Below are 230,686 nucleotides of genomic sequence, written 5' to 3' on the forward strand. Positions count from 1 at the left end.
CCGGAACCACAATGGAAGCCATCCTGCGGGCGGTGACGGAAGTCACGACCATCATGAAGCAAATCGCCTCTGCTTCAGAAGAACAGAGTAAAGGTATTTCGCAGGTGGGGATCGCGATTACGCAGATGGATGGTGTGACGCAGCAAAACGCCTCGCTTGTCGAACAGGTCTCAAGTGCGGCATCCGCACTGGAAGCCCAGACCGAAGAGCTCCAGCGTTCGGTTCAGAAATTCCGCCTCTCTTCTCAGGAATCCGCCAGCGTCGTGGGCGTCTCGTCGCCTAAAGCTATCGTTAGGGCAAAATCCACCGGCAAAACGGACGAGTGGGTTTCTTTCTAATTTCTCACTAAACGAAAGGCCGCTGATGCGGCCTTAAAATAGCATTAGGCATCGCTCAAAATTTCGCTATATAATTTATTATATATCGATTGAGGGTAGAGCGATGAACAATCACTTTGGTAAGGGGCTGCTGGCTGGAATGCGGGCCGAACAGGCCGACACGGCGCAAAACGCGGCACACTTCTGTTCTGACTATAAACGTGGATTTGTGCTGGGTTATTCGCAGCGCATGTTTGAGGAAACAGGCGACCGTCAGCTTAGCGCCTGGGAGGCAGGTATTTTGACGCGTCGCTACGGGCTGGATCGCGATATGGTGATGGACTTTTTTAAAGAGAACCCGTCCAGCACAACACTGCGCTACTTTATGGCGGGTTATCGGCTTGAAGGGTGAGCGTCGCTGACGATTTGCGTGACCTGAGAAAGGTCACCAATTTTGACTTCGCTTGAGCGCTGAAATTTACTCTTATCAATGAGTAGCAGCGACTGGCTGGCACGTTTAAGAAGTTGCGCCTTAAATCCAGCACTCTGTTCCGTTGGGTCCCACATGTTTCCCGCTTCGTCTACGCCTTCGCAGGAGAAGATAAACAGATCGACCTCAATGCTTTTCAGCAACGTCACCAGCGCCGGATTGACGTAGCAGCGGTATTTACGCTCGAGTATTCCGCCAGAACAGATCAGCGTGATTTTTTCGCGTTTCGCCATTTCATGACATATCGGCAGGCTGTTGGTAAACACCGTCAGTTCGATATCGGGAAGCTGACGTGCGAGGTGAAAACAGGTCGAACTGGCATCAAGCGCGATGGTCATCCCTTCGCTGAGATACCCCAACGCGTGTCGGGCGATATCGGCCTTATCAGCGTAATGGCTTTTTAACCGCGCACCAAAAGGTTCCCCTCCATCACGGTTATCGGCCTGGATGGCTCGCGCACGCCCATGGTGGCGCACGATTTTACCCTGCTGCTGAAGCTCTTTCAGGTCACGACGGATCGTTTCTTTACTGACGGCCAGTCGCTCGGCCAGAGTGTCGGTGGTGAGTCCGTCGCAGCCGCTCAGCAACTGAATGATTTTCTGTTGTCGGCTGCTTTTCACGCGTCCGTCCCCGTGCGTGAAATCGAAATGAGCGTGGAACCGATCGCCACGCCGTTTTTGCCGGTGTGTTTAATTTGATACATCGATTGGTCAGCGCGACGCAGTGCGTTAATAAAATCATCTTGCGGGTGCACTTCGTCAATACCAATTGACGCGCCAACCCGCGCCTGACCGTTGTCCAGTTCGAATGGCGTGAGGGCCGCGTGCAGGCACTTATGCGCAGTACTATTGACCCACAGGCTAGACAGCGAAAAAGGGAGCAGCAGCACAAATTCATCACCGCCAAGTCGACCCACAATGGAGCCTTCTGGACAGGTTGCGCATAATCGTTTACTCAGTTGAATCAATAACTCATCGCCGCTACGGTGTCCAAAGGTATCATTAACGGATTTAAAATCATCAAGATCAATGAAAGCAACGCAAAGCGGTCCCTGATCTTTGAGCTGAGCAAAATGTTTGACGAGCGCATGACGGTTCGCCAGCCCTGTGAGCGGATCATGGTTCGCCAGCAGCGCGAGCTGCTCCTCGTACTGCTTCTCTTTGGTCATATCAATGTGAGTGCCCGTGACCTTGAGAGGATTTCCATGCTCATCCCATTCACTGACGCGCCCGCGATCTAATACCCAACTGACGGTGCCATTTTTATGCTGCATGCGATGCAACGCTTCATAAAAGGGCGTTTTACCATGCAGATGGTCATAAAACGCATCCAGCACCATTTTCTTGTCTTCAGGATGAAGATGTTCGCGCCAGACCTCAAACTGCGCATTCAGCTCTTTCGGCTGGTAGCCGAGCATCGATCCCCAGCGACGATTATAGATAATCAGCTTTCCACTCGGGACGTCGAGTTGCCACAGGCATAGCCCAGTTCCATCCAGCGCGGCGCTCAGCTTACTGCGGGCGTCACGCGCCAGCCTGGCAAGCCGGGCATTATGCTTTTTCAGATTTTGAATCTGTTGTTTCAGCGCCTGTTCTGACATGAGATATTTCTTAGAAAAATAAGAATGATTCTTGCCAGTTTAGCGTGTGCTTGTAAATATGATGTTGAAAAAAGAATAGGGAGTGGCGTCAGGAATGCGTTTATTACACTTTCACATTGTTAGCCGATTTTGGATGACGAAGAGTTGAATGCAAACACTGTCTTTCCCTGAACGAACAATCCCTTTTGAGCCGTGATAGTGTTCTGGTTTTGACAATGGTTTCGGCATTGTCACGTCAACACGTTTTCGCTGAGCACGGACTCATTTCCCTAATCTAAATTTAAATGATCTCCTCAAATAATATTACTCTTGAATCAATATTTTGCTGGCAGATTATGAATGGTTAACAGAACTCCGCGCTGGAGTTCAATGTGCTCACCATGTTTGAGCTCGCTGAGCATCTTCATAATCCCGCTGCGAGAAAGCAGCGTTTTTTCCTGAATATAATCACACGTGTTAGTGGCTAAGCGAAGCTCTTCACTTTCATTCATTAACGCGATGAGGTTATTACGAACCAGATCGTATGTGGACACGCCGCAGGATGTGAAATTGTTTTGTAAAAAACGTTTGGAACTGAACATGAAATAATAAGCAAGACTCTCCCAAAGATCCTGGGCCCGAATTTTCTCTTCAAACTTTGAGCGAGGGACTATCTCGTATGCAACAGAACTCCGCGCCTGGAAATAAAGTTCGCTGTTCTTTTGAAATAAAAGATTAAGACCCATTACATGCGGTGCCTTGATGTGGGACAGAAGCAAATGATCGTATCCTCTATAAATAGCAGCTGTTCCCTTATGTAAAATAAAGCACATCGGCTCGGCATATTGCTGGAGAGAGATGATTTGCCTTTCTCTGCTATTTTGAATGCGAGTGCCATCAGACACTGAGTTTATAAGTTTAGCAATATGTTCTGTTGGTTTCATGGCAAGCACCATAGGTTAAAGGTTTAACACGTTGAGACTTTCAAAATAAATGTTAGCGTACACAAATCAGTATTTCTAGTTGTGAATCCAGATTTGGATTCACAACTACGTTAAATTATAAAAATGCTTTTGAAAATTCTTGAGATCAAGAGTGAATCATAAATTTAGAATATTTAGTTTAGATCCAAAAATGGAAAATAAAGTGATTTTTGGCATTCTCAGCGGTCGATGAATCTGTATGCAGTAAACAGTAGAGCGACGGCGTTAATGTTTAATTAATACTCCGCAATTTTGATTTCTACTGAAATTTAGAATGGACGATTACCTGTCCAACAGGCGAATGTTTAAATTAGGATATTCACAATCCAAAAATAGATTTCATCCCGGAGGCGTTGTAACGATAAATTTAGTAACATACATTTACTAAACTCATTAATAGAAGGTCAGTCTATGCATTACTTCGCTGAAGTTGTGAAGGAAACTATCGCTGTGGTGGTACTGTCATTTCTTTGCGCATTTGCCGCTCATGCTACAGAACAGGCGGAGCAACGTCACGAAGCGCGTGATGTCAGGCAGGATACGCGTTCTCAGGTGCGTCATGACAAACGTGAATGCAAAGAAGATGATGAGAAAAGTCATCATCAATGCCGTGAAGATAAGCGTAGGTCTAAACAGGATGGTCGGCAAAAAGCGCGTGACATTAAGTATTAATTATTTGCAATCCTGCCACGTTTCTCAGCGTTTTTTATGTTAAATAAAAAGAGCATGCTGATAAGGTTTAATAGGGTTACTCGTAGTTGATTGGATAATAAATATTAAATGCAATGGGCAATAGGATTAATGCACTCTTGTAATTTACTTTACATATTGCCAGAGTGTGACATTTAATTTTTAGGGTTAACCTCTTATAAAATAATAAAATCTAACGCGATATCTTTTTTTAGAACGTTTTTTTGTTGAACAAAAATTTCTAAGAATTATCTTGGTAGGGGTTTTATTTTATATAAGCAATGGATGCGATGAATTCTTTACCCGTGATCATTTTATATGAACCCCGCATATTGCTGCGAAGGGGTTTAACCACACGCCTTCAAAATGAAGGCCATCAGGTGGTGTCGTGTACGTCCACGGAGCAACTGACTGAAGAAATCTGTCTGCAAACCGGTCGCCCCAGGGTGCTACTGGTCGGCGTCGGAGGACTGGGTAATACGCTTTTAAGAATATTGCGCACGCTTCATGCCACTCATAAATTGTCGCTCAAAACGTTAGTCTATCTTCCTCAACGTGACGACGTGCTGGCGCGTATGTTCAAAGGCGCTGGGGCGAGTCATTGTCTCACGGAAGATGAGCTTGAAAGCCATCTGCTTTCGCTTATTCCTGGCGCTGTAACGGCGTGTCGCCGAGGTGTGCTTTTGACACCTTCAGAGCTCAATGTGCTGATTGATTATGCCTCTGGTTTGCAAGCGAGCGAAATTGCTGTCCGCCGTAATTGCAGCTACAAAACGGTTAGCACTATAAAACTTCTGGTACGAAATCGTTTGAATATCGAAACAAAAAGTAGCTGGGTTAATCTGCTCACACATATTGATCAGCTCACCTCGCTGTATAAATAAGGACTGTTATGTTTACCTGCCAAATTCGCTATGTTGCTCGCAATGATATTTATCTTTCTGGGATTCGTGCCGCTCTAGAAAGTATTGTAAGCGCTAACCCCGGTTGGGATTGCCAGCTTTCTCCTTTGTCAACGCTCGCGCAGGAAGAAGAACACCTGATTATTATCGATGCGACAGGGTGTGAGAAGATCAATGATTTGTCACCGGTGAGTGTGAGCGTACTAAACAGTAAACATACGTTGGTCATGGTAAAGGCGATTCAACGGTGGTTCATCAAAAAACTTCTTCAGCAATACAGCTGTTCCATTTTATGCGTAGATGAAATTAATTTTCAGATGAGAGATATCATACAGCAGACAATGGAAAATAAACGCTACTTGAGTCCTCTCATTATTCGTCAACATGACGCTTCTGCATTGGCTCAGCCCGTTGTGTTTACGCCTGCGGAATACACGGTGCTGGAATATCTTCGCAAGGGCTGTTCTGGCTCTGAAATATCTAAACTATTATTCCGTAGTGAGAAAACAATCAGTTCACATAAACGGAATATTATGGGGAAATTAGGCGTAAGAGATGATTTTGAACTTAATAGCAAAATTAATACGTCGATAGCGATGCGTTAAATTATGCGTTTGACGCCGGGCGAGCCAAAGCGGCTACCCGGCGTTATGCTTTTAATGCGTCGCTTGTCCGATCAAACTTCCTGTCCCGGCCCCTACCGCAGCACCTTTCAGAACACTTTTCCCGGTGACTGCCGCCGCCCCGGCGCCAACCACAGCCCCTACCGCACCGCCTTTACGTGCCGCTTTGCCTGTCTTACCGCCTTTTAGCATCGCACCCGTTCCGGCCCCGACCACCGCGCCACCCACCGTAGATTTTACACTTTTACCTGTCGCCGCGCCGATGGCCGCACCCGCAACGGCGCCCACGGCGGTTTTATCCATTGCGATGCCAGAGGTTGAGAAAATCAGAGCGCTTATAATCAGTGTCGTTTTAATCATATTCATGACAGTTCCTTTGCAGAGACAGGTTGATAATGTGCTTCGCTCACCCACGAGGAGAGCAATTTCCAGGAGACGGCCAGTAATACGGGGCCAATCAGTAGACCAATCATGCCCCATGTCAGCATACCGCCTATAACACCGGTCATGATCAGCAGCAGTGAGGTATCCGCGCCGCGTTTAATCAATATCGGTTTTAAGATGTTATCCAGTGAACCGGCGATGACGGTCCAGATAAGTAACACTGCGCCATACCAGTGTTCACCCTGGTAAAATAGCCAGATAAGCGCCGGAAGCATGATAATCACGGGGCCGAGTTGCATCAGACAGAGCACAAATATAATGCCGGTCAGCAGGGCGCTTGACGGAATATGGCAGACTGCCAGCCCCAGTCCGGCAAAGGCGGACTGAATCACCGCCGTCATAACAACGCCCATCGCCACGGCCTGAATGGTTGTTCCGGCGAGCAGGACGGCATTGTCGCCACGAGCACCTGCAATGCGGAAAGCGAACTGACGCAGCCCACGGGTGATAGTGATCCCATAAAGGTAAAATGCCAGACAGGCGAGAAGCATCATCAGCCCATTTACAAACAACGCGCCAAATTGCGAAAGACCTTGCGCCAGTATCACAATAAATTGGGTGATCCACGGTTTTAGCGTGCCAAAAATACTCTCAGCATTTTCATGCATTAGCGCCAGCCATTTGCGATGTAAATGCTCACCAACCAATGGGATATGCGTCAGGAAGTCCAGAGATGGCAGGTGAGATTTATCGAGATGCATCAGCCATTGCAGCAGATCTTCAAGCAGTGTTGAAAGCATTCCGGCACTGAAAATAATCGGCAGCAGAAATATCGCCGTCAGAAAAATCATCATGGCGGTTATCGCGAGCTTTCTGCGGCCACCGAGTTTGCGTTGTACGGTGGTATAAAGCGGCCAGGTTGCAATAACGATCAGACCAGCCCACACGATGCTCAGCAGAAAAGGGTGCAGGATCCAGATGGCGGAACACAATAATGTCAGGATGATAATGACGCCAAAAAGCGTTTGCGGTAAATCGCGCGGATGTTTAATGGCATTCATTGTTGCATCATCTCCACCGAGGGAGTGCGTTGACGCTGATCGTTTAAATGCACATCCATCTGCGGATACGGCATCTGAATCTCATTGGCATCCAGCGCATTTTTGATGTTTTCCATCAGATCGTAATACACGTCCCAGTAATGCTTATTTTCAGTCCATACGCGGACCACAAAATTCAGCGAGGAAGGGGCAAATTCATTGAGACGTATGATGTGGCCCTTGTCGTGGAGAATGCGCGGATCGAGTTGAATGACCGTTTTAATGACGTTTTTAAGATGTTCAATTGAGGTGTTATAGGCCACGCCCAGCGTAATATCGACACGACGCTCTTTCTGACGGGAAAAGTTAGTGATCTCACTGGCGATAATTTTGCCATTGGGCACCACGACCATTTTATTGTCGGATGTGCGCAGGGTGGTTGAGAAAATATGGACTTCTTCAATCGTGCCAGCCACGGCCCCCACGCTCGCGTATTCCCCCGCGCGAATAGGGCGTAACGTCACCAGTAAAACGCCCGCCGCGAAGTTTGCGAGTGAGCCTTGCAGCGCCAGGCCGATCGCCAGCCCGGCAGCACCAATCACCGCGATAATGGATGATGTCTCAACGCCGATGCGTCCGAGTGCGGCAATTGCCGCAAACGCCACCATGGCGTAGCGCAACAGTGCGCTGCAAAACTGCGTAATGGTTTTATCGACGTGACGGCTTAAGAGTAATTTTTTAAAGCCGCTGCTGGTGACGCGGGCGATAAAAAGTCCTACGAATAACAGGAAAATAGCGCCAACCAAATTGGCGATCCCCTGCACGATAACGGATTCGTTATTAATGACCCAGTGGATTAACTGCTTGATCCCGGGAAAGGCTTCAAACTTCATGACGGTGTTCCGGTTATAAAGAAAACCCGCATTTTAGTGAGTGCCATGCGCGATTCCGCCGGGTATTTAATCCAAATTTAGAACGAAATTCGCTACTCCCGAAGAGGGTCACGACGTTCCAGTTGATTCGTTATATAATATTTTGCATAACGAAAGGTGAGGGCATGATGAAAAAACGATTTTGGCGGGGCGCTGTTTTTATTTTACTGATTTCTCTACCGTTGTTTTCGCAGGCGGCGCGGCAGATAACGGATCAGATTGGACGTCAGGTAACAATTCCTGATGAAGTGGATCGTGTGGTGGTTCTCCAGCATCAGACCCTGAATTTGCTGGTGCAAATGAACGCTACCGACAAAATTGTTGGGATTCTGGCGAACTGGAAGCAACAGCTTGGAGAAGGTTACGCGCGTCTTGTGCCGGCGCTAAACCAAAAAGCGACGCTTGGCGATCTCACCCACGTTGATCCTGAAAAGCTCATCGCGCTGCATCCGCAGGTGGTGTTTGTGACCAACTACGCACCGCAGGAGATGATCGACAAGATCAGCAGTTTAGGCATTCCCGTGGTGGCCATTTCGCTGCGCCATGATGCTGTGGGCGAGAAAGCCAAAATGAACCCGACTCTGGCTGATGAAGAAAAAGCTTACGATCAGGGGCTGCGTGAAGGCATCACCCTGATCGGTGAGATCGTCAATAAACCTCAGGAAGCGAAAGCATTGATCGACGCGACAGCTAAAGGTCGCAAAATGGTCAGCGATCGCCTGAAAGATATCCCTGAACAAAAACGTATCCGCACCTACATGGCAAATCCGGAACTGACGACGTACGGTTCTGGAAAATACACGGGCCTGATGATGGCGCATGCCGGCGCAATAAATGTGGCCGCAGCGACGATTCAAGGATTCAAAACGGTGGCGATGGAGCAAGTCATTGCATGGAACCCGCAGGTTATTTTTGTGCAGGACCGCTATCCCTCGGTAGTCGATGAGATTAAAAACTCTGCCCAGTGGCAGGTCATTGATGCAGTGAAAAACCAGCGTGTCTATCTGATGCCAGATTATGCCAAAGCCTGGGGTTACCCGATGCCGGAAGCCATGGGTATCGGTGAACTATGGATGGCGAAAAAACTCTATCCCGAAAAATTCAAAGACGTGGACATGCACAAAGTCGCGAACGACTGGTATCAGCGTTTCTATCGCACAGCGTATCAGGGCATCGACTGATGCGCGTGCTGGCAGCGGGCAGTCTGCGGAGGGTGTGGGCGCAACTTATCACACACTTTTCAGAACCTGTTGAAACGCATTTTGGCCCAGCCGGAATCTTACAAGAGCGTATTCTCGCGGGGGAAGAGTGCGACCTGTTTGCTTCAGCAAATCTGGCGCACCCGCAGGCTTTGCTGGCGGCCGGACGCGCGCAGGCTGTGGTGCCTTTTGCCAGCAATAAACTGTGCCTGACCGTTCGCAGCGATGTGATGCACGTCGGTGACGATTGGCGTGTTCTGCTTAATCGCACTGACTTACGTCTCGCAACTTCAACGGCGGGGTGCGATCCTTCTGGTGACTATACGCAGGAACTGTTTAACCGGATGGGCGTGGAAGGACATGCCGCGCGACAACGTGCGTTGGCGCTGGTCGGTGGGCGCAATTCCGCTCTCATTCCAACAGGCACGCTGGCGGCTCAGTGGGTAATTGAGTCTGGACAGGCCGAAATGTTTATTGGGTACGCCAGCTACGCAAACACGCTGCGACAAACGGAGGGGCTAACCGTACTTGCTATTCCTGAACCCTTTAACCCCCATGCACAGTATGCACTGGCGGTTCTGACGCCTAAGGCACAGCGGCTGGCAGAATTTATACAGTCAAAAGAAGCCAAAGTGATACTGCTCGAGGCGGGATTTGGCGTTTAACCGGGCGGAAAACCGCCCGGTCAATCATTACGCCTGACGCTTGTCTTCGGTTTGCGTATCGAAGTCGCTCGCCGCATGGCGTTCATGTAACTGCTCGGATGGCTCGCCAAAGGTACGATTGACGATACGGCCGCGTTTCACCGCTGGACGCTGCGCGATCTCTTTTGCCCAACGCTGCACGTGGGTGTATTTCTCGGCGTCGAGGAATTCGGCGGCGTTATAAACGTTGCCGAGCGCCACGCTGCCAAACCACGGCCAGATGGCAATATCGGCGATGGTGTACTCATCACCCGCGACGTAACGACTCCGCGCAAGCTGTTTATCCAGCACGTCGAACAGACGTTTGGCCTCCATCGTGAAGCGGTCAATGGCGTACTGAATTTTCACCGGCGCATAATTATAGAAGTGACCAAAACCCCCGCCGAGGAACGGTGCGGAACCTTGCAGCCAGAATAGCCAGTTCAGCGTTTCGGTACGTCCCGCCGGATCTTGTGGCAAAAGATGACCAAATTTCTCTGCCAGATACAGCAGAATATGGCCCGATTCAAATACGCGCGTCGGTGGGGTTGTGGAGTGGTCACGAAGTGCCGGAATCTTCGAGTTCGGGTTTACGTCCACAAAGCCGCTCGAGAACTGGTCGCCTTCACCGATGCGAATCAACCATGCGTCGTATTCCGCCTCGCTGACACCCAGCGCCAACAGCTCTTCAAGCATGATCGTGACTTTCTGACCGTTTGGCGTACCCAGTGAATACAGTTGCAAAGGATGCTGCCCGACGGGCAGATCTTTCTCGTGCGTGGCGCCGGAAATGGGGCGATTGATATTCGCGAACGCGCCGCCGTTACCGTTCTGATCCCATTCCCACACTTTCGGTGGTTGGTAGTTGTTGTCTGACATGTTGATCTGCCTTTTGCGTGATGTGTTGTGGCAGTGTAGCAGGAGATTTGTGAACGCTTTAACGTTGCGAGCGCAATAGATTTTCCGGTTCTTTTGTCTGCGGTTTATACACCCGCCGTCTGGCATTTTGGTCAACACGCGATTTAAATCATTCCCCTCAGAGGTGTATGATTAATCCACCTCTGTCTGGTTAATCACATTGTGCAGACGACGACAACCCTTCAATAATTGCCGCCTGCCCGTTTAGGTTGGATACATGCGTAAAGGAAAGTTAAGCAGTGACGCTCCGTTTGGGACGTTGTTAGGTTATGCGCCGGGAGGCGTGGCGATTTACTCCTCGAACTACAGCAGCCTTGACCCGCGCCAGTACCCGGAAGACGCGGAATTTCGTAGCTATATTGGCAACGAATATATGGGGCACAAATGGCAGTGCGTTGAGTTTGCGCGCCGCTTTCTGTTTCTCAATTACGGCTATGTCTTTACCGACGTTGGCATGGCGTGGGAGATTTTCTCGCTGCGCTTTCTGCGTCAGGTGGTTAACGACAACCTCCTGCCGTTACAGGCTTTCGCGAACGGTTCAAAGCGCGCACCTGAAGCGGGCGCGCTGCTCATCTGGCACAATGACGGCGAATTCAGTGAAACCGGACACGTTGCTATCATCACCCAGTTGATGGGCGATAAGGTGCGTATTGCAGAACAGAACGTGCTGCATTCGCCGCTGCCGATTGGCCAGCAGTGGACGCGCGAGCTGCGCTTATCAGTCGAGAATGGCCACTACACCCTGCACGACACGTATACCGACACTCACATTCTTGGCTGGATGATCCAGACCGACGACACAGAACACAGCTTGCCGCAGCCGGAAATCGAGAGTGATTTGCTTAACCTTACCGGCGCACGACTGCAAAACAAACGCCAGTTCGACGGTAAATGGCTCAATGAAAATGACGCGCTACAGCAGGCGTATGTCCGGGCGAACGGTCACGTCATCAATAAAGATCCCTGCCAGTATTTCACCATGACCGAAAGCGCCGAGCAGGAGCTGATCAAGGCGACCAACGAGCTGCATCTGATGTATTTGCACGCCACCGACAAAGTGTTGAAAGACGATAATCTTCTGGCACTTTTCGACATCCCGAAAATCCTCTGGCCGCGCTTGCGTCTATCCTGGCAGTGGCGTCGTCACCATATGATTACGGGCCGTATGGATTTTTGCATGGATGAGCGCGGGCTGAAGGTTTACGAATACAACGCGGATTCAGCGTCTTGCCATACCGAAGGCGGCCTTATCCTCGAAGAGTGGGTGAAAAACGGTTATCGCGGGACGGGGCATAATCCGGCGGAAGGGTTGCTTGAGGAACTGACCGGCGCATGGAAACACAGCAATGCGCGTCCGTTCGTTCACATCATGCAGGACAATGACATCGAAGAGGATTATCACGCGCTGTTTATTCAGCGCTCGCTGATGCAGGCAGGCTTTGAGACCAAAATTCTTCACGGGCTGAAGACGTTAAGCTGGGATGTCGCCGGACAGCTGGTGGATGATGAAGGCCGCCACGTCAACTGCGTGTGGAAAACCTGGGCGTGGGAAACCGCGATCGAGCAGGTCCGTGAAGTCAGCGAAACCGAATACGCCGCCGTGCCGATTCGTACCGGTCATCCACAGAATGAAGTGCGTTTAATCGATGTGCTGCTGCGCCCGGAAGTGCTGGTCTTTGAACCGTTATGGACGGTTATTCCAGGCAACAAAGCGATTTTGCCGGTGCTGTGGCAACTGTTCCCGAATCATCGCTATCTGCTGGACACTGATTTTGAGGTCAACGAACGGCTGAGCAAAACCGGCTATGCGGTGAAGCCCATCGCCGGGCGATGCGGCAGTAATATCGATCTCATTAGTGCTCAGGAAGAGCTATTAGATAAATCCAGCGGTAAGTTTGTCGATCGCAAAAATATCTATCAGCAGCTGTGGTGTCTACCTAAAGTGGATGGCAAGTATATTCAGGTCTGCACCTTTACCGTAGGCGGAAATTACGGCGGGACCTGTTTGCGCGGGGATGATTCGCTGGTAATTAAAAAAGAGAGTGATATCGAACCGTTAATTGTGGTGAAAGATAAATAGCCTCTTTACAACAGCAACGTACAGGTATCCGCAGGCTCGACTTGCGGATGCCAACGTGCAACGTGCGGTTTATCTTCTTCAAAATATATTCACTCTCTGACTTAATTAATTAAAAAAAGAAAATTTCGCCCCATGATTTATCGCAAAGATTCGGAACTCAGCGGGAATATCACGGTCTACGGACATGTTGTTTTTTAATGAAGTGTAAATCAGCGTAATAAAGTATGATTATTGAGGCTTTTCACTTAATTATTCAATTCCGAATTAATGCATTTTGAATGGTTTAATCTGTGGTGTTCATGTTTTGTTTAGTGATAAACCTAAATGAATCCTAAACAGCCGGGGATAATTCATTGACGATGAATTTAAAATAAGAAAATGCAACGAAATTAATACAAAAAAACATCATGAAAATATAATGAGTCAATATTTAGTCACGTTTGCATGTTGGCATTTTGATTGTTAATTTACGACCAAATCAATTTGCTTAACGAGGTCGTAATATGAAAAAGATTAATTTTGTACTGATGGGTATTCTGGCAGTTTCTTCTGGTTCTGCATTAGCAATGGGCGTTGGCCTGGAGCAGGGGAAAAACTTCACTAACCTGAATGCGGAATTAGGCAAAGACTCTTCAGGCATTTATACAGAAGGTCACTGGCTTAAAAATACCCAGGATGGTACTCAGGTGGGTGGCGTCGGTGCCGGATATAATTTTGAAGTCGGCCCGGTCATGTTGAATGCAGGTGCGAAAGCCGTTTATCTGGGACCAAAAAAAGGGGATAACGGCGTAGCTTTCCCGTTCGGTGGTGGTGTTAACGTCGCACTGACTGACAGCGTGAGCGTATTTGGCGAAGGTTATGTTGCGCCTGATGGATTGAACAACAGCGTAAAAAACTATGTTGAAGCGAACGGCGGCGTGAGCTGGACACCGGTTAAGCCGCTGACGTTGAAAGTGGGTTATCGCCACGTGAGCGTCGACGGCAAAGATGGCCGTCCGAACCACACTCTGATTGACGGCGCTTACTTCGGTGGTGGCGTCAGCTTCTAAAGAATCATCGCGTTACTCACTTGAACATCCGCAAGTATCCCTTGCGGATGTTTTTTTATGGCTGGGCGAAACTTTTCAGGAACACCGGGCGAACTATTATTCAGATAGCACATTCCCCCCTGAGGAGCTCGACCATGAAACGTTTGAAAATCATCTCTGCTGCTGTTGCTCTCACTTTTTCGTTAATTGCCGTCAATGCGCAGGCCGCACTTGAAGCTGGCGCGAAAGCACCTGATTTCAGTTTACAGGGTGCGTTGGGCGGCAAACCCTTGACCTTCTCCTTGCAGCAAGCGCTGCAAAAAGGGCCTGTCGTGCTCTACTTTTTCCCGGCCGCCTTTACTAAAGGCTGCACTCTCGAAGCGCATGCTTTTGCTGAAGCAACGGATGACTTTAAAAAACTGGGCGCAACCGTAGTGGGCGTGACGGCTGGCAATGTCGATCAGGTCGATGAATTCTCCAAACTGGAGTGCCGCGATAAGTTTGCGGTGGCCGCCGATCCGGGGGCAAAAGTGGCCGCAGAATATGAAACTTTGATGCAAATGAACGGCAAAACCGTTTCCGATCGCACGTCTTTCGTCATCGCTCCGGATGGCAAAATTCTCCTGAGCTACACTGACCGTAACCCTGACGCGCATATCCAGAAAACGATGGATGCGGTTAAGCAATACGCGAAATCACATTCGTAATTCACTCTGATTTAGCATCGAGGTTCGCCATGTTAACCGCTATTCTGGCCGCCTTTTTGGGCGGCATTATCCTCAATTTTATGCCCTGCGTATTTCCCGTTATCTCCTTAAAAGCGCTGGGAATCATGCGCCATCAGGGCAATAGCGCCAGCGCGCGGACGGAAGGGCTGGGTTTTTTAGCGGGAGTGATTTTTACCATGATGGTGCTGGCGGCCGTTTTGCTGGCGCTGCGCGCCGGAGGAACCGCCGTTGGATGGGGATTTCAGCTCCAGTCGCCGCTGGTGATTTCCATTCTGGCGCTCATTATTCTTGGCGCTGCGTTGAATCTTCTCGGCGTGTTTGAGGTGGGGCTTTCGCTACAGCGGGCAGGCGAGATCTCTCTTGGGCGCGGCGCGTTTGTTCGCTCGGCGCTGACCGGCGCGCTGGCCATCATTGTTGCGACGCCGTGCTCCGCACCGTTTATGGCGGGAGCCATCGGCTATGCGTTGGTCCAACCGCCCGTGGTTTCACTGGCAATTTTCCTGTCGCTCGCGCTCGGTTTTGCGGCTCCCTTTACGGTGGTTTCGCTATTCCCGGCAATTGCCCGTCGATTACCCCGTCCTGGCGCGTGGATGGATTTTCTCAAGAAAGGGCTGGCGTTTCCGATGTTGGGTGCCTTTGCCTGGCTGGTGTGGGTGCTGGCGCAGCAGGCCGGAACGGCAGCGCTTGCGGCGCTGTTGGCCTGCGCGGTGATCGTCAGTTTTGCCGCCTGGCTGTACGGCATTGCCCAGCGCAGACGCTATCAGGGACAGTCTTATAAGATACTTTTGGCATTCACCGTGGCATTTTTTGCCGTAGCCGTTGCGCCATTGCCGAGCGTTATGAAAACGGGGGAAGCGCTAACGGCCAGGCAAAATACTGAAAATGTCACTCCGGTTAAATGGTCGCCGCAGAATGTGGACGCGATGCGCGGCCACGGCAAAGCGATTTTTGTGAATTTCACCGCGTCGTGGTGCATCACTTGCCAGGTCAATGACCGTACCTCTTTATCTACGCAGGCCGTGAAGCAGGCCATGGCGCGGACGGGAACCGTCTATATGGTGGCCGATTCAACCTCGTTTAACGCCGATATCGATGACGCGATGAACAGGTTCGGGCAGGGCGGATTACCGTTATATGTTGTGTATCCGGCGGACGGAAGCGCACCAAAAGTGTTGCCGCAGGTGCTCACGCCGTCGATTGTGGTCAACGCGCTGGATCAGGCTTCTGGCAAAAAAGCATGAGGTAAATAGCATGGCGAAATATGGATAACGTTTTTGCGCCACGCGAAGCATGGCCCGCGCTGATGGTAAAAGCCCAGGCGGGGGATCGTGACGCTTATACGCAGCTTTTGCGCGCTATCGTTCCGGCTATCCGGGCGATTGTGCGCAAACAGGTGTCCGATCCGGTGTTGATCGAAGATGTCATTCAGGATGTCCTTTTGACGGTCCATCGGGTGCGCCATACCTACGATCCAGCCTGTCCTTTTTTGCCGTGGCTGATAGCCATTTCGCAGGCCCGCGCGATCGACGCGCTTCGCCATCGGGGGCGTTCTCAGCGGCGTGAAACAACAGCCGATACATCGTTATCAGATTATGCTGCGTTGGATGATTCAGAACATCAGGAGATGCAGGAGGAGCTGTCGCTCATATTAGACCGGCTGCCTTCTCGTCAGCGCCAGATTGTGCAGCATATTCACCTCGAGGAAATGACGCTCGCCGAGGCAGCTCAGCGCCACAATCTCAGCCTTTCGGCCGTGAAATCTTTATTACACAGAGCATTAACGAATCTTCGCCGGATGGGAGCGAATCATGGCCGATCATGACGTGTTTATCGAAAAACTAAGCCAGCAAGCGCGACCGGTTAAGCGCCCCTGGCACACAGGCTGGCGCGTGCTGGCGTGGACGCTGATGGCGCTGCCGTGCGGGTGGTTAACCAGCTTTCTGATGCAGCGCGTAGCGACCGACTGGAGCCAGTCCGGCGCGCTGTTAGCCACGCTGCAACTGTCGCTGACTTTCATCCTCGGGATCATGGCGATCGGTAACGCCTTTTTAATCAGTATTCCCGGGCGACGGCCGTTAAGCTGGCGCTGGTTTGCGCCATTGCTGATGCTCTGGCTGGGATCGGTCATGGTGAGTTTGAGTCAGACATCTCCCGTGAACCATCATGAAGAGGTGAGTTGTTACACCTTTATGCTGGCGGTCAGCACCCCGATGCTCGCGCTGGTGATTGGCTATTTGCGGCGCACCCGTTCGTTGCATCCGCTGCGCAGCCTGGCGACAGCGGGCGCTGGGGTCGCTTTTATGGCGCTGACGCTGCTGTCGTTTTGCCATCCGATAGAGGTACATCCACTGGATTTTGCATTACATATCTCGGCGATCATCACTATCGTGGCTATCACCATCCTTCTGGGCTGGAAATGGGTGATGATTCGTTAAATACCTTAACGCTTGCGGATAACGTGGTCTTAAACTCTGAACCTAAATATATAGATAATGGTGCCGATAATATCTTTATTATAAATAATAAGGATTTGAGTATGAATTATTTTTACGCTTATCACGGCCCGGCAAATAGACATGATTTTGAATTTGAAAAGGGCTATGGCGTAGGGCGCGAATCGACATGGAATCGTGTTAAAAAAGGCGACTGTGTTTTCGTGATTCAGCATCCTGAGGGACAGGAGGATTATAAGCTTTGCGGTCTCTACGAGATCGTAGGGCATTATAAAGAACCGGCCAGCATTTATCCTCTCAGATTTGAATTAAACAATATTACCCCCGGTGAAGGCTTTATTAGGCTCGATGAGACGATCCTGAATGCGCAGCTACCCGATATGTATGGTGACAAACGCCTGAGTATTTTTAAACAGCACTTCTGCCGTCAAGGGGCGACTTTCCAGGCTCCGCTTGAATCCCCCGTTGTGGCGATTCTGAGTGAGTTGCTGGACGTTACGGAACAGTATGCTGAGCCCGCCACGTTTCGTGAAGATGGTATGCAGATGGTTAAAGTCCGCCGCGGGCAGGAAGTATTCCGCAAAAAGATCCTGTTAAATTGGGAAAATAAGTGCGCTATTACTGGGTGCTCACTGGCGCTGGAAGCGTGTCACATTATCAGCCATGCAACCAAAGTCTGTTACACGATTGAGAACGGTATTGTTTTGACCGCCGATTTACATAGGCTATTTGATTACGGTCACCTGAGCATTGAGAATAACACCGTTATCTTATCGCCAGCGGCACAACAAGAACCCCGGTATGCCCGGTTACATAATCAGCCGCTGCGTAAGCCGCTTCAGCCAGTGCATCTTATTTCTGGCGTTGTTTAAGACGACCTGCGTCTGGAATGACTTCACGGTGCTGACAAAAAACACCAGGCCGCAATGATGCGGCCTGTGCGTCACGATATTAGTCAGGCAGTCTCTCAAGCTGTCGCTGGTGATATCTGCTAAGAATCAGCACGGTGGTCAGCGCGCCGAGCAGGGCGCAAAACATATCTGATTGCGTATCCCACGGGTCACCCTGCGTCCCCAGGAAGTCATCAGCGCCTTGCCCCATGGCAAGTGCCGCCCACCATTCAATCAACTCGTAGGTCGCACTGATCGCCAGGGCAATACAGCACACCAGAAAACCCGTCATTTTGCGGCCATTGACATAACCGCCTCGCAGCAGAATCTCGCGAGCCGCCAGGGCAGGCACCAGACCCTGGAAAAAATGTCCCAGTTTGTCGTACGGATTACGGCTCAGATTGAACATTTCCTGAACCTCAAAGCCTATCGGTACTTTGGCGTAGGTGTACATGCCGCCAACCATCAATATGATCGCGTGAAAGAAAATGAGCGTATAGAGCAGGGGCGTGAGCGGATAGCGTCGATGCGTTGCGAGCAGAAGCGGCACAATGATGATGACCGGCGTGACTTCCATCAGCCAGGTGGCTCTGTCGCCGGTGAACATTCCCGTATACACCAGAATGACGACCAAAAGCAGCGCGCCGATTTTCAAAGCAGGGTTAAGAGCTGAAGCGTTCATATCAGTTTACGTATGAGAAAAGGATAACTATCGACGCGCTAACTGAAAAACTCAATCTTTTGCAGCACATAAAAAAACGGGGCCCTTTCAGGCCCCGTTTATTCATCATCTCAATTAGAACATTTTGCGCAGACGCAGGCTGAAGGTATGTGCCTGATAGCGCTCGCCCGCTTGCAGATCGTAGCGCGCGTCGAGGTTCAACTCATTCGCCTCATACAACGTGCTGCCGATCGCGACGCCAGCCATGTCTTCCACTGGCGATGCGCCTTTGGTCGTGAAGCTGGTTTCACCCACAGTATCAGCGGCGTAGGACGCGCGGCTGCTGACCTGGCGGTCATCATACTGATGCAACCACGTCACCTGGGCGAATGGCGTCAGATTGCCAAGACCCGTTGCGAAGGTTTTCTCAATACGCGCGCCAATGTCGCTTACGACGGATTGTGCGTGACTGCTGCCAACATCCAGCGCCATACCGTTGCCGCCAGTCTCTTTATAGCCATCAACGTGCTGATAGCCGTAAGTCAGGCTGGCAAGCGGTGTCAGAACCACGCCAGCTGGCAGCGTCAGCGGATAGCCGAATTCAGTCTGCAGCGTGACGGACTGACCGTTGAATTTACCCTGCGCAGCGCCGGAGAAACCGGTGAAATCAGCGCGACGAACGGAGGTGTAGTTCTGACGGTTCACACCCGCAGACAAGTTGAGATACCAAGGATCGCCTGTGAAACCGGCATAACCGATGACGCCGTAGTTATCGGCCGTCGAGGTATTGCCACTCAGGTTTCCTTTACCGTGAACAGACGTATTGCTGTAGTTCACCGCCGCACCCAGACGCCAGTCGTCACCCAGCGAACGATCCGCACCCATGATCAGGCCGCCAAACTTCGCGCTGTAACCACTGACTTCAGCGGTGCTGTCCTGACGTGCATAGCCACCGAACGGTTGACCCCAGACAATCCAGTTGCTGGCGTAATCATCACCCGTCGCCACGCCGCTGGTACCGGAATTGCTCGGATTACGGACGGCATCAATGTGCGCTCCCACCACGGCCTGAGCGGTCGACGTTGCCACCGCAGCGGCTGAACTGGTGTTGATGTTCTGACCCGGAGACAAACTCTCGCCTACGCGGTTCGCTTCACCTTTGCTGTCAATTGCCAGCGAGGCGTTATAAAGCTCCAGTAATTGCGGTGACGCAATCCCGGTATAGTTCCCCAGACCGCCGAGTGAAGCGGTGGCGCTTGGAATCGTCGCCAAACCGCGATCTGGCTGCGTCGGAGGCGTCACAACCGGTGGTGTGATGACGGGCGGCGTGACAATTGGCGGCGTCACAACAGGTGGTGTTACTACAGGCGGCGTGACAACAGGCGGTGTCACCACCGGTGGTTTTACGACGGGAGGCGTGACAACTGGCGGCGTTACGACAGGCGGAGTGACTGGCTGCTCAGCACCGACGGTTAAGACCAGCGCTTTATTCTCGCCATCATCATAAACAGAACCTTGTACAGCACCACGGTAGCCGATGGCTTTGTAGTTCAGTTTATCCGCATTGTAATCGGTCGCGGCACCCGCGGCATTCACCACCACAAAGCGCTGACCTTCGGCGAATTTATAGGTATTACCCGTGCGCACCAGATTGACGCTGGAACCTTGATCAATCGTGGCATTACCGGTCACATTCAGGCGACCATAGCCGGTTTCGGCGATAAGATCGGTGCGTGAAATCGCCAAATCAGAGATACCAGAGATCAGCGTGGCAGCGGCTTTCTGATGGTAATCTCCCGCAACCGTGATGCTGTTGTTCACCTGCAATGACGCAGCATTGTTAACAACAGTACTGGCCACGACATTGTCGTTAAGCAGCAGTGAGCCCGTACCGAATTCTACGTTAGAGCGGGTACTGGTAATGGTCCCAATTCCGTTCAAGCCGGTTAACTCGCCCATGGTGGTGGTTCCACCATTAATTTTTAACGGCTCAGAATTATTGGTATAAATATCACCCGCAACCACACCGCTGTTGGTTAGCGTAATATTAGCAGCGTAAGAGGAGTTGCTGTCGCTCTGGAGATAAAGGGCAAAGTTTGTGCCGCTCAGCAGTCCCTTGTTGATAATATTTGTTTCCAGACTTTGGCTGTAAGTGGAAATCAAAATCCCGTAGCTCGCACCGCTGATTTCACCATTATTGGCTATCGTGCCAATAGAGGTTGCATTAGAGGTACTTGCGTAGATGCCAAAATTGTTTGCGGTGATCTTACCGTTGTTCTCAATGGTACCAATTGCACCATAGTTTTCAATACCGAAAGAACTCCCTATAATTTCATTATCATTGATGAGGGTATCAATCGTACCAAAGTTAAAGATTCCGCCGCCATCATAACTATAGAGTGAGTTTGACTGAAGAATGCCGGTATTATGCAATGTACCAATGCTACTGTTCATGTTGTTATAAATAGCAGCATTGTTTCCTGGCATCATTCCATGATTGCCCGTATCGGTGGCAATCACGCCTGCATTTAATAATGTGTCAATTCTGCCCTGGTTGTTGATGCCGGAATATCCGGTAATTTTCCCATCAGCAGTGTTAGTCAGCGTTTTAATGTAACCCGCATTCGTGACAGCTCCGGTATTATTTAAACCCGGGTTAAAATTATCTGACGCGTTTTTAATTGTTCCGCTGTTGATGAAATTATCAATTTCACCCGATGCGCCTACCGCGACGATGCTGCCATAGTGGTACTGATTAATACTGGAGATAGTCCCTGTATTTTCAAATGACGTTATTGCGCCATTAACCTGAACGATATTATTGCCATAATTACTACTGTTGCTACCGTCATCATTGATGGCACCATCATTGATCAATGTTGCTAATGTGGCATTCTGTTCAACGGTTAACGCGGTGGTGGGCGCACCGGTAATTGAGCCAGTGCTAGTGATATGCAGTGAGTCATTTGGGCCGACAACATTAATGCTGCTAACCGATGAGTCGATAGTTAAACCAGATACTGCTAAAGCGTGAGTTGTCAGCAGCCCCTGCGCCGCCGTTGAAGCCACCAGCAGAGAAATCAGCTGGCTGAGATATTTTTTTTTCATGGTGAGCCGTCACAAAGTTGCGATAGTTGTAAAATGCAGATGAGATCGTCTTCGGATTAATCCGATATCATTCTGGCGGAGAATATACGGTTTGTTGCAAAAAACAATAAGTTTTGCTTAATTATTTCTAAGTGAAACAATCCCACATTTTTTATAATGTTTTTGATTTAACTTAGGGTGAGCAGGGCATGGGAATAAAACATGATATATTCTTCACAGGTATATTGATTAGTTTATCTTTTTTATTAGTGGGCTGTGTTACAGATGATTCGCGCATTACCGCAAAGGAGATTGCACAGCATTCCATGCTGAGCAGAGATGACATACAAACCAACCCTTTTTTGATCGCCACCTGGTCCCGTATTACTGCTCCCGTTCATTCACTGCGCGTCTATATTGAGGGTGACGGCTTTGCATGGAAGAGTCGCACGCAACCTTCAGATGACCCCACGCCACGTAAACCGATCGGGTTGACGCTGGCTGCGACGGATAAAAATCAAAATGTGCTGTATATTGCGCGCCCCTGCCAGTTTATCGGGCCGCCGTTACCTGCTCATTGTGATAAGCGGGTATGGACAAGCGACCGATTTTCACCGTCCGTCATTGATGCTATGAATGACGCGCTGACTCAGTTTGTGAAGCAGTATCCAGGCGTGAAGCTGGAGCTGATAGGGTATTCCGGCGGCGGCAATATCGCAGCAATACTGGCTGAACGCCGCACTGATGTTCGTTCGTTACGCACTGTGGCGGGAAATCTTGACGTGGCGTATGTGAATGCAATTCATCATGTGAGCGCAATGCCCGATGCCGTTAGCGCCATCGATCGTGCTTCTGCACTCCGAACGATGCCGCAACTTCATTTCAGCGGTGATGCTGATAAAACAGTGACACCCGAAGTCGCGCAACGCTTTCAGCGTGCAGTCGGTGGCACTTGCAGTCAGGTCGACATCGTCAGCAACATGACACATGGATCGGATTGGGCCGCCATTTGGCCGCAACTGTTGGCGAAGGAATTGCCTGAGTGTTAAAGCACTTGCATCGTCCACCAGCGGATGTGGCTACCTTTATTCAGCCAGCAGACGGTGAACCGATAAGCTGGCATCAGTCGTTCTCCGCCGTAAGCGGCGCAGTGCCCGGTCTTTGACAGCAGGGAAGGTCATCCGTCATTGTCATCATCACTTTAACGAGTATGGATTTGGTGACTGAGAAATGCTGAAAGATGATTTTTAAAACGTCAGATCGCTTTCCCAGATCAACGTTCACATTCGTTCTGTTTCGACGATCGCTCAATGATGCACTTTTTGATATATATTTGTGAATATATTGACGCGATTTATATACCTCAGTGCATCCATTCTTTATTTCTTAAAACTCCTGATGTTTAGATTATGTTGGTTTGAATAATAAAGCAGGCACTCATTTATTTTTTGTTACCATCCGTCGCGTTAAAATAGACTCAATAAGGAATATCATTTCTTGACAGATTGTTTACTTCTTATTGTGGAGCGTGTTGACAGAGGGTAAATCCACGCACTTTCTGGCTTTTTAAATTCAACTCATTGATTTGTATTTTTGTAAATACTCGCTCTCGTCCACTTGCGGACAAATATACTTTAATTTAGCTTATGTAAAGAATATTGATCTTAATCACTGATCTTTATCGGTCACTTATCCCAGAATGATGTTTATGGAAGAGCGCCATTTTGGTGTTCTATTTCTGAACGAAGGGAAGATTAACGATGGCGGACTCATTTCAGAATGAAGTGCCAAAGGCCCGAATTAATTTGCGGCTGAACCTGCATACCGGGGGCGCACAGAAGAAAGTTGAATTACCCCTGAAATTATTAACAGTAGGGGACTTCAGTAATGGTCGGGAGAGCCGCCCGTTGTCTGAACGTGAAAAAAAAGATATTAACAAAAATAACTTCGGGAGCGTACTGGCTGAGTTTTCACCCCAGGTAAACCTGGCGGTAGAAAATACGCTGGCCGGTGACGGCAGCGAAGAAAATATTTTGCTTACCTTCCGCGATATAAAAGATTTTGAGCCTGAACAGGTTGCCCGCCAAATCCCACAGTTAAAAGCGATGCTCGCTATGCGTAGCCTGCTGCGCGACCTCAAGTCTAACCTTCTTGATAATGCCACCTTCCGCAAAGAGCTGGAACGGATATTACGCGACCCGGCGCTGAGCAATGAACTACGCAGTGAAATCGCCGCTCTGGCACCAAAACACGCCTGATTATTGACGGACCAACACAGGATTATGCTGATGTCTGTACAGAATGAAAACGCTGTATCCGGCGGCGAGACGCTCGTCCGGGAACGTTCCATGGATAGCGGGGTATATGCCTCGCTGTTTGAAAAAATCAACCTGACGCCTGCGACCGGCCTGAGCGATCTGAGTATCTGGCAGGATGAAGCCGCGATGGCGGAAGCCGACGCAAATGAACGTATCACCGCTGGCGTAAAGGTGTTCCTTGAGCGCCTTCGCCAGTCCGGTCAGAAGGTGGATAAGCTCGACAAGACGTTAATCGACCACCATATCGCTGAGCTGGATTATCAAATCAGCCGCCAGCTGGATGTGGTCATGCACCACGTGGAATTTCAGAAAGTTGAAAGCCTGTGGCGCGGTCTGAAGCATCTGGTCGACAACACCGATTATCGCCAGAACGTAAAGACCGAAATCCTCGATATCTCCAAGGATGATTTACGTCAGGATTTTGAAGACGCCCCGGAAATCATCCAGAGTGGACTGTACACACACACGTATGTAGCGGAATACGACACCCCTGGCGGTGAGCCGATTGCGGCCGTCATTTCTGCATACGAGTTTGATGCGTCGGCCCAGGATGTGGCGCTGATGCGTAACATCTCTAAAGTGTCCGCTGCGGCCCATATGCCGTTTATCGGCTCTGCCGGCCCGAAATTCTTTAATAAGACCTCGATGGAAGAAGTCGCTGCTATCAAGGACATCGGCAACTACTTCGACCGTGCCGAATACATCAAGTGGAAATCCTTCCGCGACACCGACGATTCCCGCTACCTGGGTCTGGTGATGCCGCGCGTGCTGGGTCGCCTGCCGTATGGCCCGGACACGGTACCGGTGCGCAGCTTTAACTATATCGAGCAGGTCAAAGGCCCGGACCACGAGAAATACCTGTGGACCAGCGCGTCGTTTGCTTTTGCCGCTAATATGGTAAAAAGCTTTATCAACAACGGCTGGTGCGTGCAAATCCGTGGCCCGCAGGCCGGTGGGGCGGTGAAAGATCTGCCGATTCATCTTTACGACCTCGGCACCGGCAATCAGGTGAAAATCCCGTCTGAGGTGATGATACCGGAGACCCGCGAGTTTGAGTTCTCCAACCTCGGCTTTATCCCACTGTCGTACTACAAAAATCGCGATTACGCCTGCTTCTTCTCAGCGAACTCTACCCAGAAACCGGCCATTTACGACACCGCCGACGCCACCGCCAACAGCCGCATCAACGCCCGTCTTCCCTACATTTTCCTGCTGTCGCGTATCGCGCACTATCTGAAGCTGATTCAGCGCGAAAACATCGGCACCACCAAAGATCGCCGTTTGCTGGAGCTGGAACTCAACACTTGGGTGAAAAGCCTGGTCACCGAAATGACCGACCCGAACGACGACCTGCAGGCGTCTCACCCGCTGCGTGATGCGAAAGTGATCGTTGAGGATATCGAAGACAACCCGGGCTTCTTCCGCGTGAAGCTGTTTGCGGTGCCGCACTTCCAGGTGGAAGGGATGGACGTGAATCTGTCGCTGGTGAGCCAGATGCCGAAGGCAAAAGCGTAAGGCAAGGATAACCAGGGATGAAAATTTACCGTCCATTGTGGAACGAGGGGGCTTTATTATCCCCTCAGCAGTTCCAGCAGCAGGCTGAATGGGAGTCTTTTCGCAGCGCCGGTGCATCAGCACTGGCATCCCCATTCCCCTGGGGTGTGGAAAAAGTTGAGTTTAATGACAGCCTTCTTTCGTCTGGTCTGATCCAGATTACGCAGTTACGGCTCTGGCTGGAGGAGGGTTCGCTGATTGATGCCCAAAGGAGCGATCTGCCTCCGCCGCCTCGTGAGTTAGATGCCAGCCTGCTGGCATGTCTCGATGCGGTAACCGTCGTCATCGCACTGCCTCACATGCAGCCGGGTGTGATCAACGTTGAACAGGAGGGGATTATCCCGGACCGACCGCTTCGCTATCGTGAAGAATGGGTGACATTGCAGGATGCTTTTGGGTCTGAAGATGAATCCATGGCCGTTGCCCGGTTTAATTTCACGATCCGGTTTGCTCATGAAAGCAATGATTCCTGGAAAGTGTGCCCGGTCGCAAGACTGATCAGGGATGGGCAAAATGCGTGGCGAGTGGATCCGTCTTTTATTCCTCCCGTTGCGTCATTTGCGGCAAGCCCGATTCTTCGCGAACGCCTGGTGCTGCTTAATCGCCAGTTACGCTCCCGGCGCCGGCGCCTGATGACGATGCGTCGTGAAAGTAACGAAAGACTTGCCGATTTCGCCGTCGCCGATGTTTCTCTTTTCTGGTTGCTGAATGCGTTGAATTCTCACGCCAGAGTGCTGACGGAATTTGAACGTTTTCCGTCCCGTCCGCCAGAACAGGTGTGGGCTGAACTCGCACGTCTGGCAGGAAGCATGCTGACCTTTTCCCTGGACCATGATCTTGACGCCATACCGGGTTATGACCACGAGGAACCGGCCAATGCGTTTCCTCCGCTGTTTGACTTGATATCGGGTTTGCTGGAGGCAAGTCTGCCGTCCCGGGTCATTGCTCTTGAAATGTCTCGCCTGGACGGACAAACCTGGAAGGCAAACCTTCACGATATTCGTCTGCGTGAAGAGGCCGACCTCTGGCTTTCAGTGCGTTCAAATGTCCCGGCCTGGCAGGTTGCTGAGAAATTCCCTGCACTCTGTCAGGCGGGGTCGCCTGATGACGTCAACGAGATCTATGGCGCGGCACTCAAGGGTATCCCTTTGATCCCGGTGAGCAGGGTCCCGGCAGCGTTGCCCGTACGCATGGAAAACCAGTACTTCGCGCTTGATATGGAAAGCCCCGCTGCACATGAAATGCAGGAGCAGGGCGTGTGTATGTTCTATGTACCGGAGTTGCTTGGCGCTCTTGAACTTGAATTGTTTGCGGTTTTGCGCTCATGAGACAGGATATCGATATCGACCAGCTGATGACGGAGACCTGGCTCACCGTCACCATGCTGAAGAAAGGCGCCGTCACGCTTAATGGTACTGCGCTTTACGACAAGTGCGTTAAACAGGTTGAAAGCGTACGGGAAGCACTGGAGCGCGCCGGTTATGACGAGGCCAGTGTCGAACATATTTCCTATGCACAGTGCGCTTTGCTTGATGAGACGGTGATGAGCCGTAAGCCTGAAAAAAGTGGGGAAGAAGAAGATCCCAAAATTGATGAGGGCCAGGCCGCCTGGCGTAAAGCGCCGCTTCAGGCGCGATTTTTTGGCTCACTCCGGGCAGGTGAAGCGCTGTGGGATCGCATTGCCGAGGTCCTGCGGCAGCCCTCTCCGAACCCGGCTGTTTTAACCTGCTATCACCGTGTGATTGCGCTGGGTTTTCAGGGGTTATACAGCCTGAAAGCGGTCAGCCAGTCGCAGCGGGACGAGGTGGTCAAGGCCCTGTCTGAGCGCGTACCTCCGCCTGACGCAGGCCTTTCTCTTGTTGTTCACCGGATGGGGAAACATCGCTGGAGTCTGATGCGCTCAGTCTGGTTCTGGATAGCGCTCGCCATCATCCTGACAGGCGTTATCTGGTGGGGAGGCCATTTGTGGCTCCAGGCACTGTTGTCAGCACAAATACCGGAGCTGCGTGGCTAATGCGTAGATCAGTCATTATTCCGGTTGCCCTGTACACCTTTGTCGCCGTTGCCACGTTGCTGTGGTTGCTCTGGTATTTCATCCCGGCAGGAAACGTGTTTAAAGGACTGACCACTCTGCTAACCCTCTTTCTGGCAGGCTGGATTGTTATTAAAAACTGTCGGCGTGACGAGCCAGAATCCGATGCCACTGCCACCGCCGATGATCTGCCATTACCCGATACCGAAGGCCCCGTTGTACTGGTGTGTGGTGACATGCTGGATACCTTGTTTCAGGGAAGCGCCCTGCGTAAAACAGCCCAGGGATGGTGGCTTCGGGCCGATGACGTCAGCCGATTAACCGTCCTTGTCCGTAGCATACAGAAACAGTTCCCACGCCAGATTGGTCAGCTTTCGGTGATGTACCGCTGCCAGCCAGACCAACATCAGGAGGAAGCTGTTCTGCGCTCTACACTGAAAACTCTCCGCCAGCAAAGTAAACAGATCAAATCCCTGACGGGTTTTACACCGCCGGTGTTGGTGAGTGCGGAATTATCCGGACCAGAAACGCCGTGGATCATCGTTCGCGGTGACAAGCCGATTGTATGTCCTGTTAATGATTCGCCGCAGGCATTCATTGACTGGCAGCAGACGAATGACAATATCCTGGCGCTGCCAGCGGTCAGCCAGGCATTTTCCTTTATCCGTAATACGCTGATCGATGAACTGGAGAAACCGGACCGGTTAACGCCGCCTGTGCATGCATTCTCCGTGACTATGCGCCTCGGCGTGGTCAATCCAGAGACTCAGTCAGTCTGGTCCGCCTGGCTCTATTCCCGCACCTGCTTACAGTTTACCCGCAAGCCCGTACCTTCAGTTCCGACAGGTATGTTCCCGGATGCCGTTTTGCCACTTCTGGTGCCATTTGCATCCACAGTACAGGGGGGGCAACGTGCCCGCCGTCTGGTTCTGCTGATGTGGCTGTGTGCCTTGGCCGCATTGGGTATTTCTGCACTTAATAATCGTGACCTCATCCGTCAGGTGAGTGCCGATTTACAGCGCTGGTACGCGATTCCGATGAACCACTATCGTCCAAAAGCTGAATCTCTCGCCGCGCTTAAACAGGATGTACTCCTGCTTGAACGCTGGCAGCGCCAGGGAGAGCCATTACGTTACAGCCTCGGCTATTACCCGGGACAACGTCTGTGGCTGTCCTTGCAACAAGCTATCGATACCTGGACACCGCCACCCGCCCCTAAACCGAAACCGGTCCCGAAAATAGTCCGTCTCGACAGCATGTCACTGTTCGACTCCGGCAAATCGGCACTCAAAGAAGGCTCAACCAAAATACTCGTCAACACGCTGGTGGGGATCAAAGCCAAACCTGGCTGGCTGATTGTGGTCAGCGGGCACACCGATAACACCGGGGACGATGCCTCGAATCAGACGCTTTCCTTGAAACGCGCCGAATCAGTGCGTGATTGGATGCAGATCACCGGCGACGTGCCAGAAAGCTGTTTTGCGGTGCAGGGCTACGGTGAAAGCCGCCCTGTCGCCACCAATGACACCTCGGCTGGTCGTACGCTTAACCGTCGTGTCGAAATCAGTCTTGTACCGCAGGCCGATGCCTGTCAGGTAAAAGGCGAACCTGCGTCACCGGCTCAGGGTGACGTCTTAACTCAAAAAATGGAGAAGTAAAATATGGCAATTCCAGTCTACCTGTGGCTGAAGGATGATGGCGGTGCGGACATCAAAGGGTCTGTGGACGTCAAGGACCGCGAAGGCAGCATCGAAGTGGTGGCACAGGAACATACCCTCTACATCCCGACCGACAACAATACCGGCAAGCTGACAGGTACCCGTATCCACACCCCGTTCCTCTTCACCAAGGAAATCGACTCCTCCAGCCCGTACCTGTACAAGGCGGTGACGACGGGCCAGACCCTGAAGTCTGCCGAATTCAAGTGGTACAAAATCAATGATGCGGGTCAGGAAGTCGAATATTTCAACACCAAGCTGGAAAACGTGAAACTGGTGAAAGTCGCGCCGAAAATGCATGACATTAAGGACCCGGCTTACGAGAAGCATAATCACCTCGAACAGATTGAACTGCGTTACGAAAAAATCACCTGGACCTACAAAGACGGCAACATCATTCATTCCGATTCCTGGAACGAACGCGCCACCGCGTAATCCCTGCAGCAGACGGTTTTCCGTCTGCTGTTTTTGTTTTGCACAGCGTCTGCCCCGCGGACGTTCTGCAAAACAGCAATACATTTTTCTGCACTGACCTTATGGGCCTCGGTTAACGGCCAGGGGCGGTAGCGTGCCTGAACGACAATAACAGGAGCAAGAAGAAGCACATGGAACACCAGTCAGCAGTTCTGTTACGACGACTTAACCCTTACTGCGCAAAAGCGCTGGAATCAGCGGCTTCTCTGTGTCAGACCCGGGCGCATGCTGAAATCCTCCCCGAACACTGGCTGTTGAAACTGCTGGAGCAGGGCGAAGGCGACCTCATCGTGCTGGCCCGTCGTTACGAATGGGATATGGACGCCATCTGGCAGGATTTGCTGACACACCTTGATCGCCTACCGCGTTCTGTTCGCCAACGCCCGCAGCTGTCAGATAACCTGGAAGCCCTGTTGAAACAGGCGTGGATGTCGGCGTCCTTGCAGAGCGAAGATCACATCCGCAGCCTGCATCTGCTGATGGCGTTGACGGAAAGCCCGAAACTCATTCGCTGCGATGGCCTGTGGCCGTTGTTCTCGCTGGGTCAGAACCAGCTTGAACGTCTGTGTCCGTTGCTGGATACGCAGTCCGACGAACGCCCGGACATGCAGCTGGATGAAGAATTAGCCAAAAGCGATGAGGTTGAGTTTGTGGGGAGTCCGATCAGTGCTGACGTTACAGAAGGTGAACTGTCGCCAGCGTTACAGAACGCGCTGGATAAATTTACCCTCGACGTCACTGCCAAAGCGAAAGAGGGCAAAATCGACCCGGTCTTCGGGCGCGATACGGAAATCCGTCAGATGGTGGATATCCTCTCCCGCCGCCGCAAGAACAACCCAATCCTGGTCGGTGAACCGGGAGTGGGCAAAACCGCGCTGGTGGAAGGGCTGGCGCTGCGCATTGCTGAGGGCAATGTGCCGGAAAGCCTGAAAACCGTGGTGCTGCGTACCCTCGACCTTGGTCTTTTACAGGCGGGCGCAGGCGTAAAGGGCGAGTTCGAACAGCGCCTGAAAAACGTCATTGATGCCGTACAGCATTCGCCGGTCCCTGTCCTTCTGTTCATCGACGAAGCGCATACCATCATCGGTGCGGGCAACCAGGCCGGGGGCGCGGATGCGGCCAACCTGCTGAAGCCTGCGCTGGCACGCGGTGAGCTGCGCACCATCGCGGCCACCACCTGGAGCGAGTACAAACAGTATTTTGAGCGTGATGCCGCGCTGGAGCGCCGCTTCCAGATGGTCAAAGTCGATGAACCTGACGATGATACTGCCTGCCTGATGCTGCGAGGCCTGAAATCCCGCTACGCGGAACATCACGGTGTACACATCACCGATGATGCATTAAAAGCCGCCGTGACTCTCTCCCGGCGCTACCTGACGGGCCGCCAGCTGCCGGATAAAGCCGTCGACCTGCTCGACACTGCATCTGCCCGCGTACGCATGAGCCTCGATACCGTGCCGGAAGTGCTGACACGGTACCGGGCGCAACTCACGGCGCTAGAGCTCGAAAATCAGGCGCTGCTGGAAGATATTGCGCTGGGTGGAAACCACCACGGTGAGCGACTGACCGCGATTGAACAACAGCAGAACGACCTGATTGTCGAGCTCGACGAGCTGGAGAGCCAGTACGGCCGCGAGCTGAGCCTGACGGAAAAGCTGCTGGCCGTGCGCCAGGACATCAGTCGCCAGAGCGATATCGCCGCGCTGCGACAGCAACTTTCTGAGTTGCAGGGCAACGCGCCGCTACTATCACTGGACGTGGACACCCGCATCGTGGCGAACGTGATTGCCGACTGGACCGGTGTACCGCTCTCTTCCCTGATGAAGGATGAACAGACAGAACTGCTCCATCTGGAAAGCGAAATCGGTAAACGCGTGGTCGGGCAGGACGCGGCGCTGAATGCCATTGCGCAACGTCTGCGGGCCTCCAAAACCGGGCTGACGCCGGAGAATGGGCCGCAGGGCGTATTCTTACTGACTGGCCCGAGCGGCACCGGCAAGACTGAAACTGCGCTGGCACTGGCCGATGTGCTGTACGGCGGTGAAAAGTCGCTGATTACCATCAACCTCTCCGAATACCAGGAGCCGCATACTGTCAGCCAGTTGAAAGGCTCTCCTCCGGGCTACGTGGGATACGGCCAGGGCGGCATCCTCACGGAAGCGGTGCGCAAGCGTCCGTACAGCGTGGTGCTGCTCGATGAAGTGGAAAAAGCCCATCGCGACGTGATGAACCTGTTTTACCAAGTGTTTGACCGGGGCTTTATGCGCGACGGCGAAGGGCGAGAAATCGATTTTCGCAATACCGTGATTCTGATGACATCGAATCTCGGCGGTGACCATCTGATGCAGTTGCTGGACGAGCAGCCGGATGCGACCGAAGCTGACCTGCACGAGCTCGTGCGTCCGCTCCTGCGCGACCATTTTCAGCCAGCCTTATTAGCCCGCTTTCAGACGGTGATTTACCGTCCTCTCAATGAGCCTGCAATGCGCACCATCGTGGAAATGAAGCTTGCACGGGTAAGCCAGCGTTTGCATCGCCACTACGGACTTACCACTCACATCGGTGAAAGTCTGTATGACACCCTGACGTCTGCCTGTCTGCTGCCGGATACCGGCGCGCGTAACGTCGACAGCCTGCTCAACCAGCAAATCCTGCCGGTGCTGAGTCAGCAGTTGCTGAGCCATATGGCTGCTAAGCAAAAACCGTCCTCATTGCAACTGACCTGGGATGATGAACAGGGCATTGTGCTGGCATTTGATCAACAGGTAGAAGGTGAGGTGTCATGAGCAGTTCCCTGACCAACAAGGCAACCGAGGCTGTGCAACAGCTTTTAGGCCAGTCACGCTATCGCGTTGATGTACATGCCTGTACTGAATTTTTGGATGTGTTGCGTTACAACGCCGTTGAATCACTTAGCCAGCCATGGCGCTATAACGTGGTAGTTACCTGCTCCTCTGCGGATATTGCCTGCGACACGTTACTGTTGAAACCGGCGTCATTTACTTTCCAGATACCGGTGTTTGACGGAACACCGCCGCTGCCGGTGCGAAGCGTATTTGGCGTGGTGGAGTCGTTTCGTCGAATATCCACGTCCAGTGATGATACCTTTTACGCCCTGACGCTCGTTCCCCGTATTGCCCTTCTGGACTATACGAAAGGGAGCGAGATCTACCTTAATCAGTCGGTCACTGAAGTGGTTGAACAGGTATTGCGTAAGCACGGTCTGGAGGGGCCAGACTTTGAGTTCCGGCTCTCCCGCGAATATCCACCTCGTGAGCTCATCACCCAGTGGCGGGAAACTGACCTGGCGTTTATCCAGCGCCTGCTGGCAGAAGTGGGCATTTACTGGCGCTATGAAATGGACAGCCGTCTTGAACAGGACGTGGTGATTTTTCAGGACAGCCAGCAGCAGTATGAATTTGGCGTCACGCTGCCATTACGCAACCAGGCCGGGATGAGTGACAGCGGGCAGGAGAGTCTCTGGGATATTCAGACCGCATATAACGTGGTAAGCGGAAGTGTCGCCACCCGTGACTACAACTACCGTGATGCCCTGGCGCCTCAGGACAGCGCCGAATGCATTTTCAGCAAGGAAGGGATCACCACCGGGGAAACGTACCATTATGCGGAACCCTTCCTGACAGCAGATGACGCTGAAAGCACCGAGACCGGGGCATACTTTGCCCGTCTGCGTCACGAACGCATCCTGAACGCGCAGTATCGCGTCACTGGGCACTCCTCCAGTCCCCATCTGGCCCCCGGTCAGGTGCTGGAAACGGACGGCATCTTACCCGATGCCGTGAAAGACGGCATCCTTATCACCACGGTGCGCACCAGCGGTTCACGCAAAAGTAGCTTTACGTTGACGTTTGAGGGGTTCCCTTACAGCGAAACCGTCTGCTACCGTCCCGCACTGCTCAGCCGCCCGGTGATATCCGGCTCACTGCCAGCTCGCGTGGAAAGCACGCAAAAAGGCGACACCTATTCCTGGCTCGATTCTGACGGGCGCTACCGGGTGAAGCTGGACTTCGATCGCAACAGTCCTGAAGAGGGTTATGCCTATTTGTGGCTTCGGCTGGCGAAACCCTATGCCGGTGATACTTACGGTTTCCACTCCCCGCTTATCGACGGAACCGAAGTGGCCGTCGTTTTTGACAGTGGGGATCCGGATCGACCTTACATCGCCTGTGCCCTGCATGACTCAGAACATCCGGATCATGTCACCCGTGACAATCATACGCGGAACGTCTGGCGTACTCCGGCAAACAATAAGCTGCGGATGGAGGATAAGCGGCAGGAAGAGCATATCAAGCTCGCGACGGAATACGGAAAAACGCAGCTGAACATGGGGCATCTGGTGAATGGCCAGCGTGAAAAACGCGGTGCCGGTTTTGAACTGCGAACGGATGAGCATGGCGCTGTACGTGCGGCAAAAGGCCTGTTCCTGACGGCTGATGCACAGGCCAAGGCACAGGGCCCGGTGCTGGAAATGGCACCCGCTGTTAACCAGATAAATCAGGCCAACAGGCAGATGCAGGCGCTGAACAGCGCCGCAGAAGCGGCCGGTGCCCTGGTATCTGATATCAACACCCAGATAAGCCTTGTCACCGACATAATCAAAGACCTTCAGTCTGCCGTGCTTCTGGGCAGTGCTCCACAGGGCGTGGCATTCACCTCAGGGGAACATCTTCAGCTGAGCAGCACCCGTAATACGATGATCAATGCAGGCCAGCATCTCGATGTCGGGGCCATGGAAAACCTGTCCGTGACCGTGGAAAAAGCCCTCGGGATGTTTGTGCATAAAGGCGGGGCGAAGATTGTCGCCAACCAGGGAGACATCGAGATTCAGGCTCAGCACAACACGATGGCCCTGTTTTCTGAAAAACAGCTGACGGTGAGCAGTAGTGAGGATGAAATTATTATCAGTACCCCGGAAACCTTGACGCTTAACGGTGGCGGGTCTTACCTGAGGCTGAGTAAGAACGGGATTGAACACGGTTCCTCCGGTGATTTCATTGTGAAATCATCTCGCTATCAGGTGCCATTAAGTGGTGCATCTCTCGATACTGATATGCCAGTCTACAACAAAACCTCACTTGAACTTCTGCCCCCTGCGACAGATGGCAATATGTCACGCTAAGGATTGCTGGAATGAAAATATGTTTCCCGGTACGCAAACAGAATGGTAGCGAATACTCCACTCTGGAAGAGGTGATGGGAGTGATCGGTCGTGAGCCTCACGGCTCCTGGCTTGCGGGGACCAATCAACTCTGGCATGGCGGTTTTCACGTCAGCGAGGTGTCAGCACCCGGGTCAGTATTGACCGCCGACAATATCGATACTGCCGTACCCTTGCAGTGTATGGTGCAGGGTGAGGTGGTTGCCTGGCGCCTGAATCAGGACTACAGAAAAGCTGATTACAACGGGAAAGCCCTGCAATATTCCAGCACCTTTGTGCTGGTGAAATCGATATGTAAGCCCGATCCGGATAAAGCGAACAGCTGGCTGGAGTTTTACTCGCTTTATATGGGGCTTGCTCCGTTATCGGTCTACCCCAAAAGAAAATGTATGAAGGCCACCACTACGGTCATTAAACACCCTGCGGGGAAATGTGAAACCAGCGCTTCAGCGGATGGGGTGGCTGATATTTCTTCGGGCAAAGGGGAGCTGAGCAAAGATAGCCGGGTCATTATTCTGCGCGAAACATTGTTTAAAAATAAAGGTGCAACTCAGCCCTTTGGTCTGGCGAAAATGCTGAATGCCGGTGGCGAGGCCACGGGGGAAGCCTTCTGGGTCACCATGCTGCCTGAATATATGGCACCCGATGGTGAACAATATGCGCAGATGCCCGCCTGGATGCAAAAAGCGAACGCTCAGGGCATGTTCGATTCGGTGAGCAAACCGTCAGCAAAACTGGAAATGGAAGCCGGAGAGGCAATTGGTTTTCTGGCTGAAGATATCGCCCCGGCGGGTAAAAGTCAGGTGACGTCCAGCCACTTTTCGCATATCGAGGTGATCAGCAGTGATGCCCGGATGCCGGATTTTCTGAATAATCCCGGGCAGGTGACCAGCGGGCAGAAATTCATTCGCCTGCATCCGGAAGCCGATTTGTATACCCGGTCAGGCTCGGGTGAGCAGACTGTGTTTACGAAAACGGGGACCAAAACACCAAAAGACAGTACTAAAATCCTTCGTGTGGCAGATTGCAGTCCGTTTGAAGACGCGCAGCATCAGACCTGGTTTAAGGTCAGCGGCCACAGCTGGATGAATCAGAGTGGTATCGATCAGATAAACCAGTATGACCTGAAGGAACGGGGTTTTAGTCCCCTGGAGCAGGACGCCTCACCGGATGTGTCGAAATCACTGCGAGAAAACTGGGTCAAATGGGCTTATGACTGGTTGTCAGCACAGGTCGGTCAGGCTCAGGGGATACATGAAAAACAGGTCTCGGCTTTTTATAAAGCGATGGTCAAAAAGACAGATTCGGATGGTGACGGCCAGCTGACCGGAAGGGAGCTTTACAACGCACTGCATCACCCGGAAGCCGGAGTGAGAGATATCGCGGCCCGTCTGGTGGTGAAGCATGACAGTGAGTGGTTTGGGGGGAGCAGTCATCACCGCTGGTCCGTTTTTTTCCAGAATTATGACAGGCTACGCATGGCATATGCCAGACAATGGCTGGATGACTGTGAGTGGATGAGTAAGGTGGAGGCATTCAGGAGTGGTGCCCCGGTGTGGCATTTTCATCCGGTAATGTTTTTGGATGCTATAAATGATTCAGATGCAGATGAAATGGATTTAAAGTGGCTGAACGTGGCTAAAGGGCAACTGACATTTAACTCTGAAGGTAATGATATAGAAAATAGTATTTATTTTTCACGACACCCGCATGTTCCAAATAATAGAGGTGTAGTTATAGGCATTTCTGGTGTTACTTTTGGCCGAGGTTTAGATCTGGGGCAACAGTCAAGATCATATATCCAAAGTCTCTTTCGCGAAATGGAAAAAAACACCAAACCATTATCAGCATCACTAACTAAATGGCTTCTTGGTAGTGTGGCATTGCAGGGGGCAGCGGCGCTGACCTATTGCAATAGCATAGATCAACATGTTCCTAAAATTGAACAGTTCCTCACTCGTAAGCAACAGTACTTTCTCTTTAATGCCGTTTATTCTCATCAATATGAGATAACAAATCGCGTACTTTCAAAAGGTACTGAGATTGATCAAGTCATGGTGACTGCAAACCTTGATTCATATGATCAGAGCGTACAAGATGTTTTGGTTGACTTAACATTTAGAGGCGATAACTCACCAAGGACAAGGCGTTATTTTCTGAACGATTTAGTTAACGGAAAGGAAAAATTCAAAGCTAATATTTCCAACACTCATTGGAAAGATGCATTTGGTGTTCCAACTGAAAGATTTAATTCAAGAAAAGGCTTTTTATAATGAACAGATTAATCAACGTAATTGTATTTATGAGCATCTTTTCTTTGACTGTTCATGCTACATCCCAGGACGAGCTATCTAACTATCAAGAAATAAAATCCAAATTAGAAAAATCAGATAAGGAACTTAATATTTTATATAAATCACAAATTGATGAATATAAAAAAGAGGGGGGGCATTTTATGGACAGAATGAATCACGGGATATTTACCTGAAAAAATCGCAACAGGCATGGATAAAAATTAAGGATGCTGATTGTGCTTATGAAACATACGAATCTAAAAAAGGTACGGGATTTCAAAGTATATACTTACAATGCCTTCTTGAAAAAACAAATAGTAGGATTGAATATCTAAAAAGGAATAATTAGTAAACCCCATCCCGCGTGGAGGAATATGTTTATATTGTAGGCGTGATTTTCATCTCTCTATTAGTTTCATTGTCCGTAAATTCAGGTGCTGTTAAATATAAAATGGAGCGAGCTTGAGGAGGTGTAAGTATTAAAATGGTATTAATACACCCCTATCAATAATATCTAGAGCACAGATGCTGGGAATTATTTGTATTGGAGATAAATCCACTCATGGTGACACACTTCAGTCCTGTTCATCTGAGATGATATTTGGTGGTATAGATGTCGCTCGTAAAGGGGATATAGTCTCATGCTCCGTCGAAGGGCATGACCTTACGTCCATTGTGGAAGGACTCCCGACTATCTGGACAACGGTATTTCATTTTCATTTCATGGTAATAAGTGTGGCTGCGGCTTTTCGCTTATTACGTCATTACCGGATGTGCTGGTCGGATAATTATTAGTGTTAACCTTCGAATAAAGTATCGGATACATCACGCTAAGGATTGCTGGAATGAAAATATGTTTCCCGGTACGCAAACAGAATGGTAGCGAATACTCCATTCTGGAAGAGGTGATGGGGGTGACTGGTCGTGAGCCTCACGGTTCCTAGCTTGCGGGGACCAATCAACTGTGGCATGGCGGTCTTCACGTCAGCGAAGTGTCAGCACCCAGGTCAGTACAGGTCTCGGCTTTTTATAAAGCGATGGTCAAAAAGACAGATTCGGATGGTGACGGCCAGCTGACCGGAAGGGAGCTTTACAACGCACTGCATCACCCGGAAGCCGGAGTGAGAGACATCGCGGCCCGTCTGGTGGTGAAGCATGACAGTGAATGGTTTGGGGGGAGCAGTCATCACTGCTGGTCCGTGTTTTTCCAGAATTATGACAAGCTACGCATGGCATATGCCAGACAATGGCTGGATGACTGTGAGTGGATGAGTAAGGTGGAGGCATTCAGCAGCGGGCAGCCTGTATGGCATATGCATCCGATAGTGTTTTTGAATGCAATTGTGAATATAGGTACTATCCATATTACTCCGGAAATGCTTTATAAAGTCTTTGATGGCTTAAAATCACCTGCAAAGCTCTCCTTTCTTCAAGAAATTGCAGATGAGATTAATAATCATGGAAGTGAATATAAACTAGATAACTTATTGAGAGTTAATCACTTCTTTGCGCAGATTAGGGAGGAGATGGGAGAGATGGTAAGTCCTGTTGAAGGCCTCAATTATAGTGAAGAGGGTTTAAATGCTAATTTTAGCTATTTTAGATCTCATCCTGCAGAAGCAAAGGAATACTCCTATGCGAAAGTTAATGGAAAGATTACAAAACATGCAAATGAGATTGCTATCGCTGATAGGGTTTATGCAAATAGGCTAGGTAATGGGAATGTTTCGTCAGGCGATGGTAGTACATACAGAGGTAGAGGTGGTATTCATCTCACAGGGAAAGTAAATTATCAGGGTTTTTCTGATTATTATAAAAAGCACTGGGATAATAATGTTGATTTTATAAACATCCCTTCTGTACTCGAAGAAGGAGTCTACTGTGTGCGTTCCGCAGTTTACTTCTGGCTCCGCGAAAAACTTTATGATCTTGCAGATCAGGGAGATAAAGGCGCAATAGTAGATAAAATCACAGCAAAAGTGAATCTATATACAACCAGTTATGCAAAACGTCGAGATCATTTTGAACGTATAAAATCAAATAACATCTTTATCGATGCTTTTTAATTAATTAAAAATCGAGGTTGGTATGACTAAAATTAATACTTATTTTGGTGTTAGTGCACTGTTCTTGAGTGCTTCAATTCATGCTGCATATATGCCATACGTTGTAAGTAATTATGAAGGTCATATTGGCGAATATCCTGTGCATTTGTCACTTCAATATTGTGATTTTGGAAAAAATATAAATATTGAAGGAAGTTATTATTACAATAACCACAGGGCACCAATCCCTTTATACGGTGTAAATGAATCAAATTCAATTGTGTTATGCGAGGTCAATAACGACGATAACTTCGATAGGTATATTGTTCAGGGTGAAAATTTTGACTTGTCAAAATGTCCTTTTAAACTTGCAAGAGACCCAACTGGCTTAGTTGGTGAGTGGCACAATGAACGGTCAACTTTGAATGTTGATTTAAAAGCAACAATCCGACTTAATGAAGGTGTTCTACATGGATCTGCAAAAGAAATCGATATTCCATTTTGGGGACAGACGAAACAACATAGCTTTATTGGTATTTATGAAGTAAGCAACGATGGCATTGCAATAAATAAAGTTAATGTTGTGGAAAAAGCAAATGGTAAAATAATTCAAACCATCAACCCACAGTTGAAAGGGTGTGAATTTGGATCTTATATGACATCTATTTTTCAGAATATAGAAAATGATGGCTCGCAAGTTCGTTTGAATTGCTACAGTACGGGAGGGGATGTGAGTGTTAATTACAGTTTAAATAAGAAAACTTTTCGCTATGGCATTGTCGATAAATAATGGTTTGTTTAAATGCACATAAAATTGACTGTATTGAATTGGATGCACCGGCACTGAAATGAGTGAGATTTTAAAAAAAAGATACACTTGGGCTATATTAATTGTAAATAATGAAAAGGGAATTTTATGCAAGGAATGATTTGTATGTGACGTCCAGCCACTTTTCGCATATCGAGGTGATCAGCAGTGATGCCCGGATGCCGGATTTTCTGAATAATCCCGGGCAGGTGACCAGCGGACAGAAATTCATTCGCCTGCATCCGGAAGCCGATTTGTATACCCGGTCAGGCTCGGGCGAGCAGAGTGTGTTTACGAAAACGGAGACCAAAACACCAAAAGACAGTACCAAAATCCTTCGTGTGGCAGATTGCAGTCCGTTTGAAGACGCGCAGCATCAGACCTGGTTTAAGGTCAGCGGCCACAGCTGGATGAATCAGAGTGGTATCGATCAGATAAACCAGTATGACCTGAAGGAACGGGGTTTTAGTCCCCTGGAGCAGGACGCCTCACCGGATGTGTCGAAATCACTGCGAGAAAACTGGGTCAAAGGGGCTTATGACTGGTTGTCAGCACAGGTCGGTCAGGCTCAGGGGATACATGAAAAATAGGTCTCGGCTTTTTATAAAGCGATGGTCAAAAAGACAGATTCGGATGGTGACGGCCAGCTGACCGGAAGGGAGCTTTACAACGCACTGCATCACCCGGAAGGCGGAGTGAGAGACATCGCGGCCCGTCTGGTGGTGAAGCATGACAGTGAATGGTTTGGGGGGAGCAGTCATCACCGCTGGTCTGTGTTTGTCCAGAATTATGACAGGCTACGCATGGCATATGCCAGACATTGGCTGGATGACTGTGAGTGGATGAGTAAGGTGGAGGCATTCAGGAGTGGTGCCCCGGTGTGGCATTTTCATCCGGTAATGTTTTTGGATGCGCTAAACAATATGTCTCTCCCTGTTACACCTGTAAATGGAAAATTGGAGCCCCTAGATTTCATTACCTTCTATAAAGGTGACTCGATAGATGATGCGGATTACCAGTTGGCAGCAACAAGCTTATCTTGCGAGGTTGCTGCTATAAAAGCGGTTGCTCAAACTGAGACGGGTAATTACGGGAGTTATTTTAAATTCCAAAGTGATGACGATTATGTTCCGGCGATTCTGTTCGAAAGACATCATTTTAGTAAGTACACCCATGGGGCATATGATTCTCAAACGGACATTTCCAACTCTGATGCAGGCGGCTATGGCGCTATATCAACTCAGTATCCGAAACTGGTGCGTGCTTATGCGTTAAATAAAAGAGCTGCATTAATGTCTGCATCGTGGGGTAAATTCCAAATATTAGGTTCGAATTATGCTGCTGCGGGCTATTCCTCTCCGGAAGCATTCGTGATGGCAATGTCTGAGTCAGAGAAAAATCAGTTAAAAGCATTTGTTGCTTTTATTAAGTTTGATGCCACCTTGTTAACGTCTATAAGAAACAAAGATTGGTTAACGTTTGCGCGAGCATATAATGGTAAAAAGCAAAAAGGGTATGATAAAAAAATGTAGAAAAATTATGAAGTTAATGGGAAATAGAGTTTGTTGGTATGTTTGCTTATTGACGATTTTTTCCAGTTCTCTATTGGCACAAGATGAGTATTTTTCTTGCAACACTTCAAAAGGTGTCGCAACGTTAACTATAAAAAACAATCAATTAATATACAGAACGGAAGGCGATAAAGGTAAGTTCGAGTTTAGTTCAAACGCACCTACATATGATAAATTTCTATATAATCATTACTCACGGTTCCAAACTGATTATTTAACAATAAGTTTTATTAATAGTAGTTACGAGTATTCTATATTTAGCAGCTATGAAAACAACAAAGAAGAAAAAGGTGTTTCTGTGCTGAATGTAAAATCAAAAAAAGAATATAAATACGATTGTATCAAAACCAAAACTGATAACCTTATTGCTTTAACTGAAAAGTTGCAATGTAACAAAGACAGTGCTCTTGGTTGTTAGTGAGAGGTTAAATAATAAATTCAATTTATTTAGATGTTGATAAAGAGTAATTATGACTATTTAGTGATTCAGCATGCTTTTCCCAGGAGGATATATGTTAGGAATTATTCGCATTGGAGATAAAACCACTCATGGTGGCGCAGTTCAGTCCGGCTCTGCTGAGATGATATTTGGTGGTATAGGTGTAGCCCGTAAAGGGGATAAAGTTTCATGTCCCGTCGAAGGGCATGGCCCCACGACCATTGTGGAAGGACTCCCCGACTATCTGGACAACGGTATTCCAGTTGCGTTTCATGGGCATAAGTGTGGCTGTGGCTGTACGCTTATTACCTCCTTACCGGATGCGCTGGTTGGATAATTATGCCGGTTAATCTTGATGACATCCCGGATATAGAACCGAATGTGCCCAGACCCGTCACCTTCCGCTGGGTTATAACGTTCTTCGCGATCTTGCTCGTCGGTCTGGGTTTGACACTCTGGCTCTGGGAAGGGGAGCGGTCAGGTTTGAAATTTTGGTTCACGGCTGTCGCTCTTCCAGTCCTGATGTGGGGACTGGTGTTCGCTGTTCGTCGGACAGGATACAAACTGGAACGTGTCGGTACGTACGCCCGGAACAAAGAGCGGGAAGCACTGATGGCATCTGAAACGGCCAGAGGGCAACGTTTTGCATGGGTCATTGGGGAATGTTTGGTTAACGTGATTGAACCCGATGAAACAGATACCCGGCAGGCCATTGTGAATAAAACAGCCATGCTTGAACACGTAATCACCAGAGACGGTGTGAGTTCCATACGGCATTCCGCATTGCCGGAACAGGGCAGTCCAGAAGAGATTTTTTGCAGCTATATGGAAGACATCAGTGGTCAGGCCAGGGAGATTCTGGCACGACTTCCGGTGAGTATGCCGTGCTATCTGGCCTTTGATGGTAGTGCTAATGTTGAGGCGTTAGCGGATGCGTTAATTTCAAAAATACACTTTCCGCTGCGAAGAATTCGCGACCTGTCGGGTTTCACTATCCTGGATTACTGGCTTGATCGACATCATGATATACCTGCGGCATTACTGGTTATCAGCGTACAAATTTACGATGTTCCGCCCCAGGACAGCGGTGAAGCCATTGCCGCAATGCTACTGAGTAACCGCCGTCTGTCTGATATGGCCTCACCGTCTGTTCGCCTCCATCGTCCGCAAATCAGCACACAAGGTAATCTGCTCCTCGCACTGAACAGGGCAATGCTCTGGGCAAAACTGGACAGCACTGCACCACTTCGGGGGTGGATATCGGGCGGTAAGTTAGCCAGTGATGAGATCTGGAGTAATGCCTGTACTGCCATGGCACCAAAGCTGACGGTACAACGTAACGTCAGCATTGATACTGCCATTGGTTACGCCGGAGTCGTTGCCCCCTGGCAAGCAGCAATACTGGCATATCGTCAGTGTCTGGCCGACCATGAGCCCCAGATTGTTGCCATCGAATCTGCCCCTTCCTGTCATCAGTTATGCGCGGTGACCTCAAACATCAGGGATTGTGTAAATCAGTCATGAAAATCATATCCGTAATTGGCTCAGTCGTGTTGTTACTGATCTGCCTCACCCTGGCGGTGGCCGGTATTCTGTGGTTCTGGCCTGAGTTCGCTGCCAGCACCACAGGATTTGGTCCTTACGATGGTAAGGGGATTGCCCTGTGTTGCGCGATACTGGTAATGCTCATCGGTGGGTTGGCATGGCTTCTGGAACGTATATTCGAACAGGCAGGAAAAGCAGGTCTGCGTGTCTCCTGGAAAAAAAAACAAGAGGAAACTGAGAACGAGACCATCAAGACGGGATCTCATACCGATAAAGAAGACGCTAAATTTGAGTCGGATTTAATTGGCGAACACCTTCACCTGCGTTACGGTCGTCACTGGAAACGTAACGTACGCATTCTGCTGGTTCAGGGTGACGATACGGATATTGAGAAAGCTGCCCCAGGGCTAAATCGCGACCGGTGGCAGGAAGGCGACGGAATTGTGCTGATCCATGGTGGTAGCTTGCAGTCTGCCCCGGATGTGGCTTTTCTGTCAGAACTTAGCCTGTTACGCCCGCATCGACCGCTGGACGGCATTGTGCAGGTTATGAATGCCACGTCATTTCCTTCAGCGGCTGAGCGGGATGCTTTCCTGAGAAATCGTCAAAAAGCGGACAAACATCTCGGCTGGCAGGCTCCGGTCTGGCTGTGGCTGGCAGATACCGCCAGCGGCTCAGAGGGCAAGGGCACGGCAATCGGAGCATTATTTGGCCCTGGTGCAACACCTGAACAGGCTATTTCGTCATTAGATGAACTGGTGCCTCACCTGCGTCAGACGGGTATGGCCCAGATGCTGAATAACCCACTGCACGACTGGCTGTTGCGTCTCTCATCACGCTTGCAGGGGGAACTGAAGTCCAGTCTTTCCGTAGCATTGAACAGCCTGATGCAGGGAACTGCACCTTACCGGTTGCGGGGTGTCATGCTGAGCCCAGAACTGGCTGGTGCAGGGGCGGTCCCCCATGCCCGATTAAGCAGCCCGACCTGGCAGGCGCTGGACGAAGACAGCCAGAGGGTCCGTGCAAAAAAACTGACCTTCGACTGGCTTAAAGGACTGCGGCTGTTGCTGTTGGTTCTGGCTGTCCTGTGGGGGGCAGGTACCTTACTGTCTCTCATCGTTAACCGGGCACAGATCTATCAGGCGCAGGAGACGGCCAGGCAGGCGGCGGATACTGCAAAATCCCTGGCTGAACGCCTGCACAACCAGCTCGTACTCCAGCAAGCCATTGCCCGTCTGCAACACCGTGAGGCGACCGGCGCCCCGTGGTACACCCGTTTTGGCCTGAATCAGGACAGCGACACGCTGGCCGCACTCTGGCCGCTATATGCGAAGAACAACATACAGCTGATGAGGGATGCCACCGCAGACCATCTGAAGCAACAGCTGACCGCCTTTGTGAAGTTACCACCAGCCAGTGACGCCCGCACACAGGGCACTCAGCATACTTACGACGTACTCAAAAGTTATCTGATGATGGCCCGCCCGGATAAAGCGGACGCGGGGTGGCTTGCCAAAAATGTGGTGGCCTCATGGCCAAAGCGCCAGGCTGTGCAGGATGGAGCCTGGCAGGAAATGGCGCCGAAACTACTGGGCTTTTATGCGCAGAATCTGCCATCACACCCGGAATGGAAAATTAAGCCTGACGCTGAATTAATCAGCACGGTCCGTCAGATCCTGCTCAAACAGATAGGTCAACGTAACGCTGAATCAGGCCTGTATCAGGACATGCTCAAACGCATAGCCAGCAACTGGCCTGATTTAACGCTGGCTGATTTGACCGGTGATACCGATGCCTCAACGGTTTTCAGCACCGACGAAGTTGTGCCGGGAATGTTTACCCGCCAGGCCTGGGATGAACAGGTTCAGGATGCAATTGACCAGGTGGTCAAGACCCGCCGCGATGAAATCGACTGGGTACTGACGGATAAGACCCACCAGACGGGGAGCGATATTTCTCCGGAAGCGCTGAAAGCTCGTCTGACGGAGCGCTATTTTACCGACTTTGGCAATGCCTGGCTGAACATGGTCAACAGCATTCAGTGGCAGGAAGCCACGTCACTTTCCGAAGCGATTGCCCAGCTCAACCTGATCGGCGATGTTCGCCAGTCGCCACTGGTGGCACTGATGAACACGCTGGCCTGGCAGGGCAAAACAGGGCAGAAGGGCGAGGCACTGGCGGATTCAATAGTGGATTCGGCGAAAAAGCTGATCGGTCAGAAAAAGAACGCGAAACAGTTCATCGAGCAGGCTCAGGGACCTAAAGGGCCGCTCGACGGCGTCTTTGGCCCGTTGATGGGGCTGATGGAAGGTAAAGAAGGGACGGGAACCAACGGGAACCTCAGCTTCCAGTCCTGGCTTGCCCGCGTCACGCAGGTGCGCCTGAAGCTCCAGCAGGTCACCAGCGCACCGGATCCACAGGCTATGTCTCAAATGCTGGCACAGACCGTATTCCAGGGTAAAGCTATCGAGCTGACCGACACCCGCGACTACGGCAGTCTGGTTGCCGCAAGCCTCGGGCAGGAGTGGAGCGGGTTCGGCCAGTCGCTGTTTGTGCAGCCACTTGATCTGGCCTGGCGACAGGTGCTTGCCCCGGCTGCGGGAAGTCTCAATGCTCGCTGGCAATCAACCATTTTCGATCAGTGGAATAAGGCCTTTGCGGGACGCTATCCGTTTAAAGCCACCGGCAGCGATGCCTCGTTGCCGTTGCTGGCTCAGTTCCTTCGGAGTGACTCGGGTCGAATCACCACGTTCCTGAAAACGAACCTTGGCGGGATCCTTCATCAGGAGGGGAACCGCTGGGTTGTTGACCCTTCTGCAAGTCAGGGGATGGTTGTCAGTCCGGATTTCGTCCGAGCGATTAACCAGCTGGCAGAACTGTCAGATATCGTGTTCTCACAGGGTGACGCGAGCGTTCACTTTGAACTGATGGCTCGTCCTTCAAGGGATGTTGCCCGGGTGCAGCTGACTCTCGATGAGCAAAATCTGGACTATTTCAACCAGATGGAAAGCTGGCAAAGCTTCACCTGGCCTGGAAACACTGACTATCCTGGCGTGTCGCTTAGCTGGCGCAGTGTGAACAGTGGCATGCAGCTGTATGCCAATCATCAGGGCAACTGGGGATTTATCCGTTTACTGGACAAAGCGCTGATCACGCCTCTTGATGGCAGTCGCACCCAATTGGTATGGATCACCCCGGACGGCAACCCGCTGAAGTTGGTGATGCGCAGTGAATTGGGTGATGGCCCACTTGCCTTATTAAAACTCCAGGGGTTCAGTTTACCTGAATCGATCTTTAGCGTTACCCCTGTCGCAGAAGAGCTTCAGTAATGATGGATAGGAAACCTCACCCGACCAGACTTTTGTAAAACAGGTTGGTGGCAGGTCACCGGAGATCTTCAGTGAGGTAGACCGTTGGCGGGAAGCGACCGGGCTGAGTGACTGAAATGGAAGCTGTTGTGAAATTTATGAAAGAGACTGACAAACGGGAAAAAGAATGAGTTCACCGGACGATCTGTTAACGGCCTGCGCTACCAGCAAAGAAGAACAGCAGAGCCTCATCTCGCGGGCAAGTGATGCCATGTCACTTTGGGATAACTGGTTGCTCCCGTTCAGTTCCGGGCATGAAACCGGAGAGGATCCCGCCTACGACGATGATTTTCAGCTGATGCGGGAAGAGATCAATAAGCTGTCGGGGACGGATCCCGCACGATTGTGCGAACTGGCGCAGAAATGTCTTTGTGGAACCGCAAAAGATATACGCGTCGTCACCTGGTACATTCTGGCCCGCCTCAGCCAGGAAGGTGAGAAAGGAATGGTAGAAGGCCTTCTGCTCCTGGTCGCACTGCTGACACGTTTTGGTAGTGCATGTCATCCACAACGCCCGGCAGCCCGTAAAGCCGCGCTGGAGTGGCTGAACAGTGCAAAGGTCATTGATGCGTTGCAGCTATGGCCGGAAGTGGACAGCAATGATGCCGGGATGACCGCAGGAGCCATCAGCCTGCTGGCGTCCGCCGTTTCGGACTGGCCAGAAGAGGAAAGACCTTCTTTTGCAGGCCTCTGTACTGCGCTGGAAAACCGACTTGCACGCTCGGGCGGCATGGAAGCCCTGGTCCCCCAGAACAGTAGAGCTCAAGAGCACGGGCGTGAAGCTGCCCACTCGGATTCACCGCAACTTTCAGCAGTGAAATCGGGGCGCGATTTACTCGACCAGGCAAAGTTACTTTCCCGCTGGCTCGGTGAGCAATCGCAGGGCTGGCTTGCCTCCCATCGGCTGATAAAGACCGTCAGGTGGGATACGGTCGATCAGATCCCGCCGCTGGACAGCAACGGTCGTACCCGCCTGGTACCACCAAAACCAGAATACCGGGCTCAGTTGAAGCGCCTTTACCTCCAGAAAAACTGGACTGAGCTGGTAGAGCAGGCCAGCCAGATGTATTGCGAGGGCGTCAATCATTTCTGGCTTGATCTCCAGTGGTACCTCTGGCAGGGGCTCAGCCATGCCGGTCACCCTTGGGATACCTGGACCGATTCCATTCTTTTCGATCTGCGTCTGCTGCTTAAGCGTCTCCCGGGGCTCGACACGCTGGCATGGAATGACGGTACCCCGTTTGCTGACGAAGTGACCACCAGCTGGATTGCTGAAAAAGTGAATGAAGAAGGCCTGACGTACGGCGATGAACCCGCTACCGTCGTTAACAGCCAGGCTGATGATGTCTTGCTCCTTGAATCCGAAGCCATGGAGAAGGGTGATACGGAAGGGCCTGAGACGGCTCTGGCCTGGCTCCAGTCCCGACCGGGAATGGATACCCCTCGCCATCGCTGGCTGATACGCCTGCTGATGGCCCGGGTGGCAGAGCAGTACGGCCGTAACGAAATGGCGCTTCACCTGCTTGGCGAACTGACCGCCTGTGCTCCTCAGCTGACGCTGGGTGACTGGGAACCTGCTCTGTTGTTTGAGGTACAGGCCCGCCGTCTGAAATTGCTGCGCATGAAAGCCAGCCGCAGTGACTCCGATAAAACCCGTCTGATGCCCGAGATGGATGCCTTGCTTGCAGGGCTTATTGCCATCGACCCAGCACGTGCCATGGTGCTCTGTGGCTAATTTTCTCTTAAAAAACTTTCAGGAATGTTGTGCATGGATGATTTGACCCTGCGCTATTACGAAGCAGAGATGCGCTACCTGCGTGAAGCGGGTAAAGAGTTTGCCCGGGCTCATCCTGATCGGGCAGCAATGCTTAATCTGGATAAACCCGGCGCTCGCGACCCTTATGTGGAACGTCTTTTCGAAGGCTTTGCCTTCCTGGTGGGGCGTTTACGTGAAAAGCTCGATGACGACTTGCCGGAGCTGACCGAAGGTCTGGTGAGCTTACTGTGGCCACACTATATGCGAACCATCCCTTCGCTTGCCATCGTTGAGTTTTCGCCTGACTGGCGTGGCCTACGCCAGTCTGAAATGCTGCCAGAGGGCTTCTCTGTTCTGTCACGTCCTGTAGGACCGCATAAGACAGCATGCCAGTACCGGACGACACGTGATATTCCGTTACAACCCCTGCACCTTGCGGATGCGCGCCTGCACACCGAAACCGACGGTCGCTCAGCCATTCGCCTGCGTTTTGAATGCCCGGAAAAAGTGGACTGGAGCAAAGCTGGGATCGATAAAATCGCCATCTTCCTCAATGCAGAAAGCCCCGTCAGCTCCGCGCTGCATCTGGCAATGACCCGACGGGTACACGCGATGTATGCCCGTCACGCCGGGACCCACACCGAACGTCATCCATTCGATGGCTGGTGCAAACCCATGGGCTTTGATGACAATGACGGTCTCTGGAAGAAAGCCGATACCGCCTTCAGTGGTTATCAGCTGCTGCTGGAGTATTTCAGCTTCCGTCCAAAGTTTATGTTCGTTGAACTGCGCGGCCTCGACACTATCGGGCTCACTGCGGCCAGCACGTGGTTTGAAATCGACATTGTGCTCAGTGAGGCTTGGTCATCCGATCTGCCTTTCGAGACGGAAAACTTCCGCCTCCACTGTGCACCGGTCATAAATCTCTTTGCCCTGGAAGCCGACCCGCTGACCCTGGATCCGCTCGATAATGAATATCTGCTCAGGCCGCTGCGTCTTCAGGATGGCCACACCGAGATTTACAGCGTCGATAACATCCACGGTGCGGTGAAAAATGGCAAACACCCCTATGTACCCTTCACCAGCTTCCGGCACCGGGGCGGTATGATGCGCCACGATGCCCCTGAGCGTTACTTCCATACCCGCGTGAAACGCGGCCCCTCTGGTCTGTATGACACCTGGCTCATTCTCGGGGGGCGCTCGTTCGAGCTGGAGCAGCTGTCTGATAAACCAGAATCCCTCTCGATGCGAATTACCGGTACCAACGGGCAACTTCCACGCAAAGCGCTGGAAAGTACGCTGCTGGACAGGGTGGTCAAAACCGGCAAAGTGCCTGTCAGGGTACTGAACGTCACTGCCCCGACGATGCCGCTATATCCCCCGGCAAACGACCGCTTCCACTGGCGTGTCATGAGTCATCTGGGATCAAACTTCCTCAGCATGATGGATAACCCTGAAGTCCTGCGGGGGACGCTGGCACTGTACGACTGGACCGACGACGAGATGAACCGACGCAGACTTGAGGCGATTGTGGCGGTGAAGCACACCCTGATCCGCCGCTTTGAAAAAGGTTTTATGCTCCGGGGCGTGGACATCGAGGTTACGCTGAACATGGATAATTTTGCAGGCGAAGGTGATGTGAATCTCTTCGGAGAAATGCTGCATCGCTTCTTTGCACTCTATGCGGATATTCACCTTTTCAACCAGCTCACGCTGGTGCTGCAACCGACAGGAAAACGACTGAGATGGCGCGAGAATCACAGCCAGCAAATACCGGGCTGACGTTAACCCTTAACAAAGATATCTGGCGGGCCAATTTCTATCGTTTCTGCCAGCTGCTGGAGCAGGAGAATCCGGACGCCCCGAAACTCGGTACCACCAGCCACCCGGGCAACGACCCGGTGCGTTTCAGGCCCTGGCCTGGTATGGGTTTTCCGGTCAGTACCCTGAAAGCGGTTGAAACCGATGAAGACCATCCGAAATTGCCGCCGACCGTGCGCACCACGTTCCTCGGCATGTATGGCGTGGATTCGCCACTGCCGACGATGTACCTGGATGATATTGCGCAGCGTCGCGAAGGGCATGAGGCAGTCACCTCGTTTCTGGATATTTTCAGTCATCGAATAACCACGCAGTACTACCGGATCTGGCGTAAATATGCCTATCCCGCCACGTTTGAAGCGGGTGGGCGCGATGCCACATCGCAGTGCCTGCTGGGGCTGGTCGGACTTGGGATCCCAGGCACCGCCGAGCAGGTCGCCACGCCGGTGTCCCGTTTTCTGGCGTTGCTCAGTACGATGCGGTTGCCCACCCGCAATGCAGAAGGCATTCGGGCCCTGGTGGCTCTGCTGGCACCGAATACGCGGGCAGTCATCACTGAGCCGGATCCGGTCAAAGTCCATATTGATAATCGCACCCGTCTTGAAGCGGGAAACCGCGTCCGACTTTCTCAACGCGCCACGCTGGGCAAAACAGCCAAAGAGGCGTGCAGTCGGGTGCTGATGACGCTGGAAACGGAAGATCCAGATGAGGCCGAAGGGTGGTTACCCGGCGGGATCCTGCATACCGATCTGCTGGTTTTAATCCGTGTTTATCTCGGCTACCGCAGTGATGCACGTCTGCGGCTGACCGTGCCTGTGCGATTGCTCCCTGAGCCTCGCCTGGGAAAGGGCAGGCGTATACAGCTGGGCAGAACCGGTTTACTGGGTCTGAAGGAAGGCAAACTCAGCAATAACCGGGAGAGCCTGACCGTCAATCTGGGTTGCTATGAAGGACTGCACTATTCCGGGCTGCAATCTGCAGATGACGGACATTACCGCTTCGACTAACCACGTATTCCCTCTCTCAATAAAGGAACTTTTAAATGGCAACAGTAACCCGCTGGTGGGCGCTGACGCTTATTGCCTGTGGTCTGCTCGCAGGCTGCGGTCTGACTCAGAGTGTCACGGACGGTACGGTCAGTCTCACGAAATCTATCTTCTACAAAAAAATCAAAACGCTGCATCTGGATTTTACGCCGCGTACGGCCATTAATGCCGATGGTGCACAGTCGCCACTGGCGACAATGGTGCGGGTCTATCAGCTCAAAGATCGTAAAGCGGTTGATGCCGCCGATTACCAGACGCTGCTGCGTAATGCCGATACGGTACTGAAAGACGACGTACTGGCCTCAAAGGCATTACTGGTGATGCCCAACGGCAGCGTAACGCTCAATATGCCTATGGATGGCGAAGCCCAGTTCGTGGCCGTGGTGGGGTTTTTTAATCGCCCCGATCAGAAAAACAACCGCTGGCGCCTGGTGCTGACCCGTGACGACCTCGATCCGGACAAACCTCGCACCATCGAACTGGGTGACGGCTGGCTCAGTCTTGTGCCGGTAAAGGAGTGACATAATGGATAACTGGTTAGCGCTTTTTGACGGGCAGACCCGCTATTTTCTGGATATCAATGACAGCCCGGTAAAGCCTGATGTCCTGCGGTTTCGTGGCAGGAAAGCGCTGAGCGAACCGTTCAAATGGGATATTGAGTTCGCAACCCAACGGGTGAATATCCCTCCTGAACAGGTCCTGATGAAATATGCCTCTTTCCGGATGCGGAGCGGTAAAAATGTCCACGGTATTATCACGCGGCTGGAATGGCTTTCCACCTCAAAGGCTCAGTCTCACTACCGGCTCACGCTCAGCTCCCGTCTAGCGCTCCTGGGATACACCCGGCAGTGCGCCATCTTCCAGAATCAGTCCGTCCCGGCAGCTGTGGAGCAGGTGCTGCGTAAACACGGCCTGGAAGGTCCGGATTTTGAATTTCGTCTGGAGCGCAGTTACCCGTCACGTGAAATTATCACTCAGTGGCGGGAAACGGACCTGCAGTTTATCCAGCGCATTCTGTCTGAGGTGGGCATTTACTGGCGTACGGAAATGGACGACGTGCGCGGTCTGGATACGTACATACTGGCCGACAGCCAGCTTAACTACCGGTTTGACGTGCGCCTGCCGTACCGCGAGCCATCAGGCCTGTTTGACGGCGCGGCAGAATCGGTCTGGGATGTGCGGACCTGGAACACTATAGCCACCGGCACCGTCAGGACCCGTGACTACAACTATCGCACCGCCTCCACACCGATGGATACCACTGTCAGCGTGCGCAATGATGCGGTCACCACCGGAGATCATTACCGCTACGCCGCCCCGTATCGCGAAGCGGGTGACGACGCCAGCCCTGAGCCGGAATCTGAATCTGGCGCGTTCTTTGCCCGGCTTCACCACGAGCGGGAGCTGAACAGGACCGCCCGTATTCACCTGTTCAGCAATGCGGCACACCTCACGCCCGGGCAGGTGCTGGAGCCGCAGGGCAATGACATCGCCGCGCTGAAGGACGGTGTCATTCTGACGCTGGTGACGTTCCGGGGTGGGCGTGATTCCCGTCTGCATGTGTCGGTCTGGGGTATGTCTTACAGTGAGCGCTACTGTTTCCGCCCGGTGGAGATTCCCCGGCCGGAAATCCCAGGCACGCTTCCGGCACGCATCGAGAGTCGGGAAAAGAACGACATCTACGCGCATTTGGATGACCAGGGGCGCTATCGGGTGAAACTGGACTTCGACCGGGAAGGCACGGAGCCCGGATACGGCTACCTGTGGCTGCGGATGGCGAAGCCGACTGCCGGTGAAACGCTGGGCTGGCACACGCCGCTCACCGACGGAACGGAAGTGGCGATTGCGTACAGCAATGGCGATATTGACCTGCCTTACATCGCCTGTGCGCTGCACGATTCTGAACATCCTGACCTCGTGAACCGGGATAATCACACCAGAAACATTCTCAGGACGCCTGCAAACTCAAAACTGCGCATGGAAGACAAACGCGGCGAGGAGCATATCAAGCTCGCCACGGAATACGGCAAGACGCAGCTCAACAGCGGGCACGTGGTGGACAAAAAGGGAGAGTCTCGCGGCAGGGGCTTAGAGCTGCGTACCGACGAGTGGGGAACGCTGCGAGCCGGGAAAGGGCTGTTTGTCAGTGCAGATGTACAGGCAAAAGCGCAGGGCGAAGCGCTGGACATGGATGCTGCGCTGAAGGAAATCGAACAACTCAACCAGCAACTGCAACAGCTGGAAATAGCCGCTGAAAAAGCGCAGGCGCTGAAGGCGGACGTTGACAGCCAGGTGCAGATGTTTGAGCAGCGGCTGAAACCGCTAAACGAGGCGCTGCTGATGTCCGCTCCGGAAGGCATGGCCCTGACCAGCGGAGAGCATATGCAGCTGGCTGCAACTAAAAACGTCGCTATTAACGCCGGAGGCGATATCAGCGCAGGCGTCATGGGCAATCTGACCGCACTGGCCGGGGAGAAGCTCGGCCTGTTCGCGCGGACCGGACAGCTGAGCCTCAAAGCCAGCGAAGGCCCGGTGGAGGTTCAGGCCCAGAATGCGGCTATGCGGTTGTTTGCGGAGAAGAAGCTGACGCTGAGCTCGGCGAGTGACATCTCGTTTGCCGGGAAAAAACGTATCACGCTGATCGGCGGCGGAAGCTATCTGCGACTTGAAGCCGGGAAGGTCGAGTACGGTACGACGGCGACGTATATGCGGAAGGTGAAAAGGACTATGGCAGCGGGGTCATCATCTCTTAGCTTAATGCCCTCTTTAAGTCAGAGTGGAATATGTCTGAGTTGTCTTCTTGAAGCTGCAGAAAATGGTGCGCCAATAGTAATTAAGGGAGAGTAATTATGATTAATGATATGACTGAACATATGTTCACGTTGCAACGTGAAGATAATTCACAAAAGCTATATGCTCTTGTTGATGGCGCACAATATGATCGAGTTTATTCAGATGAGTTATATGAAAGTGAGGGTGTTAAGTCGTTATTCGAACATTCTGAAGATAAAAAAATTGCATTTGCAGGTCCTTGGTTACTTGATATCTCAATCTTAGGTGGAGACTGGTTGAGAAAAATAAAGATTCTTGAGTTGAAATACCCTTCAGTTTCTTGGTTGCTAAGTTCATTGGATATGAGAGATCTATTTTTCTATCTGAATAGAAATTTAGAGGTTATCCTGCCCAATAATAAAGTAGCCCTTCTGCGATATTATGATCCGCGTGTCCTTATTGACTTACCTAACGTGTTGACGAAAGAACAGTTTCAGTCATTTACGGCTGGAGTAGTTACATGGGGATTTCTTTATGAAGATGAATACCATTACATTTTATAACTTACGAATCGTAAATCTAACAAAAAAGGATTTGTTCAATGGCAATAAGTGGGGGCATTCAGAGTCCATCTGAGGTTGCTAGGTGCGAAGATCCTGCAATAAGTGCGACGCTACCATGTGCTTCTTGCTGGAGTAAAGATTATACCAAGGAGATTAAAGTACACACTGGAAAAAGGTATTCGGATCAGCTGAACGCGGCTGGTGAATCGTATGATTATAATTTTGGAACAGTCCAGTATAAATTAATCATCCTCTATAAAACAAAAGAAATAGTTGTTATTGAAATCAGATTCAAAATTGAATCTGATAATGCGGTAAATAAAGAGTCTGTTGCACAAGCTAAAAAATCATTAACAGAAGGAGTCAAGCAATATTGGAATAATCAGTTTTCATTAAAAATTGCCGACCCTAAATGTGGTACAAAAATATTACTAGTTGAGTTTAAAGTGATATTTGTTAAGTCTGATGAACATTATATATTCAAAGTACACGATAAGTTTGATCGTGAAGGTGTCACGGGAAATGTTCTCGATGTATCGAAGGATACTGTCCCATGGACATATGCCCACGAGTTCGGTCATTGTTATGGGTTACCTGATGAATATGGATATAACCCTGACTCGGAAGAGAATGATCAAGTAGTTTACTATAAACCGGATGGGACTCTTGATGCACCAATTTCTGTTCCCTATAATGGAAGAGATCCGAGTGATCCTGCTTCAACGATTATGGCCGCATATGGGAATGCTATTATTCTGAAAAGGCATGGATGGCTTATAGCTATTGAAGCGAATGAGACTTTTGATGAACGAGGTTTAGGGAGGAGAATAGTATGCGATATAGTCTAATATTAATTTTATTAACTCCCTTATATACATCATTTTCTATAGCAGAGAGTCCAAATATGACAGGTAATGATTTTTTCACTATTAGTGTTAGTTGCAGTGGCCAGAAAGAATGTACGTACAATAATCAGAGTGAAATCCCTGTCGTTGTGAGCTTTCGGAATATTTATTCAAAAGGTTTCTATATACCTCTGGAATATATTAAAAAGACAGGGCCTAGTGTCAAATTAACTGACCGCGACAATAAAAAAAGCATGCCATTAAAGCCAAATCTTGTCAGTTGGGATTTAAAGAAAAGAATGGTTTACATCCCTGAAGGGAAAAATGTTGAATTTACTTGGGCTCTATTGGATAGAGATATATCACCATTTATAAATGATGGTGTCGTTAATGTTGATGCTGATTTCAAGATCAGGACCAAAATATATGACATCGCGAAAAATGAAATAGGTGAATTTGTTTCGTTATCAAAAATAATAATAAAAGGTAGTAAACTGAATGAAAATAAACGCTGAGCAACTCGCATTGTTAGATTCGTACTCCACTAATTCTTATGTTAGTGAACTAGTGAAACATTGCAAGTCTATTTTCCCGTTGATATATGAGTCTTTACATGAAAAAAAATTAAGAACTAATATTGCGAAATTAATTGAGAAGGCAAGGCATGCAAAGATAACTCAACGTGGTCCCCTTCAACTTTACTTCGATATGGCTGTTACGTTAGGTTCTGAGTTTGAAACTGATCCAATGTACTCTGACTTTAGCTTTAAGTCAGACCAATTCCCCTCAGGCAATCAATTGGAAATATCTTTATCTATCCATGAAAAATTTAGCACCTACATCGAAAATGTCATTGGGGAAGATAGCAAGTATGCAAAGTATTTTCTTGGCAGGCTAGAAACTGAAAATTTCTCAAACATACATGAAATTAATATTACAGATAGAATGCATAAATTATTATGTGATATTTACCCTCAGAAGTACGAATACTTGGGGCGAGAGAAAACGAATAAACTGATAGATCTTGGAACTAAAAAATTTAAACATTACAATCCCAGTCCAAAGATGCAAGCTTCATATATTATGTTGATGTTTGTTATCGGTCATGGCTTTGAAAAAGATCTCTTTCATCTGAATGATAATATTTTCAAAAGTAAGAGTTATGATGATGCATTTTATATATCAAAATCGAAAGGGGTGATTGTAAGGTTCATCAATGCATTGGTTTTTTAGAGTTAGTGATAAATTCTTTGTTCTTCGAGGAGCTTTCTATGCGAGCAAAAAAAATCACATATAGTGTTAATCACACTGGGGCAACTTATCCGGCTGTGAAAGTTACAGAGTCATCAATTTCTGTAAGTGCTAAAATGTTAGGGGAAAGCATAACCAAAGAGAAGTTGGAACAGTATGGTGTTTGGAATGAAAAATAAAGTGGCTTTAAGGTTTTCTATTTATATATTTTCGGTTTTTATAATTATTGGAGGGTGTTCTTTAGCTTAGATTGTCTATTCTGATTTATTTTTCATATCCTCTCACAAAAGCGTAGGAATGGTTTTTATATCATTCTTTTTTATATTCATAGTATCGCCGATTTTGTTGTTTTCTTTTTTATATCAATAAGGGTGAGCATGATTTTATTTGCATTGGGTTTGTTGTATTTGTTTTTTGAGTGGTTCGCAGTACATCTTCTCCGCGTTGTTCTTATGGGATGCTTCTTTTTAATTGGATATGTTTTTGCGGTAAAAGTAAATGCATATTTCACCCAATAGTAAAAGAACATGGATAGAAAACTTGCATCACTTTACGAGCTCCTTGCTAGTAGTTAATTCGGCTCTGCTGGGCGTTATGATGCGGGCTGAATTGCGGATTACATAGATGAAAATTAAATTTATTTATTTTTTGGAAAAAATAATAATCTTAAAAAATTACCCATCCTCAGGTTTTGAAGTCATGTCAAAATCGAAAAATACATACCCATTTTTTGTGTTTGGAAGGTAACAATGTATATGCATATTCATTAAGATTTATGGCTAAACCTTGCGATGTAGAGGAAATAGAAAGTGTAATAGAGTCTTCTCTTCGAAAAAATAACAAATGAAAAGGTGTTTTTAATCCATAATGAGAAGGTATTACACTATTTTAAATTCATTGGTTTTGGTCAAACAGTGATTGATATAATTACCAATGATAATCATTTAATTAAAAGCCTATGCGATGAGTACTTTGAATCGCCAGCTCTTGATACTGTTTTTCCATATTGCGATTTTGAGTCAGTGGGCAGCTTGCAAGGGGAGATGGAGCTGTGGTGGAACGATTACTGGTCTCCTTTTTGGATATCTCTGTCGGAAGAAGAGAAAGAGAAATACTTAGAGCGTATTCAAAGTAAAGATATTCAGAATAGAACTCAGTAAATTAACTTGTTCTTTAATCTTTAAATAAACCCACTGGAACATGAATCATAAAATGCCATCTCTATATGAAATACTAACTGGAAACTTTTCCGGTGATCTTTCCTTTGACCAGATCAATGAAGAAGACCAGGTCATTTTATCCGTACTGGATAATATTCAACGAATCTTGAACTCTCGCGCCGGTACCATATCCCATCTACCCGATTATGGTTTGCCCGATATGACCAAAATTCTCCACGGTATGCCGGGCACTGCTCATGAACTGATTGAAACGCTTGCTGGGGTCTTATTGAAATATGAGCCTCGGTTGCTTTCATTGAATGTAACATTACTTGATCAGGAAGTGCCTAGCGAACTGCGCTACACCATTGATGCTGAACTTAGAGGCGTTGGTCTGGTGCGCTACGGTACTGAGTTTATGCCGGAAGGCAAAATCCTTATCCGACATCTCCGGCAACAACAATTTATGACCCGCCAGAGTATCTGGTCATAGCCGTTTCAGTAATCAAAGATATTTTATGGCAAAACTTATCACCTCCATGACGTTCTGTGCTGACAGAATGACTGCCGGTGAAAAGCGTGTAGCACGGTGCCTTGAAACTCATTTCAGAGATGATTGTCTAATTTGGTATTAAATTCCTGTCGAGCACAACTACCGCCATACGGATTTTGTCATTATCGATCCCTCACAGGGGCTGATGTTTCTATAGGTAAAAGACTGGCGGTTATCCACGCTTCAGCAGGCCACCACCGTGGGTTGCGGCTCTTTCTTTATCCACACTTCTGATAACTTTCACAGGGACTTCACAATGAAACTTTCTCACACACTTCCGTGCCAGCTGGCCGGCCTTCTGCTGAGCCTTACTGCTCAGGCCAACGACCATAAGGTGCTGGGTGTGGTCGCCATGCCACGCAATGCCACTAACGACCTAACGCTGAAAATCCCGGTCTGCCGGGTGATTAAACGTTTGCAACTGAGCGCAGAACACGGCGACATTAATTTAAGTGGCGCTGCCATATATTTTAAAGCGGCTAAATCCAGTCATCAGACACTGAATGTTCCGGCCTCCATTAAAGAGGGCACCACTACCAACTGGATTAATATCAACAGCGATAACGACAATAAACGCTGTGTGTCGAAAATCACTTTCTCCGGCAACACGGTTAACTCGTCGGATATGGCGACCCTGAAAGTCTTTGGTGACGACTGAGAACGGGGGGAGATACCGAATGTCTTATGACACACGACACCGCCTGAAAACGGGCGGAGACCCGCGCACACTGACTGATTACGCCGCTCTGCGCGATGAACTGAACAAGCTCACGCATCCAGCCAGGCCTGATATCAACTGGACTTACGCTGAACGACTGTGCCTCAGTCTGTTTGAGCATAACGGCATTGAGTTGCAGACTGCCGCCTGGTATACGCTCGCTCGCACTCAGCTTGCCGGGCTGTGTGGTCTGAACGAAGGGCTAGCGATACTGGAGGCGCTTATCACCCGCCAGTGGGGTAGCCTCTGGCCTCAGCCTGTACATGCTCGAATGGAAATCTTAAGCGGGCTGAGCAAACGGCTGCAACAGACGATGCGAACCCTGACGCTGACGTATGCCGACCTCAGCCCGCTGTACCTGGCAGAACAGCACCTGGAAAATCTGGGGGACGTTCTGCAGCGGCTGGAGTTAAAGCATCTGAGCCAGTTGGATGTGCTCAAAGCAGTCATCCATAACGCCGGGGTACGGCTGGAGAACAGTGACGGCGCAACGGACGGCAGGGGTGAAAAATCGGCAAACACGTTGCCTGCCGGTGCAAATGACACGGCGCTGATGGCGGCCTCTGCACGCGAACAGGCTGATAAAACGCGATGGATTTACGTGGCGCAGCCGGAGTCGCCATCCAATATCACAGCAACAGCGCCACCACCGTCACAACGCGTGTGGAAACCGTTTCTCGGCGGAGCCCTGTCGATGCTGGTGGTGGGGTGCGCGGCGCTGTGGGGCTGGCAGTACATCCACCGGCCTGATCCGCTGCTCGTGCAACTGAATGCCTCGCTGGCGCCTCAGCCCGTTGTACTGACCCCAGCGCAGCTGCAGGCGCTGCAATCACACCCACCGTCAGCGGAAACGGCTATTCGCGCCACCCAACACCAGCTCACTCGGCTTGCCCAACTGCCGGCTGGCTGGAATATCACGTACGGTAACCAGCTTGTACAGCAGGTCCTCGCGCTCTGGCCGGAGCAAAGTGCCTCGCTGCGACAACAGTGGCAACAGCAGCTAGACGCGATCGCACTCCCGCCAGAAAGCCTTACCGGCTGGCATCAGGGCATGGAACAACTGCAGCGGCTGACTGACCGTCTTAACGGGCTGGATGAACAGCACGGGAAATACATGACAGTGAGTGAGCTGAAATCGCAGGTGTTTGCCCTCACGCAGTCTTTCAGTCAGACGCCGCCCGTGGAAGAACAGCTTCGACAGATGCAGCAGTCAGGCGTCAGCCCGGCGCGGGCACAACAGGCGCAGATGCACCTGAACCAGCTGCTGACGCGCTACACGCTGCTCACAGACAAGCCGGGAAATACCACGCCATAAGCGCACAGAGCCCGCCAGGCGATATTTCATTCGCCAGTATCGGGAGACATGAGGCTTCACGCGCAAAACGCCCGCGTTCATCGGAGAGTGTAGAGTCTTTGTTTTTTGACCTGGCTGCCAGTGCCATCTGGAGACACTGAATTACGTTGGACACATTCTGGGTGCTAGATGCAACTGGATTGAGAAAAATTGAGTGGAGTTTCGTGGAGCCAGGTGAAAGATAAGACAAGATATGAGGCTAATTATACTGGAGTCTGGAGGAATTCTAACGACGGGGGAAAAGTGAAAGTGGTGCCCGGACTCGGAATCGAACCAAGGACACGGGGATTTTCAATCCCCTGCTCTACCGACTGAGCTATCCGGGCAACGGGGCGCATTAAACCCGATTCGCCCCTTTTCGTCAACGAAATTTGTCATATTCGCTACAGACTGCACACTCTCTCGCCAGTTTGTTGACCGCTTAAGCAAAAAAGTGGGTCCACAGGGCGGAAAGCGGCATGGCGAGCACCAGCGCGGGCAGCATATTCACCACCGCAAACATCTTTATCCCGCAGATGCGCAAACCGGTTGCCAGCAGCAGCAAGCCGCCAACAGCGGTAAAATCCGCCATCATCGCGGGTGTGGTAAACGGCAAAATCAGCGTGGCACAGCTGGCGAGAGCGAGCTGAATCGCCAGCATCGGAACGCAAATCGCGGCAACCGCAATGCCGAGCGTCGTGGCGAAAATGGTCGCGGTGAAAAAATCGAGAAACGCCTTAGCAATCAAAATGCTGGGGTCACCGGTCATCCCCTCTTGCATGGATCCAAAAATCCCCGTTCCGCTGGCGCAAAACAGAATAATGATCGCCACGTAGTTTTGAATAAACGTCTCGTGGGAGTCGTTTTTAGCTTTTCCCGGACGGGATATCAGATTTTTGGCTTTGCCCACCGCACCGCTAATCCCTTTTTCCAGATAGCAAAATTCGCCAATCAGCGCGCCCAAAAGCGTTGCCAGGACCATCACCGGCAGGTTAGCGCATTTGATGACCAGCAAAACGCCAATACCCAGCGAGGCCAGACCAAAAATGGAAGGCATGGATGAGCGAATACGCTCAGGTAATCGTTGGCTCAAAACGGCACCCAGGACGCCACCCAGTAATACCGCACCGGCGTTGATAAACGGTCCAATAACCAAAATACACTCCCACTATTTAATCATTGATATTGCATTATTATGACATGAAGAGGGCCTTAAATGGCTCCTTTTGGGTGCGTACCGTGCATAAGGATTCTTCCTTGCACCCAAAAATAAAAGGTGACATGATTGCGCAAATTTTCCCCTCACGGATACGGAGCTGCCACTGATGATGACGTCTGCCACTGCGCTTAGCCCTGTCCGTATCAGCACGTTCTATCCTACTCTCATCATGCGGTGAGGGTAACGCCTGTTCTTTGCAGGACATCAGTAAAACCAGACGCGCTCTGATTTTACTGATGTCTGGCGATCGGAGCGACGTTCCAGTCAGACACCTTCGTTGGGCAGATTAAACTGTCCGGGGTTTTTCACTCCCCTGAAACGGGTATTTGTGCATATGAAATCATTAAAAATTGCCGTCAGCCATGAGCTGGTTTCCGCGCTCTCCACCCATCGTGAAGTGGTGACGCTGGATAACACCGATTTTACGGATGTGGCGGCGGTCATCATGACGGTCGCGCAAAGCCGCAGCGGTATTCTTGCGTTACTGAAACGCACAGGGTTCCAGCTTCCGGTCTTTATCTTCTCGTCTGAGCCTGTTGAGGTTCCGGAAGGGGTGGTGGCAGTGATAAGCGGAAACGCGCAGGAGTTTCTGGAACTGGAAGCCGCAGCCTGTCGTTATGAAGAGAACGTGCTGCCGCCATTTTTCGATACCTTGAGTCAGTATGTCGCGATGGATAACAGCACATTCGCCTGTCCTGGACATCAGCATGGTGCCTTTTTTAAAAAACATCCCGCTGGGCGGCAGTTCTTTGAGTTCTTTGGCGAGAACGTGTTTCGCGCCGATATGTGCAATGCCGATGTGAAACTGGGTGACTTATTGATTCATGAAGGTTCCGCGAAAGATGCGCAAAAGTTTGCAGCGAAAGTATTCAACGCAGACAAAACCTATTTTGTGCTTAACGGAACGTCTGCGGCCAATAAAGTGGTCACCAATGCTTTGCTGACGCGCGGCGATCTGGTGTTATTCGATCGTAATAATCATAAATCCAACCATCATGGTGCATTAATTCAGGCTGGCGCGACGCCGGTCTATCTGGAAGCGGCGCGCAACCCGTTTGGTTTCATTGGCGGCATTGATGCGCACTGTTTTGACGATGCCTATCTGCGTCAGCTGATCAACGACGTGGCTCCCGAAAAGGCGAAGGACGCGCGACCATTCCGCCTGGCCGTGATCCAGCTCGGTACCTACGACGGCACCATTTATAATGCCCGTCAGGTGATCGACAAGATCGGCCATCTGTGCGACTACATTCTGTTTGATTCGGCGTGGGTGGGGTACGAGCAGTTTATACCGATGATGGCCGACAGTTCGCCGTTGTTGCTGGATCTGAACGAAAACGATCCGGGCATATTTGTAACCCAATCGGTGCATAAGCAGCAGGCTGGTTTCTCGCAAACGTCGCAGATCCACAAGAAAGACAATCATATTCGCGGCCAGGCGCGCTTTTGTCCCCATAAGCGTTTGAATAACGCGTTTATGCTTCACGCCTCGACCAGCCCGTTTTATCCGCTGTTTGCCTCGCTTGATATTAATGCCAAAATCCATGAAGGCGAGAGCGGACGCCGGTTGTGGGCGGAATGCGTCGAGCTGGGCATCGAAGCGCGTAAAGCGATTGTGGCGAACTGCAAGATGATCAAACCCTTTATTCCGCCTGTAGTGGCAGGGCGTCCGTGGCAGGATCATCCGACGCACGCCATTGCCAGCGAGCGCCGCTTCTTTAGCTTTGAGCCAGGCGCAAAGTGGCACGGCTTTGAGGGGTATGCCAGCGAGCAGTACTTTGTCGATCCCTGCAAGCTCCTGCTGACCACGCCGGGTATCGACGCCGAAACCGGGGATTACACCGACTTTGGCATTCCGGCGACGATCCTCGCGCATTACCTGCGTGAAAACGGCATTGTGCCGGAAAAGTGCGATCTCAACTCGATCCTTTTCCTGCTCACGCCTGCGGAAAGCGCCGAAAAAATGGCACAGCTGGTGGCGATGCTGGGGCAGTTTGAACAGCACATCGAGGACGACACGCCGCTGGCTGACGTCTTACCAAGCGTCTTCAACAAATATCCGGTGCGTTATCGCGATTACACTCTGCGTGAACTTTGCCAGGAGATGCACGATCTGTACGTCAGTTTTAACGTCAAAGATCTGCAAAAGGCGATGTTCCGTAAAGCGGATTTCCCTGCAGTTATGATGAACCCGCAGGATGCTAACCAGGAGTACATTCGCGGCAACGTGGAGCTGGTGCGTATCAGCGAGGCGGAAGGGCGTATCGCCGCAGAAGGTGCGCTGCCGTATCCGCCTGGAGTCTTGTGCGTTGTGCCCGGAGAAGTCTGGGGCGGGGCGGTACAGCGTTATTTCCTGGCGCTGGAAGAGGGTATTAATGTGTTACCTGGCTTCTCGCCAGAACTCCAGGGCGTATACAGCGAGAATGATGCCGACGGAATTAAGCGGCTGTATGGGTATGTGTTCAAGTAGGTGCGGGCTGCTGCCCTCACCCTAACCCTCTCCCACAGGGAGAGGGGAGAGTTTTCAGCTTCACTCTATTTTCCCCTTCACCCTGAGTGAGAGGGGATGGTTGTGTCCTTTGTTCTGTTATCACCCTCTCCCTTGGGGAGAGGGCCGGGGTGAGGGGAAAAAGACAGCTCCAGATGGTTCCTTCTCCTCATGGGAGAAGTTTAGGACGAGGGGATCACGCCGCACCATCACACAGCACCCTCACGCCGCTGCGCGCTTATACATTCTGCGCGGATGCCCAATCTTTCCGTAAAGCATCTCCACCTTCAGAAAACCCGACTCGACGCAGTGCTCCAGATAGCGCCGCGTGGTGGTTTTGCTCAAGCCCGTTTCGCTCACCACGTCATCCACCGAAAAGCAGTGCTCGGCCTGGTCATTAAACAGTGTCTGCACCCGCGCCAGCGTATTCTCCTCAATCCCTTTGCTGCCGTTATCCTGACGGTAATTTTTGGCCTGAAGCTGGTACAGCGAATCGACATTTTGCTGATCAACAATCTTCCATACGCGCTGTTGCTCGGCAAATTGCACAAAGCGTTCGAGCGACTGGCTGAGCCGTTTCCAGGAAACGGGTTTCAGAATGTAATCGAATGCACCGTTGCGAATCGCCAGACTACAGGTATCCATATCGCTGGCGGCGGTGATGAAAATGATGGAGCAATTAGCAGGCATCAGCAGAGGGTTGCTGATTAACGTAATGCCCTTACCGTCCGGCAAATAGTTATCCAGCAGAACCAGTTGCGGCTGCAAGCGGGTGAGTTTGGCCTGAGCGTCGGCGAGTGACGAGGCAATGCCCACCAGCCGCAGGCGCGGATGTTTGCTAATCAGCTCGGCATGAAGCTGCGCCAGTTCGTTCTCATCTTCAACAATCAATACATCGATATGTTCATGTTGCATAGTCAGTATCTTCCAGTTCCTGAGCGGGGCGTCGAGCGATTCCCGTGGCGGGAATAAAGAGTGAGAAAATAGCACCCCGAGGCGAGTTATCGGCAATTTCAATGGCGCCGCCAGCCTGGGTAACATAACTGTCGATCAGGTACAGGCCAATACCGTGATCGCCACGCGTTTTGGTGGTAATACCGCGTTCAAATATGCGTTCGCGGATTTCCGGTTTAATGCCCACCCCCTGATCCGCTACCTCAATAATCAGCTCGCGCTCATTGAGTTTTATCAGCACTTCTACTGGCTCATGCGGGAGCGGGGCGCGCTGTGTGGCTTCGATCGCGTTATCCAGTAAATTACCAATAATGGAGATCAGTTCGGCTTCGTGAAGCGGGGCGAAAGGTTTCTCCATCCGACAGGCGGGATCGAAATTCAGTTCAACGCCTTTCTCACGCGCCCGCGCGGATTTCCCGAGCAGCAGACCGCACAGCGTGGGTGAGCTAAACCGTGATGAGATAAAGTCCAGCAGCTCCTGTGCGTGTTCCGATTGCGCCTGAATAAAGCCGATCGCCTCTTCGTAGCGACCCATATGCAACATGCCGGAAAGTGTTGTCATGCGATTCAACTGCTCATGGCGCATGATGCGCAGGTTGTCGACATAACGTTTTACCTGACTCAATTGGGCGCTGAGCGAGTCAATTTCGTTGCGATCGCGAAAGGTGATCACCCAGCCCTGGAGTGAATCCTCCAGCATGATCCGCACCCGGCTGGCGATCACCGTGAGATCGTTAAAGCGGCAGATCTCATCGTGCGTGTCTTTCGCCAGCATGGTTTGCGGTGTGAAGAATGACACCGGACTGATAACGTCGCCGATCAATTGCCCGCGCAGTTCACGCGCCGGTTGCGGTAAGCCCAGCAATTGCCGCGCGGCCTGGTTGATCACTTCGATCCGCAAATGCGCGTCGATAGCGATCACCCCTTCATAGATCGACTCCATCATCGCTTTTTGCTGGCGCACCAGCAGGCCAATTTCGCGCGGTTCAAGGGAGAAGATCTGCTTTTTGATACTGCGGGTGAAATACCACGAGAAGATAAACAGGGCGATAAGCAGCAACACGGCTGCGATCAGGATATTCACCACCTTGCTGACGGTAATGGTATCGAGATAGCTGGTGAGATAGCCCACGGAGACGATGCCCACCACCTGTCCGGCATCGTTGAAAACAGGCGCTTTGCTGCGAAGCGAAATCCCCAAACCGCCTTTACGGATAGTGGTGATATTTTTGCCCTGCAACACTTCAGCGTTGTCGCCGCCGACCAGGGTGGTCCCCACACGATCTTCAAAGGCTGAATGAAACAGGTGCCGACCGTTATTATCCCCAATCACTATAAAACTGGCGTCGCTGTGATCCGCTATTTGACGCATAAAAGCATGAATTGCTTTGATGTCTTTTTCTTCGACCTCTTTACGCAACGTAGGAATAAGCGCAATTTCTTCTGCTTGTATTTTGGCTCGGGTGCTCATTTCTTGATAAAGTTGCCGACTGACGTCGACATAATAATATCCACCCAGTAATGCAAATAGCACTGAAAAGAAAGCCACCAGCGAAATAAATAACTTAATCTGAAACGAAACCTTCATAACTATCACGCAAGGTATTAACGGATTCAGTGAATATATCATCTTTTTTTTGCCAGGGTTCGCCTTTGCCTAAAACTTGTGATCCCTTGCACAGCGCCACTTACAAAAGCATTTTAAGAACTAGACGATCGTTTAATATAAAACAAATAAATGTTATTCGTTTGTTCATTCTGGAAAAGAAACCATTAAAACCACGGCAATAAATAAGTGGTTAATCACATTCAATAAAAGAAACCATTAAAACCATAGAGGCCATTAAAACTTCGGTTTTAATATGCCGTTCCTCACATAAAGCCCGCGTTGACAACTTTAAGCTTAATGCACAAATAACCAAGAGGCTTAATGAGATGAGCACTACTGACGATTCTTTCTCTGTAACGCACGATCCGATAGATATTCAGCGGCCAACGCTCAAAGAGCGCTGGTGGCACATTATGGATACCTGGAAAGTGGGGATCATCCCGCTGCCGCTTTTTGTATTAGCCGGCGCGTTGATTGCTATCGACTGCCTGGGCGGCAAGCTGCCAAGCGACATTGTGGTGATGGTGGCGACGCTGGCCTTCTTCGGCTTCGCCTGTGGCGAGTTCGGTAAGCGTCTGCCGATTGTTGGCAAGCTCGGCGCGGCGGCGATTTGCGCCACCTTCATCCCGTCGGCGATGGTTTACTACGGCCTGCTGCCTGACGTGGTCGTGGAGTCCACCACCAAGTTCTACAAATCTACCAACATCCTCTATCTGTATATCTGCTGCATTATTGTCGGCAGCATCATGAGTATGAATCGCACGGTGCTGATTCAGGGCTTCCTGCGCATTTTCTTCCCGATGCTGTGCGGTGAAATCGTCGGCATGATTGTCGGAATGGGCGTGGGCATGGCGCTCGGTCTTGAACCATTCCAGATCTTCTTCTTTATCATTCTGCCGATTATGGCCGGTGGCGTTGGCGAGGGCGCTATTCCGCTCTCTATCGGATATGCCACGTTGCTGCATATGGATCAGGGCGTTGCGCTCGGTCGCGTGCTGCCGATGGTCATGCTCGGGGGCTTAACCGCCATCATTATCTCCGGTTGCCTGAACCAGCTTGGTAAACGCTACCCGCATCTGACCGGCGAAGGCCAACTGATGCCAAACCGTGCTAATGCTGATACCACGGCTTCCCAACCGGCGTTTTCCGGTAAAGCGGACGTGACCACCATTGCTTCCGGCGCGTTGCTGGCCGTGCTGCTCTACATGCTGGGTATGCTTGGTCACAAGCTGATTGGCCTGCCTGCTCCGGTTGGCATGCTGTTTATGGCCGTGCTGGTCAAACTGTGCAACGGCGCTTCTCCCCGTCTGCTCGAAGGTTCGCAGGTGGTTTACAAATTCTTCCAGACCTCCGTCACCTATCCGATTCTGTTCGCCGTTGGCGTGGCGATTACGCCGTGGCAGGAACTGGTCAACGCGTTCACCGTCAGCAACCTGCTGGTGATTATCAGCACCGTCTCTGCACTGGTGGCCACCGGATTCTTCGTTGGTAAAAAGATCGGAATGCATCCGATTGATGTCGCCATCGTCTCTTGCTGTCAGAGCGGACAGGGCGGAACCGGCGACGTGGCGATTCTGACCGCAGGTAACCGCATGAGCCTGATGCCATTCGCTCAGATTGCGACGCGTATTGGCGGGGCAATCAACGTCTCTATCTCGCTGCTGATTCTGGGCAACTTCCTCGTTTAAGTTTTCAGGAAAGAACAATGAAACTCGCAAGCTTTATTTATAAAGGTCAACGCAGCTACGGCATCGTGAAGGCCGAGGGTGTGGTGAATTTAGGTCGCCGTTTGGGTGACCGCTACAGCGACCTTAAAGCGCTGTTACAGGGCAACGGCATGGCAGAAGCCACGCGTTATCTCAACGATGCCGTTGACGTACCGATGGATGCAATCACCTTTTTACCGGTGATCGAGCATCCAGAAAAAATCCTCTGCGTAGGCATGAACTACGCCGAAAAACGCCAGGAGTTCGATCAGCATAATCCGGCCCCAACTTTGTTTGTCCGCTTCCCGGACTCTCAGACCGGACACAACTCCCCGGTGCTGAAACCGCGTCACTCCAGTGAATTCGATTACGAAGGCGAACTGGCGGTGATCATCGGTAAAGGCGGGGAAAACATCAGCCGGGAAGACGCTCTGCGCCATGTGGCGGGTTACAGCTGTTACATGGATGGCTCAGCGCGTGACTGGCAGCATACCTGGTTTACCGCAGGCAAAAACTGGCGACAAACCGGCGCGTTTGGTCCATGGATGGCGACCGCCGATGAAATCCCCGATCCGCACACGCTTGCGATCCGTACCTGGCTGAATGGCCGCATGGTGCAGGAAGACAACACCAGCAGCATGATCCACAAAGTCGCGGAGTTGATCGAATACATCAGCACGTTTACGCGCTTAAGTCCGGGCGATGTGATCATCACCGGATCGCCTGGCGGCGTGGGTAAAAAACGCAATCCGCCGCTGTTCATGCAAGAGGGCGATCGCATTGAAGTGGAGATCGAAAATATCGGTCATCTGAGCAATGTGATCATGGAAGCGCCAGCGCAGTTGCTGACGGCTGCGCACTAGGTAAGACGCCATGGACAGACACTCCGCCATCGATTTCCGCCTGACCGACGTGGCGAAACATCCGGAACGCTTAAGCCAGATTCGTTATCTGCTGGCGGACAGCGGTCTGGGGCTGGACAACGACATCACCCTGTTTGTGGAGGCGTGGTCCGGTACGCAACTGGTGGGATGTGCGGGTCTCGCCGCAAACGTCATCAAATGCGTGGCCGTCGATGAGCAGCTGCGCGGCGTGAATTTGAGCGCACGCCTGCTGGCTGAAGTGGAGAACGCCGCGCTCGCGCGCGGCCATTTCCACCTCTTTCTGTGTACGCGTCCGTGCAACAAAGAGCGCTTTGCCCGCAGCGGTTTTTGGCCGATTGCCCAAAGCGGTAATAACGCGGTCCTGCTGGAAAATACCCCGCAGGGGATTGAGCGCTACTGCCGCTCGCTGCGTGGTCTGCAGAAACGGGGTGAGAAGATTGGCGCGATTGTGATGAACGCCAACCCCTTCACCCTCGGGCATCGTCATCTGGTGGAGCAGGCGGCTCAGCAGTGTGACTGGCTGCACCTGTTTGTGGTACGTGAAGACGCGTCATTCTTCTCGTTTCGCGATCGTCTGAAGATGGTGCGCGCAGGAGTGGCCCATCTGTCGAACGTATCCGTTCATGAAGGATCGCAATACATCATCTCGCGCGCCACTTTCCCGGCCTATTTCCTCAAAGAGAGCGGCAAAGTGCAGCAGGCGTGGAGTGAAATCGACGTGCTGATTTTCCGTGATTTTATCGCGCCCGCGCTGGGGATTACCCATCGGTTTATCGGATCAGAACCGTTTTGCGATATCACTCGCCAGTACAACCAGACGCTGCATCAGCTGCTCACTCCGCAAATTGAGGTGGTGGAAATGCCGCGCATTAAGGCCACCGGAAATGCTATTTCGGCATCGGAAGTGCGCCGTTTACTCAAGACACAGCAGTTTTCCCGCATTCGGGAGATTGTCCCGGAGTCCACTTTCGCGCATCTCGAAGCGCACTACAGCGCGCGTGCGGAAGTCGCATAACTATCAGGAATTTATCATGAAAATTGTAAGGGAGGCGCTGGCCGGAACGCAGGAGTCCAGCGACCTGATGGTGAAAATCGCCCCCGCCGACGGCGAGCTGGAGATTGTCATCCACAGTGAAGTGATTAAGCAGTTTGGCGATCAGATTCGCCAGGTGGTCAATGAAACGCTGCACGCGCTGGAGGTGCGTCAGGGTTTGATCATCGTTGAAGATAAAGGGGCGCTCGACTGTGTGATCCGCGCCCGCCTGCAAAGCGCGGTTCTGCGCGCGGCTGAAGCACAGCCTATCGACTGGAGCAAAATGTCATGAACAAACTCCGTCGCAGTATGCTGTTCCTGCCTGGCGCGAACGCCGCCATGCTTTCGACCGCATTTATCTATCGTCCTGACTCCATCATGTTTGACCTCGAAGACGCCGTCGCGCTGCGCGAGAAAGATACCGCGCGTCTGCTGGTGTTCCACGCTCTGCAGCACCCCATGTATCGGGATATCGAAACCGTGGTGCGCATTAACCCGCTGAACACGCCGTTTGGTCTGCTGGATCTTGAAGCCGCCGTCCAGGGTGGCGCGGATGTAATACGTCTGCCAAAAACCGATACGCCGGAAGATATCCATGAACTGGAAGGCCATCTGGAGCGCATCGAACGCGAGTGCGGTCGCGAGGTGGGCACAACCCGCGTGATGGCAGCCATTGAATCGGCGATTGGCGTTATCAACGCCGTGGCAATTGCCCGCAGCACGCCGCGCCTGATCGGCATCGCGCTGGCGGGTTTTGATTATGTGATGGATATGCAAACCGAACGCGGCGACGGTACCGAGCTCTTTTACGCTCGCTGCGCCGTGCTGCATGCCGCACGCGCGGCGGGCATCGACGCATTTGACGTGGTGTGGTCAGACGTCAACGACGAAGCGGGATTCCTGCGCGAAGTCGAACTGATCCGCAAGATGGGCTTTAACGGCAAATCACTGATCAACCCGCGCCAGATCGATCTGCTGCATAACGCTTACGCGCCAACCCAGCAGGAAGTGGATCACGCTATGCGGGTGATCGAAGCGGCGGAAGAGGGCGCGCGCAACGGCCTGGGCGTCGTGTCGCTCAACGGCAAAATGGTGGATGCCCCGATTATTGACCATGCCCAGAGAGTGCTGGAACGTGCAGCGGCCTCCGGCGTGCGTCGCTAAGGATGACAAATGAATCAGACTGAACTTCTCCATGTAAATTTCCCCCATCTCAGGGGCCTAACACCGTTTGATACGGCCCACAGCGCAACGCCCTGGCTGGCTGACGTCGAAGCAAAGCATCAGCGTAAGCTGTGCGATTCCGTAGAGGACGCGGTAAAACGCTGCGGATTGCAGGACGGGATGACGATTTCGTTCCATCATGCGTTTCGCGAAGGCGATCGGGTGATCAATAGCGTGGTCGCGCTGCTGGCAAAAATGGGTTTTAAAAATCTCACGTTGGCTTCCAGCTCCTTGATGACGTGCAACGACGCACTGATCGAGCACATCGAAAGCGGCGTGATTACTCGTATTTATACCTCCGGGATGCGCGGCAAACTGGCGGATGCCATTTCTCACGGCCTGATGGACGAGCCGGTGCAAATCCACTCTCACGGCGGGCGCGTGAAGCTGCTGCAGGACGGTGAGCTGAACATCGACGTGGCGTTTCTTGGCGTGCCGTGTAGCGATGAGTTTGGCAATGCCAATGGGACGCACGGGAAATCCAGCTGCGGATCGCTGGGCTATGCGATGGTTGATGCGCAGTTTGCCCGCAAAGTGGTGCTGCTCACCGAAGAGATCGTGCCGTTCCCGAATATGCCCGCCAGCATCGTGCAGGATCGGGTGGACTATATCGTGCAGGTCGACAGCGTCGGCGATCCGGCGAAAATCAGCGTCGGCGCGGCGCGCGTCACCAGCAACCCGCGCGAGCTGATGATCGCCCGCTTTGCGGCGGACGTGATTGAACACTCGGGTTATTTCAAATCCGGCTTCTCGATGCAGACCGGTTCGGGCGCAGCGGCGACCGCCTGCACGCGCTTTATGGGCGAGAAAATGGAACGCAGCGGCGTGACCGCGCGTTTTGCGCTGGGCGGCATTACCGGCAGCCTGGTCGATCTGCATGAAAAAGGGTTAATTGAAAAGCTGCTCGATACCCAATGCTTTGACGGTCAGGCGGCGGCTTCGCTGGCGTGTAATCCGAATCATGTTGAGATTTCGACAAACGTGTATGCCAATCCGGGCAGCAAAGCGGCAAGCTGCGATCAGCTCGACGTGGTGATTTTAAGCGCGCTCGAAATCGACACGGATTTCAACGTGAATGTGATCACCGGTTCAGACGGGGTGATGCGCGGGGCGTCTGGCGGGCACTGTGACGTGGCCGCTGCCGCAAATCTCACGATTGTTGTTGCGCCGCTTTTACGCAGCCGCATTCCCACGGTTGTCAAACGCGTCACCACGCGCTTAACGCCGGGCGAGAGTATTGATGTGCTGGTGACTGACCACGGCATCGCGGTGAATCCGGCGCGCCCGGAAATCCGCGAACGGCTGGAAGCCGCAGGGTTAAAAATCGTTGATATCGAAGCGCTCTACGCGCGGGCGATTTCGTTGACCGGCGAGCCGAAACCTATCGAATTTACCGATAAAATCGTTGGCGTGATCCGCTACCGTGACGGCAGCGTGATCGACACCGTCCGACAGGTGAAGGAGTAACATCATGACGATAGCGACACCCGTGCGTGCGGGTGTCAGCCTTGACGCGCTGCTGGCGGCAAAAGAAAACCGCGCGGCGCGACAGGCTGACTGGCTCACGCACTACCAACAACCGGTCATTTCCCTCACGTTAGTTACGCCGGGGGAAGTGAAAGACAGCCTGCGCTATCGCAACAGCATGGGCGTGGCGTTGCAGATGTGCGATCAGCTGCTGTGGGAACACCGCTGGCAAGTCCTCGACCGCCAGGTGCTGTGGCTGCCTACCGGGCCAGAAGCGCTGTGGTGCGTGGCCCATCAGGCACCGGAAATCAAAGCCCACTGCGCACAGCTGGAGCAGAGTCACCCGCTCGGCCGACTCTGGGATATCGATGTGATTTGCCCGACGGATGGGCATGTCGGGCGGCAATCGCTGGGTTCACATATGCGTCGCTGCCTGATCTGCGATGAACCGGCGCACGCCTGCTCACGTTCGCGTCAGCATCCGGTTGAACAGGTCGTGGCTCGCGTGGAGAAGATGATTGATGACTGGTTTGCTCGCGACTAAACCGCGCTGCGTCAGCGTGCCGGAGCTGGCTGAAGAGGCGCTCTGGCACGAACTTGAATTAACGCCCAAGCCGGGGCTGGTGGATAAGCTCAATAGCGGCGCGCATCGCGATATGGATCACGCGCTGTTTGTCCGCAGCATCAAGGCGATTGCCCCCTGGTTTGTACGTTTTGCCGAACTGGGGAGCGAACATGCGGAGAAAGCTGCAGCGGAGCAATTGCGTCTGATTCGCCCAATGGGCATCGCGTGCGAGCAGGCGATGTATGCCGCAACGGGCGGGGTAAATACGCATAAAGGCGGGATTTTCTCGCTGGGTTTGCTCTGTTTCACTGCCGGACGCGTGCGAAATGCGACGGCCGACACGCTGTGTTGTGAGATCGGTAACATTTGTCGCGGGCTGGTTGAGCGTGAACTTGCAGGCCGCAGCGGTATGTCGACGGCAGGCGAGCGGCAATATCAGCAGTTTGGTCTGACCGGCGCACGCGGCGAAGCGGAGAGCGGGTTCACGACGGTGCGCAACGTATTGACGCAGTGGGAGGGCGGCTCGCTTCACGAGCTGCTTCTGCGTCTGATGGCGGTTAATCAGGATAGCAATCTGGTGTCGCGGGGCGGAATGGACGGGCTGCGCTATGTGCAGAATTATGCACGGAATTTACTGACTCACGGTTGGGATAGCGAGGCACTGATCGAGATGGATCAGGCGTTTATTACGCGGAATTTAAGTCCAGGTGGCAGTGCGGATTTGCTGTCGGTGGGATGGGTTTTAGGAACAATGTCCCTCTCCCGTTAAGGAGAGGGATTTGAGCACGTTTAGTGCGCGATAGGCTGTGCACCCGTCGGAACGCGAACGTGTTTGTACTTGAACAAGGCAATGAAGGCAAAGAACAGCACCAGCGAGTAACCCGCGAAGATCAGCCACACTGGCTGCCAGTCGGTGATACCGTTAGTGGTGTAGGCTTCAACCACTTTTCCGCTCACCACGCCGCCAAGAATACAGCCGAAACCGTTGGTCATCATCAGGAACATACCCTGAGCACTGGCGCGGATTTCAGGCTTCACTTCTTTTTCGACAAACACCGAACCCGAGATGTTGAAGAAGTCGAAGGCGCAACCGTAAACAATCATCGACAGAACCAGCAGCACGGTACCGAATGCGCTTGGATCGCCATAGGCGAACAGACCGAAGCGCAGCATCCACGCGAAGATACTGATCAGCATAACGTTTTTGATGCCGTAACGGCTCAGGAAGAACGGAATGGTCAGGATAAACAGGGTTTCGGAAATCTGCGAAATCGACATCATCACCGAGGCGTGTTCAACGATAAAGCTGCCTGAGAACAGCGGATTGTTATCGAAGCTGTGCAGGAAGGTGTTGCCGAACATGTTGGTGATTTGCAGCTCTGCGCCCAGCAGCATGGAGAAGATAAAGAAGACCGCCATGCGTTTGTTTTTGAACAGCGCGAACGCGTCCAGACCGAGCATTGAGCTCCAGCTCTGCTGTTTCTGCTGGTTCGAGACCGGCACGTGCGGCAGCGTCAGGGTAAACAGCGCCAGCACCACAGACAGCGCAGCACCGATGTAAAGCTGCATATGGCTCAGTTCAAAGCCCGCAAAGCTCACGCCCCACATCGCCATGATAAAGCCGATAGTGCCCCAGATACGGATTGGTGGGAAATCCGTCACGATATCCATGCCCGCAGATTTGATGCGGTGGTAGGAGATGGTGTTGATCAAGCCAAGCGTTGGCATGTAGGCCAGCGAGTTGAGCAAGATAACCATAAACATCGCGCCAGGCGTGGTGACGCCGGCCGCCATAAACAGCGTACCTGCACCGACCAGGTGGCAAATCGCATAAAGCCATTTGGCGCTGATCCATTTATCCGCCACGATGCCCAACAGCGTTGGCATAAATACCGCCGCAATACCGAGCGAGCTGTATACCGCGCCAATAGACGCACCATCAAACTTCAGCGTCACAAACATGTAGGAGCCAAGCGTGGTTAGCCAGCTCCCCCACAGACAGAACTGCAGAAACGACAAGATTTTAAGCTGCAGCTTAAGGTTCATGTTACTTTCCTCACAATTGAGCGGGAGATATGTTGTTTTGTAAACATTCAGGGGTTTAATTTGATGCAATTCTACCAGCAGGGAACAATATGTTTTGTTACCTCCCGCAAAAAAATGCAATCCACATTAATTTGCAGTTTGGATTGTGATGCAAATAACATTTTCGTATGGATGGCGTGTGCGGTTTGATGCCCTCACCCTAACCCTCTCCCACAGGGAGAGGGAATAGGACTCCAGTTTCTCGCGCAGGGAGAGGGAATCGGACCCCGTTTCTCGCACAGGGAGAGGGCGTCTGGACAACCCTCTCCGCGTGCGAGAGGGTTGGGTGACAGGACTAGCGGCGGCGATAGTTCTTTTGCGCGGTATTCACTTTGTACAGATAGCGGCGGGATTCCCCAGACGGGTGACGGGTGGTCAGCGTCTGGTAAACATCGCCCGGTGCCATGCTGTTAATGATGTTCGCGGCCTGCACTTTGTCGCTTGAGAACACGCGCAACACGCTGCCTGCGCCGCCGTTGTAGGCGGTAATCACTGCGTAACGACGTGACGTCGGGTTATCAATCCCGCCCAGATAGACATTGTTCAGCATCGCCAGATAAGCCGTGCCGGTATCAATGTTGCTCTCAGGATCGAACAGATAACTGCGGCTCGGTGTGCCGGATTTGCCCTGCGAGCGGAACACGTCTTTCCCCGCGCTGTGTTGAACAACCTGCATGAGCCCTAACGCGTCGGAACGGCTGACGGCATACGGGTTGAAGGAGGATTCGGTTTGCATAATCGCCAGGATCAAGGATTCATCAACACCATATTTCCGCGAAGCCTGACGCACCATGCCAACGTATTTATGCGCACGCTTGTCGAGGTGGTTCGGTACCAGATTGATGGTGACGCTGTAGATGATTTTCAGGCCATTGGCACGGCTCTTGAGGCGCGTTTGCAGCAGATAATCTGCAAACGTAGTGGCGCGTCCTTCCCAACGAATGGGCTGGCCGGTCTGATCGACGACCTGACCGTACAGGTACGGTTCTTTGGAGATGGTCACATCGTCGGCGTCTGAATAGAGGTCAATCGAGCCGGGATCGTCACCCATCAGCAGGGTTTTCACGATCGCCTGACGCAAATGCGCGGCCGGTTCGGTACCCGCGATGGTTTCGATCGTTATCGTACCGTCATCAAAGTTGATGTGGCTTCGGGTCTGGTAAGCGTCGGTATATTTAACGTAGTCCTTGGGTCCCGCGATCAGAACTTCGTTAAAACCCCAAATGTTTTCGATGTTATGGGCAAACTGCCCCATCAGAATGTCAAAACCGTTCGTGTCCTTTACCCAGGCTTCGTTATAGCTATCGCCTTTTTTACTGGAACAAGACACAAGCAACGGCGCAACAAGGGCTAGCGCTAATAATTTTTTCATCATTCCGGGACTGCGTGTTGTGTTTGCTAGAACGGCGGGGTTGTCCCCGCACGCTGTTATTTTTCTGGCGGCGTGTAGCCTTCGATGTGAACGTCTTTCCCTTCGAACAAGAAGTTCACCATTTCTGCTTCAAGCAGTTTGCGGTGATCCGGGTTCATCATCGTGAGTTTTTTCTCGTTGATGAGCATGGTCTGTTTCTGCTGCCACTGCGCCCAGGCTTCTTTAGAGATCTCGTTAAAAATGCGTTTTCCCAAATCGCCCGGATAGAGCTGAAAGTCTTGCCCTTCGGCGTCGCGCTGCAGATAGGTACAAAAAATTGTTCTGGCCATACTCATTCCTCTTGATGTTACCAAAGCTAAACCACTGCTCCGGCACGTAATTGTTGTAACAGGCGCTCCACCGGAGCGGCCAGCCCGACCGATGGCGGTTGCGCTAAGTTATACCAGAGACCCGTTCCTTCATCCATGCATGAGGCGAATGAGGACACGGGAAGCCACATTGGCACAATATCTAAATGAAAATGGCTAAAGGTGTGGCGAAATGCGTTAAGTTGCGTGAGATTATCGGCGCTAATGCCACGTTCTGCCAGCCACTGACGCAGCCCTTCTTCGGTTTCGAACTGTGGGAAACAGAATAATCCGCCCCACAAACCGCTCGGCGGACGCTGGGCCAGATAGGCATCATCACCATGCTGCATCAGCAACATATACCCGGTGCGCTCAGGAAGTATCTGCCTGGGTTTTTTGCCCGGGTATTGCGCCCATGAATGATTCGCATAGGCCACGCAGAGATTATTAACCGGACAAAGCTCGCACTTCGGTTTTGAGCGCGTGCACACGATAGCGCCCAAATCCATCATCGCCTGGTTAAAACGCTCAACCCCTTTCGCCGGGGTGACGGCTTCGCTGATTTCCCATAAACGCTTTTCGACCTCTTTTTTACCCGGCCAGCCATCCACCGCATAACAGCGAGCCAGCACGCGTTTCACGTTGCCGTCGAGAATCGGAAAATGTTTGCCGAGTGCAAGGGACAGCACCGCGCCAGCCGTGGAGCGTCCAACGCCGGGCAGCGCTGCCACGTCTTCAAACGTTTCTGGAAATTTACCCTGATGCGTCGTTGCCACCTGTTGCGCGGCTTTGTGCAGATTGCGCGCGCGGGCGTAATAGCCAAGCCCCGTCCACAGGTGCAGCACTTCGTCTAAGGGTGCATTGGCGAGATCGGTGATTGTCGGGAAGCGCGTCATAAAGCGCTCAAAATAGGGGATAACCGTCGCGACCTGCGTTTGTTGCAACATCACCTCAGAGAGCCATACTTTGTACGGCGTTTTTTCAATTTGCCAGGGCAGGGTTTTACGCCCGTATTTGTCGTACCAGTCCAGCACCTGGGCTGAAAATTGAGAGGCATGCATGGTCATTGATTCACCTTATTTGGGACGCAGATTGCAGCACAGCGCCCTTCGACTGTAAACCGGATCTTTCCCATGCTTGCATACAAGGCTTAACTTTGGATAATGCCCGTTTCCCGAACACTCTCACAAGCAGACTACTCTTTTATGAAAAACGACGTCATTTCACCGGAATTTGATGAAAACGGTCGCCCGCTGCGCCGTATTCGCAGCTTTGTCCGCCGCCAGGGGCGCCTGACAAAAGGGCAGCAACACGCGCTGGATAACTACTGGCCGGTGATGGGCGTTGAGTTCAGCGAACAGCCTGTCGACTTCGCCGAGCTGTTTGGTCGCAACGGACCGATTACGCTGGAGATTGGTTTTGGCATGGGCACGTCGCTGGTAACCATGGCGAAAGCGCGTCCGGAGCAAAACTTCCTGGGTATTGAGGTTCACTCCCCGGGCGTGGGCGCGTGCCTGGCAACGGCGCATGAAGAGGGCATCGAGAACCTGCGCGTGATGTGCCACGACGCGGTTGAAGTGCTGCACAAAATGATTCCTGACAATTCTTTGAACATGGTTCAGCTCTTTTTCCCTGACCCATGGCACAAAGCACGTCATAATAAACGCCGCATCGTTCAGGCAGAATTTGCTGAGCTTGTGAAAAGTAAGCTAAAACTCGGCGGCGTCTTTCACATGGCGACCGACTGGGAGCCGTATGCGGAACATATGCTGGAAGTTATGTCGTCTCTGGATGGGTACAAAAACCTGTCTGAGAATAACGATTATGTACCGCGCCCGGATTCACGTCCGGTGACAAAATTTGAACAGCGTGGCCATCGTCTTGGTCACGGTGTATGGGACTTAATGTTCGAGAGGGTGAAATAATGGCAAACCGTAGCCGTCGTCTGCGTAAAAAGATGCACATCGAAGAATTCCAGGAAGTTGGCTTTTCTGTCGCGTGGCGTTTCCCGGAAGGCACCAGTGTAGAAACGATTGATAAGGAAGTTGACGCCTTTATCGATGAAGTCATCGAGCCAAATAAACTGGCGTTTGATGGCAGTGGCTACCTGTCGTGGGAAGGGCTGATCTGCAAGCAAGAAATCGGTAAATGCACCGAAGAGCAGCAGGCACTTGTACGTAAATGGCTGGAAGACCGCAAATTCGAAGAGGTGCGCGTCAGCGAACTTTTCGATATTTGGTGGGACTAACTAGCAAAGGGCCGGCACATGCCGGCCCGTTTTGTCTTGAGGGATTGATATGATGCACAAAACGCTGCTGGCTGTGGCACTGATGACAACCGCGTTGACGGCGCATGCGGAATACAAATGTGAAGTCACACCGCGCGACGATGTGATCCTGAATCCGCAAACCGTCCAGGTGAAAGGCGAAAACGGCAACCTGGTCATCACGCCTGATGGCAATGTGATGTTTAACGGCAAACAATATACCCTAAGCGCGGCGCAGCGCGAGCAGGCAAAAGATTATCAGGCCGATCTCCGCGCCGCGCTTCCGTGGATTGACGAAGGTGCGCTTACCCGCGTAGAGAAAGGGCGCGTGGCGCTGGATAAGATCATAGCAAAAGAAGTGGGGGAGAATAGCAATATGCGCTCTCGCCTGACCAAGCTGGACGCGCAGCTGAAAGAACAGATGAATCGCATTCTTGAGCATCGTACCGATGGCCTGACGTTCCACTACAAGGCTATCGATCAGGTGCGTGCCGACGGACAAAACCTGGTGAATCAGGCGATGGGCGGTATCCTGCAGGACAGCATCAATGAGATGGGGGCGAAAGCCGTTCTGAAAGGCGGTGGTAACCCGCTGCAGGGCGTTTTAGGTAGCCTTGGTGGTCTGCAAACCTCCATTCAAAATGAGTGGAAAAATCAGGAAGCCGATTTCCAGAAGTTTGGCAAAGATGTGTGCAAGCGTGTCGTAACACTTGAAGACAGCCGCAAGGCGCTGGTGGGATCGCTGAAGTAAGATTTCTGCGCGCGGGGCCCCTCACCCCGGCCCTCTCCCCAAGGGAGAGGGAGGAAAGTTTACCGCTTCTACGCGAAAAAGTGGGTGAATGCGTTCCTTCGTTCCATGCAGAAGAGATGACGAAAGCGTTCCCTCTCCCTGTGGGAGAGGGTTAGGGTGAGGGCATCAGGCATTGAAGGTGCTCAAGAATAACGCTTAGCACACCCTCTTCATTCGATCTGAACTCGTTATTCCAGAACCGAATCACTTTCCAGCCATTGTCATTCAAAAATGCCGATCTGCGTTGATCATACGCAACGTCATCCTGATGCTGACCCCCATCCAGTTCCACTATCAGGCGCGCTTTAAAACAGGCGAAATCCACGATATATGTCCCAATCGGCGTTTGGCGGCGAAACGTATAGCCAAAGAAGTGGCGATCTCTGAGCAAATACCAGAGGCGTGATTCCTCAGGTGTCATTTCAATGCGGAGTTGTTTTAATTTTTCCATCCCCACACTCTGCCAGCCTTTCGGTCAGCCAGCAGAGCGGGATGCAAAATCCTGAATCTGTCTTCAGGAGTCGTCGGCGAGGAACAGCTCAAGAAGGGAGTTTAAGAACAGTTTCCCGTGTTCAGTAATCTGCCAGTAAGTGTCGCACTCCGTCAGATACCCTTTCGCCAGCGCCTCATCAATCTGCGGACGAATAACGGATTCAGGCAGGCCCGTGTAACGCGCAAACTCTGCACGTGGCGCCGGTTCCAGCAAACGGAAACGGTTCATAAAGAACTCAAACGGTTTGTCTTCCACTTCCACATCATGCTGGCGTTCAAGGTAACGGCCTTCCATATATCCGCGCGGATGGCGCGTTTTGGCGGTGCGCAAAATGCGTCCGTCCGGGAAGGTGATTTTACCGTGTGCGCCACAGCCAATCCCCAAATAGTCGCCAAAGCGCCAGTAGTTGAGATTGTGCTGGCACTGATAACCCGGTTTTGCGTAGGCCGATGTTTCGTACTGCTGATACCCCGCCGCCGTCAGAATCTGATGCCCTTGTTCGAAAATATCCCACAGCGCGTCGTCATCAGGCAGCTTCGGCGGACGTGAGCCAAACAGCGTATTAGGCTCGATGGTGAGCTGATACCAGGAGAGATGCGGCGGATTCAGCTCTATCGCCTGGCGCAAATCGTCAAGCGCCTCTTCCAGCGACTGATCCGGCAGGCCGTGCATCAAATCAAGATTAAAGCTCCGCAGCCCAAGACCGGTTGCCAGATGCGCTGCCCGCTTCGCTTCAGCCGACCCGTGAATGCGGCCCAGACGTTTAAGTTTTGGCTCGCTAAAGCTCTGTACACCGATGGAAATACGGTTGACCCCGGCACGCTGGTAATCGACAAAACGATCGGCCTCAACGGTGCCAGGATTCGCTTCCATGGTAATTTCTGCATCTGCTGCCAGATTCAGACGCGCACGCACGCCGTCCAGCAGCGTCTGCATCGCCGGGCCAGAAAGCAGGCTCGGCGTCCCGCCACCAATGAAAATGGTCTTAACTTCACGTCCCTGTGCGTAAGATACGTCGGCATCCAGATCGCTTAAAAGATGCTGAACGTAGTCATCATGCGGCACTTCGCCTTTCAGCGCGTGTGAATTGAAATCGCAGTACGGGCATTTCTGCACGCACCAGGGGATATGAATATACAGACTCAGAGGTGGCAAATTAGCCATTACGTAATGCTTCCAGTAACAGTTTTAACGCGCGACCCCGGTGGGAAATCGCACTTTTTTCTTCGCGGGTTAGTTCCGCCGCGGTTTTGTCCTCAGACGGGACAAAGAAAATGGGGTCATAGCCAAAGCCGCCGCTGCCAGCAGACTCGCGAGCAATCACGCCTGGCCAGCTTCCGTGGCAGACAATCGGTGTTGGGTCTTCGGCATGACGCATATACACCAGCACACAGTGAAACTGCGCCTGACGCTGTGCATCCGGCACGTCTTTTAGCGTTTCGAGCAGTTTTTCCAGATTCTGCTGGTCAGTCGCATCAACGCCGTAATAACGTGCGGAATAAATACCCGGTGCGCCGCCCAGCGCATCAACCGCCAGACCAGAGTCATCGGCGATAGCGGGTAGGCCCGTCACCTGCGCGGCATGGCGTGCTTTCAGAATCGCATTTTCGATAAAGGTCAGACCGGTCTCTTCCGCGGAATCCACGCCCAACTCGGTTTGTGCCACGACGTCCAGGCCAAAATCATTTAATAGCGAGGCCAGCTCACGCACTTTACCGGCGTTACCGGTAGCGAGAACAACTTTCTGCATGGTGTTTCCTACTCTGTCAGTGCCGCGACTTCCGTCGGGATGTTTTGCGGATTAAGGATTTTTACCTGTTTATGGCGTCCCAGCTCACCCTTTTCAATAATGACCTGACTTTTGGCGACGCGAAACTGTTTAGCCAGATATTTGGTTAAATGCGCGTTAGCCTGACCGTCAACGGGTGGGGCGGTGATGGCGACTTTTAGCTCGTCGCCATGCAATCCAACAATGCTGTCACGGCTGGCTTTAGGCTGAATATACAGCCGTAAAACCAGCCCATCGGGACAAGTGCTCACAGCACTCATAGCGCCATCCACAGCCCCGGCAGCAGCATATTGCCTGTTGACTGTAACAGCTCAGCGATACCCATGTTCAGCACATAAAGCAGCAGCACCAGGATCATCGGTGAAAAATCGATACCGCCCATAGAAGGCAATAAATTACGGATCGGACGCAGCAACGGTTCGGTCAACTGAATCATCGCGTATTCAACCGGGCTGCGACCACGGCTTACCCAGCTCATGACGGCCATCACCAGCAGCACCCAGAAGATCAGCAGACCAATGGTTTTCACCAGAATGAGCACCGCTGCGATCCAGATGATGGGCTGGAACGTGATCACCATAAACAGCACAATGGCTTTGATGACGCTGAGAATAAACGCCACCAGCATTGAGGCGCTATCAATTGGCCCCATCGGTGGGATGATACGACGCAGCGGGCCAATGACAGGTTGCGTAATTTTCACCACAAACTGCGAGAATGGATTGTAAAAATCGCAACGGGCCCACTGCATCCAGACGCGTAACAGCAGCGCCATCGTGTACAGTTCAATGACCGTTGAGAGCAGGAAAGTCAACGTCTTCATGGCGTTCCTCAGGTTTCCTTATTATTGGGTGTAATCGCGCGCACCGAAAATTGCTGTGCCGATGCGCACCATCGTGCTGCCAGCCGCGATTGCGGCCTCCATATCGTCCGACATGCCCAGTGAAAGCGTGTCTACGGTAACGTAGCGTGCTTTAAGCGCTTCAAATGCTACAGCCATTTGCTGTGCCACGGCAAACTGCCTTTCATACTCTGTTTCTGGGGCGGGGATCGCCATCAGTCCACGCAGACGTAGACCGGGGAGTTCCGCGACCTGGGCGGCCAGCGCGTCCAGCTCAGCAAGCGTAATGCCTGACTTGCTGTTTTCGTCACTAATATTTATTTGAATCAATACGTTCAGTGGCGCTTTGCCAGCCGGACGCTGTTCACTTAAACGCGTGGCGATACGCAGACGATCGACGGTATGGCACCAGTCAAAATGCTCTGCCACCAGACGACTTTTGTTCGACTGCAAGGGACCAATAAAGTGCCATTGTAGACCCGTCATTCCTGTTTCCTGAAAATGACGAATTTTGTCCACACCCTCCTGAACGTAGTTTTCACCAAACTCACGTTGCCCTGCGGCAATAGCTTCTGCGATGGCGCTCGCAGGCTTGGTTTTACTGACTGCAAGCAGCGAAACTTCTTCTGAAGCACGGCCGCAACGTGTTGCTGCGGCTGAGATTTTGTCCCTGACCTGTGCCAGGTTATGCGCAATGTCGTTCATTTTCCGGGGAGTGTCGTATGGATATGGAAGAAATTGTGGCCCTTAGTGTAAAGCATAATGTCTCGGATCTACACCTGTGCAGCAATTCACCACCGCGCTGGCGTCGTTTGGGTCATCTTGAATCTGCACCTTTTCCCGCCCCGGATGTTCAGCTGTTCCTTAAAGCCTGGCTCAACGACGAGCAGGAGGGGGCATGGTGGGCGAATGGGCAGGTGGATTTCGCCGTATCGATGAACAGCGGGCAACGTTTGCGCGCCAGCGCATTTAACCAAATTCATGGTACCTCTATAACGCTCAGATTGTTGCCAGTGACCTGTCCAACGCTGTCAGAGCTTACGGCGCCTAAAGTCATCCCCGATCTACTTTCCAGTGACAACGGGTTGATTCTGGTCACCGGCGCCACTGGCAGCGGAAAATCCACCACGCTGGCGGCGATGGTGGATCATCTCAATAGCCATTGCGACGGGCATATTCTTACTCTTGAAGATCCGGTGGAGTTTATTTATCAAAGCAATCGCTGTCTGATTCAACAGCGAGAAATTGGCCTGCATTGCCCTTCCTTTTCTCAGGCGCTACGTGCGGCATTACGTGAAGATCCCGACGTCATTTTGCTGGGCGAGTTGCGGGATAGCGAAACGATCCGCCTCGCGCTAACGGCCGCAGAAACCGGGCATCTGGTATTGGCGACGCTGCATACCCGAGGTGCGTCTCAGGCCATCGAACGGCTGGTGGATACTTTTCCTGCCGAGGAAAAAGATCCTGTAAGAAACCAGCTGGCGGGGAGCTTGCGCGCGGTACTGGCGCAAAAGCTTGAGCGCGATGCGCAGGGCGGGCGAGTGGCGCTTTTCGAAATGCTGGTGAACACGCCTGCATCCGCGAATCTCATTCGTGAGGGGAAAACCTGGCAACTGCCCGGCATCATTCAAACCGGGCAGCAGGCAGGGATGCAAAACTTTGACCAAAGCCTGGCCGAACGCAAGGCGCAGGGACGGCTCTAGCGCACGTTGAGCGCATAGACGGCGGGGCGTGCGCCCGCAGTGCCAAGGATCTCCAGGGTGATCGTTTTTGCGGTAAGAGGGGTGATGAAGCGATGTTCACAGACGGCGTGATGATTATGTTCAACGTAGGCAATCAGATTGCCATCAGCCCACAGCCGATACTGCGTAATGCAATGCGGGGTAATGGCCTGGTGATGGCCCATCTGCACCGTCTCCATCGCATTGTCGAAGTCATTATCCTGGATAAGCGTCAGAGACTGGATACGTTGTGGGGTTTCCCATGTCCAGACGACCTGTGGGGCAGGGTCATTGTCGGCGGGGATCCACGCGTTGGTTTGCTGCTCAGGGCGCAGACGGCCATTAAGCAGGTTATCAGGCGCATAGCAGTGAAGCGGTGCATCCAGCTGCATTGCCGGGAAGATTTGATGCGGATGGCGGCGCGGCAGCCAGAAATCAAACTCCTCCACGCCGTAATCACCGTCAGAAACCTGACGGGTCTGTTTTGCCACGCGTTTATTCAGGCTGTTAAACACGGTCATCAGGCCGGGCAAACGGGTTTGGGTGAGAGCAATATCAATCTCGTTGCAGGCATCGAAGATGACAAAAACGTACTGATCGCGATCGCTGGTCCAGTCAAATGTGCAGCGGTATTCCTGTTCGCCATGGACGTCGATTGTCGTTGCGTCGTAATGGCATTCAGGCGTGAAGTTGCCTGCCTTTTCGCTACCGAACAGCGAAATTGTGAGGTGCCGTGGCATGCCGGCACGCAGACGAAACGTCATGGCAGGCAGCGTCTCGCCGCGTTTTATGGGCAACAGTATCGCCATCCGCGCCGCAAGCGGCAGCCATTCGCCGTTGGGTTCAAGCGAGGTCAGCACGTACTCACTACTGGTCGAGACCGTCGCGCCGAGTGCCGGATTGTCGAGCCACTGACGGGGGATATAACATCCGGTTTCCTGCAAATGCTGTTGAAGGTCACGAATACGATCGCGGTCAGCGAGCCTCTGAGGCGTCAGGTTATGCGTATGGCACAGCGCAGCGGCGCGACCAACGACTTCACCGAGCAGCCCGCAGGTACACATCACGCGGGCGCTGCCGAAGGCAACGTGCGAAGCAGAAATCAGTCTGCCTGTCAGGAACAGATTATCCAGCGAGCGGCTATACAGCGAGCGAAACGGAATGGTGTACGTGCCTTTGCTGTGAAACTGTCGGCAGCCGTCGTGGGTGCTGTAAACACCGTCCGCCGGGTGCAGGTCAATCGACCAGCCGCCGTACGCAACCGCATCATAGTGATCGCGTTGCTCGATGATGTCCTGCTGGCAAAGAATATGATCGCCAATAAAACGGCGGCTTTCTCTTTTTCCGGGAATGGCACCGACCCACTCAATCGTCAGATTTTCTGCATCCGGGAACTCGCCGGAGTTTTTAATATAATCCCAGACGCCCCAGACGATTTTCCACAACTCCCATTTTATCTCCTCGCTCTGGTGGACGGTATCAAGACGTCCTCCCCACTCCAGCCACCACAGATCGCAGCCGTTAAGCGTCGAGGTCAAACGTTTATAGCGGGGGATCTCTGTGATGTCTTTGAGCGCAAACGAGGGGGCAACAAAGTTCACCGGCTCGGCGGTACGTTTGGTGTAGAAATAGATGGAGTGGCCAAGCTTATGCCCGAAGTGATCGCCGGGAGCCATTTTCTCACCCAATTCATCAATCTCTTCTGCCCCTTCGCGATACTCCGCCCCAGCCAGAAAACCGAGTACCCCATCACCCGTCGCATCGCAAAACTGCGCGGCGCGCACCGTGTAAAAGGTTTCGTTGATGGCATTAAATGCGCTGACGGCAGTGATGCGCGAGCCGGTTTTCTCCACATCATAAACGGCGGTGTTCAGCAGCAGCGTCAGCCCTGGCTGGCTTCTCGCAAGATCAAGCAGAACCAGGTCGAACATCACCGGATTCCCCTCTTTATTGCGCCAGAGGTTCTCCTCAAGGATCTCCCCCATGATGCCACCCTCGCGTGCCCAGCGATTATTATTGCCCATGTGCGACGTCGCGCCATTGGCCCAGAGGCGCACTTCGCTGGAGGCATTTCCTCCCAATACAGGGCGGTCCTGAATCAGGACGACATTCAGACCATCGCGCGCCGCTGCCAGGGCCGCACACAATCCGGCAAGCCCACCACCTGCGACCAGCAGATCGGCTTCAAGCGCCGAGACGGGAAAGGTTCTGGCATCATTTGGGGGATAGATTTTCATGACCTTGTATCCTTTTGAACTGGCGGTAGAATCGAGTCATACACTTCTTAAAAGAATGAGCGTTGCTATGTCATCACAACCGAATCAAAGCTTGATCGACGGCATTCGCTGTTTGCAATATCTGGTTTCCAGCGACCGTGCGATCGGGTGCCGCGAACTCTCACGCCTGATGGGCATCAATACCACGCGCGTAAACCGTTTGCTGATGACCATGGCGTCTATCGGCCTGACGATGCAGGACGATCAGCGTCGTTATCTGCCAGGACCTGGGATCCACGCGCTGGCTGCCCAAGCCATTCGCGGTTCCGAGCTTTTTTCCCGCGCATTACCCATGCTGGAGCGCCTTGCGCCGCGCGATATCGTTGTCGCCCTGGGCGTTTTATGGGAAGACCAGGTGATTTACATCTGGCACTCCGTTCCCGGCAGTCCGACCAGCCAGGCGCTGGCTGGTTTTCACATGCTCCCTGCGTGGCAATCCGTTATCGGCATGTCGCTGCTGGCCGCTGAAAGCGATGAACAGCTGATGGCGCGCTTCACGGCGACACAGTGGAGTCATCTCGCGCCGCATATTGCGCAACAGCGTGAGCGCGGACACGTCATCTGGCAGCATGACGACGGTGAAGTGTCTATCGCGCAGCCAGTCGGCGTTCATCAGGCCGCACTTGCTTTTGCGGGCATGTGGCACCCCGATGACGACACAATTCAGGCGCGTCTCACTGAACTCTCATTACTCAATGCAAGGCTGCTGGAAAAATCATAATTGCACATGTTTCTTTTATAGAAACACTACTGATAATGCAAAAAGCAGTAGGGTGAAATGTGAACGGGATCGAGAGATAAGAAGATTTTGCCCGGCAGTGCGGGCAAATATGACGGGGTTAGAAACCCTGTTCGAAGAAACTTTCGAGGATGATGACTGCGGAAGCAGAGTCTACGCTGCCTTTATTCAGGGCACGGAAACCGCCATGTTCAAACAAACCGGCGCGGGCTTCAACAGTGCTGAGGCGCTCATCGTGCAGTTTAACGACAGTCCCAAAGCGGCCATGGATCTTATTGGCAAACTTACGTGCTCGCGCCGTCAGCGGTTGCTCGGTGCCGTCCATGTTCAGCGGCAATCCGACGATCACGGCTTCGGGTTGCCACTCTTTGAGCAGACGCTCGATCAGCGTCCAGTCAGGTGTTCCGTCCTGCGCTTTAATCGCCGTAAGCGGGCGCGCAGTGCCGGTGATGCGTTGACCAATCGCCACGCCAATACTTTTCGTTCCAAAATCAAAAGCCAGAAGCGTTCCGCTCATTATGCGTGTCCTGCCACACCAGGCATGGTTTGAATGTCGATCCCAATCAGTTTCGCGGCATCGCGCCAGCGATCGGCAATGGGGGTTTTAAACAGAATGTTCAGATCCGCCGGGGCTGTGAGCCACGCATTATCAAGAATTTCCTGTTCCAGCTGGCCTTTCTCCCATGAGGAATAGCCCAGCGCCACCAGCACTTCGGAAGGTTGACCGTGCGTGCCTAATGTTTCCAGGACATCGCGTGACGTGGTGATAACCGTGTTGTCAGAAACGCGAATGCTGGAAGAAAACCCTGGTGGGGTATGCAGAATAAAACCACGATCTTCGGCCAGCGGGCCGCCTAACATCACCGGTTTATCAAGACGGATCTCTGGCGCGCGCTCTTCGGGAGTGATCTTAAGTTTTTCCAGAATGCCTTCGATTTGCAGGTTTTCGAGCGGTTTATTGATGATAATCCCCATCGCGCCGTCTTCACTGTATTCGCAGATATAAACTACGGAACGACGAAAAATGGGGTCCTGGAGAGCAGGCATGGCAATAAGAAAGTGATGCTGTAAATTCATTGTCAGAGGTTCTGTTTCCTGGTTTAAAAAGCAACAGCGCTCAGTATGGAGACAATTAAAAGCGCTGTCACTAGACACTTCACCCTGCATCGCCTTGGCGCGAAATCGAGGGTGAAGCGGACGAGGGGTATGGCGAGTTACTGCTTCAGACGTTTTTCAATCGCGTCCATCAGCATGCCGGTAATGGACACCGGGAACTCGGCTTCGATTTCGCGGATACAGGTTGGGCTGGTGACGTTCACTTCCGTCAGGCGATCGCCGATGATATCGAGACCCACGAAAATCAGTCCTTTGGCTTTCAGCATTGGGCCGACGCGGCGGGCGATTTCCCAGTCGCTATCGGTCAACGGGCGCGGTTCTCCACGGCCACCAGCTGCCAGATTACCACGGGTTTCGCCGCCCTGTGGAATGCGTGCCAGGCAGTAAGGAACGGGTTCTCCGTCGACCACTAAGACGCGTTTGTCACCATCAACAATGGCAGGAATATAATTCTGCGCCATGCAGTAGCGCGTCCCATGTTCAGTCAGCGTTTCGGCAATCACACCCAAGTTAGGATCGCCTTCTTTCACGCGGAAAATCGACGCGCCGCCCATGCCATCCAGGGGTTTCAGAATGATATCGCCATGCTTCTGCCAGAAGGCTTTTAACTGCGCTTTGTTACGGGTGACGAGCGTGTCAGGCGTCAGATCGGAGAACCAGGCGGTGTACAGTTTCTCGTTACAATCGCGCAGGCTCTGCGGTTTGTTGACGATCAGCGTGCCTTTTTCTTCTGCGCGCTCAAGGATATAGGTGCAGTAGATAAATTCGGTATCGAACGGAGGATCTTTACGCATCAGGATCACGTCAAGTTCAGCCAGCGGCAGATCCTGCTCGGAACCAAACTCGTACCATTTATCGTAATTTTGCTCGACGTTAACGATACGGGTGCGCGCGCGGGCTTCACCGTTGTTCAGATAAAGATCGGCCATTTCCATGTAATGGAGCTGATAGCCGCGACGTTGCGCTTCCAGCAGCATAGCGAAGCTGGAATCTTTTTTGATGTTAATGCTTGCGATGGGATCCATCACGATGCCGAGCTTGATCATCTTCTTCTCCATTAATGCGTTAACCCAGATCGCCAAAACGCACCTGTAGCGCGGTGATGGCCGTGAGTGCAGTAGTCTCAGTACGCAGAACGCGAGGTCCCAACAGAATATCAGTAAATTGATAACGCGCCGTCATTGCAATTTCGTCCGCTGACAGACCGCCTTCCGGGCCGATCAGCAGGCGTACACGCTCAACGGGCAGCGGCAGCGTGTTGATGCTGGCGCTGGCGCGCGGATGAAGATTGAGCTTAAGACCGCTCTCTTCTTCGGCACACCACGCTTCTAAATTCATCGGTGGGCGAATTTCCGGAATACGGTTGCGACCGCACTGTTCACACGCCGCAATCGCGATTTTCTGCCACTGCTGGATCTTTTTGTTCAGTCGTTCAGCATCCAGTTTAACGCCACAGCGTTCAGAAAAAAGTGGCGTAATGAGGCTTACACCCAGTTCGATCGATTTCTGGATAGTGAATTCCATTTTTTCGCCGCGCGACATCACCTGGCCCAGGTGAATATGCAGCGGTGATTCGCGGTCGTCGACCTCACCGCGCAGAATACTCACCTGCACGCTTTTCTTGTCTGCGCGGGTGATTTCAGCGTCGAAGACCTGATTGCTACCGTCGAACAGTTGTACCGCCTGGCCGACGCCCATGCGCAGAACGCGGCCTACATGATTGGCGGCATCATCAGACAGGGCAATTTCACTGCCTGCGGTAATCAGTTCTGGGTGATAAATGCGAGGGATGCGCATAGTGTGAATTCCATGAAGGGTGCGGATGACGCCTCATTCCGCCTTTTAAGGATTGGGCGGAATGAGGGATCGACGCAAAATAGACAATTGCCGCTAGTGTAGGTTAGCTCTTTTGCGCCTGGCAAGCCCGCTGCACGTATGGGTTATGATTCCCCTGAACTTTTGCAATGCGGTTGTCGCGCTCGCACTCCCAATCAGTGACCGGATACTGCTTATCCCAGGCGTTAAAAAGCTGGGTTTGCTGGCGGGATAAATTCAGCGCATAACGATCGCGCATATAGAAGTAGGTGCGAGCAATGCTGCCGCGGGCGCGAACGGGCGGCTCGGCGAGTTTCTCTTTGAAGTCGACTTTCATCGCGCATTGGCCATATTGGCCGTCCCCCCCGTTCCACTGACTGTACATAAAGTTGGCACGGTCGCCGTTGACTTCGCCAACCGCGGGCTGGAGGTTGTGCATATCGCTTTCAATCTGGCGATAGACCGGGTCTTTGGCACAGTTTTTACGTCCGCCGTCCTGCCAGCACTGGCGCTGATGGCCGAACTGCCAGGCGGGAACAACATGTTCCCATTCGATACGGCTGGCGCGGTTTTCATTTTTACGCACTTTATAACCGCACGATTCAAGATCGACGACCCCTTTTTTTCCCTGCCAATTAATTTTGCAGCCGCAGTAAAAATCACCCGGGACATCGGCATTAACCTTCACGCCTGCGGCTTTAGCTTGAGAAAAATTATTGATACCCTCGGCCAGCACTGGACCAGAAAGCACCGTCGCCAGAAACGCGACAGCGAAAGAAAAATTACGGGACATCATGAACTCCGTGTCAAAACGAGCCCGCAACGTAACGAAAGTTGTTCTTGTATGCAATCAGTCAGATCAGGAAAGTTCTTGAATGTTCAGATAACTATTCCGCGACGAGCGGTTCGCCGCATTTCACGCAGCGGTAGGTTGCTTCTCCGCGCAGGACACGGTTATGACGGCGAACGGTCAGCTGGTGCTGCTGGCACTGGCAGCGATAGGGAAAGGTATTGCGACGGACGGACTCCAGCTCGAATTGATGCGTGCGCCGTGCGGGAACGCCGAGCACAGCTTCCATCATCCATTTCCACTCTTTGCCGTGGGGAGCCACGCGGCCAAAATGCTTCCATACCAGCAGATGCGCCAACTCATGCGGCACCACTTCGTCAACAAACGCCTGCTGGTTTTCCATCATCAGGACCGGATTCAGGCGGATCTCGTACGATTCAAGCCAGGCGGTACCGGCGGAAGTGCCGCGCTGCTGATAGACCAGTTTGGGTTCAGGATAATTGCGTCCCAGCTTCAGGTTGGCCTGGGCGAGTTTTTCCCGCAGGCAGCGCATGACGGCTTGCTGAAGGGCGATGGGAAGACGGGGTGTTTTCATAGGGGCAGAGGATAAAACGTGAGGCGGGGCGGTGCAAGAGGCTTCCTCCCTGTCGGGAGGAAGCCGGACGATCAGTCGTGCGCGCCGATTTCGCGAAGCTTACGACCTTTCATCAGGTTACGTTCGATATGTTCCAGAGAAACGTGCTTGGTTTCAGGAACCAGCCAGATCGTCAGTACAATGAAGAACAGGTTCAGCGCGCCATACACCCAGAAGGTATTGGCGTTGCCAAGCGTGTTCAGCATGGTCAGGAACGTTGCGCCGACAATCATGTTGGCGATCCAGTTGGTTGCCGTCGAGCAGGTGATACCGAAGTCGCGGCCTTTCAGCGGCTGGATTTCAGAACACAGGACCCAAATCAGCGGACCCGCGCTCATCGCAAAACCAACGATAAACATCAGCAGCATGCCGACAGCAAAGTACTGAGCGGTTGGAGAGTCAATTCCGGCATGCATCATCGTGCCTAACACGCCCATACCGACTGCCATCACCAGGAAGCCCAGCGTCAGGGTCGGTTTACGGCCCCAGCGGTCAACAAGCCCGATAGCAATAAAGGTTGCCAGCACGTTAGTTAAACCGACGATAACGGTGCCCCACATCTGCTCTGTGGTATTGGTGTAGCCCGCCAGTTCAAAGATTTTTGGCGCGTAGTACATGATGACGTTCATCCCGGTGAACTGCTGCATAACCTGCAATAGCACACCCAGGAACACCGCGCGACGGAAGTTGCTGTTGTCTTTAAACAGCGCCCAACCGGACTGTTTTACCTTCAGGCTTTCACGAATTTCATCCAGCTCGTTTTTGGCTTCGGCACTGGTATCACGCAGACGCAACAGGACGCGTTCGGCATCGTTAAAACGTCGTTTCGCCGCATACCAGCGTGGGCTGTCAGGCAGGAAGAAGACACCGATCAGCAGCAGGATTGCGGGAATGATGATCACGCCGAGCATCCAGCGCCATGCGCCGCTGTAGCTAAACGCCGTATCGGAAAGATACGCACCCAGAATACCGATGGTAATCATCAGCTGATACATCGAGATCATGCTGCCGCGAATTTTCTCCGGGGCGATTTCCGACAGATACAGCGGGGCGGTATAAGACGCCACACCTACGGCCAGACCAAGCAATACGCGGGAGATAATCAGCACTTCGACGTTTGGTGCGGCAGCAGAGCAGAGCGAACCGACGACAAAGAGGATGGCACCAATCATCAGGCTCTTTTTGCGTCCCAGACGATACGAGAGCCAGCCGCTGCCGACGGCACCCACCGCGGCACCGAACATCATGGAGCTCACCACCCATTCCTGAGTGTGAGGGCTGATCTGGAATTCATCAGTGATAAAGGGTAACGCACCGGCAATCACGCCAATATCCAGGCCGAAAAGAAGTCCTGCCAGGGCGGCGAGGAAGCAGACAAAAAAAGTCATTGCCTTGTTGGACGTACGCCCCTGTTTTTTATTGTCAGGCATCATGCCCTCCAGTTGGGTTATCAGTTTTATTGATGAAAAGGGTAGGGGAGTGCGCCGTAAAAATATGTGAGATAAATCACATTGGTGTAATCGGTTACACTTCCTAAAACTTGTAATCTTTATTAAAGCTTTGAAAATATAGAGGCAAAAGGGTTGATGCGCATCCCAATAGAATGAATTTCAGACTTAACTGAAGCGAAATGTAACAGCAGATGAAGTCAGAACATGCAAAGAGATTAATCTGAAAACGTATGGCTGAATGCCTGATGTAATCGCTTTCATTGGGTGTGCTTTTGGCGAGATCATTGAAAGGGGCTGGTTGAGCGAAGGAACGGCAGAAATGCAAAAGGCCAGCTTGTGGCTGGCCTTTTTTTAAAAACCTGTCAGTCGATTATTTCAGACCGGCAGCGTCACGCAGCACAGCGGCTTTGTCGGTTTTTTCCCATGGGAAATGTTCACGACCAAAGTGACCGTATGCAGCGGTTTCTTTATAGATCGGGTGCAGCAGATCCAGCATCTGGATCAGGCCGTATGGACGCAGGTCGAAGAACTCGCGCACCAGCAGGGTCAGTTGCTCAGTAGGCACTTTTTCAGTACCAAAGGTTTCAACCATAATGGAGGTCGGTTCTGCTACGCCGATAGCGTAGGAAACCTGAATCTCACAGCGATCCGCAAGTCCTGCGGCAACGATGTTTTTCGCCACATAACGTGCGGCGTACGCAGCAGAACGGTCCACTTTAGACGGATCTTTACCGGAGAACGCACCGCCGCCGTGACGAGCCATGCCGCCGTAGGTATCAACGATAATTTTACGCCCCGTCAGACCGCAGTCGCCCATTGGGCCACCGATAACAAAACGGCCTGTTGGGTTAATGAAGAATTTGGTCGACGCGTTCAGCCATTCGGTCGGCAGAACAGGCTTGATGATCTCTTCCATTACGGCTTCTTGCAGCGATTTCTGATCGATGTCTTCAGAATGCTGAGTGGACAGAACCACGGCGTCGATACCGACAATTTTGCCGTCATCGTACTGGAAAGTGACCTGGCTTTTCGCATCCGGACGCAGCCATGGCAGCGAGCCGTTTTTACGCACTTCAGCCTGACGCTGCACCAGACGGTGTGCGTAGGTGATTGGTGCAGGCATCAGTACGTCAGTTTCGTTTGTCGCGTAGCCAAACATCAGGCCCTGGTCGCCAGCGCCTTGTTCCAGTGGATCGGCACGGTCAACACCCTGGTTGATGTCGGGAGACTGTTTGCCGATTGCGCTCAATACGGCGCAAGAGTTGGCATCAAAGCCCATATCAGAATGCACATAGCCAATCTCGCGCACGGTATTACGGGTGATCTCTTCGATATCAACCCATGCGCTGGTGGTGATTTCACCGCCAACCAGAACCATGCCGGTCTTGACGTAGGTTTCACACGCCACGCGTGCTTTTGGATCCTGTTCGAGGATTGCATCCAGCACCGCATCAGAGATTTGGTCAGCGATTTTGTCAGGATGCCCTTCAGATACAGACTCGGACGTAAACAGGTGTTTTGCCATGTTTTATTTCACCTAAGGAGAATTTTGTTAGCTCAAACTGCTATGCGGAATAGCCAAAGAAGATGATTCTACCAAGGCCTGCAGGTAAATGACACTGGCAGTCTGAGTGTTAATCAGTATAGATGGATTAACATCTGGACGTCCATTTTAGGTCACTTTCTGGCCCAAATTCCAGCTTTTTTTGATATCGCTCGCATTACCTTGAAATCGCTACTGGAAATTTTTCCTGACAGGGCCGGCAACGTATTCATTAATGCTTTGCTTTTTGAGTCTCTTCTCGGTATAAAACGCGGCGCGCGGCTCATATCCGTCATACTTCATGTTTCATGTACGTTGGCTTCCTGAAACTCGAATTATTGAGGATATCTCAAAGCACACGATGAATTCATTGTGTTGCCACTTCCAGCCGGGTTGAGCAGTTGAACTATTCGCTTTGACTTGTTGGTTCGCTCCGCTTGGGGCTGCCGTGGAGGTGATACGAGATAATGAACCGTCGTTTTCCGCTAACTCAGTTACGCCATTCTGGCGTGCGTTTGTTCCCCACTACCCGCATTTCTAATCTGCAAACCTGCCGATGTTATACCCATTTCGGCGCTTCTCAGGATTCCAGGGCCGGTTACGCTTTGTGATAACTGAACAAGGGCGCTCTTGTTAATCCAAGAGTTTTCTCGTGGTTTCGCCGGACCTTGTCATACAGAGTTCGGATACGTGTTTTACAATATATGAATATGAAACCGGTCGCATGGCCTCGCGTTCAGCATGATGTGCTGGATGATCGGGTCGTATATGGGTTGTTATCGCCGTTTGAGACTGCGATAGTAGTCAACTGTTTTACACTTATTACAACAAGTTGAGGTTCGCTATGTCTGACGACATGTCTTCGCTTTCCCCTTCGTCAGCAGGCGAACAGGGTGTACTACGTTCCATGCAGGAGGTTGCGATGAGCTCGCAGGAAGCCAGCAAGATGCTGCGCACATACAATATTGCCTGGTGGGGCAATAACTATTACGACGTTAACGAACTGGGCCACATCAGCGTCTGCCCCGATCCTGACGTTCCGGAAGCGCGTGTCGATCTTGCTAAACTGGTTAAAGCACGCGAAGCACAGGGGCAACGTCTACCTGCGCTGTTCTGCTTCCCGCAGATCCTGCAACACCGTTTGCGTTCCATCAACCAGGCGTTCAAGCGCGCGCGTGAATCCTATGGTTACAAAGGCGATTACTTCCTGGTTTACCCGATCAAGGTCAACCAGCACCGCCGCGTGATTGAATCCCTGATCCATTCCGGCGAACCGCTGGGTCTGGAAGCCGGTTCAAAAGCTGAACTGATGGCCGTACTGGCGCATGCCGGAATGACCCGCTCAGTGATTGTGTGTAATGGTTATAAAGACCGTGAATACATTCGTCTGGCGCTGATCGGCGAGAAGATGGGCCACAAAGTCTATCTGGTCATCGAAAAGATGTCCGAAATCGCGATCGTGCTGGAAGAAGCCGAACGTCTGAACGTGGTTCCGCGCCTTGGCGTACGTGCGCGTCTGGCCTCACAGGGTTCCGGCAAATGGCAGTCTTCAGGCGGTGAAAAATCCAAATTCGGTCTGGCAGCCACTCAGGTTCTGGAGTTAGTAGAAATCCTGCGTGAGTGCGGTCGTCTGGACAGCATCCAGTTGCTGCACTTCCACCTCGGTTCGCAAATGGCGAATATCCGTGATATCGCGACCGGCGTGCGTGAATCGGCGCGTTTCTATGTGGAACTGCACAAGCTCGGCGTGAACATTCAGTGCTTCGATGTGGGCGGCGGTCTGGGCGTGGACTACGAAGGGACGCGTTCCCAGTCGGATTGTTCCGTTAACTACGGCCTGAACGAGTACGCGAACAACATCATCTGGGCGATCGGTGATGCTTGCGAAGAAAACAACCTGCCGCATCCGACTGTCATTACCGAGTCTGGCCGCGCGGTCACCGCGCACCATACCGTGCTGGTGTCTAACATCATCGGCGTTGAGCGTAGCGAAAACACCGAAGCGACACCGCCGCAGGAAAATGCGCCGCGCGCGCTGCAAAGCATGTGGGAAACCTGGCAAGAAATGCATGAGCCGGGCACGCGTCGCTCGCTGCGCGAGTGGTTGCACGACAGCCAGATGGATCTGCATGACATTCATACCGGTTATTCTTCAGGGACATATAGCCTGCAAGAACGTGCGTGGGCAGAGCAGCTTTATCTGAACATGTGTCATGAAGTTCAGAAGCAGTTGGACCCGAGTAACCGTGCGCATCGTCCGATTATCGACGAACTGCAAGAGCGTATGGCGGACAAAATCTACGTCAACTTCTCGCTGTTCCAGTCGATGCCGGATGCGTGGGGTATCGATCAGCTGTTCCCGGTGATGCCGCTTGAAGGGCTGAATCATGCGCCGGAACGCCGTGCTGTCTTGCTGGATATCACCTGTGATTCCGATGGCGCAATTGATCACTACGTTGATGGCGACGGTATCGCTACAACGATGCCAATGCCGGAGTACGATCCGGAGAACCCGCCAATGCTGGGCTTCTTCATGGTCGGGGCGTATCAGGAAATTTTGGGCAATATGCACAACCTGTTCGGCGATACCGAAGCGGTGGACGTGTTTGTCTTCCCTGACGGTAACGTTGAAGTGGAGCTTTCTGATGAGGGCGACACCGTTGCGGACATGCTGGAATACGTGCAGTTGGATCCGAAAAAACTGCTGACGCAGTTCCGCGATCAGGTGAAAAACACCGATCTGGACGCCGCTTTGCAGCAGCAGTTCCTGGAAGAGTTTGAAGCGGGTCTGTACGGTTATACATACCTGGAAGATGAGTAAATACGCGTTCCCGCGAGGGGCAGCGTAAAGGGCATCGGACTGCACAATGCCTTATACTCACTTGAACCTGTATGAATTAACGGCGATAATTTGCCCCATTAAGCAGTAAACGAATCAATCCCTTCCTCGTCGGGTTTAACGACGCGGAGGGGATTTTTTTTCATCTCTTTTAACGTATCGACTCTATAAGAGGTCCGGATATGAGCACTTTAGGTCATCAGTACGACAACTCTCTGGTATCTAACGCGTTTGGTTTTTTACGTCTTCCGATGAACTTCCAGCCGTACGATAGCGACGCTGACTGGGTGATCACCGGCGTTCCGTTTGATATGGCGACGTCAGGCCGTGCCGGTGGTCGCCATGGCCCGGCGGCCATTCGTCAGGTGTCGACGAACCTGGCCTGGGAGCATAATCGCTTCCCGTGGAATTTCGACATGCGCGAACGTCTGAACGTGGTGGACTGTGGCGATCTGGTTTATGCCTTCGGTGATGCGCGTGAGATGAGCGAAAAACTGCAGGCGCATGCCGAGAAGCTGCTGGCTGCCGGTAAACGTATGCTCTCTTTCGGTGGCGATCATTTTGTGACCCTGCCGCTGCTGCGCGCGCATGCCAAGCATTTCGGTAAAATGGCGCTGGTGCATTTCGATGCCCATACCGACACCTATGCGAACGGCTGCGAATTTGACCATGGCACCATGTTCTATACCGCGCCGAACGAAGGTCTGATCGATCCAAACCATTCTGTACAGATTGGTATTCGCACCGAGTTTGATAAAGACAACGGCTTTACCGTTCTGGATGCCGGTCAGGTGAATGATCGTGGCGTAGACGATATCATCGCTCAGGTGAAGCAGATTGTGGGTGACATGCCTGTGTATCTGACGTTCGACATCGACTGTCTGGATCCGGCCTTTGCGCCGGGTACGGGCACGCCGGTAATCGGTGGCCTGACGTCCGATCGCGCGATTAAACTGGTTCGTGGTCTGAAAGATCTGAATATCGTGGGGATGGATGTGGTGGAAGTCGCTCCGGCCTACGACCAGTCAGAAATCACCGCACTGGCGGCAGCGACGTTGGCGCTGGAAATGCTGTATATCCAGGCTGCGAAGAAAGGCGAGTAAAAGCGTTAATGGGCCGGGAAGCGTGATGCAACCCGGCCCACGGAATTACTTAATTCCGTCAGCTTTCATGCGATCGCGGATATGCTGGGCGCGCTCAACGGACGCCGGGTGGTCATCAAACATTGAGCTTTGACGACCTTCTTCCAGTTTAGCCAGCTTCTCAAAGCTGGTGGCTAAGCCCGATGGATTGATGCCGCGTTTGCGCAACAGATCGTAAGAGTAATCATCCGCTTCGGATTCCTGACGCTGGGAGAACTGAGAGTTGACCAGTTTTTCGCCCACATCACCAAGCTGAGACTGCGATAAGCTGCCGACAATCCCGCCCGCAGATGCCGCTGCTGCACGAACCGCGTTGGTGCCTAGTGCCACCTGCATGCCTTTCTTCACATGACCCAAGGCGACGTGGCCCATCTCATGGCCAATCACCGCTTCAACTTCATTATCCGTCATCATGTCCATCAGACCGCTGTAAACACGAATGCAGCCGTTAGCCATGGCAAACGCGTTGACGTCTTTTGCGACGTAAACCTTATAGTTCACCGGTTGGCCGTTGATGTTATCGCCGAGCGCGGAAGCAATCTTGTTCAGACGCTGCGCGTATGTGCTGTTGGCGGGCGCAATGGTTGCTTTCGCATCCATCTCTTTGCAGGCCTGATCGCTCAGCGCTTTAACCTGTGCATCGCTCAGTGAATAGGCCTGAAAAGCCTCTGCACCGGAGCTCATCAGACCGTTTGAATCCATATTTTGGCAGCCGCCGAGCAGGAACGTTGTACCCAAGGCCAGCACTATTGCACGCATTTTCATGATGTTGCTTCCGTACCCGTTGATCTGAATAAAATCCGAAAATTTTCCGACAGCGAAGCGGTCGTGAAGCTAAGTATAAGGAATATCTACAGGGGCGGGCGAGTAGATTGCGCAACATGCGAGCATGATCCAGAGATTTCTTAAACGGCAAAAGAATGCTCCATGTACATGCTTTGTCGCTTGGGTTACATTGTTGGCACTTTTTTCTGGCATAGCCCAAAACGCGCTGTCGTCAAGGGCATAGCCTTTAACAGTCCGATCTGGAGTTAAAATGTCCTCACGTAAAGAGCTTGCTAATGCTATTCGTGCGCTGAGCATGGATGCAGTACAGAAAGCCAAATCCGGTCACCCGGGCGCCCCTATGGGTATGGCTGACATTGCCGAAGTCCTGTGGCGTGATTTCCTGAATCACAACCCGCAAAACCCATCATGGGCTGACCGCGACCGCTTTGTGCTGTCTAACGGCCACGGCTCTATGCTGATCTACAGCTTGCTGCACCTCACTGGCTATGCGCTGCCAATTGAAGAGCTGAAAAACTTCCGTCAACTGCACTCTAAAACGCCTGGTCACCCAGAAGTGGGTTACACCGCTGGCGTTGAAACCACCACTGGCCCACTGGGTCAGGGCGTGGCGAATGCGGTAGGTATGGCGATTGCTGAGAAAACGCTGGCGGCACAGTTTAACCGTCCGGGCCACGACATCGTTGACCACTTTACCTACACCTTCATGGGCGATGGCTGCATGATGGAAGGTATCTCTCACGAAGTGTGCTCTCTGGCTGGTACCCTTAAGCTGGGTAAACTGGTTGCGTTCTATGATGACAACGGTATTTCTATCGATGGTCACGTTGAAGGCTGGTTTACTGACGATACGGCTAAACGTTTCGAAGCCTACGGCTGGCACGTGGTACGTGGTGTTGATGGCCATAACGCCGACAGCATTAAACGTGCAGTAGAAGAAGCGCGCGCAGTCACTGACAAACCGTCCCTGCTGATGTGCAAAACCATCATCGGTTTCGGTTCGCCAAACAAAGAAGGTACGCACGATTCTCATGGCGCCCCGCTGGGCGACGCTGAAATCGCGCTGACCCGTGAAAAACTGGGCTGGAAACACGCTCCGTTTGAAATTCCGTCAGAAATCTATGCGCAGTGGGATGCTAAAGAAGCAGGCCAGGCGAAAGAGTCCGCATGGAATGAGAAATTCGCTGCTTACGCGAAAGCCTTCCCACAGGAAGCGGCTGAATTCACTCGCCGTATGAAAGGCGACATGCCGGCTGATTTCGACGCCAAAGCAAACGAATTCATCGCGAATCTGCAAGCGAATCCGTCCAAAATCGCCAGCCGTAAAGCGTCTCAGAATGCGATCGAAGCATTTGGTCCGTGGCTGCCAGAGTTCCTGGGCGGTTCCGCTGACCTGGCTCCGTCTAACCTGACGATCTGGTCTGGCTCTAAAGCAATCAACGAAGACACTGCCGGTAACTACATCCATTACGGTGTACGCGAATTCGGTATGACGGCGATTGCTAACGGTATCGCCCTGCACGGCGGTTTCCTGCCTTATACGTCTACCTTCCTGATGTTCGTCGAATACGCCCGTAACGCTGTGCGTATGGCTGCGCTGATGAAGCAGCGTCAGGTGATGGTTTACACCCATGACTCCATCGGTCTGGGCGAAGATGGCCCAACTCACCAGCCGGTTGAGCAGGTGGCTTCTCTGCGTGTGACGCCTAACATGTCCACATGGCGTCCATGCGACCAGGTTGAATCTGCTGTGGCGTGGAAATATGGCGTTGAGCGTCAGGACGGCCCAACCGCGCTGATTCTTTCTCGTCAGAACCTGGCCCAGCAAGATCGTACCGAAGAGCAGCTGGCGAACATCGCTCGCGGTGGTTACGTGCTGAAAGACTGCGCTGGCCAGCCAGAGCTGATCTTCATCGCGACCGGTTCTGAAGTTGAGCTGGCTGTTGCTGCATGGGAAAAACTGTCTGCCGAAGGCGTTAAAGCGCGCGTGGTTTCTATGCCGTCTACCGATGCGTTCGACAAGCAGGATGCTGCTTATCGCGAATCCGTACTGCCAAAAGCGGTTACTGCTCGCGTCGCAGTTGAAGCCGGTATCGCTGACTACTGGTTCAAATATGTTGGTCTGAACGGCGCTATCGTCGGAATGACCACCTTCGGTGAATCTGCACCGGCTGAGCTGCTGTTTGAAGAGTTCGGCTTCACCGTTGAAAACGTTGTCGCGAAAGCCAAAGAACTGCTGTAATCGCAGTTTACAGGGTGTGTGCGGCCTGATGCCCTCACCCCAACCCTCTCCCACGGGAGAGGGTGCAAACACTAAAAACGGTAACCTTTGGGTTACCGTTTTACTTTCACCCCGCCGGCTTTTTTGTGTCTGCTATTCCACCATCGTGTGAAAACGTTGTGAATTATTCCATTTAAAATGTGACGCAAGTCATATAGCTGTCTTATTGGCTTGCCCGAACGTTCCTTTTATTCTCCGTTTCGCTTATTCTTGCTGAAGCGTTTCAGTTGTTAATCTGTCTGACAATTGACCAATCAGTCGCAGTTTGTGACAGGCGAGGATTCCCCTCCGGGCGTTGCTGGATTACTCTTTCAGCCACCTCAAACTCAGGGAAAGCCTTGCAGGAGACCTATGACCGTACGCGTAGCGATAAATGGGTTTGGTCGCATCGGACGCAATGTGATTCGTGCTTTATATGAATCCGGGCGTCGTGCGGAAATCACCGTGGTGGCCATCAATGAATTGGCTGACGCCGTGGGCATGGCGCATTTATTGAAATATGACACCAGCCACGGGCGCTTTGCCTGGGATGTTCGCCAGGAAAGAGAGCAGTTATTCGTGGGCGACGATGCCATTCGCGTGTTGCATGAGCAGAGTATTGAAACGCTGCCGTGGCGTGAATTGGGCGTGGATGTGGTTCTCGACTGTACCGGCGTATACGGTAATCGTGAACACGGAGAAGCACACCTTGCGGCAGGCGCTAAAAAAGTCCTGTTTTCCCATCCCGGTGGTCACGATCTTGACGCGACGGTTGTCTACGGCGTGAATCATCATGAACTGCAAGCCGAACACCGTATTGTCTCCAACGCCTCCTGCACGACAAACTGCATTATTCCGGTCATTAAACTGTTAGACGATGCTTATGGCATTGAGTCAGGGACTGTAACGACGATCCACTCTGCCATGCACGATCAGCAGGTGATTGACGCGTACCATCCGGATTTGCGCCGCACGCGCGCCGCGAGTCAGTCAATCATTCCGGTGGACACCAAACTGGCGGCAGGGATTACCCGTATTTTTCCGCAGTTTAACGATCGTTTTGAAGCGATCGCGGTGCGTGTTCCGACCATAAATGTCACCGCAATTGATCTCAGTGTGACGGTGAAAAAACCGGTAAAATCAAGTGAAGTCAACCTGTTACTGCAAAAAGCAGCACAGGGTTCATTTCATGGTATAGTTGACTATACGGAATTACCGTTGGTCTCAGTAGATTTTAACCATGACCCCCACAGTGCCATTGTTGATGGTACACAGACGCGGGTCAGCGGTGCCCACCTCATCAAAACGCTGGTGTGGTGTGATAACGAATGGGGCTTTGCTAACAGGATGCTCGACACCACGTTAGCCATGGCCGCGCAAGGTTTCAGGTAGGGCGCAAAGTGCGCTTGCAAAACTTTAAGAATCAACGAGAGGATTCACCATGTCTGTAATTAAGATGACCGATTTGGATCTGGCAGGTAAACGCGTTTTCATCCGTGCCGATCTGAACGTACCCGTTAAAGATGGCAAAGTGACCAGCGACGCGCGTATCCGTGCATCTCTGCCAACCATCGAACTGGCCCTGAAACAAGGCGCTAAAGTGATGGTAACCTCTCACCTGGGTCGTCCGACCGAAGGCGAGTACAACGAAGAATTCTCTCTGTTGCCGGTTGTTAATTACCTGAAAGACAAATTGTCCAGCCCGGTACGTCTGGTTAAAGACTACCTGGACGGCGTTGAAGTGGCTGAGGGTGAGCTGGTTGTTCTGGAAAACGTTCGCTTTAACAAAGGCGAGAAGAAAGACGACGAAGCCCTCTCCAAAAAATACGCGGCACTGTGCGACGTGTTCGTAATGGATGCATTTGGTACTGCTCACCGTGCTCAGGCTTCTACTCACGGTATCGGTAAATTTGCTGATGTTGCTTGTGCAGGCCCACTGCTGGCTGAAGAGCTGGACGCACTGGGTAAAGCACTGAAAGAACCTGCTCGTCCGATGGTTGCGATCGTGGGTGGTTCTAAAGTTTCTACCAAGCTGACCGTTCTGGATTCGCTGTCTAAAATCGCTGATCAGCTGATTGTTGGCGGCGGTATCGCAAATACCTTCGTTGCTGCGCAAGGTCATAACGTGGGTAAATCCCTGTACGAAGCGGACCTGGTTGAAGAAGCTAAACGTCTGCTGACCACGTGTGATATTCCAGTCCCAACGGATGTTCGCGTCGCGACTGAGTTCTCTGAAACCGCGACCGCGACCCTGAAATCTGTTAACGACATCAAAGATGAAGAGCAGATTCTGGACCTGGGCGATGTGTCTGCACAGAAACTGGCTGATATCCTGAAAAACGCGAAAACCATTCTGTGGAATGGTCCGGTTGGCGTGTTCGAATTCCCTAACTTCCGTAAAGGGACTGAAATCGTGGCTAACGCTATCGCTGACAGCGACGCGTTCTCCATCGCAGGCGGCGGCGATACGCTGGCTGCAATCGACCTGTTCGGTATTTCTGACAAAATCTCCTACATCTCCACTGGTGGCGGCGCATTCCTCGAATTCGTGGAAGGCAAAGTTCTGCCAGCAGTAGCAATGCTCGAAGAGCGCGCTAAGAAGTAAGCCATTCATGGGCAGGGAAACCTGCCCAAATTTCAGCGTGCTTAAGTGCATGCTTCAATTCATTACACAAAATCATTCGAGTTGCATCAAGGCGGCAACTGAGTGAGTTCCCAGGCGCTTACTGAAGTAAGTGACTGGGGCGAGCGAAGGCAGCCAACGTTGGGGCGGCTTGAAGGATGATGTGTATAACGGCCGAAGATACAGGACTCGTAACATGTCTAAAATTTTTGATTTCGTAAAACCTGGCGTGATCACTGGTGATGACGTTCAGAAAGTGTTCCAGGTAGCTAAAGAAAACAACTTTGCACTGCCAGCGGTGAACTGCGTGGGTACCGACTCCATCAACGCCGTGCTGGAAACCGCTGCAAAAGTTAAAGCTCCGGTAATCGTTCAGTTCTCCAACGGTGGCGCTGCGTTCATCGCGGGTAAAGGCGTGAAAACTGACGTTCCTCAGGGCGCAGCAATCCTGGGCGCAATCTCTGGTGCGCACCACGTTCACCAGATGGCTGAGCACTACGGTGTTCCAGTTATCCTGCACACCGACCACTGCGCGAAGAAACTGCTGCCGTGGATCGACGGTCTGCTGGACGCGGGTGAAAAACACTTCGCAGCAACCGGTAAGCCACTGTTCTCTTCTCACATGATCGACCTGTCCGAAGAGTCCCTGGAAGAAAACATCGAAATTTGTTCCAAATACCTGGCGCGCATGTCCAAAATGGATATGACCCTGGAAATCGAACTGGGTTGCACCGGCGGTGAAGAAGACGGCGTGGACAACAGCCACATGGACGCTTCTGCACTGTACACTCAGCCAGAAGACGTGGATTACGCGTACACTGAACTGAGCAAAATCAGCCCACGTTTCACCATCGCAGCCTCTTTCGGTAACGTGCACGGCGTTTACAAACCAGGTAACGTTGTGCTGACGCCAACTATCCTGCGTGATTCCCAGGACTATGTTTCTAAGAAACATAACCTGCCGCACAACAGCCTGAACTTCGTCTTCCACGGCGGTTCCGGTTCTTCTGCCCAGGAAATCAAAGACTCCGTAAGCTACGGCGTTATCAAAATGAACATCGATACCGATACCCAATGGGCGACCTGGGACGGCATCCTGCAGTACTACAAAACCAACGAAGCTTACCTGCAAGGCCAGCTGGGCAATCCGAAAGGCGCCGACCAGCCGAACAAAAAATACTACGATCCACGCGTATGGCTGCGTGCTGCTCAGACTTCTATGATCACCCGTCTGGAGCAGGCATTCAAAGAGCTGAACGCGGTAGACGTTCTGTAATTTGAGCTGCTAAAAGCGTCAGAAAGGTCCGCATATGCGGGCCTTTTTTTATGGTTTTTCAACACCCTGCAATACTGCATTTTGTGATCTGTTTGGCATATTCCTCACTTTTTGTTTACCCTTAATTCACTTGCCTGTCTCCTGGTGGGACGGATGTTTGGTGTTTTGATTTAGCAAAAGGACAGATAAATGGAAGATCTCGGTGTAGTCGATGGCATAAACAATGCGGGAATCTGGCTGGTGCGCAACCAGGCGCTGCTGTTGAGTTACGCGGTCAATATCGTGGCGGCAATCGCGATTATTATCGTGGGTATGATCGTGGCGCGTATTGTCTCCAATGCGCTTAACCGCGTCATGCGCGCGCGTCATATTGATGCAACGGTCGCGGATTTTCTGTCTGCACTGGTGCGCTACGGAGTTATCGCTTTCACACTGATTGCTGCCTTGGGCCGAGTGGGCGTCCAGACCGCATCCGTCATCGCGGTACTCGGTGCGGCAGGCTTAGCCATCGGTTTGGCACTACAAGGCTCTCTGTCTAACCTGGCGGCAGGCGTACTGCTGGTCACTTTCCGTCCTTTCCGCTCAGGAGAATATGTCGACTTAGGCGGCGTTGCGGGAACTGTGCTGCAGGTGCAGATTTTCTCCACCACCATGCGCACCGTCGATGGGCGTATCGTGGTTATCCCCAACGGTAAGATTATTGCGGGCAATATCATTAACTTTTCCCGCGAGCCGGTACGCCGTAACGAACTGATTATTAGCGTCTCTTACGATTCGGATATTGATAAGGTGAAATCACTCATCACCAACATTATCGAATCTGACGAACGTATCCTGAAAGATCGCGAAAGAACCGTCCGACTCAACGAGCTCGGCGCTTCTTCCATCAACTTTGTGGTGCGCATCTGGAGCAACAGCGGCGATCTGCAAAACGTATACTGGGATGTGCTGGAGCGTATTAAGCGCGAATTTGACGCTAATGGTATTAGCTTCCCGTATCCGCAGATGGATGTGAATTTCAAGCGTGTAAAAGAAGCAGAATAATTTTTCTCTTTTAGCCCGGTAGCGCAAATGCGTCCGGGCTTTATATTAGCTATGCTAATTGCCAATTAATATTATCAATTTCCTCTAATAACAATCACGAAGTATAGTCTGCACCTAAAGACATCTTTTCGAGATTGAATTCATGTTATCTTACTATTTTCAAGGGCTTGTGCTCGGCGCGGCGATGATTCTTCCCCTCGGTCCGCAAAACGCGTTCGTGATGAATCAGGGCATTCGCCGTCAATATCATTTGATGATTGCGATGCTGTGCGCGGTGAGCGATCTGCTACTGATTTGCGCCGGGATTTTTGGGGGCAGTGCATTGCTGATGCAGTCGCCGTGGCTACTGGCGTTGGTGACCTGGGGTGGCGTCGCATTTTTGCTGTGGTATGGTTTTGGTGCGCTAAAAACGGCGATGAGCAGCAATCTGGAACTCGCAAGCGCAGAGGTCATGAAGCAAGGGCGCTGGAAGATCATCGCTACTATGCTGGCCGTGACCTGGCTTAATCCGCATGTTTATCTGGATACGTTTGTGGTCCTTGGCAGTCTGGGCGGACAGCTGGATGTGGAGCCGAGACGCTGGTTTGCGCTCGGTACCGTCAGCGCCTCTTTCCTGTGGTTCTTTGGCCTGGCAATGCTGGCAGCGTGGCTGGCACCGCGTCTACGCACGGCGAAAGCGCAGCGCGTCATCAATACCCTAGTTGGCGTAGTGATGTGGTTTATTGCTTTCCAGCTCGCGAAAGAGGGAGTTCATCATATTCAGGGATTGCTCAACTAAGCGTTCTCTTATGGACAACTGAAGCAGACCCGCTAAGCTTGCTGGCATGCGCCTTGTTAAAGGGCTCTCTTCGCAACATGGAGGAATGACAGTGAAGTGTAAAGTGATGGCCCTGGCGGCATTAGTAAGTTTTGGCGCAATGTCGGTACAGGCAAACGAATTGCCTGATGGTCCGCACATTGTCACCTCTGGCACAGCGAGCGTTGATGCCGTTCCGGATGTTGCAACGCTTGCAATTGAAGTGAACGTGGCAGCGAAAGACGCCGCTTCTGCTAAAAAGCAGGCAGACGATCGTGTTGCGCAATATCTCTCCTTCCTTGAGCAAAATGGCGTTGGGAAAAAGGATATCAACTCCGCCAATCTGCGGACTCAGCCGGATTATGATTACCAGAATGGCAAAAGCGTTCTGAAAGGCTATCGCGCTGTGCGTACTGTGGAAGTCACGGTACGTCAGCTGGACAAGCTGAATTCACTGCTGGACGGTGCGCTTAAGGCGGGACTGAACGAAATTCGTTCCGTGTCACTGGGCGTTGCGCAACCTGAGAAGTATAAAGACGAAGCCCGTAAAGCGGCTATAGATGATGCCGTGCGTCAGGCGCAAGAACTGGCTTCAGGCTTTAAAACCAAGCTGGGTCCTGTGTACAGCGTGCGCTATCACGTCTCAAACTATCAGCCAAGCCCGATGGTTCGCATGATGAAGGCTGATGCAGCGCCTGTTTCAGCGGAAGAAACCTACGAGCAGCCGACGATTCAGTTTGATGATCAGGTCGACGTGGTGTTCCAGCTTGAGCCTGCACAGGCTCAGCAACCAGAACCGGCAACAAAAACGCAGTAATGAGCATTACCCCTCTCCCGCAGGAGAGGGGCTTCTTTCGTTAATCCTGTCTCAACACCTTATGCCCATAGGCCAGCAGCGCATCCGTGACGTTGCGCATCATGCGGCTTTCTGGCGCAAATCGGTGCCAGTACAGCATCCGACGCTGATACAAGCCTGGCGTTAAGTCGATAAGCTCACCGCTCTTCAACTCTTTTTCAATCTGCAAATGCGGGATCATACAGCAGGTCGTGCCCTGGCGAGCCAGCTGCACAAACGCTTCTGATGAATTGACGATATGGCACGGCACGCTGCCCGGTGGGAGATCGAAATTCTGCTGCAAAAACGCCTGGTGCATGTCGTCGAGATGATCGAATGCGACGGCGGGTGCTTTCAGCAGTGCGGCGCGCGTCACGCCGTTGGGAAAATAGCGATCGGCAAAGGCTTTCGAGCCAACAAAGAGGTAGTCGAGAGCACCCAACTGATCGACAAGACAGCTCGGCAGCGCCTGCGGTTGAATACTCACTGCCCCCACAACTTCGCCGCGACGCAGGCGTTCCTGCGTTCGGGTTTCATCTTCCACCTGCAAATTAAGGCGAATCGGTGAGTCAGCAAGAACGGCTGAAAGCGCGGGCAGTAGCCAGGTTGCCAGACTGTCGGCGTTCACCGCCAGCGATAACAGCAGCGGCGTGGAACCGGTTTGCTCATCACCCAACCACTCTTCTTCCAGCAATTCCACCTGGCGTAGCAGCGCGAGAAGTTTCTGCCCTTGCTCTGTCGGGCGCGGCGGCACGGTACGCACCAGCAGCGGTTGTCCGAACATATTCTCCAGCTGTTTGATTCGCTGTGATACGGCGGATTGAGTGATGCACAGCTTTTGCGCTGCGCGCTCAAAACCTCGTTCACGAATAACGGCATCAAGCGCCTGTAGTGTTCTGTAGTCCGGACGTTTCATTGCGAGGCAGTACTCCTGAGTTTGCTTATTCTGCACTATGACACAAATTCCTCTTTGTGACTGACGAATTCTGACCACGTCGGAGCAGTCGTGTCTTTACGCGTTAATGTGACACCGGTCACAGGGACATTCGGGGTGTCCATGTTCTATAATGCGCCCTGAGTTTTCACACCACAGGCAAACGATCATGACGCAGGATGAACTGAAAAAAGCAGTAGGATGGGCCGCACTCCAGTACGTACAACCGGGTACTATTGTCGGTGTGGGTACTGGCTCGACCGCAGCACACTTTATTGATGCGCTTGGAACGATGAAAGGGCAGATCGAGGGTGCAGTTTCCAGCTCTGATGCTTCAACGGAAAAACTGAAAAGTCTGGGCATTACCGTGTTCGATTTGAACGAAGTGGATCGTCTGGGCATTTACGTGGATGGTGCCGACGAAATCAACGGCCACATGCAGATGATCAAAGGCGGCGGCGCTGCGCTGACGCGTGAGAAAATTATCGCTTCCGTTGCTGTTAAGTTCATTTGTATCGCCGATGCCTCCAAGCAGGTCGATATCCTGGGGACTTTTCCTCTGCCGGTCGAAGTCATTCCGATGGCGCGCAGCGCGGTTGCTCGTCAACTGGTGAAGCTGGGTGGTCGCCCGGAATATCGCCAGGGTGTGGTTACTGACAACGGTAACGTGATTCTGGACGTTTACAATCTGGAAATTCTGGACGCCGTGGCGATGGAAAATGCCATCAATGCGATTCCGGGCGTAGTGACTGTAGGGCTATTCGCCAATCGTGGCGCGGATGTGGCGCTGATCGGCACCGCTGACGGCGTGAAAACCATCGTAAAATGATCTGACGGGGGGAGTCCTCTCCCCGTTAAATATTTTTCAAAAGCCAAATTCGGTGACTTGTATCACGTTTTTTGACCTCTCCTGACGATCCTTCCGCCTTTCAAAATTACCGCAGCATTTTATGCTGTCATTTTGCTCTGGATGACTTTTCTTCAGAGTGCCGACGCAAACGTTCATATTGCTGCAATAGTTTTTTTTGATATGTTGGCGGGAGCGGATTTAAATCCAGCACAACAACAGTTCAGACAAACAGGGTCGGGTAAATGGCAAAGGTATCACTGGAAAAAGACAAGATTAAGTTTCTGCTCGTCGAAGGCGTGCATCAGAAAGCACTCGATAATCTTCGCGCAGCAGGTTACACCAACATCGAATTCCACAAAGGTGCGCTGGATACAGAGCAGCTGAAAGAATCCATCCGTGATGCCCACTTCATTGGCCTGCGATCCCGTACGCATCTGACTGAAGACGTTATTGCGTGTGCTGAAAAGTTGGTGGCCATCGGTTGTTTCTGTATTGGTACCAATCAGGTCGATTTGAATGCAGCAGCGCGACGCGGCGTGCCGGTCTTTAATGCACCGTTCTCCAACACCCGTTCGGTCGCGGAATTAGTGATCGGTGAGCTGCTGTTGCTTCTGCGCGGTATTCCGGAAGCGAACGCCAAAGCACACCGCGGCATCTGGAACAAACTGGCTTCAGGCTCTTATGAAGCGCGTGGCAAAAAGCTCGGGATTATTGGTTACGGCCATATCGGTACGCAGCTCGGCATTCTTGCCGAATCCCTGGGTATGAATGTGTTCTTCTATGATATCGAAAACAAACTGCCGCTGGGCAATGCCACTCAGGTGCAGCATCTTTCTGACTTGCTGAATATGAGCGATGTGGTGAGTCTGCATGTGCCGGAAAATGCTTCTACCAAGAATATGATGGGCGCAGAAGAGATCGCACTGATGAAGCCGGGCTCGCTGCTGATTAATGCCGCACGCGGCACGGTTGTGGATATTCCAGCGTTGTGTGACGCGCTCAGACGTAAGCACCTGGCGGGCGCGGCAATCGACGTCTTCCCAACGGAGCCGGCAACCAACAGCGATCCGTTTACCACTCCGCTGTTAGAGTTCGACAACGTGATCCTGACGCCACACATTGGTGGCTCAACGCAGGAAGCGCAGGAAAATATCGGTCTGGAAGTGGCGGGTAAACTGAGCAAATATTCCGACAACGGTTCCACGCTTTCTGCAGTGAACTTCCCGGAAGTGTCTCTGCCGCTGCACGGCGGGCGTCGTTTGCTGCACATCCACGAGAATCGCCCTGGTGTGCTGACAGCGATTAACCAGATTTTTGCCGAGCAGGGCGTCAACATTGCCGCGCAGTATCTGCAAACCAACGCGCAGATGGGCTACGTGGTTATCGACATTGAGGCTGAAGACGATGTTGCTGAGAAAGCGCTGTTGAGCATGAAGGCGATTCCAGGAACGATTCGCGCGCGCCTGCTGTACTGATCTGCGGCACACTGATTGCTCTGCGTCGGAAGAGGGCGCAAACAGTAAAAACGGTAACTGGCGTTACCGTTTTTTTATCACCACTCCCACACTTTTGATGGCGTGACCACGGCGGGCAGCGGGATATCCCATTTCTCTACCGGAAGTCTGTCCACGCCCTGACAATCATGCGCATATCCTACCGGCTGTAGGCCATGCTGCTGCCAGTTCTGTAGTGTACGATCGTAGAATCCACCGCCCATGCCCAAGCGTTGACCATACCTGTCGAATGCCACCAGCGGCGTAATCAGCACATCCAGTTCATTGAGCGGTAAAACATCGCGCACATCCAGTTTGGGTTCCGTGATTTTCAGACGATTCACGACCAGTTCGCTGTGCGGATGATAATGCAGGAACAGCAAATTACCCGGGCTGAAGGGATGTAAAACGGGCAGATAGACTTTCTTTCCGGCGCGCCACAGTTGTTCGATCAGCGGTTGGGTATCCAGTTCACCATCAAACGATAAAAACAGCGCCACCGTATGCGCCATCACAACGGGCGAATAGGCCATCATGCGTGCCGAGGCTTGTTGGGCAAAGTGAGCTTGTTGATCAGGGGACAGTGCACGACGTTGTTTGCGGATGAACTGACGGATTTCTTGTCGAGATGCAGGAACTTCAGGAAGTTGCGTCATGGTAGAAGCTAGGTAGTAAGAAGAGTGGGAATCTCCGAGATGCCGCCGCAGGCTGTAACCCTTGAACCCTTGGTTCAAGGTGAATATGTCGTCATAGTCTTAAGGCTTCTCGGACGAACCGAGCATGCTCACCGACCATGGAGCGCCACATTCTTGTGGTATGAAATATCGGCTCAGGGGACTGGCCCGCTTGCGAACATCTCAGAGAAATTTTTTCTTCACAGTCACTCTACCATAGTCAACTGCGAAGTGTTATTCAAACTTTTGTCCCGGTCTTTCGGGAGTGCGACCTTGATCAAGCAACGCTTGTTCGATGGTCTGCTGGAGCATTTTAATGCGTTGCTCCATGCTCGCCGCGTAATCGCGGGTCTTCGCTTTTTCCTGAGTTAATTCATAGCTGATGTTCAACGCGGCGATGAAAACCAACTGCTCAGTATTTGTGACTCTAGTGCGTTCTTTTAAATCTTGCAACCGCTGATTCAAATCGTCCGCAGCCTGACTCAAAGCATCCCTTTGTTCAGGCGGACAATTCACTCGCAGCGAACGGCCAAAAATTTGGAGATCGACGGGTTGTGCAGACATGCCACCTTCCTGCTTATTGACTGCGCGACCTTCGCTCATGGCCCGGGGGCTGCGAAGGGGCGACACTATAGCTACCATGATATGAAGATACAAGCCCTTTTCTGGTATCTCCAGGGTCCAAAGTGGTAGCATATCATGAATATTCTCCTAACGATGACGAATGCGCATGTCTATACAGAACGAAATGCCTGGTTACTACGAAGTAAGCCAGTTACTTAACCAGCAGGGCGTGGGTTTGACCCCTGCTGAAATGCACGGTCTGATCAGTGGCATGCTGTGCGGCGGAAACAGCGACAGCTCATGGCAGCCGCTGCTTCACGACCTGACAAACGAAGGTCTGGCGTTTGGTCACGAGCTGGCGGAAACGCTGCGTAAAATGCACTCGGCGACCAGCGACTCGCTGGAAGATGACGGCTTCCTTTTTCAGCTTTATCTGCCTGATGGCGATGACGTTAGCGTGTTTGATCGCGCCGATGCGTTGGCGGGGTGGGTAAACCACTATCTGTTAGGTCTGGGCGTGACGCAGCCTAAGCTTGATAAAGTCACTGGCGAAGCGGGTGAAGCTATCGACGATCTGCGTAACATTGCCCAGCTTGGCTACGATGAAGACGAAGACCAGGAAGAGCTGGAAATGTCTGTCGAAGAGATTATCGAGTATGTGCGCGTTGCCGCGCTGCTGTGCCACGATACTTTTACGCGCTCGCAGCCAACCGCACCGGAAGTCCGCAAACCGACATTACATTAAGAATAAGAACGCACAGGAGGGTGTCATGACTCAGCAGGAGTATCTTCGCCGCCGCCGGGCGCTGTTGGCAAAAATGCAGCCTGGAAGCGCGGCGCTGATTTTTGCCGCACCGGAAGCGACGCGCAGCAACGACAGCGAGTATCCGTATCGCCAAAGCAGCGATTTCTGGTACTTCACCGGTTTTAACGAGCCGGAAGCGGTCCTGGTGCTGATAAAAAGCGATGACACTCATAACCACAGCGTTTTGTTCAATCGTGTTCGCGATCTCACTGCAGAAATCTGGTTTGGTCGTCGCTTAGGTCAGGATGCCGCTCCCGAAAAACTCGGCGTTGAGCGCGCGTTGGCCTTTAGCGAAATCAACGAACAGCTTTATCAATTGCTCAACGGTCTGGATGTGGTGTACCACGCGCAGGGCGAATACGCATATGCGGACGATATCGTTTTCACTGCGTTGGATAAACTCCGCAAAGGGTCGCGCCAGAATTTATCTGCGCCCGCATCGCTTACCGACTGGCGTCCTATTGTTCATGAAATGCGCCTGTTTAAATCGTCAGAAGAGTTACAGGCCATGCGTCGTGCGGGTGAAATCAGCGCGCTGGCCCACACCCGCGCGATGGAAAAATGTCGTCCGGGCATGTTCGAATATCAGCTTGAAGGCGAAATCCTTCACGAGTTTTCCCGTCACGGCGCGCGCTTTGCGTCCTATAACACCATTGTGGGCGGCGGTGAAAATGGCTGCATTCTGCATTACACGGAAAATGAAAGTGCGTTGCGCGACGGCGATTTAGTGCTGATCGATGCAGGATGCGAATACAAAGGCTATGCCGGTGACATCACCCGTACCTTCCCGGTGAACGGCACATTTACCCCTGCGCAGCGAGCCGTTTACGACATCGTTCTTGAATCACTCGAAACTGCATTAACGCTGTTCCGCCCCGGCACGTCGATTCAGGAGGTGACGGGCGCAGTCGTGCGCATTATGGTCACAGGCCTGGTGAATCTCGGTGTTCTCAACGGCGACATTGATGAGCTCATTTCGGATAACGCGCACCGCGCATTCTTTATGCACGGCCTGAGCCACTGGCTGGGGCTGGATGTGCATGATGTCGGCGGCTACGGGCCTGACCGCTCGCGGACGCTTAAGCCGGGCATGGTGCTCACTGTCGAACCGGGACTCTATATCGCCCCGGATGCTGACGTGCCTGCCGAGTATCGTGGCATCGGCATCCGTATCGAAGACGACATCGTCATTACCGAAACCGGTAACGAAAATATGACTGCGCAAGTGGTGAAAAAGGCAGACGACATCGAAGCGCTGATGGCGGCGGCACGCGCATGAGTGTCATCATCGTGGGTGGTGGCATGACTGGCGCGACGCTGGCCTTGGCGATTTCTAAGCTCACCGAGGGGCAATTGCCCGTGCATCTTGTCGAAGCGGTTGCTCCGCAGGTTTCTGAGCACCCGGGTTTTGACGCCCGAGCGATTGCGCTGGCGCAAGGCACCTGCCAGCAATTCGCACGCGTGGGGATCTGGCAAGCCATCGCCGACCGTACAACCGCAATCAACACCGTTCATGTCAGCGATCGGGGCCATGCCGGTTTCGTGACGCTGGATGCGCAGGATTACCGCATTGACGCGCTGGGGCATGTCGTTGAGTTGCATGACGTTGGCCTGCGTTTATTCCGCTTATTGCAGGATGCGCCTGGCGTCACGCTGCACTGTCCAGCGCGGGTGGCCAGTTTTACTCGTAGCCAGGATAGCGTCAGCGTCACGCTTGATAATGGCGACACGCTCGAAGGGCAACTGCTGGTCGCTGCTGATGGTTCTCGCTCCGCGCTGGCCACCCAGTGTGGCGTTGAATGGCATCAGCAGCCTTACGGTCAGGCGGCGGTGATTGCGAATGTTTCTACCGCTGTCGCCCATCAGGGGCGTGCGTTCGAACGTTTTACTGAGTTCGGCCCCCTCGCGATGCTGCCGATGTCGGACGGACGCAGTTCGCTGGTCTGGTGTCACGCGCTGGACCGTATTGACGAGGTGATGACCTGGTCTGACGCCCGTTTTTGCGACGAGCTGCAAAAAGCGTTTGGCTGGCGGCTTGGACGTATCACCCATGCGGGACAGCGTTCCGCATACCCCCTGGCGCTGACCACTGCATCGCAATCCATTTCCCATCGCGTCGCCTTAGTCGGCAATGCCGCGCAAACGCTGCATCCGATAGCAGGACAGGGATTTAACCTGGGTTTGCGCGACGTGATGAGCCTGGCAGAGACGCTGGCACAGGCGTGGCGAGAGCACAATGATTACGGTGCCTATGCCATACTCAGCCACTATCAGAAGCGTCGTCAGACAGACAAAGAGGCCACTATTGGCGTCACCGATGGCCTGGTGCATCTTTTCGCAAACCGTTGGGCACCGCTGGTCGCCGGGCGTAATGCGGGGCTGATGGCGATGGAACTATTCATTCCGGCACGTAACGTGCTGGCGCAGCGGACTCTTGGTTGGGTCGCGCGTTAAGGAGTTAACTCAGTGCAGAATGTTGATGTTGCCATTGTTGGCGGCGGAATGGTTGGGCTGGCTTTAGCCTGCGGTTTGCAGGGAAGCGGCCTGCGCGTTGCCGTACTTGAAAGCACGCCACCGCAGCCCGTAGCCCCGGACGCACCGCCTGAACTTCGCGTATCGGCCATCAACGCCGCCAGCGAAAAGCTGCTGACGCGTCTTGGCGTCTGGTCAGATATCACAGCTTTTCGCGCAAGCTGTTATCACGGGATGGAAGTGTGGGACAAAGACAGCTTTGGTCACATTGCGTTTGATGACGAAAGCATGGGCTACAGCCATCTGGGTCACATCGTCGAAAATGCGGTCATTCATCATGCTCTGTGGCAAAAAGCGCAGCACAGCGCAGATATTACGCTGTTAGCGCCTGCACAGGTGCAGCAAGTGGCCTGGGGTGAGAACGAAGCCTTCATTACGTTGCAAAGCGGCGAGATGCTAACGGCGCGTCTGGTTGTTGGCGCAGATGGTGCGAACTCTTGGCTGCGAAATAAAGCGGATATCCCACTGACGTTTTGGGATTACCGTCATCACGCGATGGTCGCGACGATTCGTACCGCTGAGCCACACGGCGGCGTAGCGCGTCAGATTTTCCATAATGACGGCATTCTGGCGTTTCTGCCGCTGAGCGATCCGCATCTGTGTTCGATTGTCTGGTCGTTGATCCCGGAGAAAGCCGAGCAGATGCAGGACGCGACGCCGGAAGAATTCAGCCAGGCGCTGTGCATGGCGTTTGATAACCGCCTGGGTCTGTGTGCGCTTGAAAGCGAGCGCCAGGTGTTCCCATTGACTGGCCGATATGCGCGCCAGTTTGCGGCGCACCGTCTGGCGCTGGTGGGTGATGCTGCGCACACCATCCATCCCTTAGCGGGACAGGGCGTTAACCTGGGCTTTATGGATGCCGCTGAGCTCATCGAAGAGCTGCGTCGTTTACATCGTGAAGGGAAGGACATTGGTCAGCACCTTTATCTGCGCCGCTACGAGCGCAGCCGCAAGCACAGTGCGGCGATGATGCTGGCGGGTATGCAGGGATTCCGCGAGCTATTTGCAGGCGATAACCCCGCCAAAAAACTGCTTCGCGATCTGGGTCTGAAAATGGCTGATACTCTTCCAGGTGTAAAACCCCAGCTGCTTCGTCAGGCAATGGGTTTGAACGATCTGCCAGACTGGCTGCGCTAAGTTAGACCCCCATCACACTTTCATTTCCCGGCTTCTGAGCCGGGACATTTCTCTCATTTGAAATATTCTAATTTCACACCCTAATTCGCATTAGATTATCTAATCTCGCCTTTTTTTCATGATGGGAAATCGCCAGCTTTTTCCACATTAAATATCATCCCAATCTAAATAACTCAGTAATAACCTTGCGTTTGCTCGGCGTTAATTGCATTTATCCAGTGAATCGTTCTGTTGTCTTTTTGGTGTTTTTTAGTCATAAGCTAATGTGATGACCCGTTTTACCTTATGGTTAATCCCTGGTTTCGGTGGTAAGTTCAGGTAAAAGAGAACGTTTGCGTCGGCGTCCAGGCGTGATGCCAACGCCGGGTTTCGTGATGGATTTTTATGCGAAACACAAGATAGCCCTGCTTATTCAACGAGGACAAGATGGCTCAACAAACTCCTTTATACGAACAACACACGTTATGCGGTGCACGCATGGTGGATTTCCATGGCTGGATGATGCCACTGCATTACGGCTCACAAATCGATGAGCATCATGCCGTGCGCACCGACGCCGGTATGTTTGATGTGTCGCACATGACCATTGTCGATCTGCGCGGGAGCCGCACCCGGGAGTTTTTGCGTTATCTGCTGGCAAATGACGTCGCTAAGCTCAAGACCCCAGGCAAGGCGCTCTATTCCGGCATGTTAAATGCCTCCGGCGGCGTCATTGACGACCTGATTGTTTATTACTTCACTGAAGATTTCTTCCGCCTCGTTGTTAACTCCGCCACCCGCGAAAAAGACCTCTCCTGGATTTCCCAACACGCTGAAAAGTACGCCGTCGAGATTACCGTTCGTGACGATCTGTCGCTGATCGCCGTTCAGGGTCCTAACGCGCAGGCGAAAGCCGCCACGTTATTCACGGATGAGCAGCGTCACGCGACTGAGGGCATGAAGCCATTCTTCGGCGTGCAGGCGGGCGATCTGTTTATCGCCACCACCGGTTACACCGGTGAAGCGGGTTACGAAATTGCGATGTCGAACGAGAAAGCTGCCGAATTCTGGCATGCGCTGGTGGAAGCCGGTGTCAAACCTGCTGGTCTTGGCGCGCGCGATACGCTGCGTCTGGAAGCTGGCATGAATTTGTACAGTCAGGAAATGGATGAAACCGTCTCTCCGCTGGCCGCCAACATGGGTTGGACCATCGCGTGGGAACCTGCCGATCGTGAATTTATTGGCCGCGAAGCGCTTGAGATGCAGCGCGAAAAAGGCACCGATCAGCTGGTCGGCCTGGTGATGACTGAAAAAGGCGTGCTGCGTAACGAGCTGCCTGTGCGATTTACCGATGAGCTCGGCAATCAGCGTGAAGGTATGATCACCAGCGGTACCTTCTCGCCGACGCTGGGCTACAGCATTGCGCTGGCGCGCGTACCGGCTGGCATTGGCGAAACTGCCATTGTGCAGATCCGCAATCGTGAAATGCCGGTCAAAGTGACTAAACCGATTTTTGTTCGCGCCGGTAAGCCGGTCGCCTAATCATTTTTTATCAGGAGAATTCCAATGAGCAATGTGCCAGCAGAACTTAAATACAGTAAAGAACACGAATGGCTGCGAAAAGAGGCCGACGGCACGTACACCGTAGGGATCACCGAGCATGCGCAAGAGCTGCTGGGTGACATGGTGTTTGTCGACCTGCCGGACGTCGGCACGACCGTCAGTGCGGGCGACGACTGCGCGGTAGCGGAATCAGTTAAAGCCGCATCCGACATCTACGCACCCGTGAGCGGCGAAATCGTTGCGGTCAACGATGCGCTGAGCGACTCTCCGGAGCTGGTGAACAGTGACCCGTACACCGACGGCTGGATTTTCAAAATCCGCGCGGCTGACGAAGCAGAAGTGGAAGCGCTTCTGGATGCGACGGCGTATGCCGCTCTGCTAGAAAACGAGTAAATACGCGTCATCCTTCACGTTGCAGGTGCGTAGGCGTCCTCGCTCATCTCAGTCACTTACTCATGTAAGCTCCTGAGGATTCGCAGCGTCGCTGCCTTCCTGCAACGCGAATGATTAAGCGTATCAAGGCAAGACAATCACGATTTCTACATCGATTCACCGCACGTTTCAGGAACCATCGCTCATGACACAGACTTTAAGCCAGCTTGAAAACCGTGGCGCCTTCATTGAACGTCACATTGGGCCGGATGCTCAGCAACAGCAGGAGATGCTGAAGACAGTTGGCGCGGATTCGTTAAACGCACTGATCGGCCAGATCGTGCCGAAAGACATTCAGCTCGCCACGCCGCCGCAAGTGGGTGAGGCGACAACGGAATTTGCTGCGCTGGCGGAACTGAAGGCCATTGCCGGTCTCAACAAGCGCTTTAAGTCTTACATTGGCATGGGTTACACCCCAGTGCAGTTGCCGCCGGTTATTCTGCGTAACATGCTGGAAAACCCGGGCTGGTACACCGCCTATACGCCTTATCAGCCGGAAGTGTCTCAGGGCCGTCTGGAAGCGTTGCTGAACTTCCAGCAGGTCACGCTGGATCTGACCGGATTGGACATCGCCTCTGCTTCTTTGCTGGACGAAGCAACTGCCGCCGCCGAAGCGATGGCGATGGCAAAACGCGTGAGCAAGCTGAAAAACGCCAACCGCTTCTTCGTCGCGGCTGACGTGCATCCACAAACGCTGGACGTCGTGCGTACGCGTGCCGAAACCTTTGGTTTTGACGTGATTGTCGATGATGCAGATAAAGTGCTGGATCATCAGGATGTCTTCGGCGTGCTGTTGCAGCAAGTCGGCACCACCGGTGAAGTACACGACTACAGTGCGCTGATTGCCGAGCTGAAATCCCGCAAAATTGTTGTCAGCGTGGCGGCCGATTTTATGGCGCTGGTGCTGTTAACGGCACCGGGCAAACAGGGCGCAGATATTGTTTTCGGTTCCGCGCAGCGCTTTGGCGTGCCGATGGGCTACGGTGGCCCGCACGCGGCATTCTTTGCCGGAAAAGACGAATTCAAACGCTCTATGCCTGGCCGCATTATCGGTGTGTCGAAAGATGCCGCGGGCAATACCGCGCTGCGTATGGCGATGCAGACGCGTGAGCAACACATTCGTCGCGAAAAAGCGAACTCCAATATCTGTACCTCTCAGGTACTGCTGGCGAATATTGCCAGCCTGTACGCGGTGTTCCACGGTCCAGTGGGGCTGAAACGCATTGCGACCCGCATTCATCGCTTTGCGGATATTCTGGCTACCGGTTTACAACAGAAAGGCCTGAAGCTGCGCCATGCCCATTACTTTGACACGCTGTGTGTTGAAGTTGCGGATAAAGCCGGTGTGCTGGCGCGCGCAGAAGCCGCAGAGATCAACCTGCGCAGCGATATTCTCAACGCCGTCGGTATCACGCTGGATGAGACCACCACCCGCGAGGACGTGCAAAATCTGTTTAACGTCCTGCTGGGCGATGCACACGGACTTGACGTCGATGCCTTGGATAAAGAAGTGGCGCACGATAGCCGCTCTATTCAGGAAAGCATGCTGCGCGATGATGCGATTCTGACTCACCCGGTATTCAATCGCTATCACAGCGAAACCGAGATGATGCGGTATATGCACTCTCTGGAGCGCAAAGATCTGGCGCTGAATCAGGCGATGATCCCGCTGGGTTCCTGCACCATGAAGCTGAACGCCGCCGCAGAAATGATTCCGATTACCTGGCCTGAATTCTCTGAGCTGCACCCGTTCTGCCCGGCAGAACAGGCGGAAGGGTATCATCAGATGATCAACCAGCTCTCCGACTGGCTGGTGAAGCTGACCGGTTATGACGCACTCTGCATGCAGCCAAACTCCGGCGCACAGGGCGAGTACGCCGGCCTGCTGGCGATTCGTCATTACCACGAAAGCCGCAACGAAGGTCATCGTGATATCTGCCTGATCCCAAGCTCCGCTCACGGCACCAACCCGGCATCCGCGCAGATGGCGGGAATGGAAGTCGTTGTCGTCGCATGCGACAAAAACGGGAACATCGATCTGACCGATCTGCGTGCCAAAGCAGAACATGCGGGCGAAAAACTGTCCTGCATTATGGTCACGTATCCGTCCACGCACGGTGTGTACGAAGAAACCATCCGTGAAGTGTGCGAGATTGTGCATCAGTTCGGCGGCCAGGTGTATCTTGATGGCGCGAACATGAACGCGCAGGTGGGCATCACCTCTCCGGGCTTTATCGGCGCGGATGTTTCGCACCTGAATCTGCATAAGACCTTCTGTATCCCGCACGGCGGCGGCGGCCCGGGTATGGGACCGATTGGCGTAAAAGCGCACCTGGCACCGTTTGTTCCAGGCCACAGTGTGGTGCAGATTGAAGGTATGTTGACCCGTCAGGGCGCGGTATCCGCGGCACCGTTTGGCAGCGCATCCATTCTGCCAATCAGCTGGATGTACATCCGTATGATGGGCGCAGAAGGGCTGAAACAGGCAAGTCAGGTGGCGATTCTGAACGCCAACTACATTGCCACACGTCTGAAAGACGCCTATCCAGTGCTCTATACCGGTCGTGATGGCCGCGTGGCGCACGAATGTATTCTGGATATTCGTCCGCTGAAAGACGAAACCGGGATCAGCGAACTGGATATCGCCAAGCGCCTGATTGACTACGGATTCCACGCACCGACCATGTCGTTCCCGGTAGCGGGCACGCTGATGGTTGAGCCGACCGAGTCAGAAAGCAAAGTTGAACTGGATCGCTTTATCGAGGCGATGCTGGCGATTCGCAATGAAATCACCCGCGTGAAGCAGGGCGAATGGACGCTGGAAGATAACCCGCTGGTCAATGCGCCGCACACGCAAAACGAGCTGGTGGCGGAGTGGCATCACGGTTATACCCGCGAAGTGGCGGTCTTCCCGGCGGGCGTGGCAAACAAATACTGGCCAACGGTGAAACGTCTTGATGACGTTTATGGCGACCGCAATTTGTTCTGCTCCTGCGTGCCAATGAGCGAATATCAGTAATACTTAACGTGACTGCTTAAGCCGGGCGAGTGATGCCCGGCTTTTTTTATTTTGGAGGGACGTCTCTTGGCTATTGCTCTGGTAACCGGCGCAAGCCGCGGAATTGGTAAAGCGACCGCGCTGCAACTGGCGCGTGAAGGCTACACGGTGGCGGTGAATTATCACCACAACATCAAAGCCGCGACGGATGTGGTGAATCAAATTACCGAGTCCGGCGGCAAGGCTTTTGCGTTACGCGCTGATATCAGCGACGAAACGCAGGTGATGGCGATGTTCGAAAGCCTGGACCGTGAAGGCGAACCGCTGGCCGCGCTGGTCAACAACGCCGGCATTTTGTTTGAGCAAAGCACGATTGAAAACCTGACCGCCGAGCGCATCAATCGCGTATTAACCACTAACGTGACGGGCTATTTCCTCTGCTGTCGTGAAGCGGTGAAACGCATGTCTCATCAACATGGCGGCAAAGGTGGGGCGATAGTGAATGTGTCGTCTGCGGCGTCGCGTCTTGGGGCTCCCGGTGAGTATGTCGATTATGCCGCCTCGAAAGGTGCGGTAGATTCGTTGACCATCGGGTTATCGCTGGAGGTGGCGGCGCAGGGTATTCGCGTGAACTGCGTGCGTCCAGGGCTAATTTATACCGACATTCATGCTTCTGGCGGTGAGCCGGGGCGTGTAGATCGGGTGAAGTCTCTGTTGCCGATGCAGCGCGGCGGCCAGCCCGAAGAGGTGGCGCAGGCTATTGTCTGGCTGCTGAGCGAAAAGGCGTCTTACGTGACGGGCAGTTTTCTTGAATTAGCGGGCGGGAAATAATTCCTCTCGCGCAGGGGAGAGGAATACGTGGTGCAGTTTTCCCCCTCATCCTTTGGGGAGAGGGGGAGTCGGTGCGATCTTTTCGGTCTCGCCCGCAGGGGAAAGGGCTGGGGTGGCTAGAGCGTTTCGCCGTTGCTGGCGATCACCGCTTTGTACCACTCGAAACTTTTCTTACGGGAACGCGACATGTCGCCAGTCCCGTCGTCGTGCTTGTTCACGTAGATAAAGCCGTAGCGTTTACTGTACTGACCGGTGGTGAATGACACGCAGTCGATGCAGCCCCATGGCGTATAGCCCATCAGATCTACACCGTCGTAGGTAACCGCTTTGATCATCTCTTCGACGTGAGCGCGCAGGTAGTCGATGCGGTAGTCATCGTTGATGCTGCCATCTTCTTCCACTTTATCGTAGGCACCAAAACCGTTTTCCACGATAAACAGTGGTTTCTGATAGCGCTCGTAAAGCTCGCACAGCGCATAGCGAAGGCCCACAGGGTCAATCTGCCAGCCCCAGTCGGACGCTTTCACATGTGGGTTTGGCACGCTGCCTTCGAAGCCAGAAATTGCGTCACCTGTCCCGCCTTCCGCTTTGACCGCATTGGTCATGTAATAGCTGAAACCTAAGTAAGCGCAGGTGCCTTCACGCAGGATCTGCTCGTCGCCAGCGTCCATTTTGATTGAGAAACCGCGGCGTTCCCATTCGTTCAGCACGTATGACGGGTAGTAGCCGCGCAGCTGGACGTCGGTAAAGACATAGCGTTCACGCATTGATTCCTGAGCAAACATCACGTCTTCGGGTTTGCAGGAGAACGGATAGAGCGCCACCATCGCCAGCATGCAGCCGACCTGCATCTCTGGATTAATACGACGCGCGGCTTTTACCGCCAGTGCGCTGGCCACAAACTGATGGTGCAGCACCTGGTACATGGTCTCTTCCGGGTTTTCATGCTCGGTGTACACCACGCCAGAGCAGCAATAACCGAACAACGGCGCGCGCCAGTTACGCTGATTATTGATTTCGTTAAAGGTCATCCAGTATTTGACCTTCGTTTTGTAGCGCTCGAAGACCACTTCGGCAAAACGCACGAAGAAATCCACCACTTTACGGTTGGTCCATCCACCGTACTCCTGCACCAGATGCAGCGGCATTTCGAAGTGGGAGAGGGTGATGACCGGTTCGATGTTGTACTTCAACAGTTCATCGAACATGTCGTCGTAAAACTTCAGGCCTTCTTCATTTGGCTGGGTTTCGTCGCCTTTCGGAAAGATACGCGTCCAGGCGATAGAGGTTCGGAAGCATTTGAAGCCCATCTCAGCAAACAGCTTGATGTCTTCTTTGTAGTGACCGTGAAAATCGATGGCTTCGTGGTTCGGGTAATATTTCCCGTCGATCACTTCCTGCGTGATTTCGCGCGGAACGCCGTGCGCGCCGCCGGTCAGCACATCGCAAATGCTCGGCCCTTTACCGCCTTTGTTCCAACCGCCTTCAACCTGGTGAGCAGCGACCGCGCCGCCCCATAAAAAATCTTTTGGTAAGGTGAGTTTTTTCATATTGGCTAGTCTCGAATTATTGCTGTTGTGTTCGAGTCTAGCAAAGCGGAATTAAATGTCACGATATAACAAATGGCGGTTTATGTGATTTGTTACATCAAAAAAACAGCCTGTTTTATTCCGCCAGTTTCTTCGCCAGTTTCCGACCTAACGATTCAAGAATATAAATAACCGGGATTTGAGTGGTTATATCGTAGACGCCGCCAATGCGGGTTTGAGGTACATGCCATGAGAGATTAAAGTCGGCAAGTTTTGCCAGGCGAGAGTGTTCATGGCTGGTGATGGAGAGCACTTTACAGTTGTGCAGACTGAACTGGCTGGCGAAGCGCAGGATCTCTTCGGTTTCACCGGAAACAGAAAGCACAATCGCCAGCGCGTTTTTTGCCATGTCGTTGGTGACCGGGAAATAAGGATCGTCGATATGATTGCTGAATTTTCCAATATTAGAAAAGAACCGCGCGCCATATTTTGCCAGCGAGCCAGAGGTGCCAGCGCCAACAAAAATAATACGCTCTGACGATAATATAATATCGACAGCATGCGCTAATAACGAATCAAACTCTTCGTTATTAACACTGCGGAAGAAACTGATAATTTCACTGGCACCGAAATTGGCCTGCTGCGGTTCATTATTTTCTAAATACAATTTAAACCGCACGCGGAATTCAGAGTAGCCTTCGCAGTTGAGCTTGCGGCAAAAGCGCAGCACGGTGGTGGTGGAGACTCCCGCCGCGTCCGCCAGTTCGCGGATGGTCATGTACGTGACCTTGTCGCGGTTTTTGATAGCATAGTTGTAAACCATCATCTCAAGATTGTTGAGACTGGCAATGGCAGAATGGGAGAACATGCTCACGCTGGCTAAACTCACTTATCAGACTTTATCTTCAGGGAATAATACCATGCAGCCAAACGACATTACTTTTTTTCAGCGCTTTCAGGAAGACATTCTGGCCGGGCGTAAAACCATCACTATCCGCGACGAATCAGAATCACATTTTAAAGCAGGCGATATTCTGCGCGTTGGGCGCTATGAGGATGAGGGGTACTTTTGCACCGTTGAAGTCATCCGCACGTCGACGGTGACGCTGGATGCGTTAACCGAAAAACATGCGCAGCAGGAAAACATGTCACTGGAAGCACTCAAAGCGGTTATCGCCGAGATTTACCCTAACCAATCCCAGTTTTATGTGATTGAATTTAAATGCCTTTAATAAAAGTGAACGAGTGTTAGGTGAATTTTAACCTCAATGTAATGATTTTAATGGATTATTCTGGAATAGGTATTTATTTTAGCTAACATGTGTTCACTGGAATCGTTCTCAGTTAGCATAGTTTGGTGATACATTTTTATCTTCTGTTTTCCTGGAGTTTCCTATAGTGAGCAAACCAATCGTTGCACAGGGATATTCACTGGCTGAGGAAATAGCCAACAGCATTAGTCACGGGATTGGCCTCGTTTTTGGTATTGTCGGTTTGGTACTTCTGCTGGTGCAGGCGTTTGATGCGAACGCCAATGCGCTGGCTATTACCAGCTATAGCCTGTATGGCGGGAGTATGATTCTCCTCTTTCTCGCCTCAACGCTTTACCACGCCATTCCACATCAGCGTGCCAAAATTTGGCTTAAGAAATTTGATCACTGCGCTATCTATCTCCTGATTGCCGGAACCTATACGCCATTTTTGCTGGTGGGATTGAACTCGCCCTTATCACGCGGCCTGATGATCGTCATTTGGGGCCTGGCACTGCTCGGTATCTTGTTTAAGCTCACGATTGCGCACCGGTTTAAAGTGCTGTCGCTGGTGACATATTTGACGATGGGTTGGCTGTCGCTGATCGTGGTATATCAACTGGCGACAAAGCTGGACGCGGGTGGGGTGACGCTGCTTGCGGCGGGGGGGATCATCTATTCACTCGGGGTGATTTTTTACGTCTGTAAACGTATTCCGTACAACCACGCTATCTGGCATGGCTTCGTGCTGGGCGGCAGCGTGTGCCATTTCCTGGCGATATATTTATACGTTGCGCAGGTTTAACGTTTTGAACGCCCGGCAATGAATGCACTGCCGGGCAAAGTATTACTCTTCTAATGAATACGGCAGCGGCTGGATGCTTAATGTATTGGCATCGTCACGCACGCGGAACACGCTGTCAGCTTCCATATCATTGTTCATCACCACCTGCACCAGAACTCGGCCATCGTCCAGCTGAACAGCAGCCAACACAGTACCTGTGCGACGCCAGTTTTCACCCATTTTCAGCTCGAGATCTTCACCGGCTTCTGGAACGCGACTGGCGTTTCCTGCCAGATACCACAGCGCGCGTTTATTGGCCCCGCGGAATTTTGCCCGGGCCACCATCTCCTGACCGGTGTAACAGCCTTTTTTAAAGCTGATGCCGCCGAGTGCCTGAATATTGGTTGCCTGCGGAATAAACTGTGCGCTGTTTGCCGCATCAATGATCGGCAGACCCGCTTCAATATTCAGCGCTAACCACTGCAGGCTGTTGTTGAATTGTGCTTCGCCACGCAGCGCTTCGGTCACGCGCTCCGCAGTGGCGACATCCGTGACCAGCAGGAAGCGTTCATCTGGGTATTCAAACCACAGAAGGGAAGTCGCGCCATCATTAATCAACGGTTTATCAGCATCTGGCAGCTCGCTGAAAAGAGTTTTCAGCGCTGCGCGAGCCTGAAAACCGGCAACGCCAAGCAGCACATTTTCGTCGTCTGCAACGATTGTCACTTTAGAGAAAACCGCATACTTTTTCAGTTCAGTCAGTTGCGCATCTCGCAGGCTACGGCGTTCGATAATGGCAAAACCATCCTGACGACGGAACAGACGCAGATTGCTCCACATCTTTCCTTTAGGATCGCAATGCGCCACCAGCAGATGCTGATGCTCGCCTAACTGGGCGACGTCGGCAGTGACCTGACCCTGAAGATATTTTTCGCTATCAGCGCCAGAGATTGTTGCCAGAGCCCAGTCATCAAGAGAGATAAGCGTCAGCGGCAGACGCGCGGAGGCGACAGGCTGGCGAGGAGGAAATGGTGTAAAAGCCATAGTGATATCCTGAATTGCTTAACGCTTTGTTAATGCCTAATGGTAAAAGAGACAGCAGTCATTGCAAGCCCTTTCAGCAGCCCAATTGTGCCTTATTAACGTTCTGCGTAGCGTCACGCAAAACAGAGTAATCCGCTCTCTTTATAGGGGATTTTTCTGGAAGCGTGCTTCCAGTCAGTGATTTTCCTGTAATGAAACGGCAAAAAACACGTTACACTAGAAATCGTCCCTCTTAGAGGTAGAAGAAACGTTTAGCAGGAAATCAACATGGACATTAGCAATAAGGCTCGTATTCACTGGGCGTGCCGCCGCGGCATGCGCGAACTTGATATTTCCGTCATGCCATTCTTCGAATATGAATACGACAGCTTAAGCGATGACGATAAGCGTCTGTTTATTCGCCTTCTTGAAAGTGACGATCCTGATTTATTCAACTGGCTGATGAATCACGGCAAGCCCGCCGACACCGAGTTGCAACGGATGGTGCAATTAATTCAAACACGGAATCGGGAACGTGGTCCTGTGGCAATCTGATCTGCGCGTATCCTGGCGCTCACAGTGGATGTCTTTGTTGCTCCACGGAATGGTTGCGGCCTTTGTTTTGCTGATGCCGTGGCCACTCAGCTACACCCCGTTATGGATGCTGTTACTCTCGCTTGTGGTGTTCGACAGCGTGCGCAGCCAGCGACGTATCAATTCCTGTCAGGGCGAAATCAAGCTGCTGATGGACTCTCGTCTGCGCTGGCAAGGTAAAGAGTGGGAAATCGTCGGTACGCCCTGGATGCTGAGTTTTGGCATGATGTTTCGCTTGCGTAACGTGCAAGGCGGACGAAACCAGCATTTATGGCTTTCGGCGGACAGTATGGATGCTGACGAGTGGCGAGATTTGCGTCGGATGGTTTTGCAGCAACCGACGCCCGGTCGATAGCGGATTAGCTAAATTTTTCCGCCATTTCACCCAGAATTTGTTCACACCAGCTTTGCAGGCGCTCGTCACTGAGGTCGTACTGGTTGGTTTCGTCCAGCGCCAGGCCCACAAATAGCTGGCCATCAGCAATCACCGGTTTTGGGCTGGTGAACTCGTAACCCTCTGTTGGCCAGTAGCCGATAAAATGGACGCCTTTTGGGGCAAGCTTATCGTGCAGCATGCCGAGCGCATCAAGGAACCACTCGCCATAACCTAGCTGATCGCCCATACCGTAAAGCGCAATGATTTTGCCTTCCAGGTTGAGTGAATCGAGCTGCTCCCAAATGGCTTCCCAGTCTTCCTGTATCTCACCAAAATCCCAGGTCGGAATGCCCAAAATCAGAACATCGTACTGTTCCATTTCGGTGGGCGCATCGTCTTTAAGATTGTGGAGCGTCACCAGTTCAGGGCCGATAATGTCGCGAATTTTCTCCGCGGCCATCTCGGTATAGCAGGTGCTGGAACCATAAAACAGACCAATATTCATCGCGTAAACTTCTCAATACTTGCTATGACTTTGCGCGTAGTGTACCAGAAAGCTGTACCATTACGTCATAATGGCCGAGGGCAGAATCACAGGAGCAGACGTGGAAAAGGATCTCGCACTCATCGAACAATTTCTCGATGCGCTGTGGCTTGAGAAGAACCTGGCGGAGAACACGCTGAGTGCCTATCGTCGCGATTTAACGATGCTGGCGGAATGGCTCGCGCACCGTGGCTTGTCGCTCGAACAGGCACAGCGAGACGATCTCCAGTCTCTACTGGCCGAACGTATGGACGGCGGCTACAAAGCCACCAGTTCCGCGCGCCTGCTGAGTGCAATGAGACGACTGTTTCAGCATCTGTATCGCGAGAAGCTTCGCGCTGACGATCCGAGTGCGCTACTGGCATCCCCCAAGCTGCCGCAGCGTTTACCTAAAGATCTCAGCGAAGCGCAAGTTGACAGATTATTACAGTCACCGACGGTTGACGTGCCGCTGGAGTTACGCGATAAAGCCATGCTTGAAGTGCTGTATGCCACGGGTTTGCGCGTCTCGGAACTGGTGGGTTTGACGATGAGCGATATTAGCCTGCGTCAGGGCGTGGTCCGCGTGATAGGTAAAGGAAACAAAGAACGTCTGGTCCCGCTTGGCGAAGAGGCGGTGTACTGGGTGGAGAACTATCTCGAGCATGGTCGACCATGGCTTCTGAACGGTGTTTCTATTGATGTTCTGTTTCCCAGCCAGCGTGCGCAACAAATGACGCGACAAACCTTCTGGCATCGCATAAAACATTACGCCACACTGGCGGGTATCGACAGTGAAAAACTTTCGCCGCACGTTCTGCGCCATGCCTTCGCAACGCACTTGCTCAACCATGGTGCTGATTTGCGCGTCGTACAGATGTTGCTGGGACACAGCGACCTGTCAACCACGCAAATCTATACCCACGTTGCAACAGAACGGTTGCGGCAGCTACACCAACAGCACCACCCGCGAGCGTGAGTGCCGACACATAGTCATAGGACCGAAAATGAAAAAATCTTTAGCGCTGTTCTCTCTGCTGGCTGCATCCTGGGCGGGCTTTGCTCATGCTGACGATGCGGCAATTAAACAGTCACTGGCCAAACTCGGTGTGACCAGCAGCGATATCCAGCCTGCACCCGTAGCCGGAATGAAAACGGTACTGACGAACAGCGGTGTGCTCTACGTTACCGAAGACGGCAAGCATTTCGTTCAAGGTCCAATGTATGACGTCAGCGGCGCGCAGCCGGTTAACATCACTAATCAGTTGCTGATGAAAAACCTGAATGCGCTCGAAAAAGAGATGATTGTCTACAAAGCCGCGCAGGAAAAACACGTCATTACCGTTTTCACTGATATCACCTGCGGCTATTGTCACAAGCTGCATGAAGAGATGAAAGACTACAACGCGCTGGGGATCACCGTGCGTTACCTGGCTTTCCCGCGTGCGGGTATTCAGAGCCAGCCAGAGCAGGACATGAAAGCTATCTGGTGTGCCAAAGATCCGAAACAAGCGTTTGATGATGCGATGAACGGCAAAGGCGTCAAACCGGCGTCCTGCGACATCGACATTGCGAACCATTACGCGCTGGGCGTGCAGTTTGGCGTGACCGGAACGCCAGCCATCGTGCTGAGCAACGGTTACGTCGTGCCGGGTTACCAGGGGCCGAAAGAGATGAAAGAGTTTCTCGACGCGCACCAGAAACAGACTGGCGGTAAATAATTCGCGTGAAAGCAAAGACTCAACTGCGCCGCCGTGAGGTGGATGAGAACGTTAATTTACCTGCCGATCTTTCGCCGCTTCTTCGCCGACTTTATGCAGGACGTGGCGTGCGCAATGCCGATGAACTTGAGCGTAGCGTCAAAGGCATGTTGCCCTGGCAGCAGCTCAGCGGTGTAGAAACAGCGACTGAACTGCTCTACAACGCGCTGCGTGAAGGGACGCGCATTGTCGTCGTCGGTGATTTTGACGCCGATGGCGCAACCAGCACCGCGCTAACGGTGCTCAGCCTGCGTGCGCTCGGCTGCGATAATGTCACCTATCTGGTGCCAAATCGCTTTGAAGATGGCTACGGCCTGAGTCCGGAAGTGGTTGATCAGGCTCAAGCGCGTGGCGCGCAGATGATCTTAACCGTCGATAATGGGATCTCGTCACATGCCGGGGTCGATCGGGCGCATCAGCTTGGGATCCCGGTTATCGTTACCGATCACCATTTGCCGGGTGACACCTTACCGGCTGCCGAAGCGATTATTAACCCCAATCTGCGCGACTGCGACTTCCCGTCGAAATCGCTCGCAGGCGTGGGAGTAGCGTTCTATCTGATGCTGGCGCTGCGCACGTTGCTGCGTGATAAAGGCTGGTTTGAGGCGCGCGGTATCGCGGTGCCTAATCTGGCGGAATATCTCGATCTGGTCGCGCTGGGGACGGTTGCGGACGTTGTCCCGCTGGACACCAATAACCGTATTCTGACCTGGCAGGGTTTGAGTCGGATTCGCGCGGGGAAATGCCGACCAGGCATCAAAGCATTGCTGGAGATTTCCAACCGCGATGCGCAAAAGCTGGCGGCAAGCGACTTAGGTTTTGCTTTGGGCCCACGTCTGAACGCGGCAGGGCGACTGGATGACATGTCTGTTGGCGTGGCGCTGCTGCTGTGCGACAACATCGGTGAAGCGCGCGTGCTGGCGAATGAACTGGATGCGCTGAATGAGACGCGTAAAGAGATTGAGCAGGGGATGCAGGCAGAGGCGCTGACGCTGTGTGAAAAACTTGAGCGCAGTAGCGAAACGCTGCCCGGTGGGCTGGCGATGTATCACCCGGAATGGCATCAGGGCGTCGTGGGTATTTTGGCCTCGCGCATCAAAGAGCGTTTTCATCGTCCGGTGATCGCGTTTGCACCGGCGGGTGACGGCACGCTAAAAGGGTCGGGTCGCTCTATCCAGGGGCTGCATATGCGTGATGCGCTGGAGCGTCTGGATACGCTGCATCCTGGGCTGATGATTAAATTCGGCGGTCACGCCATGGCGGCGGGTTTATCGCTGGAAGAGACGAAGTTTGATGAGTTTCAACGGCTCTTTAGCGAGCTGGTGACCGACTGGCTGGATCCCGCCTTGCTGCAAGGTGAAGTGGTTTCCGATGGCGCATTGGCGCCTGCTGAGATGACCATGGAGATCGCGCAACTGCTGCGTGAATCGGGGCCCTGGGGACAAATGTTCCCGGAACCGCTGTTTGATGGTCGTTTTCGTCTACTGCAACAGCGTTTGGTGGGCGAGCGTCATCTGAAAGTGATGGTTGAACCGCTTGGCGGCGGCCCGCTGCTGGATGGGATTGCTTTCAACGTCGACACCTCAGTTTGGCCTGATAACGGCGTGCGTGAAGTCGAACTGGCCTACAAACTGGATATCAATGAGTTTCGCGGAAATCGCAGTTTGCAAATCATCATCGATCATATCTGGCCGATGTAAGCTGACCAATTTAGCGTCACTATTCTCTATAAAAAAGAGCGTGGATTGGGTACAATCCCGCTCTTATCACCGCATTTTGACTAGTCCAATAAAGAAAACAGACCATGTTTGAAATTAATCCGGTAAAAAACCGCATTCAAGACCTTACGGAGCGCTCCGCCGTTCTTAGGGGGTATCTTTGACTATGATGCGAAGAAAGAACGCCTTGAAGAAGTAAACGCCGAGCTGGAACAGCCGGACGTCTGGAACGAACCTGAACGCGCACAGGCGCTGGGTAAAGAGCGTTCCTCCCTCGAAGCCATCGTTGAAACGCTGGATCAAATGACGCAGGGACTGGAAGACGTTTCTGGTCTGCTGGAATTAGCGGTCGAAGCCGACGACGAAGAAACATTCAACGAAACGATCGCTGAGCTCGACGTATTAGAAGAGAAACTGGCGCAGCTTGAATTCCGCCGCATGTTCTCTGGCGAATACGACAGCGCCGATTGCTATCTCGATATCCAGGCCGGTTCTGGCGGGACCGAAGCGCAAGACTGGGCGAGCATGCTGGCGCGTATGTATCTGCGCTGGGCAGAAGCGCGCGGCTTCAAAACCGAGATTATCGAAGAGTCTGAAGGTGAAGTGGCGGGTCTTAAATCCATCACCATCAAGATCATTGGCGATTACGCTTACGGCTGGTTGCGTACCGAAACGGGCGTTCATCGCCTGGTGCGTAAAAGCCCGTTCGACTCCGGCGGTCGCCGTCATACCTCTTTCAGCTCTGCGTTTGTCTATCCAGAAGTGAAAGACGATATCGATATCGAAATCAACCCAGCCGACTTGCGCATTGACGTTTATCGCGCATCTGGCGCGGGCGGTCAGCACGTTAACCGAACGGAATCCGCGGTGCGTATTACCCACCTTCCGACCAACACGGTAACGCAATGCCAGAACGACCGTTCGCAGCATAAGAACAAAGACCAGGCCATGAAGCAGATGAAAGCGAAGCTTTATGAGCTGGAGATGCAGAAGAAAAATGCCGAGAAACAGGTGATGGAAGATAACAAATCTGACATCGGCTGGGGCAGCCAGATTCGTTCTTATGTCCTTGATGACTCCCGCATTAAAGACTTGCGTACCGGGGTTGAAACCCGTAACACGCAGGCGGTGCTGGACGGCAGCCTGGATCAATTTATCGAAGCAAGTTTGAAAGCAGGGTTATGAGGAACCAACATGTCTGAACAACAAGCACAGGGCACTGACGCGGTAGTCGATCTTAATAACGAGCTGAAAACGCGTCGCGAAAAGCTAGCTGCACTGCGTGAGCAGGGTATTCCATTCCCGAACGATTTTCGTCGCGATCACACTTCCGATCAGCTGCACGCTGACTTCGATGCAAAAGAAAACGAAGAGCTGGAAGCGCTGAACGTAGAAGTGTCCGTTGCAGGCCGCATGATGACCCGTCGTATCATGGGTAAAGCGTCCTTCGTGACGTTGCAGGACGTCGGTGGCCGTATTCAGCTGTACGTTTCCCGTGACGATCTGCCAGAAGGCATTTATAACGAGCAGTTCAAGAAGTGGGACCTGGGCGACATCCTTGGCGCGAAAGGCAAGCTGTTCAAGACCAAGACGGGCGAACTCTCTATTCACTGCACCGAACTGCGCCTGCTGACGAAAGCACTGCGTCCGTTGCCGGATAAATTCCACGGTCTGCAGGATCAGGAAGCGCGCTATCGTCAGCGCTACCTGGATCTCATCTCTAACGATGAATCCCGCAAAACGTTCAAAATCCGTTCCCAGATTATGGCGGGCATCCGTCAGTTCATGGTTGGCCGTGATTTTATGGAAGTCGAAACGCCAATGATGCAGGTGATTCCGGGTGGCGCGTCTGCGCGTCCATTCGTGACCCATCACAATGCGCTGGATCTGGACATGTACCTGCGCATCGCGCCGGAACTGTACCTGAAGCGTCTGGTGGTTGGCGGCTTCGAACGCGTGTTCGAAATCAACCGTAACTTCCGTAACGAAGGTATTTCTGTTCGCCATAACCCAGAGTTCACCATGATGGAACTCTATATGGCGTATGCGGATTACAAAGATCTGATCGAGCTGACCGAATCGCTGTTCCGTACCCTGGCGCAGGATATTCTGGGCACCACGGAAGTCCCTTACGGTGACGAAGTGTTCGACTTTGGTAAGCCGTTCGTTAAGCTCACCATGCGCGAAGCGATCAAGAAATACCGTCCAGAAACCGAAATGGCCGATCTGGATAACTTTGACTCTGCGAAAGCCATCGCGGAAAGCATCGGTATCAAGGTTGAGAAGAGCTGGGGTCAGGGTCGTATCGTGACTGAGATCTTCGAAGAAGTGGCAGAAGCGCATCTGATTCAGCCTACCTTTATCACCGAATACCCGGCTGAAGTGTCTCCGCTGGCGCGTCGTAATGACGAAAACCCGGAAATCACTGACCGCTTTGAGTTCTTTATTGGCGGCCGTGAAATCGGTAACGGCTTTAGCGAGCTGAACGATGCGCAGGATCAGGCGCAGCGCTTCCAGGATCAGGTTGATGCGAAAGCCGCAGGCGATGATGAAGCGATGTTCTTCGATGAAGACTACGTGACCGCGCTGGAACACGGCTTGCCGCCAACGGCGGGTCTGGGCATTGGTATCGACCGTATGGTGATGCTGTTTACCAACAGCCACACCATCCGTGATGTGATCCTGTTCCCGGCGATGCGTCCGGTAAAATAATACCGTAACGATTGAAAAGCCCCGGTGTTTATCGCGTCGGGGCTTTTTTTATGCCTTTAGGTTATCGGCGAACTGTCTGAGCTTTTCACGCGCGTTAGCCGCTTCCGAAACCATCCACGGGCTGAAAGCCCACGGCGTGGCCTCCAGAGCACGTAACAATGACGCCAGTTCAACCCACTGATAGTCCATCACCTCGTCGGGATTGACCCTGAGCGGGCTGACAATCTGTGCTGCAAACACCGGGCAAATTTCGTTTTCAACGATGCCCGAAGGATCGATTTCACAGTAACGGAAATCCGCTGCGATCGGCGTAAGATGCGCGATCTCTACGCCGACTTCGAAACGACAGCGGCGTTCTATCGCCTGTTCGGTGGTTTCGCCGATTTGTGGATGGCCGCAGACCGAGTTTGTCCAAACGCCAGGCCAGGCTTTTTTGCTCAGTGCGCGGCGGGTAACAAGGCATTGACCCCGATCGTTAAACAGCCACGAAGAGAAAGCCAAATGCAGCGAGGTATGAGAAGTGTGCGCAGCGTACTTCTCCTGAGTGCCAACAACCTCTCCCTGGTCGTTAACCAAAATGACGTGTTCTTGTATGCTCATTCCGACTCCAGTACCCGAACGACGGGATGGCGAAATTATATCTCACTCTTTCCCAAACGAGTTGTCGCCGCGAGCTTAAATATGTATTAACGGCAAAAGTTGGCAACAGGATTTAGGCTGTTATCATAGGACGCCATTTACCTTGACCAAGGATCCGTTTTGTTCGCAGGAAGCCTGACGAGAAATCCCCTGAGTGCTCTTTTCTGCCTGATGCTGGCATTGCTGCTGGCGGGCTGTTCTGGCAGTAAATCAGCTGATTCGGGAAGCTACTCCGGCGCGGTCTACACCGTTAAGCGCGGCGACACACTCTATAAAATCTCGCGCTCAACCGGAACGAGCGTGAAAGACTTGGCTCGCCTGAACAATATTTCTGCACCTTATACCATCGAAATAGGGCAAAAGCTCAGGCTCACTAGCGGTAGCTCGACGGCGAAAAAATCCTCTTCCTCGAAAGGTAAAACCGCCAAAGTGACGCCGTCTTACGCTGTGCCGCAATCGTCATGGCCGCCGGTCGGACAGCGTTGTTGGGTCTGGCCTGCCAGCGGAAAAGTGATTACCCCGTATTCGACGGCAGAGGGAGGCAATAAAGGGATCGATATTGCGGGCTCACGCGGTACGCCAGTCTATGCGTCCGGAGCAGGAAAAGTGGTCTATGTGGGGAATCAGCTGCGCGGTTATGGCAATTTAATCATGATTAAGCACGGCGAAGACTACATTACCGCCTATGCGCACAACGACTCGTTGCTGGTCAATAACGGGCAAAATGTGAAAGCCGGGCAAAAGATCGCGACGATGGGCAGCACGGGCGCGAGTTCCGTTGCCCTGCATTTCCAGATTCGTTACCGTGCAACCGCTATCGATCCTCAGCGCTATCTGCCTGCGCAGGGCAGCAAGCCAAAATGCTAAACGGTTAATTAATCACCGGTTAGCGCTTGGGTGACTTGTGCGAAAAAGCGTAAGGTCTATAATGCCTTACGCACCATCAAAGCGGGCGTAGTTCAATGGTAGAACGAGAGCTTCCCAAGCTCTATACGAGGGTTCGATTCCCTTCGCCCGCTCCAGATCTCTCCCCTTGTGGCAAAACACTGCCAGTAGCTGGCTTAAACGTGTTTCGCTATCAACAACTTACCTTAAAGTAAGTTGCCGTGATCGTTCTACCATTGAACGACGAAGTACCAACGGGGATTACACTGTTAGTTGTCACGGATAGTTACTATGGAAGTGAGAGTATAACTATTCGGCGGCGGCAGTTTCAACCTCACACCGCGATAGCACAACGTGAAGGAAAAGCCTGATCCGGGCATTGTCTCTTGCACCAGACTGATCACACGCATTTCAAGCCCGATGTGCGGCTCTCAGAGCCTCGTAAACAGGTTTATGTTGATAACGTACCTACAAACGACATGTAGGCTCTATCAGCGTTTCAGCCACGCTCCCGCAAGGGTGACACTCACGAGTGTTTCCCGATGGGTACACGGTTATCCTGATAAGGTGTGATCCTTCTGACAATCCGATGAAGTCGCTACGCTCCGCTTGTTGCTGTATCACCAACGGGGCTTTATGGCTTCTATTGCCTAAAATCGGGGGGAAGGGGAAAGGCTGGTGGATTCCAGCCTTTGGCTGCCATCTCACCTTCTTGAAAATAAGCAAGACCAAAACAAGGCAAATGGCACTACCGAAAAATGCTTTGATCAAGAGGTTATCCACTGAACGCGATAAGTCATCTATGATCGCCTCACATAAACGGGCTTCCATCTCACCTGTTGAAGGGGGCCGTTGTATTTCCGGGTTAACCCAAAATCAAGCACTGGAATCATCAGGGCGATAGAGTAGATGGCGAAAACTAAAGCAATGCCTCCCCACCGAAGAATCGTTTTTGTTCTACTCGCAATCGCTTCGCGGCTCTCCAAATCATCTCACCTTTTTGAAGATAAGTAGGATCAGAGGTACGCAGACAGCGAAACCGTAAATTGCCACATAAAAAACACCGCTTGTAGCTTGACCAAGTGAATCAACAGCTTGGTAATACTCTTTTAATGGAACAGGGTTTGAGACAAGAGTCTGATTTTCAGAGAAAACCGCGAATGCTTGTGAGGCGACAAACAGACCGAAGAAGTAACCCAAGCTAACGATGAAAATCCCTCCCCATCGTAAGAAAAATTTTATGCCACTGTTCGTGTTCATGAGCGTTTCCAAATCATCTTACTTTTTTAAAGATAAGCAGAATCAGAGGTACGCAGATCGCAAAGCCAAACAGGGCGACAGTAAAAACACCATCAGTGGCTTGCATGATCGAGTCTATCGAAGCTTGGTAGGCTTTTAATGAGATTGGGCCAGAAAAACGCACACTTTCTCTTTCCCTAAATGCACTAAAAGTGAATGTTGATGCTATCAGAGTAATAAAGTAGCAAAGTGATACTGCGACTATTCCAGCCCATCGAAGAATGGTTTTAGTTGAACTACTCATCATAATCTCCAAGAACACCGCCAACATTTTCGCCTGAGTATGGAGAAATCGAACCTAGTGAAGACATTGTTTCTGCGGCGTATCGTTTGGCTTTGCCTGCCCTTCCTTCTGGGGATACGTGTTGTCCGTTCACGTTCGGATACAGGTTTTTAAACTCGCCAGTAACTTCTACAACAGCCATTGAATGTAGGCTTCGGCTTTTGCTGAGAAGATAATTTTGCAATGATACTGGTATGGTGAAATGCTCTTCTGATTCAATAGGAAGCAGAGTGCTTTTTGAGCTGTAACTTGTATCAAAGATCGTTGAGCCTGCGGCTTTTATGCCAGCTACTGTGTGCGTTGTGCAGTTGCTTCCCGTTACATCGTAGGAGTCAATAGAGAGACCAGTTCGATCTGTAGCACTGTTTTCCTCTACCCCTATGGGCTTTCGCCCTTCTTTCCACAAATTTTCAAAGAATGCACGGGTTTCTGGTATGACTGCATCATTGATTTTAAAAACTCGAGCGTCGTTTTCGTAAAGTTCTTTTCTGTAATAGTCTCGGGCATCATCACCTTTCATAAAATCGAGAATACCATCACCCGTCATTCCGAATGGCCCACCAGTTCTTCCGTATCTGCCATGGGTGTAAATGTATACAGTATTGTTTTCATGCACGGCAACAAAAGCGTGTCCGGTTTCGATGGTTTCAGTCCAGATATAAACGCCGTTCAAGAGCGGGTTATCTTCGGGTTTGCAGGTGTCAGCAAAGCTATCAGTTTTAGGATCCGCAATTGGTCCCGGAAGTACAGGCATCTCGACGAGGTGAGACAAATCCATGTGCGTTACTGTTAGTTCTCCACCAAATTCGTAGTCATCATCCCAGTTTGATGGAACAAATTTCGATTTGCAGGGGCATGAACTATAGCTGTGTAGCGTTCCAGCAATCCTTTTACCATGTATATCGTCGTCTTCAAGCCCGCCGCAAATACGGTAATACCCGGGATGTTTGCCGCAAGTCACTTTATGACCTTCGCACGCCATGTCTTTATCGAAGAACTGATGATCGCTCCATCCTTCAAGGATCCTTCCACCACAAACCGTCTTATCACCCCTGAGCAGATAATTCCCTTTAGCACCCATTAGTGTTTACTCCCAGGCATGATCAGGAATCCTTCCGGGAGAGAGTCACCCTCACGGAAAACCAGTCGATTGCTGGATTGTGGTGTTGAGATTATTTCATCGCCATTATCAAGCATACTTCCAACCAGTGCAGCGGATGCTCCCTGCATGACTCGAGCCTTGCCAGCACCAGAAATGATAGTGGCTTCACTGCCGTCAGCGTATACAATCTTATCTCCTATTCGTGTGACCTGAAATCCTCCAGCAGTGCTCTTACCTGATGCTTTTCGAAGAACGCCACCGTTACGGGTAAGACTTCCGACCGTTGCTATTCTGAATATTAGCTTGACAGGGCAGGTGGCAAATCGTGTGGTCAGATTTAACACTTCCGGCTGCGTGCTTTCGTCAAATGTGGCGATCTCTTCTGGTGTGAATGGTGGTTGAGAGGATGATTTTATTATTTCGTCGGTTAGCTCGTTGGTGTATTGCTGCACAAATCCCTCTACTTGCTATGGGTATAATCCTGTCGGTCATTTTACAAACAACTGCTATGTGAGCAATAAACGTTGAACTTAAGTGAAACTCCTTTTCGTAACAGAAAGTTATCAGGTAAAACGATGGGCGTTAATCGTCGATAAATCTCAAGTAGGGGATGTTATGGCAGGTGTATTGGCAAGCAAGGCGGCAGTGGTTGGGGTTGCTGATAAAGCGATTAAAGGAGTATTGCCCTTTTCAGGCACTCGCGCCTGACGATCGGCTTTCACAATATGTTCTGCACCGTTTTATGACCGCACAATATTCTCAGTGGCCAGGATGCCCGCAGCGGGAGCACCCTGGCCAGACGCCAAACCGTTTCAGGCATCAGGCATTTACGCGAGTGAATTCAGCGTCAATGGCTTCAACCTGATCGCGCCATTTAGCAAATTGCGCCTGGCGTTCCTTACTTTGGCGTAATGTCTTCTCTAACCCTTCGAGTTCGTCATTCATCATCACGTAGCCTGAGAAGAAACGCTCAACATAGTCAGGTGCATTGAGGATGCCAATTAACTCTTCACGCTGAGCGCGGAAGTTTGCCACCATATCCTGAATAGTTTTGGCAAACTGCTTTTCACGCTTCGCCTGTTCCAGCGAATCCCACGCCTCCAGAGCCAATCCTGCAAAGGAGAGAAGTCCATTCAGACCTTTTGCCAAATTGACCGCTCCCCAGGGTTTGAAGCTCAGTATCTTACCGAGATCCAGGCCAACCATTTTTGCTAGCGAAACCACACCATCACGAGCGGCAAGTACGGTCGTATTGTTGATGACTTTACTCTTCACCACATAATTCAGACCCTGCTTACCCATAGCGGATAGCGTTCCGTTGTAATGGCTAATTTCGGCATTATAGCCAATCTGCATTTTTTCAAGCGCCTGAGAGACGGACTGAATTCGTCGATCAAATTCGTTTTGCAGACGTGTTGAAAGAACAATGCCCTTATCACCGACTTCACGTTCGAAAAAGGCCAGGTACGTTTCCATGCTTAATCCCTCAGCCTGAAGGATCAAATCGCTGAAGTAATCGGTGACAAATGTTCGCAGAGCGGTACGAGTTGCCGCCATGTCCTTTTCCATACCGATCATTTCGTTACGCATCCGCTGATGAATGACAGCAAGTTCGGCAACCTCTTCGCTGATGCGTTCATCGTTCTCAATGGCAACGGGCAATTTGCGCGTAAGGATGTCACGAATAACGCTTTTCTTCGTCTCTTCACCCAAAGCCTGAAGGCCGCCACTAAGCGCAATTTTTTGACTGGTCGCGGTCTGTAGCATGCTGATATGCGAAAGCGTGCGGAACTTCTCAGGATTTTCAAGCCAATAGTCTGTACCCATATCGAATGGGTTGGCGGCGACAGCCACTATGCTTAACTCCTCACGTTCTTTTGGCGTAAGAGCGATTAAATCGTGCAGGCGTGATGCCACATTTTGACATTTTACGCTGGCGTTGGACTGGTAGTCCTCTTCATCTTCCACATCCGCGACTTCGTCAAAACGGCTGAGAACAAAGACAGTCCGATCGAGCAAATTCAGCGTACGGAACAGCCATTCCAGATCCTGTTTGTGGCTTTCTTTGATCGGGTTGGTGGAGTTCATGACATACAAGACAAGATGCGCTTCACTGACGTATTTCTTCGTCATGTCTTTGTATTTTTCCATGGACTGCGTCCCTTCATCGAACTGTTCTTTAAAGCCAAACAGCCCGGGGGTATCAATCAGCACAAAATCAGAACCAACATCATAAACTTTTACCTCGTTTGATGATTCCTGGTGGCTGATATTCATACTCGCCTTATCCAGTTTCTCCATCCAGGCTGCTGCAATAGAGGTTTTCCCTTCAGAAAAACCACCAATCAACGCAATATGCAGTTTTCCATTAGAAGCATTCTCTTTTGCCGTCTGCAATTTTTGCAGCAAATGCGGTTCTGTTTGAATACCAAACGCTTCGCCTTGCTGCAGAAATGCATTCAGATTATTAAGGATTTCAAGATTCTTCGCTTGCTGCGATTTGAATACATCGAGTGTCTTTTCCATTACTTATTTCCTGACATATCTAGGCTGAGTGACAGATGGCGTAAGTTAGCGGTAGCGTTAATCAGGATCTTATTAATCTGCGCCGCCTGACGGGTGGGTTCTTCCAGCATGGATTTAAGTTGCACCACTTTTTCTTCCAGTTCAGGAAACACGTTGTCAATACCCTCTTCTATTGCTGACTTCATACTCCGGGCAATCTTGTTCAGGTTTTCGTCAGCTGACTGCTTTTGCTGAGAAATTTTGTAAGAGGAACTGAAGAAACTGCGTACTGCTTTATAAAACGCGAAAACCATTCCTGCGATTGCAGGGCCCAGAATGAACCACCCGGCCGGGTTCCAGAAAAGCAATGCACCACCCGCTAAAGTCGCAAGCATGCTGGTTAACTTCAGGCCATTATCAATATCGATTTTCAACTCGAACGCGTTATCGAATTTTTGTTTCTGTAACTTCGAATACGTTTCCAGAACATCTTTGGCATACCCCTGGAAGCGTTTGACGATCTCTTCGGTTTCGCCTTTAAACTTATCCAGTTCACTCTTTAAGAGTTCCGGAAGCGTGTTGTTGAGTTCCGCATGTTGCTGCTTGATGGTACTTTCCAGCTCATCTTTGAAACGATCGTTGCCGATATCGTCTTCGATTTCTCGATAGATCTGCTTCCTCGCACGACTTCTGAAAGCATCTACGGCGGTTTCGCTCTGATCTTTCAAACGTGTTTTTAACGAAGCCAGAGAAATATCCAGCAGCTGATGGGCATTGATCGTGTCGCTTTGCAGTTGTTTTGCCAATTTGCCATAACTCTCTTTTTGCAAATACGACAGCTCGGAAGTGACATCTTCGACGGTGGTGCGCGCTTTATTAAAATTAGAGCGGGCGATCTTGGTTTTGCTGTCAGACACCAGTCGTTGGGTCAGTAATGATAAGAATCCCTTTAAACCTGTCTTTTCCAGAATCTCTTCGGGATTTAATTTCTCTAATAATTTAACGCGTTTTTTGGCATTTTCTGACCCAGGTACCAAATGATCCGCAACGCTCAGGAAAGCAGGCATCGCGCTAACGGACCAGGTATCCCGGTAATTATCACCCAGTTGTTCACTCATTTTTTTATTCAGATCGTCAAGGCTAAGTTGCTCGTCGGCGCTGACCAGAGTAGGGCGATTCAACTGAACGGGATTCGTAATGCGTTTATTAAATAACGTCCAAACTTCAGTCTGAGCATTAAGATGGGCCTTAATTTTTTCCAGTGTTCCAGGTGTTTTGTCATCCCCTTTTTGCGGGGCTGTAGGTTTACTGGTGACATAAAAAACGGCATGGGCTTTCTCGACCGCGTGCTGAATTTGAGACAGAACTTTGCTTTCTTTTCCTTCAATGCCTGGTACGTCCAGCAGTGCAAATTGTTGTGCACCAGACTCGAAAGGATACAGGGTCGTGTCCATTGTGAAGTCAGAAACACCTGTGCCGATGATTTCGCCATCGGCAAGCAGAGACAACTCATCCAGCTTATTCTTTTGCGCCGCCTGTAATTGTCTCAGGGACGAGGCGTTCGATTCGCATTCGGATTTTTGCTCTTCAATGGATTTCAGCGCGTGTGCTTTTTCATGTGCCAGTGCCTGTTTTAGCACTTCCTGGCTCTCTTTTTCTTTCTGTTCAGGCGTTTTTACCCATAGGTTGAGAAATTTGCGCCAAAGGGAGAGATGCTGCCGTTGTGCGGTAATTAGCGCATTAATAGATTCAATCTGATCCTGAAACGCATTTTCTCGCTCAAGGTATTCATGATTGATTGTCTCGATTGCGACCGCCAACTCTTTAGCGCGTTTTTCATTTTCGTTAAGCGCGTTCTGAAGTGTTTCGATGTCGCTTTCAGTGAGCTGATGTTGTTGCTGGAATTCTCTGAATGCCTGCTGCCGAGCGCGTTTACTCTGTTCATTAAGCAAAATGCGCAGGGTCTCAATGATGGTAGATTTGCCAGCGTTGGTTTCGCCATAAAAGGCAATGGTAAACGTATTCCACTCAGCATTTTTTTGCAGGCTTTCAATGTTATCGTTTAGTTTCTGGCGGAACGCATCAAGCTGCTGGCGTGCATTTTCATTCGCGTGTTGTAATGCAGAATCGGTTGTTGTCTGGGTGAGATTCTGCAGAATGCGATCAACTTCCAGTGATATTTTTTGGTAGACCCCGCCAGGAGTCACAGCTTCAACTGACATATTACTTCCTTTGATATGACATCCATGGCAATTCGATGTAATGGGCAGATATGTCCTTTATCCACTCTTAACTTCACTGATGTGTCGTAGTGTGAGAGATGAAACTGACAAATTTTGTCAGTTAAAATAATTAAATCCCCCAGACATAAACGGCAAAGTAAGGGCATTACTTTAATCCTAAATCACGATTTTAGGATTAATTTTATTTAATGATTTCAACTGAGTAGTCTGTGTTTGGATGTTTAAAAAACTACGAGGAATGATAGTTGTTGCTGGGAAGGTAATTCTATATTCTCAGGGAGGAAGTAGATGATAAATGTCGTTGCTCAGGTAGATTTAATAATATCCTTTTCAGATTGAACACGCACCGGGAAAACCGCTGCGTGCTCACTCTAATTAACCCACAAACATCACCGATACGCACAACACACCCACAATCAGCGTGATCAGGTTGCCGATGGAGCGATGCGGTTTGAGTGCGGGAATCAAGTACGTTGAGAGTGTTGGCATAATAAACAGAATGATGGCGATAAGCGGGCCGCTGATCGCATAAATCATTGAAATGGCGTTCGGGTTAATGCAGCACACCACGAAGGTAATGAGCGAGGCGGCCATTATCGACAGCGCGCGGTTAAAGGCGCGGCTTTTATTAATTCCCACCTGATTCAGCGATGATTTCACAATCTCCGTCGCTCCCTCAATCACTCCAAAATAGGTGCCGAGAAATGATTTCGACATCGCTACAATCGCCACGATAATGCCAGAAATACCCAGCCAGGCGGGCGATGACGGCATCATTGAAAGCGCTGAAAGAATGGTCACACCTTCTTCTTTTGCCGCCACAATATACGACGGCGGAATCGACAGCAGACAGCTGAAGACAAAGAACAGCACGCTCAGACAAATAATCAGGTACGCGACTTTCATGATTTTTTTGCATTTACCCATGGCCGCATCGCCATACTTTTCACGTCGGTCGACGGCGAAAGTAGAGATGATCGGAGTATGGCTAAAAGCGAAAACCATCACTGGAATAGAAATCCATACCTGGTGCAGCGTGTGCTGATTCACTGCCATCTGGCTGGTGAGCAATGACGGCTGCCAGCTGGAAGTGAGATACAGCGAAACAAACAGAAAGTAGGCAATCAGCGGAAAGACCAGAAAGCCCATCACCTTGATGGTGATATGGCGGCCCGTCAAAAAGATCAGGTTTAACACCATCACCACGCCCAGGCTCACCATGACCCGCACGGACATGTCCACCGTCAAGTGCCTGGCGAGCTGTTCGGTTATCGAGTTAGTGATCGCCACAGCATAGATCAGTACCACCACGAAAAAGGCGATAAAGTAGAGCGTGGTAATCAGGTTGCCAATTTTCTTCCCGTAATAGTGAGTGACCGCGCGGGTGATCCCTTCGCTGCCTTTGGCATTTGACGAGAGAATGAACTGTGCGAGCGCTTTATGCGGCCAGTAGGTTAACGGATACGCCACAAGGGCAGTAACGAGCAGGACGATAGCGCCTGCGGAACCGAGCTGAATAGGCAAGAACAGCGTTCCTGCGCCCACGGCAGTGCCGTAGAGGGCGAAACTCCAGAGAGTCTCTTCTTTTGACCAAATTTTCGACATTAGAGCAACGTATCAACTGTAAAACGAACAAAAAGGAGTGCAATTTACCATAGTTATGGTTTTAGGGCGTAGTTGACGTGATCGTTAAGGGCCGGAAAGGCTTCCGGCCCGTGCAGAAATTAGTTTGCCAGAGCGCGTCGTTGCTGGCGGCGTTTGATATTTTTCTCGCGCAGTTTATCGTACGCCCAGTTGTAAAACATGGTGTACGGCAGGAAGAACAGGAAGAAACCTATTTCTAACGTGAATGCCTGAAGCAGCGTCACGCCGAGCACCGCTGCGACAATGGACACCCCGATCACGATAAAGCCACACTCAAAGCCCAGCGCATGCAGCGCGCGCACTTTTGCTGTACGGGTCACGCGCTGAACGGGCCAAAAACGGTCAAACCCAAAGTTATAGATAATGTTCCAGAGCATCGCCGTGGTCGCCAGGATAATGGTTAATCCGCCCATTTCTACGACCGAGCGCTGCATCAGCCAGGCGGCCGTTGGCGCAAGAATGGCGGTGGCAATCCCTTCGAAGCAAACCGCGTGAAAGATTCGCTCCGGCAATTTGCGGTGATGTACATCATGTTGCATAACCTGAACCTCATTAATTCGCCGTTATGGGCGTTGATGCGCGCTATTTTCATCGCAAAAGATGATATAAAAAAGATAGTAACCATCGATAAAGTAGATAGATTATGCGTTATTCTCCCGAAGCCCTGACTGCGTTTGTCGAAACCGTGGCCACCGGATCGTTTTCCGCGGCGGCGCGCCGTCTGCGTAAAAGCCAGTCCACCGTCAGCACTGCGATTGCCCATTTTGAGGCGGATTTAGGTTTTGCACTTTTCGATCGATCAGCGCGTCAGCCCGTGTTGACCTCACAAGGAAAGCAGGTTCTGGGCTATGTGCAGTCGATTCTGGCCGCCAGTGCGCGCCTGGATGAACTTGCCGTGTCGCTGACCGCGCAGACCGAAGCACGGCTGGCGTTTGTGCTGTCGGATACGCTGCATCCGGATGTGCTGGAAGATCTGATGATCCAGTTCGACAAACGTTTTCCCCATACCGAGTTTGAATGTCTGATTGGTGAAGACGAGGATGTCGTCGATCTGGTGCAAAAAGAGCGGGCGCAAATCGGGCTGATTGAAGCCCGCGAAAGCTATCCCACGGATATCGGCGTGGTGCGTCTGCCGCTGCAAACGCACATGGCGATCTATGTCGCGCAAGCGCATCCGCTTGCCTCACAAAACGTGGTTGAACGGGACGAGCTGCAGGGCTGGCGCGAATTACGGCTCAATACCTATCTTGAGCGCGAACCGACGTTGACGGCGGGCCCCGTGTGGTCTGCACCAAACTATTTGTTGTTGCTGAGTATGGCAGTGCAAGGTTTCGGCTGGTGCGAGCTGCCCGTCGCGCTGGTGGAGGAGTTTTCCGCAGCGAAAACGCTCACCCAACTGAATGTTCCCGGCTGGCCACGCTCGATTGCTATTGACCTGTTATGGAACAAACGGACACCGCCGGGGGTGGCCGGAAGTTGGCTGCGTGAGTTTTTGCAGGAGAAACAGTGATCCTTTGTGATTAAACTCACTTATTTTAAACAATTACGTTAATAGTCGATAACAATGCCTCTACTATCAGCGCTGTTTATTTGCGCTGAGGTAGTGATGAAAGATGTCGTGATAGTGGGTGCGTTACGTACGGCTATCGGCTGTTTTCAGGGGGCGCTGGCTCGGCATTCTGCGGTGGATCTGGGAAGCGTGGTGCTTAAAGCCCTGGTAGAGCGCAGTGGAATTGCCGCACAGGAAATCGACGAAGTGATTTTGGGCCAGGTGCTGACGGCAGGTGCCGGGCAAAACCCTGCGCGTCAGGCAGCGCTCAAAGGCGGGCTACCCAATACGGTGTCGGCCATTACGATTAACGATGTCTGTGGATCGGGATTAAAAGCGCTGCATCTGGCGACGCAGGCGATCCAGTGCGGTGAGGCGGACGTTATCATCGCGGGCGGCCAGGAGAATATGAGCCGTGCCCCGCACGTCCTTACCGACAGCCGTACCGGTGCGCAGCTCGGCAATAGCCAGTTGCTGGACAGCCTGGTACACGATGGTTTATGGGACGCCTTTAACGATTATCACATGGGCGTGACGGCCGAAAACCTGGCCCGCGAATACGGCATCAGCCGCGCATTACAAGATGATTACGCGCTCAATTCGCAGCACAAAGCGCGCGCCGCAATCGACTCCGGTCGCTTCCGTGATGAAATTGTCCCGGTAAAAACCGTGCGTCAAAATGGCGAGCCGCTGATCGTAGATACCGACGAACAACCGCGCACGGATGCCAGCGCAGAAGGGCTGGCGAAACTGAATCCTGCGTTCGATACGCTGGGCTCGGTGACCGCGGGTAACGCCTCTTCTATTAACGACGGCGCGGCCGCTGTGATGATGATGAGTGAAAGCAAAGCGGAAGAGCTGAATCTGCCGGTGCTGGCACGTATCAAAGCCTTTGCCAGCGTCGGGGTCGATCCGGCTCTGATGGGCATCGCGCCGGTTTACGCCACGCGGCGTTGTCTGGAACGTGCGGGCTGGCAGCTTGGCGATGTTGATCTGATTGAGGTCAACGAAGCGTTTGCCGCTCAGGCGTTATCCGTGGGGAAAATGCTGGAGTGGGATCCTCGCCGTGTGAATGTCAACGGCGGGGCGATTGCCCTCGGCCACCCCATTGGTGCCTCCGGCTGCCGTATTTTGGTTTCACTGGTTCATGAAATGATCAAGCGCGATGCGCGGAAAGGCCTGGCGACGCTGTGTATTGGCGGCGGTCAGGGCGTAGCATTGGCGATCGAAAGATAAGTTCCACTCAATCTATTTTCTGAAAAAAGGCTTCCCTTGGGGAGCTTTTTTTGTGTGAGCGAAATCATATTTTTTTCCACTTCAGTTAATTCTAATTCGACAAATTTAGCGCGCCAGAAATAAATCCCCTCTCATTATAATTTTTATGTGATCTCAATCCTGAAATTTACCCTTAATCCCGTGTGTTTGTTGATGCCTGTCACGTCGATTCTTGCCAAAAAAAATGAAACAAATAATTACGATCTCGATCACTAAAATATTGTTACGTTAAAAATAAAATGCAGTTCCATAAAAACGAAATGACATTTTAATTGAGGGTTTTTTCATGTTAAAGAAATCTCTGGTCCTTGCGTCTCTTGTTGGTGCGTCATTTGCAGCTCAGGCTGTTACCGTTGATTTACGTCACGAATACATCGATAGCGGCTCAAACGCCGATCGCGTTGCTGTCTCGCATCGCTTTGCGAATGGTTTTGGATTCTCTGTTGAAGCTAAATGGAAATCAGGCGGCGATAAAGCTGACCGCCCATTCTCAGACATGGTAGGCAACGGTCATGAAGATCAAATTAGCTGGCGCTGGAAAGCAACAGATAATATTGCGCTGACGCCGGGCTTTACGCTTGAGAGTAATGACAGCCGCACCATTTATAAACCCTTCTTGCATGCGCAATACAGCTTTGACAATGGCTTCTATGTGGCCGCGCGTTATCGTTATGATTATACCCGCTACCCGTCAAGCGCTGAGAAAGATGACGATAAAGTCAACCGTGGTGATGCATGGTTAGGTTGGGTAATGGGTGATTTCCGTACCGAGCTGAATTATGTTTACGCGAAAAGTTCAGAAGGTACCATTCGTAGTAATAACAAAGATTACTCCGAAGAATATAACGCGAAGCTGGCGTACAAAATTGATAAAAACTGGTCTCCGTATGTTGAAGTGGGTAATGTAAACGGCAGTAAAACCACCGACGAGCGTCAAACTCGTTTCCGTTTAGGTGTGGCATATTCATTCTAATATCAGTATCTCCGGGTAAAAATAGCCGGCTCATTCGAGCCGGTTTTTTTATATCTGTATTATTTGGCAGAATTCCACGCATAAAAAAAAGCCCTCCACAGGGGAGGGCAAGGCCAGTTACAGAAACACTAACTCAAATCATGCTTGCAACATTTCAGGTTGCTCGGGGAGTTTCGCAATATAGAGGGCAGGTTTGCCGTCTTTATCGGAACTGAACAGCACCGCTTCATCATCCGGGGTAAAGGAGGGATGCGGATGGGTTACCTGGCGGCTGTTCGCCACGGTTGCCCATGAGGTGTCGTGACGAGCGATGCGGAAGTGCGCTTTTTTCGCCACATCAAATGCGTACAGGTAAGGGTCGTTATCGATCGTATACCCGCTGGTATCTTTCACATCGACAGGCGTGCCGGAGCCATCACCCACAAACAGTGAGCCGTCAAAGTTGCTCATTAAATGCGAACAAGCTGGCATCTGCATCACTGCTTCGTTCACGCCGGTATCCGGATTGAAGCTATAAATGGTACGGCCCTGCTGACCCTTAAGATAAGAGACGTAAACCAGCGCGGAGCCGTTTGGCACCCAGAACTCATGCGTGCAGCTTTCACCTTCGGCGTGTTCTTTCACTTTACGAACATTGCTGCCGTCTTCGTTTACCATCCACATGCGTGCATCGACCAGGTCGTGCGGGCCTTCATGGCAGAACGCGACGGTATTGTCGTCGAATGGGCGGTAAATAGGATGACCCAGCCAGTTCTTCTCTTCATGAATCGTTGCGCTTTCGCCCGTTTTCAAATCGACGCGCAGCAGGCGGCAGTGCGGCCCTTTATGGAAGAAGTCGTGGAAAATTTTCCAGTCGTTGAGCGGCGTCCAGTCACTTTTCGCGATCTCAATACCGACCAGTTTGGTGCAATCACTGTTGGCAACCCAGGTCCCGTAGCCGACCCAGTCATCCGCAACCCGGTAAACTTCGCGCTCGGCCAGCGTTTCCAGATTCACTTCCAGCAGCGTGCGATCGTTCTTCACGTAATAAAGAGACTTATCGTCCGGCGACAGGAAACCGCCAAAGGTGTTGTCGCCCGCGCCTTCTGTCAACTGCACGGCTTCTGCTTTGTTCAGGTCCAGCAGGTAATAATTCCAGTGGCCGTCGAACTCCCCCGCAAACAGCAAATGGCTGCCGTCATTAAAGAAGCACTTCTGATAGAAGTAGTTTCGGTGACACGTTACTTCCGGTGGGGTCAGGCGGGTGATTTCCACGCCTGTATCCGGATCGCGGCTGACCTCATAGTTCAGCTTGACCCGCATACCTTTAGCCATGATGCGCTCCTTTGTATCGACGGCTGGACACTGTTCCGGCAGTCAGATCTACATGTGAAATAAGTTAAAAACCAAGCATTAAATTATCAAAACGACGTTTCAATGTGTGTGACTGATAGCGCACTTTGTGAGATTCATTACACATAATGATGATTATCTTTGATTTTTAACGCTGAATGAAATTTATACGGTCAAAACTTCAAGGTTTTATAATTGATTGTTTACTATGATAAATCTGATTCCCGTGTTTTGACTCTTTAACCACGCCCGTGCCGTCAACTCTCAACAATCGTGATCCCAACTGCATTTCTGTCATTAAGATGCAGTAAAATTGAAACAACGTTTTAAATGTAATTGAAAACCCATTTCGCAGCGGATACTATGTGCCAATAAAGAAATCGGAACATTGTTTCGTTAATTTTCCAGGCCTTCGGGCACGATCATTTGGAGGTAAATGTGGACGTCAGACAAAGCATCCACAGCGCGCACGCCAAAACGCTGGATACTCAGCAGCTGCGCAATGAATTTTTGGTAGAGAAGGTGTTTGTTGCCGATGAGTACACCATGGTGTACAGCCACATTGATCGCATCATTGTTGGCGGCATTATGCCGGTGGCACAAACGGTGTCAGTCGGTGGCGAAGTGGGCAAACAGCTCGGCGTCAGCTATTTCCTGGAACGCCGCGAACTGGGTGTGATCAATATTGGTGGCCCAGGCACGATTACGGTTGACGGTCAGTGCTTTGAGATTGGCCATCGCGATGCGCTGTACGTCGGCAAAGGCGCGCAGGAAGTGGTGTTTGCCAGCGTAGAGAGCAGCAAGCCTGCGAAGTTCTACTACAACTGTGCACCTGCTCACATGACTTATCCGACCAAAAAAGTGACCCCTGCAGACGTTGCGCCGGTCACGCTGGGCGACAACCTCACCAGCAACCGCCGCACCATCAACAAATATTTTGTTCCGGATGTGCTGGAAACCTGCCAGCTCAGTATGGGTCTGACAGAGCTGGAACCGGGCAACCTCTGGAATACCATGCCGTGCCATACCCATGAGCGCCGTATGGAAGTGTACTTCTATTTCAACATGGACGAAGACGCCTGCGTTTTCCACATGATGGGACAACCCCAGGAAACTCGCCACCTTGTGATGCACAACGAGCAAGCTGTGATTTCACCAAGCTGGTCGATTCACTCCGGCGTTGGAACCAAAGCCTATACCTTCATCTGGGGTATGGTCGGTGAAAACCAGGTCTTCGATGACATGGACCACGTCGCTGTTAAAGATCTGCGCTAGTCGCGGGCAGTTAAGCATAACCCTGCCTGTCCGTGACAGGCGCTGAAAGATTAAGGAATAAAAATGATTCTGGATGCATTTTCTCTGCAAGGTAAAGTCGCGGTTGTGACGGGCTGTGACACGGGCCTCGGCCAGGGTATGGCGTTAGGTCTGGCTGAAGCGGGCTGCGATATCGTCGGTATCAATATTGTTGAGCCGACTGAAACTATTGAGCGCGTGACTGCGCTGGGCCGTCGCTTCCTGAGCCTGACTGCCGACCTGCGTAAAATCGACGCGATCCCTGAGCTGCTGGAGCGCGCGGTGGCAGAGTTTGGTCATATCGATGTGCTGGTTAACAACGCGGGTCTGATTCGTCGTGAAGACGCAATCAACTTCAGCGAGCGTGACTGGGACGACGTCATGAACCTGAACATTAAGAGCGTGTTCTTTATGTCCCAGGCGGCAGCGAAGCAATTTATTGCTCAGGGTAATGGCGGCAAGATCATCAACATCGCGTCTATGCTCTCGTTCCAGGGTGGCATCCGCGTGCCGTCTTACACCGCTTCCAAAAGCGCAGTCATGGGCGTGACCCGTCTGCTGGCGAACGAGTGGGCGCAGCACAATATCAACGTCAACGCGATTGCACCGGGTTACATGGCAACAAACAACACCCAGCAGCTGCGTGCCGACGAAGAGCGTAGTGCGGCCATTCTTGAGCGTATCCCTGCGGGCCGTTGGGGTCTGCCAAGCGATCTGATGGGACCGATTGTGTTCCTGGCGTCTCCGGCATCCGACTATATCAACGGCTATACCGTTGCTGTCGATGGTGGCTGGCTGGCGCGTTAATCTTCGCTTTCATCGAGAACCTCTGCCTGGCGCGGAGGTTTTTTTTGTCTCAATTTCGTCATTGTCCATATGGCGAAAATAAGAAAATCCATAACAATATCCCTTGCGATGATAGCGATCACATTTATATTTCTTATAAATTAGAGAGTTAATATTAAATGATGATTATTCATTAAAAGTTTAAATTGTAATATCCATCACAAAACGATGCCTGACAACCCAATAATCCATATCTTCGCGTTATAAGACCTGACACTTTATCGCGCTTTCTCGTAATTTCAGTAAACGTCTTACGCTGTTATGGCTGGAAATAATGACATCATTTAATGACTCACTTTTAATGCCCCGCGCGCTGCGCGATACCCGCAGAATGAACCAGTTCGTCTCGATTTCTGCTGCGGTAGCGGGTTTGCTGTTTGGCCTGGATATCGGCGTGATTGCCGGTGCGTTACCGTTTATTACCGATCACTTTACGCTCAGTAATCGCCTGCAGGAGTGGGTGGTGAGCAGTATGATGCTGGGCGCGGCGCTGGGTGCGCTGTTCAACGGCTGGCTATCGTTCAAACTGGGCCGAAAATACAGCCTGATGGTGGGGGCGATTTTGTTTGTCGCCGGATCGTTAGGCTCGGCGTTTGCGACAGGTATTGAAGCCCTATTGCTGTCACGCGTGTTGCTTGGCGTGGCTGTTGGCATCGCATCGTACACGGCACCGCTTTATCTCTCTGAGATGGCGAGTGAAAATGTGCGCGGCAAAATGATCAGCATGTACCAACTGATGGTCACGCTCGGGATTGTGCTGGCGTTCCTGTCGGACACGTATTTCAGCTATAGCGGCAACTGGCGCGCGATGCTTGGCGTACTGGCGCTTCCCGCTGTACTGTTGATGGTGTTGGTGATTTTTTTACCGAACAGTCCGCGCTGGCTGGCGCAAAAAGGGCGTCACGTTGAGGCGGAGGAAGTGCTGCGTATGCTGCGTGACACCTCGGAAAAAGCGCGCGAAGAGCTGAATGAAATTCGCGAAAGCCTGAAGCTAAAGCAGGGCGGTTTTGCACTGTTTAAGGCGAACCGAAACGTGCGCCGCGCGGTGTTTCTCGGCATGTTGTTGCAGGCGATGCAGCAGTTTACCGGTATGAATATCATCATGTATTACGCCCCGCGTATCTTCAAAATGGCCGGATTCACCACGACCGAGCAGCAGATGATCGCCACGCTGGTGGTGGGGCTGACCTTTATGTTCGCGACCTTTATTGCGGTCTTTACCGTGGATAAAGCCGGGCGTAAACCCGCGCTGAAAATTGGTTTCAGCGTCATGGCGATCGGCACGTTGATTCTCGGCTATTGCCTGATGCAGTTTGATAATGGCACGGCGTCGAGCAGTCTTTCCTGGCTGTCTGTTGGGATGACGATGATGTGTATTGCGGGTTATGCGATGAGCGCCGCGCCGGTGGTATGGATCTTGTGCTCTGAAATTCAGCCGCTGAAGTGCCGCGATTTTGGTATCACCTGTTCGACCACCACCAACTGGGTGTCGAATATGATTATCGGCGCGACTTTCCTGACCTTGCTCGACGCTATTGGTGCTGCGGGAACGTTTTGGCTCTATACCGCGCTCAACGTGGTATTTATTGGGATCACGTTCTGGTTAATTCCTGAAACCAAAAACGTTACGCTGGAACATATCGAGCGCAGGCTGATGTCTGGAGAGAAGTTACGCAATATCGGCGTGTAATTTTCCGTTCCTTCGCCTAAGGCAAAAGCGAAACGGCAACGTCGGTTGCCGTTTTAGTGTTTACTCCCTCTCCCTGTGGAATAACAAAGCAAAGACCCGCATAAAACCTTAGAGAACTGCGGTCAGGCCAGGATAGCGCCGAAACGGCCCCTTACATTTTAAGCGTTTGGACTTGAGCTAAGGCAGGGCGTGAACATCCGCCGACAGTCGACGGCTTAGATGGGGACACCCTAATTCTTATCGTCTCTGCTGAAACAGGTGCTTATGTTTTTATCAACGGCATTCTTGCGTCTATCCTACGAGACATAAACTGAGCGGTGATCTCCGCGGATTTGCGATCTTCATGTAGCACATCATTCTCACTCCCCGGAAGGGAACATGACGCCCTAGCATTAAGGCTTGCTAACTTATACAATGCTGGGCTCTTAACCTATTTCGAACATTATGTGTATCAGATGTTGAAGAGATTAAGATTAAATATTCATGTTTCTTGGAATTCCAATGAGTAATATAACAATATCGTTAGCAAGCGATAAATCCACAGAGAAAGTAAATTTTCGCCACGATATAAATTTATTACGTGGGCTGGCCATTTTATCCGTTGTTTTTTACCACTTCGTGCCAAAGTTGCTACCTGGTGGATTTATAGGTGTTGACATTTTCTTTGTTATCTCCGGCTACTTGATGACATCAATAATCACAAAAAATGCCATCAAGGGAGATTTTTCATTCATATCTTTTTACTCAGCCAGATTCAGACGGATAGTTCCGGCACTATTTGTTATGACTATCACGCTGATGCTTGCATTTTGGTACTGGTTGCCAACAGTCGAATACAGAAAACTCGGGAACTACGTTGGGTACGTCGTATTATTTATTTCAAACATCAGGTTAAATAAAGAATCAGGGGATTATTTCGCCAGTGACTCCCATGAGAATTGGTTTCTTCACACATGGTCACTCTCAGTGGAATGGCAATTCTATTTGCTATTGCCGCTTTTAATTGTTTTTTTAGTGAAAATAAAAAAAGCGAAATCATTGCCATATGTATTTTTGGCGCTTGCTGTTTTGTCATTTTCGTCTTCTGTCTATCATAGCTCTGAATTTGACTCCTCCACGTTTTATTTATTACAGTACCGGGCTTGGGAAATGTTGTGTGGCGGGTTGAGTTTTTTCTTAACCGCAAAGATGAGTTCGACTGTTAGAAATATTGGTGCCGCAACAGGTCTTGTTGCTATCATTCTTTGTGCATTCTTATTAGATAAAAATGTGACTTGGCCAGGCATATTTACAGTAATACCTGTTGCCAGCACAATGCTGTGTATCATCTGTAATAGCCAAACATTAGCGTCCCAGTTAGATCGTCATATTAGTTGGGTCGGTTTAAGTTCGTACTCCGTCTACCTGTGGCACTGGCCCCTTGCGGTATTGCTGGTTTATGCCAACGTAAACAACGATGTTCGTTGGGTAAGTCTTGCACTCATCGCCTCGTTTATTATTGGCGTTCTCTCATGGAAAACTATCGAAAACCCAGCAAGAAGCGCATTAGCCCGGATTTCCAACCTTTCGCTTTTAACGGTGGCTATAGTCTTTGCAGGCAGTCTCTATTTGACTTCATATGCCATTAAAAATCAGATAGTAACCAACGATCCCAATCCCCGAGTCGATGTCATCGCCTCTGAAGCAATCAACAAAAACTACAGTGAAGATAGTAGAACCCATATCAGTCACTATGGTTCAGGTCCTGTCAAAGCTATTATTATTGGCGATTCACATGCGGTGGCGACAGCGACAGCACTGGCTTCAGCGGTAGGCGATAATGGGTCAGTCGTTGGCCTTACGTATTCCGGATGCCCAAATATTGCGTTTGGCGACCTTAAAGACCACCCAGGATGTAGCCTCTTTAATCAACAGCTTTTGAATCGTTTGTCAGAATTCAATTCGCAGACTCCCGTTTTTTTGGTTAACCGGTCCACACATTACATTGAAAATGGATTAATTGATTTTGGTTCCAGGGCTGATTCAAAAGAAAAAAATGATGAATTGTTCAAAGAATCCTATTCTGAAATGGTGTGTGCAATACGCAAGCGTCATAACGTCTTCATGGTGAATCCGATCCCTGAAATGCCCGTGAATGTACCAAGACGTATATCACACGATTTGATGATGGGGAAAACACCAGAAGATATATTTACAACAGTCCAGTCGTATATCGAAAGGAATCAATTGATTTTAGACGCTCAAAAAAAGGCAGCGAAAAGCTGTAGTGCAGAAATCTTAAAACCTATCGATTATTTATGTCACGATGGGTTGTGTTATGGAAGCGAAAATCTTCAACCACTTTATTTTGATGACAATCATATAAGTGAAACAGGAAATAAAAAAATCATACCCATGTTCAAAAGCGCCTTGAAGTGAAAAAATAAAAAAGCGCCATCACAGGCGCTTTTTTTAATTTCTTCTGATACCAATAACGTAAATTATGCTGACACAACAGATAATTCACCCCTCTCATCGACAAAATCTCACCAACTGATGTTGTTATCTCTCATTTAATTTCAGTCTATTTGCGCTATGTAAACAAAATTCGCCACATCACTGTAGGGTTAAAGAAGTCATTGATGAGTTCTATCTCTGACATCACGGCAGGGGTGATGGCATCAGACAGCGCAAAGATAAAGTGCCGGCATCCCTTCCTCATCCGACGTATACAGAACCCACTTATTGTCCGGTGAAAACGACGGGTGCGGATGCGTCACCTGCCGATCGCCATCCAACACTTTCCAGCTCGTGTTGTGCTGACAAATGGCTTTTTGCGTTCCGGCCGCAATATCAAACACCCAAATAAACGGATCGTTAAGACTGATATCGCCGGTATTGTGCGGCGCGCCGTCGCCAACAATCAGCGACCCGTCGAAATTGCTCATCAGATGTGAGCACGGTGGGATCGCCATGAGCTGGCGGTTGTCGAGAGAGTGAGGGTCCGCGCTAAACAGATAGCGCTGCGGATCGTTTTCTTTATGCGCCACGTAATACAGCGCGGAACCGTCCGGCACCCAGAATTCATGAGTAAAGCTTTCACCTGGCGCATGCTGGCGCACCTTACGCAGATTGCTACCGTCCTCGTTGATCAACCACATACGGGCATCAATCGCATCGCGTGGACCTTCGTGACAAAACGCGACGGTATTGTCGTCGAACGGGCGATAAATGGGGTGCCCTAGCCAGCGTTTTTCTTGCAAAATCACGCGCGGCTCACCCGTGCATAAATCGATGTTAATGAGGCGGCATTCCGGCTGGGTGAAGTAAAACGCGCGGAATTTGCTCCAGTCTGTCAGCGGCTGCCAGTCGCTCTTTTTAATCTCGATTCCGACCAGTTTTGTGCAATCAGAATTCGCGACCCAGGTGCCGTACGCCACCCACTCATCATCCACTTCATACACCACATGCTCTTCGAAACTCTCGAGATCAACCCGGCGCAGCTCACGACTGTTTTTCACATACCACAGAGATTTATCGTCATCAGATAAAAACCCACCAAAGGTATTATCGCCAGCGCCCTCGGTCAGTTGGGTTGCCTGTTGTTTTTCAATATCTAACAGGTAGTAATTCCAGTGGCCTTCGAATGCGCCACCAAAAATGATCTTGCTGCCGTCCTGCGTAAAACACTTTTGATAGAAATAATTACGGTGACAAATGATGTGCGGGGGCGTCATCCGTATCACCTCGTGTCCGGTTTCTGTATCCAGACGCGAGCGAAAATTCAATGGGATGATTTTGCCTTTCATAGGGTTTCTCCAGATAAAAAAATACCCTGCCACCGAAGGGACAGGGTAGGGATCGGACGGAATGATTAGCGCATTGCGCGTTTCAGGATACGTTCAGCCTGACGCTGGAAGTCTGCCGCGGTCTCTTCTACGGTTTTCTGGCCATAGTCGATGTACTGCAGAGAGGTACCAAACTGCGCCACGATCTGCGGATCGTCAAAGTAAGGTGACACGGAGAGTTTAGCTGGCAGAGATTGCGCCATGCGCAGACCCGCAACAGACGGATCGCTCTCTTTGATGGTGCCATCTTCGGTCAGGTATTGTACCGCGACTTTGCTTAATGGTACGCCGCGCTCCAGGCCCAGAGTGTGCACGCCTTCTTTGCTGTTCAGCAGGAAGTTAATCACTTTTGCAGCGGCTTCTGGGTTTTTGGTCGTTTTACCGATAGAGAGCATCTGTGCAGGTTTAAAGAATAGGCCCGCATCGGTTGCACCCGGCAGCATTGGGTAGTTACCCAGCTCCAGTTTTGCTGGTGGCTTCAGGTTATCGGAATACTTATTAATGGTGGAGTTCCACATGTAAGTTCCGCCCCATTCACCCTGAATCCATGGCTTCATTTCATACATGTTGCTCTTACCAAATGACGCATAGTATTTGGTGTCAGGCATTACGTGGCTATCTACCAGATTTTTATAGGTCTGGAAGAATTCAACCCACTGCTCTTTGGTGTAGGAGAACTTTTTGGCTTTCTCATCAACCGCAGGAATGTTGTATTTCTGAATCATGTAAGAGTTCAGCAGTGCCAGCGTATCCTGGTGTTCCAGAACCACAGGGTAATACTGTTTGCCCAGCTTGCTTTCGAAGGCTTTACCCGCCGCCATCAACGCGTCCCAGGTTTTCGGGTATTCAACGCCCGCTTTTTTCCAGGTCTCGTCATTGAAGTAGAACACGCGAGCCGTCACGGAGATTGGGATCCCGTTCAGCTTGCCGTTAACCGTGGTGGACTGCAGCTCTTTCGGATCAAACTGCGTTAAGTCGATCACGTCTTTCATTTTGTTCAGATCGTAGAAACCGTCGCCATTTTTCGAGAAAATTGGCAGCCAGTTCCAGTTGGTCTGCATCACGTCCGGCTCTGTGCCGCCCGCGATTTGCGTGGTCAGACGGGACAAGTGACCGTCCCAACCGGTGTATTCTGCTTTGACGTTAATGTCAGGGTTCTGTTTATGGAACTCTTCTAACGCCTTCAGCGTCACCTGATGACGGCCATTGCCCCCCCACCAGGACATACGTAAATCAACATCTTGCGCCATTGATGGTAGCGCGGTAAGGCCCAGGGTAGCGGAGATTGCTGCGCTTAAAAGCACTTTTTTCATTTTTATAACTCCATTTAGAGAGAGATGTTCTGTTCAGTTTTCGCGTCAAAGATATGACACTTATGCATGTCGAACTTAAAATACACCTTACGGTGAAGGCCCTTGTTGATCAGAGGCTTAGCTTCATCGGAAGGAATTCGGGCAGTCAGTTCGTACTCGCCAACTTTCAGGTAAACGAAGAATTCGTGCCCCATGTTTTCAGCGCGAACCATCTCGCCGCTGCAACTTCCCTCCGCGAATGGCTCATCGGAGATCGACACAAAGTCCGGGCGAATGCCGTAGAACATGTCTTTATCGGCGTAGCTGGCGACTTTCTCTTTCAGCTCTGCGCTTAACGGCATGGTCTGGTTGCCAATGGTCAGAGACAGCTGACCGTCCTGCTGCACCAGTTTGCTGGCACGGATGTTCATTTCTGGCGATCCAATAAAGCCGGCTACGAACATGTTTTTCGGTCTGTGGTACAGGTTATCCGGGGTATCTACCTGCATGATATGGCCGAGCTTCATCACGCAGATGCGATCGCCCATGGTCATTGCTTCGGTCTGGTCGTGTGTGACGTACACCGTGGTGGCCGGCTTGCCGGAAGCCTTCAACTGCTTGTGCAGGTCAGAGATACGGATACGCATCGAGGCACGCAGCTTGGCATCCAGGTTCGACAGCGGTTCATCGAACAGGAACACGTCTGGCTTTTTCACAATCGCACGGCCTACGGCCACACGCTGCGCCTGACCACCGGAGAGCTGACGCGGCAGACGATCCAGCAGCTCATCGAGCTCAAGGATTTTTGCCGCTTCGTTAACCTGCGCTTCGATCTGCGCTTTTGGCAGCTTGCTCAGCTTCAGGCCAAAGGCCAGGTTTTCACGCACGGTCATGTGCGGATACAGCGCATAGTTCTGGAACACCATCGCAATCCCGCGTTCTTTTGGCGCGAGGTTGTTCACGATTTTCTCACCGATGCGCACTTCGCCACCGCTGATGGTTTCCAGCCCGGCCAGCATGCGCAGGGTCGTTGATTTGGCGCAGCCGGACGGACCGACAATCACCATGAATTCCCCTTCAGCGATTTTCAGGTCGATAGCATGTACCGCTTTGAAGCCGTTGGAGTAAACCTTTTCCAGTTTGTTGAAAATAACTTCAGCCATGATATTTCCCTCTTAACCTTTAATTCCGCTGCTGGTTACGCCCTGTACGAAGTAGCGCTGTGCCAGGAAGAAGACAATGATAGATGGCAGAATGGAGATGCTCGCCATTGCCAGAATTTCGTTCCACGGCGCACCTTCGGTGACGTCGATGGACATTTTCAGAGCCAGTGCAATCGGGTATTTATCCACGCTGTAGACATAAATCAGCGGCCCGATAAAGTCGTTCATTGACCACATGAACTGGAACAATGCGACGGATATGATGGCCGGTTTCAGAATCGGCACCACCACGTACCAAAGCACTTGCAAGGAGTTACAGCCATCGATCTGTGCGGCTTCTTCCATATCACGCGGTACACCGCGCAAGAACTGAATCAGCATGAACACGAAGAACCCTTGGGTGGCAAACGCCAGCGGCAGGTACAGCGGCATATAGCTGTTCAGCATGCCCATTTCGCGGAACATCAGGTACTGAGGAATCAGCAGTACGGTGCTCGGCAGCAGCATGGTGGTGATGAGCGTGGCGAACCAGAATTTCTTCCACGGAATCTCGAAGCGCGCAAAGCCGTACGCCACGATAGTGGAAGAGATAATGGTCAGAATGACTTTCGGGATCACATACTTGAACGTATTCAGCATGTAGTGACCGAAGTTGTATTCTGTCCCGGTTTTCCAGCCGTTCACAAAGCCGTCCCAGGTCGCGTTTGCAGGCCACAGGCTTAAGGTGGTGAAGATCTCATGGTTCGGCTTAAACGACGCCGAGAACATCCAGACCAGCGGATAGAGCATCAACAAACCCACGAAAAGCAGGATCACGTAGCGAATGCTGGCGTTGATTTTCTCTTTGCGCATGGTCCGCGCGACTTCACGTTCTGCGATGCTTCTCGCCGTGGAAAGTTCTTGAATATCAGCCATTTTTGCCTCCTTTATCGGCGGAGTAGAACACCCAGTATTTCGAAGACTTAAAGGCGATAGCGGCAAAGACAGCGACTACCAGGAACAGGATCCAGGCCAGCGCAGCGCCGTAACCCATGTCAAAGTACTTGAATGCGGTGTCGTAGATGTACAGCGAGAACAGATACGTGGAGTAGGTTGGTCCGCCGCCCGTGATGACGTAGGGTCCAGTAAATTCCTGGAACGCCTGGGTGGTTTGCATGATGAAGTTGAAGAAAATAACCGGCGTAATCAGCGGCACGGTGACTTTCGTGAACATCTGCCATTTAGACGCACCGTCGATCATTGCCGCTTCATATTGAGATTGCGGAACGTTCTGTAGTGCTGCCAGGAAGATAACCATCGCCGAGCCAAACTGCCAGACGCGAAGCAGCGTGACGGACATCAGCGCCAGAGAGGGCTCGCCGAGCCAGTTCACCGCGTCAAAACCAAATACGCCAATGAAGTTGTTCAGGAGGCCATCAATTGCAAACAGTGCGCGCCACAAAACGGCAATTGCGACAGAGCTGCCAAGGATTGACGGAATATAGTAAGCGGTACGGAAGAATCCTATGCCACGTAATTTAAAGTTCAGGACAAACGCAATTCCCAGCGCAAACGCGAGTTTCAGTGGGATGGTCAAAAATACATACGCAAAGGTGACGCCCATGGATTTCCAGAAGAGTGCATCTTCGGTAAACATGTAGCGATAGTTTTCGATGCCGTTAAATACCGGCGGACTCATCAAATCGTAATCAGTAAAACTGAGAAAGAAAGATGAAACGAAGGGGAATGCGGTAAAGAGTATCAACCCGATGATATAGGGTGATATCCACGCAAGCCCCAGCATTTTGTTTTCATTCATACATACCTACCTGGCAATCAATGGTTTAAAACGGAATCTGCTGGTGATGCAGCTGCCCGCGCATTTGTTACGAAACGGGGAAGCGAGTGTTCTGTGTTCGACGCAAGGTGATGGTTCCTTTTACCTCTGATTAATAAGAACTTTCATGCGTTTTTCTCGACGCGCCCTGTCTGAGTTTTAAAACACGTGAACTGCTGTTCTTGATTTGTAAAACGGCGTTTTAATTTATTCTATTGCTATTTATTTCTGCGTCATTCGGTAAATGATGGAAATGTGATCGCCGTCGAAACGCTGTTTCAATAAAGTGAAGTGACTGGCAATTTTGACTTAAATGAGAAGGCCATATTCAGAAATACGAGAGGGATAAAAGTTGATGGTTCCACTATGCAACTTTAATTAACGCGCTGGTAACAACTACCAAATATCATAGTGTTGTCCTGATTTAAGTTAATTTTAAGTTCAGATAATTCCTAGGCTCTAGTATTATCATCTTCCCCCGATACGCCTCAGCAGGATTTAACTGCAATCTAAATAGAAGAATTGGTATGTCAGCGATGGATTTCAAAAAGAACAGGGAACTGGATTTTGCCCGCTATTCACCCCCCGAGCGTAAGCAAAATGAGATCGATTTCATCGACCTCATAGAGGTACTGCTCGCTGCGAAGAAGCGCATCATCATGACCGTTATGGCGTTTGCGATTGTCGGTGCGGTGGTTTCATTTATGATGCCGCAAAAATGGATCAGTAAAGCTATCGTCACTCCCCCAGAGCAAACGCAGTGGAATGATGTTGAGCAAATGCTGGTGACCTTAAAGGTGCTTGATGTCGACTTCAATATCAAACGCGAAGACACGTTCGAGCTCTTTATAAAGAAATTTCAGTCGCAATCGTTGTTTCAGGCATATATCAAATCATCGCCGTACGTGATGGATCAGCTAAAGGGCGCGAATATCGATCCGCTGGAACTGCATCGCGCGATTGTGGCTATCTCGGAAAGAATGACGGCACAGGACAATGCGGAGGTAAAAAATGCGGCGACCATGCCTTATACCGCCTGGACGCTGAGTTTTAGTGCGCCAAAAGCGCAGGATGCGCAGATCGTACTTGAGGGATACATTGCGTACATTTCTGCCATCGTTGAGAAAGAGACCATGCAAAACGTGCGCAACGCGATCGCACTGAAAACCCGCATGATGAAGGAGCGTCTGGAACTGGATCGTGTGCGACTGACCAATTTGCACAATATTACTATTCATCGTCTGAATTATTCACTGGAAGTGGCAAATGCCGCAGGGATTAAAAAACCCGTCTTTAGCAATGGTCAGGCGGTCAAAGACGATCCTGATTACTCTGTGGCGCTGGGGGCTGACGGTATCGCTCAAAAGCTGGCGATTGAGAAATCGTTAAAAGATGTCGCCGAGCTGAATGCTGATTTCCAGAATCGCGAACATCATCTTGCTCAGCTTGAGACGCTTTCCATTACCAATGTGAGTTTTGAACCGTTCAAATATCAGCTTCTGCCGTCATTACCGATGAAAAAAGAGGGGCCCGGCAAAGCGCTGATTATTATCCTGGCCGCGTTGGTTGGCGGGATTGTGGCCTGCGGAGGCGTGCTGATACGCGAAGCCATGCACTCTCGCGCTATGCTGTCAGACCCTGCGACAGCCTAAGAGAACGGCATAAAAAACGCTATAAAAAAGGGCGAATGAAAATTCGCCCTTTTTTACGTTAAGACATTACTTGAGGAAATCTTCACGCACCGGCGTAAAGGTATCCAGCAGCGTACCGGGCTTCAGACAAACGCAGCCGTGCATGACATGTGGCTCTTTATAAAGGGTGTCGCCCGCCGTCACCACATGCTTTTCTTCGCCGATGGTAAATTCGAACTCCCCGGACAGCACGTAAGTCAGCTGTTCGTGCGGGTGATTGTGCATCGGACCGACAGCGCCCTCTTCAAAATTAACCTCAACCGCCATAATTTTTCCGTTATGCGCCAGAATGCGGCGCGTGACGCCATTGCCCAGATCGTCAAGCGTTGTCTCTTTATGGAATCTAAACATTTTTATGTCCTGCTAAGTAGTGAAACATTGTTTTAATTAATTTATCGCACTACGGGTTAAAAGGAAACGACAAGCCAAATAACTGGAAACACGATCACAAGTTTGCTTCACTGGAGGAAACATAAAGGAGCGAATATGAAAACGATCGGCCTGATAGGTGGAATGAGCTGGGAATCGACCATTCCTTATTACCGTCTGATTAACGAAGGCATCAAACAGCATCTCGGTGGCCTGCATTCGGCAAGCCTGCTGCTGCACAGCGTAGATTTTCATGAAATTGAAGCCTGCCAGGCCAGCGGCGAGTGGGATAAAGCAGGTGAAATGCTGGCGCAGGCAGCGTTAGGTCTGGAACGTGCAGGCGCACAAGGCATTCTGTTATGTACCAATACGATGCATAAAGTGGCATCGCATATTGAAACCCGCTGTTCACTGCCGTTCCTGCATATTGCGGATGCGACAGGAAGGGCGATTGCGGCGACCGGCATGCAACGCGTGGCGCTGCTGGGTACGCGCTACACCATGGAACAGGATTTCTATCGTGGGCGCCTGGAGACGCAATTCGGGATTGAAAGCAGCGTACCGGACGAAGCAGATCGCGCGCGCATCAACCAAATTATCTTTGAAGAGCTGTGCCTGGGGACGTTCAGCGACGCCTCGCGCCACTATTATCTTAGCGTGATTGATAAGCTGGCGAAGCAGGGTGCACAAGGGGTGATCTTTGGCTGCACCGAGATCGGACTGTTAGTCCCGGCAGAAGAAAGCCCGATCCCGGTGTTTGATACCACGGCCATTCATGCCGTGGACGCGGTGGAGTTTATGCTCTCGTAACAGGTTCTACACCTTTTGTAGTTCGGGTAAACGGTGCGCTATCTGAAGCGAATGCTCAGCCAAATGTGTCGAAAAAGACTCGACAAGCGCCGAGGCAGGACGATGCAGCGGCCTGATCAAACTGACGGTGAACGGCACTGAAATGCTGAAACGACGAATCACAATCCCGCTATCGGCGTAATCCAACGCCGTTAGCGGGTTGACCACCGCAATGCCGACGCCTGCCCGAACCATGGCGCAAATGGATGCTGCGCTGTGTGTTTCCACAACCATTCGGCGTTTCACCTGATGTTCTGCGAATAATGAATCGAGTAAGTGTCGATAGCTGTCCGTTTGCGACAGGCTGATATAATTCTCGCCGTGAAAATCAGCAGGCGTCAGCACGCTCTTGCTGGTCAGCGGATGCCCTTTGGGCAACACACACACTTCATCCAGCGAGAGTAATTCTGTGCGTTCAGTGCCTGCGGGCGTGGCGAGTGTTTCGGTCAGGCCTAAATCGTGGCGCTGCGCGGAGAGCCACTCTTCGAGTAACGGCGACTCCTGCGGCACAATGGTGAGATTGACGTCAGGATAGCGCGCCAGGAACGGCTGAATAAGCTGCGGCAGAAAGGATTGCGAAAAAACCGGCAGACAGACAATCGATAACTCGCCCTGACGGAACTCCCGCAGGCTCTCCGCCGCGCTGACGATGCGATCCAGGCCGTACCAGGATCGCTGAACTTCCTCGAACAAGCGCAACCCTTGCACTGTGGCGTGAAGCCTGCCACGGGTACGTTCAAACAGCGTTAATCCCAACACTTTTTCAAAGCGCGCCAGTTCACGGCTGACCGTGGGCTGGGAGGTGTGCAGCATCTGCGCGGCTTCTGTTAGATTTCCGGTGGTCATCACCGCATGAAAAATTTCAATGTGGCGTAAGTTAACGGCGGGCATAAGGCACCTGTTTTTATCGATTATCCATATCATTTTTGCATAGACTCGCGATAAAACGATATTTTTTATTCTTATTCAGCTGTGGCGTAATGTTAAAAAATGCCGTTATCTGGAGAACACCATGCCACGCCCGCTCAACAACACGGAAACTGACCTGAACGCCGCGAATTTACTGCGACTCCCTGCCGAATTCGGCTGCCCGGTCTGGGTTTACGATGCGCAGATCGTTCGCGAAAAGATCGCCGCCCTGCATCAGTTTGACGTGGTGCGTTTCGCTCAGAAAGCATGCTCGAATATTCATATTTTGCGTCTGATGCGCGAGCAGGGCGTCAAAGTTGACTCGGTATCGTTGGGCGAAATTGAACGCGCGTTGGCAGCCGGGTACGATCCGCAGGCCGACAGCGATGCGATTGTCTTTACCGCAGACCTGATTGATAGCGCCACGCTGGCGCGCGTGCATGAACTGCAGATTCCGGTAAATGCCGGTTCTGTGGATATGCTGGAACAGCTTGGGCAGGTTTCTCCAGGTCATCGCGTGTGGTTGCGCGTCAACCCAGGTTTTGGGCATGGCCACAGCCAAAAAACCAATACCGGCGGGGAAAACAGCAAACACGGCATCTGGTATGCCGATCTGCCCGCCGCGCTAGAGGTATTGCAGCGCTACAATCTGACACTTGTGGGCATTCACATGCATATCGGTTCTGGCGTGGATTATGCGCATCTGGAGCAAGTGTGCGGTGCGATGGTGAACCAGGTGATCGATTTTGGTCAGGATCTGGAGGCAATCTCGGCGGGCGGCGGTTTGTCGATCCCTTATCGCGAAGGCGAAGAGGCGATCGATACCGATCACTACTACGGCCTGTGGAGTGCGGCGCGCGACAAAATCGCTGCGCATCTTGGGCATGCGGTCAAACTGGAAATTGAACCGGGGCGTTTCCTGGTGGCGGAATCGGGCGTGCTGGTGGCGCAGGTCCGCAGCGTTAAAGCGATGGGCAGTCGTCATTTTGTGTTGATCGACGCAGGTTTTAACGATCTCATGCGACCGTCAATGTACGGCAGCTATCACCACATTACGGCGCTGGCGGCAGATGGGCGTGATTTAACGACTGCGCCGCAGGTCGACACGGTAGTGGCAGGCCCGCTGTGCGAATCGGGTGATGTGTTCACTCAGCAGGAAGGCGGAAAAGTGGAAACCCGCGCGCTGCCTGCGGTTCAGCCTGGTGACTATCTGGTGTTGCACGACACCGGCGCGTACGGCGCGTCGATGTCATCGAATTACAACAGTCGTCCGTTATTGCCGGAAGTGCTGTTTGATCACGGCGTGGCGCGACTGATCCGTCGTCGCCAGACCATTCAGGAGCTGCTGGCACTTGAGCTATTTTGAGGCGTAATACGGTCCTGTCGTCACCGAGTCACGCAAAACCAGCGTACCGGTAAACGGCGGGATCGTTTCGACCGGCTGGTTATTTGCCAGCCGGATCGCCTGATCGATGGCCGTGACGATCATGCTGTCGATCGGTAAATAGACCGATGAGAGTGCTGGCTCAAGCCATTTTGCACAGGGCGCATCGTCAAAGCCAAACAGCGAAATATCCTGCGGAATACGCAGTCCCGCCTGATGCAGCGCCTTTGATGCCCCGAGCGCCATGTCATCGTTACAGGCAAACAGCGCGCTGAACGGCGCGTTTTCACTGAGCAATTCCCGACACAGTTCATACCCTCGCGTCATGCCCGCATCGCCGTACTTTACGCGACGATCGTCCCAGACAATTCCATGCTTTTCCAACGCCTTACGATATCCCATCAGGCGTGCTTTACCCGTTGGCGTATGAATTGGCACGGTCATACAGGCGATTTCGCGATGGCCCTGACTGATTAAATAATCAACCGCTTTAAATGCCGCGTCTTGCTGTTCAAAGAACACGCAGCGATCCGCCGCCTGAGCGACTTCGCGGTTAATCACCACCAGCGGGGTTTGCACGGTGTGGATCAGCTTCATGATCGCTTTTTCGCTCATGTAGCGGGTGTAAAGCACGATTGCGTCGCACCTGCGATCCGCCAGCATTTGCACCGCTTGTTCTTCCTGCTCTGGCGCGTCATGGCCGTCGGTGACAATCAGCTGTTTGCCGTGCGTTTCGGTCTGTCGCGACGCCTGTTGCAGCAGACGACCAAAATAGAAACCGTCAAATGTCGACACCACCAGACCAATGCTGTTGCTGGTCTGGTTCGCCAGTGATTGCGCGAGAAAGTTCGGACGATAGCCTAACTCTTCCATCGCTTTAAACACTTGCTGACGCGTACTCTCTTTTACCTGACCTGTGCCGTTCAGCACGCGCGAAACCGTCGCTTTCGAGACACCTGCGCGTAATGAGACATCCAGCATTGTTGCCATTAGAAATTCCTGCTCTCACGTAATCGTCATGAGTTTATCACACAGAGTGAAAGGGATAAGCGGGGCGGGGGAGCGAAAAGCCCCATCAAGATCACGCTTTCTGGCAACGGTTCGCCACTTCAGCATAAAACGGGGTAAGTGGTATGCCAAAGTGGTGAAAAATCATGATTTGGAATACCTCTTAGCGCAGTGAGAGCTCAATCACAGAACGATCTGGCGTGGGCGACTATTTTTGGTATGCCAATAGTATCCGGCTGTACACCTTATTCTATAAAAGCCCTTTTACTGAGGTATTACCCTATGGCTTTACAGGAAAAACTGATCAACTCTCTGGGCAGTTTCGCCACCACCTTCAATAGCTATCGCTATATTATGGCGATCAAATCCGCCTTCATTACCCTCATGCCCGTCATCATCGTTGGGGCATTTTCGGTTCTGATCTCCAACATGGTTCTGGATCCAAAAAACGGGTTAGCCAGCTTTGAATCGCTCTCTTTTCTGGCCGCATTAAAGCCGATCACCAGCGCCCTGAATTACGCCACGCTGAACTTCCTGAACATCGGCGCGGTGTTTCTTATTGGTATTGAGCTGGGGCGTATTAACGGAATTAAATCGTTGTTCCCTGGCCTGCTGGCAGTGATCTGCTTTATTTGCGTCACGCCAACCACCGTCGAAATGCTGGTGGATGGCGAAATGCACGTGGTGAAAGATGTGCTGCTGCGCCAGTTCTCTGACACCCGCAGTCTGTTCCTCGGCATGTTCATCGCCATTCTCTCCGTCGAGGTTTACTGCTGGCTGGAGAACCGCAACGGCCTGAAAATCAAAATGCCGGACACCGTGCCGCCTAACGTGGCGGCGTCGTTCTCCGCGCTGATCCCGGCCATTATCACCACCACCGCGATTGCGACGTTTGGCTTTGTTTTCCACCAAATCACCGGCATGTATCTTTACGACGCGGTGTATCAGGTGGTTCAGCAGCCGCTGGAGCGCGTCGTGCAAAGCTTGCCGGGCATTCTGCTGTTGATGTTTGTGGCACAGCTTTTCTGGGTGATCGGGATTCATGGCAATCAGATGATCAAGCCGATCCGCGAGCCACTGCTGCTGGGGGCGATCACCGTCAACATGAGCGCGTTTGAGCAGGGCAAAGAGATCCCGAATATTATCACCATGCCGTTCTGGGATGTGTATATGAGCATCGGCGGGTCGGGGCTGACCATCGGTCTGCTGATCGCGGTGATGATCGGCACCAAGCGCAAAGAGATGCGTGAGATTGCCAAGCTCTCCATTGGCCCTGGGATCTTCAACATCAACGAGCCCGTGATCTTCGGGATGCCGATCATGCTGAACCCGATTCTGGCCATTCCTTTCATCATCACGCCGCTGGTGACCGGCTCGATTGGCTATTTCGCCACGGTGACGGGCTTCGCCGGAAAAGCCGTGGTGATGGTGCCGTGGACGACGCCGCCACTGATTAACGCCTGGCTGTCAACGGCAGGCTCGATGGGTGCTGTGGTCACGCAATTTATCTGCATCATCACCGCCGTGCTGATCTATTTGCCGTTTGTGAGAATCGCCTCGCGCCGCGCGGAACAAGCGGCCCTACTGGCACAAAGCCAGCAAGCGACCAACAACGCATGAGGATGTTATGAGTATAAAAAGTATTGCGATACCGCAGGATTTTATTCTGGGCGCAGCGGCGTCCGCCTGGCAGACGGAAGGCTGGAGTGGAAAAAAAGAGGGTCAGGATTCGTGGATCGATCTCTGGTACAAAAACGATCGACACGTCTGGCATAACGGTTTTGGACCCGCGGTCGCGACCGATTTCATCAATCGTTTTCGTGAAGACGTGGCGCTGATGAAGCAGGCCGGACTCACCCACTACCGCACGTCAATCAACTGGTCGCGTTTTCTGACGGACTATGAAAACGCAACCGTTGATGAAGAGTACGCCTCATATTACGACGCGTTGTTCGACGAAATGCACCGGCAGGGCATCGAGCCGATGATCTGCCTTGAGCATTACGAACTGCCGGGTGTTTTGCTGGAAACCTACGGGGGCTGGGCGTCGAAACATGTCGTCGAGCTGTTCGTACGTTATGCGCAAAAGGTGTTTGAACGCTACCACGCAAAAGTCACGCGCTGGTTTACCTTCAATGAGCCAATCGTCGTGCAAACTCGCGTCTATCTGGATGCGCTGCGTTGGCCCTATGAACAGAACACCCACACCTGGATGCAGTGGAATCACCATAAAGTGCTGGCAACCGCGAAGGTAGTGAAGCATTTTCACGAGAAGGGCTATCACGGAACGGTGGGCTGTATTCTCAATCCGGAAGTCACTTATCCGCGCTCTCAGGCGCCACATGACGTGCGTGCCGCTGAGCGCTACGATCTGTTTTACAACCGTGTTTTCCTCGATCCGTTTGTGCACGGGCGCTATCCGCAAGAGCTGTTCACGCTGCTGGAGCAGCATCAGGTGCAGTGGGAATATACGGCCGAAGAGTTGGCGATCATCGCGGAAAACACCGTCGATGAGTTGGGGATCAATCTGTATTATCCCCATCGCGTCAAAGCGCCGTCGCGAGCATGGCATCCCGAGACGCCTTTCCATCCGGCCTATTATTACGAGCCCTTCGACCTGCCGGGACGCAGGATGAATAAATCACGCGGATGGGAGATTTATCCACGCATTATTTACGACATGGCGATGCGCATTAAAAACGAATATCGCAACATTCCGTGGTTTGTGGCGGAGAGCGGCATGGGCGTGGAAAACGAAGCGCAGTTCCGCAACCGTGACGGCGTGATTGAAGACAGTTACCGCATTGATTTTATCAGCGAGCATCTCTATTACACGCTGTTGGCACGAGAGGAGGGGGCAAACTGCCACGGCTATATGCTGTGGGCGTTTACCGATAATGTCTCGCCAATGAATGCCTTTAAAAATCGCTACGGGCTGATTGAGATCGACCTGGAAAATAATCGCGCGCGCCGGGCGAAAAAATCCGCTTCGTGGTTCCGACAGCTGCGAGATGAGCGCAGGCTGACGCTCACTGTCGATGATGAATGGAAATAGGCTCTTCAGGCGAGGGTTCTGGTAAAATAGCGTCCAGAGTGGCCGGGGAAGGATGCCCGGCCTGAGTAATAATTCATAAGCAAGTGCAGGTGATATTGTGGAGAAGGCCGTTGTTCCGCCGGAAAAAAAGCAGTACCAGGAAATTGGCGAGGATTTGCGTACGCAAATCATTCAGGGTCACTATCCTGTTGGATCGCGTCTGCCACCTGAGCGCAATATTGCCGAAACTTACGGAGTAAGCCGCACCATTGTGCGTGAAGCACTCCTGATGCTGGAACTACAAGGAACGGTGGATATCCGCCAGGGTTCCGGCGTCTACGTGATGCGTATTCCAGAAGAACACGAAAACGAAGAAGAGCGTTTCTTGAGTAGCGACGTCGGCCCGTTTGAGATTCTACAGGCGCGTCAGTTACTTGAGAGCAATATCGCCGCCTTTGCGGCGAAAATGGCAACGCGTGCGGATATCGACAATTTGCGCCGGATTATTGAACAAGAGCAGCGCGCGATTGCCGCCAACGATAATAGCCAGGACAACAATAAAATGTTCCACCTAGTGTTGGCAGGGGCCACGCAAAACCAGATGCTCCTTGCAACCGTTGAAAGCGTCTGGCATCACATGGACAGCAGCCCGCTGTGGCAGCAGTTTAACGTCCATATCGCCAGCCGCGCGTATCGCCTGAAATGGCTGGGCGACAGGCAAACCATTCTGGCGGCGCTGCGTCGTCGCGACGTGATGGGCGCGTGGCAGGCCATGTTCCAGCATCTCGAAAACGTTAAAAAAAGCCTGCTTGAACTGTCCGATGAAGACGCACCGGATTTTGACGGCTATCTCTTCGAATCTGTCCCCCTGTTCCAGGGCAAACTGGTATGACTATTCTGCCGCTCTATGCCGTTGCACATCACGCGGAGCAAGTGACCGACTGGCTCTGGCAGGCTTTTGGCGACGGACTGCCGCGTGAATTTTTTGCCAGCATCATCACCCATAGCCAACAGCCCGACGCGCTACCCATCACGTTTGTGGCGGTTGAGGGCGAACAGCTGTTAGGCACGGTGGGGCTGTGGCGCTGTGATTTAATCACGCGCCAGGATCTTTATCCGTGGCTGGCAGCGCTATATGTCGATGAATCGGCGCGTGGAAAAGGGCTGGCGGGGAAATTACAGGAATACGTGATGGACTACGCGGCTCGCGCCGGCTATTCCGAGCTGCATCTTTGGTCAGCCTGCCGTGACTTTTATGAACGTTACGGCTGGCATGACATTGGCGATGCGCTGGAATATCCGAATAAAACAGTCCATCTCTATCGCTATTCGCTGACGGGATCCGCAGGTGAAACAACGGAGTGACGGCGCACCAGCGTCGGGCTGAATAGGTGCGTAATATCCGGCAGAGGGCGTTTATCGGCCAATGCCAGCGCCAGTTCAGCGGCCTGGGTTGCCATAGTGACGATGGGGTAACGCACGGTGGTTAAACGCGGACGAACGTAGCGCGCAACCAGCACATCATCAAAACCAATCAACGAAATTTCTGCTGGCACATCAATGCCATTATCGTTGAGCACGCCCATGGCGCCTGCGGCCATCGAGTCGTTATAGGAAGCCACAGCGGTAAAATTGCGCCCACGGCCTAAAAGCTCGGTCATCGCATGTTCACCGCCGCTCTCATCCGGTTCGCCATAGGCGACCAGCCGATCGTTACAGGGCAGACCGCTTTCGCGCAAGGCATCGTAGTAACCGCGCAGACGGTCTTCTGCATCTGAAATCTGGTGATTGGAACAGAGATAGCCGATGCGGGTATGGCCTTGCTGAATGAGATGACGGGTGGCGAGCCAGGCACCGTAACGATCGTCAAGCGCAACACAGCGTTGCTCATAGCCAGGAATAATGCGGTTGATGAGCACCATGCCAGGGATTTGCTGCATTAGATGCAGCAGTTCAGCATCGGGCAGGACTTTGGCGTGGACCACCAGGGCCGCACAGCGATGGCGAATCAGCTGTTCAATGGCCTTGCGCTCTTTTTCTTCGTTGTGATAGCCATTACCGATCAGTAAAAAATTGCCCGTCTGGTAAGCCACCTGCTCGACGGCTTTGACCATCGCGCCGAAAAACGGGTCAGATACGTCACCCACCACCAATCCAACCGTTTCAGTCGATTGCTGCGCAAGCGCGCGGGCGTTGGCGTTGGGATGATAATTCAGCGTTTCCATTGCGCTCTGCACTGCCTGGCGGGAAGCGTCGCTGGCTTTCGGTGAATCGTTAATCACGCGCGACACCGTCGCGACGGAAACACCGGACAGACGGGCCACATCCTTTATTGTCGCCATTAAATACCTTCTTTTGGGGGTAAGCGTTTACACACTCATCAGTGTTGCGGAAAAGCGAGGTGCATTCAAGGGCTGTACGTGAAAGGCCGTCGTAAACGTGATGCAGAACAGGGGAAATCCGTGTAATCGTTACACAGCCAGGCGTATCAGAATAATATTAAACGGAACCTTTAGTTACACTTTGCGGCAAGCTGTTGCGATTGTCCGCTGGCGGTCATTACCAGCGAATTGCTACAGTCGAGATCCCAGAGGTATTGATAGGTGGAATCAGCTCCGGTTGATTAACACAATTTTGCACCAACCTGCGTCCATACGCAGGTTTTTTTTGCCTGTAACTTCAATATGTAACAGCAATCGATAATTTTCACACCTGGTTGCACTTAGGCTCATTCGCTTGCGTTTTCCCACTGGCAAAGCCCGGGGCCAACAACCACAATCAAGATCCCAGAGGTATTGATTGGTGAGAATTCTAAGTACGGAATCGTACTCATCTCTTGCACCAGCCTGCGCAGATGCGCAGGTTTTTTTTCGCTCCGAATAAGCTATCGCCCCTCCTGCGCTTCTCGTGTAATCTGCCACAATTTAGCGTAACGCCAATTATTGACAGGCAAAGGGAGTTGAAATGCTATTTGGGTTCTTCCGTACCTTATTTCGTATCCTCTTTCGCATCCGCCTGACGGGTGATACCCAGTCACTGCAAGGCGATCGCGTCCTTATCACCCCAAACCATGTTTCCTTTATCGACGGGATCCTGCTGGCTCTTTTCCTGCCTGGACGCCCGGTGTTTGCGGTGTACAGTTCTATCAGCCAGAAATGGTTCATGCGCTGGCTTGCGCCGCTGGTGGATCTTGTCCCACTCGACCCCACAAAACCGATGATGATTAAGCATCTGGTTCGCCTGATCGAGCAGGGGCGGCCGGTGGTGATTTTCCCGGAAGGCCGTATCTCCGTAACGGGTTCGCTGATGAAAATCTACGACGGGGCCGGTTTTGTTGCGGCCAAGTCGAAAGCGACAGTCGTTCCGTTGCGTATTGAAGGCGCAGAACTGACCTATTTCAGTCGTTTGAAAGGGCTGGTGAAGCAACGGCTGTTCCCGCAGATCACGCTGCATATTCTGCCGCCGACAACGCTGCCCATGCCTGACGCCCCGCGCGCTCGCGACCGCCGAAAAATGGCGGGGGAAATGCTTCATCAAATTATGATGGAAGCCCGCATGGCGGTGCGTCCGCGTGAAACGTTGTATGAAGCGTTACTTTCGGCTCAGGACCGCTATGGTGCGCGAAAAAACTGTGTCGAAGACATTAATTTCAACCCGGATACTTATCGCAAACTGCTCACCAAAACCCTGTTTGTCGGACGTATTCTTGAGAAATACAGCCAAAAGGGCGAGAAAATCGGCCTCATGTTGCCCAACGCCGGTATCAGCGCAGCGGTGATTTTTGGTGCCGTCGCCCGCGGTCGAATTCCGGCAATGATGAACTACACGGCGGGCGTTAAAGGGCTGACCAGCGCCATTACGGCGGCAGAGATCAAAACGGTCTTCACTTCACGGCAGTTCCTCGATAAGGGCAAACTCTGGCATTTGCCGGAACAGCTCAAGCAGGTGCGCTGGGTCTTCCTCGAAGATCTCAAAGCCGACGTCACAACAGCGGACAAAGTGTGGATTTTCGCGCATCTGCTGATGCCGCATCTGGCGCAGGTTAAACAGCAGCCGGAAGATGCGGCGATGATTCTTTTTACCTCAGGATCTGAAGGCCATCCAAAGGGCGTGGTCCACAGCCATAAAAGCATTCTGGCGAACGTGGAGCAGATCAAAACGATCGCTGACTTTACCGCCAAAGATCGGTTTATGTCGGCGCTGCCGCTTTTCCACTCTTTCGGCCTGACGGTCGGGCTTTTTACGCCGTTATTCACCGGAGCGGAAGTGTTCCTTTATCCCAGCCCGCTGCACTATCGGGTTGTGCCGGAACTGGTTTATGACCGTAATTGTACGGTGCTTTTCGGCACGTCGACGTTCCTGGGGCACTACGCGCGCTTTGCGAATCCGTATGATTTCTTCCGCGTGCGCTACGTGGTGGCCGGGGCCGAAAAATTGCAGGACAGCACGCGCGAAATTTGGCAGGACAAGTTTGGTCTGCGCATTCTAGAAGGCTATGGCGTAACGGAATGTGCCCCCGTCGTGTCAATCAACGTGCCGATGGCTGCCAGACCGGGCACGGTGGGGCGTATCTTACCTGGAATGGACGCGCGTTTGCTGGCGGTGCCGGGTATTGACGAGGGCGGTCGCCTGCAGCTCAAAGGGCCAAACGTGATGAACGGCTATCTGCGCGTTGAAAATCCAGGCGTGCTTGAAGCGCCGACGGCGGAAAATGCCGCTGGCGAAGTGGAAACCGGCTGGTATGACACGGGCGATATTGTGCGCTTTGATGAACAGGGATTTGTGCAAATTCAGGGCCGTGCGAAGCGCTTTGCCAAGATCGCTGGAGAAATGGTGTCGCTGGAGATGGTTGAACAGCTCGCAAATGCATTATCTCCCGAGAAAATGCACGCAACGGCGATTAAAAGTGACGCCAGTAAAGGCGAGGCCCTGGTGCTCTTTACGACGGATAGCGAGCTTAAACGTGAACAACTGCTCCATTATGCTCGTGAACATGGCGTGCCAGAACTGGCGGTGCCGCGCGACATTCGTTATCTGAAGCAGTTACCCGTATTGGGCAGCGGTAAACCCGATTTTGTCGCGCTAAAAGGCATGGTTGAAGAGGCAGAGAAGCACGATGCGTGAGTCAGCACACACTAACACTTCGCTCTGGTCGAAGGGCATGATGGCGGTGACATCTGCCCAGTTCCTCTCAGCCTTTGGCGATAATGCCTTGCTCTTTGCCACCCTGGCGCTTCTGAAAGCAGAATTCTATCCTGACTGGAGTCAGCCTATTCTGCAGATGGTGTTTGTGGGCGCTTACATCCTTTTTGCCCCGTTCGTCGGGCAGGTAGCGGACAGCTTCCCAAAAGGGCGGGTGATGATGTTCGCCAACAGCCTAAAATTGTTGGGTGCCGCAAGTATCTGTTTCGGCTTCAACCCCTTTATTGGCTACACGCTGGTGGGTATTGGGGCAGCGGCGTATTCTCCTGCCAAATACGGCATTCTGGGTGAGCTGACAACGGGTGACAAACTGGTCAAAGCTAATGGTCTGATGGAGTCATCCACAATAGCCGCGATTCTCCTCGGCTCTGTTGCCGGTGGGGTGCTGGCGGACTGGCACGTTCTGGCGGCGTTGGGCGTTTGCGCCATGGTGTATGCCGGTGCCGTAGTGGCAAACCTGTTTATCCCGACGCTGCCCGTGGTGCGTCCGGGGCAATCCTGGCGATTCACCCCGATGACGTCCAGTTTCTTTAATGCCTGCCGGGTGTTGTGGCGCGATGGCGAAACGCGTTTCTCCCTGATGGGAACAAGCATGTTTTGGGGCGCTGGGGTGACGCTACGCTTCCTGCTGGTGTTATGGGTTCCGACAGCGTTAGGCATCACTGACAACGCGACGCCAACCTATCTGAACGCCATGGTCGCTGTTGGGATTGTGGTGGGTGCGGGTGCAGCGGCGAAACTGGTGACGCTGGAAACGGTCAGGCGCTGTATGCCCGCCGGGATTTTGATTGGCGTGGGCGTGCTGTTCTTTTCACTGCAACATGCGCTCTTACCGGCTTACGCATTGCTGATCCTGATTGGTATTTTGGGCGGTTTCTTTATCGTGCCGCTCAATGCGTTACTGCAGGAGCGCGGCAAGCATACTGTTGGCGCAGGCAATGCGATTGCCGTGCAGAATTTGGGTGAGAACACCGCGATGCTGCTGATGCTGGGGCTTTACTCGCTGGCTGTCAAAGCGGGGTTACCGGTGGTCAGTATTGGTGTGGGATTTGGGGCACTCTTTGCGCTGGCGATTACTGGGCTGTGGATCTGGCAGCGTCGTCGCTAGCGTGGCGGCCTGATAGTGTTATCTCACCCAGAGAGGGGTAAAATTCAAAACGGCAACAAAGTTGCCGTTTTGCTTTTATTACGGTGCAGGGTAGGTGTAAACCTGATGCACGGCTTCAATCTCCGCTAAAACATCGTCGCTCAGCTCAAGATGGACGCTTTCAATGTTAGTTTTCAGCTGATCCATAGTCGTTGCGCCCAATAACGTACTCGCGACAAACGGTTGGCGGCGCACAAAGGCTAACGCCATTTGTGCTGGATCCAGCCCGTGATGCTTCGCAATATCAACGTAAGCCGCCACCGCCTTCTGCGTTTGCTCGCCGCTGTAACGCGTAAATCGGCTGAACAACGTATTGCGTGCGCCCGCCGGTTTAGCACCATTCAGATATTTACCGGTTAACGTCCCAAAGCCCAGGCAGGAATAAGCTAGCAGCTCAACACCTTCATACTGCGTCACTTCCGCCAGACCGACTTCATAGCTGCGATTCACCAGACTGTAGGGATTCTGAATCGTTACGATGCGCGGCAGATCGTGTTTATCCGCCAGATGCAGATAACGCATTACGCCAAAGGCCGTTTCGTTCGAGACGCCGATGTAGCGAATCTTACCGGCACGCTGGCATTCAGTCAGTGCTTCCAGCGTTTCGAGCAGCGTCACGACAGGTGCGCTGTCGCTCCAGCTGTAGCCCAGTTTACCGAAGCAGTTGGTTGGACGCTGCGGCCAGTGCACCTGATATAAATCGAGGTAGTCTGTTTGCAGGCGCTTTAAGCTCTCATCTAGCGCGGCGCGAATATTCTTGCGATCCAGAACCTGATTCTGGCGAATACCCGCATCATTGTTACGCGACGGACCGCTTACTTTTGAAGCAATAACCAGTTTTTCGCGATTACCGCTCTTCGCCAGCCAGTTGCCAACGTAAGTTTCGGTTAATCCTTGGGTTTCCGGGCGCGGTGGCACGGGGTACATTTCTGCAACATCAATCAGGTTAATACCCTGGCTGACGGCAAAATCGAGTTGCGCATGGGCATCGGCTTCGCTGTTTTGTTCACCGAATGTCATCGTGCCCAACCCCAGTTGGCTGATCTCCAGAGTGCTGTGGGGGATACGGTGATAATGCATAGCCGGCTTCCTTAGTGTGACATGTAGGCTGCGTCGGGATCAGGAACGGACTCCGGACGGAGGAATATAAACATGGCAGAGGGGAGGCAAAAGGGGAAGAAAAAAATCAAAAAGGCCAGCAAGCGGCTGACCTTTATCTGTTTATCGTTCGATAATTTGCGACACATCGTCACGATTAATTTGCATTTTATTACCTTGCTGGTCGTTATAACTCACCAGTCCGGTATCGTCGTCGACTTCGGGTTTGCCGTCTGTCAGTATCATTCGGCCATCTTTCGTGGCCATGACGTAATCGCTGCTACAACCTGAAACAGCAAACGCTAAACCGACCGCCGAGATTATCACTGCCCATTTTTTCATCGTTATCATCCTCATCTGGCTCGTATCAAATCATAGTGTAGTAATAACCTGAATATGCGCTATGGGGAAGCAGTGAAATCTTAAAAAGAAGGTGATTGAGTTTGATTCACTTCAAACTTCACATAAAAACTATGTTTTCAACAGGAAGTGGCGAGCCAGCAGGGCACCCGTGAAGTTCTTTTTTAAATAAAAGCCGCGTGGCAGCGTGAGTATTGGCTCACCACGGGCACCGATGGCTTCGGTGAGCGCTTTGCTGTTAGCCGCTTTCGGACGTAATTGCATAACTTCGCCATGACGCGCCGTTATACGCTCAACGTGCCCAAGAACGATCATATCCATTAACTCTTCCCAATCCTGACAAAGTTGTCGATCTTCCTCTTCATCAGGGCTCCACAGCAGCGGTGCGCCCACCCGGCGCTCAGCCAGCGGGATTGCTCTGTCACCTTCGATCGGTATCCACAGTACCCGCTTCAGTTTATGACGGACGTGGCTTGTTTCCCAGGTGACGCCAGTATTTCCGGTTAAGGGAGCGACGCAGACAAACGTCGTTTCGAGCGGTTTACCCTGGCTATCGACAGGAATGGTTTTCAGCTCGACACCCAGCGCGGCGAAATCTTGTTCAGGCTTGCTGCCTGCGCTAGCTCCCAGCCACAGTTCGAGTAATACGCCGATCCAACCCTTATCGCGTTTCAGATCCTGGGGTATAGGCAGCCCTGCCAGTGCGGCTAATTCTCCGAGGGTATGGCCGGCTACGCGCTGCGCCTGGTGCAATAACTGCTCTTCTGTTGCAGGGTGAGAGCGGAGTGGAACGAGCGGAAGCATTTATATCTGCCTTTGTTTAAAAAATGAACGACAAAAAGAGACCTTGTGGATAGAGTTTAACGATTTCTGAACAGATATGGCAGGATTATGATTTATATGTCTTTTTTTATTTAAAAAAAGAGCGAAACTTAATTCGAAATCAGGGTTGTTCAAAACTGGTCACTGGCAATGAACAGGATCTTACACCCAGTTATCCACAGAAATGTGGGATAACTGGGTATAACCCTCACTACTGTTTCGATTTACAGCCTTGACGTGCGACGAAAATCGGATTTTCACACAAAATGTGACTAACTTATTGGCACAATCTGTGGATAAAACCGACGCTGTTCGATCTTTCATCAGCCTTACGATCTTCACTGTGATAACGGTCACGCTTTGGTAAGTAATGATCATTATTTTGTTTTTAAGTCATTAATAATTATAGTTTTTATTTGTTGGTAAGACATTCTTATTTTCGCGCTGGAAAATGTTGTCCATCGGTAATTCCATACTTCTTCACAAGTATATCCACAGAAAAAGTGAATAAAATCGGCCTCAATACTGCCTGTCTGTTTATAACTTGGGTGAAAATTGTGAGTTATTCAAATGTTATTAGGTTGCAGCCCTGTAAGAGAGTGGTTTACCGCCTCACAGTAGTATGAAACAATCATTCATATATAAGGTTTAGTTTGAGGTAGTCCGGTGATTGATGACGATGGCTACCGCCCGAACGTAGGTATCGTAATTTGTAATCGTCAGGGCCAGGTTATGTGGGCAAGGCGATATGGTCAGCACTCCTGGCAATTCCCGCAAGGCGGGATAAACCCTGGAGAGTCCCCAGAACAAGCGATGTATCGGGAGCTGTTCGAAGAAGTCGGCTTAAGCCGAAAAGATGTTCGCATCCTGGCTTCGACCCGCAACTGGTTGCGTTACAAGTTACCGAAACGTTTGGTGCGTTGGGACACAAAGCCGGTTTGTATCGGCCAGAAACAGAAATGGTTTCTCCTGCAATTGGTAAGCAACGACTCTGAAATCAATATGCAAACCAGCAGTACGCCAGAATTTGATGGCTGGCGCTGGGTGAGCTACTGGTATCCTGTCCGTCAGGTCGTCTCGTTTAAACGCGATGTTTACCGTAGGGTAATGAAAGAGTTTGCAAGTGTTGTGATAGCGTTTCAGGAGGCTCCTCCTAAACCACAAAGCGCACCTGCCTGGCGACGTAAAAGAGGTTAAGCAACGCAAATCATGCTCACCCGCTTGCGAGAAATAGTCGAAAAGGTTGCCAGTGCGCCGCGTCTCAATGAGGCGCTGGATATCCTGGTGACTGACATCTGTCTTGCGATGGAAACCGAAGTTTGTTCGGTGTATCTGGCCGACCATGATCGACGCTGTTATTACCTGATGGCGACCCGCGGCCTTAAAAAACCGCGTGGTCGCACCGTTGCCCTTGCCTTTGACGAAGGTATCGTCGGCCTCGTCGGTCGGCTGGCGGAGCCTATCAACCTGGCGGATGCGCAAAAACACCCCAGTTTTAAATATATTCCTTCCGTTAAAGAAGAACGCTTTCGAGCCTTTCTTGGGGTGCCGATCATTCAGCGCCGCCAGCTGCTCGGTATTTTGGTTGTTCAGCAGCGCGAGTTGCGCCAGTTCGACGAAAGCGAAGAGTCATTCCTCGTCACGTTAGCCACCCAAATGGCGGCGATCCTCTCTCAATCACAGCTGGCAGCACTGTTTGGTCAATATCGCCAGACGCGGATCCGCGCGCTGCCTGCTTCACCTGGCGTTGCCATTGCCGAAGGCTGGATGGATGCCACGTTACCGCTGATGGAACAGGTGTATGAAGCCTCAACGCTTGATGCTGTCCTTGAGCGAGAGCGTCTGACGGGGGCGCTGGAGGAGGCTTCAAACGAATTCCGACGTTACAGCAAGCGTTTTGCGGCAGGTGCGCAAAAAGAGACGGCGGCCATTTTTGACCTCTATTCACACCTGCTTTCCGATGCGCGTTTGCGACGTGAACTTTTTGCTGAGGTCGACAAAGGTTCCGTGGCTGAATGGGCGGTGAAGAAAGTTATCGAAAAGTTTGCCGAACAGTTTGCGGCATTGACCGATGATTATCTTAAAGAACGGGCAGGCGATCTCCGCAGCCTCGGGCAGCGTCTGTTATTTCATCTTGATGACACTAATCAGGGTGAAAACGCCTGGCCGAAACGTTTTGTGCTGGTGGCGGATGAGCTTTCTGCGACGACGCTTGCTGAATTGCCGCAGGACAGACTGGCGGGCATCGTGGTGCGCGATGGTGCAGCAAACTCCCATGCCGCGATTATGGTGCGGGCGTTGGGGATCCCCACGGTTATGGGGGCGGATATTCAGCCTGCCGTGCTGCAACGGCGCACGCTTGTCGTTGATGGTTATCGCGGCGAATTACTGGTCGATCCTGAGCCCGTTTTGCTGCAGGAATACCAGCGGCTGATCAGCGAAGAAAATGAGTTAAGTAAGCTTGCGGAAGATCATGTCAATCTGCCTGCGCAACTGAAAAGCGGCGAGCGGGTCAAAGTGATGCTCAATGCAGGCCTGAGTCCCGCGCATGAAGAAAAGCTCGGGAGTCGCATCGATGGTATTGGCCTGTACCGCACGGAAATCCCCTTCATGTTGCAAAGCGGATTTCCGTCCGAAGAAGAGCAGGTGGCGCAGTATCAGGGCATGCTGCAGATGTTTAACGACAAGCCGGTAACGCTGCGAACGCTGGATGTTGGCGCCGATAAACAACTGCCCTATATGCCCATCAGCGAAGAAAATCCCTGCCTCGGGTGGCGCGGGATCCGTATCACGCTCGATCAGCCAGAAATCTTCCTGGTTCAGGTTCGCGCAATGCTGCGTGCGAATGCTGCCACGGGCAATCTCAGTATCCTCTTGCCGATGGTCACCAGCCTGGATGAAATTGACGAAGCGCGTCGTTTAATCGAACGTGCAGGCCGCGAAGTGGAGGAGATGATCGGCTATGCGATCCCGAAACCGCGTATCGGAGTGATGCTTGAAGTGCCTTCAATGGTCTTTATGATGCCGCAGCTGGCAAATCGCGTCGATTTTATCTCTGTCGGTACCAACGATCTCACCCAGTACATGCTCGCGGTGGATCGCAACAATACGCGCGTTGCCAGCATTTACGATAGCCTGCATCCGGCGATGCTCCGTGCGCTGGCGATGATCGCGCGAGAAGCTGAACAGTACGATATCGATCTGCGGTTATGTGGCGAAATGGCGGGAGATTCGATGTGTGTCGCCATACTGATTGGCCTTGGGTTCCGCCATTTATCGATGAATGGCCGCTCGGTGGCTCGCGTTAAATACCTGTTGCGCCATATTGATTTTGACGAAGCTCAGGATCTTGCAAAGCGAAGCCTTGAGGCGCAGTTCGCAACAGAAGTGCGTCACCAGGTTGCCGCTTTTATGGAGCGTCGTGGCATGGGTGGCTTGATCCGCGGTGGTCGGTAACGACCAACATCTTTACCCCCGTTCGGCGATCGCTTCGGGGTAAACAAATAAATTCTCACGATACTCTATACACATCTTTTACATCTCAACCGCATCCTCCCTGCCAGCCTTATGCTATGATTCGCCACTTTGGAGCGTCGGTTAACGCCGTTCGCGATTCTCTGCCGCTGTCCCTTTTCAGCGGAATAACAAGAACTTGTGGTGACAGATGAACAGTGGTTATCTGCATTTTCCGGAATTTGATCCGGTCATATTCTCTATCGGGCCCGTTGCGCTGCACTGGTATGGTCTGATGTATCTGGTTGGTTTCATCTTTGCCATGTGGCTTGCCGGTCGTCGTGCCGGTCGTCCTGGCAGTGGATGGACAAAAAGTGAAGTTGAAAATCTGCTGTATGCAGGTTTCCTGGGCGTGTTCCTGGGCGGGCGTATCGGCTACGTGTTGTTCTACAACTTCCCGACATTCCTGAGCGATCCTCTGTACCTGTTCCGCGTCTGGGACGGCGGCATGTCCTTCCACGGTGGCCTGATTGGTGTCATCCTGGTAATGGTAATTTTTGCCAAACGGACCAAGCGCAACTTCTTCCAGGTCGCGGACTTCATGGCACCACTCATTCCATTTGGTTTGGGGGCGGGTCGTCTGGGCAACTTTATCAATGGTGAGCTGTGGGGCCGCGTCGATCCAAGCGTGCCGTATACCATGCTCTTCCCGGCCTCGCGTGCTGAAGACATCGCGCTTTTACCTTCGCACCCGGAATGGCAATCCATTTTCGATACCTACGGTGTGCTGCCGCGTCACATGTCTCAGCTCTATGAGCTGGCGCTTGAAGGCGTCGTGCTGTTTATCATTTTGAATCTCTTTATCCGCAAGCCGCGCCCGATGGGGTCTGTCTCCGGTCTGTTCCTGATTGGTTATGGCGCGTTCCGTATTATCGTGGAGTTCTTCCGCCAGCCAGACGCCCAGTTCACCGGCGAATGGGTTCAGTACATCAGCATGGGGCAGATTCTCTCCATCCCGATGATTGTCGCGGGTATCATCATGATGATTTGGGCGTACCGTCGTCCACAGCAACAGCTCTCCTGAGGAACCATGAAACAGTATCTTGAATTGATGAAAAAAGTGCTTGATGAGGGCACGCCGAAAAACGACCGCACCGGAACAGGTACGCTCTCTATTTTTGGCCACCAGATGCGCTTCAATCTGCAAGAAGGCTTCCCTCTGGTGACAACGAAGCGCTGCCATTTGCGTTCGATCATTCATGAGCTGCTCTGGTTCCTGCAAGGCGATACTAACGTTGCTTATCTGCGTGAAAACAACGTGTCTATCTGGGACGAATGGGCGGATGAAAACGGCAACCTGGGGCCGGTTTATGGTCACCAGTGGCGTGCATGGCCTACGCCTGATGGCCGCCATATTGATCAGATCACCACCGTGCTCAATCAGCTAAAAAACGATCCAGACTCGCGACGCATTATTGTGTCCGCCTGGAACGTCGGTGAACTGGACAAAATGGCCTTAGCGCCTTGTCACGCTTTCTTCCAGTTCTACGTTGCCGATGGCAAGCTCTCTTGTCAGCTTTACCAACGCTCCTGCGATGTGTTCCTTGGCCTGCCATTCAACATTGCCAGCTACGCGTTGCTGGTACATATGATGGCGCAGCAATGTGACCTTGAAGTGGGTGATTTTGTCTGGACTGGTGGCGATACCCATCTCTACAGCAATCACATGGAACAGACGCACCTTCAGTTGACTCGTGAACCGCGGGCTTTGCCTAAGCTGATTATCAAGCGTAAGCCGGCGTCTATCTTCGACTATCGCTTCGAAGATTTTGAAATTGAAGGCTACGATCCGCACCCAGGCATTAAAGCGCCAGTGGCCATCTAATAAGCGACATCCTCACACAACCGGCGCTAATCAGTGCCGGTTTTTTTTGCCTGATTTTTAGTTTTACGAGCCGCTTTCAACCCTTTTTGCAACGCAATGCAACGAACAAAATAGCGTGGAAAACGCCTCGTAACTTTCAATATCCTCCCTCGTTTTTTCTTGTCGTTCTCATCACACTGCCGCCATGAAAACAGAACGTGGATTTACGCTCATCGAAACGATGGTGGCTATCTCAATTGTGGTCATTCTTAGCGCGACGGGATTATTTGGCTGGCAAAGCTGGCAGCAACAGCAGCGCCTCTGGCAAACCGCACATCAGGTGCGGGACTTTCTGGTGCAATTACGCGATGACGCAAACGGGCATAACCGTGACCACATCATTTTGCTCAAAAATGACGGTCAAAGCGGGTGTCTTTTAACGACGAAAATAAAGGATTGTGATACGCAAAGCGTTTTTGTTCTCAAGCCGCTATGGCCTGACGTCACGATCGCAGAGGTGACACCCTCCCTGGCATTTTATGGATTAAGGGATACAGCCTGGCCCGGGCATATTCGCGTTAATAGCGATGTGGGCGAGTGGTTACTCATCGTCTCAAACGGGGGGCGAATTAGGATGTGTAACAGTACGGGCAAAGGAATATGTCAATAAATCAACGAGGTTTTTCGTTATTAGAAGTGCTGTTAGCCATGGCGATTGGCAGCATTTTATTACTGAGCACTGCGCGTTTTCTGCCGGGTTTGCAGCGTGCCAGCCTGATGCAAGAAAGGCAGCAGGAACTGGAAGAAGAGGTAGGGTTAAGAATCTCTGCAATTGGTAAACAGCTGCAGAGAGCTGGATATTGTGCTGGCCTTTGTCAGGGGCAAGCGCTGTCGATTGGCAGGGCAGGAAGCTGCGTCATTGTTCAGTGGGATGCTAACAGCAATGGACGTTGGGAAAACGCGCCGCAATCAGAAACTGAGCAAACGGGTTTTCGTCTCGAAGGGGGAGCGCTTGAAATACAGCGCGGAGCCACTTCCTGCGACGGAAAAGGGTGGGAAAAACTAACCGATCCCGCCAGCATTCTGATCAAACGATTTTTAGTGAGCAAAACGCAGTCATCTGGATTTTCACCTGAATTAACGATTGAGCTTGCGGCTTCTCGCATCGGTCTGCAAACCGAACCTTATCAAGCAACTTATCGCGTAACCGGGTTCAATCTGTGAACCGCCAGCGTGGAATGTCTTCGCTCGCCCTGGTACTGCTTCTGCTCATTATTGGGAGCCTAATACTGACTGGGCTGAACCAACAACTGGACTCGTTTACACGTATTGTCAGCAGTGAGCGCCAGTTGATACAGCATCAGGCTAACGCACAGTCAGCGCTGGATTGGGGAAAGAGTCAGCTATGGCCGGTGAGTCCAAATCTCCAGTGCAAGAATGCCCAGCAAGGGCGAGCTTGCGTGCGCTGGCTGGGTAATGACCGCGTTTTACTGATCGCTGGCAGTGGTGAAGTGATGTTATGGCGTGGTGGGGAAATACAGAATGGGCGAGTTGTCTTTTCTCCCCATGGCTGGAGCGATTTTTGTCCACTCAAGGAGGACGCGCTATGTCGGCTACCCTAGAAAGACAAAAGGGATTCAGCATGGTGGAAGTGTTAGTGGCGATGGTGTTACTGGTGATGATTGTCACTGCGCTGTCTGGCTATCATCGTGCATTAGCGAGCCGTTTTACGATGTTCAATCAATATCGTCAGCTCTGGCATTATGCCTGGAATCAGGCGCAATTATACTCTGATACGTTGCCGGAGGGTTGGCGTACGAACCGGGTGCAGACAACGCAGGCCGGATGTGTCAGCATCACGGTCACTATTTTTTCTCCTCTGGGGCGGCAGGGTCAAATGACACGCCTGCATTGTCCGGTAAGCCAGTAGTCGGGAGCGTGTATGTTAAGGGTCTACCATTCTAATCGTCTGGATGTGCTGGAAGCGTTGATGGAGTTTATCGTCGAGCGCGAGCATCCTCTCGATCCTTTCGAGCCTGAAATGGTGCTGGTACAAAGCACCGGTATGGCTCAATGGTTACAAATGTCCTTTGCGCAAAAATTCGGTATCGCGGCAAATATCGAATTCCCGCTTCCCGCGAGTTTTATTTGGGACATGTTTGTCCGCGTTCTGCCAGATATTCCTAAACAAAGTGCATTCAGTAAACAAAGCATGAGCTGGAAGCTGATGTCGATTCTGCCCGATATGCTTCCACGCGATGAATTCGTCATGCTCCGGCACTATCTCAGTGACGATAATGATAAACGTAAGTTGTTCCAGCTCGCCTCGCGTACAGCCGATCTGTATGACCAATATCTGGTCTATCGTTCGCAATGGTTGAACTGTTGGGAAGCTGGAGAGCTTATTGATGGTTTACCCGATGCTCAAATCTGGCAGGCCCCGCTCTGGAAAGCGCTGGTGGAACATACTGAAAAGCTGGGGCAACCCCAGTGGCATCGTGCCAATCTCTACGATCGTTTTATTGCAACGCTTGAAGCGGCTTCGAAGCCACCGGAAGGATTACCCTCGCGCGTATTTATCTGCGGAATCTCGGCGTTGCCGCCCGTTTATCTGAATGCACTTAAAGCGTTGGGCAGGCATGTCGATATCCACATTTTGTTTACTAACCCTTGTCGACATTACTGGGGCGATATTCAGGATCCAAGGACGATAGCTCGCTTTGTTACTCGCCAGAGACGTCGGATATTCGAAGAACGCTCCACCCCGCTTTTTAAAGACAGTGCCACTGCTGCTCACCTTTTCAATGAAGAGGGGATCCAGGATTTACCGAATCCGCTGCTCGCATCATGGGGCAAACTGGGACGAGACTATATTCATATGCTTTCCGACATTACCTCTTCTGGCGAAGGTGACGTCGACGCGTTTGTGGACATTAGCTCAGATAGCCTTTTACACAATATCCAGTCGGATATTCTTGATCTGGAGAATCGTGCAATAGCGGGAATTACGGCTGAAGAATTTGCGCGCAGCGACAAGAAACGCAAACTGGATCCTGACGATCGCAGCCTGACCATTCACATGTGTCATAGCCCGCAGCGCGAAGTGGAAATACTTCACGATAAACTCCTGGCGTTGCTGCAGGACGATCCTGAACTTACTCCGCGCGACATCGTGGTAATGGTTGCTGATATAGATAGTTACAGCCCCTTTATCCAGGCGGTGTTTGGCAGCGCGACAGGCGAGCGTTATCTCCCTTATGCTGTTTCTGACCGAAGGGCGCGTCAGTCTCATCCTGCTTTACAGGCGTTTATTAGCTTGCTCTCTTTGCCGGATAGCCGTTTTATTTCAGAAGATGTGCTGGCGTTGTTGGACGTTCCGGTTCTTGCCGCCCGTTTTGATATTGATGAAGAAGGGCTGCGCTATTTGCGCCAATGGGTTAACGAATCGGGTGTTCGCTGGGGGATTGACGATGACAACGTCCAGGAGTTTTCCCTTCCGCCGACAGGTCAACACACATGGGCGTTTGGCCTTACGCGCATGCTGCTGGGCTATGCCATGGAAAGCAGCCAGGGAGAGTGGAATGACGTCTTACCTTATGATGAATCGACAGGACTGATTGCGGAACTGGTTGGACACCTGGCGTCACTGTTGATGCAGCTTAGTCGCTGGAAGCATGAACTGATGCAGCCCCGTCCGCTGGAGGAGTGGCAGACAATATGTCGTGAAATGTTGACTGATTTCTTCCTGCCAGACAGCGATACCGAAGCGGCGATGGCGCTGATCGAGCAACAGTGGCAGGCGATAATAGATGAAGGGATTTCATCACATTACGATCAGCCTATCCCACTGTCGCTTTTGCGTGATGAGCTCACACAACGCCTCGATCAGGAGCGTATTAGTCAGCGTTTTCTGGCCGGGCCTGTCAACATTTGTACCTTGATGCCGATGCGTTCGATTCCGTTTAAGGTCGTCTGCTTGCTGGGGATGAATGACGGCATATATCCACGCGCGCTCGCGCCGTTGGGCTTTGATCTGATGAGCCAGCAGCCGCAGCGTGGCGATCGTAGCCGACGCGATGATGACCGTTATCTTTTCCTTGAGGCGTTAATCTCTGCCCAGAAAATGCTCTATATCAGCTATATTGGGCATTCAATTCAGGATAACAGCGAACGTTTCCCGTCGGTTCTGGTGCAGGAACTCGTTGATTACATTGGGCAGAGCCACTATCTGCCTGGCGATGAAGCGCTGAATTGCGACAAGAGTGAGCAGAAGGTAAAAGCGCACATCACGCATTGCCACAGCCGCATGCCGTTTGATCCGACAAATTACGTGGAAAACGAACAGCAAAGCTATGCGCGCGAGTGGCTTCCCGCCGCGAAGAATTCAGGCATAGCACATACTGATTTTATTCAGGAACTTGAGCCACGCCCCATTGAAACGCTGACCTTTGAGCAATTGCAGCGCTTTTGGGCACACCCGGTACGCGCGTTTTTCCAGCAGCGTTTGCAGGTGAACTTCCGCTCTGAGGACAGCGAAATTCCTGATGCAGAACCGTTTACGCTCGACGGATTAAGCCGCTATCAACTTAACCAGCAATTACTGAATGCTCTGGTCGAACAAGAAAATGCGCAAATGCTCTTCCGGCGTTATCGCGCTGCGGGACAGCTTCCTTTTGGCGCATTTGGCGAAATAGCCTGGGACGCACAGTGTCAGGAAATGCAGACCTTAGCCGATCGCGTTATTGAGAGCCGTCAGCCGGGAAAAAGTCTTGAAATCGACCTGAACTGTAATGGTATCCAACTGACTGGCTGGCTACAGCATGTGCAGTCTGACGGGCTATTACGCTGGCGTCCCGCGATGCTCAGTGTTTCGCAGGGCTTGCAACTCTGGCTCGAACATCTTGTCTACAGTGCGGGCGGGAATGAAGGTGAAAGCCGGTTGTTTGTGCGTAAAGACGGCGAATGGCATTTCCCGCCAATGTCCTCAGAACAGGCGTTAGCGTATCTGACGCTGTATGTTGAGGGTTATCGACTGGGCATGAACAAACCTTTGCTGCTGCTCCCAGAAAGTGGGGGCGCATGGATAAAAACCTGTTACGACGCGCAGAATGATGCCATGTTAATGGATGAGGCGACTTTGCAGAAAGCGCGAAGCAAGTTTATACAGGCGTATGAAGGGAACATGATGGTGAGGGGCGAAGGGGACGATGTTTGGTATCAGCGGTTATGGCGAACGCTGGAACCCGAGTACTTCGACGCGATTACGGTTGAAGCTCAACGCTACCTGTTACCGATGTTCAAATTTAATAAGTCATGACGGCTGTATAAAAATTGCACAGGACTGGGCGTTCAATTATCATGCCCGGGTTGTCACGGACTGATGTAAACAGAAAGAGATGCTGGCGTGTCCAGCACGCAGTTGATTAATGATGTAGCCGTGATGAAGAGGTAGTGAATGCCAGGCAGCACCTTATTTAAAGCGTTTGTATTGTTTGTCGCCCTTTGGGCACCCGTCACTCAGGCAGACTCCGGTTGGCAACCCGTAAAGGAAACAATCCGTAAAAGCGATAAAGACGCCCGACAGTATCAGGCGATTACGCTTGATAACGGGATGACTGTGCTGCTGGTTTCTGACCCGCAGGCGGTGAAGTCACTTTCTGCTCTGGTGGTGCCCGTGGGATCGCTTGAAGATCCTGACTCGCATTTGGGCCTTGCGCACTACCTTGAACATATGACGCTGATGGGGTCTAAAAAATACCCGCAGGCGGACAGCCTCTCTGAATTCCTCAAAATGCACGGTGGCAGCCACAATGCCAGCACTGCGCCGTACCGTACCGCCTATTATCTTGAAGTCGAAAACGATGCGCTGGAGCCTGCGGTAGACCGCCTGGCAGATGCCATCGCATCACCGTTACTGGATAAAAAGTACGCCGAGCGTGAGCGTAATGCGGTCAATGCTGAACTGACGATGGCGCGCACCAGAGACGGTATGCGCATGGCGCAAGTCAGCGCAGAAACCATCAACCCCGCACACCCTGGCTCGCGTTTTTCCGGCGGTAATCTCGATACGCTGAGCGATAAAGCGGGGAGTCCGGTGCTGGATGCACTGCACGCGTTCCGCGATACGTATTATTCCGCTAATTTGATGAAAGCCGTGGTATACAGCAACAAACCGTTGCCTGAGCTGGCACGTATTGCTGCGCAAACCTATGGTCGTGTTCCGAACAAAAATATTGAACGTCCTGAGATAACTGTTCCGGTTGTTACCGATGAGCAAAAAGGGATCGTTATCCATTACGTCCCCGCGCTGCCGCGTAAGGTGCTGCGTGTCGAATTCCGTATTGATAACAATACTGCGCAATTCCGTAGCAAAACGGATGAACTGGTCACCTATCTTATCGGTAACCGCAGTCCTGGTACGCTCTCCGACTGGTTGCAAAACCAAGGCCTCGTGGAAGGTATTCGCGCCGACTCTGACCCGGTAGTGAACGGTAACAGCGGTGTTCTCGCCATTTCTGCGACATTAACTGACAAAGGTCTGGCGCACCGCGACGAAGTCGTTGCTGCCATTTTTAGCTATCTGTCGCTGCTACGCGAAAAGGGCGTGGATAAACGCTACTTTGACGAACTGGCGCACGTGCTGGATCTCGACTTCCGTTATCCCTCCATCACGCGTGATATGGACTACGTTGAATGGCTTGCAGATACCATGCTCCGCGTTCCGGTAGACCATACTCTGGATGCCGTTAATATTGCCGATCGCTATGATGCTGAGGCAATAAAAGCGCGTCTGGCGATGATGACCCCGCAAAACGCCCGTATCTGGTATATCAGCCCGAATGAGCCACATGATAAAAAAGCGTATTTTGTTGATGCGCCTTATCAGGTCAACAAAATCAGTCAGCAAACATTCGCTGACTGGCAGAAAAAGTCGAATGACATTGATCTCAAGCTGCCTGAACTGAATCCGTACATTCCGGATGATTTCACGCTGATCACACCATCGAAAAAATACCCGCACCCGGAGCTGATTGTTGACGAGCCGACGCTGCGCGTGGTGTACACCCCAAGTCGTTATTTTGCCAGCGAACCCAAAGCAGACGTGAGCGTCATACTGCGCAACCCTCAGGCCATGGATAGTGCGAAAAATCAGGTGATGTTCGCCCTGAATGACTATCTCGCGGGAATTGCGTTGGATCAGCTCAGCAATCAGGCCGCAGTCGGGGGCATCAGTTTCTCGACGAATGCCAACAATGGTTTGATGGTGAACGCCAATGGCTACACTCAGCGTCTGCCGCAGCTTTTCCAGGCACTGCTGGACGGTTATTTCAGCTACACGCCGACCGAAGAGCAACTGGAGCAGGCCAAATCCTGGTATGCGCAAATGATGGATTCGGCAGAGAAAGGCAAGGCGTTCGAACAGGCAATAATGCCCGTGCAAATGCTGTCCCAGATCCCGTATTTCCAGCGCGAAACGCGTCGTGCATTACTCCCCTCTATCACGCTTAAAGAAGTGATGGATTATCGTACCGCGTTGAAGACGCATTCACGCCCAGAGTTTCTGATCGTCGGAAATATGAGTGAAGAACAATCGAAAACGCTCGCGCAAAATGTTCGCAAACAATTAGGCGCTAACGGTAACGAGTGGTGCCGAAATCAGGATGTGTTGGTTGAGAAACAGCAAAATGTGATCTTTGAAAAAGCAGGCAGCAGCACGGACTCTGCGCTGGCCGCTGTTTTCGTCCCAACGGGTTACGATGAGTTTGCTGGTTCTGCGTACAGCGCGGTGCTGGGGCAAATTATTCAGCCTTGGTTTTACAGTCAGTTGCGTACTGAAGAGCAGCTTGGCTACGCGGTATTTGCTTTCTCCATGAGCGTGGGCCGTCAGTGGGGCCTGGGTTTCTTGCTGCAAAGCAACGATAAACAGCCGGCGTATCTTTGGCAGCGTTACCAGGCTTTCTTCCCGCAGGCGGAAGAGAAACTGCGCAAGATGAAGCCCGAAGAGTTCGCTCAAATACAGCAGGCGGTTATCGCCCAGATGCAGCAAGCCCCGCAAACGTTAGGCGAAGAAGCGTCACAGCTGAGCAAAGATTTTGACAGAGGGAATCTGACGTTTGATTCGCGTGATAAAATCGTGGCCGAGATAAAATTGCTGACGCCTGAAAAGGTGGCTGATTTCTTCCACCAGGCGGTGGTGAAGCCACAAGGTATGGCCTGCTTATCCCAGATATCTGGCAGCCAGAATGGTAAGGCGGATTATGTTAATCCGCAGGGCTGGAAAGTTTGGGAAAGCGTCAGCGCATTACAGAAATCTATGCCCTGGAGCAAAAAAGAATGACCGATACCGCTGAGTCCCTTGATCCCTTACGTTTGCCGCTACAGGGTGAACGATTGATTGAAGCCTCAGCGGGAACGGGAAAAACGTACACCATTGCCGCCCTTTATCTGCGTTTGCTTTTAGGTTTGGGCGGCAATGCGGCTTTTTCACGCCCCCTTAGCGTGGAAGATCTGCTGGTCGTGACCTTTACCGAGGCCGCGACTGCCGAGCTGCGCGGGCGTATACGCGCTAATATCCATGAATTGCGTATCGCCTGTCTGCGCCAGAGTACCGATAATCCTCTCTATCTGCGCCTGCTTGAAGAGATCGCCGACAAGCAGCAGGCGGCGCAGTGGCTGTTGCTGGCCGAGCGGCAAATGGATGAAGCCGCCGTCTTTACCATTCACGGTTTTTGTCAGCGCATGTTGAGTTTGAATGCGTTTGAATCCGGCATGCTCTTTGAGCAACAGCTCATCGAAGATGAATCGGCGCTTCGTTACCAGGCCTGCGCGGATTATTGGCGGCGTCATTGCTATCCGTTGCCGCGCGATATTGCCGAAGCGGTACATGCCTTGTGGAAGGGGCCAGAGGATCTTCTGCGCTCTATCGATCGCTATCTTCAAGGTGAAGCGCCGGTCATCAAATCCCCGCCTCATGCGGATGAAACGCTTGCTGAACGGCACGAGAAAATCGTGTCGTTGATTGCCACCCTGAAGCAAAAGTGGTGCGATTCGGTGGGGGAAATCGACAGCATTATTGAAAACTCGGGCATCGATCGGCGTAAGTTTAACCGTGGCAATCAGGCGAAATGGATCGAAAAAATCAGCGCCTGGGCGCAGGAAGAGACGCGCGGATACCAGCTACCTGACGCGCTTGAAAAATTTTCCCAAAACTTTCTGGCAGAGCGCACCAAAGCCGACGGCTTTGTGCCGGAACACCCCCTGTTTGTTGCCATCGAAACCCTGCTGTCGCAGCCGCTTACGCTGAATGATCTGATGATCACGCGCGCCATGGCCGAGATCCGTGAAGCGGTCGCGCGTGAGAAAAATCGTCGTGGAGAACTGGGATTCGACGACATGCTGAGCCGACTGGATGCGGCACTGAGCAGCGAAAATGGTGAGGCGCTGGCTGCTGCGATCCGCACCCGGTTCCCGGTGGCAATGATCGACGAATTCCAGGATACTGACCCACAGCAATATCGCATTTTCCGTCGGATCTGGCGCAAGCAACCTGATACCGCGCTACTCCTGATTGGCGACCCCAAACAGGCGATTTATGCTTTTCGCGGCGCGGATATTTTCACCTACATGAAGGCGCGTAGCGAGGTCGAGGCGCATTACACCCTCGACACTAACTGGCGTTCAGCGCCTGGTATGGTCGCCAGCGTAAATACCCTTTTTGAGCGGATGGATGCGGCCTTTATGTTCAAGGAAATTCCATTCTCTTCCGTTAAGTCCGCACCGCAAAATAGTGCTCTTCGCTTCGAATATCAGGGAAAAAACCAGCCGGCCATGAACTTCTGGCTGATGAATGGCGAAGGCTGTGGCGTCAGCGACTACCAGACCACGATGGCTCAGCAATGCGCGGCGCAGATCCGCGATTGGCTAAGCGCCGGCGTGCGTGGCGAAGCGTTACTGTGGAAAGGCGAAAAGGCAAAACCGGTTAGCGCTTCAGACATTACCGTGTTGGTTCGCAGTCGACAGGAGGCGTCGCTGATTCGTGACGCGCTCACATTACTTGATATTCCCTCGGTGTATTTATCCAACCGCGACAGCGTTTTTGAAACCCTTGAGGCGCAGGAGATGCTGTGGCTGCTGCAGGCTGTGTTAACGCCCGAGCGCGAGAGTACGCTGCGTAGCGCGCTGGCAAGCTCCATGTTGGGCCTCAACGCGCGAGACATTGATGCGCTGAATAATGATGAAGCGGCATGGGACGCGGTGGTAGAAGAATTTGTCCATTACCGCGAGCGCTGGTTAAAGCGCGGCGTGATGGCCATGCTGCGTGAACTGATGTCTCAGCGCCACGTCGCTGAAAATATGCTGGCGAGTTCCGGTGGTGAGCGGCGTCTGACTGACATTTTGCACCTCAGCGAACTGTTGCAGGAAGCCGGCTCGCAACTCGAAAGCGAACACGCGCTGGTGCGCTGGTTATCACAACATATTGCCGATCCAAACAGTAATGCGGCAAGTCAACAGATGCGACTCGAAAGCGATAAGCATCTGGTGAAAATTGTCACTATTCACAAGTCGAAAGGGCTGGAATATCCGCTGGTTTGCCTGCCGTTTATCGCGAATTATCGCGCACAGGATCAGGCGTTTTATCACGATCGTGACTCGTTTGAAGCGATTCTCGATCTCAGCCGAGCGGACGCCAGTATTGAACTCGCGGAGGCTGAACGTCTGGCAGAAGATTTGCGCCTGCTCTACGTGGCGTTAACGCGGTCTGTCTGGCATTGCAGCCTTGGCGTTGCGCCGCTTTTCCGTCGTCGTGGCGAGAAAACCGGTGAAAGCGATTTTCATCAAAGCGCACTCGGACGCCTGATACAGCAAGGTGAGCCAAAAGATGCCGCAGGGCTGAAGCAGTGCCTTGAGGCGCTGTGCGATGAGAATATCGCGCTTCAGATCCCGGGGCCGATTGATTCGACACGCTGGCAGATGCCGGAGATCTCCGCGCCTGATTTAAGCGCGCGGCAAATTACGCGTGGGCTTGTGGATGACTGGCGCGTGACGAGCTATTCCGGGTTGCAGCAGCATGGACAGAATTTTGCGCAAGAATTAATGCCAAAACTCGACGTGGATGCGTCGGGAGTCGGCGAAGTAATTGAGCAACCGGCGCTTACGCCGCATCAATTCCCGCGTGGCGCATCGCCGGGAACATTCTTGCACAGCCTGTTTGAAGAGCTGGATTTTACACAACCTGTTTCGCCGGAGTGGGTGGCTGAGATGCTGCAAAAAGGCGGTTACGATGGGCACTGGCAACCTGTTCTGACGGAGTGGGTCACCTCGATTTTGCAGGCGCCGCTTACGGAATCGGGTATATCTCTGAGCCAGCTCACCGCCAAAGAAAAACAGGTAGAGATGGAATTTTATATTCCTATCGCCGGTCCGTTGACGGCGGGGGCGCTGGATGGCCTTGTCCGCGAATATGATCCGTTGTCGAAAGCGTGTCCGGTGCTGAATTTCCGCCAGGTGAGCGGCATGCTAAAAGGCTTTATCGACCTTGTTTTCCGCCATGACGGTCGCTATTACCTGCTGGATTACAAATCCAACTGGCTGGGTGATAGCAGCGAGGCGTATACCCAACAGGCGATGGCCGCTGCGATGCAGTCGCACCGTTATGATTTGCAGTATCAGCTTTATACGTTGGCGCTCCATCGATATCTGCGTCATCGCATCGCGGATTACGCCTATGAGCAGCATTTTGGTGGTGTGATTTATTTGTTTTTACGAGGGATTGACGCGAACGATCCGCACTCCGGGATTTTTACAACGCGCCCTGACGCTTCGCTGGTGGATAAAATGGACATGCTGTTCGCGGCAAGGACGGAAGAGGTGGCTGAATGACGATGCAAGCGTTACTGCTCGAGGCGGTCGAACAACGTGTTTTGCGCCCACTCGATGCACAGTTTGCCATGATGGTGGCGGGCAATGACCAGCCAGCCGTCATGCTGGCCGCCGCTATTCTCAGTAGAGATGCGGGTGAAGGGCATGTTTGTTTACCGCTCTCGCGTCTGGTGATCGATGACAAAACCCCGGCCCCCTTACAAGCGAGTTTTGCGCTGGTGGGCGAAACGGCTAACTGGCAGGACGTCTTGTTGCAATCCCATGCCGTCAGCACCGGCGATCGGCCGACGCCACTGATCCTGTGCGCTGAGCGGCTCTATCTCAATCGCATGTGGCGAAATGAGCTGGCGATTGCCCGCTTCTTCAACGAGTCAAATCAACCGTTGCCTTACGATCCTGCCCAGTTACATCAAACGCTGAACGCGTTATTTGATGAGAGTGAGTCGGTGAACTGGCAAAAAGTGGCGGCGGCGGTTGCGCTAACCCGGCGTATTTCCGTGATTTCAGGCGGGCCAGGAACGGGTAAAACCACCACGGTGGCAAAATTGCTGGCCGCTCTGATTCAAATGGCGGGTGAACAAAAATGCCGAATTCGTCTGGCCGCGCCGACAGGAAAAGCCGCTGCGCGACTGACAGAATCGCTGGGCGGCGCATTGCAAAAACTCCCGCTCAACGATGCGCAACGCACCTTGTTCCCGAATGAAGCCAGCACGTTGCACCGTTTGCTGGGCGCCCAGCCGGGCAGCCAGCGCCTGCGTTATCACGCGGGCAACCCGCTGCATCTGGATGTGCTGGTGGTGGACGAAGCCTCCATGATCGATCTGACGATGATGTCGCGTCTGATTGACGCCTTGCCGCCCCATGCCAGAGTGATTTTCCTCGGCGATCGCGATCAGCTCGCTTCGGTTGAAGCGGGCGCTGTGCTGGGTGATATCTGTCATTACGCCAGCGCGGGTTATACGTTACCGCGCGCGCAGGAATTATCGGAACTCACAGGATGTTCGATTGAAGGCTCGTCCGATCCGGTGGCGGGCGCGTTACGTGACAGCTTGTGTTTACTGCAAAAAAGCTATCGATTCGGCAGTGATTCCGGTATCGGCCAGCTTGCCGCGGCGGTCAATCGCGGCGATCGACATGCCATTCGCGCGGTGTTTAAGGGGGCTTTTGCTGACATAGAAAAAAAGCCGCTGCAAACGGGTGAAGAGTATCTGGCGATGCTTGAAGATGCGGTTCAGGGTTATCAGCGTTTTCTGCACGGTGTTCACCAGCAGGAATCGCCGGAAGCGGTTATCGCGGCTTTCGGTGAATATCAGCTCCTGTGTGCCCTTCGTGAGGGGCCGTTCGGTGTGACGGGGCTTAACGAACGCCTGGAGCAGACGTTATCTCAGAAGCGTAAAATCATCCGCCAGCCGCATTCACGCTGGTATGAAGGGCGACCTGTGATGATTTCACGCAACGATAGCGCTCTCGGGCTGTTTAATGGTGATATCGGTATTGCTCTCGATCGCGGGCAGGGGCTTCGCGTGTGGTTCCAGATGCCGGATGGCAGCGTGAAATCGGTCCAGCCAAGCCGATTGCCGGAACACGAAACGGCATGGGCGATGACGGTGCATAAATCGCAAGGTTCTGAGTTTGATCACGCGGTGTTGATTCTGCCTGTGCAAATGTCGCCGGTCATTACGCGTGAACTGGTTTACACCGCTATCACCCGCGCCCGTAGGCAGCTATCGCTCTACGCCGATGAACGCGTGCTGACGCAGGCGGTCACGACGCGCATTGAGCGTCGCAGTGGGTTAAGCGCCATCTTTGAGTCAGTCTGAAATTCGCCCTCTCCCAATGGGAAAGGGCAGTTAACGTGCGGGTTTACCCCAGGTCTGCCATCAGCACTTTTGAACGGCGCTGATAGTTGTACATCTCTTTTTTACTCTCAGGCAGTGAATCAATATCTACCGGCGTAAAGCCGCGTTCCTGGAACCAGTGAATGCTGCGCGTCGTGAGCACAAACAGCTTACTCAACCCAATTTGTCGTGCCTGCGCTGCAACACGTTCGAGCAGGACTTCCCCTCGCGATGAGCTGCGGTAATCGGGATGGACGGCCACGCAGGCCATCTCACCGATTTTTTCTTCCGGGAAGGGGTAAAGCGCCGCACAGGCGATGGTCAGATTATCGCGCTGGATGATGGTGAATTTGTCGATTTCCATCTCCAGTTGCTCACGGGAGCGGCGCACCAAAATTCCCTGTTGCTCCAGCGGGCGAATCAGCTCCAGAATGCCGCCGATATCGTTAATGGTGGCGCGGCGAATTTGCTCTGCACTCTCCATCACGATCTGCGTGCCGATACCGTCGCGTGAGAACAACTCCTGCAGCAAAGCACCGTCTTCCTGATAGCTGATGAGATGGCTGCGCCGTACGCCGCTACGACAGGCCTTAACCGCACCACGCAGGAAACGCACGGTCCCCGAGTGATAATCCCCTTCGGCTTCCAGCGTTTCGACGCGCGCCTGGGCTTCGTTAGGGAAGAGTTCAGAAACAATATTCCCTTGTTCATCAAACACACCCTGAGAGGAGCAGAATCCAATCATCTTTTCTGCTTTGAGTTTAATCGCCAACTGAGTGGCGACCTCTTCAGAGGTGAGGTTGAAGCTCTCGCCCGTTACGGAAACGGCAACCGGACCCATCAAGACAATCGCGCCGCTGTCCAGTTGACGATGAATCGCTTCTTCATCAATACGGCGAATACGTCCGCTGTGGCAGTAATCCACACCGTCATCCACGCCCAGCGGCTGTGAGATGATGAAATTGCCGCTGACCACGTTAATATGAGCGCCCTGCAACGGTGTATTGTTGAGGCTCATTGACAGGCGTGCAGTGATATCCAGCTGTAAAAGTCCGGCGGCTTGTTTCACCAGTTCCAGCGTTTTGGCGTCCGTCACGCGGGTATGTTTATGGTAAATCGGTTCGTGATGATGAGCGGCAAGGTTAGCGTCGATCTGTGGTCGAGCGCCGTAGACGACGACCAGACGAATACCCAGGCTGTGCAACAGGCCGATGTCATTGACGATACTGGAAAAGTTTTCATGTTCAATGGCTTCGCCACCCAACATGATGACAAACGTTTTTCCCCGATGGGTATTGATGTAGGGAACGGAATGGCGAAATCCCTGGACCAACTCGGTTCTACGTTCCTTTACCACGGCACAACCCTCAGTGAATGTTTATTCGTATTTTGTGTATTTTTATTCGATTATTGCCGCGCGTGCAAGCCTAAATTCTGAGGGAACCAGAGAATTTATTGAGTGATGCGTGCGTTAACGTATGATTGTTTACCCTTTTATTGATGACAGGTTATGCGTCATTCGTTAAAGTTTTCGGTCAATTTGGACGTTTTACTTATTAATTTGATGTATTGCTCGGGAGAGGCATGTCGGGATCCAAAACAGCAATAAGCCGCCGCCGTTTGTTACAAGGGGCCGGGGCGATATGGTTGCTAAGCGTCAGTCAGGTTGCACTTGCCGCCGCAAGCCATGTCGTGGCGGTGCGCGTCTGGCCGTCTTCGACGTATACGCGCGTGACGGTAGAGTCCAATCAGGTGCTGAAATATAAGCAATTTGCACTCAGCAACCCGGAACGCGTGGTGGTGGATATCGAAGGGGTGAATCTAAACTCTGTGCTGAAGGGCATGAGTGCGCAGATCCGCGGTGACGATCCTTATATTAAATCTGCCCGCGTTGGCCAGTTTGATCCGCAAACCGTGCGAATGGTGTTCGAGCTGAAACAGAACGTGAAGCCGCAACTGTTTGCGCTGGCGCCCGTTGCGGGTTTTAAAGAGCGTCTGGTGATGGATCTCTATCCGTCAAATGCGACAGATATTCAGGATCCGCTCCTGGCTCTGCTTGAGGATTACAACAAAGGCGATCTCGACCGACATGTTCCGCCTGCGCAAAGTGGCCCTCAGCCGGGGAAAGCAGGGCGCGATCGTCCGATCGTGATCATGCTCGATCCTGGACATGGCGGAGAAGATTCCGGTGCGGTGGGCAAATATCGCACGCGCGAAAAAGATGTGGTACTGCAAATTGGTCGGCGTCTGAAAGCGCTGATCGATAAAGAAGGCAATATGCGCGCCTATATGACGCGAAATGAAGATGTTTTCATTCCGCTGAAAGTGCGGGTGGCTAAAGCCCAAAAGCAGCGTGCTGACCTGTTTGTCTCTATTCACGCCGATGCTTTTACCAGCCGACAGCCCAGCGGTTCGTCCGTGTTTGCTCTCTCAACTAAAGGGGCGACCAGTACGGCGGCAAGATTCTTAGCGGATTCCCAAAATGCGTCTGACCTTATCGGTGGGGTGAGCAAAAGCGGTGACCGTTATGTCGATCACACCCTGTTCGATATGGTGCAATCGCTGACCATTACCGATAGCCTGAAATTTGGTAAAGCGGTGTTGGGTAAACTTGGGAATGTGAACAAGCTGCACAAGAACAGCGTGGAACAGGCAGGGTTTGCGGTATTGAAAGCTCCGGATATTCCCTCGATCCTCGTCGAAACGGCGTTTATCAGTAATGTTGAAGAGGAGCGAAAGCTCAAGACGGCGAAATTCCAGCAGGAAGTGGCTGAGTCAATTTTGGCAGGGATAAAGGCGTATTTCTCGGATGGCGCGACGTTGGCCAGAAGAGGGTAGATTCTAAAGCCGGGTTCGCGCCCGGCGAATCATCACATCACAAACGACAGATACAAAAAAACACCCAGAAGGGTGTCAATTGTTTAGAAGAATTGGTTGCGGGGGCCAGATTTGAACTGACGACCTTCGGGTTATGAGCCCGACGAGCTACCAGGCTGCTCCACCCCGCGTCCGTCTTTTACTCTTCCATCGAGTAAATCTTCTTACTACTTATTCTACAGCTTAGTTGGTTGCGGGGGCCAGATTTGAACTGACGACCTTCGGGTTATGAGCCCGACGAGCTACCAGGCTGCTCCACCCCGCGTCCGGTTTTACTCTTCCATCGAGTAAAATAACTAACTGCTTTACTTCTTACGGCTTAATTGGTTGCGGGGGCCAGATTTGAACTGACGACCTTCGGGTTATGAGCCCGACGAGCTACCAGGCTGCTCCACCCCGCGTCCGTGGATGCGCACTATACTCGGATGACTTTTTGATGCAACCCTTTTTCAAAGAAAAAGTTAAATTAGTATGTAATTTGAACGACATCGCGCATTCGGGTTATTTAATGCGCAAAATCGGCCTTAGGGCGTGGTATCGCATTTCCTTCGCTCTGGCGGTTTGTTATCTTCATTAAGAAGATATAGGGCAACTTTAAGACGAGATATAATGAAAGGACGTTGGGCGAAGTATCTGATGACAGGCGCAATGGTAGCGATTCTTGCGGCTTGCTCTTCCAAACCGACCGATCGCGGTCAGCAATATAAAGATGGGAAATTCTCTCAGCCTTTCTCTTTAGTTAACCAGCCAGACGCCGTCGGCGCGCCAATCAATGCCGGTGACTTCGCTGAGCAGGTCAACCAGATCCGCACCGCATCGCCACGTTTATATGGCTCGCAGAATAGCGTCTATAACGCCGTTCAGGACTGGTTACGTGCCGGAGGCGATACGCGCACTATGCGTCAATACGGTATTGACGCCTGGCAGATGGAAGGTGCCGATAACTACGGCAACGTCCAGTTTACCGGTTACTACACGCCGGTCATCCAGGCGCGACACACCCGCCAGGGCGAATTCCAGTATCCTCTTTATCGTATGCCTCCAAAACGTGGGCGTCTGCCATCCCGCGCTGAGATCTATTCTGGTGCGCTGAACGAGACCTATGTGCTGGCCTACAGCAACTCCCTGATGGATAACTTCATTATGGATGTTCAGGGCAGCGGATATATCGATTTTGGTGATGGCTCGCCGCTTAACTTCTTCAGCTACTCCGGTAAAAATGGTCACGCGTATCGCAGCATTGGCAAAGTGCTGATCGACCGTGGTGAAGTAAAGAAAGAAGATATGTCGATGCAGGCGATCCGCGAGTGGGGCGAAAAACACAGCGAAGCCGAAGTGCGTGAGCTGCTGGAGCAGAACCCGTCCTTCGTATTCTTCAAGCCGCAAAACTATGCCCCTGTGAAAGGCGCGAGCGCTGTACCGTTAATTGGCCGCGCGTCGGTGGCCTCGGATCGCTCAATTATTCCAGCAGGAACCACGCTGTTAGCAGAAGTCCCACAGCTGGACAATAACGGCAAGTTCAGCGGTCAGTATGAATTACGCCTGATGGTGGCGCTGGACGTGGGTGGCGCAATTAAAGGCCAGCACTTCGATATTTATCAAGGCGTGGGTCCTGATGCGGGCCATCGCGCGGGTTGGTATAACCACTATGGTCGCGTGTGGGTGTTGAAGCCAGCTCCTGGCGCAGGCAACGTTTTCAGCGGCTGATTGTGGTAATATCGAGCACATAGTTTTCCTCCTTCTCCTTATAGGAGAAGGGCGGGGTGAGGATCAGTCCTCACCCTTTTTACATCTGAGGTCTTATGTCTGTGGTAATCAGCGATGCCTGGCGTCAACGCTTTGGCGGTACTGCACGTTTATACGGTGAAAAAGCTCTGCATCTGTTTGCGCAATCGCACGTCTGCGTCGTGGGCATTGGCGGGGTTGGGTCATGGGCGGCTGAAGCACTGGCGCGCACAGGTATTGGCGCCATCACATTGATTGATATGGATGATGTCTGCGTCACCAATACCAATCGTCAGATCCACGCGCTGCGCGATAACGTTGGGCAGTCTAAATCAGACGTCATGGCCGATCGCATTCGACTCATTAACCCTGAATGTCGTGTGACGGTCATTGATGATTTCGTGACGGCAGAGAATGTCGCGGAATATATGAGCGCAGGTTTTAGCTATGTGATTGATGCTATCGACAGTGTCCGTCCAAAAGCGGCCCTGATTGCTTATTGCCGCCGCTATAAAGTCCCTTTGGTGACAACGGGCGGTGCGGGTGGACAAATTGATCCTACGCAGATCCAGGTCACCGATCTGGCGAAAACCATTCAGGATCCTCTTGCCGCCAAACTGCGTGAGAGGCTGAAGAGCGATTTCAACGTGGTGAAAAACAGTAAAGGAAAACTGGGCGTTGACTGCGTATTCTCGACGGAAGCGCTCGTTTATCCGCAGGCAGATGGCTCCGTTTGCGCGATGAAAAGCACCGCGGAAGGGCCAAAACGAATGGACTGTGCCTCAGGATTTGGCGCAGCCACGATGGTGACTGCGACCTTTGGCTTTGTGGCGGTATCGCATGCGCTCAAGAAAATGATCGCGAAAGCAAATCGTCAGGCCTGAGCCTCACGCGCCGCGTTTTGCACGGCTTCACTCAGCGCGGCAAGTCCCTGACTGCGTGAGGCGCTCAGCTGACTACGCAGCCCCAGCTCATCAAAAAGCGCCAGCGGATCGTTCTTAAGCAGATGATCCGCACTTTTGCCTTCCACTGCCGTTAACAACACGGCCAACAGACCGCGCACGATGCGTCCTTCGCTATCGCCAAAGAAATGCAGTTCATTCCCTGATGCCCTCGCACCCAGCCAGACGCGGTTTTCGCAGCCTGCAATTTCTTTGGCCTGCGCTTTTAGCGCATCGGAAAGCGGCGGAAGCTGCTTGCCCAGCATAATCAGCTGGCGGTATTTATCTTCCCACTGCGTGAGCGGAATGAACGTTTGTCGCAGCGTCTCTTCAGTAATCACGCTACCGAAAGGGTGTCCGGTTAAAGCTGAACCTGTCATTAATCCACCAGAAGTTGAAGGGCGCGATCGACGGCGGCAACGAGGGCTTCGACGTCATTTTGCGTATTATAAGGTGCAAAAGAGGCGCGGAGCGTTCCGGTTACACCTAGCGCAGCGAGAAGCGGCTGGGCGCAGTGCTGTCCGGCGCGTAAAGCGATGCCGTATCCCGCGAGCAGCGTTACCATATCGCTGTGATGTACTCCGGCAAAATCAAACGCCAGCAGGCTGGAATCCTGTACGCGGAAAGAGCGAAAACCGGGACGCTTTTTCAGCTCTTCCTCTGCGAGCGTTGCCAGCCCGCGACTCCAGTTTTCTGCCTGCGCGACGTCGGTTTGCGCCAGCCATTCCAGCGCGGCGCTCAACCCAATCACGCCCGCCACGTTTGGCGTTCCGGCTTCAAGACGATACGGTATTTCCTGTGTTTTAAACCCGTCGAACGTCACCTCGGTGATCATCTTGCCACCGCCCAACCATGGGGTCATTTGCGCCAACAGTTCCGGTTTGCCATACAACGCGCCAATGCCCGTTGGGCCATAAAGTTTGTGAGCGGAGAAGGCGTAGAAGTCGATATCCAGTTTTTGCACGTCGGCCGGAAAATGAACCACGCCCTGTGCACCGTCAACCATTACGACAACGTTGTTTGCATGTGCAATCTCAATCGCGCGGGCGAGATCCGGGCAACCACCCGTGACGTTAGACATCTGCCCCAGCGCCAGAATCCGACTGCGCGAGGTGATGAGCTCAGGCAAGCGCGCGATATCAGGTAAGAAATCGGCCCCCAGCGGGAGCTTCACAACACGCGCGCCGGTTTGTTCTGCCACCATGAGCCACGGCACCAGGTTAGCGTGATGTTCTGCTTCGCTGACAATAATTTCATCGCCAGGCTTAAGGCGCGGGCGGGCGTAGCATTGCGCGACCATATTGATGGCTTCGGTGGTGCCGCGCGTCCAGACGATATTTTTACCGCTTTCGGCGTTTAATAAATTAGCCACCTGATCGCGTGCGGCTTCGTAACGTGCGGTCAATCGCTGGGCTTCAGCAAACTGGCTACGATGGACGTTTCCGGCGCTCAGACGATAAAAATCCTGTGTTGCCTCGATCACGGCCAGCGGCTTTAAGGCCGTGGCGGCACTATCAAGATAAACACCGGCATCGGCCAGCGCGGGAAACTGCGCGCGAAAGTGCGCAGGGCTGAAAGCGTTCATAGAATTCCTCATTTCAATCACGGGATCGTCGCGCAAATTTTGCAAGAGGGCAAGGCAGTTGATCTGTATCGGAATTGTCTGCTTATCCTGGCACTCTCACAGAAGCAGGTTATGCTAAATAGTGTTAGGCGAAAGCATAAGCCTGTTACTCATTAAGATTTTAATAGCATGAATTGCTAAAGGAGATAAATCATGAATAAGACTGCCGCAATCATTTCTGCCTGTGTGATGACCTTTGCCCTGAGCGCATGTTCCGGTAATAACTACGTTATGCACACCAATGATGGCCGCACCATCGTGTCCGATGGCAAACCTAAAACCGATAACGAAACCGGAATGATCTCGTACAAAGATGCGAACGGTAACAAGCAGCAGATCAACCGCTCTGATGTGAAAGAGATGGTAGAGCTGGATAAATAAGGCGCTGAATTTTAGCCAAAAAAAAGCACCGCAAATAGGCGGTGCTACATTAATCACTATGGACAGACAGGGTAAATGTACAGGAAGTGAAAAAAGGGTAGCTTCGCTACCATGATCTGAATAGCAGACCAATTGCAAACACAACAACACAACATCACAACCGCAAGCCAAAAGCCCTTCAGAACACGCATTCCAAAAAAAGCTTTTCGTTCCGGCTCAGGAAGTGCCGCCACTATAGGTATTTGCTGGTAGTTCCTCAACGGACAAATTATAATGGCTCAGATAAAAAAAACTAATAGGTTAAACATTGTTTCCTATCTGTTAAATGCCTTTAACATCTAAGCCTGATAACCATGTCAAAGCGATTACCACCCTTAAATGCATTACGTGTTTTTGATGCCGCAGCGCGCCATCTTAGCTTCACTCGTGCGGCCGATGAGCTTTTTGTGACACAGGCCGCAGTAAGTCACCAAATCAAGTCACTTGAGGACTTTTTGGGGCTTAAACTGTTTCGTCGTCGCAACCGTTCATTGCTTCTGACGGAAGAAGGCCAGAGCTATTTTCAGGATATTAAAGATATTTTTTCCCAGCTAACGGAAGCCACACGTAAACTTCAGGCACGTAGTGCTAAAGGTGCGCTGACGGTCAGTTTATTACCCAGTTTTGCTATTCATTGGCTGGTGCCAAGACTCTCAAGCTTTAACTCAGCTTATCCGGAAATTGATGTCAGAATCCAGGCGGTTGACCGTCAGGAAGATAAACTCGCGGACGATGTTGATGTGGCGATCTTTTATGGTCGCGGCAATTGGCCGGGCTTGCGCGTCGAAAAATTATACGCAGAATATCTGCTGCCGGTCTGTTCACCTCTGCTGCTTACGGGCGACAAAGCGTTGAAAACACCTGATGATTTAGCGCAACATACGCTTTTGCATGATGCTTCTCGCCGCGACTGGCAAACTTATACCCGCCAGTTGGGTCTAAACCATATCAATGTGCAGCATGGCCCCATCTTTAGCCACAGCGCGATGGTGTTACAGGCTGCCATACACGGACAGGGCGTTGCGTTGGCGAACAACGTGATGGCTCAGTCCGAAATTGAGGCAGGCCGCCTGGTCTGCCCATTTAATGATGTTCTGGTCAGCAAGAATGCTTTTTATCTGGTTTGTCATGACAGTCAGGCAGAACTGGGTAAAATAGCCGCCTTCCGGCAGTGGATACTGTTGAAGGCGGCACACGAACAAGAAAAATTCCGCTTTCGGTATGAGTAATCACTTCTTTTGTGTGCCGGGCACGCATAACTTTAGGACAGAGACATGACCAGCCGTTTCATGCTGATTTTTGCCGCAGTCAGTGGCTTTATTTTTGTTGCATTGGGCGCTTTTGGCGCGCATGTATTAAGCAAATCCTTAGGGGTTGTGGAGATGGGCTGGATTCAAACCGGCCTTGAATATCAAGCGTTTCACACGCTGGCCATCTTTGGGCTTGCTGTGGCAATGCAGCGCCGAATCAGCATTTGGTTTTACTGGAGCAGTGTCTTCATGGCGCTCGGAACCGTGCTGTTTAGTGGCAGTTTGTACTGCCTCGCACTTTCGCATTTACGCCTGTGGGCGTTTGTTACACCGGTCGGAGGTTTTAGCTTCCTGGCGGGTTGGGTATTAATGTTTATCGGAGCTATCCGTCTGAAACGCAAGGGCGTTGGTCATGAATAAGGTTGTTTTATATTGTCGCCCGGGGTTTGAGAAAGAGTGCGCCGCGGAAATCACCGATAAAGCGGCGCGCCGTGAGGTGTTCGGCTTTGCACGCGTGAAAGAGAACGCGGGCTATGTGGTCTTCGAGTGCTATCAGCCCGATGACGCCGACAAACTGGTACGTGAGTTACCGTTCAGTTCATTAATTTTTGCCCGTCAGATGTTTGTTGCGGGTGAACTGCTGCGCGATCTACCACCCGAAGATCGTATCTCGCCTATCTCCGGAATGCTGCAAGGCGTTGTAGAGAAAGGCGGCGATTTGCGCGTTGAAGTGGCTGACACCAACGAAAGCAAAGAGCTGATGAAGTTCTGCCGCAAATTAACCGTGCCGCTACGCGCGGCATTGCGCGAAGTGGGCGTACTCACTAACTACGAGACGCCTAAGCGTCCTGTCGTTCATGTGTTCTTTATTGCGCCGGGCTGTTGTTATACGGGTTATTCCTACACGACAAACAATTCACCGTTTTATATGGGTATCCCGCGTCTGAGATTCCCTTCAGATGCGCCGAGTCGTTCCACGCTGAAACTGGAAGAGGCATTCCACGTTTTTATTCCTGCCGACGAGTGGGATGAACGCCTTGCTAACGGGATGCACGCGGTTGATCTGGGTGCTTGTCCTGGCGGCTGGACCTATCAGCTGGTGAAACGCAACATGTGGGTGGCTTCGGTAGATAACGGTCCGATGGCGCAAAGCCTGATGGATACCGGACAGGTCACCTGGCTGCGTGAAGACGGCTTCCGCTATCGTCCGACCCGTAACAACATCACCTGGATGGTGTGCGATATGGTTGAGAAACCCGCAAAAGTGGCTGCATTGATGGCGACCTGGCTGGTTAACGGCTGGTGCCGTGAGACGATTTTTAACCTCAAGTTGCCAATGAAAAAACGCTACGAAGAGGTGTCTCAAAACCTGGCGTACATTCAGGAACAGCTGAATGCCCAGGGGATTAACGCTGAAATTCAGGCGCGCCAGCTCTATCATGACCGCGAAGAAGTGACGGTGCACGTCCGTCGCTGGTGGGCGGCTGTGGGTGGTCGTCGCGACGAGCGATAATACCTGTGCCCTTCATTCTTCACGGATGAAGGGCAATTATTTGACTAACCTTAATTGCTGCAAATTCCCGTCTAGCTGTAAATCGATTTGTAATCTCGCCACATCCCGGCAAATAAACGCCATCTCTTTATGCGCGTCCAGCTTCTTGCGCCACTTCTCGGGCACATCCTCAAGATGAGCGTAAATCCCTTCGAGATCCTGAAAATCAGTCAGCAGCTGTGCGGCACTTTTGGGACCAATACCCGCGACGCCCGGAACTTTTGAACTGCTGATCCCGGCAAGCCCCCAGTAGTCAGGGAGTTGCTGAGGTGACACGCCAAATTCGCTGGCGATAAACGGCGCATCGAGCCAGCGTTTCTGGAAATAATCACGAATGCGGATGGTGGGGGAAAGAAGCTGGCAATAGCCTTTGTCAGTGGAAACAATTGTTGCCTGGTGGCCAGCACCCGCCACTTTTATCGCCAGCGTTGCTGCCAAATCGTCTGCTTCATTACCTTGTGCGCCCCAACAGGGAACGCCGCGTTGTTCGAACGCTGCGCGGAGAGCAGGCATCTCGGCATGCAGGTCATCGGGCATGGGCGCACGACCTGCCTTGTAGTCGGGTAAACGTTGATGGCGCCAGCCAGTGTTACGGGCTTCGTCATCGAAGACGGCAACCACATGGGTCGGCTGACTGTGGCGAATAAGCTGCTCCAGCGCGTTCAGGCAAGTATCCTTGCATGGCGTGCCTTGTACCGCATGAATGCGGCGGATTAGATTTAACGCATCAACAATCAGCAAATGAACGGCCACAGACATTCTCCCTTTTATCCAGTCGAATAAGGGTAACACTGCGAAGAGAAGGAAACTATGAAAGGCGGAGATAACGGGAAGGTGCCTCGCAGAACGAGGCACTTTTTTGACTTAATCGCAGGTCACGATTTTCATCGCCAGACCGCCGCGAGAGGTTTCGCGGTATTTGGCATTCATGTCTTTGCCCGTTTCGTACATTGTTTCGATAACTTTATCGAGACAGACGCGCGGCTCGCTGGTACGGCGAAGCGCCATACGTGCAGCATTGACCGCTTTGACGGAGGCAATCGCATTACGCTCGATGCAAGGCACCTGAACTTGTCCGGCGACCGGATCGCAGGTCAACCCAAGGTTGTGCTCCATGCCGATTTCAGCCGCGATGCAAACCTGCGTAGGGCTGCCGCCTAACAGCTCGGCTAGACCCGCAGCCGCCATGGAGCAGGCAACGCCTACTTCACCCTGACAGCCAACTTCAGCGCCAGAAATGGACGCGTTCATTTTGTAAAGTGAGCCAATGGCGCTGGTCACCAGCATGTAGCGAGCCAGTGAGTTGGCGTTAACTTCACGGATAAACTTATCGTAATAAGCCAGAACCGCAGGAACGATACCGCACGCGCCGTTAGTCGGGGCAGTCACCACGCGACCACCTGCTGCATTTTCTTCATTTACGGCCAGCGCGAACATGTTGATCCAGTCAACAACCGCCATCGGGTCGGTCGTGGTTTTGTCGGTGCTCACCAGCATACGGCGTAACGCGGCAGCACGACGCGGAACGCGCAGTTTGCCCGGTAAAACGCCTTCAGTGGTAATGCCACGTTCAATCCCGCCACGCATCACATCCCAGACGTTATTGAAGTGCTGTTCAAGCTCTTCTTTGCTGTGCAGCGCCAGTTCGTTTTTCATCATCAGGCCGGAGAGCGACAGGCCCGTTTCCTGGCAGTGACGCTGTAAATCCGCCGCATTTTTGTACGGATAAGGCACGGCAACGGATGAATCATTGGACTGACCAAAATGCTCTTCGTCGACGATAAAACCGCCGCCGATAGAATAATAAGTCTGGCTGTAAATCGCCTTTTCGCCTGCCAGCGCGGTAATACGCATACCGTTCTCGTGCAGGGAGAGGTTGTCGGCATGGAAATTCATGCACTTATCAACCGGGAACTCCACCTCGTGGTCACCGTTTGCCAGAAGCAGGCGGCCATGCGTGTTCACGTCCTGGATAAAGCCCGGGATGGCATCAATATCGACACTGTCCGGCAGGTTACCCGCCAGGCCCATAATGATGGCGATGTCGGTGTGGTGGCCTTTACCCGTCAGGGAAAGGGAACCGTAAACATCAACAACCACGCGCGTGACGTCGTGCAGAATGCCGCGTGCAATCAAGTCATCCGTGAATTGTTTACCGGCTTTCATCGGCCCGACAGTGTGAGAGCTGGAAGGACCAATACCGATTTTAAAGATATCGAATACGCTAATCATGATGCGTCCATTGCTATCAGTCAGAGGAAGGGTGCGCCGTCCAAAGACGGCGCGGGAGGTATTAGCTGAACAGCGAGAAGAAGATAGCGGAGATAGCAATCAGACCCATAATCACAACGAATACGTTGCTGACGTGGCCGCTGTACTTACGCATCGCCGGTACTTTCTGAATCGCATACATCGGCATCAGGAACAGAATCATTGCAATGATTGGGCCGCCCAGGGTTTCGATCATGCCGAGAATGCTCGGGTTCATGGTCGCTACCGCCCAGGTGGTCAACAGCATGAACAGTGCAGTGATCTTGTTCAGTTTGTTGATTTCAATGCTTTTGCCTTTACCACGCAGAGATTTAATCACCATACCGTTGAAGCCTTCACGTGCGCCGAGGTAGTGGCCCAGGAAGGATTTGGTGATAGCAATAATCGCGATGATTGGCGCCATCCAGGCAATCAGCGGTGCGTTAAAGTGGTTAGCCAGGTAAGACAGAATAGAAATGTTCTGTGCTTTTGCTGCCGCCAGATCCGCTGGGGACAGGCTCAATACACAGCTGAAGACGAAGAACATAACGGTAATCACCATCATGACGTGAGCGCGTGCCAGGATGCTGGAACATTTCTTCTCTGCGCCCTGACCGTACTCTTCACGTTTTGCAACAGCGAAAGAAGAGATGATCGGGGAGTGGTTGAAGGAGAAGACCATGACCGGGATAGCCAGCCACAGGGTCATCCACAAACCGTTACCGGTAGCAGACGCACTGCTAAAGGAGAGGGTTTCCAGCGCTGCGCTGTTCCACTGTGGGATCAGGTAGCACGCCAGCACCATCAGGGCAACCACGAACGGGAATACCAGAACGCTCATCGCTTTCACGATCATCTGCTCGCCGAAACGAACGATAGTCATCATGCCCAGAATCAGAATCAGAGACAGAATGGCACGCGGTGGTGGCGTCATGTGCAGCTGGTGCGTCATGAAGCTTTCCACGGTGTTAGTGATCGCCACGCTGTAAACCAGCAGAATTGGGTAGATAGCGAAGAAGTAAAGCAGGGTAATCAGTTTACCAGCGCCAATACCAAAGTGTTCTTCAACAACTTCAGTGATGTCTTCGCCTGGGTTTTTGCCGGAAAGAACAAAACGGGTCAGGCCGCGGTGTGCAAAGTAAGTCATCGGGAAGGCAATAATTGCCATGATGATCAGCGGAATCAGACCGCCAACGCCTGCGTTAATTGGCAGGAAAAGAACGCCAGCACCGATTGCTGTACCGTACAGGCCCAGCATCCACATGGTGTCCGTTTTGCGCCATCCACTTCTGGATTCTGTTGAAGCAATGGTGCTGGTTTGAGTGGTTTCCATCTATTTCTCCTGGAGGAAGCAATTTGTCAGGTTTCTGGTCAAATCCATTAAAAAAACGCCTGACGGTAATATGAAATTCGTTTAGTGACGGTTTTTTTATAATTTTTCCCCGTAACTATTTGCGGGCGGAAAGATACATTTAAGTAATGAATGTATCAGTGATCCTGATCCCAAATGCAATAATCCACTTATGATGTGGGCATTATTAGACCAAAAAACTGTAATTAAAACGTCAAAGGGGATTTATGGGCGCGAAGGCTATCATTAACGACATATGGCAGGATAGCTTGTTGCTGCATATACGCGTGATTGGCTGTAAACATTGGCTTTTTTAGTGTTATCTGGTGGGTAATTTAGATTAAGGATGATAATTGACGGTTTGAAAATACAGGTAATCGTTTGCGTACAAGTCGAAAATGTAAATCAGATAAATAATACCTATGATTAATCAGGTGAAATTAAAAAGCCGGGTGAAAACCCGGCTTGAAAGAGTGCAGTGGATTATGCGGCTATGCGCAAATTTCGTAGCAGGGGATATAGGCAGAGCCGGGGAGCTTCATGCGATGCTGCGCGACAAAGCCTTGTAGCAGATCGTCCATACGGCGCATCATCTCGCTATCGCCGTGGATTTTGTACGGCCCAAACTCTTCAATGGCACGAATGCCCACCTCTTTGACGTTGCCGGCCACGATGCCGGAGAACGCACGACGCAGGTCCGCTGCCAACACCTCCACCGGCTGATCCGGATACAGTTTGAGGTTTGCCATATTTTCATGGGATGGCTCGAACGGCATTTGCAGATCCGGTGGAATACGAATCGACCAGTTAAAGCTGTAGGCATCGCCCGTGTCGCGGCGGTTTTCTTTCACTAACGGCATCGCTTTTTTCATCTGACGCGCCACTTCTGCCGCATCGTCAACAATAATGCGGTAATGGCTTCGCGCCGCTTCGCCGAGGGTATGGACAATAAATTCATCCAGAACGCGGAAATAGTCCGCGCTCTCTTTAGGACCGGTCAGGATCAGCGGAAGCACCTGGTTTTTGTTGGCCGGATTCATCAGGATACCCAGCAGGTAAAGCAGTTCTTCTGCGGTACCCACGCCACCCGGGAAAATAATTATCCCGTGCGCGATACGCACGAACGCCTCAAGACGTTTTTCGATATCCGGCATGATAATCAGTTCATTAACCAGCGGATTCGGTGGTTCAGCGGCAATAATAGACGGCTCGGTCATACCAATGAATCGGCCTTCTTTATAACGCTGCTGCGCGTGACCTACCGCCGCGCCTTTCATTGGCGCTTCCATCGCGCCTGGACCGCAGCCAGTACAAATATTCAGTTCGCGCAGCCCCAGCTGTGTGCCAACCCGGCGGGCATACAGATATTCCGTTTCATTAATGGAGTGGCCGCCCCAGCAGACGACCATATTCGGCGCTTCGCCCACGTGCAGTGCGCGGGCGTTACGCAGAATAGAGAACACCAGGTTCGTCATGTGGACCGAGCTTTCCAGATTCAGATGCTGGAAGCGGCCGGCGTTGTGAATTTGTCCGTTAACAAACAGGATGTCGCGCAGGACGGCGAACAGGTTGGCCTGTAATGAGCGAATAATTCGCCCGTCGACGAAGGCATCTTCCGGTGGGTTAATCACTTCAAGCTTTACGCCACGTTCGCGGCGTAACACGTTGATATCAAAACTTTCAAAACGAGACAGCAGCTCTTTGCTGTTATCTGTCAGACTTCCGGAGTTCAGGACGGCAAGTGAACAGTTGCGAAACAGTTGATAGAGGTCACTGCTGGCCGTGCGTTTAAGCATGTCCACTTCCAGTTGCGACAACATATCCATTGAGCCAAGCGGGCTAATATGTGTAATCAAGTGAGCTCCTTATGGGACGAAGATCGTCTTTCCCTGTTGATTACAATAGCCCTGGCTTATGACGTTTCACAACCTTAAGCGCGGAATGAACCGCGCAAATCGTGAAAAAAATTACTGACGGACCAGACGCCCAATCGCGGGAGCAAAATCGGTATTGGTGCGCCACGGGTTAATATCCAGGCCACCACGACGGGTGTAGCGTGCATAGACGCTCAGTTTCTCCGGCTGGCAGAAGCGCTGAATATCATTAAAGATGCGCTCGACGCACTGCTCGTGGAATTCGTTGTGATGTCGGAACGACACCAGATAGCGCAGCAGTTTTTCCCGGTCAATTTTCGGGCCACGATACTGAATTTGTACCGAGCCCCAGTCTGGCTGATGAGTGATCAGACAGTTTGATTTCAGTAAATGGCTGACCAGCGTCTCTTCCACCACGTTGCCGCCGGTGGCGTTTTCGAGATAGTCGGTGCTGAATTCGTAGTTGTCGATCTCAATATCCTGATCGTCAATGCACGCACCATGGAAATGGGCGATGGGCTGTCCTTCCAGCTCGTTCAGCCGATACAACGCCACCGTCACGTTGCCCTGCGCACAGGCGCTGAGATCTCGCTCCAGCGTACGTTGCACGTCATCCCAGGAATCAAACCGTGTCTGATTAAAGCTGTTCAGGTAAAGCTTGAAGCTTTTGGATTCCACCAGATTCACGCTGGCGTAATCCAGCTCAACGTGTCCAACGGCCACCTGCGGTAAACCGCGCGCATTCAGCCAGGAGAGTTCATAAAGCGTCCAGATATCGCCGCCGACAAAAGGCAGCGCGTCGGCGCTCAACCCGAGCGGATCGCGATTAAGACTGCGCGGAACGCCTTGCAGCAGGCTCGCGTCATAGGTGTCGCGGTAATCGGTCGTTTTGCCCAGCGTTAAACCCGTTAACGCCTGATGATTTTCGTAAGACATGTTTCATTACCACTTTGCAGGTACACTATAACCCCAAGTTTATCCTGTCTGACGTGAAGAGAGAAATCGGTGGATATTGAGACTGCAAATGCCCTGACGGCATTCACTGCACGCTATTGCGATGCATGGCATGAAATCAATGGCACGTGGCCGCAAAGTGAAGAGCTGTACGGAGTGCCGTCGCCATGCATTATCACCACGATGGACGATAAAATTCTCTGGCAGCCCCAGCCGTTCTCATGTGAGCAGAATGTAAATGCAGTTGAGCGTGCAATGGACATCGTGGTACAACCCGCGGTTCATGCGTTTTACACCACACAGTTTGCCGGGGATATGCGGGCTCGTTTCGCCAATGAAACGCTGACGCTGCTCCAGACCTGGAGCGAAAATGATTTCCAGCGGGTTCAGGAGAATCTAATTGGGCATCTGGTGACGCAAAAACGCCTGAAGCTTGCCCCGACGCTCTTTATTGCCACGCTGGACAGCGAACTGGACGTGATCGCTGTCTGTAATCTGAATGGCGAAGTCATTAAAGAGACGCTCGGCACCCGCAAACGCGACGTTCTCGCGCCCTCACTTGCGGATTTTCTCAATCAGCTTGAGCCTGTTTTGTAATCCAACGCCCTACCGCTTTTGTGAGAGATCTCTTACACGGGTTGTGAGAGATCGCCGCTAAACTCCGCTTTGACTTCATCATTTTCCTTATTAAATTTCTTTATTTTCAATGAATTGAACTGCTATTTAAGCGTTTTTACTGTTAGCCACTTTGCTGTGAGGCCCTGTGGATGGGTTGTAAGACGCAGCGGAATGGGTGATCCTATACAGGTCGACAGGATGCCGACACGAGAAACGAACATCAGGATGATGGCGTTTTTCACCGAGGATACGTCAGGATGGCGCTGCAGGAAGGCTTCAGGATGAAGCAAAAAGGATCACGCAGGACGCGTAAGGGACACCTCCAGGAAGGAGAACGAGAACCGGTCAGGATGCCCGGTGGGTCAGGAAGATCAGGACGTTTCGGGAAGAAACATTCACATCAGGATGATGTGAGCAGGATGCGCGGTTTACGGACGACCAGGCCCTCGGGCGACAGGAAAAGTTGTCACGGACGAGCAGGGAGCACAAATTGTAGCTGGAATGCTGCGAAACGAACCGGGAGCACTGTTTATACAGTGCTCCCTTTTTTTGTTTCTGCGTCACGCAATGCTATGCTGCGCGCCGTTCAGTTTTTCAGTTGAGGTATTTATGACGCATCACGACAGCGTTCGTGCTCAGTTGCACGCTATTGAATCCCTGTTGCGCCACCACCAGCTGTGGCAAGAAATAGCGCCGCAGGCCGAGGCTTTCGAAAGCACGCAGCCATTTTGCCTGGATACGCTTGAGCCTTTCGAGTGGCTACAATGGGTACTGATTCCCCGCTTGCATGCCTTGCTGGACGGCGGTCATCCCCTTCCGCATGATTTTGCCGTTAGCCCCTATTATGAAATGGCGCTCGATACGTCCCACCCGCAACGGGAAGGGGTATTGATTGAGCTGCAGCGTCTGGACAAACTCTTTGCCGGAAATAACGTATGACCATTGAGATCCTGTATCAGGATGAATGGATCGTTGCCGTTAACAAACCGTCAGGCTGGCTGGTTCACCGCAGCTGGCTGGATCGCGATGAAAAAGTCGTGGTGATGCAAACCGTGCGCGACCAGATTGGTCAGCACGTTTTTACCGTGCATCGCCTCGACAGACCCACCTCCGGGGTTTTGCTGATGGGACTTTCCAGCGAAGCCGGACGTTTGTTGTCCCAGCAGTTTGAACAGCATCAAATTCAAAAGCGCTACCATGCCATCGTGCGCGGCTGGCTGATGGATGAAGCCACGCTTGATTATCCGCTGGTTGAAGAGCTGGATAAAATCGCTGACAAATTTGCCCGCGAAAACAAAGATCCGCAGCCAGCCGTGACGGATTACCGTGGTCTTGCCACCGTAGAAATGCCCGTGGCGACAGGGAAATTCCCGACGACACGCTACGGACTTGTTGAGCTTGAACCCAAAACTGGACGTAAGCACCAGCTTCGTCGCCATCTTTCCCACCTGCGTCATCCGATTATTGGTGACAGCAAGCACGGTGATTTGCGCCAGAATCGCAGTGCGGCGGAGCACTTTGGTTGTGACCGGTTGATGCTGCACGCGAGCCAGCTTAGCCTGACGCACCCTTTTACCGGCGAACCGCTGGTGATTCGTGCGGGTCTGGACGATGTGTGGATGCAGGCGCTGTCACAGTTTGGCTGGACGGGACAACTCCCCGAAAATGAAAGGGTTGAGTTTGTTGCCAGCAACGTTCAGGATGAACAGCACGAGCAATAATTGAGGGCGTTAAGCATGGCTGAAGTCGGAATTTTTGTCGGCACGATGTACGGCAACTCGCTACTGGTGGCCGAAGAAGCCGAAGCGATCCTGGCCGGGATGGGCCATAAAGCGACGGTTTATGAAGATCCCGATCTGGCCGACTGGGAAAAGTATAAAAACCAGTATGTGCTGGTGGTGACCTCAACAACTGGGCAGGGCGATCTGCCGGACAGCATCGTTCCGCTCTTCCAGGACATCAAACTTAAGCTGGGTTACCAGCCTAACGTTCGCTACGGCATCATCGCTCTGGGTGACAGCAGTTACAGTCATTTCTGCGGCGGCGGTAAGCAGTTTGATGCACTACTGCAGGAGCAAAGCGCTCAGCGCGTCGGCGATATGCTAATGATTGATGCGAGCGAGCATCCTGAGCCTGAAAGTGAATCAAACCCCTGGGTCGAAAACTGGGGCACGTTACTCAAATAATGGCTCGCCCTCCCGTCTGCGGAGGGCGTTATCCCCGCGTCAAGCGACCTGATTCACACTCTTCTGTTTCCTTCTCTCTCTTTATTCCCGTATCTGCGTTTTCGTGAAGTCCCTTCCATTTCGTTGTGCTTATGCCTCAAACAACCTCAAACACGCCCGTCAATGTTGTGTCGTTGCACGGTGAGAGGGGCGAGAGTTCGTACATATACTTTCCTCGTCAGTTACCAAAAAGGCAGTTAGACACAATAAAACGGCACTGATATTTCAGGAAAGCCGTACCAAAACTGCAAAACACTAACCTCTCATTCTGATTACCCTACAGGTTGTGCCGTACAGAATGAACCTGGCGAAAGCTACGATTCAGGAGTGCAACAATGAGTACATTAAGCCACGCGGCGAGCAGCGCTGAGAAGCGCACCAATGCTCGCTACTGGATAGTGGTGATGCTGTTTATCGTCACGTCCTTCAACTATGGCGACCGCGCCACGCTGTCTATTGCCGGTTCCGAAATGGCAAAAGATATTGGCCTCGATGCGGTCGGTATGGGATATGTCTTCTCCGCATTTTCATGGGCCTACGTGATTGGCCAAATCCCCGGCGGCTGGCTGCTTGACCGCTTCGGCTCAAAACGCGTCTATTTCTGGTCCATCTTTATCTGGTCCCTGTTTACGCTGCTGCAGGGCTTTGTCGATGTCTTCAACGGTTTCGGCATTATCGTTGCACTCTTCACCTTACGTTTCCTGGTGGGACTGGCCGAAGCGCCGTCGTTCCCGGGCAACAGCCGTATCGTCGCTGCCTGGTTCCCGGCACAAGAAAGGGGCACGGCAGTCGCGATTTTTAACTCAGCACAGTATTTCGCGACGGTGATCTTCGCGCCGATCATGGGCTGGCTAACCCATGAAGTGGGCTGGTCACATGTGTTCTTCTTTATGGGTGGCCTTGGGATCATCATCAGCTTTGTCTGGCTTAAAGTTATCCACGAACCCAATCAACATCCTGGTGTGAACAAAAAAGAGCTGGAGTACATTGCCGAAGGTGGCGCGCTGATCAACATGGATCAGAAGAGCACCAAAGAAAAAGTACCGTTCAGCCAAAAATGGGGCCAGATCAAACAGCTTATCGGCTCGCGCATGATGATCGGTATCTACCTCGGCCAATACTGCATCAACGCTTTGACTTACTTCTTTATTACCTGGTTTCCGGTGTATCTGGTGCAGGCACGCGGTATGTCGATTCTGAAAGCGGGCTTTATCGCCTCTGTTCCTGCGGTGTGCGGCTTTATCGGCGGTGTGCTGGGCGGGGTGATTTCAGACTGGCTGATGCGGCGTACCGGATCGCTCAACATTGCGCGTAAAACGCCGATTGTGTTGGGGATGCTGCTCTCCATGTCGATGGTGTTCTGTAACTACGTCAACGTGGAGTGGATGATTGTCGGCTTTATGGCGCTGGCGTTCTTCGGCAAAGGCATTGGTGCATTGGGGTGGGCGGTTATGGCGGATACGGCACCGAAAGAGATCAGCGGTCTCAGCGGCGGTCTGTTCAACATGTTCGGCAACATCTCTGGCATCGTCACGCCGATTGCTATTGGCTATATCGTCGGTACTACCGGATCGTTTAATGGGGCGCTGATCTATGTTGGCGTACACGCTCTGGTCGCGGTCTTGAGCTATCTGGTACTGGTAGGCGATATCAAACGCGTTGAGCTAAAACCGGTCGCGGGGCGTGCATGATGAACACACAATCAAGTCCGATAATTACCGATATGCAGGTCATTCCGGTGGCCGGTTACGACAGTATGCTGCTCAATATTGGCGGCGCGCATAACGCGTATTTCACGCGCAATATCGTGGTGCTCACCGACAGCGCCGGGAATACTGGCGTAGGGGAGGCCCCCGGCGGTGAAGTGATTCTCCAGACGCTGCGTGATGCCATTCCGATGGTCATCGGTCAGGAAATTGCCCGCTTAAACAAAGTGGTTCAGCAGGTGCATAAAGGCAATCAGGCCGCCGATTTTGATACGTTCGGCAAAGGCGCCTGGACGTTCGAACTGCGCGTGAATGCTGTCGCCGCGCTGGAAGCCGCGCTGCTGGATCTCCTCGGAAAAGCGTTGAACGTCCCGGTATGTGAATTGCTGGGTCCCGGTAAGCAACGTGATGCGGTTACGGTGCTGGGGTATCTTTTCTACGTTGGCGATCGGACCAAAACCGATCTCCCGTATCTGGAATACACCGCGGGCAATCATGACTGGTATCACTTGCGTCATCAGGAGGCATTGACCAGCGAGGCGGTGGTTCGTCTGGCAGAAGCCGCACAGGATCGCTATGGATTTAAAGACTTCAAGCTGAAGGGCGGCGTACTGCCGGGTGAGCAGGAGATCGACAGCGCCCGCGCACTCAAAAAACGTTTCCCGGACGCGCGTATCACTGTCGATCCCAACGGAGCATGGCTGCTGGATGAAGCCATCTCACTGTGCAAAGGGCTGAACGACGTGTTGACCTACGCGGAAGATCCCTGTGGCGCGGAACAGGGCTTTTCAGGGCGCGAAGTGATGGCGGAATTCCGTCGCGCGACAGGATTGCCCGTGGCGACCAATATGATCGCCACCAACTGGCGTGAAATGGGGCACGCGGTGATGCTGAATTCAGTCGATATTCCGCTGGCCGATCCGCACTTCTGGACGCTTTCAGGCGCAGTGCGTGTCGCGCAACTCTGCGACGACTGGGGTCTGACCTGGGGTTGCCACTCCAATAATCATTTTGATATCTCACTGGCGATGTTTACCCACGTCGGAGCCGCTGCGCCGGGTACGCCGACGGCCATCGACACCCACTGGATTTGGCAGGAGGGCGACGCGCGCCTGACCAAAAATCCCCTTGAGATTAAAAATGGCAAAATCGCCGTACCGGATGCACCGGGATTAGGCGTTGAACTGGATTGGGATCAAATCCACAAGGCACATGCGCTGTACAAGACGCTGCCAGGCGGTGCGCGAAATGACGCAGGCCCGATGCAGTATCTTGTTCCCGGCTGGACATTTGACCGCAAACGCCCGGCGTTCGGTCGCCACTGATTAAAAGGATGAAATGATGAGCACTTTCTCTACCCCTGTTGTGACGTCAATGCAGATTGTCCCGGTCGCGGGCCACGACAGCATGCTGATGAATCTGAGCGGCGCGCATGCTCCGTTCTTTACCCGCAACATCGTCATCATCAAGGACAACTCAGGCCATACCGGCGTGGGTGAAATTCCGGGCGGCGAGAAGATCCGTCAAACTCTGGAGGACGCGATTCCATTAGTGGTGGGTAAAACGCTTGGCGAATACAAAAACGTCTTAAACGGAGTGTGTAACAGCTTTGCCGATCGCGATGCGGGCGGCCGCGGGCTACAAACGTTTGACCTGCGGACTACGATTCATGTGGTGACGGGGATTGAAGCCGCGATGCTGGATCTGCTGGGCCAGCATCTCGGTGTTAACGTCGCCTCATTGCTGGGCGAAGGCCAGCAGCGGAGCGAAGTCGAAATGCTCGGCTATCTGTTTTTTGTGGGCGATCGCACACTGACACCACTGGAATACCAGAGCCAGCCGGACGAAAAATGTGACTGGTATCGTCTGCGTCACGACGAAGCCATGACGCCGGATGCGGTAGTACGGCTGGCAGAAGCCGCCTACGAAAAATATGGCTTTAACGATTTCAAACTGAAGGGCGGCGTTCTGGCGGGAGAGGAAGAGGCAGAGTCGATTGAAGCCCTGGCGAAGCGCTTCCCGCAGGCGCGCGTCACGCTCGATCCCAACGGTGCCTGGTCGCTCGATGAAGCGATCCGCATTGGCAAGCGGCTGAAAGGCGTGCTGGCCTACGCGGAAGATCCGTGCGGCGCTGAGCAAGGTTTTTCTGGTCGCGAAGTGATGGCTGAATTCCGCCGTGCGACGGGGCTGCCGACGGCGACAAATATGATTGCCACCGACTGGCGTCAGATGGGGCACACCCTCTCGCTGCAATCTGTGGATATTCCGCTGGCCGATCCGCATTTCTGGACCATGCAAGGTTCGGTGCGCGTGGCGCAAATGTGCCACGAGTTCGGTCTGACCTGGGGCTCGCACTCTAACAACCACTTTGATATTTCGCTGGCAATGTTTACCCACGTTGCGGCTGCCGCGCCGGGCAATATCACCGCTATCGACACCCACTGGATCTGGCAGGAGGGCAACCAACGCCTGACCAAACAGCCGTTCGAGATCAAAGGCGGAATGGTACAGGTGCCCACTACGCCAGGTTTAGGCGTCGAGCTCGATATGGATCAGTTAATGAAAGCGCACGAGCTGTATCAAAAGCATGGCCTGGGCGCGCGTGATGATGCGATGGCGATGCAGTATTTAATCCCGGACTGGACCTTTAACAATAAGCGTCCTTGCATGGTGCGTTAGGTGTGAATGCCGGTTCCTGCGGGAGTCGGCATTTTTGCACTCTGCGCGGGTGTATGCTCAACGAAGTTAACAGGCGTAAGGATGGCTTATGAAAATTGTAATCGCACCGGACTCGTATAAGGAAAGTTTGAGTGCTCTTGAGGTGGCGACAGCGATCGAGCAGGGATTTAGCGAGATCTTTCCTTCGGCGCAGTACGTCAAATTACCGGTAGCCGACGGCGGCGAAGGCACGGTCGAAGCGATGGTGGCGGCTACGCAGGGCAAAATCATCAACGTCCAGGTCACTGGACCGTTGGGCGAAAACGTTGAAGGGTTCTACGGATTATCCGGGGACGAACAAAGCGCGTTTATCGAAATGGCGGCCGCGAGCGGCCTGGAACTTGTCGCCTCATCCTTACGTAATCCGCTCAAAACCACCTCCTGGGGCACGGGCGAGCTCATTCGTCATGCTCTGGATGCGGGGGTAAAACATATCATTATTGGCCTTGGTGGAAGTGCCACTAACGACGGCGGAGCCGGAATGGTGCAGGCGCTGGGGGCGAAATTGTTCAACGCCCAAGGTCATCAAATTGGACATGGCGGCGGCGAACTGGACACGCTGGCACGCATTGATCTCAACACGCTGGACACTCGGCTGGCGGAGTGCTGCATTGAAGTGGCGTGCGATGTCACCAACCCGTTAACCGGCGATGAAGGCGCGTCAGCGGTGTTTGGCCCGCAAAAAGGGGCGACCCCGGAAATGGTCAGCAAGCTGGATCAGTCGCTGGCGCACTTTGCCCGAATCATCTCCCGCGATCTGGATAAAGACGTGCTCAACCTTGCGGGCGGCGGCGCAGCCGGTGGCATGGGCGCGGCGCTGTACGCGTTTTGCGGCGCGGAGTTACGCCAGGGGATTGAGATTGTCACCGACGCTTTGCATCTTGATAAGCACGTTGCGGATGCCGACTTAGTCATCACCGGCGAAGGGCGCATCGACAGCCAGACGATACATGGCAAAGTGCCGGTCGGCGTGGCGAAAGTCGCCAAACGTTTTAACAAGCCGGTTATCGGCATTGCGGGGAGCTTGACGGCAGATGTTGGCGTGGTGCATGAGCATGGCATCGACGCGGTGTTCAGCGTGATTTATACCGTTTGCTCTCTGGAAGAGGCGTTAGAAAATGCCGCTGAAAACGTGCGCATGACGGCGAGAAATATCGCGGCGACGTTGCTGGTGGGAAAGGGGATGTAATATCCCCTGATTTTCTTATCCCAGCATTTTTCTCGCTTCGCGCGTGACGTTATCCATTTCATCCAGCAATTCGAGAAATTCTGGCTCCAGCTCTGACTCAGGCGTACCGGAACGCAGCTGCTGCTCAAGTAACTGGCAAAGACTTTTCAGGCGTGGCACGCCGCTGTAGCTGCAACTGCCGTGCAGTTTATGAATGGCCTCCAGCAGGTCTTCCGGCTTTTCGCCAACCAGCTGTTCTTCCACTTTATTGCGGATTTCCGGCAGGAAGGCGATCAGCATTTGCAACATCTCTCGGGCTAAGTCGGGTTTCCCCGCCGCCTGATGCAGCGCCAACTGCCAGTCGAGCGTGGTATTGGGATTAACGTTCATCTCCACGGGTTCTGATGGGGCAATGTTGGCTCCCCCCACGAGGCCGGGCTTATAGCGTAACAGTAGGCTGTGCAGCTTCTCTTCGTCGATCGGTTTCGCCAGATAATCATTCATTCCGGCACTCAACAGCTTCTCTTTTTGTCCCGCCATGGCATGAGCCGTCACTGCAATCACCGGTGTTTGCTGCTGATGCGGGAGCTGGCGAATCAACTCACAGGCGCGAATGCCATCCATGTCCGGCATCTGAATATCCATCAGAATCAAATCGAATTGCATCTGTTTCGCCTGTTCCACGGCCTGTGCGCCGCTAGTGCATAACTCAACGTGCTGCACCTGATCTTCAAGCAACACCCCGATGAGCTTCAGGTTTGCCGGATTGTCATCGACAGCCATAACGCTCATCGGCAATTTGTGATCATCATGGGCGACGGGGAGTGCATGATGATTGATGCGGCAATATTCGGTCAGCGCGGGCAACAGACGTGTTGCGGTCAGCGGTTTTAACAGACAGGCCGCCGCTCCGTCATTTTTTAGCTCTTCCGCGTTCAGCTGCGCGTGGCACGGCAGCGCCAGAAGCAGGTAATCGGTCATAGAAGCGGCTTTCGCCAGTCGCTCCTGCTGCATCGTCAGTTCGCCCGTAAAGGTGACCGGAATGCCCATCAGCAAAATGTCGTAATGATCGACCGCGAGGGCTGAGAACGTTGGGCTGTAAATGACCTCCAGCGGCGTAGTGCTGAGCACATCCAGCGTACTTTGGGCCGCTGCGGCATTCGGTTCGACATAGGCCAGACGCATGCCGCGCAGGCAGTTTGTCACTGGGCCATCGGTCACCACGTTGGGATTCAGGTCGAGACTGATATGGAACCAGAACGTCGACCCGCGATTGGGCTGGCTGTGGAAAGAGATATCCCCACCCATCTCTTTGAGCAGTTTTTGGGTAATCACCAGACCCAATCCCGTCCCACCGTGGCGACGGGAAATACTGGCATCCGCCTGGCGGAAAGCCTGGAACAGTCGCGACTGATCGCGCTCAGGGATCCCAATGCCGGTATCGCGGATCTGCACCTCAATCTGCACTTTGTTATTGCTGATCGCGCGTTTTTCGACAAGAACGTCAATGTTTCCGTTTTCGGTAAATTTAATCGCGTTCCCCACCAGATTAGTGATCACCTGCTGAAGGCGCAGCGGATCGCCAATGACATTGTCCGGCACATCATTTTTGATGTTCAGCGTTAGCTCAAGACCTTTGTCGTGCGAGGAGTGCGCGAGTAAGGTCACAATTTCATCCAGGGTGCTACGCAGCGGGAAGGGAATGCTTTCGAGGATCAGTTTGCCCGCTTCCAGTTTGGAAAAATCAAGCACGTCGTTAATGATCGCCAGCAGATTATTCGCCGAGCGTTCAATGGTATGCAGATGATCGCGTTGGGTGGGATTGAGCTCAGATTTAAGCGTCAGACGCGTAAAGCCAATCACTCCGTTCAGCGGCGTGCGCAGCTCGTGGGACATATTGGCGAGGAATTCTGACTTAATACGGGCGGCTTCCTGGGCGCGTTTTTTCGCTAAATCCAGCTCGACGTTCTGGATCTCCATTTGCTCAAGGGTTTCGCGCAGATCCGAGGTGGCCTGATCGACGTTATGCTGCATCTCTTCGTGATAGGCTGCCAGCGACATCGCCATCGAGTTAATGCCGTTTTTCAGCATATCCAGCTCGCCGAGCATAAATCCTTCGACACGACTGTCGAGTTGCCCACGGCGGATGCGGTCAACGGTATTCACCATATTACGAATGGGACTGGTAACGTCGCGCATTAAACGCCAGCCGAAAATGAGCGCAATCCCGATACAAAACAGCATCATCACGCTGGAGATAAATATTTCTTTGTACTGCTGGAGCCGCACTGACTTGAGATCCAACTCCAGCGCCACATATCCCAACATATTCTTACTGGCCTTGGCGTCTGATACGGCTGATTCATCCGGCGAATAGCTCTCCGATAAAATCGGTGTACGCAGAATCATAATATCGCCACGCCTTATCACGGTCAGTTGACGCGGGAAGGGCATGCCCTCGGCGATTTTCAGCTCGCTGGGATCGAGATGAAAATTGGAGGTGACGAACAGACGATTATTTTCGTCATACACGGAAATCGCCCGCACGATCTCTGAATGACGGCGATGCAGCACGCTGATGAGTTGCCCGAGAGAATCACGGTTTTGCAGATTCATGCCGTACTCACTCGACACCGCCAGCGGTTCGATGATGCTGGCTCCCGCATCTTCCAGTTGACGCTGCAAGTCATTGTAACGGTGCACAACAAAGAAGATGCTCAACAGCAAACCGATCAGGACGGTCGGGGCGAGAATCAAAATCATCATGCGCGCGCGCAGGCTGTAGTTGGTCATGGCGTTCCGTTATGGGACAATTAGGGTCATTATGTTTATTTGAGAAAATTCTCGGCGATGGCGCAATTCTACTCTGCAAAGCGACGCGTGACGACGCGTCAGATCATAACTGTTGAAGCCACAGACCTGGACCCGTTTGGTCAGGGCGTTGCGCGTCATAACGGCAAAGCGTTGTTTATTGCTGGATTATTACCGAATGAACGCGCCGAAGTCACCCTGACGGAAGACAAAAGCAAGTATTCGCGCGGTCAGGTAAAGCGTCGCCTTAATGATAGCCCTGAACGCGTTACGCCACGCTGCCCGCATTTTGGCGTGTGCGGTGGCTGCCAGCAGCAACATGCAAGCGTTGCGCTACAACAGAGCAGCAAAAGCACTGCGCTGGCGCGTCTGATGAAGCATGACGTTAATGAGATTATCTCCGGGCAGCCCTGGGGATATCGCCGCCGGGCGCGTCTAAGCCTGAGCTATGAACCAAAAACGCAGAAACTGGCGATGGGTTTTCGCAAAGCGGCCTCGAATGACATCGTGGATGTGAAGCAGTGCCCCGTTTTGGCGCCCCATCTTGAAGCATTGCTCCCGCATTTGCGCAACTGCCTTTCCGATTTGCAGGGCGTGCGTGCGCTTGGACATGTTGAACTGGTCCTTGCTGATAATGGGCCACTGATGGTGCTGCGCCACACTGCGCCACTTTCCGCTCAGGATCGCGAAAAACTGGAACGCTTTTCGCATTCTCATGAACTGACGCTTTTTCTCGCGCCGCAAAGCGAGATACTTGAGCGCGTCTCAGGTGACGCGCCTTGGTATCTTTCTGACGGACTACGCTTAACGTTCAGTCCGCGAGATTTTATTCAGGTGAACGACGGTGTTAACCAGCAGATGGTTGCGAAAGCGATTGAGTGGCTTGATGTTCAGCCTGATGATCGGGTACTCGACCTGTTTTGCGGCATGGGGAATTTTACGCTGCCACTGGCGCAGCGCGCGGCAAGCGTAGTCGGTGTAGAAGGCGTCAATGCGCTGGTCGAAAAAGGGCAGCAAAACGCGCGTCATAACACATTGGAAAATGTGACATTTTTTCACGAAAACCTCGAAGAGGATGTCACTCAACAACCCTGGGCGAAGCACGGTTTCGACAAAATTTTGCTCGATCCCGCACGCGCAGGTGCGTCTTGCGTAATGCAGCATATAATTAAACTCGCGCCAAAACGCGTGGTCTATGTTTCCTGTAACCCAGCGACATTGGCGCGGGACAGCGAGGCATTATTAAGTGTGGGTTACCAGATTCAGCGTCTGGCAATGCTGGATATGTTCCCGCACACTGGGCACCTGGAATCTATGGTGTTGTTTCAGCTCTAGTGATTAGTTTCGGC

Annotated in this window: 207 protein-coding genes, 5 tRNA genes, 1 other RNA gene and 2 pseudogenes (1 of these 215 running past the window's edge); 140 read left to right on the forward strand and 75 right to left on the reverse strand. The window is 52.1% G+C overall.

Annotated features, from left to right (window positions below):
* On the forward strand, positions 1 to 338 hold the 3' end of the coding sequence (locus tag AC0LWE_RS09120) for a methyl-accepting chemotaxis protein (protein WP_219347379.1). 1,300 nt of this gene lie to the left of the window's left edge; only the last 338 of its 1,638 coding nucleotides appear in the window; the start codon falls outside the window, past its left edge; the stop codon is at positions 336 to 338.
* A 103-nt stretch (positions 339 to 441) separates the two neighbouring features.
* Entirely contained in the window at positions 442 to 729 is a 288-nt protein-coding gene (locus AC0LWE_RS09125) for a DUF2623 family protein (RefSeq protein WP_202667733.1), read from the forward strand.
* Here the strand turns inward: AC0LWE_RS09125 and fucR are convergent.
* The 3 genes from fucR to AC0LWE_RS09140 form a co-directional block, all read right to left on the reverse strand.
* Positions 711 to 1,427: an L-fucose operon activator gene (fucR, locus tag AC0LWE_RS09130; RefSeq protein ID WP_219347380.1), complete on the reverse strand. Its 717-nt coding sequence runs from the start codon at positions 1,425 to 1,427 to the stop codon at positions 711 to 713. The two genes, AC0LWE_RS09125 and fucR, sit on opposite strands and share 19 nt — an antisense overlap.
* Positions 1,424 to 2,407 carry a sensor domain-containing diguanylate cyclase gene (locus AC0LWE_RS09135; RefSeq protein WP_059177523.1) on the reverse strand — a complete coding sequence of 328 codons (984 nt, stop codon included), beginning with the start codon at positions 2,405 to 2,407 and terminating at the stop codon, positions 1,424 to 1,426. Before AC0LWE_RS09135 ends, fucR begins: the two co-directional genes overlap by 4 nt.
* Positions 2,408 to 2,721: 314 nt before the next feature.
* Positions 2,722 to 3,330, reverse strand: a complete 609-nt coding sequence (locus AC0LWE_RS09140; RefSeq protein WP_219347381.1) for a helix-turn-helix domain-containing protein — start codon at positions 3,328 to 3,330, stop codon at positions 2,722 to 2,724.
* Between the two features lie 450 nt (positions 3,331 to 3,780).
* On the opposite strand from AC0LWE_RS09140, the gene AC0LWE_RS09145 reads away from it, so the two are divergent.
* The 3 genes from AC0LWE_RS09145 (at position 3,781) to AC0LWE_RS09155 (ending at position 5,566) form a co-directional block, all read left to right on the forward strand.
* Positions 3,781 to 4,041 carry a hypothetical protein gene (locus tag AC0LWE_RS09145; protein WP_234593730.1) on the forward strand — a complete coding sequence of 87 codons (261 nt, stop codon included), beginning with the start codon at positions 3,781 to 3,783 and terminating at the stop codon, positions 4,039 to 4,041.
* A gap of 308 nt (positions 4,042 to 4,349) precedes the next feature.
* Positions 4,350 to 4,943 (forward strand): helix-turn-helix transcriptional regulator, encoded by a 594-nt coding sequence (locus AC0LWE_RS09150; RefSeq protein ID WP_202667730.1) that lies wholly within the window; start codon positions 4,350 to 4,352, stop codon positions 4,941 to 4,943.
* An 8-nt stretch (positions 4,944 to 4,951) separates the two neighbouring features.
* Positions 4,952 to 5,566: a helix-turn-helix domain-containing protein gene (locus AC0LWE_RS09155; RefSeq protein WP_202667729.1), complete on the forward strand. Its 615-nt coding sequence runs from the start codon at positions 4,952 to 4,954 to the stop codon at positions 5,564 to 5,566.
* 51 nt (positions 5,567 to 5,617) lie between these two features.
* Here the strand turns inward: AC0LWE_RS09155 and AC0LWE_RS09160 are convergent, their stop codons facing one another.
* Genes AC0LWE_RS09160 through mscS form a run of 3 tightly spaced genes read right to left on the reverse strand, consistent with a single transcriptional unit; the run spans position 5,618 to position 7,901 of the window.
* Positions 5,618 to 5,950 (reverse strand): glycine zipper family protein, encoded by a 333-nt coding sequence (locus AC0LWE_RS09160; protein WP_174342904.1) that lies wholly within the window; start codon positions 5,948 to 5,950, stop codon positions 5,618 to 5,620.
* Positions 5,947 to 7,029: an AI-2E family transporter YdiK gene (gene ydiK / locus AC0LWE_RS09165; protein WP_219347382.1), complete on the reverse strand. Its 1,083-nt coding sequence runs from the start codon at positions 7,027 to 7,029 to the stop codon at positions 5,947 to 5,949. The genes AC0LWE_RS09160 and ydiK overlap by 4 nt, the downstream gene beginning before the upstream one ends.
* Positions 7,026 to 7,901: a small-conductance mechanosensitive channel MscS gene (gene mscS, locus AC0LWE_RS09170; protein ID WP_216980938.1), complete on the reverse strand. Its 876-nt coding sequence runs from the start codon at positions 7,899 to 7,901 to the stop codon at positions 7,026 to 7,028. Before mscS ends, ydiK begins: the two co-directional genes overlap by 4 nt.
* A gap of 167 nt (positions 7,902 to 8,068) precedes the next feature.
* Here mscS and AC0LWE_RS09175 point away from each other — a divergent pair, with 167 nt between their 5' ends.
* Both AC0LWE_RS09175 and AC0LWE_RS09180 read left to right on the forward strand, forming a co-directional pair.
* A complete protein-coding gene (locus tag AC0LWE_RS09175; protein WP_219347678.1) occupies positions 8,069 to 9,121 on the forward strand; it encodes an ABC transporter substrate-binding protein in 1,053 nt (350 codons plus the stop codon).
* A complete protein-coding gene (locus tag AC0LWE_RS09180; RefSeq protein WP_219347383.1) occupies positions 9,121 to 9,804 on the forward strand; it encodes a molybdate ABC transporter substrate-binding protein in 684 nt (227 codons plus the stop codon). Before AC0LWE_RS09175 ends, AC0LWE_RS09180 begins: the two co-directional genes overlap by 1 nt.
* Before the next feature lie 27 nt (positions 9,805 to 9,831).
* Here the strand turns inward: AC0LWE_RS09180 and yghU are convergent, their stop codons facing one another.
* On the reverse strand, positions 9,832 to 10,701 hold the full coding sequence (yghU, locus tag AC0LWE_RS09185; protein WP_131486299.1) for a glutathione-dependent disulfide-bond oxidoreductase: 870 nt from the start codon (positions 10,699 to 10,701) through the stop codon (positions 9,832 to 9,834).
* Between the two features lie 256 nt (positions 10,702 to 10,957).
* Between yghU and gss the strand changes: the two genes are divergently transcribed.
* From gss to AC0LWE_RS09220, 7 genes are all read left to right on the forward strand, one after another.
* The gene (gene gss / locus AC0LWE_RS09190) at positions 10,958 to 12,820 is read left to right on the forward strand and encodes a bifunctional glutathionylspermidine amidase/synthase (RefSeq protein WP_219347384.1); all 1,863 of its coding nucleotides are present in this window, start codon (positions 10,958 to 10,960) and stop codon (positions 12,818 to 12,820) included.
* 503 nt (positions 12,821 to 13,323) lie between these two features.
* On the forward strand, positions 13,324 to 13,869 hold the full coding sequence (locus AC0LWE_RS09195; protein WP_059177534.1) for a YfaZ family outer membrane protein: 546 nt from the start codon (positions 13,324 to 13,326) through the stop codon (positions 13,867 to 13,869).
* Between the two features lie 134 nt (positions 13,870 to 14,003).
* Positions 14,004 to 14,555 carry a peroxiredoxin gene (locus tag AC0LWE_RS09200; protein ID WP_059177535.1) on the forward strand — a complete coding sequence of 184 codons (552 nt, stop codon included), beginning with the start codon at positions 14,004 to 14,006 and terminating at the stop codon, positions 14,553 to 14,555.
* A 29-nt stretch (positions 14,556 to 14,584) separates the two neighbouring features.
* The gene (locus AC0LWE_RS09205) at positions 14,585 to 15,817 is read left to right on the forward strand and encodes a protein-disulfide reductase DsbD family protein (protein ID WP_216980940.1); all 1,233 of its coding nucleotides are present in this window, start codon (positions 14,585 to 14,587) and stop codon (positions 15,815 to 15,817) included.
* Between the two features lie 20 nt (positions 15,818 to 15,837).
* Entirely contained in the window at positions 15,838 to 16,398 is a 561-nt protein-coding gene (locus AC0LWE_RS09210; RefSeq protein ID WP_219347385.1) for an RNA polymerase sigma factor, read from the forward strand.
* On the forward strand, positions 16,385 to 17,011 hold the full coding sequence (locus AC0LWE_RS09215) for an NrsF family protein (RefSeq protein ID WP_219347386.1): 627 nt from the start codon (positions 16,385 to 16,387) through the stop codon (positions 17,009 to 17,011). The genes AC0LWE_RS09210 and AC0LWE_RS09215 overlap by 14 nt, the downstream gene beginning before the upstream one ends.
* Positions 16,993 to 17,901 carry an HNH endonuclease gene (locus AC0LWE_RS09220; RefSeq protein WP_219347387.1) on the forward strand — a complete coding sequence of 303 codons (909 nt, stop codon included), beginning with the start codon at positions 16,993 to 16,995 and terminating at the stop codon, positions 17,899 to 17,901. The genes AC0LWE_RS09215 and AC0LWE_RS09220 overlap by 19 nt, the downstream gene beginning before the upstream one ends.
* 79 nt (positions 17,902 to 17,980) lie before the next feature.
* On the opposite strand, the gene AC0LWE_RS09225 is transcribed toward AC0LWE_RS09220, so the two are convergent.
* Both AC0LWE_RS09225 and AC0LWE_RS09230 read right to left on the reverse strand, forming a co-directional pair.
* Complete coding sequence (locus AC0LWE_RS09225) at positions 17,981 to 18,601, reverse strand: DUF2238 domain-containing protein (RefSeq protein ID WP_131486293.1); 621 nt, start codon at positions 18,599 to 18,601, stop codon at positions 17,981 to 17,983.
* A gap of 114 nt (positions 18,602 to 18,715) precedes the next feature.
* On the reverse strand, positions 18,716 to 21,688 hold the full coding sequence (locus AC0LWE_RS09230) for an autotransporter family protein (protein WP_219347388.1): 2,973 nt from the start codon (positions 21,686 to 21,688) through the stop codon (positions 18,716 to 18,718).
* Positions 21,689 to 21,876: 188 nt separating this feature from the next.
* On the opposite strand from AC0LWE_RS09230, the gene AC0LWE_RS09235 reads away from it, so the two are divergent.
* The 36 genes and pseudogenes from AC0LWE_RS09235 (at position 21,877) to AC0LWE_RS09410 (ending at position 60,812) form a co-directional block, all read left to right on the forward strand.
* Complete coding sequence (locus tag AC0LWE_RS09235) at positions 21,877 to 22,716, forward strand: alpha/beta fold hydrolase (RefSeq protein ID WP_219347389.1); 840 nt, start codon at positions 21,877 to 21,879, stop codon at positions 22,714 to 22,716.
* Entirely contained in the window at positions 22,710 to 22,832 is a 123-nt protein-coding gene (locus AC0LWE_RS09240; RefSeq protein WP_267970700.1) for a hypothetical protein, read from the forward strand. Before AC0LWE_RS09235 ends, AC0LWE_RS09240 begins: the two co-directional genes overlap by 7 nt.
* Positions 22,833 to 23,427: 595 nt before the next feature.
* Complete coding sequence (tssB, locus tag AC0LWE_RS09245) at positions 23,428 to 23,925, forward strand: type VI secretion system contractile sheath small subunit (protein WP_219347390.1); 498 nt, start codon at positions 23,428 to 23,430, stop codon at positions 23,923 to 23,925.
* Positions 23,926 to 23,949: 24 nt separating this feature from the next.
* Positions 23,950 to 25,500 (forward strand): type VI secretion system contractile sheath large subunit, encoded by a 1,551-nt coding sequence (gene tssC, locus AC0LWE_RS09250; protein ID WP_234593729.1) that lies wholly within the window; start codon positions 23,950 to 23,952, stop codon positions 25,498 to 25,500.
* Between the two features lie 17 nt (positions 25,501 to 25,517).
* Entirely contained in the window at positions 25,518 to 26,867 is a 1,350-nt protein-coding gene (gene tssK / locus AC0LWE_RS09255; protein ID WP_474265296.1) for a type VI secretion system baseplate subunit TssK, read from the forward strand.
* Entirely contained in the window at positions 26,864 to 27,553 is a 690-nt protein-coding gene (gene tssL / locus AC0LWE_RS09260; protein ID WP_474265298.1) for a type VI secretion system protein TssL, short form, read from the forward strand. Before tssK ends, tssL begins: the two co-directional genes overlap by 4 nt.
* Positions 27,553 to 29,229 carry an OmpA family protein gene (locus AC0LWE_RS09265; protein WP_474265300.1) on the forward strand — a complete coding sequence of 559 codons (1,677 nt, stop codon included), beginning with the start codon at positions 27,553 to 27,555 and terminating at the stop codon, positions 29,227 to 29,229. Before tssL ends, AC0LWE_RS09265 begins: the two co-directional genes overlap by 1 nt.
* Before the next feature lie 3 nt (positions 29,230 to 29,232).
* Entirely contained in the window at positions 29,233 to 29,724 is a 492-nt protein-coding gene (gene hcp / locus AC0LWE_RS09270) for a type VI secretion system effector Hcp (RefSeq protein ID WP_449550128.1), read from the forward strand.
* A gap of 170 nt (positions 29,725 to 29,894) precedes the next feature.
* Complete coding sequence (gene tssH, locus AC0LWE_RS09275) at positions 29,895 to 32,549, forward strand: type VI secretion system ATPase TssH (protein WP_474265303.1); 2,655 nt, start codon at positions 29,895 to 29,897, stop codon at positions 32,547 to 32,549.
* Entirely contained in the window at positions 32,546 to 34,903 is a 2,358-nt protein-coding gene (locus AC0LWE_RS09280) for a type VI secretion system Vgr family protein (RefSeq protein WP_474265305.1), read from the forward strand. The genes tssH and AC0LWE_RS09280 overlap by 4 nt, the downstream gene beginning before the upstream one ends.
* An 11-nt stretch (positions 34,904 to 34,914) precedes the next feature.
* Positions 34,915 to 37,215 (forward strand): lysozyme family protein, encoded by a 2,301-nt coding sequence (locus AC0LWE_RS09285; RefSeq protein ID WP_474265307.1) that lies wholly within the window; start codon positions 34,915 to 34,917, stop codon positions 37,213 to 37,215.
* Positions 37,215 to 37,430 carry a hypothetical protein gene (locus AC0LWE_RS09290; RefSeq protein WP_474265309.1) on the forward strand — a complete coding sequence of 72 codons (216 nt, stop codon included), beginning with the start codon at positions 37,215 to 37,217 and terminating at the stop codon, positions 37,428 to 37,430. The genes AC0LWE_RS09285 and AC0LWE_RS09290 overlap by 1 nt, the downstream gene beginning before the upstream one ends.
* Positions 37,431 to 37,456: 26 nt before the next feature.
* On the forward strand, positions 37,457 to 37,585 hold the full coding sequence (locus AC0LWE_RS09295) for a lysozyme inhibitor LprI family protein (RefSeq protein ID WP_474265436.1): 129 nt from the start codon (positions 37,457 to 37,459) through the stop codon (positions 37,583 to 37,585).
* Positions 37,586 to 37,761: 176 nt separating this feature from the next.
* A pseudogene (locus AC0LWE_RS09300) lies at positions 37,762 to 38,024 on the forward strand (PAAR domain-containing protein).
* Between the two features lie 204 nt (positions 38,025 to 38,228).
* Positions 38,229 to 39,302 carry a glycoside hydrolase family 19 protein gene (locus tag AC0LWE_RS09305; RefSeq protein ID WP_474265312.1) on the forward strand — a complete coding sequence of 358 codons (1,074 nt, stop codon included), beginning with the start codon at positions 38,229 to 38,231 and terminating at the stop codon, positions 39,300 to 39,302.
* Between the two features lie 22 nt (positions 39,303 to 39,324).
* The gene (locus AC0LWE_RS09310; protein ID WP_202693930.1) at positions 39,325 to 40,071 is read left to right on the forward strand and encodes a hypothetical protein; all 747 of its coding nucleotides are present in this window, start codon (positions 39,325 to 39,327) and stop codon (positions 40,069 to 40,071) included.
* A 146-nt stretch (positions 40,072 to 40,217) separates the two neighbouring features.
* A complete protein-coding gene (locus tag AC0LWE_RS09315; RefSeq protein ID WP_474265315.1) occupies positions 40,218 to 40,679 on the forward strand; it encodes a hypothetical protein in 462 nt (153 codons plus the stop codon).
* A gap of 21 nt (positions 40,680 to 40,700) precedes the next feature.
* A complete protein-coding gene (locus AC0LWE_RS09320) occupies positions 40,701 to 41,621 on the forward strand; it encodes an N-acetylmuramidase family protein (RefSeq protein WP_474265317.1) in 921 nt (306 codons plus the stop codon).
* Complete coding sequence (locus AC0LWE_RS09325; RefSeq protein ID WP_474265319.1) at positions 41,584 to 42,078, forward strand: hypothetical protein; 495 nt, start codon at positions 41,584 to 41,586, stop codon at positions 42,076 to 42,078. Before AC0LWE_RS09320 ends, AC0LWE_RS09325 begins: the two co-directional genes overlap by 38 nt.
* A 94-nt stretch (positions 42,079 to 42,172) precedes the next feature.
* Positions 42,173 to 42,436 carry a PAAR domain-containing protein gene (locus AC0LWE_RS09330; protein WP_474265321.1) on the forward strand — a complete coding sequence of 88 codons (264 nt, stop codon included), beginning with the start codon at positions 42,173 to 42,175 and terminating at the stop codon, positions 42,434 to 42,436.
* A gap of 275 nt (positions 42,437 to 42,711) precedes the next feature.
* A complete protein-coding gene (locus AC0LWE_RS09335; RefSeq protein WP_474265323.1) occupies positions 42,712 to 43,623 on the forward strand; it encodes a hypothetical protein in 912 nt (303 codons plus the stop codon).
* The gene (locus tag AC0LWE_RS09340) at positions 43,620 to 46,973 is read left to right on the forward strand and encodes an ImcF-related family protein (protein ID WP_474265325.1); all 3,354 of its coding nucleotides are present in this window, start codon (positions 43,620 to 43,622) and stop codon (positions 46,971 to 46,973) included. The genes AC0LWE_RS09335 and AC0LWE_RS09340 overlap by 4 nt, the downstream gene beginning before the upstream one ends.
* 166 nt (positions 46,974 to 47,139) lie before the next feature.
* Positions 47,140 to 48,747 (forward strand): type VI secretion system protein TssA, encoded by a 1,608-nt coding sequence (tssA, locus tag AC0LWE_RS09345; protein WP_474265327.1) that lies wholly within the window; start codon positions 47,140 to 47,142, stop codon positions 48,745 to 48,747.
* A 33-nt stretch (positions 48,748 to 48,780) separates the two neighbouring features.
* Positions 48,781 to 50,550 carry a type VI secretion system baseplate subunit TssF gene (gene tssF / locus AC0LWE_RS09350; protein ID WP_474265329.1) on the forward strand — a complete coding sequence of 590 codons (1,770 nt, stop codon included), beginning with the start codon at positions 48,781 to 48,783 and terminating at the stop codon, positions 50,548 to 50,550.
* Positions 50,514 to 51,596, forward strand: a complete 1,083-nt coding sequence (gene tssG, locus AC0LWE_RS09355; RefSeq protein ID WP_474265331.1) for a type VI secretion system baseplate subunit TssG — start codon at positions 50,514 to 50,516, stop codon at positions 51,594 to 51,596. The genes tssF and tssG overlap by 37 nt, the downstream gene beginning before the upstream one ends.
* Before the next feature lie 35 nt (positions 51,597 to 51,631).
* Positions 51,632 to 52,156 carry a type VI secretion system lipoprotein TssJ gene (gene tssJ, locus AC0LWE_RS09360; RefSeq protein ID WP_474265333.1) on the forward strand — a complete coding sequence of 175 codons (525 nt, stop codon included), beginning with the start codon at positions 51,632 to 51,634 and terminating at the stop codon, positions 52,154 to 52,156.
* Positions 52,157 to 52,160: 4 nt separating this feature from the next.
* A complete protein-coding gene (locus AC0LWE_RS09365) occupies positions 52,161 to 54,482 on the forward strand; it encodes a type VI secretion system Vgr family protein (RefSeq protein WP_474265335.1) in 2,322 nt (773 codons plus the stop codon).
* Between the two features lie 2 nt (positions 54,483 to 54,484).
* Positions 54,485 to 54,970 carry a DUF4123 domain-containing protein gene (locus tag AC0LWE_RS09370; RefSeq protein WP_202667718.1) on the forward strand — a complete coding sequence of 162 codons (486 nt, stop codon included), beginning with the start codon at positions 54,485 to 54,487 and terminating at the stop codon, positions 54,968 to 54,970.
* A 38-nt stretch (positions 54,971 to 55,008) separates the two neighbouring features.
* On the forward strand, positions 55,009 to 55,818 hold the full coding sequence (locus AC0LWE_RS09375; RefSeq protein WP_219347391.1) for a hypothetical protein: 810 nt from the start codon (positions 55,009 to 55,011) through the stop codon (positions 55,816 to 55,818).
* Positions 55,803 to 56,330: a hypothetical protein gene (locus AC0LWE_RS09380; RefSeq protein WP_202667716.1), complete on the forward strand. Its 528-nt coding sequence runs from the start codon at positions 55,803 to 55,805 to the stop codon at positions 56,328 to 56,330. Before AC0LWE_RS09375 ends, AC0LWE_RS09380 begins: the two co-directional genes overlap by 16 nt.
* Positions 56,314 to 57,048 (forward strand): hypothetical protein, encoded by a 735-nt coding sequence (locus AC0LWE_RS09385; protein ID WP_202667715.1) that lies wholly within the window; start codon positions 56,314 to 56,316, stop codon positions 57,046 to 57,048. The genes AC0LWE_RS09380 and AC0LWE_RS09385 overlap by 17 nt, the downstream gene beginning before the upstream one ends.
* Before the next feature lie 38 nt (positions 57,049 to 57,086).
* Positions 57,087 to 57,245, forward strand: coding sequence for a hypothetical protein (locus AC0LWE_RS09390; protein ID WP_202667714.1), 159 nt, complete (start codon positions 57,087 to 57,089; stop codon positions 57,243 to 57,245).
* A gap of 735 nt (positions 57,246 to 57,980) precedes the next feature.
* Complete coding sequence (locus AC0LWE_RS09395; protein WP_202667713.1) at positions 57,981 to 58,226, forward strand: hypothetical protein; 246 nt, start codon at positions 57,981 to 57,983, stop codon at positions 58,224 to 58,226.
* 40 nt (positions 58,227 to 58,266) lie between these two features.
* Complete coding sequence (gene tssE, locus AC0LWE_RS09400; RefSeq protein WP_202667712.1) at positions 58,267 to 58,719, forward strand: type VI secretion system baseplate subunit TssE; 453 nt, start codon at positions 58,267 to 58,269, stop codon at positions 58,717 to 58,719.
* A 316-nt stretch (positions 58,720 to 59,035) separates the two neighbouring features.
* Positions 59,036 to 59,437 carry a DUF2541 family protein gene (locus tag AC0LWE_RS09405; RefSeq protein WP_202667711.1) on the forward strand — a complete coding sequence of 134 codons (402 nt, stop codon included), beginning with the start codon at positions 59,036 to 59,038 and terminating at the stop codon, positions 59,435 to 59,437.
* Between the two features lie 19 nt (positions 59,438 to 59,456).
* Complete coding sequence (locus tag AC0LWE_RS09410) at positions 59,457 to 60,812, forward strand: VasL domain-containing protein (RefSeq protein WP_202667710.1); 1,356 nt, start codon at positions 59,457 to 59,459, stop codon at positions 60,810 to 60,812.
* A gap of 289 nt (positions 60,813 to 61,101) precedes the next feature.
* Here AC0LWE_RS09410 and AC0LWE_RS09415 read toward each other — a convergent pair.
* Together AC0LWE_RS09415 and AC0LWE_RS09420 are read right to left on the reverse strand one after the other, a co-directional pair.
* Positions 61,102 to 61,177 (reverse strand) — tRNA-Phe (locus AC0LWE_RS09415).
* Positions 61,178 to 61,272: 95 nt separating this feature from the next.
* Positions 61,273 to 61,986 carry a DUF554 domain-containing protein gene (locus AC0LWE_RS09420; protein WP_059177547.1) on the reverse strand — a complete coding sequence of 238 codons (714 nt, stop codon included), beginning with the start codon at positions 61,984 to 61,986 and terminating at the stop codon, positions 61,273 to 61,275.
* Between the two features lie 397 nt (positions 61,987 to 62,383).
* Here AC0LWE_RS09420 and AC0LWE_RS09425 point away from each other — a divergent pair, with 397 nt between their 5' ends.
* Positions 62,384 to 64,519, forward strand: a complete 2,136-nt coding sequence (locus AC0LWE_RS09425; RefSeq protein WP_219347395.1) for an ornithine decarboxylase — start codon at positions 62,384 to 62,386, stop codon at positions 64,517 to 64,519.
* A 240-nt stretch (positions 64,520 to 64,759) separates the two neighbouring features.
* Here the strand turns inward: AC0LWE_RS09425 and AC0LWE_RS09430 are convergent, their stop codons facing one another.
* Together AC0LWE_RS09430 and AC0LWE_RS09435 are read right to left on the reverse strand one after the other, a co-directional pair.
* Positions 64,760 to 65,452, reverse strand: coding sequence for a response regulator (locus AC0LWE_RS09430; RefSeq protein WP_219347396.1), 693 nt, complete (start codon positions 65,450 to 65,452; stop codon positions 64,760 to 64,762).
* Complete coding sequence (locus AC0LWE_RS09435) at positions 65,442 to 67,079, reverse strand: ATP-binding protein (protein ID WP_202693911.1); 1,638 nt, start codon at positions 67,077 to 67,079, stop codon at positions 65,442 to 65,444. The genes AC0LWE_RS09430 and AC0LWE_RS09435 overlap by 11 nt, the downstream gene beginning before the upstream one ends.
* Before the next feature lie 347 nt (positions 67,080 to 67,426).
* Here AC0LWE_RS09435 and AC0LWE_RS09440 point away from each other — a divergent pair, with 347 nt between their 5' ends.
* Genes AC0LWE_RS09440 through citG form a run of 8 tightly spaced genes read left to right on the forward strand, consistent with a single transcriptional unit; the run spans position 67,427 to position 74,748 of the window.
* A complete protein-coding gene (locus AC0LWE_RS09440; RefSeq protein WP_131486284.1) occupies positions 67,427 to 68,788 on the forward strand; it encodes a 2-hydroxycarboxylate transporter family protein in 1,362 nt (453 codons plus the stop codon).
* Between the two features lie 17 nt (positions 68,789 to 68,805).
* On the forward strand, positions 68,806 to 69,669 hold the full coding sequence (locus AC0LWE_RS09445) for a fumarylacetoacetate hydrolase family protein (protein WP_059177552.1): 864 nt from the start codon (positions 68,806 to 68,808) through the stop codon (positions 69,667 to 69,669).
* 10 nt (positions 69,670 to 69,679) lie between these two features.
* Complete coding sequence (citC, locus tag AC0LWE_RS09450) at positions 69,680 to 70,705, forward strand: [citrate (pro-3S)-lyase] ligase (RefSeq protein ID WP_219347397.1); 1,026 nt, start codon at positions 69,680 to 69,682, stop codon at positions 70,703 to 70,705.
* Positions 70,706 to 70,721: 16 nt separating this feature from the next.
* Positions 70,722 to 71,015: a citrate lyase acyl carrier protein gene (gene citD / locus AC0LWE_RS09455; RefSeq protein WP_059177554.1), complete on the forward strand. Its 294-nt coding sequence runs from the start codon at positions 70,722 to 70,724 to the stop codon at positions 71,013 to 71,015.
* Entirely contained in the window at positions 71,012 to 71,887 is an 876-nt protein-coding gene (gene citE, locus AC0LWE_RS09460) for a citrate (pro-3S)-lyase subunit beta (protein ID WP_131486282.1), read from the forward strand. Before citD ends, citE begins: the two co-directional genes overlap by 4 nt.
* 9 nt (positions 71,888 to 71,896) lie before the next feature.
* A complete protein-coding gene (gene citF, locus AC0LWE_RS09465) occupies positions 71,897 to 73,414 on the forward strand; it encodes a citrate lyase subunit alpha (RefSeq protein ID WP_474265343.1) in 1,518 nt (505 codons plus the stop codon).
* 4 nt (positions 73,415 to 73,418) lie between these two features.
* Entirely contained in the window at positions 73,419 to 73,958 is a 540-nt protein-coding gene (gene citX / locus AC0LWE_RS09470; RefSeq protein WP_059177557.1) for a citrate lyase holo-[acyl-carrier protein] synthase, read from the forward strand.
* Complete coding sequence (gene citG / locus AC0LWE_RS09475) at positions 73,936 to 74,748, forward strand: triphosphoribosyl-dephospho-CoA synthase CitG (RefSeq protein WP_219347398.1); 813 nt, start codon at positions 73,936 to 73,938, stop codon at positions 74,746 to 74,748. The genes citX and citG overlap by 23 nt, the downstream gene beginning before the upstream one ends.
* A gap of 20 nt (positions 74,749 to 74,768) precedes the next feature.
* Here citG and AC0LWE_RS09480 read toward each other — a convergent pair whose 3' ends face one another.
* From AC0LWE_RS09480 to mutY, 4 genes are all read right to left on the reverse strand, one after another.
* Entirely contained in the window at positions 74,769 to 76,025 is a 1,257-nt protein-coding gene (locus tag AC0LWE_RS09480; protein ID WP_059177559.1) for a nucleoside permease, read from the reverse strand.
* Between the two features lie 334 nt (positions 76,026 to 76,359).
* Positions 76,360 to 77,436 carry a membrane-bound lytic murein transglycosylase MltC gene (gene mltC / locus AC0LWE_RS09485; protein WP_202694072.1) on the reverse strand — a complete coding sequence of 359 codons (1,077 nt, stop codon included), beginning with the start codon at positions 77,434 to 77,436 and terminating at the stop codon, positions 76,360 to 76,362.
* A 56-nt stretch (positions 77,437 to 77,492) separates the two neighbouring features.
* Positions 77,493 to 77,765: an oxidative damage protection protein gene (locus AC0LWE_RS09490; protein ID WP_059177561.1), complete on the reverse strand. Its 273-nt coding sequence runs from the start codon at positions 77,763 to 77,765 to the stop codon at positions 77,493 to 77,495.
* Positions 77,766 to 77,791: 26 nt separating this feature from the next.
* On the reverse strand, positions 77,792 to 78,844 hold the full coding sequence (mutY, locus tag AC0LWE_RS09495) for an A/G-specific adenine glycosylase (protein ID WP_174343042.1): 1,053 nt from the start codon (positions 78,842 to 78,844) through the stop codon (positions 77,792 to 77,794).
* 144 nt (positions 78,845 to 78,988) lie between these two features.
* Between mutY and trmB the strand changes: the two genes are divergently transcribed.
* From trmB to AC0LWE_RS09510, 3 genes are read left to right on the forward strand one after another with little or no spacing between them, the layout of a single operon-like run.
* A complete protein-coding gene (gene trmB / locus AC0LWE_RS09500) occupies positions 78,989 to 79,708 on the forward strand; it encodes a tRNA (guanosine(46)-N7)-methyltransferase TrmB (protein ID WP_059177563.1) in 720 nt (239 codons plus the stop codon).
* Positions 79,705 to 80,031, forward strand: a complete 327-nt coding sequence (locus AC0LWE_RS09505; protein ID WP_095283305.1) for a YggL family protein — start codon at positions 79,705 to 79,707, stop codon at positions 80,029 to 80,031. Before trmB ends, AC0LWE_RS09505 begins: the two co-directional genes overlap by 4 nt.
* 49 nt (positions 80,032 to 80,080) lie before the next feature.
* Positions 80,081 to 80,800 (forward strand): YggN family protein, encoded by a 720-nt coding sequence (locus tag AC0LWE_RS09510; RefSeq protein WP_059177565.1) that lies wholly within the window; start codon positions 80,081 to 80,083, stop codon positions 80,798 to 80,800.
* A 151-nt stretch (positions 80,801 to 80,951) separates the two neighbouring features.
* Here AC0LWE_RS09510 and AC0LWE_RS09515 read toward each other — a convergent pair whose 3' ends face one another.
* The 6 genes from AC0LWE_RS09515 to AC0LWE_RS09540 form a co-directional block, all read right to left on the reverse strand.
* On the reverse strand, positions 80,952 to 81,290 hold the full coding sequence (locus tag AC0LWE_RS09515) for an endonuclease domain-containing protein (RefSeq protein WP_202693905.1): 339 nt from the start codon (positions 81,288 to 81,290) through the stop codon (positions 80,952 to 80,954).
* Positions 81,291 to 81,353: 63 nt separating this feature from the next.
* Entirely contained in the window at positions 81,354 to 82,496 is a 1,143-nt protein-coding gene (hemW, locus tag AC0LWE_RS09520; RefSeq protein ID WP_059177567.1) for a radical SAM family heme chaperone HemW, read from the reverse strand.
* A complete protein-coding gene (locus AC0LWE_RS09525) occupies positions 82,489 to 83,082 on the reverse strand; it encodes an RdgB/HAM1 family non-canonical purine NTP pyrophosphatase (RefSeq protein ID WP_219347399.1) in 594 nt (197 codons plus the stop codon). The genes hemW and AC0LWE_RS09525 overlap by 8 nt, the downstream gene beginning before the upstream one ends.
* Before the next feature lie 8 nt (positions 83,083 to 83,090).
* The gene (yggU, locus tag AC0LWE_RS09530; RefSeq protein ID WP_059177569.1) at positions 83,091 to 83,381 is read right to left on the reverse strand and encodes a DUF167 family protein YggU; all 291 of its coding nucleotides are present in this window, start codon (positions 83,379 to 83,381) and stop codon (positions 83,091 to 83,093) included.
* Positions 83,378 to 83,944: a YggT family protein gene (locus AC0LWE_RS09535; protein WP_059177570.1), complete on the reverse strand. Its 567-nt coding sequence runs from the start codon at positions 83,942 to 83,944 to the stop codon at positions 83,378 to 83,380. The genes yggU and AC0LWE_RS09535 overlap by 4 nt, the downstream gene beginning before the upstream one ends.
* Before the next feature lie 21 nt (positions 83,945 to 83,965).
* A complete protein-coding gene (locus tag AC0LWE_RS09540) occupies positions 83,966 to 84,667 on the reverse strand; it encodes a YggS family pyridoxal phosphate-dependent enzyme (protein ID WP_202693903.1) in 702 nt (233 codons plus the stop codon).
* A 17-nt stretch (positions 84,668 to 84,684) separates the two neighbouring features.
* Here AC0LWE_RS09540 and AC0LWE_RS09545 point away from each other — a divergent pair, with 17 nt between their 5' ends.
* The gene (locus AC0LWE_RS09545; RefSeq protein ID WP_202667702.1) at positions 84,685 to 85,665 is read left to right on the forward strand and encodes a type IV pilus twitching motility protein PilT; all 981 of its coding nucleotides are present in this window, start codon (positions 84,685 to 84,687) and stop codon (positions 85,663 to 85,665) included.
* On the opposite strand, the gene AC0LWE_RS09550 is transcribed toward AC0LWE_RS09545, so the two are convergent.
* Positions 85,662 to 87,920, reverse strand: coding sequence for an FAD-dependent oxidoreductase (locus AC0LWE_RS09550; RefSeq protein ID WP_219347400.1), 2,259 nt, complete (start codon positions 87,918 to 87,920; stop codon positions 85,662 to 85,664). The genes AC0LWE_RS09545 and AC0LWE_RS09550 overlap by 4 nt on opposite strands.
* A 67-nt stretch (positions 87,921 to 87,987) precedes the next feature.
* Between AC0LWE_RS09550 and AC0LWE_RS09555 the strand changes: the two genes are divergently transcribed.
* The gene (locus tag AC0LWE_RS09555) at positions 87,988 to 88,680 is read left to right on the forward strand and encodes an IclR family transcriptional regulator (protein WP_131486271.1); all 693 of its coding nucleotides are present in this window, start codon (positions 87,988 to 87,990) and stop codon (positions 88,678 to 88,680) included.
* Between the two features lie 118 nt (positions 88,681 to 88,798).
* On the opposite strand, the gene ruvX is transcribed toward AC0LWE_RS09555, so the two are convergent.
* The 8 genes from ruvX to metK all read right to left on the reverse strand — a co-directional run bounded on the left by ruvX (position 88,799) and on the right by metK (position 96,029).
* Positions 88,799 to 89,215 (reverse strand): Holliday junction resolvase RuvX, encoded by a 417-nt coding sequence (ruvX, locus tag AC0LWE_RS09560; protein WP_059177575.1) that lies wholly within the window; start codon positions 89,213 to 89,215, stop codon positions 88,799 to 88,801.
* Complete coding sequence (locus AC0LWE_RS09565) at positions 89,215 to 89,775, reverse strand: YqgE/AlgH family protein (protein WP_059177576.1); 561 nt, start codon at positions 89,773 to 89,775, stop codon at positions 89,215 to 89,217. The genes ruvX and AC0LWE_RS09565 overlap by 1 nt, the downstream gene beginning before the upstream one ends.
* 137 nt (positions 89,776 to 89,912) lie before the next feature.
* Positions 89,913 to 90,860 (reverse strand): glutathione synthase, encoded by a 948-nt coding sequence (gshB, locus tag AC0LWE_RS09570; RefSeq protein WP_015960341.1) that lies wholly within the window; start codon positions 90,858 to 90,860, stop codon positions 89,913 to 89,915.
* Positions 90,861 to 90,879: 19 nt separating this feature from the next.
* Positions 90,880 to 91,611 carry a 16S rRNA (uracil(1498)-N(3))-methyltransferase gene (rsmE, locus tag AC0LWE_RS09575; protein WP_059177577.1) on the reverse strand — a complete coding sequence of 244 codons (732 nt, stop codon included), beginning with the start codon at positions 91,609 to 91,611 and terminating at the stop codon, positions 90,880 to 90,882.
* Between the two features lie 103 nt (positions 91,612 to 91,714).
* Positions 91,715 to 92,422, reverse strand: coding sequence for a deoxyribonuclease I (gene endA, locus AC0LWE_RS09580; protein WP_234593613.1), 708 nt, complete (start codon positions 92,420 to 92,422; stop codon positions 91,715 to 91,717).
* A 94-nt stretch (positions 92,423 to 92,516) separates the two neighbouring features.
* Positions 92,517 to 93,014: a SprT family zinc-dependent metalloprotease gene (locus AC0LWE_RS09585; RefSeq protein WP_174342934.1), complete on the reverse strand. Its 498-nt coding sequence runs from the start codon at positions 93,012 to 93,014 to the stop codon at positions 92,517 to 92,519.
* Positions 93,015 to 93,085: 71 nt separating this feature from the next.
* Complete coding sequence (galP, locus tag AC0LWE_RS09590; RefSeq protein WP_219347681.1) at positions 93,086 to 94,483, reverse strand: galactose/proton symporter; 1,398 nt, start codon at positions 94,481 to 94,483, stop codon at positions 93,086 to 93,088.
* A gap of 391 nt (positions 94,484 to 94,874) precedes the next feature.
* Positions 94,875 to 96,029 (reverse strand): methionine adenosyltransferase, encoded by a 1,155-nt coding sequence (gene metK, locus AC0LWE_RS09595; protein WP_059177580.1) that lies wholly within the window; start codon positions 96,027 to 96,029, stop codon positions 94,875 to 94,877.
* A gap of 485 nt (positions 96,030 to 96,514) precedes the next feature.
* Between metK and AC0LWE_RS09600 the strand changes: the two genes are divergently transcribed.
* From AC0LWE_RS09600 to speB, 4 genes are all read left to right on the forward strand, one after another.
* Positions 96,515 to 96,658: a hypothetical protein gene (locus tag AC0LWE_RS09600; protein WP_419181498.1), complete on the forward strand. Its 144-nt coding sequence runs from the start codon at positions 96,515 to 96,517 to the stop codon at positions 96,656 to 96,658.
* A gap of 93 nt (positions 96,659 to 96,751) precedes the next feature.
* Positions 96,752 to 96,883, forward strand: a complete 132-nt coding sequence (gene yqgB / locus AC0LWE_RS09605; RefSeq protein WP_202667700.1) for an acid stress response protein YqgB — start codon at positions 96,752 to 96,754, stop codon at positions 96,881 to 96,883.
* Between the two features lie 8 nt (positions 96,884 to 96,891).
* Entirely contained in the window at positions 96,892 to 98,868 is a 1,977-nt protein-coding gene (gene speA / locus AC0LWE_RS09610; protein WP_072241731.1) for a biosynthetic arginine decarboxylase, read from the forward strand.
* A gap of 200 nt (positions 98,869 to 99,068) precedes the next feature.
* Complete coding sequence (speB, locus tag AC0LWE_RS09615) at positions 99,069 to 99,989, forward strand: agmatinase (RefSeq protein ID WP_015960333.1); 921 nt, start codon at positions 99,069 to 99,071, stop codon at positions 99,987 to 99,989.
* A 45-nt stretch (positions 99,990 to 100,034) separates the two neighbouring features.
* On the opposite strand, the gene loiP is transcribed toward speB, so the two are convergent.
* On the reverse strand, positions 100,035 to 100,793 hold the full coding sequence (gene loiP, locus AC0LWE_RS09620; protein ID WP_131486265.1) for a metalloprotease LoiP: 759 nt from the start codon (positions 100,791 to 100,793) through the stop codon (positions 100,035 to 100,037).
* A gap of 271 nt (positions 100,794 to 101,064) precedes the next feature.
* Here loiP and tkt point away from each other — a divergent pair, with 271 nt between their 5' ends.
* The 7 genes from tkt (at position 101,065) to AC0LWE_RS09655 (ending at position 109,630) form a co-directional block, all read left to right on the forward strand.
* On the forward strand, positions 101,065 to 103,056 hold the full coding sequence (gene tkt, locus AC0LWE_RS09625; protein WP_202667699.1) for a transketolase: 1,992 nt from the start codon (positions 101,065 to 101,067) through the stop codon (positions 103,054 to 103,056).
* 390 nt (positions 103,057 to 103,446) lie between these two features.
* On the forward strand, positions 103,447 to 104,466 hold the full coding sequence (gene epd / locus AC0LWE_RS09630) for an erythrose-4-phosphate dehydrogenase (protein WP_059177584.1): 1,020 nt from the start codon (positions 103,447 to 103,449) through the stop codon (positions 104,464 to 104,466).
* A gap of 49 nt (positions 104,467 to 104,515) precedes the next feature.
* On the forward strand, positions 104,516 to 105,679 hold the full coding sequence (gene pgk / locus AC0LWE_RS09635) for a phosphoglycerate kinase (protein WP_059177585.1): 1,164 nt from the start codon (positions 104,516 to 104,518) through the stop codon (positions 105,677 to 105,679).
* A 214-nt stretch (positions 105,680 to 105,893) separates the two neighbouring features.
* On the forward strand, positions 105,894 to 106,973 hold the full coding sequence (gene fbaA, locus AC0LWE_RS09640) for a class II fructose-bisphosphate aldolase (RefSeq protein ID WP_059177586.1): 1,080 nt from the start codon (positions 105,894 to 105,896) through the stop codon (positions 106,971 to 106,973).
* 189 nt (positions 106,974 to 107,162) lie between these two features.
* On the forward strand, positions 107,163 to 108,017 hold the full coding sequence (locus AC0LWE_RS09645) for a small-conductance mechanosensitive channel MscS (protein ID WP_219347401.1): 855 nt from the start codon (positions 107,163 to 107,165) through the stop codon (positions 108,015 to 108,017).
* 142 nt (positions 108,018 to 108,159) lie between these two features.
* A complete protein-coding gene (argO, locus tag AC0LWE_RS09650; RefSeq protein ID WP_219347402.1) occupies positions 108,160 to 108,795 on the forward strand; it encodes an arginine exporter ArgO in 636 nt (211 codons plus the stop codon).
* Between the two features lie 91 nt (positions 108,796 to 108,886).
* Positions 108,887 to 109,630: an oxidative stress defense protein gene (locus AC0LWE_RS09655; RefSeq protein ID WP_131486262.1), complete on the forward strand. Its 744-nt coding sequence runs from the start codon at positions 108,887 to 108,889 to the stop codon at positions 109,628 to 109,630.
* Positions 109,631 to 109,670: 40 nt separating this feature from the next.
* Here AC0LWE_RS09655 and argP read toward each other — a convergent pair whose 3' ends face one another.
* Positions 109,671 to 110,564 carry a DNA-binding transcriptional regulator ArgP gene (argP, locus tag AC0LWE_RS09660; protein WP_015960324.1) on the reverse strand — a complete coding sequence of 298 codons (894 nt, stop codon included), beginning with the start codon at positions 110,562 to 110,564 and terminating at the stop codon, positions 109,671 to 109,673.
* Between the two features lie 187 nt (positions 110,565 to 110,751).
* Between argP and rpiA the strand changes: the two genes are divergently transcribed.
* Positions 110,752 to 111,411, forward strand: coding sequence for a ribose-5-phosphate isomerase RpiA (gene rpiA / locus AC0LWE_RS09665; protein ID WP_219347403.1), 660 nt, complete (start codon positions 110,752 to 110,754; stop codon positions 111,409 to 111,411).
* 263 nt (positions 111,412 to 111,674) lie between these two features.
* Positions 111,675 to 112,907, forward strand: coding sequence for a phosphoglycerate dehydrogenase (gene serA / locus AC0LWE_RS09670; RefSeq protein ID WP_202667696.1), 1,233 nt, complete (start codon positions 111,675 to 111,677; stop codon positions 112,905 to 112,907).
* 77 nt (positions 112,908 to 112,984) lie between these two features.
* Here the strand turns inward: serA and AC0LWE_RS09675 are convergent, their stop codons facing one another.
* From AC0LWE_RS09675 to zapA, 3 genes are all read right to left on the reverse strand, one after another.
* Entirely contained in the window at positions 112,985 to 113,581 is a 597-nt protein-coding gene (locus AC0LWE_RS09675) for a 5-formyltetrahydrofolate cyclo-ligase (protein ID WP_059177591.1), read from the reverse strand.
* Between the two features lie 27 nt (positions 113,582 to 113,608).
* A non-coding RNA gene (gene ssrS, locus AC0LWE_RS09680) (6S RNA) lies at positions 113,609 to 113,792 on the reverse strand.
* Positions 113,793 to 113,833: 41 nt separating this feature from the next.
* Positions 113,834 to 114,163 carry a cell division protein ZapA gene (zapA, locus tag AC0LWE_RS09685; protein WP_015960320.1) on the reverse strand — a complete coding sequence of 110 codons (330 nt, stop codon included), beginning with the start codon at positions 114,161 to 114,163 and terminating at the stop codon, positions 113,834 to 113,836.
* A 166-nt stretch (positions 114,164 to 114,329) separates the two neighbouring features.
* On the opposite strand from zapA, the gene AC0LWE_RS09690 reads away from it, so the two are divergent.
* The 8 genes from AC0LWE_RS09690 to AC0LWE_RS09725 all read left to right on the forward strand — a co-directional run bounded on the left by AC0LWE_RS09690 (position 114,330) and on the right by AC0LWE_RS09725 (position 124,440).
* Complete coding sequence (locus AC0LWE_RS09690; RefSeq protein ID WP_202667695.1) at positions 114,330 to 114,908, forward strand: YecA/YgfB family protein; 579 nt, start codon at positions 114,330 to 114,332, stop codon at positions 114,906 to 114,908.
* A gap of 25 nt (positions 114,909 to 114,933) precedes the next feature.
* Positions 114,934 to 116,247 (forward strand): Xaa-Pro aminopeptidase, encoded by a 1,314-nt coding sequence (pepP, locus tag AC0LWE_RS09695; protein WP_202667694.1) that lies wholly within the window; start codon positions 114,934 to 114,936, stop codon positions 116,245 to 116,247.
* On the forward strand, positions 116,244 to 117,422 hold the full coding sequence (gene ubiH, locus AC0LWE_RS09700) for a 2-octaprenyl-6-methoxyphenyl hydroxylase (protein ID WP_219347405.1): 1,179 nt from the start codon (positions 116,244 to 116,246) through the stop codon (positions 117,420 to 117,422). The genes pepP and ubiH overlap by 4 nt, the downstream gene beginning before the upstream one ends.
* A 12-nt stretch (positions 117,423 to 117,434) precedes the next feature.
* Positions 117,435 to 118,637 (forward strand): FAD-dependent 2-octaprenylphenol hydroxylase, encoded by a 1,203-nt coding sequence (gene ubiI / locus AC0LWE_RS09705; RefSeq protein WP_202665813.1) that lies wholly within the window; start codon positions 117,435 to 117,437, stop codon positions 118,635 to 118,637.
* Between the two features lie 426 nt (positions 118,638 to 119,063).
* Complete coding sequence (gene gcvT, locus AC0LWE_RS09710) at positions 119,064 to 120,158, forward strand: glycine cleavage system aminomethyltransferase GcvT (RefSeq protein WP_202667692.1); 1,095 nt, start codon at positions 119,064 to 119,066, stop codon at positions 120,156 to 120,158.
* Between the two features lie 24 nt (positions 120,159 to 120,182).
* Positions 120,183 to 120,572, forward strand: coding sequence for a glycine cleavage system protein GcvH (gene gcvH, locus AC0LWE_RS09715; RefSeq protein WP_015960314.1), 390 nt, complete (start codon positions 120,183 to 120,185; stop codon positions 120,570 to 120,572).
* Between the two features lie 184 nt (positions 120,573 to 120,756).
* Positions 120,757 to 123,630 carry an aminomethyl-transferring glycine dehydrogenase gene (gcvP, locus tag AC0LWE_RS09720; protein ID WP_174342943.1) on the forward strand — a complete coding sequence of 958 codons (2,874 nt, stop codon included), beginning with the start codon at positions 120,757 to 120,759 and terminating at the stop codon, positions 123,628 to 123,630.
* Between the two features lie 66 nt (positions 123,631 to 123,696).
* On the forward strand, positions 123,697 to 124,440 hold the full coding sequence (locus AC0LWE_RS09725) for an SDR family oxidoreductase (protein ID WP_202665811.1): 744 nt from the start codon (positions 123,697 to 123,699) through the stop codon (positions 124,438 to 124,440).
* A gap of 116 nt (positions 124,441 to 124,556) precedes the next feature.
* Here the strand turns inward: AC0LWE_RS09725 and bglA are convergent, their stop codons facing one another.
* Both bglA and AC0LWE_RS09735 read right to left on the reverse strand, forming a co-directional pair.
* The gene (bglA, locus tag AC0LWE_RS09730; RefSeq protein ID WP_059177598.1) at positions 124,557 to 125,990 is read right to left on the reverse strand and encodes a 6-phospho-beta-glucosidase BglA; all 1,434 of its coding nucleotides are present in this window, start codon (positions 125,988 to 125,990) and stop codon (positions 124,557 to 124,559) included.
* Positions 125,991 to 126,105: 115 nt separating this feature from the next.
* Positions 126,106 to 126,837, reverse strand: a complete 732-nt coding sequence (locus AC0LWE_RS09735) for a MurR/RpiR family transcriptional regulator (RefSeq protein WP_059177599.1) — start codon at positions 126,835 to 126,837, stop codon at positions 126,106 to 126,108.
* A gap of 52 nt (positions 126,838 to 126,889) precedes the next feature.
* On the opposite strand from AC0LWE_RS09735, the gene yqfB reads away from it, so the two are divergent.
* Together yqfB and trhA are read left to right on the forward strand one after the other, a co-directional pair.
* Positions 126,890 to 127,201, forward strand: coding sequence for a N(4)-acetylcytidine aminohydrolase (gene yqfB / locus AC0LWE_RS09740; RefSeq protein WP_059178027.1), 312 nt, complete (start codon positions 126,890 to 126,892; stop codon positions 127,199 to 127,201).
* A 163-nt stretch (positions 127,202 to 127,364) separates the two neighbouring features.
* Positions 127,365 to 128,024, forward strand: coding sequence for a PAQR family membrane homeostasis protein TrhA (trhA, locus tag AC0LWE_RS09745; RefSeq protein ID WP_131486253.1), 660 nt, complete (start codon positions 127,365 to 127,367; stop codon positions 128,022 to 128,024).
* A gap of 42 nt (positions 128,025 to 128,066) precedes the next feature.
* Here trhA and ygfZ read toward each other — a convergent pair whose 3' ends face one another.
* Positions 128,067 to 129,047 carry a tRNA-modifying protein YgfZ gene (gene ygfZ / locus AC0LWE_RS09750; protein WP_202667691.1) on the reverse strand — a complete coding sequence of 327 codons (981 nt, stop codon included), beginning with the start codon at positions 129,045 to 129,047 and terminating at the stop codon, positions 128,067 to 128,069.
* Between the two features lie 267 nt (positions 129,048 to 129,314).
* Between ygfZ and sdhE the strand changes: the two genes are divergently transcribed.
* Positions 129,315 to 129,581 (forward strand): FAD assembly factor SdhE, encoded by a 267-nt coding sequence (gene sdhE / locus AC0LWE_RS09755; protein ID WP_015960306.1) that lies wholly within the window; start codon positions 129,315 to 129,317, stop codon positions 129,579 to 129,581.
* A complete protein-coding gene (locus tag AC0LWE_RS09760) occupies positions 129,562 to 129,975 on the forward strand; it encodes a protein YgfX (protein WP_059177602.1) in 414 nt (137 codons plus the stop codon). The genes sdhE and AC0LWE_RS09760 overlap by 20 nt, the downstream gene beginning before the upstream one ends.
* A 4-nt stretch (positions 129,976 to 129,979) precedes the next feature.
* On the opposite strand, the gene fldB is transcribed toward AC0LWE_RS09760, so the two are convergent.
* Positions 129,980 to 130,501, reverse strand: a complete 522-nt coding sequence (gene fldB / locus AC0LWE_RS09765) for a flavodoxin FldB (protein WP_202667690.1) — start codon at positions 130,499 to 130,501, stop codon at positions 129,980 to 129,982.
* Positions 130,502 to 130,601: 100 nt separating this feature from the next.
* Between fldB and xerD the strand changes: the two genes are divergently transcribed.
* The 5 genes from xerD (at position 130,602) to lysS (ending at position 136,709) form a co-directional block, all read left to right on the forward strand.
* Complete coding sequence (gene xerD, locus AC0LWE_RS09770; RefSeq protein ID WP_059177604.1) at positions 130,602 to 131,498, forward strand: site-specific tyrosine recombinase XerD; 897 nt, start codon at positions 130,602 to 130,604, stop codon at positions 131,496 to 131,498.
* Between the two features lie 28 nt (positions 131,499 to 131,526).
* Complete coding sequence (gene dsbC / locus AC0LWE_RS09775; protein WP_059177605.1) at positions 131,527 to 132,240, forward strand: bifunctional protein-disulfide isomerase/oxidoreductase DsbC; 714 nt, start codon at positions 131,527 to 131,529, stop codon at positions 132,238 to 132,240.
* Positions 132,241 to 132,245: 5 nt separating this feature from the next.
* Positions 132,246 to 133,979, forward strand: a complete 1,734-nt coding sequence (gene recJ / locus AC0LWE_RS09780) for a single-stranded-DNA-specific exonuclease RecJ (RefSeq protein WP_219347406.1) — start codon at positions 132,246 to 132,248, stop codon at positions 133,977 to 133,979.
* Between the two features lie 104 nt (positions 133,980 to 134,083).
* A protein-coding gene (gene prfB / locus AC0LWE_RS09785; RefSeq protein ID WP_096759544.1) for a peptide chain release factor 2 occupies positions 134,084 to 135,182 on the forward strand; the annotation gives its coding sequence in 2 pieces (ribosomal slippage) (positions 134,084 to 134,158 and positions 134,160 to 135,182; 1,098 coding nt in all).
* 9 nt (positions 135,183 to 135,191) lie between these two features.
* On the forward strand, positions 135,192 to 136,709 hold the full coding sequence (lysS, locus tag AC0LWE_RS09790; RefSeq protein ID WP_219347407.1) for a lysine--tRNA ligase: 1,518 nt from the start codon (positions 135,192 to 135,194) through the stop codon (positions 136,707 to 136,709).
* Between the two features lie 48 nt (positions 136,710 to 136,757).
* Here the strand turns inward: lysS and idi are convergent, their stop codons facing one another.
* Positions 136,758 to 137,309, reverse strand: coding sequence for an isopentenyl-diphosphate Delta-isomerase (gene idi / locus AC0LWE_RS09795; protein WP_219347408.1), 552 nt, complete (start codon positions 137,307 to 137,309; stop codon positions 136,758 to 136,760).
* 159 nt (positions 137,310 to 137,468) lie between these two features.
* Between idi and actS the strand changes: the two genes are divergently transcribed.
* Together actS and AC0LWE_RS09805 are read left to right on the forward strand one after the other, a co-directional pair.
* Positions 137,469 to 138,215, forward strand: a complete 747-nt coding sequence (gene actS / locus AC0LWE_RS09800) for an amidase activator ActS (RefSeq protein WP_267970685.1) — start codon at positions 137,469 to 137,471, stop codon at positions 138,213 to 138,215.
* 81 nt (positions 138,216 to 138,296) lie between these two features.
* A tRNA-Gly gene (locus AC0LWE_RS09805) sits at positions 138,297 to 138,370 on the forward strand.
* A gap of 850 nt (positions 138,371 to 139,220) precedes the next feature.
* Here the strand turns inward: AC0LWE_RS09805 and AC0LWE_RS09810 are convergent.
* From AC0LWE_RS09810 to AC0LWE_RS09840, 7 genes are all read right to left on the reverse strand, one after another.
* Positions 139,221 to 139,493, reverse strand: a complete 273-nt coding sequence (locus AC0LWE_RS09810) for a hypothetical protein (RefSeq protein WP_072241761.1) — start codon at positions 139,491 to 139,493, stop codon at positions 139,221 to 139,223.
* A gap of 275 nt (positions 139,494 to 139,768) precedes the next feature.
* Complete coding sequence (locus AC0LWE_RS09815; protein ID WP_219347409.1) at positions 139,769 to 140,896, reverse strand: PAAR domain-containing protein; 1,128 nt, start codon at positions 140,894 to 140,896, stop codon at positions 139,769 to 139,771.
* Entirely contained in the window at positions 140,896 to 141,369 is a 474-nt protein-coding gene (locus tag AC0LWE_RS09820) for a PAAR domain-containing protein (protein WP_059177611.1), read from the reverse strand. The genes AC0LWE_RS09815 and AC0LWE_RS09820 overlap by 1 nt, the downstream gene beginning before the upstream one ends.
* 367 nt (positions 141,370 to 141,736) lie before the next feature.
* Entirely contained in the window at positions 141,737 to 143,443 is a 1,707-nt protein-coding gene (locus tag AC0LWE_RS09825; RefSeq protein WP_219347410.1) for a LeoA/HP0731 family dynamin-like GTPase, read from the reverse strand.
* Positions 143,443 to 145,644, reverse strand: coding sequence for an AAA family ATPase (locus AC0LWE_RS09830; protein ID WP_131486246.1), 2,202 nt, complete (start codon positions 145,642 to 145,644; stop codon positions 143,443 to 143,445). Before AC0LWE_RS09830 ends, AC0LWE_RS09825 begins: the two co-directional genes overlap by 1 nt.
* Positions 145,645 to 146,040: 396 nt before the next feature.
* Positions 146,041 to 147,270 carry an amino acid permease gene (locus AC0LWE_RS09835; RefSeq protein WP_219347411.1) on the reverse strand — a complete coding sequence of 410 codons (1,230 nt, stop codon included), beginning with the start codon at positions 147,268 to 147,270 and terminating at the stop codon, positions 146,041 to 146,043.
* A gap of 119 nt (positions 147,271 to 147,389) precedes the next feature.
* A complete protein-coding gene (locus tag AC0LWE_RS09840) occupies positions 147,390 to 147,848 on the reverse strand; it encodes a multidrug/biocide efflux PACE transporter (protein WP_015960293.1) in 459 nt (152 codons plus the stop codon).
* 104 nt (positions 147,849 to 147,952) lie between these two features.
* Between AC0LWE_RS09840 and AC0LWE_RS09845 the strand changes: the two genes are divergently transcribed.
* The 3 genes from AC0LWE_RS09845 to AC0LWE_RS09855 all read left to right on the forward strand — a co-directional run bounded on the left by AC0LWE_RS09845 (position 147,953) and on the right by AC0LWE_RS09855 (position 151,106).
* Positions 147,953 to 148,819, forward strand: a complete 867-nt coding sequence (locus AC0LWE_RS09845) for a LysR family transcriptional regulator (RefSeq protein ID WP_059177615.1) — start codon at positions 147,953 to 147,955, stop codon at positions 148,817 to 148,819.
* A gap of 96 nt (positions 148,820 to 148,915) precedes the next feature.
* Positions 148,916 to 150,094: an acetyl-CoA C-acetyltransferase gene (locus tag AC0LWE_RS09850; protein WP_202667681.1), complete on the forward strand. Its 1,179-nt coding sequence runs from the start codon at positions 148,916 to 148,918 to the stop codon at positions 150,092 to 150,094.
* 325 nt (positions 150,095 to 150,419) lie between these two features.
* Positions 150,420 to 151,106: an oligogalacturonate-specific porin KdgM family protein gene (locus AC0LWE_RS09855; protein ID WP_202667680.1), complete on the forward strand. Its 687-nt coding sequence runs from the start codon at positions 150,420 to 150,422 to the stop codon at positions 151,104 to 151,106.
* Between the two features lie 138 nt (positions 151,107 to 151,244).
* On the opposite strand, the gene AC0LWE_RS09860 is transcribed toward AC0LWE_RS09855, so the two are convergent.
* Positions 151,245 to 152,420, reverse strand: a complete 1,176-nt coding sequence (locus AC0LWE_RS09860) for an oligogalacturonate lyase family protein (RefSeq protein ID WP_219347412.1) — start codon at positions 152,418 to 152,420, stop codon at positions 151,245 to 151,247.
* Positions 152,421 to 152,876: 456 nt separating this feature from the next.
* On the opposite strand from AC0LWE_RS09860, the gene kduI reads away from it, so the two are divergent.
* The 4 genes from kduI to AC0LWE_RS09880 all read left to right on the forward strand — a co-directional run bounded on the left by kduI (position 152,877) and on the right by AC0LWE_RS09880 (position 158,685).
* Positions 152,877 to 153,713, forward strand: a complete 837-nt coding sequence (gene kduI / locus AC0LWE_RS09865; protein ID WP_219347413.1) for a 5-dehydro-4-deoxy-D-glucuronate isomerase — start codon at positions 152,877 to 152,879, stop codon at positions 153,711 to 153,713.
* Positions 153,714 to 153,776: 63 nt separating this feature from the next.
* The gene (kduD, locus tag AC0LWE_RS09870) at positions 153,777 to 154,538 is read left to right on the forward strand and encodes a 2-dehydro-3-deoxy-D-gluconate 5-dehydrogenase KduD (protein ID WP_219347414.1); all 762 of its coding nucleotides are present in this window, start codon (positions 153,777 to 153,779) and stop codon (positions 154,536 to 154,538) included.
* Positions 154,539 to 154,851: 313 nt separating this feature from the next.
* Positions 154,852 to 156,267, forward strand: coding sequence for an arabinose-proton symporter AraE (gene araE / locus AC0LWE_RS09875; protein WP_059177620.1), 1,416 nt, complete (start codon positions 154,852 to 154,854; stop codon positions 156,265 to 156,267).
* A gap of 501 nt (positions 156,268 to 156,768) precedes the next feature.
* Complete coding sequence (locus AC0LWE_RS09880) at positions 156,769 to 158,685, forward strand: acyltransferase family protein (protein ID WP_202693888.1); 1,917 nt, start codon at positions 156,769 to 156,771, stop codon at positions 158,683 to 158,685.
* A gap of 242 nt (positions 158,686 to 158,927) precedes the next feature.
* On the opposite strand, the gene AC0LWE_RS09885 is transcribed toward AC0LWE_RS09880, so the two are convergent.
* From AC0LWE_RS09885 to AC0LWE_RS09905, 5 genes are all read right to left on the reverse strand, one after another.
* On the reverse strand, positions 158,928 to 160,055 hold the full coding sequence (locus AC0LWE_RS09885; protein ID WP_202667677.1) for an oligogalacturonate lyase family protein: 1,128 nt from the start codon (positions 160,053 to 160,055) through the stop codon (positions 158,928 to 158,930).
* 65 nt (positions 160,056 to 160,120) lie between these two features.
* A complete protein-coding gene (locus AC0LWE_RS09890) occupies positions 160,121 to 161,407 on the reverse strand; it encodes an ABC transporter substrate-binding protein (RefSeq protein WP_059177623.1) in 1,287 nt (428 codons plus the stop codon).
* 14 nt (positions 161,408 to 161,421) lie between these two features.
* Positions 161,422 to 162,549 (reverse strand): ABC transporter ATP-binding protein, encoded by a 1,128-nt coding sequence (locus AC0LWE_RS09895; protein ID WP_059177624.1) that lies wholly within the window; start codon positions 162,547 to 162,549, stop codon positions 161,422 to 161,424.
* A 12-nt stretch (positions 162,550 to 162,561) separates the two neighbouring features.
* On the reverse strand, positions 162,562 to 163,464 hold the full coding sequence (locus AC0LWE_RS09900) for a carbohydrate ABC transporter permease (RefSeq protein WP_015960282.1): 903 nt from the start codon (positions 163,462 to 163,464) through the stop codon (positions 162,562 to 162,564).
* Entirely contained in the window at positions 163,457 to 164,347 is an 891-nt protein-coding gene (locus tag AC0LWE_RS09905; protein WP_216980968.1) for a carbohydrate ABC transporter permease, read from the reverse strand. The genes AC0LWE_RS09900 and AC0LWE_RS09905 overlap by 8 nt, the downstream gene beginning before the upstream one ends.
* A gap of 545 nt (positions 164,348 to 164,892) precedes the next feature.
* Here AC0LWE_RS09905 and wzz(fepE) point away from each other — a divergent pair.
* Positions 164,893 to 166,017 (forward strand): LPS O-antigen length regulator Wzz(fepE), encoded by a 1,125-nt coding sequence (gene wzz(fepE), locus AC0LWE_RS09910; RefSeq protein WP_202693886.1) that lies wholly within the window; start codon positions 164,893 to 164,895, stop codon positions 166,015 to 166,017.
* Positions 166,018 to 166,083: 66 nt separating this feature from the next.
* On the opposite strand, the gene AC0LWE_RS09915 is transcribed toward wzz(fepE), so the two are convergent.
* Positions 166,084 to 166,407, reverse strand: a complete 324-nt coding sequence (locus tag AC0LWE_RS09915; protein WP_219347415.1) for a cupin domain-containing protein — start codon at positions 166,405 to 166,407, stop codon at positions 166,084 to 166,086.
* 135 nt (positions 166,408 to 166,542) lie between these two features.
* On the opposite strand from AC0LWE_RS09915, the gene AC0LWE_RS09920 reads away from it, so the two are divergent.
* Complete coding sequence (locus AC0LWE_RS09920) at positions 166,543 to 167,235, forward strand: aspartate/glutamate racemase (RefSeq protein ID WP_202693885.1); 693 nt, start codon at positions 166,543 to 166,545, stop codon at positions 167,233 to 167,235.
* 6 nt (positions 167,236 to 167,241) lie between these two features.
* On the opposite strand, the gene AC0LWE_RS09925 is transcribed toward AC0LWE_RS09920, so the two are convergent.
* Entirely contained in the window at positions 167,242 to 168,165 is a 924-nt protein-coding gene (locus AC0LWE_RS09925; protein WP_202693884.1) for a LysR family transcriptional regulator, read from the reverse strand.
* A 121-nt stretch (positions 168,166 to 168,286) separates the two neighbouring features.
* Here AC0LWE_RS09925 and lysA point away from each other — a divergent pair, with 121 nt between their 5' ends.
* Positions 168,287 to 169,549 carry a diaminopimelate decarboxylase gene (gene lysA / locus AC0LWE_RS09930; protein ID WP_059177628.1) on the forward strand — a complete coding sequence of 421 codons (1,263 nt, stop codon included), beginning with the start codon at positions 168,287 to 168,289 and terminating at the stop codon, positions 169,547 to 169,549.
* Here the strand turns inward: lysA and AC0LWE_RS09935 are convergent.
* Entirely contained in the window at positions 169,541 to 170,557 is a 1,017-nt protein-coding gene (locus AC0LWE_RS09935; RefSeq protein WP_202667674.1) for a LacI family DNA-binding transcriptional regulator, read from the reverse strand. The genes lysA and AC0LWE_RS09935 overlap by 9 nt on opposite strands.
* Positions 170,558 to 170,857: 300 nt before the next feature.
* On the opposite strand from AC0LWE_RS09935, the gene AC0LWE_RS09940 reads away from it, so the two are divergent.
* From AC0LWE_RS09940 to AC0LWE_RS09955, 4 genes are all read left to right on the forward strand, one after another.
* Positions 170,858 to 172,195 carry a PTS sugar transporter subunit IIC gene (locus AC0LWE_RS09940; RefSeq protein WP_059177630.1) on the forward strand — a complete coding sequence of 446 codons (1,338 nt, stop codon included), beginning with the start codon at positions 170,858 to 170,860 and terminating at the stop codon, positions 172,193 to 172,195.
* A 7-nt stretch (positions 172,196 to 172,202) separates the two neighbouring features.
* The gene (locus AC0LWE_RS09945) at positions 172,203 to 173,630 is read left to right on the forward strand and encodes a glycoside hydrolase family 1 protein (protein ID WP_219347416.1); all 1,428 of its coding nucleotides are present in this window, start codon (positions 172,203 to 172,205) and stop codon (positions 173,628 to 173,630) included.
* Between the two features lie 97 nt (positions 173,631 to 173,727).
* The gene (locus tag AC0LWE_RS09950; protein ID WP_015960273.1) at positions 173,728 to 174,501 is read left to right on the forward strand and encodes a GntR family transcriptional regulator; all 774 of its coding nucleotides are present in this window, start codon (positions 173,728 to 173,730) and stop codon (positions 174,499 to 174,501) included.
* Positions 174,498 to 174,974 (forward strand): GNAT family N-acetyltransferase, encoded by a 477-nt coding sequence (locus AC0LWE_RS09955; RefSeq protein ID WP_131486238.1) that lies wholly within the window; start codon positions 174,498 to 174,500, stop codon positions 174,972 to 174,974. Before AC0LWE_RS09950 ends, AC0LWE_RS09955 begins: the two co-directional genes overlap by 4 nt.
* Here the strand turns inward: AC0LWE_RS09955 and galR are convergent.
* Positions 174,935 to 175,951 carry an HTH-type transcriptional regulator GalR gene (gene galR / locus AC0LWE_RS09960; protein ID WP_131486237.1) on the reverse strand — a complete coding sequence of 339 codons (1,017 nt, stop codon included), beginning with the start codon at positions 175,949 to 175,951 and terminating at the stop codon, positions 174,935 to 174,937. The two genes, AC0LWE_RS09955 and galR, sit on opposite strands and share 40 nt — an antisense overlap.
* A 622-nt stretch (positions 175,952 to 176,573) precedes the next feature.
* Between galR and aas the strand changes: the two genes are divergently transcribed.
* Together aas and lplT are read left to right on the forward strand one after the other, a co-directional pair.
* Positions 176,574 to 178,733, forward strand: a complete 2,160-nt coding sequence (gene aas, locus AC0LWE_RS09965; RefSeq protein WP_059177634.1) for a bifunctional acyl-ACP--phospholipid O-acyltransferase/long-chain-fatty-acid--ACP ligase — start codon at positions 176,574 to 176,576, stop codon at positions 178,731 to 178,733.
* Positions 178,726 to 179,919 (forward strand): lysophospholipid transporter LplT, encoded by a 1,194-nt coding sequence (gene lplT / locus AC0LWE_RS09970; protein ID WP_202693880.1) that lies wholly within the window; start codon positions 178,726 to 178,728, stop codon positions 179,917 to 179,919. Before aas ends, lplT begins: the two co-directional genes overlap by 8 nt.
* Positions 179,920 to 179,997: 78 nt before the next feature.
* On the opposite strand, the gene AC0LWE_RS09975 is transcribed toward lplT, so the two are convergent.
* The 4 genes and pseudogenes from AC0LWE_RS09975 to AC0LWE_RS09990 form a co-directional block, all read right to left on the reverse strand.
* Positions 179,998 to 181,038, reverse strand: coding sequence for an NADP(H)-dependent aldo-keto reductase (locus AC0LWE_RS09975; RefSeq protein ID WP_059177636.1), 1,041 nt, complete (start codon positions 181,036 to 181,038; stop codon positions 179,998 to 180,000).
* 141 nt (positions 181,039 to 181,179) lie between these two features.
* The gene (gene ygdR, locus AC0LWE_RS09980; protein ID WP_015960267.1) at positions 181,180 to 181,398 is read right to left on the reverse strand and encodes a lipoprotein YgdR; all 219 of its coding nucleotides are present in this window, start codon (positions 181,396 to 181,398) and stop codon (positions 181,180 to 181,182) included.
* Positions 181,399 to 181,527: 129 nt separating this feature from the next.
* Positions 181,528 to 182,220 carry a DNA mismatch repair endonuclease MutH gene (gene mutH / locus AC0LWE_RS09985; RefSeq protein ID WP_059177637.1) on the reverse strand — a complete coding sequence of 231 codons (693 nt, stop codon included), beginning with the start codon at positions 182,218 to 182,220 and terminating at the stop codon, positions 181,528 to 181,530.
* A 152-nt stretch (positions 182,221 to 182,372) separates the two neighbouring features.
* Positions 182,373 to 182,450 (reverse strand): annotated as a pseudogene (locus AC0LWE_RS09990) (hypothetical protein); the annotation flags it as partial.
* A gap of 454 nt (positions 182,451 to 182,904) precedes the next feature.
* On the opposite strand from AC0LWE_RS09990, the gene rppH reads away from it, so the two are divergent.
* From rppH to recD, 12 genes are all read left to right on the forward strand, one after another.
* Positions 182,905 to 183,435: an RNA pyrophosphohydrolase gene (gene rppH, locus AC0LWE_RS09995; RefSeq protein WP_015960265.1), complete on the forward strand. Its 531-nt coding sequence runs from the start codon at positions 182,905 to 182,907 to the stop codon at positions 183,433 to 183,435.
* 12 nt (positions 183,436 to 183,447) lie between these two features.
* Positions 183,448 to 185,694, forward strand: a complete 2,247-nt coding sequence (gene ptsP / locus AC0LWE_RS10000) for a phosphoenolpyruvate--protein phosphotransferase (protein WP_059177638.1) — start codon at positions 183,448 to 183,450, stop codon at positions 185,692 to 185,694.
* Positions 185,695 to 185,902: 208 nt separating this feature from the next.
* Complete coding sequence (gene lgt / locus AC0LWE_RS10005) at positions 185,903 to 186,775, forward strand: prolipoprotein diacylglyceryl transferase (RefSeq protein WP_059177639.1); 873 nt, start codon at positions 185,903 to 185,905, stop codon at positions 186,773 to 186,775.
* 6 nt (positions 186,776 to 186,781) lie between these two features.
* The gene (gene thyA, locus AC0LWE_RS10010; RefSeq protein WP_059177640.1) at positions 186,782 to 187,576 is read left to right on the forward strand and encodes a thymidylate synthase; all 795 of its coding nucleotides are present in this window, start codon (positions 186,782 to 186,784) and stop codon (positions 187,574 to 187,576) included.
* Between the two features lie 184 nt (positions 187,577 to 187,760).
* A complete protein-coding gene (locus AC0LWE_RS10015; protein ID WP_216980973.1) occupies positions 187,761 to 188,225 on the forward strand; it encodes a prepilin peptidase-dependent protein in 465 nt (154 codons plus the stop codon).
* Positions 188,216 to 188,779, forward strand: a complete 564-nt coding sequence (locus AC0LWE_RS10020; RefSeq protein WP_219347417.1) for a prepilin peptidase-dependent protein — start codon at positions 188,216 to 188,218, stop codon at positions 188,777 to 188,779. Before AC0LWE_RS10015 ends, AC0LWE_RS10020 begins: the two co-directional genes overlap by 10 nt.
* On the forward strand, positions 188,776 to 189,177 hold the full coding sequence (locus AC0LWE_RS10025; protein WP_219347418.1) for a DUF2509 family protein: 402 nt from the start codon (positions 188,776 to 188,778) through the stop codon (positions 189,175 to 189,177). Before AC0LWE_RS10020 ends, AC0LWE_RS10025 begins: the two co-directional genes overlap by 4 nt.
* Positions 189,162 to 189,485 carry a prepilin-type N-terminal cleavage/methylation domain-containing protein gene (locus AC0LWE_RS10030; protein ID WP_131486230.1) on the forward strand — a complete coding sequence of 108 codons (324 nt, stop codon included), beginning with the start codon at positions 189,162 to 189,164 and terminating at the stop codon, positions 189,483 to 189,485. The genes AC0LWE_RS10025 and AC0LWE_RS10030 overlap by 16 nt, the downstream gene beginning before the upstream one ends.
* A 12-nt stretch (positions 189,486 to 189,497) precedes the next feature.
* Positions 189,498 to 192,872, forward strand: coding sequence for an exodeoxyribonuclease V subunit gamma (recC, locus tag AC0LWE_RS10035; RefSeq protein ID WP_219347419.1), 3,375 nt, complete (start codon positions 189,498 to 189,500; stop codon positions 192,870 to 192,872).
* A gap of 138 nt (positions 192,873 to 193,010) precedes the next feature.
* The gene (gene ptrA, locus AC0LWE_RS10040) at positions 193,011 to 195,893 is read left to right on the forward strand and encodes a pitrilysin (protein WP_219347420.1); all 2,883 of its coding nucleotides are present in this window, start codon (positions 193,011 to 193,013) and stop codon (positions 195,891 to 195,893) included.
* Positions 195,890 to 199,435 carry an exodeoxyribonuclease V subunit beta gene (gene recB, locus AC0LWE_RS10045; protein WP_219347421.1) on the forward strand — a complete coding sequence of 1,182 codons (3,546 nt, stop codon included), beginning with the start codon at positions 195,890 to 195,892 and terminating at the stop codon, positions 199,433 to 199,435. The genes ptrA and recB overlap by 4 nt, the downstream gene beginning before the upstream one ends.
* Entirely contained in the window at positions 199,432 to 201,255 is a 1,824-nt protein-coding gene (gene recD, locus AC0LWE_RS10050; RefSeq protein WP_219347422.1) for an exodeoxyribonuclease V subunit alpha, read from the forward strand. The genes recB and recD overlap by 4 nt, the downstream gene beginning before the upstream one ends.
* A gap of 43 nt (positions 201,256 to 201,298) precedes the next feature.
* Here the strand turns inward: recD and argA are convergent, their stop codons facing one another.
* Complete coding sequence (gene argA / locus AC0LWE_RS10055) at positions 201,299 to 202,630, reverse strand: amino-acid N-acetyltransferase (protein ID WP_015960254.1); 1,332 nt, start codon at positions 202,628 to 202,630, stop codon at positions 201,299 to 201,301.
* A 227-nt stretch (positions 202,631 to 202,857) separates the two neighbouring features.
* Here argA and amiC point away from each other — a divergent pair, with 227 nt between their 5' ends.
* On the forward strand, positions 202,858 to 204,111 hold the full coding sequence (gene amiC, locus AC0LWE_RS10060; RefSeq protein ID WP_219347423.1) for an N-acetylmuramoyl-L-alanine amidase AmiC: 1,254 nt from the start codon (positions 202,858 to 202,860) through the stop codon (positions 204,109 to 204,111).
* Positions 204,112 to 204,204: 93 nt separating this feature from the next.
* Here the strand turns inward: amiC and AC0LWE_RS10065 are convergent.
* From AC0LWE_RS10065 to AC0LWE_RS10075, 3 genes are all read right to left on the reverse strand, one after another.
* A tRNA-Met gene (locus tag AC0LWE_RS10065) sits at positions 204,205 to 204,281 on the reverse strand.
* A gap of 57 nt (positions 204,282 to 204,338) precedes the next feature.
* A tRNA-Met gene (locus AC0LWE_RS10070) sits at positions 204,339 to 204,415 on the reverse strand.
* A gap of 59 nt (positions 204,416 to 204,474) precedes the next feature.
* Positions 204,475 to 204,551 (reverse strand) — tRNA-Met (locus tag AC0LWE_RS10075).
* Positions 204,552 to 204,759: 208 nt separating this feature from the next.
* Between AC0LWE_RS10075 and mltA the strand changes: the two genes are divergently transcribed.
* A complete protein-coding gene (mltA, locus tag AC0LWE_RS10080) occupies positions 204,760 to 205,857 on the forward strand; it encodes a murein transglycosylase A (RefSeq protein ID WP_131486225.1) in 1,098 nt (365 codons plus the stop codon).
* Between the two features lie 95 nt (positions 205,858 to 205,952).
* Positions 205,953 to 206,759 (forward strand): tRNA cyclic N6-threonylcarbamoyladenosine(37) synthase TcdA, encoded by an 807-nt coding sequence (gene tcdA, locus AC0LWE_RS10085; RefSeq protein ID WP_174342979.1) that lies wholly within the window; start codon positions 205,953 to 205,955, stop codon positions 206,757 to 206,759.
* Here the strand turns inward: tcdA and csdE are convergent.
* Positions 206,750 to 207,196 (reverse strand): cysteine desulfurase sulfur acceptor subunit CsdE, encoded by a 447-nt coding sequence (csdE, locus tag AC0LWE_RS10090; RefSeq protein WP_202665783.1) that lies wholly within the window; start codon positions 207,194 to 207,196, stop codon positions 206,750 to 206,752. The two genes, tcdA and csdE, sit on opposite strands and share 10 nt — an antisense overlap.
* A complete protein-coding gene (gene csdA / locus AC0LWE_RS10095) occupies positions 207,196 to 208,401 on the reverse strand; it encodes a cysteine desulfurase CsdA (protein WP_202667661.1) in 1,206 nt (401 codons plus the stop codon). The genes csdE and csdA overlap by 1 nt, the downstream gene beginning before the upstream one ends.
* Before the next feature lie 192 nt (positions 208,402 to 208,593).
* Here csdA and AC0LWE_RS10100 point away from each other — a divergent pair, with 192 nt between their 5' ends.
* From AC0LWE_RS10100 to rlmM, 4 genes are all read left to right on the forward strand, one after another.
* Complete coding sequence (locus AC0LWE_RS10100) at positions 208,594 to 208,821, forward strand: YgdI/YgdR family lipoprotein (RefSeq protein WP_015960248.1); 228 nt, start codon at positions 208,594 to 208,596, stop codon at positions 208,819 to 208,821.
* 353 nt (positions 208,822 to 209,174) lie between these two features.
* Complete coding sequence (gene gcvA, locus AC0LWE_RS10105; protein WP_059177654.1) at positions 209,175 to 210,089, forward strand: glycine cleavage system transcriptional regulator GcvA; 915 nt, start codon at positions 209,175 to 209,177, stop codon at positions 210,087 to 210,089.
* 45 nt (positions 210,090 to 210,134) lie between these two features.
* Complete coding sequence (locus tag AC0LWE_RS10110; protein ID WP_015960246.1) at positions 210,135 to 210,530, forward strand: DUF423 domain-containing protein; 396 nt, start codon at positions 210,135 to 210,137, stop codon at positions 210,528 to 210,530.
* Positions 210,523 to 211,623, forward strand: coding sequence for a 23S rRNA (cytidine(2498)-2'-O)-methyltransferase RlmM (rlmM, locus tag AC0LWE_RS10115; RefSeq protein ID WP_015960245.1), 1,101 nt, complete (start codon positions 210,523 to 210,525; stop codon positions 211,621 to 211,623). Before AC0LWE_RS10110 ends, rlmM begins: the two co-directional genes overlap by 8 nt.
* Positions 211,624 to 211,659: 36 nt before the next feature.
* Here rlmM and xni read toward each other — a convergent pair whose 3' ends face one another.
* The 5 genes from xni to queF all read right to left on the reverse strand — a co-directional run bounded on the left by xni (position 211,660) and on the right by queF (position 218,073).
* A complete protein-coding gene (gene xni / locus AC0LWE_RS10120) occupies positions 211,660 to 212,415 on the reverse strand; it encodes a flap endonuclease Xni (RefSeq protein ID WP_216981915.1) in 756 nt (251 codons plus the stop codon).
* 111 nt (positions 212,416 to 212,526) lie between these two features.
* Entirely contained in the window at positions 212,527 to 213,894 is a 1,368-nt protein-coding gene (locus tag AC0LWE_RS10125; RefSeq protein WP_131486220.1) for an L-serine ammonia-lyase, read from the reverse strand.
* Positions 213,895 to 213,955: 61 nt separating this feature from the next.
* Entirely contained in the window at positions 213,956 to 215,245 is a 1,290-nt protein-coding gene (locus AC0LWE_RS10130) for an HAAAP family serine/threonine permease (protein WP_059177657.1), read from the reverse strand.
* A 509-nt stretch (positions 215,246 to 215,754) separates the two neighbouring features.
* On the reverse strand, positions 215,755 to 217,119 hold the full coding sequence (gene ppnN, locus AC0LWE_RS10135) for a nucleotide 5'-monophosphate nucleosidase PpnN (RefSeq protein WP_015960241.1): 1,365 nt from the start codon (positions 217,117 to 217,119) through the stop codon (positions 215,755 to 215,757).
* A gap of 111 nt (positions 217,120 to 217,230) precedes the next feature.
* Positions 217,231 to 218,073, reverse strand: a complete 843-nt coding sequence (queF, locus tag AC0LWE_RS10140) for an NADPH-dependent 7-cyano-7-deazaguanine reductase QueF (protein ID WP_219347424.1) — start codon at positions 218,071 to 218,073, stop codon at positions 217,231 to 217,233.
* A 69-nt stretch (positions 218,074 to 218,142) separates the two neighbouring features.
* Here queF and syd point away from each other — a divergent pair, with 69 nt between their 5' ends.
* From syd to AC0LWE_RS10180, 8 genes are all read left to right on the forward strand, one after another.
* A complete protein-coding gene (gene syd / locus AC0LWE_RS10145; protein WP_174342984.1) occupies positions 218,143 to 218,688 on the forward strand; it encodes a SecY-interacting protein in 546 nt (181 codons plus the stop codon).
* A gap of 630 nt (positions 218,689 to 219,318) precedes the next feature.
* Positions 219,319 to 219,648 (forward strand): YqcC family protein, encoded by a 330-nt coding sequence (locus AC0LWE_RS10150; protein ID WP_059178030.1) that lies wholly within the window; start codon positions 219,319 to 219,321, stop codon positions 219,646 to 219,648.
* On the forward strand, positions 219,645 to 220,430 hold the full coding sequence (truC, locus tag AC0LWE_RS10155; RefSeq protein ID WP_174342985.1) for a tRNA pseudouridine(65) synthase TruC: 786 nt from the start codon (positions 219,645 to 219,647) through the stop codon (positions 220,428 to 220,430). Before AC0LWE_RS10150 ends, truC begins: the two co-directional genes overlap by 4 nt.
* Positions 220,431 to 220,445: 15 nt before the next feature.
* A complete protein-coding gene (locus tag AC0LWE_RS10160; RefSeq protein WP_219347425.1) occupies positions 220,446 to 220,895 on the forward strand; it encodes a flavodoxin in 450 nt (149 codons plus the stop codon).
* 374 nt (positions 220,896 to 221,269) lie between these two features.
* On the forward strand, positions 221,270 to 222,625 hold the full coding sequence (gene gudP, locus AC0LWE_RS10165) for a galactarate/glucarate/glycerate transporter GudP (protein ID WP_059177662.1): 1,356 nt from the start codon (positions 221,270 to 221,272) through the stop codon (positions 222,623 to 222,625).
* Positions 222,625 to 223,965, forward strand: a complete 1,341-nt coding sequence (locus tag AC0LWE_RS10170) for an enolase C-terminal domain-like protein (protein WP_131486444.1) — start codon at positions 222,625 to 222,627, stop codon at positions 223,963 to 223,965. Before gudP ends, AC0LWE_RS10170 begins: the two co-directional genes overlap by 1 nt.
* Positions 223,966 to 223,978: 13 nt before the next feature.
* The gene (gene gudD, locus AC0LWE_RS10175) at positions 223,979 to 225,319 is read left to right on the forward strand and encodes a glucarate dehydratase (protein ID WP_219347426.1); all 1,341 of its coding nucleotides are present in this window, start codon (positions 223,979 to 223,981) and stop codon (positions 225,317 to 225,319) included.
* Positions 225,320 to 225,407: 88 nt separating this feature from the next.
* Positions 225,408 to 226,547: a glycerate kinase gene (locus tag AC0LWE_RS10180; RefSeq protein ID WP_219347427.1), complete on the forward strand. Its 1,140-nt coding sequence runs from the start codon at positions 225,408 to 225,410 to the stop codon at positions 226,545 to 226,547.
* Between the two features lie 15 nt (positions 226,548 to 226,562).
* On the opposite strand, the gene barA is transcribed toward AC0LWE_RS10180, so the two are convergent.
* Entirely contained in the window at positions 226,563 to 229,319 is a 2,757-nt protein-coding gene (gene barA / locus AC0LWE_RS10185; RefSeq protein WP_219347428.1) for a two-component sensor histidine kinase BarA, read from the reverse strand.
* A 57-nt stretch (positions 229,320 to 229,376) separates the two neighbouring features.
* On the opposite strand from barA, the gene rlmD reads away from it, so the two are divergent.
* Entirely contained in the window at positions 229,377 to 230,672 is a 1,296-nt protein-coding gene (gene rlmD, locus AC0LWE_RS10190) for a 23S rRNA (uracil(1939)-C(5))-methyltransferase RlmD (protein WP_219347429.1), read from the forward strand.
* Positions 230,673 to 230,686: the final 14 nt, after the last annotated feature.

The sequence above is a fragment of the Lelliottia sp. RD5 genome (assembly GCF_056032945.1).

Bases quoted from the DNA above. Each gene is read 5' to 3' on its own strand.
- kduD (WP_219347414.1), top strand. From the start codon at position 153,777: ATGATTCTGGATGCATTTTCTCTGCAAGGTAAAGTCGCGGTTGTGACG.
- AC0LWE_RS09390 (WP_202667714.1), top strand. From the start codon at position 57,087: ATGCGAGCAAAAAAAATCACATATAGTGTTAATCACACTGGGGCAACT.
- AC0LWE_RS09175 (WP_219347678.1), top strand. From the start codon at position 8,069: ATGAAAAAACGATTTTGGCGGGGCGCTGTTTTTATTTTACTGATTTCT.
- AC0LWE_RS10125 (WP_131486220.1), bottom strand. From the start codon at position 213,894: ATGATTAGCGTATTCGATATCTTTAAAATCGGTATTGGTCCTTCCAGC.
- yqgB (WP_202667700.1), top strand. From the start codon at position 96,752: ATGAATATGAAACCGGTCGCATGGCCTCGCGTTCAGCATGATGTGCTG.
- yqfB (WP_059178027.1), top strand. From the start codon at position 126,890: ATGCAGCCAAACGACATTACTTTTTTTCAGCGCTTTCAGGAAGACATT.
- lysA (WP_059177628.1), top strand. From the start codon at position 168,287: ATGCCACGCCCGCTCAACAACACGGAAACTGACCTGAACGCCGCGAAT.
- AC0LWE_RS09545 (WP_202667702.1), top strand. From the start codon at position 84,685: ATGGATATGGAAGAAATTGTGGCCCTTAGTGTAAAGCATAATGTCTCG.
- AC0LWE_RS09840 (WP_015960293.1), bottom strand. From the start codon at position 147,848: ATGCAACATGATGTACATCACCGCAAATTGCCGGAGCGAATCTTTCAC.
- AC0LWE_RS09850 (WP_202667681.1), top strand. From the start codon at position 148,916: ATGAAAGATGTCGTGATAGTGGGTGCGTTACGTACGGCTATCGGCTGT.
- AC0LWE_RS09155 (WP_202667729.1), top strand. From the start codon at position 4,952: ATGTTTACCTGCCAAATTCGCTATGTTGCTCGCAATGATATTTATCTT.
- AC0LWE_RS09480 (WP_059177559.1), bottom strand. From the start codon at position 76,025: ATGAACCTTAAGCTGCAGCTTAAAATCTTGTCGTTTCTGCAGTTCTGT.
- AC0LWE_RS09600 (WP_419181498.1), top strand. From the start codon at position 96,515: ATGAACCGTCGTTTTCCGCTAACTCAGTTACGCCATTCTGGCGTGCGT.
- AC0LWE_RS09365 (WP_474265335.1), top strand. From the start codon at position 52,161: ATGGATAACTGGTTAGCGCTTTTTGACGGGCAGACCCGCTATTTTCTG.
- galR (WP_131486237.1), bottom strand. From the start codon at position 175,951: ATGGCGACAATAAAGGATGTGGCCCGTCTGTCCGGTGTTTCCGTCGCG.
- AC0LWE_RS09145 (WP_234593730.1), top strand. From the start codon at position 3,781: ATGCATTACTTCGCTGAAGTTGTGAAGGAAACTATCGCTGTGGTGGTA.
- tssJ (WP_474265333.1), top strand. From the start codon at position 51,632: ATGGCAACAGTAACCCGCTGGTGGGCGCTGACGCTTATTGCCTGTGGT.
- AC0LWE_RS09340 (WP_474265325.1), top strand. From the start codon at position 43,620: ATGAAAATCATATCCGTAATTGGCTCAGTCGTGTTGTTACTGATCTGC.
- AC0LWE_RS09895 (WP_059177624.1), bottom strand. From the start codon at position 162,549: ATGGCTGAAGTTATTTTCAACAAACTGGAAAAGGTTTACTCCAACGGC.
- loiP (WP_131486265.1), bottom strand. From the start codon at position 100,793: ATGAAAATGCGTGCAATAGTGCTGGCCTTGGGTACAACGTTCCTGCTC.
- zapA (WP_015960320.1), bottom strand. From the start codon at position 114,163: ATGTCTGCACAACCCGTCGATCTCCAAATTTTTGGCCGTTCGCTGCGA.
- AC0LWE_RS09440 (WP_131486284.1), top strand. From the start codon at position 67,427: ATGAGCACTACTGACGATTCTTTCTCTGTAACGCACGATCCGATAGAT.
- AC0LWE_RS09890 (WP_059177623.1), bottom strand. From the start codon at position 161,407: ATGAAAAAAGTGCTTTTAAGCGCAGCAATCTCCGCTACCCTGGGCCTT.
- AC0LWE_RS09550 (WP_219347400.1), bottom strand. From the start codon at position 87,920: ATGAAAATCTATCCCCCAAATGATGCCAGAACCTTTCCCGTCTCGGCG.
- rpiA (WP_219347403.1), top strand. From the start codon at position 110,752: ATGACGCAGGATGAACTGAAAAAAGCAGTAGGATGGGCCGCACTCCAG.
- recC (WP_219347419.1), top strand. From the start codon at position 189,498: ATGTTAAGGGTCTACCATTCTAATCGTCTGGATGTGCTGGAAGCGTTG.
- AC0LWE_RS09935 (WP_202667674.1), bottom strand. From the start codon at position 170,557: ATGGCAACAATGCTGGATGTCTCATTACGCGCAGGTGTCTCGAAAGCG.
- citE (WP_131486282.1), top strand. From the start codon at position 71,012: ATGAACAAACTCCGTCGCAGTATGCTGTTCCTGCCTGGCGCGAACGCC.
- rsmE (WP_059177577.1), bottom strand. From the start codon at position 91,611: ATGCGCATCCCTCGCATTTATCACCCAGAACTGATTACCGCAGGCAGT.
- AC0LWE_RS09375 (WP_219347391.1), top strand. From the start codon at position 55,009: ATGGCAATAAGTGGGGGCATTCAGAGTCCATCTGAGGTTGCTAGGTGC.
- sdhE (WP_015960306.1), top strand. From the start codon at position 129,315: ATGGACATTAGCAATAAGGCTCGTATTCACTGGGCGTGCCGCCGCGGC.
- AC0LWE_RS09945 (WP_219347416.1), top strand. From the start codon at position 172,203: ATGAGTATAAAAAGTATTGCGATACCGCAGGATTTTATTCTGGGCGCA.
- AC0LWE_RS09160 (WP_174342904.1), bottom strand. From the start codon at position 5,950: ATGAATATGATTAAAACGACACTGATTATAAGCGCTCTGATTTTCTCA.
- tcdA (WP_174342979.1), top strand. From the start codon at position 205,953: ATGTCTGTGGTAATCAGCGATGCCTGGCGTCAACGCTTTGGCGGTACT.
- tssE (WP_202667712.1), top strand. From the start codon at position 58,267: ATGAATCATAAAATGCCATCTCTATATGAAATACTAACTGGAAACTTT.
- AC0LWE_RS09645 (WP_219347401.1), top strand. From the start codon at position 107,163: ATGGAAGATCTCGGTGTAGTCGATGGCATAAACAATGCGGGAATCTGG.
- ptrA (WP_219347420.1), top strand. From the start codon at position 193,011: ATGCCAGGCAGCACCTTATTTAAAGCGTTTGTATTGTTTGTCGCCCTT.
- AC0LWE_RS10015 (WP_216980973.1), top strand. From the start codon at position 187,761: ATGAAAACAGAACGTGGATTTACGCTCATCGAAACGATGGTGGCTATC.
- rlmM (WP_015960245.1), top strand. From the start codon at position 210,523: ATGAATAAGGTTGTTTTATATTGTCGCCCGGGGTTTGAGAAAGAGTGC.
- citF (WP_474265343.1), top strand. From the start codon at position 71,897: ATGAATCAGACTGAACTTCTCCATGTAAATTTCCCCCATCTCAGGGGC.
- tssG (WP_474265331.1), top strand. From the start codon at position 50,514: ATGGCGCGAGAATCACAGCCAGCAAATACCGGGCTGACGTTAACCCTT.
- AC0LWE_RS09195 (WP_059177534.1), top strand. From the start codon at position 13,324: ATGAAAAAGATTAATTTTGTACTGATGGGTATTCTGGCAGTTTCTTCT.
- gcvT (WP_202667692.1), top strand. From the start codon at position 119,064: ATGGCTCAACAAACTCCTTTATACGAACAACACACGTTATGCGGTGCA.
- bglA (WP_059177598.1), bottom strand. From the start codon at position 125,990: ATGAAAAAACTCACCTTACCAAAAGATTTTTTATGGGGCGGCGCGGTC.
- AC0LWE_RS09335 (WP_474265323.1), top strand. From the start codon at position 42,712: ATGGCATCTGAAACGGCCAGAGGGCAACGTTTTGCATGGGTCATTGGG.
- mltC (WP_202694072.1), bottom strand. From the start codon at position 77,436: ATGAAAAAATTATTAGCGCTAGCCCTTGTTGCGCCGTTGCTTGTGTCT.
- AC0LWE_RS09915 (WP_219347415.1), bottom strand. From the start codon at position 166,407: ATGTTTAGATTCCATAAAGAGACAACGCTTGACGATCTGGGCAATGGC.
- truC (WP_174342985.1), top strand. From the start codon at position 219,645: ATGACCATTGAGATCCTGTATCAGGATGAATGGATCGTTGCCGTTAAC.
- AC0LWE_RS09510 (WP_059177565.1), top strand. From the start codon at position 80,081: ATGATGCACAAAACGCTGCTGGCTGTGGCACTGATGACAACCGCGTTG.
- AC0LWE_RS10160 (WP_219347425.1), top strand. From the start codon at position 220,446: ATGGCTGAAGTCGGAATTTTTGTCGGCACGATGTACGGCAACTCGCTA.
- gudP (WP_059177662.1), top strand. From the start codon at position 221,270: ATGAGTACATTAAGCCACGCGGCGAGCAGCGCTGAGAAGCGCACCAAT.
- AC0LWE_RS10180 (WP_219347427.1), top strand. From the start codon at position 225,408: ATGAAAATTGTAATCGCACCGGACTCGTATAAGGAAAGTTTGAGTGCT.
- AC0LWE_RS10170 (WP_131486444.1), top strand. From the start codon at position 222,625: ATGAACACACAATCAAGTCCGATAATTACCGATATGCAGGTCATTCCG.
- AC0LWE_RS09535 (WP_059177570.1), bottom strand. From the start codon at position 83,944: ATGAAGACGTTGACTTTCCTGCTCTCAACGGTCATTGAACTGTACACG.
- AC0LWE_RS09490 (WP_059177561.1), bottom strand. From the start codon at position 77,765: ATGGCCAGAACAATTTTTTGTACCTATCTGCAGCGCGACGCCGAAGGG.
- argO (WP_219347402.1), top strand. From the start codon at position 108,160: ATGTTATCTTACTATTTTCAAGGGCTTGTGCTCGGCGCGGCGATGATT.
- gcvA (WP_059177654.1), top strand. From the start codon at position 209,175: ATGTCAAAGCGATTACCACCCTTAAATGCATTACGTGTTTTTGATGCC.
- AC0LWE_RS09230 (WP_219347388.1), bottom strand. From the start codon at position 21,688: ATGAAAAAAAAATATCTCAGCCAGCTGATTTCTCTGCTGGTGGCTTCA.
- AC0LWE_RS09405 (WP_202667711.1), top strand. From the start codon at position 59,036: ATGAAACTTTCTCACACACTTCCGTGCCAGCTGGCCGGCCTTCTGCTG.
- citC (WP_219347397.1), top strand. From the start codon at position 69,680: ATGGACAGACACTCCGCCATCGATTTCCGCCTGACCGACGTGGCGAAA.
- AC0LWE_RS09825 (WP_219347410.1), bottom strand. From the start codon at position 143,443: ATGGAAAAGACACTCGATGTATTCAAATCGCAGCAAGCGAAGAATCTT.
- AC0LWE_RS09385 (WP_202667715.1), top strand. From the start codon at position 56,314: ATGAAAATAAACGCTGAGCAACTCGCATTGTTAGATTCGTACTCCACT.
- araE (WP_059177620.1), top strand. From the start codon at position 154,852: ATGACATCATTTAATGACTCACTTTTAATGCCCCGCGCGCTGCGCGAT.
- endA (WP_234593613.1), bottom strand. From the start codon at position 92,422: ATGTCCCGTAATTTTTCTTTCGCTGTCGCGTTTCTGGCGACGGTGCTT.
- lgt (WP_059177639.1), top strand. From the start codon at position 185,903: ATGAACAGTGGTTATCTGCATTTTCCGGAATTTGATCCGGTCATATTC.
- AC0LWE_RS09330 (WP_474265321.1), top strand. From the start codon at position 42,173: ATGTTAGGAATTATTCGCATTGGAGATAAAACCACTCATGGTGGCGCA.
- tssL (WP_474265298.1), top strand. From the start codon at position 26,864: ATGAGACAGGATATCGATATCGACCAGCTGATGACGGAGACCTGGCTC.
- lplT (WP_202693880.1), top strand. From the start codon at position 178,726: ATGCGTGAGTCAGCACACACTAACACTTCGCTCTGGTCGAAGGGCATG.
- AC0LWE_RS09555 (WP_131486271.1), top strand. From the start codon at position 87,988: ATGTCATCACAACCGAATCAAAGCTTGATCGACGGCATTCGCTGTTTG.
- tssK (WP_474265296.1), top strand. From the start codon at position 25,518: ATGAAAATTTACCGTCCATTGTGGAACGAGGGGGCTTTATTATCCCCT.
- AC0LWE_RS09975 (WP_059177636.1), bottom strand. From the start codon at position 181,038: ATGCATTATCACCGTATCCCCCACAGCACTCTGGAGATCAGCCAACTG.
- ygfZ (WP_202667691.1), bottom strand. From the start codon at position 129,047: ATGGCTTTTACACCATTTCCTCCTCGCCAGCCTGTCGCCTCCGCGCGT.
- AC0LWE_RS09435 (WP_202693911.1), bottom strand. From the start codon at position 67,079: ATGAAGGTTTCGTTTCAGATTAAGTTATTTATTTCGCTGGTGGCTTTC.
- ruvX (WP_059177575.1), bottom strand. From the start codon at position 89,215: ATGAGCGGAACGCTTCTGGCTTTTGATTTTGGAACGAAAAGTATTGGC.
- AC0LWE_RS09585 (WP_174342934.1), bottom strand. From the start codon at position 93,014: ATGAAAACACCCCGTCTTCCCATCGCCCTTCAGCAAGCCGTCATGCGC.
- AC0LWE_RS09920 (WP_202693885.1), top strand. From the start codon at position 166,543: ATGAAAACGATCGGCCTGATAGGTGGAATGAGCTGGGAATCGACCATT.
- serA (WP_202667696.1), top strand. From the start codon at position 111,675: ATGGCAAAGGTATCACTGGAAAAAGACAAGATTAAGTTTCTGCTCGTC.
- lysS (WP_219347407.1), top strand. From the start codon at position 135,192: ATGTCTGAACAACAAGCACAGGGCACTGACGCGGTAGTCGATCTTAAT.
- AC0LWE_RS09290 (WP_474265309.1), top strand. From the start codon at position 37,215: ATGAACAGATTAATCAACGTAATTGTATTTATGAGCATCTTTTCTTTG.
- fbaA (WP_059177586.1), top strand. From the start codon at position 105,894: ATGTCTAAAATTTTTGATTTCGTAAAACCTGGCGTGATCACTGGTGAT.
- idi (WP_219347408.1), bottom strand. From the start codon at position 137,309: ATGAGCATACAAGAACACGTCATTTTGGTTAACGACCAGGGAGAGGTT.
- AC0LWE_RS09835 (WP_219347411.1), bottom strand. From the start codon at position 147,270: ATGTCGAAAATTTGGTCAAAAGAAGAGACTCTCTGGAGTTTCGCCCTC.
- yggU (WP_059177569.1), bottom strand. From the start codon at position 83,381: ATGAGTGCTGTGAGCACTTGTCCCGATGGGCTGGTTTTACGGCTGTAT.
- gcvH (WP_015960314.1), top strand. From the start codon at position 120,183: ATGAGCAATGTGCCAGCAGAACTTAAATACAGTAAAGAACACGAATGG.
- AC0LWE_RS09810 (WP_072241761.1), bottom strand. From the start codon at position 139,493: ATGAACACGAACAGTGGCATAAAATTTTTCTTACGATGGGGAGGGATT.
- AC0LWE_RS09845 (WP_059177615.1), top strand. From the start codon at position 147,953: ATGCGTTATTCTCCCGAAGCCCTGACTGCGTTTGTCGAAACCGTGGCC.
- AC0LWE_RS10150 (WP_059178030.1), top strand. From the start codon at position 219,319: ATGACGCATCACGACAGCGTTCGTGCTCAGTTGCACGCTATTGAATCC.
- AC0LWE_RS10020 (WP_219347417.1), top strand. From the start codon at position 188,216: ATGTCAATAAATCAACGAGGTTTTTCGTTATTAGAAGTGCTGTTAGCC.
- fldB (WP_202667690.1), bottom strand. From the start codon at position 130,501: ATGAATATTGGTCTGTTTTATGGTTCCAGCACCTGCTATACCGAGATG.
- AC0LWE_RS09140 (WP_219347381.1), bottom strand. From the start codon at position 3,330: ATGAAACCAACAGAACATATTGCTAAACTTATAAACTCAGTGTCTGAT.
- AC0LWE_RS09925 (WP_202693884.1), bottom strand. From the start codon at position 168,165: ATGCCCGCCGTTAACTTACGCCACATTGAAATTTTTCATGCGGTGATG.
- mscS (WP_216980938.1), bottom strand. From the start codon at position 7,901: ATGAAGTTTGAAGCCTTTCCCGGGATCAAGCAGTTAATCCACTGGGTC.
- ygdR (WP_015960267.1), bottom strand. From the start codon at position 181,398: ATGAAAAAATGGGCAGTGATAATCTCGGCGGTCGGTTTAGCGTTTGCT.
- barA (WP_219347428.1), bottom strand. From the start codon at position 229,319: ATGACCAACTACAGCCTGCGCGCGCGCATGATGATTTTGATTCTCGCC.
- AC0LWE_RS09370 (WP_202667718.1), top strand. From the start codon at position 54,485: ATGATTAATGATATGACTGAACATATGTTCACGTTGCAACGTGAAGAT.
- gcvP (WP_174342943.1), top strand. From the start codon at position 120,757: ATGACACAGACTTTAAGCCAGCTTGAAAACCGTGGCGCCTTCATTGAA.
- trmB (WP_059177563.1), top strand. From the start codon at position 78,989: ATGAAAAACGACGTCATTTCACCGGAATTTGATGAAAACGGTCGCCCG.
- metK (WP_059177580.1), bottom strand. From the start codon at position 96,029: ATGGCAAAACACCTGTTTACGTCCGAGTCTGTATCTGAAGGGCATCCT.
- csdE (WP_202665783.1), bottom strand. From the start codon at position 207,196: ATGACAGGTTCAGCTTTAACCGGACACCCTTTCGGTAGCGTGATTACT.
- AC0LWE_RS09225 (WP_131486293.1), bottom strand. From the start codon at position 18,601: ATGAACGCTTCAGCTCTTAACCCTGCTTTGAAAATCGGCGCGCTGCTT.
- AC0LWE_RS09855 (WP_202667680.1), top strand. From the start codon at position 150,420: ATGTTAAAGAAATCTCTGGTCCTTGCGTCTCTTGTTGGTGCGTCATTT.
- AC0LWE_RS10100 (WP_015960248.1), top strand. From the start codon at position 208,594: ATGAATAAGACTGCCGCAATCATTTCTGCCTGTGTGATGACCTTTGCC.
- AC0LWE_RS09430 (WP_219347396.1), bottom strand. From the start codon at position 65,452: ATGCAACATGAACATATCGATGTATTGATTGTTGAAGATGAGAACGAA.
- AC0LWE_RS09135 (WP_059177523.1), bottom strand. From the start codon at position 2,407: ATGTCAGAACAGGCGCTGAAACAACAGATTCAAAATCTGAAAAAGCAT.
- ydiK (WP_219347382.1), bottom strand. From the start codon at position 7,029: ATGAATGCCATTAAACATCCGCGCGATTTACCGCAAACGCTTTTTGGC.
- speB (WP_015960333.1), top strand. From the start codon at position 99,069: ATGAGCACTTTAGGTCATCAGTACGACAACTCTCTGGTATCTAACGCG.
- hcp (WP_449550128.1), top strand. From the start codon at position 29,233: ATGGCAATTCCAGTCTACCTGTGGCTGAAGGATGATGGCGGTGCGGAC.
- AC0LWE_RS09860 (WP_219347412.1), bottom strand. From the start codon at position 152,420: ATGGCTAAAGGTATGCGGGTCAAGCTGAACTATGAGGTCAGCCGCGAT.
- gshB (WP_015960341.1), bottom strand. From the start codon at position 90,860: ATGATCAAGCTCGGCATCGTGATGGATCCCATCGCAAGCATTAACATC.
- AC0LWE_RS09735 (WP_059177599.1), bottom strand. From the start codon at position 126,837: ATGTTCTCCCATTCTGCCATTGCCAGTCTCAACAATCTTGAGATGATG.
- AC0LWE_RS09280 (WP_474265305.1), top strand. From the start codon at position 32,546: ATGAGCAGTTCCCTGACCAACAAGGCAACCGAGGCTGTGCAACAGCTT.
- recB (WP_219347421.1), top strand. From the start codon at position 195,890: ATGACCGATACCGCTGAGTCCCTTGATCCCTTACGTTTGCCGCTACAG.
- csdA (WP_202667661.1), bottom strand. From the start codon at position 208,401: ATGAACGCTTTCAGCCCTGCGCACTTTCGCGCGCAGTTTCCCGCGCTG.
- AC0LWE_RS10110 (WP_015960246.1), top strand. From the start codon at position 210,135: ATGACCAGCCGTTTCATGCTGATTTTTGCCGCAGTCAGTGGCTTTATT.
- AC0LWE_RS09515 (WP_202693905.1), bottom strand. From the start codon at position 81,290: ATGGAAAAATTAAAACAACTCCGCATTGAAATGACACCTGAGGAATCA.
- AC0LWE_RS09325 (WP_474265319.1), top strand. From the start codon at position 41,584: ATGGTAAAAAGCAAAAAGGGTATGATAAAAAAATGTAGAAAAATTATG.
- AC0LWE_RS09425 (WP_219347395.1), top strand. From the start codon at position 62,384: ATGAAATCATTAAAAATTGCCGTCAGCCATGAGCTGGTTTCCGCGCTC.
- gudD (WP_219347426.1), top strand. From the start codon at position 223,979: ATGATGAGCACTTTCTCTACCCCTGTTGTGACGTCAATGCAGATTGTC.
- AC0LWE_RS09320 (WP_474265317.1), top strand. From the start codon at position 40,701: ATGGTCAAAAAGACAGATTCGGATGGTGACGGCCAGCTGACCGGAAGG.
- ubiH (WP_219347405.1), top strand. From the start codon at position 116,244: ATGAGTGTCATCATCGTGGGTGGTGGCATGACTGGCGCGACGCTGGCC.
- AC0LWE_RS09380 (WP_202667716.1), top strand. From the start codon at position 55,803: ATGCGATATAGTCTAATATTAATTTTATTAACTCCCTTATATACATCA.
- AC0LWE_RS09675 (WP_059177591.1), bottom strand. From the start codon at position 113,581: ATGACGCAACTTCCTGAAGTTCCTGCATCTCGACAAGAAATCCGTCAG.
- AC0LWE_RS09940 (WP_059177630.1), top strand. From the start codon at position 170,858: ATGGCTTTACAGGAAAAACTGATCAACTCTCTGGGCAGTTTCGCCACC.
- AC0LWE_RS09310 (WP_202693930.1), top strand. From the start codon at position 39,325: ATGACTAAAATTAATACTTATTTTGGTGTTAGTGCACTGTTCTTGAGT.
- thyA (WP_059177640.1), top strand. From the start codon at position 186,782: ATGAAACAGTATCTTGAATTGATGAAAAAAGTGCTTGATGAGGGCACG.
- pgk (WP_059177585.1), top strand. From the start codon at position 104,516: ATGTCTGTAATTAAGATGACCGATTTGGATCTGGCAGGTAAACGCGTT.
- AC0LWE_RS09540 (WP_202693903.1), bottom strand. From the start codon at position 84,667: ATGAACGACATTGCGCATAACCTGGCACAGGTCAGGGACAAAATCTCA.
- AC0LWE_RS09215 (WP_219347386.1), top strand. From the start codon at position 16,385: ATGGCCGATCATGACGTGTTTATCGAAAAACTAAGCCAGCAAGCGCGA.
- galP (WP_219347681.1), bottom strand. From the start codon at position 94,483: ATGCCTGACAATAAAAAACAGGGGCGTACGTCCAACAAGGCAATGACT.
- tssC (WP_234593729.1), top strand. From the start codon at position 23,950: ATGCTGATGTCTGTACAGAATGAAAACGCTGTATCCGGCGGCGAGACG.
- yghU (WP_131486299.1), bottom strand. From the start codon at position 10,701: ATGTCAGACAACAACTACCAACCACCGAAAGTGTGGGAATGGGATCAG.
- recD (WP_219347422.1), top strand. From the start codon at position 199,432: ATGACGATGCAAGCGTTACTGCTCGAGGCGGTCGAACAACGTGTTTTG.
- epd (WP_059177584.1), top strand. From the start codon at position 103,447: ATGACCGTACGCGTAGCGATAAATGGGTTTGGTCGCATCGGACGCAAT.
- citD (WP_059177554.1), top strand. From the start codon at position 70,722: ATGAAAATTGTAAGGGAGGCGCTGGCCGGAACGCAGGAGTCCAGCGAC.
- AC0LWE_RS09200 (WP_059177535.1), top strand. From the start codon at position 14,004: ATGAAACGTTTGAAAATCATCTCTGCTGCTGTTGCTCTCACTTTTTCG.
- AC0LWE_RS09830 (WP_131486246.1), bottom strand. From the start codon at position 145,644: ATGTCAGTTGAAGCTGTGACTCCTGGCGGGGTCTACCAAAAAATATCA.
- AC0LWE_RS09220 (WP_219347387.1), top strand. From the start codon at position 16,993: ATGGGTGATGATTCGTTAAATACCTTAACGCTTGCGGATAACGTGGTC.
- AC0LWE_RS09285 (WP_474265307.1), top strand. From the start codon at position 34,915: ATGAAAATATGTTTCCCGGTACGCAAACAGAATGGTAGCGAATACTCC.
- AC0LWE_RS09410 (WP_202667710.1), top strand. From the start codon at position 59,457: ATGTCTTATGACACACGACACCGCCTGAAAACGGGCGGAGACCCGCGC.
- gss (WP_219347384.1), top strand. From the start codon at position 10,958: ATGCGTAAAGGAAAGTTAAGCAGTGACGCTCCGTTTGGGACGTTGTTA.
- AC0LWE_RS09445 (WP_059177552.1), top strand. From the start codon at position 68,806: ATGAAACTCGCAAGCTTTATTTATAAAGGTCAACGCAGCTACGGCATC.
- dsbC (WP_059177605.1), top strand. From the start codon at position 131,527: ATGAAAAAATCTTTAGCGCTGTTCTCTCTGCTGGCTGCATCCTGGGCG.
- tssA (WP_474265327.1), top strand. From the start codon at position 47,140: ATGAGTTCACCGGACGATCTGTTAACGGCCTGCGCTACCAGCAAAGAA.
- ptsP (WP_059177638.1), top strand. From the start codon at position 183,448: ATGCTCACCCGCTTGCGAGAAATAGTCGAAAAGGTTGCCAGTGCGCCG.
- argP (WP_015960324.1), bottom strand. From the start codon at position 110,564: ATGAAACGTCCGGACTACAGAACACTACAGGCGCTTGATGCCGTTATT.
- citX (WP_059177557.1), top strand. From the start codon at position 73,419: ATGACGATAGCGACACCCGTGCGTGCGGGTGTCAGCCTTGACGCGCTG.
- tkt (WP_202667699.1), top strand. From the start codon at position 101,065: ATGTCCTCACGTAAAGAGCTTGCTAATGCTATTCGTGCGCTGAGCATG.
- mutY (WP_174343042.1), bottom strand. From the start codon at position 78,844: ATGCATGCCTCTCAATTTTCAGCCCAGGTGCTGGACTGGTACGACAAA.
- pepP (WP_202667694.1), top strand. From the start codon at position 114,934: ATGACTCAGCAGGAGTATCTTCGCCGCCGCCGGGCGCTGTTGGCAAAA.
- AC0LWE_RS09210 (WP_219347385.1), top strand. From the start codon at position 15,838: ATGGATAACGTTTTTGCGCCACGCGAAGCATGGCCCGCGCTGATGGTA.
- citG (WP_219347398.1), top strand. From the start codon at position 73,936: ATGACTGGTTTGCTCGCGACTAAACCGCGCTGCGTCAGCGTGCCGGAG.
- AC0LWE_RS09905 (WP_216980968.1), bottom strand. From the start codon at position 164,347: ATGAATGAAAACAAAATGCTGGGGCTTGCGTGGATATCACCCTATATC.
- AC0LWE_RS09180 (WP_219347383.1), top strand. From the start codon at position 9,121: ATGCGCGTGCTGGCAGCGGGCAGTCTGCGGAGGGTGTGGGCGCAACTT.
- amiC (WP_219347423.1), top strand. From the start codon at position 202,858: ATGTCGGGATCCAAAACAGCAATAAGCCGCCGCCGTTTGTTACAAGGG.
- mutH (WP_059177637.1), bottom strand. From the start codon at position 182,220: ATGCTTCCGCTCGTTCCACTCCGCTCTCACCCTGCAACAGAAGAGCAG.
- hemW (WP_059177567.1), bottom strand. From the start codon at position 82,496: ATGGCTAATTTGCCACCTCTGAGTCTGTATATTCATATCCCCTGGTGC.
- AC0LWE_RS09885 (WP_202667677.1), bottom strand. From the start codon at position 160,055: ATGAAAGGCAAAATCATCCCATTGAATTTTCGCTCGCGTCTGGATACA.
- AC0LWE_RS09205 (WP_216980940.1), top strand. From the start codon at position 14,585: ATGTTAACCGCTATTCTGGCCGCCTTTTTGGGCGGCATTATCCTCAAT.
- rlmD (WP_219347429.1), top strand. From the start codon at position 229,377: ATGGCGCAATTCTACTCTGCAAAGCGACGCGTGACGACGCGTCAGATC.
- AC0LWE_RS09565 (WP_059177576.1), bottom strand. From the start codon at position 89,775: ATGAATTTACAGCATCACTTTCTTATTGCCATGCCTGCTCTCCAGGAC.
- AC0LWE_RS09690 (WP_202667695.1), top strand. From the start codon at position 114,330: ATGTCTATACAGAACGAAATGCCTGGTTACTACGAAGTAAGCCAGTTA.
- tssB (WP_219347390.1), top strand. From the start codon at position 23,428: ATGGCGGACTCATTTCAGAATGAAGTGCCAAAGGCCCGAATTAATTTG.
- AC0LWE_RS09525 (WP_219347399.1), bottom strand. From the start codon at position 83,082: ATGCAGAAAGTTGTTCTCGCTACCGGTAACGCCGGTAAAGTGCGTGAG.
- tssH (WP_474265303.1), top strand. From the start codon at position 29,895: ATGGAACACCAGTCAGCAGTTCTGTTACGACGACTTAACCCTTACTGC.
- aas (WP_059177634.1), top strand. From the start codon at position 176,574: ATGCTATTTGGGTTCTTCCGTACCTTATTTCGTATCCTCTTTCGCATC.
- AC0LWE_RS09125 (WP_202667733.1), top strand. From the start codon at position 442: ATGAACAATCACTTTGGTAAGGGGCTGCTGGCTGGAATGCGGGCCGAA.
- speA (WP_072241731.1), top strand. From the start codon at position 96,892: ATGTCTGACGACATGTCTTCGCTTTCCCCTTCGTCAGCAGGCGAACAG.
- AC0LWE_RS09880 (WP_202693888.1), top strand. From the start codon at position 156,769: ATGAGTAATATAACAATATCGTTAGCAAGCGATAAATCCACAGAGAAA.
- queF (WP_219347424.1), bottom strand. From the start codon at position 218,073: ATGTCTTACGAAAATCATCAGGCGTTAACGGGTTTAACGCTGGGCAAA.
- AC0LWE_RS09955 (WP_131486238.1), top strand. From the start codon at position 174,498: ATGACTATTCTGCCGCTCTATGCCGTTGCACATCACGCGGAGCAAGTG.
- AC0LWE_RS09150 (WP_202667730.1), top strand. From the start codon at position 4,350: ATGAATTCTTTACCCGTGATCATTTTATATGAACCCCGCATATTGCTG.
- AC0LWE_RS09265 (WP_474265300.1), top strand. From the start codon at position 27,553: ATGCGTAGATCAGTCATTATTCCGGTTGCCCTGTACACCTTTGTCGCC.
- AC0LWE_RS09815 (WP_219347409.1), bottom strand. From the start codon at position 140,896: ATGGGTGCTAAAGGGAATTATCTGCTCAGGGGTGATAAGACGGTTTGT.
- AC0LWE_RS09235 (WP_219347389.1), top strand. From the start codon at position 21,877: ATGGGAATAAAACATGATATATTCTTCACAGGTATATTGATTAGTTTA.
- AC0LWE_RS09900 (WP_015960282.1), bottom strand. From the start codon at position 163,464: ATGGCTGATATTCAAGAACTTTCCACGGCGAGAAGCATCGCAGAACGT.
- AC0LWE_RS10130 (WP_059177657.1), bottom strand. From the start codon at position 215,245: ATGGAAACCACTCAAACCAGCACCATTGCTTCAACAGAATCCAGAAGT.
- AC0LWE_RS10030 (WP_131486230.1), top strand. From the start codon at position 189,162: ATGTCGGCTACCCTAGAAAGACAAAAGGGATTCAGCATGGTGGAAGTG.
- mltA (WP_131486225.1), top strand. From the start codon at position 204,760: ATGAAAGGACGTTGGGCGAAGTATCTGATGACAGGCGCAATGGTAGCG.
- tssF (WP_474265329.1), top strand. From the start codon at position 48,781: ATGGATGATTTGACCCTGCGCTATTACGAAGCAGAGATGCGCTACCTG.